The organism is Brevundimonas sp. AVps5 (assembly GCF_058681515.1).
Window position 1 is genome coordinate 2807842 of the sequence record NZ_CM178740.1, and the last position, 220716, is coordinate 3028557.

Below are 220716 nucleotides of genomic sequence, written 5' to 3' on the forward strand. Positions count from 1 at the left end.
GAGGCGGCGGGAGCCTTGGGAGCCTTGGAAGCCGCGGGCTTCTTGGGGGCGGCGGGTTTCTTGGCGACGGTGTCGGTCATCGGGTGCGGTCCGTTTATCGTGTGTTCTGTCAGGATCGGAGGATCAGAGCGCTTCCGCGCCGGCGATGATCTCGATCAGTTCGGTGGTGATCTGGGCCTGGCGCTTGCGGTTGTAGCTCAGCGTCAAGGCGTTGATGAGGTCGCCCGCGTTGCGGGTGGCGTTGTCCATGGCGCCCATCTGGGCCCCGAAGAAGCTGGCCTGGTTCTCGTACAGCGCAGCCAGCACCTGGGTGGTGATGTTGCGCGGCAGGACGACGTCGAGGATTTCCTCTTCCGACGGCTCGTAATCGTAGACGGCGCCATTCAGGTCGATCGGGGCGGCGTCGCCGTCGACGACGGCCGGGATCAGCTGTTTCGGGGTCGGCACCTGCGAGATGACGGACTGGAAGCGGCTGTAGAACAGGGTCACGACGTCGGCGTTACCGGCCTCGAACTCGGAGGCGATCAGCTCGGCGATCGGCTCGGCGGCGTTCATGCCGATGACCTTGTGCTCCGAGAGCTCGAACGTGCGCACGATGCGGCTGCCGAACTGGCGGGTCAGGCCGTCGCGGACCTTGCGGCCCACGGCGATGATCCGCACGTCCTTGCCGCCGGCGATCAGGCTGTTGATCCGGTCCCTGGCGGCGCGGATGACGTTGGAGTTGAAACCGCCCGCCAGACCCTTGTCGCCCGTGGCCACGACCAGCAGGTGCTTCTGGTCCTTGCCGGTGCCGGCCAGGAGTTTGGGCGCGCCGTCGCCGGAGACGCCGGCCGCCAGGTTGGCGATCACGGCGGCCATCTTCAGGGCATAGGGACGCGCCGCGATGGCCTGGTCCTGGGCGCGTTTCAGCTTGGCCGCGGCGACCATGTTCAGGGCCTTCGTGATCTTCTGCGTGGACTTCACGCTTCCGATCCGATTGCGCATTTCCTTCAGGCTGGCCATGTCAGTCGCCCGCCTTGCGGAACAGCCACCAGTTGCTGTCGTCCATTACCGTCGTCCGTTTCCAGAAGAAGCCGTAGTCCACCAGCCGCAGGTCGGGGAACAGGTCGAGGTACAGCCCCCCGAAATCCCGCTTGAACAGCAGGCCCTCTTCCCCTCGATACGGGATGGTCTGCGGCGTGGATGAAAAATACTCGATGCAGAGAATGTATTTGGCCGAGACGCGATGGATCTCGCGCATCGTCTGTTCCAGCAGGGTCGGATCGACGTGGATCAGGACGCCGGACGTCATCGCCATATCGACCGCGCCGTCCGCCAGCGGAATTTCGTGCCCGAAGCCCGCCAGCATCCGATCGGCGGCGATCGCGCCGTCGGCAACGGCGGCCTCACGCGCCGAGGCGCAGGGCTCCAGACCCCAGATGTCGCCGTCGACCAGTGAGGACAGCCCGGCCAGGTTCAGGCCCCGGTTGGTTCCGACCTCAAGCACGCTCTTCGGCATGTCGCCCTCAACCGCCGACAAGGCCCGGGCCAACGCGCGCGCACGACCCCGCACGGCGTCCTGCGTCAACGCATTACGCCGCGTGTAGTCGTCGCCAAAGGCGCCGGACCAGGCCTCAAGGGGTTTGGGCTGCGACACGTCGCGGTCTTACGCGAAGGTCTTGGCGAAGGCTTCGATGGCGGCCTTCAGTTCGGCTTCCAGCTCCTTGGACAGGGCCTTGGTCGACTTGATGGCGGCCAGCGTCGACGCGTGCGCCGAGTGCATGCGGGCCAGCAGTTCGCTCTCGAAACGGGCGATGTCGGCCACTGCGATCTTGTCGAGGAAGCCGCGGGTGCCGGCGTAGATCGACACGACCTGTTCCTCGACGGTCAGCGGCGAGTACTGCGGCTGCTTCAGCAGTTCCGTCAGGCGCGCGCCGCGGGCCAGCAGGTTCTGGGTCGAGACGTCCAGATCCGAGCCGAACTTGGCGAAGGCGGCCATTTCCCGGTACTGGGCCAGCTCGCCCTTGATCGAACCGGCGACCTGTTTCATCGCCTTGATCTGGGCCGAGGAGCCCACGCGCGACACCGAGATGCCGACGTTCACGGCCGGGCGGATGCCCTGGTAGAACAGGTCGGATTCCAGGAAGATCTGGCCGTCGGTGATCGAGATCACATTGGTCGGGATATAGGCCGAAACGTCGTTGGCCTGGGTCTCGATCAGCGGCAGGGCGGTCATCGAGCCCGAACCGTTGTCCTCGTTCAGCTTGGCCGAACGCTCCAGCAGGCGGCTGTGAAGATAGAAGACGTCGCCCGGATAGGCTTCGCGGCCCGGCGGACGGCGCAGCAGCAGGGACATCTGGCGATAGGCGACGGCCTGTTTGGACAGGTCATCATAGACGATCAGGGCATGCATGCCGTTGTCGCGGAAATATTCGCCCATGGCCGTGCCCGAGAACGGGGCCAGGAACTGCAGCGGGGCCGGCTCCGAGGCCGTGGCGGCGACGACGATCGTATACTCCAGGGCGCCGCGCTCCTCGAGCGTCTTGACGATCTGGGCCACCGTCGAGCGCTTCTGGCCGATGGCGACGTAGATACAGTAGAGCTTCTCGCTCTCCGAGGCGCCTTCGACGTTGATCGACTTCTGGTTCAGGATGGTGTCGATCGCCACGGCGGTCTTGCCGACCTGACGGTCGCCGATGATCAGCTCGCGCTGGCCGCGGCCGACGGGGATCAGGGTGTCGATGGCCTTCAGGCCGGTCTGCATCGGCTCGTGAACCGACTTGCGGGGGATGATGCCCGGAGCCTTCACGTCCACGCGGCGGCGCTCGGTGAACTGGATCGGGCCCTTGCCGTCGATCGGCTCGCCCAGCGGGTTGACGACGCGGCCCAGCAGGCCCTTGCCGACCGGCACGTCCACGATCTCGCCCAGGCGCCGAACCTCGTCGCCCTCGGCGATCTGGGCATCGGCGCCGAAGATCACGGCCCCGACGTTGTCGCGCTCGAGGTTCAGGGCCATGCCCTTCACGCCGGCCTTGGGGAATTCGATCATCTCGCCGGCCTGGACGTTGTCCAGACCGTGGATGCGGGCGATGCCGTCGCCGACCGACAGGACCTGACCGACGTCCGAGACGTCGGCTTCCACGCCGAAGTTGGCGATCTGGGACTTGAGGATGGCCGAAATTTCGGCGGCGCGGATGTCCATGTCTGTCTCTCTGTCTTGTCGTTCGGCGCTGTTGGCGTCGTCGGCTGTCTTGGCGCTATCGGCAGAGCCGATCAGCAGTGTTGGCGTTTCCCGCCAGCGGCGGATTGCAGTTCAGGTCAGGCCCGCTTGAGGGCGAACTTCATCTGGTCGAGCCTGGTCTTCAGCGAGGCGTCGAACAGTTTCGAGCCGACCTTGACCTTCAGCCCGCCCAGGATCGACGGATCGACACGAGCGGTCATCTCGGGGGTCTTGCCCAGCGCCTTGGAAAGGGCCGAGCGGATGTGGGTGGTCTGGGCGGCGGTCAGGGCCACGGCCGAAACGACTTCGGCGGCGACGGCGCCGGTATGGGCCGAATACAGGGTTTCGAAACCGGTGATCACGGCGCCCAGGTCGCGGGCGCGGCCGTTCTGCGCCAGCAGGCCGAGGAAATTCTTCGTCGTGGTCTCGAACTTCGCCCTGGTCGCGATGGCGACGAGCCCCTTCTGCTGGTCTTCGGCGGCGATGACCGGCGAGTGGGCGAGGCGGCGCAGGTCCGCGCTCTCGATCCAGGCGGCCTTCAGCGAGTTCAGGTCGGCGCGAACGGCCTCCAGGCGGCCGGTTTCCAGGGCCAGGTCGAACAGCGCCTGTGCGTAGCGCGCGCCGACTTCCGTCGTTCTGAAATCGTCAGCCAAGGCCTGTCCGTCCGCTATGCGTATCTGTTCAAACGATCGGCCGCGAAGCTCGCGCCGGTCAAAGGCTTGTAATGCTTAAGGAAAGCACGCCAAGGGCCGTCTCGTAAGAAACGCCCCCTGGAAGCCGGGCGCCTGATAGCATGGGCTTTTCGCCGTCGCAACCGAAGCCGGGGAACGATACGGTCGCACCCGCTTTCCTTCCTGCGACATTATGGCAGCTTCCACCTCAAAGAACGTCATCTTCGCAGCCCTGGCCGGAAATCTGGCCATCGCCGTGACCAAGCTGGGTGCCGCCCTGTTCACCGGCTCGGCCGCCATGATGTCGGAAGCGATCCACTCGGCCGTCGACACCGGCAACCAGATCATCCTGCTGATCGGGCTCAGACGGGCCGCCCGGCCGGCAAGCGTCAGCCACCCGTTCGGCCATGGGCTGCAGCTCTATTTCTATACCTTCGTGGTCGCGGTCCTGATCTTCGGTGTCGGCGCGGTCCTCTCCATCACACATGGCATAGAGCGGATCCGGTCGCCCGAGCCGATCCAGAACGCCTGGGTCAACTATGTCGTGCTGGGCCTGTCCGTCCTGTTCGAGGGCGCATCCTGGCTGGTGGCGCTGAACGCCTTCAACACGGAACGCGAGGGCCGGCCCTTCTTCGCCGCCATTCGCTCGTCCAAGGACCCGACCATCTTCACCGTCCTGTTCGAGGACACCGCCGCCCTGGCCGGTCTCGTCGTCGCCCTGGTCGGGGTGGTCTGCAGCCATCTGTTCGGTCTGCCGGTGCTGGATGGAGTCGCCTCGGTCGTCATCGGCCTCATCCTGGCGGTCACCGCCGCCTTCCTCGCCGTCGAGAGCCAGAGCCTGCTGACCGGAGAGGCGGCCGATCCCGCCACCCGCGAAGGCATCGAGGCCATCGCCCGCGGGGCGCCCGGGGTCATGGGGCTGAACGACGCCCGCACCATGCATTTCGGTCCCAACGAAATCCTCGTCTGTCTCAGCCTCGACTTCCGCGACGGCCTCACCGCCGCCGAGGTCGAGGACACGGTCGCCCGGCTGGAGCACCGTATTCGCGCCGCCTACCCCCAGGCCGGCCGCATCTACGTCGAGGCCCAGAGCCCGGCCAGCCACGCCGCCGTCCGGGCCGCGGTGATGGCCGGCGGCGGGGCGGGGGCCCTGGTCGATCAGGTCCCGGAAGTGGTTTCGACGCGGCCTGCAGCCTAGCTTGGGCTTGAACTGCGCCGCGCGGCGTGCGCTACAGGGAAAATTCTTCCCGCCAGAGAGACCTTGATGTTCGACAGCATTATCCCGCTGCTTAGCGACCCGGCCGCATGGGCCGCCCTCGTCACCCTGGTGGTGATGGAGGTCGTGCTCGGCATCGACAATCTGATCTTCATCTCGATCCTGTCGAACAAGCTGGCACCCGAGCATCGCCAGCGGGTCCGCCGCATCGGCATCGGCCTGGCCCTGGTGATGCGCCTCGCCCTCCTGTCGATCATCGCCTGGCTGGTCGGCCTGATCCAGCCGGTCTTCTCGGTCATGGGCAACGAGTTCTCGTGGAAGGACCTGATCCTGATCGCGGGCGGCCTGTTCCTGATCTGGAAGGCGACCAAGGAAATCCACCACACGGTCGATCCCACGCCGTCGCACGACGTCCTCGACAAGAAGGACGTGATGATCTCCAACGCCGGGTCTGCGATCGTTCAGATCATCATCCTGGACCTGGTCTTCTCGATCGACTCCATCCTGACGGCCGTCGGCATGACCGAGCACCTGCCGATCATGGTCGTGGCCGTCCTGGCCGCCGTCACCGTCATGCTGCTGGCCGCCGACCCCCTGGCCAATTTCATCGCCAAAAACCCGACCGTGGTCATGCTGGCCCTCGGCTTCCTGCTGATGATCGGCCTGGTCCTGATCGCCGACGGCTTCGGCTTCCACGTGCCCAAGGGCTATATCTACGCCGCCATGGCCTTCTCGGCCGGTGTGGAGGCGCTGAACATGATGGGGCGCTCGGCCACCTCCAAGCAGGAGAAGGCCAAACTCGCGCGTCAGGTCGCCGATCAGGCGGAAGTGCGCGCCAGGGAAGCCGAGGCGGAAGCCGCCGCCGACCCGGCGCACTGATGCGTGGGCGGGCGTTCCGTCCGGTCGCGGCGTTCGCGGGGCTGATCGGCCTCGCCTTCGCCCCGACCGTGGTTGCACAGACGCCGGCACCTGCGGCCCCCGTCGCCCAGGCCGTCGCGCCGGCGACCCAGCCCGCCCGACCGCCGCGTTACGGCTACGAGATCGTCGCCACCTATCCGCACGACCCCGCCGCCTTCACCCAGGGGCTGGAGTTCCACGACGGCATCCTGCTGGAAAGCACCGGCCGCCATCCATCGAGCGTGCGTCGCGTGCGCCTCGAGGACGGCGTGGTCCTGCAAAAGCGCGATCTGGACGTGCAGTTCTTCGGCGAGGGCCTGACCGCAGTCGGCGACCGCATCCTCACCCTGACCTGGCGGGGCGGGCACGGCTTTGTCTGGGACATCGACGATCTGGAGCCGGCCGGGACCTTTTCCTATTCCGGCGAAGGCTGGGGCCTGACCCACGACGACACCCGGGTCATCCTGTCGGACGGCAGCGCCTCTCTGCGCTTCCTCGATCCCGTCACCCTGCAACAGACTGGCTCGGTCCCCGTCACCTACATGGGCCGGCCGCTGGAGCGGCTGAACGAGCTGGAGTTCATCGAGGGCGAGGTCTGGGCCAACGTCTGGCAGACCAATTACATTGTCCGCATCGACCCGACGACCGGCATGGTCGCCGGCGTCATCGACCTGAGCGGCATCCTGCCCGACCCGGTCGCCAATCCGACCGACGACGTCCTCAACGGCATCGCCTGGGACGCGGCCAACCGCCGTCTGTTCGTCACCGGCAAGAACTGGCCGAAGATGTTCGAGATCCGCCTGACCGGCCCGCGCTGACGCCACAAGTCTCCTCCCTGTGCGCGCTTGCGCATGGGGAGGTGGCAGCGAGCCCTTCGCGAGCTGACGGAGGGGTTCTTGCCGCCGCTGAGAACCCCTCCGTCTCTTCGCTACGCTTCGAGCCACCTCCCCACGCCTGCGGCGCAGGGAGGAAACAGGTCTAAGGAATTTATTCTCTCGCGCCTCTTGCGTCCGCCAGCCGTCGACGCCACGTGCCCGTCAGGTCTTTGACATCTCAATCCGCGAAGCGCGTCGTCAGCCCGACTTTCGTCCGCTGAACAAGCTGCCCACGCGCAAGTCCTTGTTTTCCCTCACCCGAATAGCCGTTTCGTCCGTTTCGTCAGGGTATTTTTCGTCCGGACACGCGGACGAAACCGGCCCTACAGGAAGCTGTACGGATCCACATCCACCGTCAGCCGGACCGACCCCGGGACCTTCACCCGGCTGAGCCACGACCGCAGGAACCCCTGCAGGTCGACATCCCGATCGGCCCGGACCAGCAGCCGCTTCCGCCGCCGTCCCCGGATCAGCCCCAGAGGCGCATCGGCCGGGCCATAGACCTCCAGCCGCTCCGCGTTCGGGATCGCCGCCGCCAGATCGTTGGCGACCTTCTCGACGGCCATGACATCGATCCCTGACAGGATGATCGCCGCCAGCCGCCCGTGCGGCGGCAGGGAGGCCGCCTCCCGCTCCGCCATCTCGGCCTCGACGAAGGCGTCCCGGTCCCCGGCCGCCAGCGCCATCAGCACAGGATGCTCCGGAGTCCAGGTCTGCAGGATCGCCCGCCCCGGCTTGTCCGCCCGTCCCGCCCGGCCCGTCGCCTGGGTCAGGAGCTGGAAGGTCCGCTCCGCCGCCCTCAGGTCCCCGCCGCGCAGGCCCAGGTCCGCATCCACCACCCCGACCAGGGTCAGATGCGGGAAATTGTGCCCCTTGGCCGCGGCCTGGGTCGCCACCAGAATGTCGATCTCTCCGTCGGTCATCCGCTGGATCAGTGCCCGCATCGCCCTGGGATCAGGGATGGTGTCGGAGGAAAACACCGCTGTCCGCGCCTGGGGGAACAGCTGGCGCACCTCCTCCTCGACCCGTTCCACGCCGGGCCCGACCGAGACCAGACTGTCCTCGGCCCCGCACGATGGACACAGCTTTGGCCGCACCATCGAGAAGCCGGTCAGGTGACAGACCAGCCGCCCGGTGTAGCGATGCTCGACCAGCCAGCTGTCGGTGTCCGGCGAGGTCATCCGGTGCCCGCAGGCCCGGCACAGCACCACCGGCGCATAGCCCCGCCGGTTCAGAAACAGCAGGGTCTGCTCCCCCGCCAGCAGGGTCTCCCCGATCGCCTCCCGCAGCGGCTGAGACAGCCAGGTCTGGGGGTCAGGCGGGCTCTGCCTCAGGTCCAGCAGGCTGATCTGCGGCAGGACCGCTGCCCCGTGCCGGCTCGACAGCTTCAGCCAGCCATAGCGGCCGTGATGGGCGTTCCAGAGAGTCTCCAGCGACGGCGTCGCCGAGGCCAGGACCACCACCGCACCCTCGATCCGCGCCCGCGCCACAGCCAGGTCGCGGCCATGATAGACCAGCCCGTCCTCCTGTTTGAACGACCCGTCGTGCTCCTCGTCGACGACGATCAGCTTCAGCTTCGGGAAGGGCAGGAAAAGCGCCGACCGCGCCCCGACCACGATGTTGCAGCGGCCCGCGACCACCGCCTCCCACACCATCCGCCGACGCGGTGGGGCCACGCCCGAATGCCATTCCGCCGGCGCGGCCCCGAACCGCCTCGTGATCCGCTCGATCAGGGCCTGGGTCAGGGCGATCTCCGGCAGCAGGATCAGGATCTGGGCCGTGGAGTCACGGCTGAGCGTCCGCGCCACCGCCTCCAGATAGGCCTCGGTCTTGCCCGATCCCGTGACCCCGTCCAGCAGGAAGGGCTTGAACCCGCCGCCTTCAGTCGCAGTCGAGAGCGCATCCGCCGCCGCCGCCTGATCCGCGTTCAGGGTCGCCGGGGCATGGTCGGGATCCGGCGCATCGAAGGCCGCCACCGCCTCGATCTCCACCACCTGGAGCACGCCTTCGTCGACCAGACCCTTGATCACCGCCGACGAGACCCCGGCCGCCTGCGCCAGCGCCGCCCCGGGCATGGTCTTCTCGCCGAGCGCCTCCAGTACCGCCGTCCGCCCGGCCGTCGGTCGCGCCGGGACCCGGTCGCCGACGCGCCTGAGCCGCCGCTCCGGCCGGGGCCTCGGTGCCCGCAGACCCTTCAGGGCCGTTGCCGCCATCTCGCCCGGCGGGCTCAGGGTCCAGCGTGCGGCCCACTCCACGAAGTCCACCGTCCCCGGCGGCAGGCGCGGATCGTCCAGCAGGGCCCCGACTGCCTTCAGCCGCCGGTTTGACCCCGTGGTCTCACGCACCTCGGCCACAATGCCCCGCATCAGCCGCGGCCCCAGGGGCACGGCGACCTGATCGCCGCGCGCCAGTTCCATGCCCTCGGCCACCTCGTAATCGAAGGCTTCCTGCACCGGCAGGGGAATGAGAACCGAGGCGACTTTCACCCTTCCTCCCCCGTCGGGGGAGGGGGACCGCCGCGCGCTTGCGCGGGGGTGGAGGGGGCCAGACGCACATGCCGGCATCCGGGGCGAGCCCCCTCCGTCTCTACACTTCGCTTCGAGCCTTGAGGATCGGCTCGTAAACGAGCCGACCGCAAGCCCCCGTCGGGGGAGGATTTTGAGGCTCGCTCTCGCCTGCCTACGCCGTTAAAAGCCGTGCCCATGAAACTGTTCCTCGACACCGCCGACGTCGCCGTCATCAAGGAAATGCTGCCCACCGGGATGGTGGACGGCGTGACCACCAATCCCACGCTGATCGCAAAGTCCGGGCGCAACATCGCCGAGGTCATCGCCGAAATCTGCGCCCTGGTCGAGGGCCCGATCTCCGCCGAGGCCGTCGCCACTGATTTCGAGACCATGGTCAAGGAAGGCGACAAGCTCGCCGCCATCGCCCCGAACGTCGTCGTGAAGCTGCCCCTGACCTGGGACGGGCTGCGCGCGGCCCGCAACTTCGCCGACAAGGGCATCCAGACCAACGTCACCCTCTGCTTCTCCGCCGCCCAGGCCCTGCTGGCCGCCAAGGCCGGCGCCACCTACGTCTCGCCCTTCGTCGGCCGCCTCGACGACCACGGCGCGGTCGGGACGGATCTGCTGGAAGAGATCCGGACCCTCTACGACATCCACGGGTTCGAGACCCAGATTCTGGCCGCCTCCCTGCGCCACCCGGCCCATGTGACGGCCGCCGCCCTCGCCGGATCGGATGCCGCCACCCTTCCGGCCGACACTTTCAAGGCCCTGATCAAGCACCCGTTAACCGACAAGGGTCTTGATGCCTTCCTGGCGGACTGGGGCAAGACCGGTCAGTCGATCCTGTAAAGATAGGGCCCGGCGTTCCGGGAGGAGCGCCGAATTGACGTCCAGGGACCAGACCGCAGACCTGTTCGCCGCCAGTGAACTCCACTGGCCAGACGTCCGCGCCTGGCTGCAGGCCAACCCCCAGACCTTGGCCGACGACCGCTCCCTGCTTGAAGAGATCGGGCTCAAACCGCACGGCCGCAACGTCGTCGAGTTCGGCCGCGCCGCCCTGACACGGCTCGAGGAAGCCGCCGAGCGTGAAGCCGATGCCAGGAAACGCATCGAGTCCGTCGCCCGGGCCAATTTCGCCGCCCAGACCCAGACCCATGTCGCGGCCCTGGACCTGATGGAATCCCGCAACCACTCCGACCTCGCCCGCAGGCTGGATGCGGTTGCGCAGGGCCGCTTCGGCCTCGCCGGCGCCGCGATCGCCATCGAGAAACCGGGCGGTGTGCCCTTCGGCTGGCGCGGGCTGGAGGGCGGCGGCGTCGACGCCCTGCTCGGCGACCACGGCCTGACCTGGCTTGGGCCCATGTTCGAGGGCCTCGACCTGTTCGGCCCCTCGACGGAACTGGCGAAGTCCATCGCCCTGATCCGCATGGCTCCCCACCTCGGCGGCGAACGCGCAGAGGTGGGCCGCCCCGCCCTTTGCGCCTTCGCCTCATCCGAGGAAGAGGGCTTCTCCCCCGGCATGGGCTGCGAACTGGTCGCCTTCATCGCCCGGGTCGTCGAACGCACGGCCGAACGTTGGCCCATTCTCAACTGACCTCGTCCGAAGCCCTTTCCGCCTGGCTCGAGCATCTGGCGCACGAACGCCGGCTCTCGCCCCGCACGCTGGAAGCCTACAGCCACATCGGCCGGCTCTATCTCGCCTTCCTCGATCGCCATCGTGGCGAACCGCAGCGTCTGGCAGACCTCGGCTCTGTCACCCCCGCCGAATTGCGCGCCCACCTGGCCGAGCGGCGCTCCGGTGCCAACTCCAGCAACAGTGGGCCGCTCACCGCCCGGTCGCTCAGCCAGACCCTGTCGGCGATCCGCACCTTCCACGTCTTCCTGGACCGTCGCTGCGACACGCCCGCGCCCCAGCTGGCCCTGGTGCGCGGTCCTCGCGTCAAGCCCTCCCTGCCCCGCCCGGTCAGCGCCGACCAGGCGCGCGGCATGCTGGCCGAGCCCGCCCTCGATCCCGACGCCGAACCATGGGAGGCGTTGCGCGACGCCGCCGTGCTGTCGCTGCTCTACGGCTGCGGCCTCCGGATTTCGGAGGCGCTCAGCCTGACCCGCGCCGACGCCCCCATGCCAGAAAGCCTGCGCATCACGGGCAAGGGCGGCAAGACCCGGATCGTGCCGGTCCTGCCCGCCGTCCGCTCGGCCGTGGACGCCGCCCTCGCCGCCCAGCCCTTCCCGCTAGAGCCGTCGGACGCCCTGTTCCGCGCCCGGCGTGGCGGCCCGCTCAGCGCCCGTCACGTTCAGGCGACGGTGCAGAAACTACGCGGCCGCCTCGGCCTGCCGGCCAGCGCCACGCCCCATGCGCTCAGGCACAGTTTCGCGACCCATCTGCTGGGTGCGGGCGCCGATCTGCGCAGCATTCAGGAACTGCTGGGCCACGCCAGTCTGTCGACCACCCAGAAATACACCGCCGTCGACGCCGCCCATCTTCTGGGCGCCTATGCCGCGGCGCATCCGAGGGCCTAGGGGCGGGGGACGGCTGCCGACGGGGACGCCGGAGTCCGGCCGACCTCGCGCCCGACAGCGTTTGAGCCGGGCACGCTGTATCTGGCATACATCGGGTCCGGACAGCCGCCGACATAGCGGTCGAGCAGCAGATAGTGACCGACCCGGTCCTGGCCCTCGCGCCAAAGCAGCGTGCTGCCCACATCCGGAGCATTCGCGGGTATCGCCAACGCGGCGCAGCCGGGGCCCGGCTGACCCAGAACCCGCATCCCGCCCTGCCCTCCGGGTACGGGCGCAGGCGCGGGCGGCATCACGGAGATCGTCGACTGGGGCGCGGTGGCGAGAAGGAGCAGAATCGACAGCATCGGAATCTCCATTCGGACAGAAACTCTACACCGTTCGATTGCATTCCGGAACAACCTGTCGGGAGCGCGACGGCCGGGCTCCCGGACATGACGAATCCTTAACCCGCCCGTCCTAGCCACCCGGCCCGCTCCGGCCTAGCGTTGCGGCACCAGCAGCGGGGAGGGCCACACATGCGTGATGGACCCGTAACGGCCGGCTATTCAGAACTGAACCGCCGTATCCTGCTCGGCGGCCTCGCCTCGGCATGCGCGTCGGGGCCGGCGTTGGCCCGGCAGGAGCCTGACGAGGCCGAGCTGACGGCCCTGAGCGTCAACCTGATCACCCGGATGGCGGCCCTGGTCAGCGTCAACGGGACCGAACCCCGGCCTTTCGTCATCGATACCGGAGCAGAGCGGACGGTGGTGTCCACCGAACTGGCGGCGATGCTGGCCCTGCCGGCCGGTCCGCCGATCCTGATCCACGGCGTGACCTCGGTCGAGATCGCCCCGACGGTGAGGGTCGGTCGGATGGCCTTCGCCGGACGGCAGTTCGAGGAACTGGTCGCCCCGACATTTCCGCTGAGGGCACTGGGGGCCTATGGGCTGGTAGGCCTGGACGTCCTGTCGGAGTATCGGTTGATGGTCGATTTCCGGCGTCAGGGCGTATTTCTGGAGGCCATCCGGCCTAATTTCATATCGATGAACCCGACGGATGGTCTGACAGGCACGCGTATCCGGCGGGCGTCTGTCCGCGCGCGTCAGGGCCGGTTCGGCCAGCTGTTGCTGCCGACCGACGTGGAGAGCGTCCGGATCGACGCCTTCGTCGACAGCGGGTCGCAATACTCGATCGGCAACACGGCCCTGCTCGACGCCATCGGGCGCAGGACCCGGTCCGGTGACCCGCAGACCATCACACGGCGCATTCTGGGCGTGACCGGACACGCCCTGGAGGGCGTGTCGCACCGGGTTTCGGATCTGCGGGTGGCCAACCGGAGGTTCGGCCCGGCCGACCTGGTGTTCTCGGACCTGCACATCTTCACTGCGCTGGGGCTCGAGCAGTCGCCGGCCCTGCTGATCGGGGCCGATATCCTGTGCCAGTTCGACAGCGTGACCCTGGATTTCGCCCTGTCGCGCGTGGCCTTCGGCACCCTCAGGCGACGTCGGACGCGCTGAGCGGGGTCAGGCCTGCATCGTCCAGCCGTCGACTCCCATGGCCGCCTGTTTGACGGCTTCCGAGCGGGTCGGGTGGGCATGGCAGGTGCGGGCGATGTCCTCCGACGAACCGCCGAAGGCCATGGCGATACAGGCCTCGCCGATCAGTTCGCCCGCCGCAGGGCCGAAGATGTGGATGCCCAGGACCTTGTCGGTCGTGGCGTCGGCCAAGACCTTCACGAAGCCCTCGGTCTCATGGGTGATCTTGGCGCGGGAGTTGGCGCTGAACGGGAACTTGCCCTTCTTGAACGCGACGCCCGCGGCCTTGAGCTGTTCCTCGGTCTTGCCGACCCAAGCCACCTCGGGTCCGGTATAGATGACGCTCGGGACCAGGTCGTAGTCGACGTGACCCGCCTTGCCGGCGATGTATTCGATGACGGCGACAGCCTCTTCTTCCGCCTTGTGGGCCAGCATCGGGCCGTGAGTCACGTCGCCGATGACCCAGATGCCGTCCTTGCCGGTCTTCAGGTGGTCGTTGTTGAGGAAGCCGCGCTGGTCGGTCTCGATGCCTACGCTCTCAAGGCCGAGGCCCGCTGTGTAGGGACGGCGGCCGATGGCGACGAGCACCACGTCGCCGGTGAGGGTCTCGGTCGCGCCGCCGGCCGCGGGTTCGAGCGTCAGGACGACGCCGTCCTTGGCCGCCTTCGCCGAGGTGACCCTGGTCCCCATCTTGAAGACCATGCCCTGTTTCGTCAGGCCGCGCTGGAAGGCCGTGGCGACCTCGGCGTCCATGCCGGCACCGACCTTGTCGAGGAACTCCACCACCGTGACCTCGGAGCCCAGACGACGCCAGACCGAGCCGAGCTCGAGTCCGATCACGCCCGCGCCGATGACGATCAGCTTCTTCGGGATGGCGGGGAGCGACAGGGCACCGGTGGAATCGATGATCTTGCCCTCGACGAATTCCACGCCGGGAAGGGGGGTCGGCTCCGAGCCTGTGGCGATGACGATGTCCCTGGCTGTCAGGGTCGTGACGGTTCCGTCGGCGGCGGTCACCTCGACCTTGCCCACACCCGCGATCTTGCCCGTGCCCTTGATCCAGTCGGCCTTGTTCTTCTTGAACAGGAATTCGATGCCCTTGGTCAGGGCGGTCACGCTTTCGGCCTTCTGCTTCATCATCTGCGGCAGGTTGACCCTGGGCGTGCCCACGTCGATGCCGAGGGTGCCGAACTCCTTGTTGGCGATCTCGAACAGTTCCGAGGCGTGCAGCAGGGCCTTGGACGGCATGCAGCCGACGTTCAGACAGGTGCCGCCCAGAGTTTCGCCCTTCTCGACGCAGGCGACCTTCAGCCCCAGCTGGCCGGCCCGGATCGCGGCGTTGTAGCCGCCGGGTCCGCCGCCGATGATCACGACGTCATAGGAAGCGGTTGCGGCGGGGGCGGCGTCTGCCATGGAAACCTCTGTATCGGTCACGGACGGGGAGTCGGCCGCTGTCCTAGCGCCTGACCCGTCCCGGTCAACCACTGTGGCGCATATGGGAAGCGAGTCGGTGTCCGGCGAGGAGTGCTCGTCAGGCGGCGAGATGACCGGACGTGCGCCGTCGCGTCCTCCGTCGTGACACGGCCACGATGATCAGGCCCACGACCAGCAGGACGCCCAGCACCAGCCACGTCGGATCGACGGGCAAGCCCACCGGTGCCACCGCCTCGGCCGACCGCCGGGCGATCTCGCTCCCGCCGGCGTAGGTGTCGGCCTGGATCGAGGCGCTGGCCGGCCCGCCGCCGCTGGAGCGGTCGATGGCCAGCCGCAGGGCGGCGTCAGCGAGAAAGCCGAGGAAATAGGCGACCGCCGCCCGGGGATTGCCCGAACCCAGCATGAAGGCCGCGATCAGGTAGAGGACGACCGCCCCGATCCAGAACACCGCCTGCGGGATGCCGCCGCCGGCCTCGACCATGGCCGAGGCCCGCTCGGTCGCCACTGCGGGTTCGGCACCCTCGAAGAAGGGAGAAATGAAGGGCCAGGCCAGCCAGCCCGCATAGCCGATCACGGCTAGGACCAGAACGAACCGCAGGATCTTCATGGCCGGGCTCCGAACGACGTGAAACGACGTTCGTTAACCTACCATAGCGGCGGCCCAAACCAAGGCACCAAGAGGTGCCTCAGGCAGCGGTTTCGATACGCGCCTCGGCGGCCGGCAGGGTCAGGGTCGCTTCGGCACCTTCCCCCTCGGCACCGGTCAGGGTCAGGGCGCCGCCGGACTGACGCGCGAAGGCGTGGGCCTGGGGCAGGCCCAGACCCGCCGCTCCGTCGCGGGTGGTGAAGAAGGGCTCCAGCGCACGCGCCGCCGTCGCGGCGTCCAGCCCCGGACCGGTGTCGCGCACCGTCAGCCGCGCGCCGCCGTCGGCCAGGGCCTCCAGCCGGACAGCCACCGAACCGGCTCCGCCCTGGGCCTCGACGGCATTGCGGACCAGGGCCTGGACCGCGCCTTCGAACCCGACCGGATCGACGCGCACCGGCGCTTCGTGGGACGGGCCTTCGATCATCAGATCGACGCCGGGTCCGGCGAGGGCGCGCAACCGCGCCTCCATGGCGCGCAGCAGCACGCCGCAGTCCAGCACCTGGGCATGGACATCCTCGCCCTGCGAGAAGGCCGAAAGCCGACGCGTCAGGGCCTCGCCCCGCTGCCCGGCCGCCAGGGCCGCCTGACCGAGGCGACGCACGCGCGCGGGGTCGTCGGCGGTCTTCAGCATCATGTCGAGCGCGCTGGTCATGACTGCCAGAAGCGCATTGAAGTCCTGGGCCACCCCACCGGTCAGGCGACCGACACTCTCCAGCCGACGCGAGGCTTCGTTGCCCGTCTCGACCTGGGACAGGACTTCCGCCCGGGCGTCTTCGGCCAGACGCATCGCCTGGGCCCGCTCGGCATTCACCTCGGCGCGCGCGGCCTCCAGTTCGGCCTGCAGCTGCGCCTCGCGCACAGCGGCGGCTTCGAGTTGGGGGGCGAGGTCGATCACAGGCTCGGCGGCCGGGGTCGCCTCGGCTTCCGGTTCGGAAACGGGCTCCGGGAGCGCTTCAATGGCAACGACAGGTTCCGCTTCGGTTTCCATCATCGCCGCCACCGGATCACCGGCCAGCAGCAGGGCGTCGACAGCCTCGCCCGGCGCGCTCAACGGCAGGATGCGCCAGGCCACGCCGCGGTCGCCGCCCATGGCCGAGACGATGCCATCGGCCTCGCCGGGCGGGGCATTGATCGCGGCGCGCAGGGTCTGGCGACCCTCGACCCGCTCGGTCTCGCCCAGGAACCGGTCGGCGAAATCGGCGCCGACGACATCCGGTGTGCGCCCGAACAGCGCCAGGGCCTGCGGATTGGCTTCGCGGACGACCCCGTGGGCGGAGACCACCACCAGGGCGCTGGAGGCGGCCTCGAACACCCGGCGGGTCAGGTCGTCGTGGGTCGCGACAGGTGCGCTTTCGGGCTCGAAGGCTTCCGGCGTGGTCAGGCCTTCGGTCTCCACAATGGCGGCGGTCGAACCGATGATCTGGCCGCGGGAATCCTCGATCGGCATGGCGGTCACCGAGACCAGCATCTTCCTCCGCGTCGAGGGGTTGGCGAGGATGTGCTGGAAGCCCTTGACCGTCTGGCCACGCAGGGCCCGCGCACTCGGCAGCAGGTCCGGCGGGACCGGACGGCCGTCAGGATAGGTGATGCCCCAGGTCGCCGAGTGGAATCGCAGGCCGATCAGTTCGGCGTCGCGGCGACCCATCAGCTGGTGCGCCGCCCGGTTGGCGAAGACGAACTTGCCCCCACGATCGGTCTGGACCAGGGCGACGGGAATGGCGTTCAGCGTCTCGTAGAGGCGCGTCTCCGCAGCCTCGCGGGCCATGGACACGGCCCCCAGTTCATCCGAGGTCGAGACATGGCGGGTCCGGTGGGTCACCGCGAAGATCAACGACAGGACGGCGACGACCGAGGTCACGGCGGCGACGATGCCCAGTACCAGGACCCAGTCGATCTCGCCTTCCATGAACATGTTCGGTCTTCCTGTCTTGGCACGCGTCGGAGTGTTCGGACCGACGCTTGCAAGCCTCGCGCCGCCGCGAACCCAAGCCGGTTAGGGCCAGACCCGACGCGGGTCCAGTCGCTTTCGCCCGATCCCCGTGAACGGTGCCTGAAGAACGCAGAAGGGCCGGGCGTCGCCGCCCGGCCCTTCCCGTTCTGGTACGGTTTGTTTGCCCTAGAAGCTGAAGCGGATACCGGCATCGAAGCGACGACCGAAGCGCTCCCACTCAATGGTGTACTGGCTTTCGCGCACGTAGCGGCGGCCCGGATTGTTGAGCAGGTTGGAGCCGTCGAAATAGACCTCCAGATTATCGGTGACCGCGTATCGGACGGAGGCGTCCATTTCGTCGTCGGCGGCCCAGTAGGTGTTGCCGCCGTCGGCCGCCGGGCCGTAGCCGTCGAGCCAGTCAGTGCGCTTGCGGTAGTTCAGGCGCGCCGAAAGACCGTACTTCTCGTAGTAGCCGGCCAGATTATAGACCACGTCCGACGTGCCCGGCAGGGTGACGCGGCTGCCGTCAGGCGTCGTGGCCTGGGACTCGTTGGCGGTCACATTCACATTGATGCCGAAGCCGCCCATCCACTCCGGCAGGTCCAGCTGGTCGACATAGGGGTCGAGCTGGAGCTGCACAGCGCCCTCGAAGCCCCAGATGTAGCCGTCGCCGCCGTTGACCAGCGTCGACAGGCGATACTGCGACCGGTCAAAACCGGTGGTGTTCAGGACGGTGGAGTTGAACACCCGCGTATCGCTGAACAGGACATCCTCGACCCGCTTGTAGAACAGGCCCGCCGAGAAGAAGCCCTGGGGCTGGATGTACCATTCATAGTAGGCGTCGACGCCATAGGCCCGCTCGGGCAGGGCGTCCGGGTTGCCGCCGGAAACGGTCTGGTTGGCGTCGTTGAAGGTGAAGTTGGGACGCAGCTGGTCGTAGTCGGGACGGGCGGCACCGGTCGAGAACGAGACGCGCAGCTTGCGATCCTCGTCGATGTCATAGTTCACGTGGACGCTCGGATAGACGATCGTCTGCTCACCTTGCGTGGTGATCAGCGTGCTCACGCCCGCCAGCGGCACGAAGGCCTGGCCGGTGTTGGTGATGCGCTCGACCCGGGCGCCGGCGAGGACCGAACCCCAGTCATAGCCGAGGCGGACCGACCCGTAGCCGGCGTAGATCTCTTCCTCGACATTGTAGAAATTGCCGAGAACGGGGTTGTAGGCGTTGAGACCGGACGCACGGGCGACCTGGGCGCGCATGGCCTCCAGGTCGAAGTAGCGGAAGGTGTAGCCCATCCCGATTTCGCCCGCGAACGGCGTGCTCAGCGAGACCGGCGCGAAGGTCGTCGAGGTCCCGGCCGCGGCGAACTGGGCCGCCGAGTTCAGGACCATCTGGCGTTCGTTGGATTCCTTGGTGCGGGTGTCGTACTGGCCGCCGAAGGTGACGCGGGCGTCGGCCCCCATCAGCGACAGCTCGCGGGTCAGGTCGAAGCGGGCGGTGTAGGCCTCCGTCTCGTCGACCGCGTCCAGCGAGGTGAGCTGGGTGAGGGGGCGCTGGAACGCCTGGATGTCAGTGACGCGCGCGCCGCGGCTGTAGGTCGTCGCCGCGCCGGTGCCGGTGGTGATGGTGTTGTAGAGCTCGATGTTGTGGCGGTCGATGTTGGTGAAGTCGTAGAAGATCGTCGGACGCAGGTTGCGGGTCGACGGGCTTTCGTAGCGCGTCTCGCCGGTCACCGAGCGGTCATCACGCGAACGGGTGAAGTTCAAACGCCAGTCCAGATCCCAGTCACCGAGCGCGTGTTCGCCGCCCAGGGTGTTGGTGAAGATCGACTGCTCGAAGGCCCGCAGGGTGGCGCGCTGGTTGATGTCGATACCGTAGACCGTGCCGAGCAGCGAGGTGTTGCCGATGCAGCTGTCGGCATAGCCGGTGTTGGTCACGATGCCCGTGGGCACGACCGTGCAGGGCGCGGCGGCCGAGCGCGGCGGGACCGAGGGGTCCGCCTGGCGGTCGTCCATGTCGAAGATGTAGTTGTCGCGGGCTTCGTCGTCCGTGAAGGTCGTGAAGATCGACTCGAAGAAGACGCGATGCCCATCGGTCGGGCTCCAGTCCAGTCGGCCCGAATAGGAGTAGTTCTTGCGGGTCAGGCGATAGAGTTTGTTCTCGGTCTCGCGCGCCCACAGACGGTTCCCGCCACCGCTGGGCTGAACGTCCTGGGACACGATCTCCCAGTCGATCTCATAGTTGTCGGTGACCATGTTGCGTTCGAAATAGCTGCCCGACGCCAGGAGGCCGATCTCGCCGATGCTGGTGTCGAAGCGGTCCGAGACGACCAGCTGGCCCTCGTACATGTCGCGGTCGCCGAGCTCGGCGCGGCCCGCGCCCAGCTTGCCGGCGATGCTCAGGCCCGGATAGTCGAAGGCCGAGCGGGTGATGATGTTGATGTTTCCCGAGATGGTCTCGCCGGTCAGGTCGGGGGTCACCGCCTTGTTGACCACGATCTGCGACGCGATGGCCGACGGGAGGGAATCATAGCGGGTGTCGCGGCCCTCGGGGCTGACGATACCGATGCCGTTGATCGACAGCGTGGTCCAGTAGTTCGGCGCACCGCGCAGCGAGACATAGCGGGCCTGGCCCTGATCGCTTTCGACGGCGGCACCCGGGACACGAGCCACAGCCTGGGCGATGTTCTGGTCGGGCAGGCGGCCGACCGCGTCGGCAGCCACGACGCTGACCAGGCTGTCGGAGTTGCGCTGGACGGCAAGCGCGGCGGCTTCGGATTCGGCGATCGGCCGGCGGCCGGTGACGACGATTTCTTCGACCTGATCGGCGGTCTGGACCTGGGCGACGGCGGCATTGCCGATCAGCAGGGGCGCGACGGCGGCCCCGAGCAGAAGTGCGAGTTTCATTTTATGCATCCCAATGGTCCGATCGACCCCCCGGCCGTCGGCTCTGTAGCCCGCTGCTAGTCCAGAGTGACGACGCCACGGCAACGCTTGAGCGACACTACTGATTCGATCTGCAGACCCGGATGTGACAATCGATTTCTGTACGGTCGAAATTCTCTGGGCCGCGCCATAATGCCCCGCCATGTCGAGGTTGACCCGCCGCCGGCCGCGTGATTTGCGCCGCTCGCCGCAACATCAGCCAACGGGAATTCCTCATGCGACATTTCGCCCTCTGCACTGCCGCCGTCGCCGCCCTGCTGCTCGCCGGCTGCGCCACCCGTGAGGTCGACTACCAGGGCGAGGGCGAAGGCGTGATCGGCGCGGGCGTCCGGGTCCAGGCGACGCTGGAGACGCCGTCGGTCGGCACCGGCGGGGGCGAGGACGCGGCCGACGATCCGGCCGTCTGGGTCGGAAATCGTCCGGTCGTGGTCATGGGGACACAGACCCCCGGCTTCGTCGCCGGCACCGACAAGAAGGCCGGCCTCTATATCTACGGCTTCGACGGGGCTGTGCTGCAGTTCATGCCCGAGGGCCTGCTGAACAATGTCGACGTGGTCGACGGCCTGACCGTCGCCGGCCGTCCGCAGGTGGTGCTGGGTGCCAGCGACCGGACCCCGGACAGGGAAGGTGTCTCCCTCTATCTGTTCGACCCGGCCGGGACCGGCCAGAACGGCGTCCGGCCCTGGGGCGCCATCCGCACCGACGTGGTCGAGCCCTACGGCTTCTGCTTCGCCCGTCGCGGCACCGAGATCCACGCCATCCTCGTCGGCCACGAAGGCGAGGTCCGCCAGTTCGTCCTGACCGCCGACGCCGCCGGCCGGCCGCTGTCACGCGAGGTCCGTCGCTTCGAGATCGGGTCGATCTCCGAGGGCTGCGCCGCCGACGAGGCGACCAACGCCCTCTATCTGGCCGAGGAGAATGTCGGTGTCTGGCGCTACGGCCTCGACCCGGCCTCGGGCGACGCCCGCACCCTGATCCAGGGCATCGAGACCGACCGACTGGTCGCCGACGCGGAAGGGTTGACCATCCTCGCCGACGGCGCGGCCCGCTATCTGATCGGCTCCAGCCAGGGCGACAGCGCCTTCCTGGTCTGGCGCATCGACGGCGCGGCGCACGAGTTCAAGGGCCGGTTCGTGGTCGAGGACGGGGTCGTGGACGGCGTCACGGGCACGGATGGACTGGCCGCCCTGGGCGGGGCGGTGGGCGGCTTCCCCGAGGGCGTCGTGGTCGTCCAGGACGACGTCAACGACATCGGCACCCAGAACTTCAAGTTCGTCGACTGGCGCGTCATCAAGGCGGCGCTCGGTCTCGATTGATCCTGGAGGCCTCCGGTCGCTAGTCTGCGGAATGACCAACGACCCGCGCCCCGACGATTCGACTGAAGGCCCCGGCGAGGATGGGGGAGGCTTCGACGCCGACGACTGGTCGCGACTGAAGCCCTTCACCGGCCGGGTCGCCACCCTGGACGACGTCCAGGCGCGCCGGGCTGTGTTCGCCCTCGGCGACAGCGAAGACCCGCAGGTCATCGACATGGACCTGCCCCAGCCCGTCATCTGGTGGGACGACGACGGCGAACAGGGGGCGGTCGCGGTGCAGGCCGAGGTTCACGCCGGGGCCTTCGGCGAACCCATGGAGGTCCTGGGTCTGATCCTGCCCGATGGCGATGCCGTGGTGGCCCTGCTCGACGACGTCGACCTGGTCGACGACACCGATCCGCACTGGCGCCGGCTGGTGGACGAGGCGATCGACCCGAACGCGGCGCACGAGGACTGACGCTCAGGCCGCGAGCCACCGCGTCGCGGACGGTAGCGTTCCAGGGGACACAAACAAAAAGGCCCGGTCTCGCGACCGGGCCTCTTGGTTCGACTGGAGCGGGCGAAGAGATTCGAACTCTCGACCCCAACCTTGGCAAGGTTGTGCTCTACCACTGAGCTACGCCCGCACTCCGTAACGGGGCCCGGCTGGGCGATCCGTCTCGTCGAGAGCGGGGCCTATAGCGGACCCGGACGGTCCGTCGCAAGGCCCCTTTTTCGAAAATTACCTCGGAGCCATGCGGATGGCGCCGTCGAGCCGGATGCATTCGCCGTTGATATAGACGTTGCGGGCCAGCTCCAGCACGAGGCTGGCGTAGTCCGACGGCTTGCCCAGACGGCTGGGGAAGGGGATCTGGGCGGCCAGGGCGTCCTGGATCTTCTGGTCCATGCCGGCCATCATCGGGGTCCACATGATGCCGGGCAGGATGGTGTTGCAGCGGATGCCCTCCTGAGCCAGGTCGCGGGCGACCGGCAGGGTCATGGCGTAGACGCCTCCTTTGGAGGCCGCATAGGCCGCCTGGCCGACCTGACCGTCCTGGGCCGCCACGGAAGCCGTGTTGACGATCAGGCCGCGCTCGCCGTCTTCCACGGGCTCCAGGGTCATCATCCCTGCGGCCGATTGGCTCAGGACGCGGAAGCTGCCGAACAGGTTGACGCGGACGGTGCGCTCGAACTGGGCCATGTCGTGGGCCTTGATCTCGCCGGTGTCCCTCTTGCGCGAGACGGTCTTCATGCCCGTGGCGATGCCGGCGCAGTTGACGGTCAGTCGCTCCTGGCCGTGGGCGGCGCGGGCCTTTTCAAAGGCAGCGGCGACCGAGGCGTCGTCGGTGACGTCGACGGAGCAGAAGATGCCGCCGATCTCGGCCGCAATGGCCTCGCCCTTTTCAGCGTTGAGGTCGAACAGGGCGACCTTCGCGCCCGTCGCCGCAATGGCTCGCGCCGTCCCTTCGCCGAGGCCCGAAGCCCCGCCCGTCACCACCGCTGCGATCGACCCGTCGAGTTTCATCGTAATCGTTCCTATGTTCTGATCTGAACTTCTGATTGCCGCGGGGATTTAGCCGCCATGACCGCCAAAGCCAAACCCGCCGCCGGGCCGATCTCCCCGGAGGACGCCATCGATCCTTCGAAGGCGCTGGTCCCGTCTGTCCAGAAGGTCAATGAGGTACGGGTCAAGGCCGGCTTCTGGCCCAAGATCGGCCGGGTCGCCGCCCGCATCCCGTTCGCGAACCAGGCCGTGTCCGTCTACTACGCCGCCAGGGACCCCGAGACGCCGATGGCGGCCAAGGGGATCATGCTGGGGGCGCTGGCCTATTTCGTCATGCCCATAGACGCCATCCCGGACGTACTGGCCGGGATCGGCTTCACCGACGACGCGGCGGTGATTACGGCGGTGATCGCGACCCTCGGGGCGAATGTGCGCAAACGCCACCGCGAGGCGGCCGAGAAAGCCCTCGACAAGCTGCGCTGATCCTCCCCCACCGGGGGAGGGGGACCGCATCTTCGCGGTGGAGGGGGCCGGCTCCGGACACCCTGTGTGCGGGTAGCCCCCTCCGTCACGTCGCGAAGCCGCGCCGCGCCACCTCCCCCCTTTGGGGGGAGGATTTCTAGCTTTCGACGGTCACCACAACCTTGCCCATGACGGTGCGGTCCGACAGGGCCTGGATGGCCTCGTGGGCGCGTTCCAGCGGGAAGGTGCGGCTGACGCGCGGCTTGATCTTGCCCTCGGCCCAGAATTTCATCAGGTCGGCGACATTGGCCTTGTGACCCTCTGGATCGCGCGCGGCACCCGCCCCCCAGAAGACCCCAACCACCGACACCGACTTCAGCAGGGTCAGGTTCAGCGGGAAGGAGGGGATGCCCGCCGGGAAGCCGACCACCAGATAGCGGCCGTTCCAGTCCATCGACCGCAGGGCCGGCTCGGCATAGTCGCCGCCGACGCCGTCATAGACCACGTCCGGACCGTCGCGGCCCGAGGCCAGCTTGAACTCGCCTGAAAGCTCCTTCTGGGCCGCCTTGTCCATCGGACCCGACGGATAGATCAGGCCGTTGTCAGCCCCCAGTTCCAACGCGAACTGGACCTTGTCGTTGGTCGAGGCGGCGGCCGTGACCTGGGCACCCATGGCCTTGCCCAGTTCGACGGCGGCAGCGCCGACCCCGCCCGCAGCGCCCAGCACCAGCAGACGTTCGCCGGCCTTCAGCTGGGCCCGGTCCTTCAGGGCGTAGTAGGAGGTGCCGTAGGTCATGATCAGGGCGGCGCCCTCCTCGAACGACATGGCGTCGGGCATCTTGATCAGGGTCTCGGCGCGGACGGCCAGCCGCTCGACCATGCCGCCCCAGCCGGGCATGGCGATCACGCGGTCGCCCTTGAAGACGCCCTTGACCCCCTCGCCCACGGCCTCGACCACGCCGGAGACCTCGCCGCCCGGCGAGAAGGGGCGCTGCGGCTTGAACTGGTATTTGTCCTCGATGATCAGGGTGTCGGGGAAGTTCACCCCCACGGCCTTGACCTCGATGATGACCTCCCCCGCCTTCGGGGTCGGATCCAGAACCTCTTCGACGACGAGGCTGTCGGGGCCGCCGACGGTCTTGGACAGGACTGCGCGCATTATCTGGGTCTCGCTTCGCTCGGGCGGCCCATCGCGCGATCGCGCGAATTGAGGCCGCCCTGTCAGGGTGAACTTGGCAGCGCCCCCGTGGCGCGCGCCTGCCAACGACGCTAGTGAGACGCCGGCCCGAATGAAAGAGGCTGAACGGTTTCAGGAAACCCCATGACCAGACCCGCCCTCATCCTCCACGGCGGCGCCGGCGCGCGTCGCAGCCGCGACTACACCGCCGAGATCGGCCATATGCGCGAGGTGGTCGAGGCCATGCGGGTGCGACTCGAGGCCGGAGCCTCGGCCCTCGACGTGGCGGTTGAGACGACGGTTCGGCTGGAAGACTCCGGCCTCTATGTCGCCGGACGCGGGGCCTCGCCGAACCTGGCGGGCGAATACGAGCTGGACGCCAGCCTGATGGACGGTCCGAGCCGCCGCGCGGGCGCTGTCGCCGCCTTCCAGGGCTATCGCAACCCGATCCGGGCGGCCCGCGCCGTGATGGAACACAGTCCGCATGTGCTGCTGGCCGGGTCGGGCGCAGCCCGGTTCGCGGGCGAACACGGTCTGGAGCGGATCGACGACCCCGAGGCCTGGTTCACCCGCGCCGGCCAGGGCGAGGACAACCATCCGCCGGGCCAGGGTCCGGGTGTGGGACCGGCGCTGAGCCACGGCACGGTCGGCTGCTGCGTGCTGGATACGCAGGGTCGTCTGGCGGCCGCGACCTCGACCGGCGGCGTGTTCGGCAAGCTGCCGGGACGGGTCGGCGACACACCGATCCCCGCGGCCGGCGTCTGGGCCACGGACCGGGTCGCGGTCTCCTGCACGGGCCAGGGCGAATATTTCATCCGCACGGCCGCCGCCGCCCAGATGCACTGGCGGGTCGAGGCGGGCGCCTCGATCACCGAAGCCGGACAGGCGGTCATCGCCGGCATCGGCGCGATGGGCGGCGACGGCGGCCTGATCGCGCTCGACGCGGCGGGCCATCGCGCCGACCCCTTCAACAGCCAGGGCATGAAGCGCGCCTGGCTGACCCCGGACGGCGAGATCGGCGTCGAGGTGTTCGGGAGGTAGTCCAGCGTTTTCCCCTCCGCCTGGGGGAGGGAGGAGCCTCCTCCCTACATTACAGCCCCGTAACTTACGCCGGCCGCCCGGCCTGATACGGTCCCGGCCACAACCGGGAGCCCGTTCATGAAGTCTCGTCTGAAGTCGGCCGTCGCCGCCCTCGCCATCGTCACCGCCCTCGGGGCCGTCTCGCCCGTGATGGCGCAAGACGCGACCGGTGCGCCGCCCGCCGGCATCGAGGTGCCGCCGCTGGGCTTCGTCAAGCGGACCCTGCCGAACGGCATGGACGTCTACACCTCGCGCGACACGACGACGTCGAACGTCACGGTCCAGGTCTGGTATCGCGTCGGCGGCAAGGACGATCCGGAAGGTCGCTCGGGTTTCGCCCACCTGTTCGAACACCTGATGTTCAAGGCGACCAAGGACTTCCCGGACGAGACCTTCGACCGCCTGACCGAGGACGTGGGCGGCAACAACAACGCCTTCACCAGTGACGACGTCACCGCCTACCACGAGACCATCCCCGCCAATCATCTCGAGCGCCTGATCTTCGCCGAGGCGAGCCGCCTGTCCTCGCTGGTCGTCGACGAGAGCGTGTTCGAGAGCGAGCGCGACGTGGTCAAGGAGGAGTACCGCCAGGGCGTCCTGGCGCAGCCTTACGGCCGTCTGTTCAGCCTTTTCATGCCGGCGACCCTCTATCAACAAAGCCCTTACCGTCGCGGCGTGATCGGGTCGCTTGAGAACCTGGACGCCGCCACCATCGAGGACGTGCGCAGGTTCCACGCCACCTACTACCGGCCCGACAACGCCATCCTGATCGTGGCGGGGAATTTCGACCAGGCCGAACTGGACGGCTGGATCAGCGAATACATGGCGCCGATCACCAATCCGGACCGTCCCCTGCCCGGGAACAACGTCGTGGAGCCCGAGCCGACCGGCCCGCGCGAGGCGACCTTCCATGCGCCGAACGTGCCGCTTCCTGCCGTCGTCCTGGCCTGGCCGACGGTCGCCTATCGCGACGCCGATCGCATTCCCCTGACCGTCCTGGACGGCATCCTGTCGACTGGCGAGAGCTCGCGGATGTACCGCTCGCTGGTCTATGAGCAGCAGATCGCGGCCCAGGCCTCGTCCGGCCCCGACTTCGCCCAGCAGGCCGGCTATATGTCGGCCTACGCCATCATGGCCGACGGCGAGACGCCAGAGACCGGGATCGCCGCCATCCGGGCCGAGATCGCAAGGTTCCGTGACACGCCGGTGACCGGGGCCGAACTGACCGAGGCCAAGAACGAACTGGTGGCCGACGCCCTGCGCGGCCGCGAGACCATAGAAGACCGGGCCAGCGCACTCGGCTGGGCCCTGATCAACACCAATGACGCGTCGGTCGCCGACCGCGAGATCGCACAGATCCAGGCCGTCACCGCCGCCGACATCCAGCGGGTGGCCCGGCGCTATCTGACCGATCAGCGCGCCCTGACGATCCGCTATCTGAACGCCGACGACGCCAATCCGGTGACGGAACAGACGACGGCGTTCACCGCCCCGGTCACCGTCGCCGACCTCGCCCCCGTGGGCCAGGTCTTCACCCTGCTGCCCGAGGCGGAGCGCGCCGCCCTGCCCGCCACCACCGAGCCGGTCGCCCCGACCACGCCGCCGGTCGCCGACTTCCGTCTTGACAACGGCCTGCGCGTGCTGGTCGTTGAGAAGGACGGCCTGCCGCTGGTGTCCGCCCGCCTGAATTTCGACGCCGGTTCGGGCGACGAGGCTCCGGGCAAGGCCGGGGTCGCCGCCATGACCGCCGCCCTGCTGACGCAAGGCACAGCCACCCGCAGCGCGCCCGAGATCGCCACCGAGATCGAACAGCTGGGGGCCACCATCGGCGCCGGTTCGGGTCCCGATTTCTCCAACGTCTACGCCAACGCCCCGGCCAACGTCTTCCCGCAGACGGTCGCCCTGATGGCCGATCTGGTACGCAATCCCGCCTTCGCGCAGGAGGAGCTGGATCGCCAGCGCGACCAGACCCTGGACAACCTGCGCGTCGCCCTGGCCACGCCGGGACCGGTCGCCTCACAGGCCGCCGCCCGCGTGATCTACGGCGACGCCGCCTATGGTGCCCCGGGGTCAGGCACCCTGACCAGCATCCCCGCCATCACCCGCGAGGACGTGGCTGCCTTCCACCAGAGCCGCTATCGCCCGTCGGAGGCGACCCTGGTCTTCTCCGGTGCTATCTCCGAGGCCGATGCGCGCGCCCTGGCGCAAACGGCCTTCGGGAACTGGCGCGATGCAAACGGCCCCGCCGGAGCCCCCGTTGCCCCGATCGGCCAACCCCTGCCGCCCCGGATCGTCGTCATCGACCAGCCGGGTGCCGGTCAGGCGGCGGTCACCGTCGCCCTGCGCGGCGTGTCGCGGACCGATGCCGACTATTTCCCGCTGACCCTGGGCAACACCCTTCTGGGCGGCAGCTTCACCTCGCGCCTGAACCAGGAGATCCGCATCAAGCGCGGCCTCAGCTACGGCACACGCTCGTCGCTGGGCGTGCGCCGCGAGGACGGCCTGTTCACCGCCAGCGCCCAGACCCGCAACGATGCGGCGGTCGAGGTCTCCGACCTGATCCTGGCCGAGATCACCCGCCTTTCGACCACCCGGCCGACGGCATCGGAACTGACGACCCGCCAGGCCATCCTGACCGGTGCCTTCGGAGCCTCTCTGGAAACCGTGGACGGTCTGGGCGGTCTTGTCGCCAGCCTCGCGCTCTACGACCTGCCGATGAGCGAACTGGCGGCCTATGTCGGGAAGGTCGAGGCCATCGACGGGGCGGCGGTCCAGTCAGCCTTCGCCGAACACCTGCCGGTCGACCGGGCCAGCCTGGTCATCGTCGGCGACGCGGCGCAGTTCATCGACGCCCTGCGCGCCAGACACCCGAACGTCGAGGTCATCCCGATCACGGCACTGAACCTCGACAACGCGGCGCTGCGGTAGGGCGTCGAAGTCTCCTCCCTGTTCGCCTCCTGGCGAATGGGGAGGTGGCGGCGAGCCCTTGCGAGCTGACGGAGGGGCTCTGGAGGCGGCAAGAACCCCTCCGCCTCCTTCGCTCCGCTACGGATCCATCTCCCCATCGCTACGCGACAGGGAGGAGACGCGGCTGTCAGTCCTCGTTCGCTTCGTCAACGGCCTCGGCGTCTTCGGCCACCACGACCTCCGTAGCCTGGTCCAGAGCGTACTGGGCGATCAGGCCGTAGGTGACAATCTGTTCCGGATCGTTCGCCGCCCAGGCGCCGTTCGTGACCAAACCCTGGGCGAGAACCGGTGCGGTGCGCAGGGCGTCCTGCACCTCGGGGTCGTTCAGCGCGTCGGCGACCAGGGCCTCGACATCGATATTGGCCAGGGCTTCCCGTGCGATCTGGCCTGCGTGGCGGCTGACCTCGGCGGTGAAGGCCGCGACCTCGGGCTGGTATTCGGCCCAGATCGCCGCGATCCGGGCCTCCCGCTGGGTTTCGCTCAGGTTTTCGTCTTCGGAAATCGCCTCGGCGCGTTCACCGAACGCCTCCATCCGCGCCTCGAAAGCTTCGGCAGCGGCTTCGATGGCGGCTTCCGATGCCGTCTGGGGCTCATCAGCGAGCGCTGCGGACAGCGGCAGGACAGCCAGGGCGGCGGCGAGCGAGAGGGCGCGGATCATGGCGGAGCGTTCCTTGAGTTCGCACCCAAGTTCGGTCCGACGGCCCACAGGCTCAAGTGAAATCGCGGTAAGGCGCCGGCGGCGGCCTCAGGACCCGGCGGGCGGCGGCAAGGCCGCGGCCTGTTCCAGGGCCGCCCGGACATCCTGTGGGATACCCCGGATCCGGGGCAGGGCCGCAACGATGCCGGCCTTCATCTCGGACTTCTGCGGCTCCGGAACGAGATCAGCCTGACCGTTGGCAAAGGTTTCGAGGGCCACGGCGAAGGCGTCGGCGTCCGCCTGATAACGCGCCTCGATCGCGTCCAGTTCAGAGTCCCGTCGCGCCGGATCGCCCGCCGTATCGGTGATCGCAGCGCTGATTTCCACCTCCATCGCCTCCATTCGGGTGCCGAACGCCTGGGCCAGCGCTTCGAACTGCGTCTCAGGGGACGACGGCGGCGCTTCCTGGGTCGGCGAGTATGCAGGGGCAGGCGCGGCCAGAGCCGAACCTGAGGCGATGCTCGACAGGGCGGCAGCGAAGATCAAGGCGCGGATCATGAAACTCTCCTGTTGGTTCGGCCAATCCGGCCCTCGAAACTGCGGTTGGCTCAGGTTCGGCCGGCGGAATCCGGGACGAAGGGCCGCAGACCGCCCTACTTGGGGCCCGGCCGGGTCCGTGCGCCCTGGGGCAGGGCGTTCTGCTGGTACCTGGCGACGATGGCCGTAATGGCGGCCCGGGACCTAGCCTGGTCTCCGGCGGCCTCGAGGATGGCCTGGACGATTTCCTGGTTCATCCGCTGGCGCGTCTCCCGGTCCGTAACGGCCGGGGCGAGCGCGGGAATGTCGACCCACTCCAACGCTGACGGGATGACCGCCGGAAGGTCGTTCTGCGCCAGCGAAGGCGTGGCGACGGACAGAATGGCAGCGGCGACCGCCAGCAGAACGAACTTGCGCATGAGACCCTCCCTGAAAGGCCCGCGGACGATGTCGCCGAACCGTTCGTGGCGCAAGACCGTGTTCGCTGAATCGGCCGACGAGGCGCCTTTCGTCAGAAGCGTCTCCGGGTTCAGGAGCGTCGATCCCGTTTCGCCAGCACCCGCAGACGCAGGGCGTTCAGCTTGATGAAGCCGGCGGCATCGTTGTGGTCATAGGCCTGAACGCCTTCCTCGAAGGTCACCAGATCCTGATCGTACAGGCTGTTGGCGCTCTCTCGGCCGATCACGGCGACGTTGCCCTTATAGAGCTTGACCCGGACCATGCCCGAGACCTTCTGTTGCGACAGGTCGATGGCGGCCTGCAGCATCTCGCGCTCGGGCGAGAACCAGAAGCCGTTGTAGATCAGCTCGGCGTATTTCGGCATCAGCTGGTCCTTCAGGTGCATGGCGCCGCCGTCCAGGGTGATCGATTCGATGCCCCGGTGGGCGGCGATCAGGATCGTGCCGCCGGGCGTCTCGTAGACCCCGCGCGACTTCATGCCGACGTAGCGGTTCTCGACCAGGTCGAGGCGGCCGATGCCGTTGTCGTGTCCGAGCTCATTGAGCTTCGTCAGGATCGTGGCCGGCGACATGGCGACGCCGTCGATGGAGACGGCGTCGCCTTTTTCGAAGCCGACGGTGATGATGGTCGCCTTGTCGGGCGCGTCCTCGGGCGCGATCGTGCGCTGATGGACGAACTCGGGGGCCTCGACGGCCGGATCCTCGAGCACCTTGCCCTCCGACGAGGAGTGCAGAAGGTTGGCGTCAACCGAGAACGGGGCCTCGCCGCGCTTGTCTTTGGCGATCGGGATCTGGTTCTTCTCGGCGAAGTCCAGCAGGGCTTCGCGGCTCCGGTATTCCCACTCGCGCCAGGGGGCGATCACGCGGATGTCGGGCTCCAGCGCATAGTAGCCGAGCTCGAAGCGGACCTGGTCGTTTCCCTTGCCGGTGGCACCGTGACAGACGGCGTCGGCACCGACCATGCGGGCGATCTCGATCTGGCGTTTGGCGATCAGCGGGCGGGCGATCGAGGTGCCGAGCAGATAGTCGCCCTCATACTGGGCGTTGGCGCGGAACATCGGGAAGACGAAGTCGCGCACGAACTCCTCGCGCAGGTCGTCGATGAAGATGTTCTCGGGCTTGATCCCCATCTTCAGGGCCTTCTCGCGCGCCGGTGCCAGTTCCTCGCCCTGACCCAGGTCAGCGGTGAAGGTCACGACCTCGGCACCGTATTCCGTCTGCAGCCACTTGAGGATGATCGATGTGTCCAGGCCGCCGGAATAGGCCAGGACGACCTTCTTGACGGGCTTGTCGGACGCTTTGGCCATGGCGGGATCTTTCGCAGAACGGCGGGAGAGGATTTGGCCGCGCATAAACGGCCTGACGCCCCGCTATGCAAGGGCGAGACTGTGGCGGGCTCCGAACTGGCGCGAGGCGTCGGCGGTGATTATCTGTCCCGGCATGACCGATGCGCCCGAAACCCCGCCCGAAGCCCCGTCCGAACGGGTGCTCAGCGAGCCCGCCAAACGCGCCCTGGCCGAAGCTGCCGAACGGCGTGCGAAGGCAGAGGCGCTGGAACTGGCGATCGAGCATGGCGGACCGACAGGGCCCGAGCCGACCCGCTATGGAGATTGGGAAAAGAAGGGAATCGCGGTCGATTTCTGACGAAGGGAGGGAGGTCGAACGGGATCGAGACTGTTCCTGCGGTATCGGCCCCCATCTGTACGATCGCTGACTGGCTTGCCTTGCCCTCGGCCGACAAGCGGCCCAGGGGCGCCTCCACGCCAGAAAAGCGATATTTAACCACGTCTTGAACGGATTGCTCCCGCCCTTGGAGCATCCGGAACCCTTCCACGCGAGAAGGCCTAGGGTGACCCCGAACGTCGCGGAGTCCGTCCTGTGAAAACCCTTCTCTCGATCCTGACCGCCCTGCTCCTGCTGGGCGTCTCGCCCGCCCTGGCGAGCGAAAACGGCGGCGGCGGGAGCCAGCACGGCGGCGGCCACGGTGGTGGCAGCGGATGCGGCGGCGGATGCGGCGGCGGCGGTCATCCCGGAAGCGGCGGCGGCCACTACGGCGGCAACATCAATGTGAACGTCAACGCGAACGCGAATGCCAACGCCGGTGCCTATGCAGGCGCGGGTGCCTATATCAACGCCCGCGGCTATGACGTCGGCGCGATCCGGGGCGGCGGCGGCTACGGCGGCTCGGTCATCCACGGCAGCGGCGGCGTCGACATGGGCGGTTACGGCTATGGCACCGGATATCCGATCGTCGTTCGCGGGCCGGGCTACGGTCCCAGCCGGCCGTTCGGCTATGTCGCCCAGGGCTTCGGCCGTCGCTATGTGACCACTGACCGCTGCTGCGGTCTGCGTCCGGCGCCCTGCTACGACAACTGCCGCGGCGGCCATCCGCCCGCACCGCCTCCGCCGCCGCCCCCGTCCTGCGACTGCCAGGGCGACCACGGTTCCCATCAGACCCACTCCGGCGGCCGGGGTGGTTCATCCTACAGCAGCTACGAGAGCTACAGCGAAAGCCGCTCGGGCGGATACGCCGGCGGCTATCAGGGTGGCGACCGCTATTCCGACCGGCGCGACGACGGCCCGCGTTACGCGCCCATCCCCTATCACGCCTCGCCGCTGGAACCGGTCGCCTACGATCAGGGCGGCTACGGCCAGAACCCTGCGCCGCCGCAGGTCCAGTACAGCCAGCCGGCCTATACGGAGCCCGCCTACGTCGAGCCGCAGGTCTATCAACCGGCTCCCGTCTATATCCAGGCACCGCAAGGCTACCAAGGCGACCTGCCTCCGGGCGACACCGGCGAGGGTTATCCCTATCGCCAGGAGCCGGGCGAGCGCGGCTAGCGGACCCCGTCCATTTCCGCGGCGATCAGAGCCGCAGCCATCACCGGGTCTTCGGCCGCGATGACCGGCCGCGCCACCACCAGATGGGTCGCCCCGGCCTGCAGGGCGGCGGCGGGCGTCGCGACCCGCCGCTGGTCGCCCCGGTCGCCGCCGGCCGGACGCACGCCGGGCGTGACGATCAGGAAGTCTGGACGGCCCGCCTCGACGGCGATTTCCCGGACGCGTGACGCCTCCAGCGGGCTCGAGACCACCCCGTCGACGCCGCAATCCAGCGCCTGGCGCACCCGCGCCTCGACGAGGTCGGCGGCCTTCGCCGAATAGCCGATTTCCCTGAGATCCTCGTCCGACAGGCTGGTCATGACGGTGACGGCCAGGATCTTCGTCGCATGGCCGCCGCGTCCCTTGACTGCCGCCCGCATCACCTGCGGCTCGGCGTGGACGGTCAGAAGATCACAGCCGCCCTCGGCGACCGAGCGGGCCGCGCCCTCGACCTGGGCCCCGATGTCATGCAGCTTCCAGTCCTGGAACACCGTCTTGCCCATGGCGCGCAGCTCGTGGGCGAAGGCGACGCCGCCAGGGCGGGCCAGCAGCGTCAGTCCGACCTTGTAGCTCTCGACCCCGTTCCCGATCCGCTGCACCAGCGCGCGGGCCGCCTCGATCGACGGCAGATCAAGCCCGACGATCAGGCGCGGGTCGGACAGGAGAGGCGAGGTCATCGACGGGCTCCGCGTGACCGGCTAGACCCGACGCACGGGGTGCGTCGGCGAACCGGCGTTTGACGATGTAGGTTAAGGGACAGGCAATGGACGCGCTCGATCTGGGGGTCAACCTGTTCGTCACCCTGTTCGCCCTGCTCGACCCCATCGGCAATATCCCGATCTTCGCGGCGGCCACGGCGGGGGCGAGCCTCAGGCAGCGGATTTCGGTCTCGGCCCTGATCTGCCTGTTCGCCGCGGTCTTCCTCGCCTTCTTCTTCTTCACCGGCCTGGGTCTGCTGCAGTTCTTCGGCATCTCGCTGGCGGCCTTCCGCATCGCGGGCGGGGTGCTGCTTCTCTTGCTGGGTCTGGATATGGCCCGCGAGGACTTCCTCGCCACCTTCGCCGACAAGGATGCGGCCCTCGATCTGAAGGATGTTCGCGGCTATGCGCGGCGACGGTTCCAGCGGCTGGTCGTGCCCTTCGCCATCCCCCTGATGATCGGTCCCGGCGCCATCTCGGCCATCATCATCCAGGCCGGAGAGGCCGAGAAAATCGGCGCGGCGGGCACGGTCGCCTCGCTGATCGCCATTGCGGCGGCGGCCCTGGTGTCCTTCGTCAGCTTCGCCCTGACCGGTCCGATCAGCCGCATCCTCGGCGAGGTCGGTCTGTCCATCATCGTGCGGGTTCTGGGCCTGATCCTGTGCGCCCTGGCGATCCAGTTCATCCTCATGGGTCTGGGCGAGGCCCTGCCCGGCATGTTCGCGGGGTCGGTGACGACGCCCTATCCGAGCGGGGGGCACTGAGGGTCAGGCGAGGTCGTCAGGGCGCAGCACAGTGTCGGCCCGGATCGACAGCGGCAGGTCGCCTGCCGTCTCCAGACCTTCGGCGAGGGTGCGGGGTTCCGTTCACTCGCCGTCGTTCTCAAGCGCAACGGATCAGCCTGGCCCTGTAACCCCCGGCTTCGTCGCGTCGTAGTCTGCTCAGGGGATCGATCCCCGGCTTTCATCTCAGGGGTTCCGATGTCTATCCGTTCCGTCTTCACCTGCACCGCCGTCGCCGCAGTGGCGCTTCTGGCCGCCGCCTGCCAGCCTGCCGCCGAGACCAGGACCGAGGCTACGGCCGAAGGTGCGATGGCTCCGGCTGCGGACGCCGCCATGGCTCCCGCCGCCGACGGCGCAATGGCCCCGGCAGCCGACGGGATGGCCCCCGCCAGCGATGGCGCGATGGCTCCTGCTGCGGACGGTGCGATGGCGCCCGCCGCTGACAAGATGGCTCCGGCCGCCGACAAGATGGCCCCGGCCCACTGATCGACCTGCGGGCGGTTGATCGGGCGTTGGCAGAGCCTAGATCCGCTTCAGCCGCCTCGCATGGCCGGCGACCATCTTCAGCGCCACGCTGTCGGGCAGCAGCTTGCCCATCGCCGCGAAGACGTTGTTCATCACGCCCGGCGTGACCCGCGGCCGGTCCGCCTCGCAGGCCTTATGTCCAACCCGCGCCACATGGTCGGCCGTCTGCCACAGCCACCGCGGATAGGCGGACGACACCTGTTCGCGCGAGCCGTTGACGTCGTGGAACTCGGTCAATGTGTAGCCGGGGCACAGGGCGGTGACGTGGACGCCGGTCCCGCGCGTCTCGAGCCACAGACCCTGGGACGCTTTGATCAGGAAGCTCTTGATCGGGCCGTACAGGGTGTCTCCGCCCGTCGCGGGCATCTGACCGGCGAGCGAGGCGACATTGATGATCCGCCCGAACCCGCGCTCGACCATGCCCGGGAGCAAGAGGCGCGACAGGGCGACGGGTGCCGACAGCATGACCTGGACCATCGCCCTGTGTTCATCGGGATCGGTGGCGAGGAAGCCCGTGGTGCGCGAGAAGCCGGCGTTGTTGATCAGCCCGTCGACGATCAGGCGGCGCGCCGCGATGGCCTCGACCAGCCGGGCAGGGGCCTCAGGATCGGCCAGGTCGGCGGTGATCACAGTCGCGGCGACGCCATATGTGGTGACGATTTCGTCGGCCAGGGCGGTCAGGGCCGTTTCGCGGCGTGCCGTCAGGATCAGATCCCAGCCCTTCTCGGCATAGACCCGGGCCAGCGCCGCCCCGATACCGGCCGAGGCACCGGTGATCAGGATGGTGCGGCGGTTCATATCAACTCCGGATGGATCAGGCGGCGACAGCGCCGGCGGCGCGGATGGCCCCGGGGCAGGCCGGGTGCGGCTCGAGCCCGTCCAGGGCGGTCGACGTCTCGGCCAGCAGGTCGGCGATGGTGATCTTGCTCAGTGCTTCTGATGCCGCCTGATCGGCCAGGGTCAGGACCTTGGCCACCTGCCGGGGAATATGCTCGCCGATCGGGCATCCCTTGGCCCCCAGAGGCGGCGAGCCGAGATGGGCGCAACCGTTCACGGCCTTGAGCACCTCGTCGAGACGGATGTCCTGCGGCTGGCGCAGCAGCCAGGATCCACCGGAGGCGCCGGGACGGGTCGCGATCAGTCCGGCCCTGGACAGCAGGGCGGTCACCCGGCGGATGACCACGGGGTTGGTCGGCACCGAGGCCGCCAGAATGGCGCTGGGGCAGGCTCGGCCGGCGTCATACGCGCCCTTGTGGGCCAGATAGGCCAGGGCGTGGGCGGCGACGGGAAAGCGTTGACTGTCTGACATTTTCGTCCGGTTCCAGCCGTCAAGGTAGGCACCCGGGACGCGATTCACAAATCCCGATCGATTGCCCGCCGAACACGGTGCAACTGAAACCGTTTCCATGCGATTGAACCCGCCGCGGAATGAGCCTACAGGCCCTCCGCTTTGATGGGCCCGCCGACCGCGGCACCCGGAGGATACTCATGGCAGGGGACGCATCCCCCGGCGACGGCGCTCCCCCCGCCTCGCCCGATCTAACCAACGCCGCATCCAACGGCCATGCCGCGCCTCACGGGCCGGGCAAGGCCGGGTTATGGGTGCTGACCCTCGGCGCGATCGGCGTCGTGTTCGGCGATATCGGCACCAGCCCGCTCTACGCCCTGCGCGAGGCGATCGCCCACGCCCAGTCGGGCGTCGGCGGCGAATTGGCGGTCATAGGCGTCGTCTCCCTGGCCTTCTGGGCCCTCATGATCGTGGTGACGTTCAAATACGTCATCTTCCTGATGCGGGCGGACAACAAGGGCGAGGGCGGGACCCTGGCCCTGATGGCGCTGGCCACTCATGCGATCGGCCGCCGGTCGGCGTGGATCTTCATTCTCGGCGTCTGCGGCGCGGCGCTGTTCTACGGCGACGCCATCATCACGCCGGCGATGTCGGTGCTGTCAGCCGTCGAGGGCGTCAAGGACGCCCCGGGCGTAGGCACGCGGCTCGATGCCTTCATCGTTCCCGTCGCCGCAGCCATCCTGATCGTTTTGTTCCTGGTTCAGTCGCGCGGCACGGCCAGTCTGTCGAAATATTTCGGCCCGCTGACGGCCCTGTGGTTCCTGTCGCTGGGAGCGCTCGGCCTGTTCCACATCTTCGACGACATCTCGGTGTTGCGGGCCCTGTCGCCCCACTACGGCGTCATGCTGCTGCTCAACGACGGCTTCCTGGGCTTCATCATCCTGGGCAGTGTCTTCCTGGCGGTGACGGGGGCCGAAGCGCTCTACGCCGACATGGGACATTTCGGAAAGGCACCGATTCGCATGGGCTGGCTGGGCTTCGTCCTGCCGTGTCTGACGCTGAACTACCTCGGTCAGGGTGCCCTGATCCTCGACAACCCTGCAGCGGCCGGGAACCCCTTCTGGTCGATGGTGCCCGAGTTCGCTTACTGGCCCATGGTCGCGCTGGCCACGATCGCCACAGTCATCGCCTCCCAGGCCGTGATCACCGGTGCCTTCTCGGTGACCCAGCAAGCCGTCCAGCTGGGCCTGTTGCCCCGCATCGACATCCGTTTCACGTCCGAAACCCAGGCCGGCCAGATCTTCGTCCCCGCCGTGAACACCTTCCTGATGCTCGGCGTCCTCACCCTGCTGTTCGTGTTCCAGAGTTCGCACAATCTGACCGCCGCCTATGGCGTGGCCGTCACCGGGATCATGCTGATCAACACCCTGATGAGCTATTCGGTCATCACCAAGAAGTGGAAATGGCCGCTGTGGGCCACGCTGGGCGCTCTCATTCCATTCGGCTTCATCGACAGCGTGTTCCTGACCTCCAACCTGCTGAAGATCCCCGACGGGGCCTGGCTGCCGCTGGTGCTGGGCGCAGTCCTGGTCCTGATCATGTGGACCTGGACGCGAGGGTCCCAGATCCTGGCGGCCAAGGCCAAGAAGGACAGCCTGCCCCTGAGCGACCTGATCGAGATGCTGCGCGCCCGACCGCCGCACCGCTCGCCCGGCACGGCCATCTTCCTGACCTCCGACCCCGACGTCGCGCCCGTCGCCCTGATGCACAATCTCAAGCACAACAAGGTGTTGCACGAGAAGAACATCATCCTGACCGTCCGCACCACCGACCGGCCGCGCGTGCATGAGAGCGAGCGTGTGCTGATCGAGCCGATCAACGACGACTTCAAGAAGATCACCCTCAGCTACGGCTTCATGGAGAGCCCTGTGGTGCCCCGCGCCCTGAGCCAGTGCCGCAAGCAGGGGGTGAAGTTCGACATCATGTCGACCAGCTTCTTCCTCGGTCGCCGCTCAGTCGTGCCGTCGGCGTCACAAGGGATGCCCCTGTGGCAGGACAAGCTGTACATCTTCCTGATGCGCAACGCGGCCAACCCGACCGACTTCTTCCACATCCCGCCCGGACGTGTGGTCGAACTCGGGACGCAGGTCTCGGTTTGAGCGGGGGAACGCCCAAGGGCAAGAACTCCGGTGCCCGTGGCCGCCGCATGGCCGACAAGGCCCGCGGCCCGCGTCGGGAACCCATGGTCCGCACGGCCGAGCCGGACGGCGCAGCCGATATCGGGGTCGAGGCGCGCATTGCTGCAGGCGTCCTGCTGAACGCCGCGCTCGAGCGCCGGAACGGGCTGGACGAGGCCATGGCCCTGCCCGAACTGAAATCCCTGCCCGGCCCGGACCGCGCCTTTGCCCGCGCCGTGGCGATGGCCGCCTTGCGCCGTCTCGGCGAAATCGACGCCATCCTGAACCGCCGCCTGCAGAAGTCGCCGCCCGAGGCCGTCCGCACCATCCTGCGCGTGTCCCTGGCCCAGACCCTCGTGCTGGAGACGCCCGCCTTCGCCGCCGTCTCCACGGCCGTGAAACTCGCCGAGCGCGACGCCAAAACGCGTCCCTACAAGGCGTTGGTGAATGCGGTTCTGCGGGGCATCGAGCGCGAGGGACCCGGCATGACGACGGCGGAGTCGAACCTCCCCGACTGGATCGCCGCGCGCTGGAAACAGACCTATGGCGCGGCGGCCCTGGCCGCCATCGCCCTGGCCGCCCGCGACGAGCCGCCGACCGACCTCAGTCTCAAGCCCGGCGAGGATGCCCAGGCCCTGGCCGATGCCATCGAGGGCACGGTCCTGCCCGGCGGGACCGTCCGCTCGGGCGTGCGCGGGGACGTCGCGACCTGGTCCGGCTACGAGACCGGCGGATGGTGGGTGCAGGATGCGGCCGCGGCCGTCCCCGCGCGCCTGCTGGCTCCGAGGGCCGGCGAGACGGCGCTCGACATGTGTGCCGCGCCCGGCGGCAAGACCCTTCAACTCGCCGCGACCGGTGCGACCGTCGTCGCCCTGGACCGTTCGGAACCCCGCCTGCGTCGCCTTCGCCAGAACCTGGAGCGGACGGGCCTCAAGGCCGAGATCGTCGTCACGCCCGGCGAGGAGTGGCAGGACGCGCGCACCTTCGACGCCGTGCTGCTGGATGCGCCCTGCACAGCCACCGGGACGCTCCGGCGCAACCCCGAAGTCCTGCGCGCCACCAAGCCGGCCGAGGTCGCCAAACTGGCCGACGTCCAGCACCGGCTGCTCGACGCGGCCGCTGAACGCGTCGCGCCCGGAGGTCGTCTGGTCTACTGCGTCTGCTCGCTGGAGCGGGAAGAGGGCGAGACCCAGGTCATCGCCTTCCTGCGCCGCAATCCGGGCTTCAGGACCACGCCCGCCGATCCGGCCGCCATCGGCGCGCCGGCCGAGGCCCTGACGCCCGAGGGCTGGCTGCGAATCCTGCCGTCGATGTGGGCTGAAACCGGAAGCCTCGACGGCTTCTTCGTCGCACGGCTCGATCGGGTTTAAGCCCTGGAGCCTGATCCGTTGAGGAGGGGTCGCTCCGCGATTCCGCCGATGCGGTGACTCAGGCTCCAGATATGAGCGAGAGCATGATTCACGCCTTCGCCAGAACCGCGTAGCGGTTCTGTCTCAAGCGATCATGCTCTGGCCCCGGTTGTCCGGGGCGCGACCGGGCACCCGGCCGGAGCCGTTGTCAGCCGAAGATCGTCTTCGGCCGGCAGACTATTCGCCGTCGGCGGAGGTCTCGGCCTTCTTGCGCGGGGCGCGGCGCTTGGGTGCCGGGGTTTCGCCGTCGTCCGACGGGGCCGAGGCCGGGGCGGCCGAGCGGGTCAGGAAGCCGGGCAGGGCCTGGGCCATGTCGACCGGGGCCTCGGCGCGCGGCGTGCGGGTCCGGCGCGCGGGGCGTTCCTCCTGCGCGGGCGCGGCCTCGACCGGAGCGGCCTCTGAGGGCGGGACATAGGTCACAGGTGCGGTGGAGGCGATGAAGTCGCCGCCCTCTCTGACGTTTTCCGGGCGGCCGCTGTCTGAACGGCCCTCGAACCGGCCCTCGGCCTCTTCATAGGTGCGGGTGTCGGGCGTCCCGCCTTCGGCCTCGTAGCGGCGATTGCGTTCCTCGCGGCGACGCTCCCAGCGTTCGCGACGGGTCTCGCGACGGCCGCCCTCGCCCTGACCTTCGCCGTCGGCGCGGGGCTGCCCGCTGTCCTGATTGTCGCGAGGCTGGTTGTCGCGCGGAGGACGCGGGGTCCATTCGCGGTCACGGTTTTGCCCGTCGCGGTTCTGGTTCTCGTCACGCGGCGGGCGCGGGGTCCATTCGCGCGGCTCCCGTGGCTGCTGGGCCCCCTGGGCCGCCTCGGCGTCGCGGGCGTCGCTCTGCTGCTGGATGCGGTCAGCGGCCTGTTGCGCGGCGAGGAAGGCGGCGGCCTGGGCCCCGGTCTCGTCCTCGAAATCGATGTCATAGCCCTGGTTCGACAGTTCGCGCGCGGCGATCTCGGACACCGGGCGCTGCGGCTGCAGGGCGCGCAGGACGCGGAAATAGTGTTCGGCGTGCTGGAGATAGTTCTCGGCCAGCACCCGGTCGCCCGACGAGCCGGCGTCGCGCGCCAGCTGCTGATAGCGCTCGTAGACGGTCTGGGCGTTGCCGCGGACCTTGATGTTCTCGGGCCCTTGCGAGTCCCATGAACGATTGGGGTTCGCCGCATTCGCGTTGCCGCCGCCACCACCGGGTTTCCGGTTGCGGCCGCGCTGGCGCTTCATGCCCTTGAAATCTCGCATCGAGGCTTACCGTGCTGGTTTGGCGTGTCCCTGCGCGACGATGGCGAGGGTGTCAGGCCGGTTGTCTGTGGTTCCGGTTCGCTTGGGGGCCAATCCCCGGCGGCGATGTTATCGGAAGGACCTTTGTCGCCCGTCGTGGTCCGCTAGCGGTGAACACCGCCGACCTTCACGCGCGTCCCGGCCGAGCGTCGCTGGACCTGAAGCGGTTCAACGAGATGCGGAAGGGAGGGAGACAACCAAGGACTTAGCGCGCGCCGGGACGGTTTCCAAGGGGTTTGTTCGGATCAACTCTGGCGGATCGGCGTCGTCCTTGGATCCGGACCATTGGTGACCACACGGTGCCGGTCGCCGAGGTCCTTGACCACCTTTACGCCCTCCAGCCCGGCCGCCTCGAACAGGGCCTTGACCGCCTCGCCCTGGTCCCAGCCGATCTCGACGGCGAAGGTCCCGCCGCGCTTGAGGATGCGGGCGATCTCGGGGGCGAGGTCGCGGTAGGCCTGCAGGCCATCGGGACCGCCGTCCAGGGCCAGGATCGGATCATGCTCCCGCACCTCGGGATCCAGACCGGGAATGTCGTCGGACGGGATATAGGGCGGATTGGACACCACCAGATCGAAGCTGTGGTCGCCGAAGCCCGCCGCCCATTCGGTCCTCAGAAAGGTGGCACGGTTGTCGAGGCCGAGGTTGGCGGCGTTCTCCTTCGCCACCGCCAGGGCTTCGGACGAGATGTCGGTGCCGACGCCATGCGCGCCAGGCCGGTCGCCCAGCACGGCCAGAAGAATGGCGCCCGAACCCGTCCCGAGATCGATGACGCTGAAGGCCTGGGCCGGCTCGAACGCCAGCATGGCGATGTCGAGGATGGTCTCGGTGTCCGGGCGGGGGCTGAGCACGTCGGGGGTGACGTTCAGCATGATCTTCCAGAACCCCTTGCGGCCCAGGATCCGCGACACCGGCTCGCGCCTCAGGCGGCGTTCGACATAGCCGGCCAGGGTCGCCGACTGGTCCGGCGTCAGCGGCCGGTGCGGGTCGGTCAGGATCTCCAGCCGGCTGGCACCGGTCGCGGCCTCGAGCAGCAGGCGGGCGTCAATGGCCGGGCTGTCGATACGGGCGGCCTTCAGCTCGCCTTGGGCGGCCTTCCAGGCGGCGACGAGGGTGGGGGTATCGGTCATTCAGCAAAGCTCCGCGCGGTCGCCGACGGTCAGCGTCCCGCCGGTTCCGACCGAAAGATACAGGCCACACCAGCGGTGGCCGTAAAGGTCATGAAGGGCGGAAACCACATCGATGTCCCGCGTTCCCGTTTCCGGGTCCACATGGGTGGCGACGCAGCGAACGATCGGCTTGATCACTGTCAGCCTCGCTCCGCCCAGCGTCAGGTCGCGCCCGACCCAGTCGTTCTCGGCCCAGGCGGGCCAGCCCTCGACCCAGACATTGGCGCGGAACCGCAAGGGGTCGATCGTGACGCCCAGCCGCCCGGACAGGTCGCGCACGCTGGCCAGATTCAGCACCGAAACCGCCCCCGCGGGATCATCCATGAACCGGTGTCCGCCGCCGCCCAGCAGGCGCAACGGCGCGGTCGCCTCCTCGCCGAGGAAGTCGGTGAGCCAGTCCTCCAGCCGGCGGTCGTCCCCGGGGTCGCCGAGGTTCACCGACAGATCGGGCGCGCCCTCGCTCGACACATGCAGCGTATCGGTCGTCTCGTCCCACCGGGTGCGGACCCGCGCGATCTGCGGCAGTCGCGCCAGCACGGTGAACCGCATCTTGGAAATATGGGCCGGAGCCTGCGGATCGAAGCCCGACGGCCCGATCTCGACGGCGCGCAACCGGTCGCCGGGAAAGGCCAGTCCGGCCGTCAGCATCGCCCGCTCCAGCGGCTCGGGCGTGAAACCCTTGACCGGATGGCGGTACAGGGCGGCAATGGATGCGGAAAAAGTCTCGGCCACGGCCGGTCAGTGCCCCAGCGCGCGAATTCAGGCAAGGTGAAGCTCAGCCGGAACACGGCTCGCCGCTGGACCGTTGACCCACCGATGCCCTTCCCCGCTCCGATCCGGTCTTCCCCGCGCCGCAGCTTGATTTCCGGCCCCTGGGCCTTTGTCGGCGCGGCCCTCGGAGGGCTGGCGGCCGGGGCCGGCGCGGCGCACCTGATCTACACCCAGGGTCACAGATACGGCCTGGAACTGAGGCCGGAGCGGCCCGGGCCGACACCGCCCAAACCCCCGACGCCGGAGGAGTATGAGGCGCGCGAGCCCGGCCGGGGCCGGATGGCCGAACGCCCCTCCCAGATCCCTCACAAGGGCTGGGTCGATATCGCCTGGCGAGTCGGCGGGTCCTATTTCGGGGACCGGGTCGGCTTTGTCTCGGGCGGAGTGACCTTCTTCATCCTGCTGTCCCTGTTCCCGGCCCTGGCGGCCTTCGTGACCATCTACGGCCTGTTCGCCGACGCGAATGACGCCGCCGGGCGGATCGCCTTCCTCTATTCAGTGCTGCCGTCGAACGTGGCCCGGTTCATCAATGCGGAGCTGACGCGGCTGGCGGCCGGCTCGACCGGCCAGCTGACCTTCACCCTGGTCTGGACCCTGGCCCTGTCGCTGTGGACGGCCAACAACGGCATCAAGACCTTGTTTTATGGTCTGAATGTCGCCTACCACGAAGTCGAGCGACGCAACATCCTGCGCTACAACCTGCTGGGTTTCGCCTTTACCCTGACAGGGTTGGCGGCGATGCTCATGACCGCGGCCCTGGTGGTCGGCGTGCCGATCGTGCTGGGCGTCTTCGGCCTCGCCGACGACTGGGCCCGGCTCGCCCCCCTTCGCTGGCCCCTGCTGTTCATCGGCTATGCCGGGGCGCTGACCGTCATCTACCGGTTCGGCCCGTGCCGGCAGCGTGCGCGCTGGCGCTGGCTGACGCCCGGAGCCCTGTTCGCGGCGACCCTCAGCGTGATCGTGTCCTTCATCTTCAGCTGGTACCTGACGAACTTCGTTCGGCTCGACTCCTACGGCCCGCTGGCGACCGCCATGGGCTTCCTCCTGTGGACCTGGATTTCCGTTCAGGTGATCCTCATGGGCGCCGAGGTGAACGCGGAAATCGAGCACCAGACCGCCGTCGACACCACCACGGGCTCGCCGGCGGCCATCGGCGACCGTGGCGCGGTCATGGCCGACAACATCGGTGCGCGTCGCGGCAGCCATGCCGCCCTGACCTTCACCCTGAAGCACGCCGAGGCCCTGGCCGACCGGCTCTCGCGCCGTCGCAATCGTCCGCGGGCCTGAGCGGAGTCGCAAAACCGCACGGCGGAGCCTATCTCTCTGTCTATGAGCAACAACTTTCGTCTCACGACCCTCGAGCGCGCCTACGAACTCGCCCGCAGCGGGGAGTGCCGCACCGTGGGCGACATCAAGACCCGGCTGCAGCAGGAAGGCCACGAACGCGTCCAGGATCGCCTTTACGGCGGTTCCCTGACGTCCGCACTGCGCAAGCTCTGCGTCGCCCACTACATCGCGCCGGAAGGCGAGGAAGGCGCACCCGCCCCGGCCGGGTCCGGGCAGGGGGGCGAAGACGAGGACGAACCGGTCCCGGCCTGAATCGGGGCGACTCAAGACTCAGGTTGTGCACAGGGCGTTTTCGGTCCATATGAGGCTCGTCGATCTCTCTGCGTAACGCCCTCTCTCTTTGCGAACGCACCGAGTTTCTGGCCGATCCCATTCAGACCCGACAGGCTTCAGGCGCTCTTGCCTGATGCAAACTGCTAACGGAGGTCCTTAAAATGGCTACCGGCACTGTCAAATGGTACAACTCCACTAAAGGCTACGGCTTCATCGAGCCCTCGGACGGCGGCAAGGACGTGTTCGTTCACGTTTCGGCCGTTGAAGGCGCAGGCATGAACGGCCTGAACGAAGGCCAGAAGGTCTCGTACGAAGTCGAACGCGACCGTCGCACCGGCAAGGAATCTGCCGGCCAGCTGAAGGCCGCTGAATAGTCCTTCACGGATTTTTCAAGTGACTGACGGGGTCGGGGCGAAAGCCCTGGCCCCGTTTTCGTTGGGGCGACGACGCGTGCGCTTGCTCCAACCCGCCGTGCCGCGTAATCGCGCGGACGATGTTCGGCCTCGCCAATCCCGCCCGTTTCATGAGTTTCACCCGACCGCTGACGCCGGTGCTGTGGGCGATCGCGGCCGTGCTGCTGGCTGTCGGGACCTGGCTCAGCTTCACGGCACCCGGCGACTATCAGCAGGGCGACACGGTGCGGATCATGTTCGTGCATGTGCCGGCCTCGACCCTGGGCCTGTCGGCCTATGCGGCACTCGGCGTTTCAAGCTTCTTCGCCCTCGTCTTCCGCCATCCGCTGGCCGACGCTGCCGCCCGCGCCGCCGCCCTGCCCGGCGCGGCCTTCACGGCCCTGGCCCTGATCACCGGCTCCCTGTGGGGCCAGCCGATGTGGGGGACCTGGTGGGTCTGGGACGCGCGCCTGACCAGCGTGCTGGTCCTGTTCCTCTTCTATCTCGGCTATATGGCGCTCAGGGCCTCCATCGACGATGAGCAGAAGGCCGCGCGGGCCGCCGCCGTCCTGGGCCTCGTCGGCCTGATCAACCTGCCGATCGTGAAGTTCTCGGTCGACTGGTGGAACACCCTGCACCAGCCGGCCTCCCTGCTGCGCGCCGGCGGATCGAGCCTCGATCCCGTCTTCCTTGCCCCGCTGCTGACCATGATGGCGGCCTACGGCACCCTGTTTCTGGCCGTCTGGCTGACCTCGATCCGCACCGAGATCACCCGCCGCCGGGTCCAGACCCTGCGCGCGCGACTGGCGCTGGAGGCCTGAGATGCTCGATTTCGACATGAGCCCCTATGCGGCCTTCGTCTGGCCCGCCTGGGGCGTGAGCGCCCTTGTGCTCGGCACCGTCGTCATCCGCGCCGTCGCGGCGTCACGCCAGTGGAAGGCCGAGCTGAAGCGGCTCGAGGACAACGGCGAAGCCGGGCCCCAGGTCGCGCAAGACGCGGCAGGCCAGCAAAAATGAGCCGGTGGCTGACAATCATTCCTCTGGTGGTGCTCGTCGCGCTCGCGGCCCTGTTCATCGGCTGGTCGCTGAAGCGGGATCCCCAGTTCAAACCGGACGCCCTGGTCGGCCAGATCGCGCCCGAGACCGTCCTGCCCATCCTTCAGGACGGCGTCGCCGGACCCCGGAACGTCGACATCCGCACTGCCGGCGTCGGCAGGCCGATGATCGTCAATGTCTTCGCCAGCTGGTGCGCGCCGTGCCGTCTCGAGCACCCGCAACTGCTGGCCCTGAAGGCCCAGGGGATCGCGGTCGTCGGCGTCGCCTACAAGGACGAGCCCGAGGCGACCCAGGCCTTCCTCGACGAACTGGGCGATCCCTTCGCCATGGTCCTGGTCGACCGCGAGGGTCGCGCCGGTCTCGACCTCGGCGTCTCCGGCGTCCCCGAGAGCTTCGCCGTCGACGCCATGGGCCGGATCGTCGCCAAGTCCTCCGGCCCCCTGCTCACCGATGAGGACGTCGAGCGCCTGACCTCGGCCCTGGACGCGCCGCTGCGCCCCCTGCCGACCGCCACCACGCTGGAAGACGCCCGGGCCCGCCGCGACGCCGCGAACTGACGGGCTCAGGCAGCGAGACGCCGCGCGTGGAGCGATAGCCCACCAGGACTGGGCTCAAGCAGCGAGCCACCGCGTCGCGAGCGGTAGCTCTCAACAAAGACGTTAACCTTTTCTCGACAGGATTCGTTAACCCTGTCGGCATGAGCGCGATACGACCGGACATCCCCCAGTCCCTGCCCGCCACGACCCCGGCGGGCCCATCCGCACAGGCGAAAGCCGCGCAGGCGGCCTTCTTCCGCGCCGCGCTCAACGAGGTCCAGGCGACCCAGGCTCGCCCGCAGGCCGCGCAAACGACCCCGACCGCACAGCCAGGCGAGCCGGAATCCCCCCGCCTGCCCCGTCTCGGCCAGTTGCTCGACATCCGGGTCTGACTTCCGTCCGTACCCGACCCGTCGTCAGGTGACCCCGGCGCCCTGTGGTGCTAGACGCGCGCGCATCCTCCCCCCTCCCCCGGATTCACCTCATGCCCGCCGCACCCGACTTTCCGCCCGCCCCTGACGCGGTGAAGCCCGTCCGCGCCCTGATCTCGCTCTCGGACAAGACCGGGCTTGAGGACGCCGCGCGCGCGATGCACGAGGCCGGGGTCGAACTGGTCTCGACCGGCGGCACCCGTGCCGCCATCGCCGGGTTCGGCCTGCCGGTGAAGGACGTCGCCGACCTGACCGGCTTCCCCGAGATGATGGACGGCCGGGTCAAGACCCTGCACCCCGTCGTTCACGGCGGCCTGCTGGGCGTGCGCGACGCGGCCGAGCACAGGGCGGCCATGGACGAACACGGCATCGGCCCGATCGATATCGTCTGGATCGACCTCTATCCGTTTGAATCAACTGTTGATTCTGGAGCCGGTTTCGACGCGGTGATCGAGAACATCGACATCGGCGGCCCGGCCATGATCCGTTCGGGGTCGAAGAACCACGGCTATGTCGCCGTCGCCGTTGACGGGGTCTCCATCGGCCTGATCGTCGGGGCGCTGAAGGCCTCAGGTTCGACCTCGCTGGCCCTGCGCAAGCACCTCGCCGCCCGCGCCTTCGCCCGCACCGCCGCCTATGACGCCGCCGTCTCCGGCTGGTTCGCCGGCCAGCTCGAAGACGCCGCCCCGGCCCGCAAATCCATCGCCGGCGCCCTGGCCCAGACGCTGCGCTACGGCGAGAACCCGCACCAGACGGGCGCCTTCTACCGCACCGGAGAGGTCCGCCCCGGCGTCGCCCATGCGACCCAGATCCAGGGCAAGGAACTGGGCTACAACAACATCGCCGACGCCGACGCCGCCTATGAACTGGCCGCCGAGTTCGAGAGCCCGGCCTGCGTCATCGTCAAACACGCCAACCCCTGCGGCGTCGCCGTCGGCAGGGACCTTGGCGAGGCCTATGCCCGCGCGCTGGAGTGCGACGCCGTCTCGGCCTTCGGCGGCGTCATCGCCGTCAACCGCCCGCTGAACGGGGCCGACGCCCGCGCCATCACTGAAATCTTCACCGAGGTCGTCATCGCCCCCGGCGCCGACGACGAGGCCAGGGCTGTCTTCGCGGCCAAGAAGAATCTGCGCCTGCTCATCACCGACGGCCTGCCCGACCCGCATGGCCCGGGCGAAGTCTTCCGCTCGGTCGCCGGCGGCTTCCTCGTCCAGTCGCGCGACCGCAGCCTGATCAAGCCTTCGGACCTGAAGATCGTCACCCGCCGCCAGCCCACGCCGCAGGAGATCGAGGACATGCTGTTCGCCTTCACCGTAGCCAAGCACGTCAAGTCCAACGCCATCGTCTATGCGAAGGACGGCCAGACCGCCGGCATCGGCGCCGGCCAGATGAACCGCCGCGACAGCGCTCGCATCGCCGCCATCCGCGCCCGCGAGGCCGGAGAGGCCAAGGGCCTGGCCCACTCCCTGGCCGAGGGTTCGGCCTGCGCCTCGGAAGCCTTCTTCCCCTTCGCCGACGGTCTGCTGGAAGCCGTGGCGGCCGGCGCCACCTCGGTGATCCAGCCGGGCGGCTCGATGCGCGACGCGGAAGTCATCGCCGCCGCCGACGAGCAGAACATCGCCATGGCGTTTACGGGCGTGCGGGTTTTCCGGCACTAGACGGCCTTCCTTCTCCCGGTGGGAGAAGGTGGCTCGCGAAGCGAGACGGATGAGGATCGGATCTCACCGGCGACGCACGGCCCTCACCCTTTCGCCTGGCCGATCGCTACGCTCCCCGAGGCTCAAGCCCTCTCCCAACGGGATAGGGGACGGCATATGGTCTCGCCATGGACACCCTGTCTGACCGCTGGTCGAAACTTGAACCCTTCACCACCGTCGTCGGTCCCGACGACGACCGGCCGCGCCCCACGGTCCTGCTGTTCCACGGCTGCGGCGGTCTTCGCGGTCACCTGCCCATGTATGCCGCAGCCGCGAAAGAGGCCGGCTGGCGCGCGGTGATCGTCGACAGTTTCGCCCCGCGCGGCTGGTCGCGCCAGTTCGCCATGGCCACGGTCTGCACCGGACTTCTGCTGCGCGGCTGGGAGCGGGGCGGCGACGTCGTGGCCTCGATCCAGGGCGTCTCGGCCCGGCCCGACGTGGACGCGACCCGGATCGCCCTGGCCGGCTGGAGCCACGGCGGCTGGGGCATCATGGAGGCGATGAGCTGCGATCCGTACCCGGCGAAGGCACTGGGCGTGATTGACGCGGAGACCGCCGACCTGTCCGGCGTCAAGGCGACCTACCTTGCCTATCCCTATGTCGGGGTGGCGGCCCTGAACCGGATGCGGCCCTGGCGGCATTGCCCGAAGACGCTGGCCGTCATCTCGCAAAGGGACCACCTGACCACGGTTCGCAACGCCGAACGGGTCCACGACATGGTCCGCAACTGCGGCACCGAGGTCGAGACCTGGATCGCGCCGGGCACCCATAGTTTCGACGAGCCGATGACGGCCCCGCCGATGAAGTACGACGCCGAACTGACCGGCGAGGCGATCCGCCGCTTCCGCGCCCTGCTGGACGACGTCGCCGTCGCGCCGCGCCCGGTTCACGCCGCCGCCTGATGGACACGCTGGCGGTCCGCCGGGTTAGCCGAGCGAGGCTTTGACCCGGACCGTGGCCCTGACCGAGTTGGCCATGTCGCAATTCTCGTGCGCCTCATGGTGCAGGTGGTCCAGTTCGGCCTGATCCGGCTGGCGGCCGACGAAGGCCGTGACGGGCCGCAGGGTCACCTCGCTCATATATCTTCGCCCGGTGCCGTCATGGCCCAGGAGGCCCGAGGCCCGATCGACATACCGGTCCACGACCAGCCCGGCGCGAGCCGCGAAGTCGAGGAACCACAGCATGTGACAGCTGGACAGGGAGGCCACCAGAGCCTCCTCGGGATCGACCGCCGCCGGGTCGGAGAAGGGGATGCGCACGCTCGACGGCGCCGAGGATCCGCGCACCACCGCCCCGCCGTCGAAGGTCCAGTCGTGAGCGCGGGAATAGCGCTTGTCCGTGAAGGGCTGATCGCCCCGGCTCCATTCGATGGTCGCGACGTGCTCGCTCATGCCGGTCTCCCGTTATTTGAGGATCGTATAGGTCATCGGTGCCCGGACCTCGAAGCCCAGGGCGCGATAGAGGGTGATGGTCGCATCGTGTTCGGCGAAGGCATGCAGGAAGACCCCCTCGCCGGACGCCAGGATCTCGCCCGCCACCGCCCGTGACAGGCCCGCCGCAAGGCCTCGGCCTCGATGATCCGGATGGGTGCAGACGCCGCTGAGTTCGGTGAAGCCGTCGAGCCGCAAACGACGCCCCGCCATGGCCACCAGCCGCCCCTCATGCCGGACCCCGATGAAAGGCCCGAGGCGTCGCGTCTTCGACCGGAACGGGCCCGGCCTGGTCAGGGTCGCCAGCGCCAGCATCTCCGGCGCATCGGCCTCGGTCAGGATCTCATAGGTCAGGTCCGGCCCGCCCGGGGTCAGGGCCTGACAGACCATCTGGACCAGGGGAAGGCGGCCGACGACCTCGACACCCGGCAGGTCGAGTTCGGCCATCGGCCCGCCGGTCCGCTCGACGATGCCGGCACCCGGGTGGCGCAAGGCCAGGTCCGCGATGGCCTTCAGCGTCTCCGGTTCTGCATCGGCACCCGAGACGAAGATCCCGACCTCCGGATCGATCCGCACGGCCCGGGCGTCACTGTCGGACGTGACGAAACCCGACAACCGGGTCGTCAGGGCGTTCCACACGGCACGGTCCAGCGGATGGGTCATGGCGACGTCTTAGCGCGGCGGCGATTTCGCGTCAGCCCCGCCGACGACGCCGGGACCGAAACCCGCCGAGGTCAAGCCCGCCAGAAGCCCACGATTTGCTTGACCTCGGCGATCACCGGATCGGCGATCGCGGCGGCGCGCTCGGCCCCGTCCTTGAGGACACGGTCGATCTCGGCCGGGTCGTCCATCAGGCGGCGCATCTCAGCCGTGACCGGAGCCAGGGACGAGACGGCCAGATCCGCCAGCGCGGGCTTGAAGGCGCCGAAACCCTGGCCGGCGAACGCGGCCGTCACCTGTTCGCGCGTCTGGTCCGACAGGGCGGCGTAGATGGCGATCAGATTCCTGATCTCGGGCCGTTCATCCAGGCTCTCGCCGGGCTCGGGCATGACGCCCATGTCGGTCTTGGACTTGCGGATCTTGGCCGCGATCGTGTCGGCGTCGTCGGTCAGGTTGATGCGCGACTGGTCAGAGGGATCGGACTTCGACATCTTGGCCGCGCCGTCGCGCAGGGACATGACCCGTGTCGCCGGTCCCTGGATCAGGGGTTCGGGCAGGGGGAAATAGCCCGGCGCGTTGAAGTCGGTGTTGAACTTGCCGGCGATGTCGCGGGTCAGTTCCAGATGCTGTTTCTGGTCCTCGCCCACCGGCACCTCGGTCGCCTTGTAGAGCAGGATGTCGGCCGCCTGGAGCACGGGGTAGGTGTAGAGGCCGACCGAGGCCCGTTCCTTGTGCTTGCCCGACTTCTCCTTGAACTGGGTCATCCGGTCCAGCCAGCCGAGGCGGGCGACGCAGTTGAAGATCCAGGCCAGTTCGGCATGGGCACGCACGGCCGACTGGGGGAAGATGGTCGACTTCGCCGGATCGAGACCCGAGGCGATATAGGCGGCCGCGATCTCGCGCGTCTGGGCGGCCAGCAGGGCCGGGTCCTGCCACACCGTGATGGCATGCATGTCGGCCACGAACAGGAAGCAGGGCGCGCCGGACTCCTGCAGGGCCGTGAACCGCTTCAGCGCGCCCAGATAGTTGCCCAGGTGCAGGGCCCCGGACGCCTGGATGCCGCTGAGAATGCGGCGTGGGCCGGTGTAGGCGGGAGGAGAAACGACATCGGTCATGGCGCAAGCCGAATGCCCGACCGCCGCGCGCGGAGCAAGGCGTTACTTGGCCGGGCGCCTCAACAGCCCCCTCACCTCTGCCATTGTCACGGCCCGCGTCACGAAGGCGAGGGCCACATAGGTCAGGCCGCCCAGCGCCGTGACTACAAGCAGCGTGATCTCCTTGGCACCATGGCCCGATCCGAGCCCGGTCAGGGCCTCGCCGATCGGAGCCTCGATCCAGGGTCGGGCCCAGGAGGCCAGGGCCACGACCGCGCCCAGTCCGACGCTGGCCAGCAGGATGCGGAGCAGGCGCGAGGTCGCGGCCACGCTGGGCCTGTAATGCCCGCGTCGCCACAGCCGCGCGCCCAGCAACAGGGCATTGACCCAAGCCGAGGCGCTGACGGCCGCCGCGATGCCCGCCACCCCCATGCCGAGGTTGAACAGGCCGATGGCCAGGGCCGCGTTCACCGCCACCGACACGAGGGCGAAGGTCATCGGCGAGCGTGTGTCGCGCCGGGCGAAGAAGGCCGGCGACAGAATACGGATCAGGACGAAGGCGGGCACGCCCCATCCGAATTGCAACAGGATCCCGGCGGTGGCGCGGGCGTCTATGTCCAGGAAGGCGCCGCGTGTGAACAGGCCGTCGATCAGGAAATAGGGCATGGCCATCAGGGCCGCCGCCGCGGGCAGGGTCAGGGCCATGGACAGTGTCAGGGCCTCGTCCATCGAGGCCTGTTGCTGCTCCCGGTCCTCGGACGCGACAGCGCGCGACAGGCGCGGCAACAGGGCGATGCCGATGGCCACGCCGACCAGGCCGAGCGGCAGCTGATAGAGTCGGTCCGCTGTCGACAGCCAGGCGCGACCGCCGTCGACCCAGCTGGACAGATTCTGGCTGATGAAGACGTTGATCTGGGTGGCCGAATTGCCGATCGCGGCGGGGACAGCGGTGATGATGATGGCCTTCACGGGACCGGTAAGGCGGGGCATCGAAAGCCGAACATTGGCCCCTGCCTTGCGCACCGCCCACCAGCACAGGCCCGCCTGGGCCACGCCCGCCACGGCCACCGCCCAGCTGGCGGCGTAGGCGGCCTGGATCGGCCCGCCCTGCGCCGGGACGACGGCGGCGAGCATGATCAGGTTCAGCAGGATCGGATAGGCACCCGAGACAATGAACCGGCCCCGCGCGTTCAGCACCCCGGAGAGCAGGGCGGCCACTGCCATACAGGGCAGATACGGCATGGTGATCTGGGTCAGGACCACCGCCAGCTTGAACCGCACGGGATCGTCCAGGAAGCCGGTGTTCATCGCCGTCATGATCCAGGGCATGGTCAGCTGCGCGACGAGGGTCAGGGCCACGGTGATGGCGGCGACGACGGCCAGGGCGTCCGTGGCGACGCGGTCGGCCGCCTCCTGGCCTTCGGTCTCCAGAGTGCGGGCATAGGCCGGCACGAAGGCGGCGGCGAAGGCCCCTTCGGCGAAGATGCGGCGGAACAGGTTGGGGAAGTTCAGCGCCGTGTAATAGGCGTCCGCCGCCGGCCCGACCGAGGCACCCAGATAGGCGGTGATCACCGTGTCCCGCGCGAACCCCGCCAGCCGGCTGATCAGGGTCATGCCGCTGAAGATCGCCGACGACCGCATCATGCCGCCGCCCTTCCCCGATGTCGTGGCGGAGGCCGGCGGCTGGACCAGGGGTTCGACGGTGGCTGTGGCCCCCGCGATCGGGGCGGCGGGCTCGATCGGTTCGGGAAGATCAGACTTGGACACGGACGAACCTCGATTGCCGTGCCCAGGCGCGCGGCGAAATGTCGCTTAACCCGCTTCCGGGATAGGTGAAACGGCCTTGCGCGGCCGCAGGTCCGAGACGTCACGCGCGCTGGCCCGGGCGGCGGTGATCCGGCGTCCCTCGGGGGCGGCGGGGGCGCGGTCCAGAACCGCCTCGAGCGCCGCATGGACCTCGTCCAGCAGGCCGTCGGACTTCAGCTTCCGGCCACTGCGATCGGTGACATAGAAACTGTCGACCGCCCGCTCGCCGAAGCCCGCGACATGGGCCGAACGGATCGACAGATCGTGGTCCGACAGGGTGCGCGACAGCTCGGCCAGCAGACCCGGCCGGTCGGCGCCCGAAACCTCGATCACCGTGGCATCGGCCGAGGCCGCGTTGTCGATCATGACCACCGGGCGCACGTCGAACACGGCCCGGCGCGGCGAGGACCGGGGCATGGCGGGCGGAGATACGGGCGTCTCGCCCCTCGCCGCCGCCTCCAGGGCCGCGATCAGGGATTTCAGCCGCCGTGGTTCGGCCTGGCCAAAGGGCTGGTCGGCCCCGTCCTGGACCTGAAAGACGTCCAGCACCGTGCCGTCGGCGGCCGTCGCCACCCGCGCTCCGGTCACATCGGCCCCGGCCGCCGCCAGGACGGCCGCGAGGTCCGCGAACAGACCGGGCCGGTCGCGGGCCGCCAGCGCGATCTCGGTCGTCTCCTCAATCCGGCCCGCGACGCAGGTCCGGACCTCCACCGCCGCCCCGGCTTCCAGGGCCCGGGCGACGAGGCCGGCGTGTTCGGCCAGGGGATCGACGGTCTGGATGTCCTCGCCCCGGAACAGGGCCTCTACGGCGGCATAGAGACTGCGCATCAGCTGGCCCTTCCAGCTGTTCCACACCCCCGGCCCAACGGCCCGGATATCGGCCACGGTCAGGACCAGCAGCATCCGCAGCCGCTCGGGATCGCCGACGATCTCGGCGAAGGCCTGAACCGTCGCCGGATCGGAGATGTCCCGCTTCTGGGAGTAGTCGCTGAGTGCCAGGTGATGCCGCACCAGCCAGACCACGATCTCGGTCCGCCGGGGATCCACGCCCAGTCGCTCGCAGGCCCGCCGGGCGGAAATGGCGCCATCCTCCAGCTGTCCCCGCTCCCCGCCCTTGCCGACGTCGTGCAGCAGCATGGCCAGCATCAGGGCTTCCGGGTCGGCGATCAGATGGATCACCTCGGTGGCCAGCGGATGGTCGTCCCTGAGCTTGCCGCGCTGGATGTCGTTGAGGATGCCGATGGCCTGGAGCGTGTGCTCGTCGACCGTATAGGCGTGATACATGTTGAACTGGGTCTGGCCGACGATCCGGCCCCACTCCGGCAGGAACCGGCCCAGCAGCCCGGCCTCGTTCATGATGGTCAGGACGCGATAGGGCCTCTGTCCGTGGGCCAGCACATGCAGCAAGGCCGCCGTCGCCTGCGGATCGCGCCTGAGCTTCGGTGTCACCAGTGCCAGCGACCGCGTCACCGCCGAAAAGGCGTGCGGATGGACGTCGAGATCGTGCTGGTCGGCGCAGACGAACAGGGTCAGCAGCTTGACCGGATCCTCGGCGAACACCTCCGGCCCCGTGACCGAAAGCCGGCCGCTGTCCTCGATGAAGCCGGGCACGCCGAGGTTCCGCTTCCGCCCCGGAATCAGCCGCGACAGGCTCATCGTCTTCTTCTGCTGGCGGGCCTCCAGGGTCGCACTCATGGCCCGGGTCAGGGCCCCGACGTCGCGCGCGACGAGGAAATACCGACGCATGAACCGCTCGACCGCCGGTTCGTCGCCCCGGCCGCGCCAGCCCATGCGGCGCGCCACCTCGGGCTGGAGGTCGAAGGTCAGCTTTTCCTCGGCCCGACCCGCCGCCAGATGCAGATGCGCCCGGACCCGCCACAGAAAGTCGAACGCCTCCTCGAAGGTCCGTCGCTCGCGCGGCGTCAGCAACTCGTCCAGAACCCGCGCGCCCAGAGGGCTTTCCGGGGCCAGGGACCGGGCGATCCAGAACAGGGTGTTGAGGTCGCGAAGCCCGCCCTTGCCGTCCTTGATGTTCGGCTCGACGCGATAACGCACGGCGCCCGCCCTGGCATGGCGATTGTCGCGCTCCTCCATCTTGGCGGCGATGAACGGGCGCGGATCGGCGTTGGTGACCATGCCCCGGAAGCGCCAGAGGAAGTCCTCGGTCAGCTTTTCGTCGCCCGCGAGCGGACGGGCTTCCAGCAGGGCCGTGCGGATGGTCATGTCGGATCGGGCCAGCGACAGGGCCTCGTCCACCGACCGGGCCGAGGACCCGACCTTCAGGCCCAGGTCCCACAGGACATAGAGCATGAACTCCGCCACCGTCTCGGTCCGCGCCGTCGTCTTCCACGGCCGCAGGAAGACGAGGTCGAGATCGGAGAAGGGTGCCAGCACGCCCCGGCCGTAGCCCCCGACTGCGATCAGGGCGAGCTTCTCCGCCTCGGTCGGATTGTGCGACGGATAGAGGGTCTCGGTCGTGAACCGCCACAGGGCCGTCAGCAGTTCGTCAGCCGCCCCTGAATACAGCCGCGCCACCTCTACCCCGGGCAGGCCGTTGGACAGTTTCGTCGCGATCTTCTCGCGCACCGCGTCGTAGTGGGATTTCAGCACCGCGGCGACGGCGGGCCGGACGCCCGGGCCGGAAACGATGGCGTCGAGGCGGGCGTCGAGGGGGGATGACATCAAATCCTCCCCCCTTGGGGGAGGGGGACCACGAAGTGGTGGAGGGGGCCGACCGCATAGGCCATGGGCCGGGGTGGGCCCCCTCCGTCTCTACGCTGCGCTTCGAGCCACCTCCCCCAAGGGGGGAGGACTGAAGCAAACGTCACTTCGCCAGCCCCTTCAACCGATACAGCGCCTCCAGCGCCTCCCTCGGCGTCAGCGCATCGGGGTCGAGCGCGGCCACTGCCTCGTCCAGCACCGACTTCACCGGCGGCGTCGGAGGCTCCATCATGGCGAACAGGGGCAGGTCATCCAGCCGGCCGTGCGCCGCCTTCTCCGTCTCCAGGCGGTCCAGAACAGCGCGGGCGCGGGCGACCACGGCCGGCGGTACGCCCGCCAGTTTCGCGACCTGCACGCCGTAGGAGCGGTCCGCCGCCCCCGGCGCCGCCTCGTGCAGGAAGACCAGTTCGCCGTTCCATTCCCTGGCCCGCATCGAGAGATTGCAGACGTGGTCGAGCCGCTCCTCCAGCCGGGCCAGCTCGTGATAGTGGGTCGCAAACAGGGTCCGGGCCCTGTTCACGTCGTGCAGGGCCTCGGCGCAGGCCCAGGCGATGGCCAGGCCATCATAGGTCGCCGTGCCGCGCCCGATCTCGTCCAGAACGATGAAGCTCTGCGGCGTCGCCTGGGTCAGGATGGCGGCCGTCTCGACCATCTCCATCATGAAGGTGGAGCGTCCCCGCGCCAGGTCGTCCCCGGCCCCGACCCGGCTGAACAGCCGGTCGACGACGCCCAGCCGCATCGCCTTCGCCGGCACGAAACAAGACCCTTGCGCCAGTACCACCAGAAGCGCGTTCTGGCGCAGGAAGGTCGACTTGCCGGCCATGTTCGGCCCGGTGACGATGCTGAGGCGTGCACCACCGACGCCATCGCCGTCCAGCCTGCAGTCGTTGGGCGTGAACGGATCACCCGCCCGCTTCACCGCCGCCTCAACCACCGGGTGGCGTCCGGCCTCGACGGCGAAGACCCTGGAATCGTCCACCACCGGCCGGACCGCCCCGACCTCCTCCGCCCATTCGGCGAGGGCGGCGGTGGCGTCGAGTTCGGCCAGGGCGTCGGCCACCGCCTGCAAGGGCATGGCCAGCGACTGGACCGTCTGACGCCAGACCTCGAACGTCTCGCCCTCCATGGCGAGCGCCCGGTGACCGGCCTGGCTGATCTTTGCATCCAGTTCCGACAGTTCGACCGTGGTGAACCGCACCTGCGCCGCCAGGGTCTGGCGGTGGATGAAGGGGTTTTCCGGACCGGCCCGGAACAACGGCTCGGCGTGTTTCGCCGTGGTCTCGAGGAAATAGCCCAGCACCGCATTGTGCCGGACCTTGAACGGCACGCCGCTTTCGGCCACGGCGCGGGCCTCCAGATCGGCGACCACCCGGCGGCTGTCGTCGCGCAGGGTCCTGACCGTATCGAGTTCCGGCCGGAACCCCGGCGTCACGAAGCCGCCGTCGCGCGCCAGATGCGGCGGCTCCCCGGCCAGCCCCTCGGCGAGGTCGAGCATCAGCCGCGCCAGATCAGGCGACAGGGTCAGCCGGTCGAGACAGGCGGCGATGCGCGTCGGCGGTCCGGTCAGCGGGTCGGGTGAGACTGTGAACAGCCCCGCCAGGGCCTCGGCGATGGTCAGTCCCGCCCGGATCGCGGCCAGGTCGCGCGGCCCGCCGCGTCCGAGCGCCAGTCGCGACACGGCCCGGGCCACATCCGCCGACGCCTTCAGCCCGTCGCGCAGGTCGCGGCGCAGCGAGCGACGCTCCAGCAGCCATTCGACCGCATCGAGTCCATGATTGATTTCGACCGGATTTCTCAACGGCCGGGCGATCCGTTCGGCCAGGGCCCGGGCCCCGCCCGAGGTCACCGTCCGGTCGATGCAGGCCAGCAGAGACCCCTCGCGTTCGCCCCTCTGGGTCCGGTCGATCTCGAGGCTCAGCCGGGTCGCCGGATCGATGGCGAGGAAGCCCGACTGTCCCGACCGACGCGGCGGCGACAGGGCCGGGACCTTGCCGGCCTGGGTCGTCTCCAGATAGGCGGCGACGAGCCCCAGGGCCGAGACCTCCGCCTCCTCGAAGGCCCCGAACCCGTCCAGTGAGGCGACGCCGTAGAGGCGCGAGACCCGCACTGAGGCCGCCGCCGGTTCAGCCACGGCCGAGGCCAGGGCCTGGACCACCCCGCCCGACCCGTCCAGCGCGCCCTTCAGCTCGGGATCGGAATAGAGTTTGTCGGTGACCAGCACCTCCGACGGCCGGAACGCCGCCAGGGTCGCGCCCAGATCGGCGATGTCGCAGGCGACGCAGTCCACCGCCCCGGCCGACAGCTCGATCACTGCCACCGCCGCCCGGCCGCGCCGGATGGCCACGGCCGCCAGCCGGTTGGCGCCCCGCGCATCCAGCAGTGAATCCTCGGTCAGGGTGCCCGGCGTCACCACCCGCACGATGTCGCGCCGGACGATCGATTTGGAGCCGCGCTTCTTCGCCTCGGCCGGGTCCTCCATCTGTTCGCAGATGGCGACCCGGAAGCCCTGGCGGATCAGCCGTGCGATATAGCCCTCGGCCGCATGGTGGGGCATGCCGCACATGGCGATGTCCTCACCCAGATGCTTGCCCCGTTTGGTCAGGGTCAGGCCGATGGCGGCCGCCACCAGCTCCGCGTCCCTGAAGAACAGCTCGTAGAAATCGCCCATCCGGAAAAACAGCACCGCATCCGGCTGCGACGCCTTGGCTGCCAGATACTGGGCCATGAAGGGCGTGACGGCGCCTTGATCAGAAGCGGTCGCGTCGGTCTGCGGCGGATGGGAGAGGGGGGCGTTCATGACGTCCCGTCAGGGTGACGGATCGTCGGCGTCGGCTCAAGCTATTCCTCCCCCATCGGGGGAGGGGGACCGCAGCGCGCTTGCGCTGTGGTGGAGGGGGCGATCCGCGAACGCAGAGGACTGGTGCGAGCCCCCTCCGTCACGTCGCAAAGGCGCGCCGCGCCACCTCCCCCGATGGGGGAGGACTGGAGAATCAGGCCGCGACCCGTTGCCGGTATCCCGCGCTGAGCACCGCCGGCTCCTGGAAGGCCAGGGCGTCCCAGTCCAGGTCGGGACGTGGTGCATGGGCGGCGGCCAGGACCGCACGTAGTTCGGCGGCGGAGGCGACGCTGGCGACCACAGCGGCGACCGGCGGCAGGCCCAGGCAGAACGCGAGCGCCGCCTGCATCGGATCGATTCGCGCCTCGGCCAGACGACGCCGCGTGCGCGACAGGGCGACACCATGGCTGGCCAGATGCGGCGGCAGATTTTCCTGATTGGTGAACAACAGGCCCCGCGCGAACACCGACGACACATGAACGTCGACCCCCATCCCGGCGAGGTCGCTCAGGACGCCCTCGGTCACCGGGCGCTGGTCGAGAACATTGCAGGGCATCTGCACCACGTCCGGCTGGAAGCGGCGCGCCAGAAGCGTCGGTCCGTCCTCCATCTTCGCCAGGAAACCGATGCGTTTGTACAGGCCGCGGTCCTTCAGCGCCTGCATCCGGTCCCACAGGGCGCGACCCTCGACGCCTGCGAGGTCGGCGGCGCCGGAGGCCAGCAGGACGTCGCCGCGCGGCAGACCCATCCGCTCCAGCGAACGCCGGGCACGGGCCTCGACCCGGTCCAGACCTTCGGACAGGGCCACGGTGCGCACGGTCACGGAGAAGGGCGACGGGAAGGGCCAGGCCTGTCCCAGCAGCCGCTCACCGTCGCCGTTCGGGCGCGTGGCGATCAGGGCGACGCCTGCGTCAGCGGCCGTCTGCAACAGGGTGCGCATCGCCTCTTCGCGCGCGCCGACGGGAATGGGGAGCGCGCGCTCAGGCTCGGTCACGACCGCGAGGGCCAGCTTCGCGGCCGGAGAAGGGGAGACGCCTGATTTCACCCCGCCACTCTGCACCGGCAATGCTTAAGCGATGCTGAGGGAGACCCTACCGGTTCCTTACCGGCAGAACGGGGCTCGATCAGTCGGCGCCCGGCAGAGGGCCGACTGATCGTAGGGCAGGGAGACGGTCGGGGCAGGGGCGAACAGGAGAGAGGTCAAAAGCAGGGCCTTGGAGGGACTGGGGATTGGGGACGAGGGACCAGAAGGCGGATCAACGCCGCGACCGCGCCCTTCTCTGGTCCCTGGTCGCTCGTCCCCAGTCCCTCCCCTTGCTGCACCGCAAAGGAACCGCCACGGCAATATGGCGTTGAGCGGGCTAGGCCTGTATCTAAGGCCAAGCTGACAAAACGGAGCGCGGCATCATGGCGACCTCGAAGGCACGTGAAGACATCAAGAACGACCTCAACACCCTCAAGGAAGACCTGAAGGTCGGCGCCCGCGAGGAAACCGCGCGGCTGAAGGCCAGGGCGGCCGAGACCGAGGCCCGCCTTCGCGAAAAGGCCGCCGAGGCTGATGCCCGCATCCGCGAGCACGCCGATGAACTGCGCGATCAGGCCCGTGGCTACTACGACCAGGCCCGCGTGCGCGGCCGTGAGTATTACGACGACGCCTCCGAGCGGTTCGACGAAGCCCAGCGCTACCTCACCGAGCGGGTGCAGGAGCGTCCGGTCCAGTCGACCGCCATCGCCCTGGGCGTCGGCATCGTGCTCGGCCTGCTGCTCGCGGGCCGTCGCCGCTGATGATCGGCAAGGGGCTGGTCAAGAAACTGACGGCGGCCGTCGTGGTCGCCGCCTGCGCCTTCGTGGTGATCGTCGCCCTCGGCGCGACCCTCTATTTCTCGCTCGCGCTGGTCCTGCCGCCGCTCGGGGCCGCCGCCATCACGGCCGGGTTCTTCGCCCTGGTCGCGATCATTGTGGCCCTGGTCTTCCTCAATGCCTCAGGCGCGACGGACGACGAGGACGACTATGAGGACGAGGACCTGGGTCTGGGCCATCGCGCCTTCGCCCTGTTCCGCCAGCGTCCGATCCTCGGCACGGTCGCGGCCCTGGCCGGCGGCTGGATCTTCCTGCGCAACCCGGCCCTGGCCACGATGGTCGCAGCGGCCTTCTCGGAGAAGCCGCAAGGGCGGGGATATCGGCGTTAAGCGGAACGCCTCGGCGTCTGGAACGTTGATTGGACAGGCGGCGTCATTTTCCGGCGTCGTCGTCCATCAACCGCTTTTCTGGAGGCAAACCCCAGGCTTCGCTGGGCTCTGATTTTCCTCGTTCTGGCGCTCGTCGCCGGTGCCTTGGGTGCTGGCGGCGTCGCCGGCCTCTCCATGAACATCGCCTATGTCCTGTTCGTCGTCTTCCTCGTACTGATGGTGATCTCGTTCTTCACCGGCGGGCTCCGGGGACGCGGGACGCGCATATAGCCGGCTGAAGCCAGGTATAAGGAAAAGGCCGCGCCCCCCGGGCAGCGGCCTTTTTCTTGATCCACACCAAAGAACCGGACGACCCGAAACGGGTCACTTTCAGCTTGCCCTTAGGTCAAGTTCCCACTAGCAGACGGCCGCCCAAGGGAACGCCCATGACCGTCGAAACTGATTTGCAGACCATCTCGGTGAACCTGATCGCCTTGCAGGCGGTCGTGCGGGGACTGTGCCGTGCCTGTTCCGGCCGTTCACCGGCGGCGCTGGTGGAGGTCCTGGACGGTCTCTCGGCCGAGGCGGAGCGTCTGGAACAGACCGCCCGGATCACCGGCGACCGCGTGCAGACGGATGCCCACGCCCTGGTCGAAACCTGGATCGACGATGTTCGCGAAGAGGCCCTGAGCAACTCTCGCGCTCAGAATCGGCCCAGCGTCTGAGACGCGGCGTTCAACCCGGCGGTCCTGAACCGCGCGAATTCCAGATTCCCGCTCACGTCATCACGCCGCTGACCGTTCGACAGCCAGGCTCGTCTCTCAGGATGCGTCCGTCGGCGACGAGCGCCTTAAGGCGCCGGCTGACGGTTTCGCGAGGCGGCCGACGGGGAGAACCTTCCTGGGGTGAAATATAAATTGAGGCTCCGGCCTCACACCGCCGCCGCCTCCTTGACCCCCGGCACGGCGGGGTCGGGCGCGGTCTCCGCATGGCGCGTATCCTGACGGCGCGGGAGTTTCCACGACTTGCTGCACTCGAACCGGTCGCCGGTCCAGGCGATGGCGTTGACGGTGATCTGGTGTTTGTCCCAGACGATCTCGTTGAAGCCGGGCGGCGTGCCCCGTTCGCGGTGCGACAGGGTCCCGCAGCCGATTGCGTAGGAACAGCGGTCCGACAGGTCGATCGGCAGGGCAAAAGGCATATGCACATGGCCCGTGGTGATCAGGTCGACCCCGGCCTCGGCGAAGATTTCGGCTGCGGCGTCGCCTCGCTTGACGTCGCCGGTCATCGGCGCGCCGATCATCTCGATCAGCGGGTGGTGACAGGCGAGGATCCTCAACGCCCCGACCGGCGCGGCGCGCAGGGCCTCGGCCGCGCGTCGGGTCTGGTCCAGGTCGATGACCCCCTTGGACCAGTTGGCGCGCGCCTGCCAGCCGCGCGCCGTGGTCACGCCCCGCACCATGACCGAGGGCGAGACGAACTCCCCGTCATGGGCGGGATGGCCGGTCGCCGTCTCGAACGCCTTCCACGGCCAGAACAGCCGCGCCGCCACGTCCCAGTAGGGCACGTCGTGATTACCGACGATGACGAAGCGTGGCGTCGGCATGGCCTTGATCCAGGCACCGGCGGCCGCGAACTCGTCCGGATAGCCCTTCTGGGTGATGTCGCCGGTGATCAGGATCAGGTCGCTGGGCCCGGCGTGGGCGTAGTCGAGCGCGGCCGCGCAGGCGTGCTTGTGCTCGACCCCGAAATGGATGTCCGAAAACTGCAGGACCCGCCCCATGCTCAGACTGTGTCCTCGGGTGCCAGAACAACAGGAATCTGCGGTTCGGGGACCAGGGCGTTGAAGGCTTTGGCGATGAAGGTCACCGTTGTGTCGTGGGGCAACAGGGTCGGCTCGCCGTCCAGCACCGCCGGGATGCGCGAGCGCGACTTGATGCGGATGCGTCTGGCCGGCCGGACCACGATCGACGGATCCTGGCGCCAGTCGCCGAACAGGGCCGTGGCCACCAGGCGGAAGGCCTGGGCCGCGTCGACGGGATTCATCGCCACGGCTTCCAGGCCCACCGGCTCTTCCATCACCTGTGAGATCATCGGGCTGATCAGGACCAGGGCCTCGCTCTTGCGCGCCTTGCCGCCGTCCAGCTCGACCCGGATCTTGCCCGAGAAAGCGCGGCGCAGGGCGCGCCGGCCGTAGGTCCAGGCCAGGCTCAGCTTGCCGGTCCGCATCGCCTCCCGTGCCGGAGCCCACAGGGCGGGCGAGCCGAAGATGCCGGCGCAATAGAAGGCCTGACCCTCGACCGAACCGCCCGAAACACATTGGGACGTGCCGTGTTCCAGAGCGTTTCGCAGGGCGGCCTTCCAGTCGGTCGTGCCGAAGAGGGCCCTCGGCAGCATGTTCATGGTTCCGCCCGGCAGGGGGGCGACCAGCGGACCCTTCGGTCCGGCCCTGGAGGCCACCGCCCGCGCCGTCCCGTCACCGGCCAGGACGAACAGCACGTCTGGCGCGGACGCCAGGGCCGTGTTGATCTGGGCGTCCATCGTGGTACCGGCCAGTTCGACCACCTCCGCCTCGCACGGATACCCGCTCAGGATCGCCTCGACCTCGGCCGCCGCGCGCGGGCCGACCGAGCCGGCCAGCGGATTGACCAGCACCACCACCCGGTTGATCAGGACATGGGGGGTCAGGGCGCGCGCTTCGGCACGCGGCTCCATGGTCGAGTCATCGGGCGTCGGGGTCTCGACGTCAGGCAGCATCGGGTCGGTCACTCGCTCCGAACGCGCCGTCTCGCCGGGCGTTCCGGAGAAGCTTCACTATTGGGTCTTGAGCGTCTCGGCCGTGGTCGCTGCGCCGGCTTCCAGAGCGGCGCCGGTCTTGCCGGCCGCGTCTCCGGCCTTGTCGACGGCGACCTCTGCGGCCTCCGGGGCCTGGCCGATCAGCGTCTTGCCCTGGTTGACGCCGGCGGTGATCCAGCCGTCCATCATTGCCCCGCCCTCGGCCAGCGACTGTTCCTTGATGCCCAGCACCGCAGTCAGCACGCCGAACAAGGCCAGCAGAGTCACGATCAGGCCGACGAATCCGCCGCCTCCGCCGCCCCGACGCTTGTTGCGGGCCCATACCGGGCTGGCATGTTCGTCGTCCGCCATCCGGACCGGTTCAGGAAAACGCATTGTAACTCCCCTCGGACTGCCGTTTCGCAGGCCACGCCCCTCGCGCGCCTGCTTCGACAATCATATGACATCGTTAACCGCGAGCATAGGCGCGGAACCTCTGCCATAATCCAGCGTTCTCGCTTTCGGGGCGAACATCAGGAATGAAGGACCATCTCATGAACAAGGCGATTATCGCGATCGGGGCCGCGGGCCTCCTGGCCTCGGCCTGCGCCAGCGACCCTTACGGCAACGGCTCCAACGAAACTGTCCGCCAGGGCGCCATTGGTGCCGGCATCGGCGCTATCGCCGGTGCCATCATCGGCAATAACGTCGGCAGCGGCAACGCCGCGACCGGCGCCCTCATCGGCGGACTCGCCGGCGGCGCCGTCGGCGCGGTCCGCGGCTCGCAAGCGGACCGCAACGCCCAGCAGCGCTACCGCGACAACCGCGGAAATTATTACTACTGCTACGACAACCGCCAGGACGAGTGCTACTGGGAAAACGGCCAGCGTCGCTACTAGGATACTGAACCGCAAGGTTTTTCAGGGCGGTTCGTCACATGGCGGGCCGCCCTTGCCATGAAGTGATCACGGAGCGGGCCCCATGACGATGCGATCGACGATTCTGGCGGCCGGTCTTGCGGCGGTGGCGCTGGCGGGCTGTTCGACCCTGCGGACGCCGGGCCGGGACGCGCTGGTGACCGAGCCCCCGGCCTGCGCCGCCAAGCGGTTCGACATCTATTTCGCCGAGGATCAGGCGACCCTCACCGACGCGGCGCGAACAGCCATCGGCCTGACCGCGACCCAACTTCAGGGCTGCAGGATCAACACCGTCCGGGTGCTCGGGCTGGCATCGTCGACGGGCAACGCCGACGCCAACCAGGCGCTGTCCGAGCAGCGGGCCCTGGCGGTCGCCGGGGTCCTGAAGGCCGCCGGCTGGCCCACGCCGGCTTTCGAACTGACCGCGGCGGGCGACCAGGGGGCGACGACCGCGTCAGGCGTGGCCGAACCCCTGCGCCGCCGCACCGAGGTCCTGGTCGAGGCCTCGCCGCTCTAATTATCACGCCGCCCATGCTCGACGACGCCCAGGGCGTCGGCGAGCCGGACCCTGGCCGAGCCGCGCGGCAGGGGCCTGGGCTGGCTCTCGTGCGGCGCCCAGCCGGCCAGGTTGACGATCTCGAACGTCGCCGGGATGCGCCCGTCCGCCTCGCCGTGCCGCTCTGAATACAGGGCCGCCGCCCGCGCGATGATCGGGCGGGTCAGGGGGCGGATCGTCCCCGCCAGCACATTGGTCTCGCCCATGGCGCGCAGATCACGGATCAGGGCGAACAGGTCCGGATAGCGCACCGTCAGCCGGTCCACGTCCGCCACAGGCAGGGCGAACCCCGCCCGCTGCAACAGACCCGCGCCGTCGAAGCCGTCGGCAAAGGGCGAGACCCGCGCCTGGGCCCCGCCGCGTTCGGCCAACTCGGCCTCGGTCAGCACCCCGCGCAACTCCTTCAGCGTCCCCGCGCCCAGCAGGGTCCCGAGGAACAGGCCGTCCGGCTTCAGGGATCGGCGGATCTGGCTCAGCGCGCCCGGCAGGTCATTGGCCCAGTGAAGCGTCATCAGCGACACGATCAGATCGGCCGATCCCGCCTCGAGTTCCAAAGTCCTCGCCCCAGGCCCCGCCCGGTCCGAACGATCCCCGACCGCGCGCGGCGTCCCGACCCGACCGGCGGCGTCGCTGTCGGCCAGGGCCTCGGCGAAGGGCCCGGGATGCGCCGACAGGTCGACGGCGACCGGAAACTCCCGCAAGGTCGCCTCCAGGCTGAGAACGGCGTTCTCGGCGGCGCGGCGGTGCAGGAAGTCGGCGTCGACGAACCGGCGCTCGGACCGCGCCAGCCGGGCCGCCCGCCGCGCGGTGTCGAAGATCAGGGGAGGGCCGGTCTCGGTCATGGCTGTTCAGGATGGGGGTTGGGGAGGGCGTTGGGAAGACGGCCGGTCGCGGATCGGTCGCGGACTGACGTCGTTCGGGCGCGGTCTCGCCGATCTGATCCTGCCGCCCATGGCCCACGACAGCCGCGAAGCCACGGCCGCCGCCGGCCTGACGGCGGGTGCCTGGAGCCGGGTGATCTTTCTGGAGGACCCGGTCTGCGACGGCTGCGGGGCGGCGTTCGAATATGACGGCGGCGACTTCGCCTCGGATCGCTGTGCCGCCTGTATCGCCCAGCCCTATGGTTTCGCCCGGACCCGCGCCGCCTGCATCTACGACACCGCCTCGCGCGGCCTGATCCTGAAGTTCAAACATGGCGACCAACAGCAGTTCGCCTCCCTGTTCGCCCGCTGGCTGGGCCGCGCCGCCGCGCCCCTGATCGAGGACTGCGACGCCGTCGTGCCCGTGCCGCTGCACCCGTCGCGGCTTCTGGCCCGGCGTTTCAACCAGGCCGCCGAGATCGCCCGACCGATGGCCCGGTCGGCGAAGCGCGACTATCTGCCCGACGCCCTGATCCGCGCCCGTGCCACGGGGACCCAGGGTGGGCTCAGCCTGAGGGGCCGCAAATTCAATGTGAAGTCCGCCTTCGCCGTCAGTGAGTCCGGGGCGCGACAGGTGCGAGGGCGGCGCATCCTGCTGGTCGACGATGTCCTGACCACCGGGGCCACGGCCGAGGCCTGCGCCCGGGCCTTGCTGGGAGCCGGAGCCCGCGCCGTGGACCTTGCCGTCATCGCGAGGGTGCGAACCGCGCGGGAACTGCCTAGATAGGCGGACGGTTCGACCGGCACGGCCATTACACCGTGGACGGTCGATCAGACTGAACTTTCGGAGATCCGCCTTGGCTGACGTCGTCCTCTACACCAAACCCGCTTGTCCCTACTGCATCGCGGCCATCGGCCTGCTGACGCGCAAGGGCGTCGATTTCACCGAGATCGTGGCCTCCAGCGATCCGGAAAAGAAGGCCGAGATGGTCCAGAAGTCCGGCGGCAAGGCCACCTTCCCCCAGATCTTCATCGACGGAAACCACATCGGCGGTTCCGATGACATGAGCGCGCTGGACCGGCGCGGCCAGCTCGACGCGCTTCTGGCGGCCTGAATGTCAGCAAGCCTGCCCATCGCCCTGATCCAGACGCGCACGCCGGCGACCCAGGCGGCGGCCCTGGCCCATGTCGAACCCCTGATCCGTCAGGCGGCCGTCGAGGGGGCGAAGTTTATCCTGACGCCCGAAGGGTCGAACCTGCTGGAACAGCGCAAGGACCGGCGCGGCCTGGCCATCGTCAGCGAGCGACAGGACGCGGTGGTTCTGGGTCTCCGTCATCTGGCGGCGGAGCTGGGCGTCTGGATCCTGATCGGCTCGGCCATCGTCAAGTCGGAGCATGCCGGGGACGACCGGGCGGCCAACCGTTCGTTGGTGATCGACGCCAACGGCGGCATCGTCGCCCGTTATGACAAGCTGCATGTCTTCGACGTCGACCTGCCCAACGGCGAGACCTATCGCGAGAGCTCAAGCATCCGTCCGGGCGACGGCGCGGCCCTGGCCGATACGCCCTGGGGCCGTCTGGGGCTGGCGGTCTGCTACGACATCCGCTTCCCCCACCTGTTCCGCCAGCTGGCCAAGGCCGGGGCCTGCATGATCTCGGTCCCCGCCGCCTTCACCGTCCCGACCGGCGAGGCCCATTGGGAGACCCTGCTCCGCGCCCGCGCCATCGAGACCGGCGCCTTCGTCCTGGCCCCGGCCCAGGGTGGCACGCACGAGGACGGTCGCAAGACCTGGGGCCGATCGACCGTCGTCGGACCCTGGGGCGAGATCGTCGCCAAACTGGATCATGACGAGCCCGGCGTGCTCCACGCGAGGCTCGACTTTGCCGCCGTCGAAAAGGCCCGCACTTCGGTGCCCGCCCTGCGTCACGACCGTGACTTCGCGGCCCCCCGATGATCCGCTACGCCCTCGCCTGTGATCACGACCACCCTTTCGAGGCCTGGTTCAGCTCGTCCTCGGACTATGACGACCAGGCGGCGCGCGGTCTGGTCGAATGCCCTTTTTGCGGCTCCCGGGCCGTCGCGAAACAGATCATGGCCCCGGCGGTGGCGGGCACGAAAAAGCGCGGCACCGATCCGGACATGGCGGCGAAGGTCCAGACCATGATGCTGCAGGCTGCCCGCGAGGTGCGCAGCCATGTCGAGGCGAATTTCGACTATGTCGGCGACACCTTCGCCCGCGAGGCCCGCGCCATTCACGAGGGCACGACGGAGAAACGCGAGATCTACGGCGAGGCCACGCCCGCCGAGGTCAGGGCGCTGAAGGAAGACGGCGTGCCCTGCGCCGCCCTGCCGCCGGCCCCCGTGGATCCGGCCAAGGTCAACTGAGGAGTGGGCGTGGGGGAACGCTACGCCGAGTTTCCGCCGCCGCCGTCCCTGGCCCCCTGGGTCAAGGTGGTCTGGACCTATGCCAACCCCGACCCCTCCGACACCGTCCAGCGCATCGCCCCGGACGGCTGTCCCGAACTGATCCTGGACATCGGCGCGCCGTATGAGGAGGAGGGGCCGGACGGGGCCTGGGCGCTCCAGCCCCCGGCCCTGTTCGCCGGCCAGATGACCCGGCCCATCGCCATCCGGCCGGTCGGACCGGTCGAGCTGGTCGCCGTCCGCTTCCATCCCGACGGTGCCCGCGACTGGCTGGGCGCTCCGCTGAACACCGCGACGGACGCAAGGCTGGACATGGTCGCGCGGCTCAGGGGCGTCGCCCCGCCCGCCGGCGATCCCGAGGCCCAGGCAAAGGCCATGACCGACCGGCTGGAGGCGCTGCGGCTCGCACAGGGCTGGACCGTCGATCGGCTCGTGCGCGCCGAGGTCGAGGCGATGATGGACGATGCGCCCGCCGCCGTGCGCTCGCCGGCAGACCAGCGGGCCCTGCAGCGCCGCTTCCTCGACCGGGTCGGGGTCTCGCCGCGCATGCTGCGCTCGGTGATGCGGTTTCGGCGGGTGTTCGACCATGTCCAGCCGGGCGAGGAATCCTCCGGCTGGCTCGAGGCCGGGCTGGGCGCCGGCTATTTCGACCAGCCCCAGATGGCGCGGGACTTCCGCCGCTTCCTCGGCTGCACGGCGACGGAATGGGCGCGCGAACAGGTCGAACTGGCCCGGGCCATCGCGTCGCAAACCTACAAGCCCGGCCCGCCGCATCTGGCCTAGGTCCTGATCCGTCGCCGCCCGACGCGGCCTGGGGAGACACACGAATGACCATCCTGACCGCCCTGTTCGCCGCCGGCGTCCTGCAGACCGCCCCCGTCACCGCCGACCAGCTTTCCTGGATGGGCGGCTACTGGCTGGCCTGCGAGGGCGGGCGCGAGGTGTCGGAGACCTGGAGCGATCCGCGCGGCGGCCTGATGGCAGGCCACGCGGTCACCCTGCAGAACGGCCGGGCCAGTTTCGAACTGGCGCGCATCGCCCCGTCCGCGCCGGGCGCAGGCGTCGCCTATTTTGCGGGCGTCGGAGGCGCCCCGGCCGTGGTCTTCCCCGCCGTCGAGGCCAGCGGAACGCGGGTCGTGTTCGAGAACGCCGCCCACGACTTTCCACAGCGCGTCATCTACGAACGTGACGGAGACGTCCTGAAGGCCCGGATCGAGGGCCAGATGGGCGACCGGCAACAGGCGATGGCATGGGAATATCGCAAGGCGGACCTGAACGCGCGCTGCCCGGCCTGAGCGAACAGGCGGGCTGGCGGTCGATGACGGCCGCCGATCTCGACCGCGTCGCCGAGATCGCCGTCACCGGCTTTCCCGACCATTTCGAGGGTCGCCCCTGTTTCGCGAACCGGCTGGCGCTGAATGCGCCGGGATGTTTCGTGCTGCAGACGCCGGACGGGCTGGAGGGTTATCTGGTCGCCTATCCCTGGGCGAAGGATGCGGCGCCGACCCTGAACACCCTGATCGAGGCCATCCCGACGGACGCCGGGGTCCTGTATCTGCACGACCTCGCCCTGACCCCGGCGGTCCGGGGTCAGGGCTGGTCGAAACCGGCCGTAGCGGCGGTGGTCGATCTGGCCAGGGCGGGCGGCTGGGCGACCATCGCCCTCGTCGCCGTCAACGACGCCGTCGACTTCTGGCGCGGTCACGGTTTCGAGGTGCGGCAGACGCCGGAGATGGCGGCCAGACTGGCCAGCTACGGCTCCGACGCCCGCTATATGACTCGCGCGGTCTAGAGCAGGATTCACGCTTTCGACAGAAGCGCGAAGCGCTTCCGTCTCAAACGATCAGGCTCTAGCTGCGGGTCCAGCCCTTCTCGGCCATGCAGGCGCGGAAGGCGTCGCGGCTCTCGGTGCGTTCGTCGCACTCGTCGCGGGCGGCGTCGAACGGCTGGGCGTCGTTGCCGTGCCAGGCGGTCTCGTCGTTGAAGTCGGCGCCGTTCACCATGATGCATCCCGAGGTCATCAGGGCGGAGGCGAGGACGGCGGCGGTGGCGGTCAGGGTCAGCAGGCGTTTCATTGGATGCTCCATTGTTATGAGCCCCGAATGCCAGCCTGATCGGCCGGAATCCCGTTACAAAACCGACAGCCAGATGAAATCGCCGTAAGGTTACGCTTGATTTCGCGTGGCCAGCATCATGAAGTTGATGTCGGCGTCGGCGCTCTCGCTCCAGCGATCGTTGAGTAGCGACCAGTTGAGGCCGAAGGGGCCGGTCACCTCCAGAGGCTCGCCCGCCAGCATGGTCCGGATTTCGTCGGGCTTGAGGAACTGGCGCCAGACATGCGTCCCCGCCGGCACCCAGCGCAGGATGTATTCCGCTGCGATCTTGCCGAGCGCCAGAGACTTCAGGGTGCGGTTCAGTGTCGCCACCACCATGATCCCGCCCGGTGCGACCAGCCGCGAACAGGCTTGGATGAAGGCCTGCGGGTCGGCGACGTGTTCGATGATCTCCAGCACCAGAACGACATCGAACGGCCCCGCGCCCTCCGCCTCGACCTGTTCGACGGTCGCGGCCCGATAGCTGATGTCGAGGCCCTGTTCGGCCGCGTGGGCCCGGGCCGTGCCGATGTTCTCGGAAGAGGCGTCAACCGCCGTGACCTCGAACCCCATCCGCCGCATCGGTTCGGCGATCAGCCCGCCGCCGCAGCCGATGTCGATCAGGGTGAGGCCGGCGAAGGCAGCGCGGGTCTTCGGGTCGCGGCCGAACCTTTCGGCGACCCGATCCCGGATGAAGGCGAGGCGCGCCGGATTGAACCTGTGCAAGGGCGCGAACGGCCCCGTCGTGTCCCACCATTCTGCCGCCTGGGCCGAGAACCGGGCCACGTCGGCGGGGTCGATGCTCGCGCCCTTTGCCGACTCGGGGGCCGTATCCGGAAAACCTTGCCCCGTTTGGGGTTTGCGCATCGTCGACGGGTCGGTAGAAGCGGCCATGGGCGCAAGGGTGAACCCCTTTTGCGGCCCTCTGGCAAGACGGGGACAAACGCCACGATGACGCGGCCGACAACCAAACGACTGGTGATGAAGTTCGGCGGCACCTCCATGGGCGACCTGGAGCGGATTCGCCGGGCCGCACGCATCGTCGCGGCCGAGGTCAGGGCCGGGCATTCGGTGGCCGTCGTCGTCTCGGCCATGGCGGGCAAGACCAATGAACTGGTGGCCTGGACCGACGGCGCCGGCGGGGCCGCGCCCGGCCTGCCGCTGTCGGACGACGAGTATGACGTCGTCGTCGCCTCGGGCGAACAGGTGACCTCGGGCCTGCTGGCGCTGACGCTGCGCAATATGGGTCTGAACGCCCGCAGCTGGATGGGCTGGCAGATCCCCATCCTCACCGACGAGGAGCACGCCCGCGCCCGCATCGTCGATGTTCCCGGCGAGAAACTGGGCGCCGCGCTCGACGGCGGCGAGATCGCGATCATCCCGGGCTTCCAGGGCGTCACGCCCGGCGGCCGGATCACCACCCTGGGCCGGGGCGGGTCGGACACCTCGGCCGTCGCCGTGGCCGCTGCCCTCGGCTGCGCCTGCGACATCTATACGGACGTGGACGGGGTCTACACGACCGACCCTCGCATCGAATCGAGGGCACGACGGCTGGAGAGGGTCTCCTACGAGGAGATGCTGGAGATGGCGTCCCTCGGGGCGAAGGTGCTCCAGACCCGCTCGGTCGAGCTGGCCATGGGGATGCAGGTGCCGGTGCGCGTGCTCTCCAGCTTCATCGAACCCGACGAAAACGGCGTGCTGCCCGCCAAGTCCGGCACCCTGATCTGCGACGAGGAGGAAATCGTGGAAAAACGCATCGTGTCCGGCGTGACCATGAGCCGCGACGAGGCCCGCATCACCCTGCTGGGCCTGTCCGACCGGGTCGACGCCCCTGCCGACGTCTTCACGCTCCTGGCCGAGGCCAGCGTCAACGTGGACATGATCGTCCAGTCCCAGGCCCGCAACGAGGGGGCGGTCAACCTGACCTTCACCACGGGCCGGCGAGACGCCTCGCGCGCCGCCGAGCTGATGCGCGCGGCCCAGACCGACCTCGGCTTCGAGGAGATCCGCGTCGACGAGGATGTGGCCAAGGTCTCGGTCATCGGCGTCGGCATGCGCAGTCATGCGGGTGTCGCCCAGACCATGTTCAAGGCCCTGGCGGACAAGGGCGTGAAGTTCCAGGCCATCTCGACCTCGGAGATCAAGATCAGCGTCCTGATCGACGCCGCCTATGCCGAGCTGGCCGTTCGCGCCCTGCATTCGGCCTATGGGCTGGAAGCGGTATAGTATCGGCTGAGCCCGTCCCCATCCCGGGGTCGGACAGGGAGACCGGATGGCCATAGCGGGCGGATCGATGACCAGGGGACCGCGCGTCCTTCTGCGCCAGATCCGTGAGGCGATGGCCGACGGTGGCCCGGCCCAGGGTCGACTGGACGTGGTCGTCCGTACCATCGCCCAGTCGATGGTGGCCGAGGTCTGTTCCATCTATCTGCGCCGCGCCTCGGGCGAGATGGAGCTGTTCGCCACACAGGGCCTGAATCCCGAGGCCGTCCACAATACGCGGCTGAAGCCGGGCGAGGGTCTGGTCGGCGAGGTGGCCCGCCTCGCCCAGCCTGTCAGCCTGTCTGATGCGCCGTCCCACCCCAGCTTCGCCTATCGGCCGGAGACGGGCGAGGACCCGTACCACGCCTTCCTCGGCGCGCCCCTGCTGCGGGGCGGCCGGGCCATCGGCGTGCTCGTCGTCCAGAACCGGGCCGAGCGACGCTACGACCCCGACGAGGTCGAGGATATCCAGACCATCGCCATGGTTCTGGCCGAGACCGTGGCCTCGGGCGAGCTGCTGGCCCAGGACGAACTGCGCGACATCGAGGTCGCGCCCCACCGGCCCGAGCGGATCAAGGGCCAGAGGTTCGCCGAGGGCATCGCCTTCGGCCACGTCGTCCTGCACGAGGCCCCCCTGCCGCCTGAACGCCTGCTGGCCGACAACCAGCAGGTCGAGGAGATCCGCCTTCGCGAGGGGCTGATGGTTCTCAAGAAGTCCATCGACGCCCTGCTCGACGGAGGTCAGGGCAAACTGGCAGGCCAGTCGTTCGAGGTGCTGGAAACCTACCGGATGTTCGCCGACGACCGGGGCTGGAACCGGTCGCTGGAGGAGGCTGTGCGCGGCGGCCTGACCGCCGAGGCCGCCGTCGACCGGGTGCGAAACGAACACCGCGCCCGCTTCGCCCAGGCCCGCGATCCCTATATCAAGGAACGGCTGCACGACTTCGAGGACCTGGCCAACCGGCTGCTGCGGGTGCTCGGCGGCGAGAACCCGGGCCAGCGCGAACTGCCGGACGACGCCATCCTGGTGGCGCGCAACCTCGGCCCCGCCGACCTGCTGGAGTACCCGCGCCACAAGCTGAAGGGCCTGCTGATCGAGGAAGGCTCGGCCGCCAGCCACGCCGCCATCGTCGCCCGCGCCCTCCAGATCCCCTGCGTCGGCCGCCTGCAGGGCGTGCGCGACCGGCTCAGCGAGGGCGATCTCGTCATCGTCGACGGCGAGACCGGCGAGGCGCATCTGCGGCCGCGCCCAGACATGCTGGAATCGGTCCGGTCGCGCATGGCCCTGCGCGAACAGCGCCAGGCCGAGTTCGCCAGGCTGCGCGACGTGCCGGCCGTGACCGCCGACGGGACCCGGATCACCCTGCTGACCAACGCCGGTCTGGCCGTGGACCTCGAGAACCTCGACGAGACGGGTGCCGAGGGCATCGGCCTGTTCCGCACCGAGTTCCAGTTCATGGTGTCAGAGGAGCTGCCGCGTCTGAACTCACAGACGGCGCTCTACAAGCTGGTGCTGGACGCGGCGGGCGACCGCCCGGTCACCTTCCGCACCCTCGATATCGGCGGCGACAAGGTCCTGCCCTATATGGAGACCACCGAGCGGGAGGAGAATCCGGCCCTTGGACGGCGCGCCATCCGCCTGGGTCTCGACCGGCCCAGCCTGTTGCGTCTCCAGCTGCGCGCCCTTCTGGCCGCCGGCGCCGGACGCGAGTTGCGTGTCATGTTCCCCATGATCGCCACCGTCGACGAGTTCCGCGCCGCCCGGGAACTGGTCGACGTTGAGTGCGAATGGGCGAGGCGACGTGGCCGGCCCCTGCCGGCCCGGCTGCGTGTGGGGGCGATGATCGAGTGTCCCAGCCTGCTGTGGCACCTGGATGCCCTTTTGCCGATGACCGACTTTGTCTCGATCGGCTCGAACGACCTGTTCCAGTATATGTACGCCGCCGACCGGACCAATCCGCTGGTGTCCGACCGCTACGACCCCCTGTCGCCCCCCGCCCTGCGCGCGCTTCAGTCGATCCAGAAGGCCTGCACCGAGACCGGCACGCCTGTATCCGTCTGCGGCGAACTCGCCGGCCGGCCGCTGGAGGCCTTCGCCCTGATCTGCCTCGGCTTCACCCGCCTCTCGGCCCCGGCGGGCGGCGTCGGTCCGGTCAAGCGGATGATCCTGTCGACCGACCTTGCGGCGGCCAAACGCGGTATGAACAACCTGCTCGGATCCTCGGCCGGATCGATCCGCAGCGAAATCGAAAGTCTGGCCCGGAAGTTGAACGTCGGTCTGTGAGCAATCCCGGAACGGGATCGATTCACGATTAACAAGACGTTGAACCGGCGGCTGAAATGGGTTATCCACAGGATGATACGCGTAGGCCTCCGGGGGGAGGCGGGGACCGTCACAGCGATGTGGTAACCGGGCCCTGGTCGAGTACGGCGCTGCTGAAATCTTCAGTCGGGCCGAGTGTGGGGCAAGGCGTAATGGCGCTGGATACGGGGAACGTCCCCGACGAGTTTCGGGCTCATCCGGACTGGAAGGACCCTGTGCCCTCCATCACCGACGCTGCGACTCTGGGCGACGGTCTGCGCAATGCACGCGAGCTTTCCGGCCGGTCGCTGGCCGAACTGGCCGCCGACACCCGCGTGCACGAACGCTATCTGCGCGCGCTCGAGGAAAACAACGTCTCCGGCCTGCCGTCGCGCGTGTTCGCCATCGGCTATGTGCGCGCCTATGCCGGTGCCCTGGGCCTCGACGAACAGCTCGCCGTCGAACGCTACAAGCGCGAGACGCCGGACGGGTCGGTCCCGCTCCAGGCTCCGACCGGCGTGGCCTTCGAGGAGGTCCGCCGCTATTCGCCCCGCATCATCGGCGGCATCGTGCTGCTGGCCCTGGCCGTCATCGGCTGGAACGTGTTTCAGCGCGTCAGCCTGATCCGCGCGCCCCAGCCCTCCGACATCGCCGAGATTCCGGAAAGCTGGAGCCTCGGAGACGTTCCCGGCCAGAACGGCCTGCGCGTCGGCGCGCCCCAGCCGGCTCCGGCCGACCAGACCACACCCGTGCTCTACATCACCCCCGGCCTCGAAGCGCAGCTGACCGGCGTCGATCCGGCAGACACGGCTGCCGTCGCCGCTGCGGCCGCCGCCAGCGCGCCGCCGGTCCAGGCTGCCTTCAACCCGCGCGGCGCCATCTACGGTGCCTCGGCTACCGCCTCGCAGGTCGTGCTCCAGGCCCGCAAGGCCGGCACCCTGGTCGTCCGTCTCGCCGACGGCCGTGTCCTGTTCGCCCGCCAGCTGGCGGCCGGAGAGGCCTGGCGCGCCCCGGCCGATGTCGCCGCCACCATCGACGTGTCAGACCCGACCGCCTTCGACGTCTATCTGAACGGCGAACACGGCGGTGCCCTGACCGGCATCCTGACCCCGCTGAGCCAGCTGAACGGCCGCGCCGCCGGCCTCGCCCGCCAGACGGCGGCCCAGGTCCAGGCCGAAGCCCTCGCGGCCCAGGCCGTGGCGGCCCGCGCTGCGGCCACCACTCAGGCGGCGGTGCTGCAGACGGTCTCCGCCGGGCAGGAGGCCCTGGTCGCCACACGCTGATGCCCTTCTCCTCTTGCGGGAGACGGGAAGTGAACCAACCCGTCATGGCCTTGTGACCCGGGCGGGCCTATACTGATCCCGTCATGAGCGACCTCTCCCACATCCGACCCTGGCGCCATATCGAGCGCCGGAAGTCCCGCCAGATCATGGTGGGAACTGTTCCGGTCGGCGGCGACGCCCCGATCAGCGTCCAGTCGATGACCAATACCCCGACCTGGGACGCCAGTGCCACGATCGGGCAGATCCGCGAGCTTGAGGAAGCCGGCGCCGATATCGTCCGCGTCTCCTGTCCCGACGAGGAGTCCACCGCCGCCTTCCGCACCATCGCCCGCGAGGCGAAGGTCCCGCTCGTGGCCGACATCCATTTTCACTACAAACGCGGCATCGAGGCCGCCGAGGCCGGCGCCGCCTGCCTGCGCATCAATCCGGGCAATATCGGCAATGCGTCCCGCGTCCGCGACGTCATCCAGGCCGCCAAGGACCACGGCTGCTCCATGCGCATCGGCGTCAACGCCGGCTCGCTGGAGAAGGAACTGCTGGAGAAATACGGCGAGCCCTGCCCCGAGGCCATGGTCGAGAGCGCCCTGAACCACGCCCGCATCCTGCAGGACCACGACTTCCACGAGTTCAAGATCTCGGTGAAGGCCTCGGACCCCTTCCTGACCGTCGCCGCCTACCAGCAACTGGCCGAGGCGATCGACTGCCCCCTGCATCTGGGCGTCACCGAGGCCGGACCGCTGCGCTCGGGCACGATCAAGTCCGCTATCGGCATGGGCAATATGTTGTGGGCCGGGATCGGCGACACCATCCGGGTCTCCCTGGCCGCCGATCCGGTCGAGGAGATCAAGGTCGGGTTCGACATCCTCAAGTCGCTCGGCCTGCGCCACCGGGGCGTCAACATCATCGCCTGCCCGTCCTGCGCGCGTCAGGGGTTCAACGTCATCGAGACGGTGGGCATCCTTGAAGAGAAGCTGGCCCATATCGCCACCCCGATGTCGCTGTCGATCATCGGCTGCGTCGTCAACGGCCCGGGCGAGGCCCTCTACACCGACGTCGGCTTCACCGGCGGCGGCAAGGGCGCAGGCATGGTCTATCTGAACGGCAAGATGGCCCATAAACTCGACAACGGGAAAATGGTCGACGAGATCGTGGAACTGGTCGAGGCCAGGGCGGCTGAGCTCGATGCAGCCCGCGAGGCCGAAGCCGCCGCGCTCGAAGCGGCCGAATAAGGCCTAGAATACCGCCGCCAGCTGCAGGCCCTGGAAGCCCGCCAGCACCAGCAGCAAGCCGCCGACGCCATAGGTCAGCGCCCGCTGCGGCACGATCTTGGTGATATAGCCGGCAAAGGGAGCGGCCAGCAGCCCGCCGACCACCAATCCGGCCACGGCCGAGGCGTGATTGGTCAGGGCGTCCGCATCCTTCCAGTGCCCGGTCACGAGCGCCCAGACGAAGGTCGCAGAGATGGCCACGGTCAGAAAGAATTCGGCCGTATTGGCCGTGCCGATGGCGCGGCGCGGTTCGGAACCGGCGCCGACCAGGGTCGAGGACACGGTCGGACCCCAGCCCCCGCCCCCGATCGCGTCGAAAAAGCCGCCGACGGCGCCGAGAGGCGCGACGATCCACGAAGGACGGATCCGTCTGGTCGGCACATTGCGCGTCGCGCGCCACAGGATGTAGCAGCCCATCAGCGCCAGATAGGCGACGACGAACGGCTTGATCACGTCGCCCTCGATCCCGGCCAGCACATAGGCGCCGAAGACGCCGCCGATCACCCCCGCGATGGCGAGAGGGACGAACAGTCGCCATTCTACGTTCTTGTGCCAGATGTGCGAGCCGGCCGAGGCCGCCGTGGTGAACACCTCCGCCCCGTGCACGCTGGCCGAGGCCGTCGCGGGCGGCACGCCGAAGGCCAGCAGCACCGACGACGAGATCACCCCATAGGCCATGCCCAGGGCTCCATCGATCGCCTGGGCGACAACGCCGACCAGCAGAAACAGCAGAAACGTGTCCATTGAACCCCCTGATCCGACGCTGGGGGGCGCACCGGATCATCCGTCATCTTCAGCTAATGCACGGCTACTCCAGGCGTAACGGTCATGACGCCGATTTTATCTCCTGCGACTGGATAGAACGGCTGACACCGACGCCCGTTGCAGCGCGCCCAGGACGTCCGTGGCCCGGTACGGCTTGATGATCATGGCTTCGGCGATGTCGGCATGGCTCGCGGCGGCGGTGACATCTCCGGACAGAAAAATGATCTTGAGGCCCCAGCGCGCCTTCAGATTGCGCCCCAGCGTCCCGCCGTCGGCCGCGCCCGACAGGTTGATGTCCAGCAGAGCAACGTCAATCGCATGCAACCCGGCGGCCACCTCCGCCGCCTCGGCGCTGTGGAAGGGACCGACGACATCGTGACCGGCCTCGACCAGCAGAGCCGTCAGGTCCTGGGCCATCTCCGGGTCGTCCTCGACCACCAGAATGGTCTGGGCGGCCGTCTCGCCGGCGGGCACGGGCTCTTCGACCACCCTGGGGCTCTGGGCCGTCAGCACGGCGCGCACGTCGGGCCACAGGTCCTGCGGGGATCGGTCGGTGTCGAGATCGAAGATGCCTGCCAGCGCGTTCAGGTCCGTCGCGTCCTCGGGCGTGATCGCCGCCGGATCGTCCATCAGGGTGTCGTACCGCTCGAGGATCGCATCAAGATTGGCCCGGTCTCCGTCGGCGGTGTCGGCGTGGATGGTTCCGTCGAACATGGTCGTCCCCTCTGTCTGCAGGGTTCGACCTAGGCGTCCGGGCGGCCCAGTGTAACCGTTCTGACGCCAACGTCATCGTGGCTCACCATCCCCACAAGTCTGCGTGAACAGGTCCACGCATCGACACAGCAAGCCCCGCCGGAGTAAGACCGCGCCTCGCTTCTTCGATGGATACCCCGCCCTTGCGCCTGCCCCAGTCCAAGCTCGACCAGGTCCTGGACCGCTTCCATCAGGTGGAGGCCCGTATGGGCGCGGCCACCGACGGTCAGGAGATCGTGCGCCTGTCGAAAGAGCACGCCGAGATGAAGCCGGTCGCCGATGCCGTCATGGCCCTGGCGAAATCCCGCGCCGAGATCGAGGATCTCCAGGCCATGGCCGCTGATCCCGAGATGGCCGCCATGGCCGCCGACGAGCTGGAAACGCTGAACGCCCGCCTGCCCGACATGGAGCGCGACGTCGCCCTGCTGCTGGCCCCGCGCGACGCCGATGAGAACGCCTCGGCCGTGCTGGAAGTCCGCGCCGGCACCGGCGGGGACGAGGCCGCCATCTTCGCCGGCGACCTGTTCCGCATGTATTCGCGCTACGCCTCCACGCGCGGCTGGCGGGTCGAGCTGGACTCGGCCACCGAGGGGGACGCCGGCGGCTACAAGGAAATCATCGCCACCGTCACCGGTGACGGCGTGTTCGGCCGGCTGAAGTTCGAGAGCGGCGTCCACCGCGTCCAGCGCGTCCCGGCCACGGAGACCCAGGGCCGTATCCACACCTCGGCCGCCACGGTCGCCGTCCTGCCCGAGGTCGAGGACGTCGAGATCGACATCCAGGACAAGGACATCCGCATCGACACCTTCCGCGCCTCCGGGTCGGGCGGCCAGCACGTCAACAAGACCGATTCCGCCGTCAGGATCACCCATTTCCCGTCGGGGATCGTGGTGACGTCCTCGGAGAAGTCCCAGCATGTGAACCGCGACAAGGCGATGAAGAACCTGCGCGTCCGCCTCTACGACATGCAGCGCCAGATGAAGGACCAGGCCCGGTCCGACACGCGCAAGTCCCAGGTCGGTTCGGGCGACCGGTCAGAACGCATCCGCACCTACAACTATCCGCAAGGCCGGGTCAGCGACCACCGCATCAACCTGACCCTGCACAGCCTGCCCCAGATCATGGAAGGCGACCTCGACCCGCTGTTGAACGCGTTGATCGCCGAGGACCAGGCGGCGCGCCTGTCCGATCTGGAAGCCGGGTTCGCCTGACAGGCCTACTTCCCTTCGTCATTCCGGACATAGATCGGCGGAGACCCGCCCCCGGCCGCGCACGCGGCGACCAGGGCGCGACCGCGTCGCGACGGCAGGCGAACCCGCGAGTCCTAGACGGCTTCGTCTTCCGGCGGTTGCCAGTCGGGGTGGTCGACGTCCTCGCCCCGGGCTTTCGCTTCCTTCTTCGCCAGCTTGGCGGCGGCCTTGCGGGCGGCCTTCTCGGCGTCCGCCTTGTCGCGTTCCATACGTTCGAAGCCGTAGTTGGGTTTTCTGGCCATGAAGAGAGATGTCCTTTCGAGCGGAGGCTCATTCAACTCACACCGTGCACCCCGGCGAAGGCCGGGGTCCAGATGGAAACGTTCATTGGTAGGAGCAGAAGTGGTGACGCTTCATCCGAAACGCCAGAATCTGCGATCTGGACCCCGGCCTTCGCCGGGGTGCACGGAAGAAACTCAGTCCACCGCGATGATTTCGACGCCCTGTCCGGCCACCATCGCCTCGTCGCCGACGCCCTTGCCGATCAGGGCGCGGGTCAGGGGCGAGACCTGGCTGACCGAGCCGTTCGCCGGGTCCGCCTCGTCCTCGCCGACGATCCGCCAGGTCTGGGTGCGGCCGTCATCCCGCTCGATCGTCACCGAGCCGCCGAAGCGCACCCGGCCGTCGGCCTCGGTCTCGACCAGCTGCGCCGTGGCTCGCCGCGCCGACCAGTAGCGCAGGTCCCGCGTCGCCCGCGCCATCGCCGTCCGGTCGGCCTCGATCGAGCCGGACGCCTGGGCGCTCGCATAGGCCGCCCGCGCTGAGGCGAGGGCGCGCTCGATGGCGGCGAGGCCTGCGACGGTCACCAAATTCGGATGGGTGGAGATGGGGCGGTCCGGCAGATCGGCGGCCGTGGCCTCCAGATCCTCCTCGCGCGTGAAGGCGACGCTCATGATCCGAAAAGTCTATGCGGGACACGGACGTTCCTCCGCAAGGCTCGGCAGGCTAGAGGAGCGCGATGACCGATCCCGAACACCTCGCCGTCCACGTCATCGGGGCCGGACCCGCAGGCCTGATGGCGGCCGAAACCCTGGCCCGGGCCGGAGCCCGCGTCGTGGTCCACGACCGCATGCCGTCTGTGGGACGCAAGCTCCTGATGGCCGGGCGCGGCGGCCTGAACCTGACCCACTCGGAAGATCAGGACGCCTTCCTCGCGCGCTATGCCGGGGCGGCAGGGCCGATCTCCGACTGGCTGGACGCCTTTTCCCCTGACGACCTGACCGAATGGGCCACTACGCTCGGCCAGCCGACCTTCGTCGGCTCCAGCGGCCGGGTCTTCCCCCGCGCCATGAAGGCCTCGCCCCTGTTGCGCGCCTGGCTGGCCCGGCTGTCGGAGCTCGGCGTCGAAATCCGCACCCGCTCCCGCTGGACCGGCTGGCAGGACGAGGCCCTGACCTTCGAGACCCCCGACGGCGAACGGATCGAGCATCCCGCCGCCACCGTGCTCGCCATGGGCGGTGCCAGCTGGCCCCGGCTGGGCTCGGACGGTCTCTGGGTCCCGACACTGGAGCGCGAGGGCGTCGCCGTCTCCCCCCTGGTCCCGGCCAACGCCGGGTTCGACGTCGCCTGGTCGGATATCCTGATCGAGCGGTTCACGGGTCAGGTGCTGAAACCCGCCAGCCTGACCTTCGGCGACCAGACGGTGCGCGGCGAGATGGTCGTCACCCGCTACGGCGTCGAGGGCGGGGCGATCTACGCCCTCTCCGCGCACTTGCGCGCCGCCATCGCCGCCGAGGGTTCCGCCACCCTGGTCGTCGACCTGCGTCCCGACCTGACCGAGACGGCGCTTTCCGAACGCCTGTCCCGCCCGCGCGGCAAGGACTCCATGACCAACCACCTGCGCAAGGCCGGCGGCCTGTCGCCCGTCGCCGTCGCCCTGCTGCGCGAGATCGGCGACATTCCGCCGGGCTTCGACAAGCTGGCCAAACGGATCAAGGCGGTGCGGCTGAAGCTGACCGGCATCCAGGGGCTGGAGCGGGCCATCTCCACGGCGGGCGGCGTCGAATTCGCCGCTCTGAATCCATCGTTGATGCTGACCGCCAGACCGGGCGTCTTCGTCGCCGGGGAGATGATCGACTGGGAGGCCCCCACCGGCGGCTATCTGCTGCAGGCCAGTCTCGCCTCCGGCGTCGTCGCTGCGACTGGCGTCCTCCGTTGGCAGGCGGAGCGATCCCCCGGTATGACCCCGGCATGACCGATACCGTCCCCGAAATCTCCGGCCTCTGCCCCCCCCGCTTCGCTGCCGTGAAGGATGCCTTCGCGAAAAACTTCACCGACGCGCCGGAAGGCCTGAACGAACAGGCCGCCCGCTTCTCCGTCGTCATGGCCGGAGAGACGGTCATCGACCTCTGGGCCGGTCACGCCGACCCGCGCACGGGAACCCCTTTCACCGACCGGACCCTGACCCCCGTCTTCTCGACCGGCAAGGCCGTCATGTCCCTGCTGATGGCCGTCGCCGTTGAACGTGGGAAACTGGCCTACGAGGAAAAGGTCGCCGCCCTCTGGCCCGCCTATGGGGCCAATGGAAAGGCCGGGATCACGGTGGCCCAGATGCTGTCGCACCAGGACGGTCTGCCGGGCTTCGACACGCCGGCCGATCCCGCCATCTGGTTCGACCCACGCGCCGTCCTCGACCGACTGGCGGCGCAGGCTCCGATGTGGCCGCCCGGAACCGCCTCCGGCTACCACCCTGTCACGGTCGGCTACCTCGCCAACGAGGTTCACCGCCTCGCCGACGGCCGCAGCCTGGGTCAGGCCCTGAGCCAGGATTTCGCCGACCCCTTCGGCCTCGACCTGTGGATCGGCCTGCCGGAAGACCAGCACGACCGGGTCGCCGCCCTGCGCAAGCCCTCCCGGCCCATCGACCTCGGCCCCGTCGACGCGATCAAGTCCGCCGCCTTCCTCGACAAGGGTTCGGCCCCCGGCGGGCGCGGCTCGACCGACTGGCGGACGATCGAGATCCCGTCGGCCAACCTGCATGGCACCGCGCTCGATCTCGCCCGCATCATGGGGCTCGTCGCCAACGACGGTGTCCTCGACGCCGTGGCCGTCCTGTCGCCCGATGTGCTGGATCAGATGACACGCGAGCGGATCAGCGGCCGCGATCTCGTCTTGCCCTTCGACATCAGCTGGGCGGCCGGGCTCACGCGCAACCAGGGCCTGGACATCTTCGGGCCGAACCCGAACGCGGTCGGCCATTGCGGCTGGGGCGGCAGCTGCGCCTTCGCCGATCCAGAGGCGAGGCTTTCGGCTGCCTATGTCATGACCCGCCAGTCGCCCTATCTGCTGGGCGACCCCCGCGCGCAACGGTTGATCCAGGCGCTCTACTCGGTCTTCTGAACCCGACCCGGCGCGGTCAGCAGCCCCACGACCCCGCCAAGGATCGCGCAGGCCGCACAGGCGACCATCACCGTCTGGAAGGCCCGATGGAAGGCGGTGATCGCCTCCTCGGACAGGGAGCCCTCGCCCGCCATCACGGCCCCGAGCTGCTGGCGGGCATCCGGCGCATCGATGTCCTGCCCAAGGCCTGAAACGAACACCGCTGACAACAGCACCCCCAACAGGGCGACGGCGAGCAGGCCCGCGATCCGCGCCACGGCGTTGTTGACGCCCGAGGCCACGCCCGTGTGCCCCTCCTTGACCGCCCCCATCACCGCCGCCGTCAGCGGCCCGACGGCCAGGGTCATGCCCACGGCCATCACCGTCATCCCCGCCAGAGGTCCGGCGACATAGCCCGCGTCCGGCGGCATCAGGGCCAGCAGCCCCAGCCCGATCCCGGTCAGTATCGGCCCGACGCTCAGCGACAGTTTCGCCCCGAACCGGTCCGCCAACCTGCCCGCCGCGCCCGAGAACAGCCCCATCACCGCCGCGAACGGCAGCATGGCCGACCCCGCCCCGGTCGCCGACCAGCCATGCACCCGGATCAGCTCGAACGGCAGGAAGAACATCGCCCCGCCGAGAGCGAAATAGAGCAGCAGCGTCAACAGATTGAGTCCGCTGAACTCGGACGAGCGGAACAGGCCGAGCGGCATCATCGGATGCAGCTCCTTCGCCTCGGCCCACAGGAATCCCGCCAGCAGCACGACCCCGCCAATCAAGCCGCCGATCACGCCCGGGTGGGTCCAGCCCAGATCCGGCGCCGCCGTCAGACCCCAGATCAAGGCCCCCAGCCCGCTCACGGCCAGCAGAGCCCCCGGCCAGTCCAGCCCCCCGGCGTCCTCGTCCCGGCTCTCCGGCACAGCCCTCAGCGCCACGACCACCGTGATCGTGGCCAGCGGCACATTGATCCAGAAAATGGCCCGCCAGTCGGCGTGGTCCGCCAGCCAGCCCCCGACCAGAGGTCCGACCATGCCGAACAGGGCGCCTGCCCCGGCCCATGCCCCGAAGGCCGCCCCCCGCTCCTTCGCCGGGAAGGTCGCCCCGATCAGGGCCAGCGCACCCGGCGTCAGCAGGGCCGCGCCGATCCCTTGCGCCGCCCGCCCGACGATCAACAGTTGCGCGGTCGGTGCCAGTCCGCAGGCGATGGACGACAGGGCGAACAGGACGACGCCGATCAGGAACACCCGCCTGCGCCCGAACCGGTCGCCCGCCGCCCCTCCGATCAGGACCAGCGCCCCGAGCGTCAGAAGATAGGCGTTGGAGATCCACTGGGCCGCCGCCGGGCCTGCGTCGAGATCCCGCTGAATCGCAGGCAGGGCGACACCCAGGGCCGAGCCGTCGATGAAGGTCAGGCTGGACCCCAGCACCGTAGCGACCAGAATCCAGCGCTTGCGGCTCTTCGTCAGCTCGGCCATGGCCTGAAGGCTAGACCGGTTGCGCGGCCTCCGCCATCGCCCGCCGCGCCGCCCGCGCCCGGAACAGGGCCGCCGCCGCGAACACACCGGCGCCCAGCCAGATGAAGCCGAACGACGCGGCTCTCAGCGGCGTGAACAGCTCGCCGGTCGCCAGCCCAACGCCGAACTGCAGCGTCGGGGCGAGGAACTGGATAAACCCGATGGTCGACAGCGGCATCCGCCGCGCGGCGAAGGCGAACATCGCCAGCGGCAGGACCGTCGCCGGCCCGTTCAGCAGGGCCCAGCCGAACCCCTCGACCGTCGCGAACGCGTGGCCCAACCCCTGCGTCTGCAGCCAGATCACGAACACCAGTCCGAACGGCAGCAGCAACAGGCATTCGATGAACAGCCCCGCCTGGGCGTCGACCGAAATGCGCTTCTTGATCACCCCGTAGGCTCCGAAACTGAGCGCCAGGGCGATGGAGATCCACGGCGGCCGTCCGAGCGCCAGGGCCTGGAACAGCACCCCCACCGCGGCCAGGCCGATGGCGACCCAGCCCCAGCGGTCGATCTTCTCGCGGAACAGCCACAGCCCCACGATCATGTTGAGCAGCGGGTTGATATAGTAGCCGAGGCTCGCTTCCAGCGTCGCATGGTGGGTCGTGGCCCAGACATAGAGGCCCCAGTTGATCGCGATCAGCACGGTCGCCAGTGCCAGCCAGGCCAGGGTCTTCGGCTGACCCAGCACCGCCCGCACCTGTTTCGACTGACCGGCCAGCAGCACCAGACCGCCCGCGAACAGCACCGACCACAGGGCCCGGTGCGACAGGATTTCCGGCGCGGAGAACCCCAGCGCCGCCTGGCCCATGAACAGCAGGGGCATGAACCCCCACATGACATAACACCCCACCGCCGACAGGAAGGCGGCGCGGGTCGGGGTCGGCGGTGCCAAGGTCCTAGACCGTCAGGGTGCGATACCCGCTCTTCGGCTTGATCGTGCCCGTCTCGTCCAGAAGCTGGGCGATCTGGACGGCGTTCAGGGCCGCGCCCTTGCGCAGGTTGTCGGACACCACCCAGAAGACCAGGCCGTTCTCGACCGTGTGGTCCTTGCGGATTCGCGACACATAGACGGCGTGCTCGCCGGCGGCGTCGACGGGGGTGATGTAGCCGTCGTGCTCCTGCTTATCGATCACCTGCACGCCCGGTGCCTCGCGCAGGATGGCGCGCGCCTCGTCCGGGCTGATCGGCTTTTCGAACTCGACCGTCACCGCCTCGGAGTGGCCGACGAAGACCGGCACGCGGACGCAGGTGACCGTCAGCTTGATGTTCGGATCCAGCATCTTGTGGGTCTCGGCCCACATCTTGGCCTCCTCGTCGGTATAGCCGTCCTCGTTGAAGGCTCCGATAAAGGGGATGACGTTGAAGGCGATCTGCTTGGGGAATTTCTTCGGCTTGGCGTCACCCAGGCCATAGATGGCCTTGGTCTGGTTCCACAGCTCGTCCATGCCTTCCTTGCCGGCGCCGGACACGGATTGATAGGTCGAGACCACCACCCGCTTCGCCTTCGCCGCGTCGTGCAGCGGCTTCAGCGCCACCATCAGCTGGACCGTCGAGCAGTTCGGATTGGCGATGATGTTCTTCTTCGTCGCCAGCTTGATGGCGTCCGGGTTCACCTCGGGCACGATCAGGGGCACGTCGGGGTCCATACGGAACGCCGAGGAGTTGTCGATAACGATTGGACCAGCCTTGCCGATCTTCTCGGACCATTCGCGCGAAACCTCCTTGCCGGCCGACATCAGGACGATGTCGACAGTCGAGAAGTCGAAGGTGTCCAGGACTTCGCACTTGATGGTCTTGTCTCCCCAGGCGACATCCATTCCCTTGGATTTTCGCGAGGCGACCGCGTGCATCTTGTCCACAGGGAACTCCAGTTCCTCGAGGATGGTCAGCATTTCGCGCCCGACATTGCCGGTGGCGCCCACGATAGCGACGGAATAGCCCATTCTTGTTCAGTCCTTCGGACGCGCTGACGCTCGCGACGCGGTCGCTTGCTGCCTGGGCGCGGTATTGGGGAGACCCGTCCAGAGGACAGGCAGCATCGCAATTAGGCGTTCGCGCCTGCGAAGCAACCGCTTTTCAGCCCGGGGCGGGCCGGTTAAGGCCCAGTTCCATGTCGTCACACATCGCCCGCGCTTATGCCGACCGCCTGAAGTCGGGCCTGCTGACCGCCGATCCGGCCCAGCAATCGGCGATCGAGGCCCTGACGCGACTGGAAAGGGACCTCGGCAAACGCGGCCTGTTCGGGGGCATCCGGGAGGTGCGCGGCCTCTACCTCTGGGGTCCGCCGGGACGGGGCAAGTCCATCCTGATGGACCTGTTCTTCGCCCACGCCCCCGAGCCGCGAAAGACCCGCGCCCATTTCCACGCCTTCATGGCCCGGGTCCACGACCTGATCCGCCAGTGGCGCGAGGGCGACCGGAAGACCCGCCAGACGGTCTTCGGAACCCACAGCTCCGGCAAGAAGGGGGGCGACGACCCCATCGCCCCCGTCGCCGCCCTGATCGCGTCCGAGGCGCGCCTGCTGTGCTTCGACGAGCTTCAGGTCACCGACATCGCCGACGCCATGATCCTGGGCCGGCTGTTCGACGCCCTGTTCGAGAAGAAGGTGGTGGTCTGCATCACCTCCAACCGCGCCCCCGACGCCCTCTACAGGGACGGCATCAACCGCCCCCTGTTCGTCCCCTTCATCGAACGCATCAAGGAACGCTGCCAGGTCGTCGAGCTCTCGGGCGCTCGCGACTGGCGCCTGGACCGGATCAAGGCCTCCCGCGTCTGGTATGACATCGGAAGGCAGCAGGGGGGCGAAGCCGGTGCCCGGCGCGAGGGCTTTGAACAGTTGTGGACCGACCTGAAGGGCGACATGCCCGAATGTCCGGCCCATCTGGCCGTGCTGGGCCGCGACGTGGTCATCGACCGCACCGCCGGGGGTCTGGCCCGCGCCACCTTCGCCGAACTGTGCGAAGCGCCTCTGGGACCGCAGGACTATCTGGCCATCGCCGCGCGGTTCCACACCCTGTTCCTCGACGGCGTGCCGCTTCTGACCCCCGACAATCGACAGGCCGCCCGGCGCTTCGTCACCCTGATCGACGCCCTCTACGAGGCGAAGACCCGGCTGGTCGCCCTGGCGGCGGGCGCGCCGGAACAGCTCTATCCGGCCGGCGACGGCGCCTTCGAGTTCGAACGCACGGTGTCCCGCCTCAACGAGATGTCGAGCCAGTCCTGGCTGGAACAGGCCGCCCACGCCGACTGAGCCCTCGGTTCGCCGCAAAGTCGTCTAGGCTGAGCCTCCCAACGGAACCCGATCATGAAATCCATCACCCTCGCCGCCGCCCTCGTGGCCCTCGCCGGCCCGGCCTTCGCCCAGACGACGCCCGCCACCACCGCGACACAGGCGGCCTCCGCCCGCTGGAGTGGCCTGACCGTGGCCGAGATCACCGGCCGCCTGGACGCCGCCGGCCTGGTCGTGGCCCCGCCGCAGGCGAACAACGACCGGATCTATCTGCGCGTCGACGACGGCCCCCTGCGCTGGGTCATGACCCTGTTCTCCTGCACCGACGGGGCCTGCCCCGATGTCCAGTTCACCGCCGTCTTCTCCGGGCCCAACGCCACGCCGGACATCGTCTCGCGCTGGAACGGCAGCCGGCGCTTCGTGAAGGCCTTCCATGCCCTGCCCGAGGAAGAGGGCGGCGAGCCCCAGGCCGTGGCCCAGTATGACGTCCTCCTCAGCCAGGGTGCCGGCCCTCAGCAGCTCGACGACCCCATCCAGGTCTGGCGCAGCCTCTCGATGGACCTCGGCCGTACCGTCACGACGGAACAGCCGGCGGCGGCGGCCACTAACTGACCCTCTCCCGTTGCGGGAGAGGGCTTGAGCGTCCGCGAGCATCGCGAGCGGTCTTGCGCGAAAGGGTGAGGGGTCTTGCTGACGCTGGACGGTGAGACCCCTCACCCGCCCGCGCCAGAACGGTCGCTATCGCGACCGTGCGCGGCCTCCCTCTCCCGCAAGGGGAGAGGGAGACGACAGGTTTAAGCCAGCGAGGAATCAATGTCCTTGCACGCCTGCAGCAGGCCCTGGACCGAGGCCACCGACTTGGCGAACATCGCCTTTTCTTCGTCGTTGGTGGTGAATTCGACGATCTTCTCGACGCCGTTCGCGCCGATCAGGGCCGGCACGCCGACATAGAGGTCGGACAGGCCGTATTCGCCCGACAGCCAGACGGCGCAGGGCAGGACGCGCTTCTGGTCGAGCAGATAGGACCTGGCCATGGCGATGGCGCTCTCGGCCGGGGCGTAGAAGGCCGAGCCGGTCTTCAGCAGGGCCACGATCTCGCCGCCGCCCTTACGGGTGCGGGTGACGATGGCGTCGAGGTCGGCCTGGGACAGGAAGCCGGCGGCGACCGCGTCAGGCAGGGGCAGGCCGCCGATGGTCGAGTGGCGCACCATCGGCACCATGTCGTCGCCGTGGCCGCCCAGGGTCCAGGCGTGGATGTCCTGCACCGACACGCCGGTCTTCTCCGACAGGAACCAGGCGAAACGGGCCGAGTCGAGCACGCCGGCCATGCCGACGACCTTCTCGTGCGGCAGGCCCGAAAACTTCTGCAGGGCCCAGACCATGGCGTCGAGCGGGTTGGTGATGCAGATGACGAAGGCGTTGGGGGCGTGGGCCTTGATGCCCTCGCCGACGGCCTTCATGACCTTCAGGTTGATGGAGACCAGGTCGTCGCGGCTCATGCCGTCCTTGCGGGGCACGCCGGCGGTGACGATGCAGACGTCCGCGCCCGCGATGGCGGCGTAGTCGTTGGCGCCCTTCAGCGAGACCGAGGCGCCGAACACGGCGGTGGCCTCGGCGATGTCGAGCGCCTTGCCCTGGGGGGTGCCCTCGGCGATGTCGAACAGGATCACGTCGCCCAGGGCTTCGCGCGCGGCCACATGGGCCAGGGTGCCGCCGATCATACCGGCGCCGATGAGGGCGATCTTCGCGCGAGCCATGGGGGTCTCCGTGAGGGCTATATTGCGGTGCGATGTCAGAAATCGTTGGCGGGCGGTCTAGACCCGGCGGGGCAGGGCTGCAAGGCTTCGGGTCAGGCAACAAAACGGAGTTCCCCCCATGCGTCCCGTCCTCGCCGCCCTTCTGCTTTCCGCCGCCGCCGCATCGCCGGCGCTCGCCCAGACGCCCCCCGCCACCATCGGCCAGCAATACGTCCCCGCGCCGTGGTGGATGCGCGATCCGGTCATCGCCTCGATCGGCTATGTCCGGGTCGAGCTCGAGGCCAACCGCGCCGGCTTCAACGCCACCTTCCAGGTCGTCGACCGCAGCGTCGCCGAGGCCTCGCGCAAGGCCGCCGATCAGGTCCGCACCCTCAGCCAGACCCTCGCCGCCTATGGCGTCGAGACCGTCCGCGTCGAGACCAGTCTGACCACACAGCCCCTCTATGACCAGTACCGCGACGAGAACGGCATCCTGCGCGACAACACCCGCGCCGACCGCATCGAACGCTATCAGGCCCAGGCGACCGTCAGCCTGACCGTCCGCGACGTCCGCCAGCTTGAGCGGATCTACGCCACCGTGGTCGCCTCCCAGCCCAATTCCATCAGCCAGGTCTATTTCAACCTCGAACCCGACAATGTCGCCAAGTCCAACCTCGCGGCGGCGGCCATGCGCGACGCCCGCGCCCGCGCCGAGGCGGCCACCGCGGGCGCCGGCGCGACTCTCGGTTCGGTGCGGGTGATCGATCCCACGGGCCGCGCCTGTCAGACCGACGTACTGGCGGGTTGGCCGTCCTATGGCTCTGGTGTGTCGCAAGCGACGACGGTCGATGACTATGTCGTCACTGGCAGCCGCGTGATGGCGATGGCCCCGCCGCCTCCACCCCCGCCGCCGCCCGCCCCGATCGCCGGTGCCGCACCCAGCGAGGCCCAGATCGAGGCCGCGCGGCTGGCCTTGCAGCCGCCACTCCAGGTCCTGACCGACCAGGCCTGCGTGGTCTACGGCCTGAACTAGTGGCGGAGTTCGTCGTCGACCCGGCCTTCGAGGCCGGGTCCGTCTTCGCCGCCGACTGGCCCCTGTGCCATGTCCGGCTGCAGGACGACGCCCGTTTCCCGTGGCTGATCCTGATCCCCCGTGTGGCGGGCGCGACGGAGCTGGAGCATCTGACCGTCTCCGACCGAGCCGTTCTGATGGAGGAAACGATCCGCGCCGGAGAGATCGTCCGCGCCCTGGCCGGGGCTTCGGGAAAGCCTGTCGACAAGCTCAACGTCGCCGCCCTCGGCAACGTCACGGCCCAGCTGCATGTCCATGTGGTCGGTCGCCGACGCGACGACGGCCTCTGGCCTGATCCGGTCTGGGGGCGGGGTTCAGCCACGGCCTGCGATCCGGCGGCGAGAGCCCGCGCGCTCGATCTGATCGATCCCGGATAGGATCGGGCTCAGCGAACCAGCGTAACCGACTGCTCGCGCCCGCCGAGAGCCAGGGTCCCCGTCCAGCCCTCACCATTGGCCTGCAGAGACAACCTCCCGCCGTCCAGATCGAGCACCACAGCCCCCGCCGACCGCTCCGAAGTCGTCAGCGGACCGACCTCCGGCCGGGCGTCGGCCGTGCGATAGGCCCCCTCCAGCGGCCTGGCCTCGCCCTGATCCATCAGCGACAGGGTCATCAGCGTCCGGCCCTCGCCGTCCTCAAGCCGCCAGCGCCCGTCCAGCGGCCCCATCCGGGCATCCATGGTGCGCTCTGCGTTCTCGACGCCGGCGTCATAGGCGTTGTCCGCCCGCGACGGCGCGTGTTCGTAGCTGCGGCGGTAGGCCTCGACCGAGACCGGGGCGGCAATGACACGCAGACCGGTATCGCCCCCGCCGTCGCCTTCTTCCGTCACCCGGCCGAAATTCGAGGATGGCTCGAAAGGTCGCACCGCCGGGGCCTGATAGACGGGGGCCGTATAGGGCACGGGCGACGACTGCCCCGCCACGGCGACGGGTGAAACGGCAAGCGAAATCAGTGCGAAAACGACCATGGGCACCAGAGTGTCGTCTCGCAGCGGTCATGAACAGGGCTTACCTGCTGCACGCGAAATCGTGATCGCTTCCGCACGCGGCGGAACCCGCGCGACCATTCGCCTGTTTTGCACTGCACCCTCGCGTTGACACCGGCCCGCGACCGTCCGTAAAGCCTTGCGCAATCGCGCTTGACGCCTTGATCCGTCTCAGCTTTTTGAGAACTATTCGCATGTCGAACCCTATCGGCGACGCGGCTGACGACCAGACCGGTCGTTTCGTCTCCCAGCCCAACGGCCGCCCCCGCCCCCTGTCTCCGCATCTGCAGACCTGGCGCTGGCATATCACCATGACGGCCTCGATCCTGTTCCGCGTCACCATCGGCGCAGCCAGCGTCGGCGCGATCCTGGTGGTCGCCTGGCTCGGTGCCGCCGCCTTCGGACCGGAGGCCTGGACCGCCACGCTCGGCCTCGCAGCCTCGCCCCCGGGTCTGTTCGTCGGCTTCGGCCTGACGGTGGTGCTGGTCTCCTTCCTGCTCAATGGCACCCGACACCTGATCAACGACGCCGGCCGTGGCCTGGCCCTCAAGCCCGCCAACCTGCTGTCCTCGATCGCCGTCTACGGCCCCGTCCCCCTGGCCGCCCTGTTCTGGGTCGCCCTGTTCGCCACCGGGAGGGTTTCGCTGTGAGCGCTCAGGCCCGGTACAGGAACGGCGTCCGCGTCTCCGAGCGCCACGGCGCCGGGGAATGGACCCTGGAAAAGATCCTGCTGGCCCTGATGATGCCGCTCGGCGTCTGGCTTCTGTCGACCGCCTTCACCCTGGCCGGTGCCGGATATGACGTCGTCCTGGAATGGTTCGCCAGCCGCCTGAACGCGGGCCTGCTGATCGCCACGGCCCTGGTCTTCTCCGGTTTCGCCAGCCTGGCCTGGAAGGTGATCGTCGAGGACTACATCCACCGTCCCGGGAGCAAGGCCCTGCTGCTGGGCCTGCTGAACCTGATCTTCCTCGCGCTGGCTGCCGCCAGCGTCTTCTTCATCGTGCGGCTGGCGCTGGGTTCGGCGCCGCTGCCGGCCGGTTTCGGGATCTGATCGAGAAAAATGGCTGACTATCAAATCGTCGATCACGAATACGACGTCGTCGTCGTCGGCGCCGGCGGCTCGGGCCTCCGCGCGGCCCTCGGGGCGGCGCAGCAGGGCCTGAAGGTCGCCTGCGTCACCAAGGTCTTCCCGACCCGCTCCCACACCGTGGCGGCCCAGGGCGGCATCTCCGCCTCACTCGGCAACATGGGCGAGGATTCGTGGAAATGGCACATGTACGACACCGTCAAGGGGTCGGACTGGCTGGGCGACCAGGACGCCATCGAATACCTGGTCCGCGAGGCCCCCAAGGCCGTCTATGAGCTCGAACACTGGGGCGTGCCCTTCAGCCGCACCGACGAAGGCAAGATCTATCAGCGCGCCTTCGGCGGCATGACGAAAAACTACGGCGAGGGCCCGGTGCAGCGGACCTGCGCCGCCGCCGACCGCACCGGCCACGCCATCCTCCACACCCTGTACGGCCAGTCGGTGCGCCGCGAGGTCGAGTTCTTCATCGAGTATTTCGCCCTCGACCTGATCATGCAGGACGGCCAATGCACGGGCGTCACCGCCTGGAAGCTCGACGACGGCACCCTCCACCAGTTCCGCGCCAAGCTCGTCATCCTGGCCACCGGCGGCTACGGCCGCGCCTATTTCTCGGCCACCTCGGCCCACACCTGCACCGGCGACGGCAACGCCATGGTCCTGCGCGCCGGCCTGCCGCTGCAGGACATGGAGTTCGTCCAGTTCCACCCGACCGGCATCTACGGCTCCGGCTGTTTGATCACCGAGGGCGCGCGCGGCGAGGGCGGCTATCTGACCAACTCCGAGGGCGAGCGGTTCATGGAACGCTACGCCCCCTCGGCCAAGGACCTGGCCTCGCGCGACGTCGTCTCGCGCTCCATGACCCTGGAAATCCGTGAAGGCCGGGGCGTGGGTCCGAAGAAGGACCACATCTTCCTCCACCTCGACCACCTCGATCCGAAGATCCTGCACGAGCGCCTGCCGGGCATCTCGGAAAGCGCCAGGATCTTCGCCGGCGTCGATGTGACGAAGGAGCCGATCCCGGTCATCCCGACCGTCCACTACAATATGGGCGGCATCCCCACCAACTATCACGGCGAGGTCCTGACCAAGGTCGGCAACAACGCCGACACCGTGGTGCCGGGCCTGATGGCCGTCGGCGAGGCGGCCTGCGTCTCGGTCCACGGGGCCAACCGCTTGGGCTCCAACTCCCTGACCGACCTGGTCGTCTTCGGCCGCGCCGCCGGCCTCCGCGCCGGTGAGGTGGTCGACAAGGCCGCCCCGGTCCCGGCGGCTCCGGCCTCGGCCACGGCGTCTCACATCGCCCGCTTCGACCGGATGCGGTACGCCTCGGGTGCCAATCCGACCGCGAAACTGCGCAACGAGATGCAGCACGCCATGCAGTCCGACGCGGCCGTCTTCCGCACCGGCGAGACCCTGGACCAGGGCGTCGCCAAGCTGCGCGACATCCATACGCGTTCGGCCGACATCAAGGTCACCGATCGCGGCCTGATCTGGAACACCGACCTCGTCGAAGCTCTGGAATACGACAACCTGATCGACCAGGCCCTGGTCACGATCGAGAGCGCCGCCAACCGCAAGGAAAGCCGCGGCGCCCACGCCCGCGAGGACTTCCCCGACCGTCACGACGATGAGTGGATGAAACACACCCTGGCCTGGCGCAAACCCGGCGAGGGCGTGACGATCGACTACCGTCCCGTGCACACCTACACGATGTCCAGCGACATCGAATACATCAAGCCCAAGGCGAGGGTTTACTGAGATGGTCCAGCTTACCCTCCCGCGCGGCTCCGCCCCGACCAAGGGCAAGGTCCACAAGGCCGCCAGGGGCGCGAAGAACGTCAAGACCTACAAGGTCTACCGCTACGACCCCAACGTCGACGCCAACCCCTCGTGGGACGTCTTCGAGGTCTCGGCTGACGACCACGGTCCGATGCTGCTGGACGCCCTGATCCATATCAAGAACGAGATCGACCCGACCCTGACGTTCCGCCGGTCCTGCCGCGAGGGCATCTGCGGCTCCTGCTCGATGAACATCGACGGCCGCAACACCCTGGCCTGCACCAAGGGCTGGGACGAATGCTCGTCCTCGACCATCGCCATCGGCCCCCTGCCGCACCAGGCCGTGGTCAAGGACCTCGTCACCGACCTGACCCTGTTCTACGCCCAGTACGACAGCATCAAACCCTACCTCCAGTCCGACGATCCGGACCCGACCACCGAACGCCTGCAGAGCCCCGAGGACCGCGCCAAACTGGACGGCCTGTACGAGTGCATCCTGTGCGCCTGCTGCTCGACCTCCTGCCCCAGCTACTGGTGGAACCAGACCGAATACCTCGGCCCGGCAGCCCTGCTGCAGTCCTACCGCTGGATCTCCGACAGCCGCGACGACAAGACCCAGGAGCGGCTCGACGACCTCGAGGATCCGTTCAAACTCTATCGCTGCCACACGATCATGAACTGCGCCCAGGTCTGCCCCAAGGGCCTGAACCCGGCCAAGGCCATCGCCGAGACCAAGAAGCTGATGATCGCCCCGGGACGCAAGAAGCAGGCAGCCTGATCCTTGGCCAAAATTAGATATATCGAGCACGACGGCCGTGAACATGCCGTTGAGGTCAAGTCGGGCCTCTCCGTCATGGAGGGCGCGATCCGCAACACTGTGCCGGGCATCGACGCCGACTGCGGCGGGGCCTGCGCCTGTGCCACCTGCCACGTCTATGTCGACGAGGCCTGGCGCGAGGCCACCGGCAAGCCCTCGGCCATGGAGGAATCCATGCTCGACTTCGCCGAGGCGGTGGAGCCCAACTCGCGCCTGTCGTGCCAGATCCGGGTCTCGGACGCCCTCGACGGCCTGATTGTCCGCCTGCCGGCCAACCAGCACTGATCGATGGTTGATCCACGGCTGATCCAGGCCGTGGACGACCTGATCCGCCGCCACGAACGGCCGGGCCATGTCCCCCTGATCGCCATCGCGGGCGCCCAGGGCTCCGGCAAGAGCACCCTGGCGGCCGAGGCGGCACGCACCCGGTCCTGCGCCACCCTGTCGCTCGACGACGTCTATCTGACGAAGGCCGGGCGCGCCGACCTCGCCGCCCGCGCCCATCCCCTGTTCGCCGTGCGCGGTCCGCCCGGAACCCACGACCTGGCCCTGCTGGGCGAAACCCTGAACCGCCTGAGCGCCGCCACGGCAGGCGACCGCACGCCCATTCCATCCTTCGACAAGCTCGCCGACGACCAGCGTCCGGAGGCCGACGGACCCGTCTTCGAGGGCCGTCCCCGCGCTGTCCTGCTGGAAGGCTGGTGTCTCGGTGCGACCCCGCAGGACGAGGCCGCTCTGGCCGTCCCCATCAACGCGCTCGAGCGCGAGGACGACCCGGACGGTCTCTGGCGGCGAGAAATCAATGATGGACTGGACAGCGACTACGCCCGCCTGTTCGCGACCTTCGACGCCCTGCTGTTCCTCAGGGCACCCGCCTTCGACCCTGTGCTCGACTGGCGCGTCGAACAGGAGACCGGCCTGACCGGCGCCCCCGTCTCCGTCGCCCGCCGCGCCGAACTGGCCCGCTTCGTTCAGCATTTCGAACGGATTTCCCGCCATATGCTGGCGGGCGGCGTCGCGGCGGACGTCGTGGCTGAACTGGACGAAGGACGCGCGGTACGATGCATCCGGAGCCTCAGCGGCCCCTGAACCGCTCGTCGCGCGTTGAGTATCGTGGCCTTGACCCAACCGACCGACCGCCGCCTCCAGCCCCGCTCGCCGGCGAACGCGCGCGCCGTCATTGTCGCGCCCGGGCTCGAGATGGCCTGCGTCATCGTCGACACCTCGCCCGGCGGGCTGAGGATCCGCACCGACCGCCAGCTCGCCCTGCCCGCCCGCGTCACCGTCGTGGATATCGCCGCCGGCCTCGCCATCGAGGCTGAGGTCGCCTGGCGCAAGGGCGTGGAGGCCGGTCTCACGCTGAAAGGCCAGTCGCCCCTGCGCGGCCTCGTCCCCTCCCGCCTCCTCCCGGCCCGCGAGGCCTGGATCAGGGCGGGCGGCCGCTGACCGTTTAGCGAAACAAGCCGTCGCTCAAGTAGCGAGACGCCGCGCGTCGAGCGTTAGCGCCACAAACATGTCGCTCAAGTAGCGAGACGCCGCGCGTCGAGCGTTAGCGACCCTAATCAAGATCTTTCAGGGTCCCCGCCGTGATCGCGATCCGCCCGATCAGCCCCTTCACGATCAGGTCCAGCGGCTGGCCCTCGCGATAGTCGGCGGCCGCGACGAAATTGACCCGGTCCTCGGAGATCAGGGAGTAGATCTTCTTCTGATCCTTCTCGGAGTTCCGGGGATCATAGACGGCGATCGAGAAGCCGCCCTTGGTGTGCATCATCTTCATGGTCGGCACGTCAGTGTCGCCGTCGCCGAGAAAGATCATCCGTTCGAACGGGATGGCCCGGTCCTCGTCGGCGGTGAACCGGTTGATCCGCTCGTGGTCCCAGTGGTTCAGCACCCCCTTGTTGATGCGGAACAGATACTGGGTCTTGGTCGTGTAATTGACCCCCACCGCCGGCCAGATCGCCACCCCGTGGTCGTCATAGGCGAATTTGGACGCGAAGACGTGATGGAAGGCCTCGCGGATCGGACAGCCGTCGATCATCTCCTCCAGTCCGGCGGAGATGATGTAGTGCTCGATCTCCAGGCCGTATTTCTCGCCGATGGCGTCGATCCGCTCGAACCAGCCCTTGCCGGTCAGGTCCGACTTCAGCCCGTCGAACAGCTTCACGTCCTCGCCATGTTCGGCCAGCAGCTTTTTGGTGATCGGCTGGTCGCTGTGCCGCGCCCGCTGCAGCATCAGCTGCATATACATCAGGATATTGTCGCCGTCGGCGGACCTGGTCAGCCGGTCCGCCTCGCCCCAGAAGTCGCCGATCCCCATGCCGACCGAGGGAATGAAGGTCACCTCCTGCATATTCCCCCGCGCCAGGGTCCCGTCGAAATCGTAGATCAGGGCGGTCTTGAGGAGGGGGGTGTCGGCCATTGCGGATGTCCGGTGGATCAAGGCAGTAGGCAGTAGGCAGTAGGCAGTAGGCAGTAGGGGCGCAAGCCGGCAGGCCTGTGCGCTACTGGCCGCCTTCTACTGCCTAATGCCTACTGCCTAATCCCTAATCCCTACCCAAGCGCCAACTCCGGTGCCGCCGCCCCGCTGTCGGCTTCCAGCGGCAGATGCAGGATAAAGGCCGCGCCCTTGCCCGGCTCCGACTCCACCTCGGCCCAGCCGCCGTGCAGTTCCACCAGGGCCTTGACCAGGGCCAGACCCACGCCCGGCCCGCCGCGCTCACGCTTCACGAACCGGTCGAAGACGTGCGCCTGCAGGTGATAGGGGATGCCCCGGCCCGTATCCTCGACCCGGATGCGCAGCTCGCTTGAGTTGGCTTCGGCCCGCAGCGACACAGACCCGCCCTCCGACACCGACCGCCCGGCATTGTCCAGCAGGTGGTCGACCGCCTGGGCCAGACGCCGGGCGTCGGCCCGGATGGCCGGCAGCCTGGCGGCCGCAACGGCCTTCAGGGTCGCGCCCCGCCCCTCGATCCGGGGCCGGTGCTTCTCCACGGCGGCGGCGAACAGGTCGCGCACCCGCACGTCGCCGAGCGACAGCTCCATCTCGCCCGCGTCGATCTGGGCCATGTCGAGGACGTCGTCGATCGAGCCCGTCAGCTGGGCCGCCGCCACCCGGATTGCGCCCGCATGCTGGCGGCTGCGTTCCGGCAGGTCGGCCATCGTCTCCAGCAGTTCGGAATAGCCGACGATGGTCGTCAGCGGCGTCCTCAGCTCGTAGCTGACCGAGCCCACGAACTCCCGCTTCAGCGCCTGGCTTTCCTTCAGCGCCGCCTCGCGCTGGGCCAGGGCCTGTTCCAGTTCGCGCCTTGCGGTCACGTCGGAGAAGGCCACCAGGGTCGCACCGTCGGGCAGGGGCCGGGTCTGCCAGGCCGCCGTCCGTCCGTCCGTCGTCCGCCCCTCGCCCGAGATCGGCACCCGGCTCTCGGGATCGGGATCGGCCACCCGCGCCTTCAGCCCCAGCCACAGGGCCGCGTCGGGCAGGGCCGTCTTGCACAGCTCGGCCACGGCGTCGAAATCCCCGGCCTCCTCCAGCCGCTCGGCCGACAGGCTCCAGAAGGTCTCGAACGCCTCGTTGTGCAGCCTCAGCCGCCCGTCCGAGCCGAACACGGCGACGGCGTCGTTCAGCTTGTCCAGCGTCGCCGTCTGCACCTGCAGCTGGGCGTTGAACCGGCTTCGCAGGCTCAGTTCACCGGTGATGTCCGAAAACAGCAGCAGGATCCCGCCCAGCGGATGGGGCTGGCGCACCAGCCTCAGCGTCCGCCCGTCGGGCAGGGACCAGCTGTCGTCGGCCGCCGCTTCGGTCGCCTCGTAGAACTCCAGCTCCGTGGCCTTCCAGCCCGCATAGTCGATGACCTCGGGCAGCATGCGGCGCTGACGCAGCCGGTCCAGCAACTCCGCATGGGTCGGCCGCTCGTCCAGCCAGGCCGGGTCGAGGTTGAACAGGGTCTGGAAGGCCGTGTTGTGGAAGGCCAGCCGCCGCGATGGCCCGAAGATGGCCACCGCATCGGCCAGGTGGTTCAGGGTCTCGTCATGGGCCTCGACGTGACGCCGCAGGGTGTCGCGCGTCTCCTCGGCCTCGGTCATGTCGATGGCGAAGACCAGCACCGGCCCTCCCGGTCCGGCCGCCCCGCCCGAGAACAGGGGCTCGGCCAGGATCTTCCACGCCCGCCGACGGCCGTCCCCGGCCGTCCAGCGGAAGCCTTCCTGGTGCGTGCCGACCCGCGCGGCCTCGGCCGCCAGCTGGTCGGCGCCCCGGTCGAAACTGGCGTGGGCCTCGCGTGCGGCCTCGACCGTCGCGCATTTCACCTCGGCCAGCCAGGCCCTGTTGGCCCAGACCAGCCGCCCGTCGTGATCCACGACCCAGGTCGGCGACGGCGAGGCGTCGGCGATCAGCCCGGCCCCGAACCCGTGCTCGCCCGGGCTCTCGTCCTGCCCCGCATACTGGATGTCCGCCTGCGACATGGTCCGCGCCACGGGTGACAGCCTCAGCCAGGCTGTGCCGTTGACGGCGCTGCCCTCGATCTTCCAGTCTTCGCCGTCGTGCGCCTCGAACGGCGTCCCCTCGGCCAGCAGGGCGTCGATCGCCTCGGGCAGGCCCGCATGCAGCGCCTCGGCCAGGGCGGCACCCGGCGGCCCCTGAACGTCCTTCGCAAAGGCCAGCCGCACCGCCTCGATGGTCTCGTCGCGGCCCAGCAACAGCGGCGGCTCGCCCGGCGTCAGGCCGATACGCACGTCGTCGAAGGCGGTCAGGGCGCCGGCGTGCTGGGCCCGGCTCACGGCCCCCGCAGCGCGTTCCCGCTCAATCATGGATTCGCGCAGGCTCACGGCGCGGCGCAACCGCCAAGCCCAGACGCTGATCGACAGGGCCAGCCCTGCCGCTCCCGCCGCCGCCGCAAAGGCGATATCGACCTCCGCCATACCCGTTCACCCGCTGGATCGAATCGCGACCATAGCCGATGTCGCGGCAGGCGCGAACGGGATGGTTAAGAGAGGGGCAGTAGGCAGTAGGGCTTAGGCAGTAGAAGGGTCCGGCATCTCGTCTGCGACGCTCGCGCACTGGCGTCGTGGTCTTCGACCCCCTACTGCCTACTGCCTGATGCCTACTGCCTCGACCAGCACCTGGACCAACCAGACCGCCCCGTCGCTCGACGATTTCGCCCGACTGGCGCGCGAAGCCTTCGACGCCCTGCCGGAGCCGTTCAAATCGGCGGCGGGTGACGTGGTCATCCGTATCGACGACTTCGCCGACGACGAGACCCTGGCCTCGGTCGATCTGGAGGACCCGTTCGACCTGACCGGCCTCTATCACGGCCTGCATATCGGCGAGCGGGACGGCCTCGGCCCCGCCGCCGAGCCGTCCCGGGTGTTCCTCTACCGCCGCCCGATCCTCGACGAATGGTGCGAGCGCGGCGACGTCGGCCTGGCCGAGATCATCGCCCACGTCCTCATCCACGAGATCGGCCACCATATGGGGCTCGACGACGACGACATCGACCAGATCGAGGCGGAGGACTGAGGATCGTCTCTCTGCAGGGCTGCCCTGGCCCGATCAGCCGCCCGCAAGGTTCAGATCGACGGTCCGGATAAAGCCGCCCGGACCGTCAGGGACCCACCAGGGCGCCCAGAAGGCCGACCCCCACGACCAGAGCGCCGCCAATCATTCCTCCAACCTGCACGACCAGGATCAGTACGACGGCTCTGAGCCCCCCGACGAAACGCGACACGAACCACCGCCCCTGTCCCATCCGGACGAAGGCAATGACGCCGAGAAGGGCGATGGCAAACGACACGAAGGCCGCCACAGGCCCGACGCCGAAGCTCCACCAGGCCAGGGGCAGAATCGGTACCGTCCAGGCGCACAGCCAGCCGAACGCGGCCCGGAACCCCAGGCGCCATCCGAGATCCTCCCGGTCCCACAGACGCAGCAGCGGGGCCGCGGCCAGGACGTAGAAGACGGACAGCAGGGGCACCATCACCAGGGTCATCCAGCCGTCGGCGTCCGCCACGAAAACGTCCCGCGACTTGCCCGACTGTCTGAGCAGCGACTCCATCATGTCGGGCGGGAAATTGTCCAGCAGGAAGCCGGCGCCGCCGCGCAGGAACAGAACCAGCATCAGAATGGCGTTCAGCGCCAGATAGAGACGCAGCGGCCGGGCATAGGCGCCGCCGCCCTCAGGCCCGGCCTCCATCCATGACCGCAGCACGGTCGCGGGTCGCAGCAGGAGGTCCCTGGCCGTGACGACCTCACGCCCTGCGAACCCCAGGACGTCGTCGGCCAGCTCATCGCCGGGCTTGCGTGTGTTGGCCAAGGACTCCCCCGTGAACCCGGTGATATCCGCGACAACAGCCTGACCCCCCGCCGTTTCGCAAGGCCTGTTTGCGGCAAACGAGGGATCATCGTTCGTCATCCGGCGGGGGGGGAGGAGCTCCCGCCCCCTGGTGTTCGCCTAGCTCCCCGACGCCGCCCGGACCGCGACATAGGCGGCCACGATCAGGATGAGTCCGGCGAACAGCCTGCGACCGAGGACGGCATTGGCCCCCAGTCGGCGCGCGAGGGGCAGACCCGCCACCGTCCCGGCCACCCCCCCTGTCGCCATGGCGGCGACCAGGCCCCAGTCGAGCCAGCCCGAGAGGGCGTAGTTGCCTGCCGTCGTCGCGCCGAAGGCGGCCACGCTGAGCAGCGATGTCGCCTGGGCCGTCGCCAGACTCATGCCGGTCGAGGCCATCAGGCCCGGCACGATCAGAAATCCGCCGCCGATGCCGAAGAAGCCCGCCGCCGACCCCACGCCCGCGCCGGTCAGGCCGATGCGTGGAGACATGGCCCAGTTCAACCTCGGCTCGGGCCGGACGACGACGACCCCGGGGCGCAACATCGACAGGCCCACCGCCGCCATGGCGACCGCGAAGATCAGCAACAGCTGATGCCCGTCGATCATCTTGGCGAGCGACGATCCGAACCAGGCGCCGGCGGCGCCCGTGATCGCGAACAGGGTCGCGCAGGGCCAGCGGACCCGGCCCGCGCGCGCATGCCCGGCCAGGGCCGTCAGGGCATTGAGGGCGACGCCCGCCGCCGACACCCCGATGGCGACATGGGGGTCCCGAACCCCCACCACATAGAGCAGGAGCGGAACCGCCAGGACCGAACCGCCGCCGCCGAAGAGCGTCAGCAGGAGCGCGACGACGCCCCCGCTGATGGCCGCCAGCAGCAGGGGAAGCAGGTCCGTGGTCATGATCCTACCCGGCCTTCAGCGCGGTTCTGTTCCAGGGCATGGCGGCGAGAACCTGCGCCATGCCGCAGAAGCCGGTCGCCCCGGCGACGAACAGCCCGGCACCGACGAAGGCCGAAAGCCCCCAGAAGCCGGGGTGAACCAGCAGGCCGAGGGCGGCCCCGATCAGGATCAGGCCCCCGGCGGCCATCTGGACCTGGCGCATCAGCTCGATCGGCTTCGACGCATCGATCTTCGTCGCCAGCCCTTGCGCCTTCCAGGCGTCGAGGCCGCCTTCGAGGACGAAGGCCTCGCCCGGGACGCGGGCGGCAAGACGCTCGCAGTTGACACCTGTGCGATTGCCGGTGCGGCAGGTGTAGATCACGTCACGGCCGTCCGGCAGTTTGAGCGGGACCTGATCGAAGGCCGACAGCGGCGCATGAACCGCGCCCGCCACATGTTCGCGGGCGAACTCGTCCGGTTCCCGGATGTCGATCAGCACGGCGGTATGGGCCTTCAGACGACCGGCGACATCGGCGGGCTTGAGGGGGGTCAGGACGGTCATGGTCACGCCTTTTCGGAGGGAAGGGGAGGACAGTAGATTTCGGCCAGGACAGCGATGACCTTCAGGACCGCCGGATCGACGACACGATAGAAGATCGTCGTGCCGTCGCGCCGCGTCGCCACCAGACCTTCATCCCGCAGTTTCGCGAGATGCTGGGACAGGGCCGACTGCGAGAGACCGACCAGGGCCAGCATCTGTCCGACGGACAGTTCCCGCTCGCCGAGCTGGCACAGGATCATCAGCCGCTTCTCATTGGAGAGGGCGCGCATCAGCCCGGCAGCCTCGCCTGCGCTGGCTTCGAAACGGTCCAGGCCTATGGTCTCGAGATCGATCATGACCGGCAATATATGCGCACTTGCTAAATAAGCAACTACTAATATATAGCGATCTGGAAAGGAGCCCTTCATGGCCCAGCATCCCGACGTCCGGGGGTTCTTCGACCCCGCCACCCATACGGTCACCTATCTGGTCAGCGACCCGGCGACAGGCAGGGCCGCGATCATCGATCCGGTTCTGGACTATGAGCCCGCGACGGCGCGCACCTCGACCCGGTCGGTGGACCAGGTGATGCAGGCGCTCCGGGACGCTGGCCTGACCCTCGCCCTCGTCCTGGAGACCCACGCCCACGCCGATCACCTGACGGCAGCGGACCACCTGCGTGAGGCCGAAGGGGTCGAAATCGGCATCGGCGACCAGATCACCCAGGTACAGGCGACCTTCGCCCCCCTGTTCAACGCGGGCGACGTCAGGCCGGACGGTCAGGTCTTCGATCACCTGTACGGCGACGGCGACGTCTTCCCCCTGGGTTCGCTCTCCGTCGAGGTGATCCACACCCCGGGCCATACGCCGGCCTGTGTCAGCTACCGGATCGGGGATGCCGTCTTCACCGGCGACACCCTGTTCATGCCGGACTACGGAACGGCGCGCACCGACTTCCCCGGCGGCGACGCGCGGACCCTCTATCGCTCCATCCACAGGCTGTTCACCCTGCCGGACGAGACCCGGATCTTCGTCGGCCACGACTATCTGCCCGAGGGGCGCACCGACTATCGGTTCGAGACCACCGTCGCCGCCCAAAGGGACGGCAACCTCCACCTGGGCGGCGGCGTGTCGGAGGAGGCCTTCGTCGCGATGCGTGAGGCCAGGGACGCGACCCTGAACGCCCCGGCGCTGATCCTGCCTTCGCTGCAGGTCAATATCCGGGCGGGTGCCCTGCCGCCTCCTGACGCGGACGGCCGCCGCTATCTCCGGATGCCGCTCAACCTGCTGTAGACAGATCCCGGCGAGGCTGGCCCGGCAGGTCCGCTCCCGGGCAAGGACTGCAACGACCGCGTCCCGGCCCTCGGGCGATGACCGCTATCGACCGTGGGCGACACTCGGCGCGACCGGTTCTGGACACCATGCGCCGCGCGTGATGCTCTGGCGCCATGTGCAACCTCTACCGATCGAAGTCCGGGCCCGGGGATATCCTGGCCATGACGCGCGCCCTGCACAGCGACGTCGGCAACCTGGAACCGCGCGACATCTATCCCGACTATTCCGCCCCGATCGTCCGCCTGAACGCCGGGGGCGAGCGCATCCTGACCACCGCGCGCTGGGGCATGCCCTCGTCGAAGAAGGCGCTGTTCGACGCCACGGTGAAGCGGGTCGAGAAGCTGCGCGCCAGGGGCCAGACGATTGATGACGAGGGGTTCAAACACTTTCTGGCGCTGGAGCCTGACAAGGGCACGACCAATGTCCGCAACACGGCCTCGCCGCACTGGCGGCCGTGGCTGTCACCGGCCAGCCGCTGCCTCGTTCCCTTCAACGCCTTCAGCGAGCCGGATCAGGACCACCAGCGCACGCTGAAGCCGGTCTGGTTCGCGATGTCGCCCGACCAGCCGCTGACCTTCTTCGCCGGGGTCTGGACGCCCCACGCCTGCGTCCGGAAGATCAGGACCGGCCGGGAAGAGTTCGACGCCTTCGCCTTCCTGACGACCGACAGCGCCGAACCGGTGAAGACCTGGCACCGCAAGGCCATGCCGGCGATCCTGACGACGGAAGAGGAGCGCGACGTCTGGATGCGCGCGCCCTGGGACGAGGCCAAGGCGCTGCAGCGGCCATTGCCGGACGGGGCGCTGGAGGTCGTCGGAACCTGAAGTCAGCGAGGCGGCGCAGAGTGCCGGGCCATCGCTCCACGGCCGGCGCCGACTTCCCCGGGCCCGGCGGCGACGCGCGGACCCTCTATCGGTCTATCCAGAGGCTGCCCGCCCTGCCTGGCGACACCCGGATCTTCGTCGGCCACGACGATCTGCCCGAAGGGCGCACCGACGACCGGTTCGAGACCACCGTCGCCGCGCAACGGGACGGCAACATCCACGTGGGAGGGGGGGCGTCTGAGGGCGCTCTCGTCGCGATGCGTGTAGCGAGGGACGCGACCCTGAACGCTCCGGCGCGGATCCTGGCTTCCCTGCAGGTCAACATCCGCGCGGGCGCCCTGCCCCCTCCGGACACGGACGGCCGCCACTATCTCCGGATGCCGTTCAACCTGCTGTAGACCCGTCGCGACGAAAGGCCGCCGCCGTCCTCCGTTCACGGTCGATCATCGCTGGACGAGCAACAGTCCGGTCCTGAGCCCGGCCCAGAGCGCCGCGATGGCGGACGAGAGGGCCAGCAGGACGCCGAGGTCCGGGTAGAACATATAGACGGCAGTCAGGGTGACGCCGCTGAGCCCCGGGACGGTGACGACCAGGACATAGCTGAGGCCCAGCAGGGCCAGGGACGGGACGACCGCGACCGCCACTCCGGCGACGGTCAACCGGCGTCCCGCGCCGGCGCTCTTGCGGAGCAGGTTCCGGATCGACAATGCGCTGCCCAGGGCCAGCAGCAGGGTCAGACCGAGCGTGCCCCACAGGCGCAACCGATTGACGCCGGCCGGCGCGATGGCCTCGGCGGGCAGGCCCAGCGCGTAGTTGACCGTCCCACCCACCAGATTGCCTTCCAGACTGCCGGACATATTGGTCAGGACGAGCACGCCCTGCCGGGTTTTCGGGTCATAGGCGACCCGCGACCAGAAGCCCGGATTCAGCCCGCCGTGGAAGATCAACCTCCGGTCTTCGATCGTGTCGAACTCCCACCCGAATTCGTAACCGCCCCGGCGCTCCCGGGAGAGGGCTTCAGAAAGCGGGCCGGGGACGATGCGCGGGTCGTGCCCGAACACCGCAACCAGATAGGTGGCCAGATCTTCGGCGCTGGCCGTGACGCCGCCCGGCCCGGCCATCATCCGGCCGGCGACGAAGTCGCGCTCGACCGTCAGTCCGAACCACTGGGTATGGCCGACGGCGGGGCGGGCCGATCCGGGTTTCGGCACCTGGACGAACGAATTCCGCATCCCCAGCGGACCGAAGATGCGGGCCTGCAGGACGTCTTCATAAGGGCGTCGCTCGACGGTCTCGATCAGATGGGCAAGCAGGGCGTAGTTGGCGTTTGAATAGGCGAAACGGTCGCCGGGCGGGGTCTGGAGCCGTGCGTCCCTGAGCTTGAGCGTGGCCCGGGCCATCGCATCCGTCCCCCGGTCGGTGCCCGACTGGCTGCGGTTGCCGTCCAGGGTCGACAGGCCGCTGCGGTGGTTCAGCAGATGGCGGACGCTGATCAGGCTTGAGGCCGCCGGGTCAGCGGTCCTGAAGGTCGGGATGTATCGAATGATCGGATCATCCAGCGACAGTCGCCCCTCGTCGGCCAGCTGCAGGACCACCAGGGCTGCAAACGACTTGCTGACCGAGCCCAGCTGAAAGGGGGTTTGCGCCGTCACCGGCCTTCCCGCGTCATCGGCGCGCCCCAGCCCCCTGACGTGCGTGACCCGGCCGCCGGAAAACAACGCAACCGCCGCGCCCGGAATGTGCAGGTCCGCCATTCCGCGCTCGACATAGGCGTCCACCTGTTCGGGCGATGGAACGGGCGACGGCGCGGTCCCTGCCGGGACGACGACGGCTGAGGCCGCCAGCGCCAAGGCACCGGCCGTTAGTGCCGTCAGGATGAACACCGCCACCGAAACCGCTCTTGTCATGCTGCAACGTCCCTTGATTGATCGGAGCGGCTTGAACCGGATCGCGGCGACGTGTCTGGTCGCCTTCGCGAACGGGACGGGTCTGTTCGCGAACGGAGCGTGGCGTGACGGGGGCAGGTGCGATCAGGGGGCTGGCGTCGCTGAGACTGGGCCGGTCGGGTGGTGTGGAACTGGTCGCCCTGGTCCTGTTCGGGATCTTCCTGGCCACGATCGCGCCGTTCGGCACGGCCGCCGCCCCGGGCCCGATGCGCCACCTCTACTGGCAGCTGGCCGTGGTGGGCGGCGGCGTGATTGCGGCCCTGATCGAGATGGGGCTGGCGCCGCGCCTGTCCGGGCGGCCCCGGCTGTTCCTCGTCTTCCAGCTGGCGATCATGACGCCGGTGATCACGGCCTGGGTCTCGCTGCTGCCGGTGGTCCTGTTCGGTGAGGCGGTCTCGGCCGCGCGGTTCCTGCGGCTTCTTCCCGAAGTGCTGGCGGTCAATGTCGCCGCCCTGGCCCTGGCCTGGCTGACGCGCAAAGCCCTGAACCGGGCCGATACCCGACCGTCGGTCCCCGAGGGTCTTGCCCCCCTCGCCATGCGCCACAAGCTGCCGCCCCGGCTGGCGCGGGCGCGGCTGATCGCGGTCGAGGCCGAGGATCATTATCTGCGCATCCGCACCGAGGCCGGATCGGCCCTGGTGCTGATGCGCCTGGGGGACGCGCTGGACCTGCTGTCGACCATGGACGGCTTTCGCACTCACCGGTCCTGGTGGGTCGCGCGCACCGCCGTCCAGACCGTCCGCTGGAAGGGCGGTCGCGGCGCTCTGGCCTTGTCCGACGGATCGTTCGCTCCGGTCAGCCGGACCTACGCCGCCGCCTTGAAGGGGACCGACTGGGCTGCGGCTGTTGTCTGAGGCTCGACCCTCCGGTCCGTCTCTCGGCGGAGATGCATTCTCGGAAGATGTGCATCATCGCGTTTCGTGCTGACAAATGTCGCCCTTTCGGACGAGCGACAACGACCGCTCCGGGCGCAGGGCTGACCTCCGGCCCCCTGCTCATCCAGGCGTCCCCGGACTTTGGTCGCGGCCTCCTAGAACCAGCCAGCCTCTTTCAACACCGGCCCATAGGTCCGGCTCACCGGCGCCGTCAGCCCGCCGGCAAGGCGTATCTCGCCCACGCCGCGCCGCCACTGCACGCCCTCTACCGCGCCCGCCGCCACCCACCAGGACCGATGGACCCGCCAGCCGTGAGCGAGCACCAGTTCGTCCAGGGCATCGGCGAACCGCAGGGTGATCAGTTCTGCGCCCAAGTCGGTATGGACTTTCAGATAATGGTCGTGCGCCTCGATCGCGATCAGCCGTGCCTCGCGGCGTCTCGCCGACAGCCGGCGCCTGAAGGTCGCCTCGGCCGCGGGCAGCGGCGGAGCGATGACGGTTCGCGTCTCGACGACCACGGGCGCGCGCCGCCAGACCAGAGCCCGGACCGCCATCACCGCCAGCATGATCGGCCACACCTGCCACAGCAGCCACCCGTAGGCCGGCCAGGTGATCGGCTGGTCCACGAGCAGATGCTGGGTGACCAGCACCAGCAGGGTCACCGGCGGCGTCATCAGGACCGAGACTGCCGCCATCCGCCACCAGGGGCTCAGCAGATATCGACGAATCAGTTCGTCCGCTCCGACCCCGATCAGTCCGCCGCCGACGAGGCAGATCATCCAGTAGACATAACGCACCGCGACGGGGGCGCTGTCCGAGTCGAAGGGGCCGAGGAATCCCATCAACAGGCCGATCCCGGCCAGGATCGCGACGTCGATCGCCCAGCGCCGCAGCGCCGTCGTCACGCCTCGTTTTTTCGGCCTGCGGTCCATGTCGTCCCGTTCGCGAAGCCCTGGCGCCACTCGCGAAGTCCGGCCTAGCGAGCCGCAACGAGACCGGCAATGGCGTTGGGCGAAACCGCAACCCTGCTGGATCGGAAAACCTGTGTCCCACGCCTGGCTCGCCGCCGCCCTGACCATCGCCGCCTCCGTCCTCGCCCTGCCTGCGATGGCCCAGCTTCCGGGGGCCGACGTCGACGCCCGATCCGATCCGGCCGTGACCTGCCACGTGGGCGTCTATCGTCTGGCCGACGGCAGCTGGGTGGATGTCGCCCCGCTCGAGACCGAGGGCCTCCGTTGGCGCCGGCTCGACGGATCGACCGCACGGATGACGCTCGACGCCGAAGGGCGTTGGGTCAGCACCCTGGGATCGACCAGTCGGATCGAGGGTCCGCAACCGCAGCTGGGCGGCTGCGACGACGGCCGGATGGTCTTCGATGGCCAGTCCGGCTCCCGCATAACGCTGGATGTGCAGGATACGACCTTCGTCGGCCAGGGCGGAACCCGGTTGCAGGGACGGCTGATCCTGCCGCCCGGCGACGGTCCCGTGCCCATCATGGTCGAGGTGCACGGATCGGAACGGTCGAACGCCCTCGACTTCAACGCCTTCCAGCGGTTCGCCCCGGCCTCGGGGGTCGGCGTCTTCGTCTACGCCAAGCGGGGCTCAGGCGGATCGGAAGGCCACTACACCCAGGACTTCCGCATCCTCGCCGAGGACGCCGCTGCGGCCGTCGTCGAGGCCCGTCGGCTTGCCGGGGGCCGGGCGAGCCGGGTCGGCCTGGACGGTGCCAGCCAGGGCGGCTGGGTCGCGCCGCTCGCCGCCGCCCGGACACCCGTCGACTTCGTCATCGTCCGCTTCGGCATGGCTTATGGCGTCCTGTCCGAAGACAGCGACCAGGTGGTTCAGGATCTCGAGGCCAGGGGGTGGGGCCCGGAGGTTCTGGAGCAGGCGCGGGAGATCACCGACGTCACCGGCGCTTTCGTCGCCTCGCATGGTGCCGTCGGCTTCGAAGGTCTGGAGACCGTTCGCGCACGCTACCGCGCCGAGCCCTGGTTCGCGGACATCAGGGGCGAGTTCACCGGCCTGCTGCTCAACGCGTCCAACGCGCAGATCATGGCCATGGCCCCCCAACTCGAACACGGGCCGTCGTGGGACTATGACCCCCTGCCGGTGCTGAGCAGCCTGGACACGCCCATGCTCTGGATCCAGGCGGAAGACGACCGGGCTGCACCACCCGACGCCACACGTCGCCGACTGATCGACCTGTCCGCCCAGGGGAGGCCGATCACCCTGCTGGAGTATCCGGACACCGACCATGGAATCGTCCGGTTCGAGACGGCCCCCGACGGCAGTCGCACATCGCTCGGCAACGCAGCCGGCTACTATCAGGCTGTGCTGGACTGGGCGCGGACGGGTCGATTGGACGGCGCCTACGGCGACGGTCGGCTTCTCGCGCAGCCGAAATAGACAGACGCCGCCTCGCTGAGCCCATGTCCGCTGTCCACCCGGCCCGGCCTTTCAATCGGTCCGCTTTCGGGCGGTGTCGCGGATGCCGGCCTGGCCTTCGTCAGCGCCTCACAGTCTGTGGCTTCCCATGAAAAAAGGGGCGGCGATCGCTCGCCGCCCCTTCCATTTCGATCAACGAAAGTTCGGTCGGCCTACTGGGCGGCCGAACGCACCTCCACCGGCAGGCCGAGGGCCTCCAGCTGCGGGCGGACCACCGAGGCGTCGCCGACCACGACCCAGACGAACTGGTCGGGCTTGATGACCTGACGCGCGGCTTCGTCCATCTGGGCAGCCGTCAGGGCGCGGGTGCGGCTGGCCAGGGTGGCCTGATAGTCGTCGGGACGGCCGAACAGGGCGTTGGAGCGCAGGGCACCGAGGATCTGGAACGAGGTCTCGAACCCGCCGGCCAGTGACCGGGTGTTGCCGTTGATGGTCCGCTCCAGCTCGTTCGGCTGGACGCCGTCGGTTTCCAGGAAGCGGTCGTACTGGGCGATCAGGGCCGCGACCGAGTCACCGGTGCGGTTGGCCTGGACCGGGGCGTTGACGATATAGGGGACGCGGTGTTCCAGGGCATTGATGCCGCCGCGCACCCCATAGGACCAGCCCTTGGTCTCGCGCAGGTCCGAGTTGATCCGCGACAGGAAGTCCGAGCCCAGGGTCACGTTCGCCGCGTTCAGGGCCAGCAGGTCGTCGGTGCCCAGGACGGGCAGGACGGCGCCGCCGTAGATCAGCGACTGGGGCGACTGCGGACGGTCGATCAGAACGATCCGGTTGGTCGGCGCCGGCACGCTGTCGGAGAAGGACTTGGTTCCCTTCGCCGTCGAAGGTGCGCGCCAGTCGCCGAAGGCGGCTTCCAGCTGCGCGGTCACCTGCGCCAGCGGCAGGTCCGAGACGACGAAGATCGTCGCATTGTCCGGTCGCACCCAGGCGTCGTGCTCGGCGACCATGTCGGCCCGCGTCAGGGCGGTCAGGGTCGCCACATCGCCCGACCCGGTGAAGGACCGGCCATAGGGGCTGTCCGCGCCATACATCAACGGCGGCAGGGCGCGGGCGGCGATGGCGGCCGGCTGGGTCGCTTCGCTGGCCAGGCCCGACAGGCGCGATGCGCGGATGCGCTCGATCTCGGACGGGGCGAAGGTCGGGTTGCGCACCACGTCCGCCAGCAGGATCAGGGACGGTGCCAGGTTGGCGGTCACGGTCGACAGATCGGCCGAGGTCCGGTCCATCGAGGCCCCGACATTGACCGAAGCGCCCAGACGTTCCTCTTCCTCGGCCAGCTGGTTGGCGTCGCGGGTCGTGGTGCCCTCGTTCAGCAGGTCCAGCATCATGGCATGGGCGCCGAGGCGATCGGCGCGGTCGGCGGCGTAGCCGGCGTCGAAATCGATGCCGACGCGGGTCACCGGCACGGTGTCGACGTGGGCGTAGACCACCTTGATGCCGTTCGACAGGCTGGCGCGCTCGACGGCGGGGAAGTCCAGGTCCGGCACCTGGCCGATGTCCGGCATCGGCATGCGTGCGACGCGCTGGATCTCGGCGGCCGGGACCGGGGCGGCGCCCGCCGGGGCGGCGGCGGCCTCCTCATAGGCCTCGCGCTCACCCGGAGCGACGGTCAGGTCGTAGACCGGACGGGTCAGCCAGCGCTGCATGACGTCGCGCACCTGGGCCGGGGTGACCGAAGCGTATTCGGCCAGTTCCTTCTTGTAGTGGTCCGGATCGCCCGCATAGAGCTGGCCCTCGGCGAGGACGTTGGCCTTGCCATTGACCTGTTCCAGGCTCTGGATCCGGCCAGAGACATACTGGGTGGCGACGCGGGCCACCTCTTCCTCGGTCGGTCCGTTGGCGATGAAGTCGGCGACGATGGCGTCGAGGCGGCGACCCACCTCGGCGGCGTCCACGCCCGGCTTCACGTTCACCGTGATGTCGAAGAAGCCCAGGCGGTGGAAGTCCTGCATCGAGGACGACACCTGCACGGCCGTCTGCTCGTCGCGCACCAGGATATTGTCCAGGCGCGAGGAGGCCAGGCCGCCCAGCACCGAGGCCGCGACCGACAGGGGCACGGCGTCGTCGCTCAGCAGGCCGGGAACGGCCCAGCTGCGGGACAGGCGGGTAGTCGCCACGCGGTCATGCATGACCTGGACGACCGGAGCGGCCAGGGTCGGCACATCGGCCTCGGCCGGGGTGTTCACCGGACCGCGCGCGATGGTGCCGAAATAGCGCTCCATCAGCGGACGGGCGGTCGCCTCGTTGATGTCGCCGGACAGGACGACGACGGCGTTGTTCGGGCCGTAGTTGTCGCGGAACCAGTCGCGCACCGTCTCCAGGCTGGCGGCGTCCAGGTCGGCCATCGAGCCGATGGTCGAGTGGCGATAGGGGTGGCCTTCGGGGAAGAGGGCCTCAAGCCGGGCGTACTGGACCAGGCCATAGGGCTGGTTGTCGCCCTGGCGCTTCTCGTTCTGGACAACGCCGCGCTGCAGATCGAGCACGTCCTGTCCGACCTCGCCGAGCAGATAGCCCATACGGTCGCTTTCCAGGAACAGGGCCTGTTCCAGCGCCGGCGTCGGCACGGTCTGGAAATAGTTGGTGCGGTCGAACCAGGTCGTGCCGTTCAGGTTCGACGGCCCGAGGTTCCGCATCCGGCCCAGGTAGGACCCCGGCGCATTCTCCGACCCGCCGAACATCAGGTGCTCGAACAGGTGGGCGAAGCCGGTCGACCCGGCCGGCTCGTCCTTGGAGCCGACATTGTACCAGACCGACACCGCCACCACCGGCGCCTTGCGATCCTCGTGCACGATGACGGTCAGCCCGTTGTCGAGCACGAACCGCGTCCACGGAATGGCGACCTCGGAGACCAGCTGCGACACCGGGGCGGCGGCCAGTTCGGCGGCCTGGGGCGTGGTCGCCGCGACCGGCGCCACGGCCGTCTGGGCCAGAACCGGTGCAGCAGGGGCGATCACGGCCAGAAGGGCGGCGAGGGAGACGGAGCGAAGACGCATGAAAGAAACAGTCCTTTTCCTGAAGCGGCGAACATTAACGACCGCCTGCGCGTCTGCAATCGTCAGGACCCGAACATGGACAAAGAGTCACAATCCCGTCTCACAAAGCCCGGGCCCGTCTCACAAAGCCCGGGCCCTCGGCATCACTACCCCGCCCCCGTCGATCAGCAGGTCCGTCACAGCCCAGACCAGGGCGTCGGCCCGGTCGGGACTCGATCCCCCTGCCTCCCCCATCCCCAGCAGCTCCTCCTCCAGCAGGGTCAGTTCCCCGACATGGCCGACCCGTCCCTGTTCATACAGGGCCGCCACCGGCTCGGCCCGCGCCCGCTTGCCCACACGGGCCTGCACCCGCCGCACGACCTGCGTCACCCCCGCCCCCTTCAGCACCGCCTCGACCATGTCCCCGCCCTGGTTGCCCTCGGCCACGACCCGGACCGGACAGCCCAGGGCCGCCTCCCAGTCGCTGGCCGTCCGCGCCACCCGCGCCGCCCACCCCGCCGGCGACAGCCCCCGCACCGAGCGGTCGTCCAGCACCCAGGCGGTCCCCGCAGCGCGCGCCACCACCACAATGCCGCAGGCGTCCCCGCCCTCGCCCGACAGGGTCCCGACCGGCGGATCCACCGCCACCACGGCCCGCTCGTAGCCCTCTCTTGCTCCGCCCAGCGCCCACGACCGCCCCAACATTCGCGCGCGCCTCATCTCCACGTGCGTGAACAGCGCCCCCTCGGCCTCCAGCACCACCCCGTCCAGCTCCTGCGCCGCCCGTCGCGTCCCGCCATACAGAGCCTGCATCGCCTCCAGAAACCCCTCGGCCAGATTCCCCGCATTCGCCCCCGTCGGCGCATGCGTCCTGACGCAGTCCGCCTCCGCCAACACCCTTCGCAACACCGCCAACGGCTTCGGCGTCGTCGTGAGCATCAACCTCGGAACCCAATCCTCCCCCCCTTTGGGGGAGGTGGCGCGGCCCTCTTCCGGGCCGTGACGGAGGGGGCACCGCGCACTCAATCGAAGACCAAGACGAAGCATCGCCAGCACCTCCTCCGGCTTCTCCCAGGCACAGAACTCATCCCCCCAGGCGGCATGGAACTGCGGCCCCCTCAGCCGTTCCGGCTCGGCCGCCGACAGCATCACCCCGACCGCCCCGCCCGGAAACACCAGCCGCCGCAGCGAGCTCTCCATCACCGGAGGCGTCCGGAACGGCAGGTTCATCAGCCCCGAGGGACCCTCGACCATGACCGCGCGCACATCGTGCAGCGTCGCCCCCACCAGGGCGATCCGCCCCCCGGCCCCCAGCCGCGCCGCCACATCCGAAACCCACTCCGCCCCCGCCCGCGTCTTCCCCGCCCCCCGTCCCCCCAGAAACACCCAGGTCCGCCATTCGCCGCCGGGCGGCCGCTGACCCTCATGGGCGGCGCCCGCCCAAGCCAACCTCGCCTGATCGTCAGGATGAAGCGCCTCCGCGTCCTCCTTCGTCAGAAGCGGGACCTCCGCTAAATCCTCCCCCCTTATGGGGGAGGTGGCGCGGCGCCCCTTCGCGCCGTGACGGAGGGGGCCTTTCCCCCGCACCCTCTTCACCCCTCCACCCCCAGCCGCGCCAGGATCGCCGCCAGCGCGGCCTCCTGCTGCGGCGTCCGCCCGCCGGGCGCCGTCGCCTCCACATCCCCCAGCGCCCGATCCAGCCTCAGCATCAGCGCCGCCAGTCGCCCATAGGCATAGGCCCGCGCCGTCTCCCCGTCCCTCAGCATTCCGACCGTCGTCCGCACCGCCGCCCGCGTCGCGTCCGACAGGTCCGCATCCGCCTTCAGCGCCCGCACGGGCGCATCCGCCTTCACGCCCGAGATTTTCCGAGCCTTCGCCTCCGCCGCCTTCGGCGTCATCGCGCGACGGGTCGTCTTGCGGTGCTTTCGCAGCCAGCCGCCCTCCTGCGCCCGGCGATAGATCTGCCGCTCGCAGCCGCCGAACCTCGCCGCCAGACTCCTGGCGGTCGCCCCGGCCCGATACAGGGCCTCGATCTCGCGCCAGTCATCCTCGCTGTGGCGGCAATACGGACGTCGGTTCAGGGGCGCTTCGGTCATGTCCCGCAGTGTAGGGGGACGGCGACAGGCGGCGCGCCGAATGGCTCTAAATAGAGCCGAGGCTTGATTCGATTGAGGTTCCAGGCCGATGCGTTGATGGGTATGGCCTGATGTTAGGCTCAGCCATGGCCCGTACTCTGCGTCGTTGAAACACGCCGATACGGAACGTTAAGCCGCTTCGAATATTTCTTTCGTTGCGTTTATTTCGAATAATGCCTAGATCATCGCCCCACGGGAGCACTCACATGACCCTGCCAGCCTTCGCCGAGAAACTCGGCGACCGGCTGCCGTCCGCCAACGAGAGGGCGGCGGCCAATCAGTTGCGCCAGATTCTGGCCGCCCACGCCACCAGCGACACGGACCAGCGCCTCCGCGTCCTCGACGACACCGGAAAGGCGGCCGAGATCATCCTCACCCCGGCCCTGTCCGGCCTGCTGATGGACCTGCTGCGCTACATCGGCCAGGGCGACGCCGTGACCCTGGTTCCGGTCAGCCAGATGCTGACGACCCAGCAGGCGGCGGACATTCTGAATGTGTCCCGCCCCTTCCTGGTGTCCCTGCTGGAAAAGGGTGCCATCGACCACGTCACCGTCGGCCGCCACCGCCGCGTCAAGGCGGAGAACCTGTTCGCCTACAAGAAGGCGCGCGACGCAAAACGCAGCGACGCCCTGTCCGCACTGGCGGAGCTGGATGCGGAGCATCTGTAGCCCGTGTTCGCCAACCGCTTCACCGCCCTGGTCGATGCCTGCGCCCTCGCCGGTGCGCTGAAGCGGAACCTTCTCCTGACATTGGCGGAGGCGGAGTTCTTCCGCCTCCGCTGGTCGGACCAGATCCTTGATGAAACCGAGGCCGCGATCACGGCCATCCTGAGCGGCAAGGGCGTCGAGGATGCAGCAGAGCGCGCCGCCCGCGCCCGCTCGGCCATGGTCACCGCCTTCGAGGAGGCCTGTGTCGGCGACTTCTCCGGCATGATGGGCGCCGTCGTCGGCCTCCCGGACGAGAACGACCGCCACGTCGTGGCCGCCGCGCTCAAGACCAGCGCCTCCATCATCGTCACCGACAATCTGAAGGACTTTCCCGAGCAGGTCCTGACGCCGCTGAACCTGGAGGCGCGCAGCGCCGACGCCTTCATCGCCGACACCATCGCCCTGGACCCCGGCCGAGCGGTCTTCGCCATCCGGCGGATGCGCGAACGGTTCAAGAGACCGGAGAAGACGGCCGAAATCCTGCTGCTGGACATGGAGGCGGCGGGCCTGACCGAGACAGTGGACGTGCTCAAGCCGCACGTGCTTTCACTATGAAAGCTAAATCAAGCACCTTGGAATTTTGGAGTTTCAGTGCGCTGACTGCCACCTCGATGCTTCATTTCAATGTGCGATTTGGGAGATGGATTTGGCTGAACCACTAGCTGCGGCACCACCGCCCGAGCCCGCCAAGTTGTTTCTCGACACGCCCCTCTATGAGGTATTCGCTGTCCCCAACTCCGAAAAAGGAAAGGGCTCTATTCTGACCTTGGTCTGGGGTGATGTGGCGTTTGATGCGCATTGCATCCAATGCGGAAGCCAGTCACCTTTCAAGACTGCGAGCCGGAGCTACAGAGATAATGACGCCGATAAAGCTGTGAAGATCGGCTTCTTCGATCACACCGTCGAGTGTCAAAGAAACAGGGCGCACAAATACCGCTACTTTTTCAAGGCGGCCAATATGACGCTAACTAAAATCGGCCAGTGGCCGTCGCTTGAGGACGTCGCTGGCGCGGATATCGAGAAGTACCGTCCTTTGCTTAAGAAGCATTTCGGCGAATTGAAGCGCGCGTCCGGTTTGGCGAGTCATGGGATCGGAATCGGGTCTTTCGTCTACCTTCGTCGCATCTTCGAGAGACTCATTTGGCAACACCATGACGAGCTACCTGTGCCGGTCGAAGGGTTCAGCGGCCTACGAATGGACGAAAAAATCGGGGAACTGAAAGCGGTGTTGCCGCCCGCTCTAGTGAAGCACAAGGCGACGTACGCGATCCTGAGTAAGGGCCTTCACGAACTCGATGAGCAGACCTGCCTCAAATACTTCCCAGTGGTCCGGGCAGCCGTCATCCAGATCCTCGAACAAGATTTCCAAGCGCGAGAGGCGCGGCTGGCAGATGAGTCTCTCGCGCGCGAGATCGCCGCAATTCACGGCGAACTGAAGGGCGGGCAGGACGCCGCAAGGAGCGTTGAATGAGCCGCAGCATTCCAGTCATTGTATGGGGGCGCCCACATCAGGTGTCTGTGCATCAGCGGTCGCCATCAGTATGGATCGCGAGCGGCGACTACATGGGACAGAGCCACCAAACGACCGGTCGTTCAGCCACACAGGCCGCTAACCAGTGGAAGGTCTGGGCCACGACAGTGGGCGGCTAAGAGGGTCTCGCCGGCACCGCCGACCGAACGCTTCTTGGGCACCTCCGCCACGGCCGCCTCAGTGGTGAACAGGATGCCGACCGAGGCCGCGTCCTGACAAGCGGTGCGAACGACCTTTGCGGGGTCGATCACTCTAGCCTGGATCAAGCGACCGTCATCCCGGAGCCTAACGGGTTTTTCCTGATCCGTTGTAGCGCACTGCGCTACAGCGGTTTGTGAGTCAGCTCTCAATCGACCGAAGGGTGTAAGCTGCGATCCATTCCGGGTCGTTTGGGCGTTTGATCTCAATATCCCGCCAAGCGCTCCGGCTCGTGCCGGTCACTCCATTGACGAACTGGCCGGGAGTAGAGGCCTCACCATTCCAGATGAACCGATCACCTTCGATTGAGGCGTAGTGGTATTCGCCAAGGTATCGCATTCGGATTTTTGTGGTGTCGGGCAGGACGAGCGTCTTCCAACGAAAACCGCCATTCGCGCTTGGGAACGTCCGCTCGGACCACTCCTGCATATCCAGCCAGTTCTCAAGAACTGACTGGATGACCCCTACGGCGTCGGCGGCCCGCCCCTGCTTCGCCGCTAGCTGATGAAAGTCGATGAACATGCTTACCGGGATCGGCACGCCTATTTGGTTTTCAGACATCAGTTTCTCCTTGTCTAGATGAACAAAAAACGCAGAAAAACGTAAATACAAGCACAAACGAGCGAGAGCGAGGGTGCAAAAAAACCCCGGCCATTTCTGACCGGGGTTTCTGTAGGTTCAGCGGTAGCTGAGCGTCGGACTTAGAAGTCCATTTCGCCCATGCCGCCGCCGGCACCGCCGCCCGAGCCCTTTTTGGGAGCATCGGCCACGGCCCCTGAGGGGGTGATCAAGATGCCGGCGACCGACGCAGCATCTTGCAGCGCCGTGCGGACTCCCTTGGTCGGGTCGATGACCCCGCCTCACGCCAACCGCACCCCTTCCGCCTCCGCCGCCCGGCGCAGATCGCGGTCGAAGGTCGCCAGCGGCAGGTTCAGCCGCAGCGCCAGTTCCAGATAGAGGGCGTCATACAGGGTCAGGCCGTGACGCACGGCCAGGGGATAGGCGGCGCTCCAGACCGTGTCGAAGCCGCCGGGGTCGATGTCGAACGAGAGCCCGGCGATGGCCTGTCGGGCACTGCGCGCCTGTTCCGGTGTGATCCGGCGTCGACGCTCTGCGGTCAGGATCAGATTGCCGATCTCGGCCGGAAAATGGAACGGCGCGGCCAGCACACCCCGCGAGGCAGCGGCCAGCAGGCGGTCCGCGTCCGGGTCGGACTCGTCCGGGAGCGACCAGCAGCCCACGACCGAGGCGTCGACGACGAACAGGTTCAACGCTGACCTTCGCGGATCCAGGCACGGATCTCGTCGCGCGTGATGGGGCCTCCCGTGGCGCGAATGTCCTCGCGCAGGGCGCGGAACCGCTCGACCACGGCCGCGCCCTCCTCGGGCGTCCGCGTCGGCGCGACCGCGTCCTGAGGCGGAGCGATGCGGGCGACGATGCGGCCGTGGCGGGTGACTATGGTCTCCTCGCCGCGTTCGGCGCGGTCGATCAGTTCGGAAAAGCGGCTCCGGGCGTCGAGCACGCCCAGGGTGGCGGTCATGGCTGAAATCCTGTGCAGAATTCTGCACACAACATAGCATGGGTGACGGACACGAAAAAGGGCGGAGCCTTTCGGCCCCGCCCTCTTCATTTCAGCCTGTGACTGAGCCTTGGACCCCGGCCTGCGCCGGGGCGTCCGGGCGGCGCGAACGCCGCCCTTCCGCCTGGAAGTCCATGTCGCCCCCGCGAGGTCGGCTTGCCCGACCTCGCCCAGCAAGGATGGATGGGGGACCGTGGACTTCTCCTTAGAAGTCCATGTCGCCCATGCCGCCCATGCCGCCGCCCATGCCGCCGCCGGCACCGCCGCCCGAGCCCTTTTTGGGAGCATCGGCCACAGCGGCCTCGGTGGTGATCAGGATCGAGGCGACCGAGGCCGCGTCCTGCAGCGCCGTGCGGACGACCTTGGCCGGGTCGATCACGCCCATGGCGACCAGGTCGCCGTATTCTTCCGTCTGGGCGTTGAAGCCGAAGGTGAGCGAGGGGTTCTCGAGCACCTTGCCGACCACGATCGAGCCTTCGACGCCGGCGTTTTCCACGATCTGGCGGATCGGGGCCTGGATGGCGCGACGGATGATGGCGATGCCGGCGGTCTGGTCGGCGTTGTCGCCTTTCAGACCTTCCAGCGCCTTGGTCGCCTTCAGCAGGGCGATGCCGCCGCCGGGGACGATGCCTTCTTCAACCGCGGCCCGCGTGGCGTTCAGGGCGTCGTCGACGCGGTCCTTCTTTTCCTTGACCTCGACCTCGGTCGAGCCGCCGACGCGGATGACCGCGACGCCGCCGGCCAGTTTGGCCAGACGTTCCTGCAGCTTTTCCTTGTCGTAGTCCGAGGAGGTGTCCTCGATCTGCTTCTTGATCTGGCCGATGCGGGCCTCGATCTCATCCTTGCCGCCGACGCCGTCCACGATGGTGGTGTCGTCCTTGGTGATGGTGACCTTCTTGGCCTTGCCGAGCATGTCGATCGTGACGTTCTCGAGCTTGATGCCGAGGTCCTCGGAGATGACCTGGCCGCCGGTCAGGACGGCGATGTCCTCCAGCATGGCCTTGCGGCGGTCGCCGAAGCCCGGAGCCTTGACGGCGGCGACGCGCAGGCCGCCGCGCAGTTTGTTGACGACGAGCGTGGCCAGGGCCTCGCCCTCGATGTCCTCGGCGATGATCAGCAGGGGACGGCCCGACTGGACCACGGCTTCCAGGATCGGGAGCATGGCCTGGAGGGACGACAGCTTCTTCTCGAACAGCAGGATGAGGGGATCCTCGAGCTGGACCTCCATCTTGTCGGCGTTGGTGATGAAGTAAGGGCTCAGGTAGCCGCGGTCGAACTGCATGCCCTCGACGACATCGAGCTCAGTCTCCGCAGTCTTCGCTTCTTCGACAGTAATAACGCCTTCGTTACCAACCTTCTCCATTGCTTTGGCGATCATCTCGCCGACTTCGGCGTCGCCGTTGGCGGAGATGGTACCGACCTGGGCGATCTCGGAGTTGTTCTCAACCTTCTTGGCCGAGGCCTTGATGTCGGCGAGGACGGCCGTGACGGCCTTGTCGATGCCGCGCTTCAGATCCATCGGGTTCATGCCGGCGGCGACGGCCTTGAGGCCTTCCTGCACGATCGACTGGGCCAGGACGGTCGCGGTGGTGGTGCCGTCACCCGCCTTGTCGTTCGTCTTCGAAGCGACTTCGCGGATCATCTGGGCGCCCATGTTCTCGAAGGCGTCCTCAAGTTCGATCTCTTTGGCGACCGAGACGCCGTCCTTGGTCGAGCGCGGGGCGCCGAAGGACTTCTGGATCACGACGTTGCGGCCCTTGGGACCCAGGGTCACCTTGACAGCGTTGGCGAGGATGTTGACGCCGCGCAGCATCTTGTCGCGCGCGTCGGTGTTGAACTGTACGATCTTGGCAGCCATTGAGGGCAGCTCCTGTCTGGAATTGTAGGGAGAAAAAGCTTGAAAATACCGGTGCTTACAGCACGCCCAGTACGTCCGACTCCTTCATGATGATCAGGTCTTCGCCTTCCAGCTTGACCTCGGTGCCCGACCATTTGCCGAACAGGATGCGGTCGCCCGCCTTGAGTTCCAGGGCGTTGACAGTGCCGCGCTCATCACGGACGCCCGGGCCGACGGAGACGACTTCGCCTTCCTGGGGCTTTTCCTTGGCGGTGTCGGGGATGATGATCCCGCCCTTGGTCTTGGATTCTTCTTCCACGCGCTTGACCAGCACCCGGTCGCCGAGGGGACGAAACGCCATCTGTGTATTCTCCAGTGAAGATTTCAAAGTTTCCTCGTAGCCCCTCCGGGTCGGCTTTTTGGCAGCCAAGCCTCGCGAGTGCTAACGCGAGGTGCAAGTAGGTGCCAGGGTCGGGAGCGTCAAGGCGCGCAGCCGCGATGAACGCCAGATGAACGGGATTTCTGTTCGATCGTTCAGGTTCACAAGCGCAGCAATGGATTTCGTAAGTCGCGGCTCTCCTGATCGAGGGCGCAGGCTGCAATGACGGCTTGGAGGGTGGGACGATGAAGATGTTTCAAATGATTGCCGTTGGCACCGCCGCCCTGACGCTGAGCCTCGCCGCCATGCCGGCCGCAGCGCAGAACTATGGACGCGGCCACGACCGGAATGATCGAGATGACGACGGCGATGCCGTCGCGGGACTGTTGATCGGCGCCGTCGTCGGCGGCATCGCCGGCGCGGTGATCGGCGATGGCGACGACCGCTATGTGGCTACCGGCGCGCTGGCAGGCGCGGCCCTGGGCGTGGCCGCCTCCATCGACGACGACGGCTACCGGTCCTACAGCGGAAGCCACTACGGCTACAGCTATGGTTCGGGCTACGGCTACGGGAACAGCGACTATCGATCCGACTGCGACTACTGGCGCGATGGGCGCTGCTGGCGCAACCGCGGCCACTGGGAGCGTGAGCACGGCATCAACAGCCGCGAGCGAGGCTGGGACAACCGCAACGACCGACGGCACGACCGCCGCGATTGGCGTTCGGATCGACGAGATGATCGCCGGGATGACCGTCGTGACGATCGTCGCTGGCGCAACTACTGACACCGGAAGCGGGCCCTTTCGGGCCCGTTTCTACATCAGGCGAGTCAGCAGGGCAGCCGTCGAGGGATCAAGAGACGCCGGCGGTCCGCCCGCCGCGACGTCCTTGAGGATCGCCCTGGCCAGCACCTTGCCCAGTTCCACCCCCCATTGGTCGAAGGAATTGACGTCCCAGATCACCCCCTCGACGAAGGTCTTGTGCTCGTAGAGGGCCAGAAGGGCGCCGAGCGTCCCGGGCGTCAGCCGGTCCATCACGATGGCGGTCGAGGGCCGGTTGCCGGGGAAGGTCTTGTGCGTAGACAGCCGGTCGGCCTCGGCCGCGTCGGCGCCGGAGGCCAGCAGTTCGGCCCGCGCCTCTTCCGTCGTCTTGCCCAGCATCAGGGCCTGACCCTGGGCCAGCGCGTTCGACCACAGCGGGCTTTCCGGGACGTCGGCATGGGTCTTCGCCACAATCACGAACTCGGCCGGCACGACCTGAGGGCCCTGGTGGATCTGCTGAAAGAAGGCATGCTGCCCGTTGGTGCCCGGCTCACCGAAAACGACGGGACAGGTCCGGCGCGTCACGGGCGAGCCGTCGCGATGGACCCGCTTGCCGTTCGACTCCATCTCGAGCTGCTGCAGGAATGCCGGCAGGCGGCGCAACGCATGAGCGTAGGGGGCCACGGTGCGGGCGGGCCGGTTCAGACCGTTTACATTCCAGATCTGGGCCAGAGCCATCAGGACCGGGGCGTTCTTCTCGAGCGGCGCCGAAACGAAATGGTCGTCCATCGCTGAAGCGCCGGCCAGCATGGCCTCAAACACGTCCGGACCCAGGGCGATGACGCAGCTCAGGCTGACCGCCGACCACAGGGAATAGCGGCCGCCGACCCAGTCCCGGAAGGCGAAGGTGCGGGCGCAGCCGAAGGCCTGAGCCTTGTCCGGCGCGGCGGTGACGCCGATGAAATGCCTGTCCCGACCGGCCTCGGGCAGACCCGCAGCGAGCCAGGCCCTGGCCGCCTCGGCATTGGCCAGGGTTTCCTGGGTGGTGAAGGTCTTGGAGACGACGACGACCAGGGTCGTTTCGGGGTCCAGCCCGGTCACGGCCTCGGCCATGTCGCGTGGATCGACATTGGCAACGAACCGAAGATCGATCTGGGGGTCGAGTGGACGGAGCGCGTCCCAGACCACGCGGGGGCCCAGATCGGAGCCCCCGATGCCGATGTGAAGGATGGCCTTGAACGGTTTCCCGGTCGCGCCTGTCTCAGCGCCGGAGCGGACGGTGGCCGCATAGGCGGCCATGTCGGCGCGGACGGCGTCGACTTCGGCGGAGACGGCTTCGCCGTGGGCATGGAAGTCGGCACCCCTCGCCGCGCGCAGGGCGGGGTGGAGGACGGCGCGGCCCTCCGTGAAGTTGATCGCCTCGCCGCCGAACAGTCGTGCCCGGGCCGCCTCGACACCGGCCGAGCGGGTCAGGCCCAGACAGGTCTCGAAGCCCTCCTTCGTCCAGCTCTGCTTGGACAGATCGAGATACAGCCCCGCCGCCTCGACCGACATCCGGGCCAGCCGATCCGGGTCAGCGGCGAACTGGTCAACGATGCGGGCGTCGGCATCCCGCGCTGCGGCGGCGTCGAAAGCGGTCCAGTCGGTCATGCGGTTTGATCCCCTTAGGCAAGGTCTCGTTTACGGGTGAGGCGTAGACCGGTTCAATCGCCGATTCGCGAAAAGGTCGTTCACCATGTCCTGTGGCATCGCCATCGCCGCCGCCCTCCTGCTCACCGACCCGAGTGTGGCCCTGGCCGCCGCCGAGTCGGCCGCCGTCACGGGGGCTCCGGTCTCGGTCGCGTCCGAGCCCCTGTTCATCGACATCGTCAGCCGCGCCGGCGCTCTGAAGACAGTCGTCGAAGGCTGGAACGGCGTCCTGACAGACTTTGACGCCTTCAAGAGTCAGGCGCAGGAACTCGCCGCTCTCGACATGCAGGCGCATCTGATCCTCAAGGAGCGCGGCACGGACGGCGACCTGAAATGCATCCTGCGCGGCATTTCCGAGGACATCCCGGTCAAGGTCGCGGCCGTCGAGACCGCCGCCACGGACGCGGCCCGCGCCACCGCCCTGTCGGAACTGTCCTATCTGCTGAATGACAACGTCGAGGTCATCACCTCGCCGCCCCAACCCGACGCCCAGAGCGGCCTGCCGACACCCTGAGGCCGATCAGGCCTCGTCCGGGTATTTGATCGAACAACCGTAGGGCTGGGCATAGGCCGTGCGAACGGTCCGGCCGGCCTGCACATCATCGAGGGCCGCGCGGACGAAATTGTTCGCGCCTTCCAGGTCCTTGACCTCGTTGGTCGGACGGTCGTCGATCCCGCCCGTGAACAGGATCCGGCCCTCCCCGTCGATCACCCGCATGTCGGGCGTCGTCATCGCGCCGTAGGCCTTGCCAACGGTCCCTTCGGGATCCAGCAGCAGATGGGTCGAGGCGGCAGTGTTGCGGGCCCGCCAGGCGCGGGCAGCCTCGCCTTCGACATGGCCCTGTTTGCCCGGCGCGGACGAGATCACGGTCAGCCAGACCACGCCGTCGGCGACCGCCTCGCGCTGCAGAGCCTGCATGGCCCCCGACGAATAGTGCTTCTGGACGTAGGGGCAGCCCTCGTTGGTCCACTCGATCACGACCGTCTTGCCGCGGAAGTCGGCGAGCGAGCGCTGAACCCCTTCGCTATCGGTCAGGCTGAAGGCCGGAGCGACGCCGGCCATCGGTGCGACAGCAGCCGTTTCGGTCGCTGCGGGGGTCGCAGGCGCCTCGCCCTGCTGACAGGCTGCGAGAGCGAGAAGGGCGGCGGCGAGGATGGGCAAGCGGGTCACGGCGGCGTCTCCTTCGGATCAACTCAGCGGCTGGCGGTCTCCAGGGCGTCGATCACGACGCCTTCGGTCAGAAGCTGGGGCAGGATGCGGGGCTCGGGCGAGCCGGGCGTATAGAGGAGGTATAGCGGAACGCCGGACCGTCGGCGGCGCTCCAGCTCGCGCGTGATCGCGTCATCTCGTCGCGTCCAGTCGCCGACCAGATAGACCGCGTTCGACGCCGCCATGGCCTCGGCGACCTTGGGAGAACTCAGCGAGGTCCGCTCGTTGATCTTGCAGGTGACGCACCAGTCGGCGGTGAAATTGACCAGCACCGGCCGCCCCACGGCCTGGGCCGCCGCCACGGCCTCGACCGACCAGGGGGCCGAAGGCAGCAGGCCTGACGAGATCGCCATGTCTCCGCCTTCGGCCCGCCCCTGAATGGCGGCGACACCGGTCAGGCCGATCGTGGCGACGATGGCCAGGGTCGCCGTCACGGCGCTGATCACGGCGGTCCCGCCTTGCGCGCGACGCGTCTGATTGATTCCTGCCAGCCAGAGGCCGAGGGCCAGGAACAGGATCGCGAGGAACAGGACGCCCAGCGCGTCTTCCCCCGCCTGCCGGGCGAAGACCCAGACCAGCCACAGGCCGGTGCCGTACATCGGGAAGGCCAGCAGGCCCTTCAGACGATCCATCCAGGGACCTGGCCGAGGCAGCGTCGCCAGCAGACGCGGCGACCGGCTGACGATCAGATAGGGCAGGGCCAGACCCAGACCCAGCATCAGGAACACGACCAGCGCCATTGGCCAGGACATGAGCAAGGCGGCGCCGAGCGCGAAGGCCATGAAGGGCGCGGTACAGGGTGCCGCCACCACCACCGCCAGCCCCCCGGTGAAAAAGGCTCCGACCCCTCCCGGCAGGCGTGACAGGGGCCCGGAACCCGCGGCCTGCAAACCGGCACCGACGTGGAAGACGCCCGACAGATTGAGGCCTGCGGCGACCATCAGAAGAGCAAGGACGGCCACGACGCCGGGCGACTGAAGCTGGAAACCCCAGCCGACGGCCTGCCCCCCCGCCCGCAAGACGAGCAGGATGCCGGCCAGGACGAGGAAGGTGGTCAGCACGCCCGCCAGGAACGCCAGCCCGTCGCGTCGCGCCTCCTCGGGCGCATGGGCGCCGGCGGTCAGTGCGGCCGCCTTCATGGCCAGGATCGGGAAGACGCAGGGCATCAGGTTGAGGATCAGCCCGCCCAGCAAGGCAAAGGCCGCCGCCTGCAGGAAGCCGGTCCAGGACGTCGATCCGCCGCCCGCAGGCTGTTCGGACAGGTCCAGCGCCCCCCCGCCCCCCGCCCCGGGCAAGGCCGGGCCAGGCGTCGCTTCAATCTCCCATGCCCCGCCGTCGGTGACGAGGATGCCCCCGATCGGCCCGGTCAGCCCGTCCGCCGCCAGCGTGCCCCCGATGGCGATATTCAGGGTCAGGCCGTCGGAGCCCTGCTCGCCTGGCTGGGGCGCGGAATGGTCGATCAGGCCGGTCTCGAACGGAAAGAACCAAGCCCGACCGGGTTCGAGCCCCGCGAGCGGCCCGCCGGTGGCGGTCAGGCGCAACGTCCGACCCTCCAAGACGGCCCGGGCTGCGATACCGGCAGGACGCGGCGCGGTCTCGACGACGGTCTGGATCGCCGCACCGAAGCGGGCGTCCAGCGGGGCCGCGCCCTGACCGACCCTGAGATCGAGCCGCAGCGTCACCTCGTCCGGGACGCACATCTCGTCGCTACACACCAGGAACAGGGCGCGGACGACGAGAGTCAGGATGGAGCCGGGCCGGGCGTCGGCCGGAACCTCGACCGGAACCGGCAGCAGGACCTCACCCGAATAGCCGTAGTTCATCAGGTCCTGAAGCCGCTGGCGCTCGGGCGTCGGCCAGACGATGTCGCCGGCGAAGACCCCTGTGGGCAGGGTCCAGTCGAGCGTGGTCGCCCCGCCGGAATCACCGGGATTGCGCCAGTAGGTGTGCCAGCCGGGTTCTATCCTCTGGCGGACGGCGACGATGGCGGTGGAGCCGGGCGCGGCCCACTGACTCATCGGGACCAGTTCGGCCTCGATTCGCACCGTCCGCTGCGGCCCCGGCTGGGCAACGGCCTGCGCACGACTGACCACCGGCGTCTGGGCGAGCGCCGGCGCGGCTGACAGCAACAGCGAAACGAGAAGGGCGAGAAGGCGCAACATCGCCTGCAGCCTTAGCGGCCTGCGGCCGTTGCCGCCACGTTGCAATCGGTCACAGCCGGGCTGCCGCCTAGCTGGTGGCGGCGCTCACGGCGGTCGAGACCTTGTCGAAGGTGCCCGTAGCCTTGCCGGCAAACAGCGAAACTGCGCCGACGATGACCAGGAAGATCATCGCCACGATCAGTCCGTATTCGATTGCGGTGGCACCGCTGTCGCTTTTCAGGAACCGGCGGATCAGGCGCGTCATTCGGCCCTCCGTTGGGCGAAACCTAAAGAAGATCGCGCAACCAGGCGACCAGCGGGGCGTCGGCGGGCGGCATGGGATAGTCCGACAGCTTGTTCGGCTTCACCCAGGCCAGGGCGGCGTGCTCGCGCTTGACGACCACGCCGGACCAGCGCCGGCAGAGGTACAATGGCATCAAGAGATGAAACGATTCGTAAGCGTGGCTGGCGAAAACGAACGGGGCCAGGCAGGCCTCCTGAACGTCGATGCCCAGTTCCTCGTGCAGCTCGCGGATCAGGGCTCCCTCGGGCCGTTCGCCCGGCTCGACCTTGCCGCCAGGAAATTCCCACAGACCGGCCAGCGCCTTGCCCTCGGGCCTCTGGGCAATGAGCACCCGGCCGTCCACGTCAATCAGGGCGACGGCGACGACAAGGACGGTCGGCAGAACGGGCTCGGTCATCCCCCGCCTTAGCCGCTGAAATCACCTCCCTGCAATCATTGGTCATTCAGTGTGTCCGCCGCGTCCTTGCGGATCGGGGCCACAGTCGGGCAAGCAGTTTTACTAGTCCTCCGCCCGCCTCCGGCGGCTTCACCGTGAGATCGTTCCCGCCCGCCATGGCCCCGTCGTCCTTGTCAGACACACTGTCGAGCCCCGAAGTCCAGGCCTTCGCCAGCGGCTTCCCCGTGCTGGTCGTCCATCTCATGGTGACTTTCGGCCTGCTCGCCGCGGGAGCGGTGATCTACGCCCTGTTGACACCATGGAAAGAGATCACCCTCATTCGCGAAGGAAACGCCGCGGCCGGGGTGGCCTTCGGCGGCGTTCTGCTGGGACTGGCCATTCCGCTGGCCGTGTCCATGTCGGTTTCGACCTCGGTCGCGGACATCGCCCTTTGGGGTCTCGCGACCCTGGTTCTCCAGCTTCTGGCCTTCCGCATCGTCGACCTGGTCCTGACCGGCCTGCCGCAGCGGATCCAGGAGGGTGAGATCTCGGCCGCCGTCCTGCTTGTCTCCGCCAAGCTGGCCACGGCCCTGATCGTCGCCGCCGCCCTGACGGGCTGAGCCGGCGCGAATGCGTTTTCCGCGTCCGCCGGACTGGCTGATCTATTCCAGTGTCGTCCTGACCCTGGTGTTGGGCTCGCTGAGCCGGCGCGAGAACGCCGACGCGCCGCCCGCCCCGCCGCCGCCCGACGAGATCGAGGGCGCATTGCTGGGGCCCGTCACTCCCTTTGATCCCTCCGTGACGGTGACCGCGCCGGATGCGACTTTCCAGCCCGTCGCCGGCACGGCCTTCTCCATCGCCGGGCGCGGGCGCTGGCTGACCGCGCGCCATGTCGTCGACGGATGCCGCAGGCCGGCCCTGGTCGTCGGCGGCGGCCGTGCAGTCGCGGCCGACGTTCGCCTGTCGCCCCGGGCCGACATCGCCCTCCTGATCACCGCAGGCGGCCCCCCGGCCCTGCCGGTCACGACCAGTACGCCGCTGCATGTCGGCCAGCGCGCCTTCCATCCCGGTTTCCCGCAGGGCCGGCCGGGAGAGGTCACCTCGCGTCTTCTGGGCCGGGAGACCCTCAAGGTTGGTGGTCGCGGGGCGCATGAAGAGCCGGTCCTGGCCTGGGCAGAGGTCGGACGCACGTCGGGGCTGGAAGGCACTCTTGGGGGCTTGTCCGGCGCGCCCGCCCTGGACCGGCGTGGCCGGGTGGTGGCCCTGACCATCGCCGAGGCACCGCGTCGCGGACGACTTTACACCACCGCCCCCGACACCCTGGGTCCCGCCATCCGGGGCGAACAGCAACCGGACGAGCAGCTGGAGAGCGAGCCCATCACCGTCGACAACTATGGCCGGGTCGCCGACGATCTGCGCCGTGACCTGCGCGTCGCCCAGGTGGTCTGCCTGTCGACGTGAGCGCCCTTCCGGTCGATCCCCATCTCTATGTCGTCTTCCTCGGCGTGATGGCCGTCATGGCGGTGACGCCGGGACCGGCGAACCTTTTCGCCATCGCCACGGGGATGGAGCGGGGCAAGAAGGCGGTGCTGATCGCCGTGGCCGGCATGAATCTCGCCACCCTGGTCTGGTTCGGCGCGGCGGCGCTCGGCCTCGCCGCCCTGGTGACAGCGTTTCCGGAGGTTTTTCGCTGGATCGCGATCGCGGGTGCCCTTTATGTGGCATGGCTGGGCGTTTCCTCGATCCGGTCCGCGTTCGGACCCGCGACCAACGACGTCTCGACAGAGGGCCGGACCCAACTGCGCCGCCCCGCCTTCGTCGATGGTTTCCTGGTGCAGATCGCCAATCCAAAGGCGGTGTTGTTCTTCACCGCCGTGCTGCCGCCCTTCCTCGGCATCGACCGTCCCGCCGCCCCACAGCTGGCCCTGTTCGCAGTGGCAGTCATCGGAATGGACGTGCTGACCATGAGCGCCTACGGTCTCGGCGGTGCCGTTCTGGCGCGGCGGATGAACGAGCCTCGGTTCCGGCGCGGCTTCGGCGTCTTCGTCGGCTCCCTGCTTCTGATTGCCGCGGTCCTGATTGTCTTGCGATTATAGGGACTTGCGCGCTGCTGGAACGTCGCTGTTCATGCACCGTTCAGGTTGAATAACGGATTTCTCGCTCAAAGTTTCGGAGCTTCCAATGACCTCTTCGCTCAAGTCCCTTCTGGTCGTCGCCGCCTCGGCCCTGACCCTGGCTGCCTGCGCCACCTCCACCGCCTACGCCCCCGCCGGCTTCAACGGCCAGCGTGGCGGCTATGCCGAGCAACGGCTGGAGAACGACCGTTACCGCGTCAGCTTCTCGGGCAACTCCGTCACCTCGCGCGAACAGGTCGAGATGGGCCTGCTGCTGCGCTCGGCCGAACTGACCGCCGCAAACGGCTACGACTGGTTCTCCACGGTCAACCGCGCCACCGATCGCGATACCCGCTACCAGACGATCAACGACCCGTTCTTCAACCGCTACAGGCCGTTCTGGGGTCCGTCTTGGCGCTATTTCGGCCCGCGCGGCTGGAGCGGGTGGAACGATCCCTTCTGGGGCCGTGACGATTTCGACGTTCGTCAGATCGATCGCTACGAAGCCACCACCGAGATCTTGATGGGTCGCGGTGCCAAGCCCGCCGGCGATGCCAACGCCTTCGACGCCCGCGAAGTGATCGCCAACATCGGCGGCAGCGTCACCCGCCCGATGTAAGTCACGGGGCCGGCGCAGTTGCTCAGGCGACTGCGTCGGTCTCCGCCTCCACCGCCGCGAGGTCGTTGATCGGCGAGACATAATCCGCCATCGCGTCGAACTCGTTCAGAAAGATCGCGCGGAGATCGTCGGCCTCCATGATGACCTCGTGCTTGGCGTGGTCGACCTCGACATAGCGACCGCGACCCAGCCGTTTGGCGGCCCAACGGTTGGTCTGTTTCCAGACCCGGTCGTCGTCGCCCGACTGCACAATGGTGCAGGGAATCTGCACCGACTTCAGCGCCTTGGGCTTCAGCGATCGCTCGCCCGCGTCGATACCGAACGCCAGCCAGCCCCAGGTCGGGCCGCCGACAGCGAGGTGCGGACAGGCGTAGAGCTGCTGACGCCACAGTTCATACCGGGTCTCGTCAGACGTCAGGGCGTCCTTTTCGAAGGTGTGGTCGAACGGATCGTCGGCATCGTCCAGGACGAAGTCCCCGGCCTTGCCGTGGCGCACATTCCAGCGCACCGCCAGTTTGACCGACCACATCGACCGCTTGCCGGTCTTGATACGCAGCATGGGGCTGGACAGGATCGCGCCGGCGAACCGGGTCTCTCCCGCTTCCAGACACAGCAGGTTCAACACCCCGCCCATCGAATGGCCGACCATGATCCACGGCTTGGGCGCGCGGGTCTCGAACGCATCCAGAAGCCGGGCGTAGTCGTCCTGGAACTCCTCGACCGCCCGGGCATGGCCCTTCAGTCGATCGGGCAGCAGGCGTGCCGACAGGCCCTGGCCGCGCCAGTCATGGGCCAGGACGCACCAGCCGCGCGCGAGGAAATTGCCGATGACCTCGAAATATTTCTCGATCGGCTCGGTCCGTCCCGGGCTCAGCACCACGGTGCCGCGGGGCTTCGGCGCGACGAGCGCCGACGGGGTCCAGAACGCGGCCCGCAAGCGCAGTCCCCCGGCGCCCCGGAACCATTCGCCGACTCCTCCCGGGGGAGCGGCGGCTCCGGGCACGCCCATCAGCGGGGCATTGGCTGCAAAGGCGGCGGCGCGGTTCACTCGGGCTTCCTGAACTTCAAGGTCATGCGATCGCTCTCGCCAATCGCGCGGTATTTGGCAGTGTCGAAGGTCGGGTCGGGAGCCTCTCCCTGGGCCGCCGTCAAGAGACGGGGGGGCAGGGTCTCGGCGCCGAAGGGATGGTCCTTGGTGTCTTCCGGGTTGGCGTTGATCTCGGACGCCGCGACGAAGATGAACCCCGCCTCGGCCGCGAGCTGTTTGACGAACGCTTCCTGGACGTATCCGTTCGCGGCGGCGGGATCCTGATCCTGATCCGGAGCCAGGCGATGCTGTTCGATGCCCAGAACACCGCCCGGCTTCAACGCTGCATAGGCGTCGGCGAAGGCCTTCTCCGCGATCCCGGCGGCCATCCAGGCGTGGATGTTCCTCATAAACAAGGCCATGTCGGCCGTCCCGGCCGGCGCGACCGGGCCGGTCGCCGACCCGAAGGCGCTGAACTTCACTTCGCCGTAAAGCCTGCGGTCAGAGCCGAAGCGACGTTCGAAGTTCGCCACCAGCGCCGCCTGGGCGGGGTTCGCACCCTCGCCCGTGACGAAGCCCGCACCATAATACTCACCGCCACCCTTGTTCAGATAGGGGGCCAGGATTTCGGTGTACCAGCCGCTGCCGGGCCAGAACTCGACCACGTGCATCGGCGGCTGCAGGCCGAAGAAGCGTAGGGTCTCCAAAGGATGGCGGTAGATATCACGCGGCCTGTCGGCAGCACGCCACGGCCCCTGGATCGCCCACTCAAGCGAGCCTTCCGGGGGGCCAGAAGGCGCTTCGGGACCTGTGGACTTTTCGTCCTTGCGGCCGCAGGCGGCGAGGCCCGAAGCAAGGCCCGAGATCAGCAGGACGCCCGCCCCGACGAGCATGGCCCGACGCGACGGCTCGTTTCGCCCGATCCGCGCCCGATCCCGCATCAACACTCCCCAAACAACCGAAGTCCGGAGGGCCATGCCGCCCCGAACCGGGTTGGGATAGAGAGGTTCGCCAATGCCGTCAAAGCCTCGTGCTTCAGGCCGGCCTGCGGAAGCGCAGCGTCATCCGGTCACTCTCGCCGATGGCGTCGTATTCGGCGCGTTCGGCCTCGGTCAGGGGCGTGGCGCGGTCGGTAGCGACGCCCTCGCGCGCGGCACTGGTCCGCACCGGCGGCAGGGTCCAGACGCCGAACGGGTGATTATGATCGTCCTTGGGATTGGCGTTCAGCTCACTGCGTCCATCCAGCACGAAACCGGCCGCCCGGGCGGCTTGAATGACGTGGCTTTCCGAGACATAGCCGCTGGGGGCCGTCGCATCGGCGTTCAGTCCCTCAGCCGCGCGATGCTGTTCCACGGCCAGGATGCCGCCGGGCTTCAGGGCCTTGAAGAAGGCCGCAAGATAGGGACCCGTGCGCTGGGGGTTCGACCGGTGCCAGTTGTGGAAAGCGCGGGCCACCACGATCAGGTCCGCCGTGCCGTCGGCCACGACCATTCCTTCCAGCGGACGGTTGACGGGAACATAGGTCCCGCCGGTCGCAGCGGCGTAGGGCTGCAGGATCGCGCTCCACCAGCCACCCCGACCCGGCTCGATCTCGACCACCGTCGATCCGGGCGTCAGCCCCCAGAAGGTCAGGGTCTCGAACGGATGGCGATAGGCGTCGCGGGCGACGTCTGCGGCCGGACGCGCATCGGAGCCGATCGCGGCCTGCAGCGCCTCATCCTCCTGCAGGACCGGGGCCGGCATGGCTTCCCGGCGCGCGACGCGCTGGGCTGGGGTTTCGCCGGACGCCGGCATGGTCTGGGCCGCCGCAGCGGCCGCCGACAAAAGTCCGATCGCCGTTGCGAGAATGAGTTTCGACGCGCGCATGGTTGTCTCCTGAATGAGGTGGCGGCACCTTAAGGACCGGTCGCGCACGGGCAAGTGACGATCCTGCAATCGTCAGGGTCTTGACGCCGCATGCAGACTTCCCACCTCTTCATTCGAGAGCGCCGATCCCGGGCTCTTGCAGACCAGGCGGGGCCCAGAAGGGACCGTTCGGGCTGATCCCTACCGCCGTCCCGGGCACCTTCTCAACTTTGGGGGGCAGGGACGGTTCAATCTTGCTGATGATCAGGAGATCGACATGCGTACCATCGACTTCACCCCCCTCTATCGTTCCGCCGTGGGCTTCGACCGTCTTGCCGGCCTGCTGGAAAGCGCCGCGCGCACCAGCCAGGAGAACGGCTGGCCTCCCTACAACATCGAGACCACGGGCGAGAACGCCTACCGGATCGAGATCGCCGTCGCCGGTTTCAAGCCCGACGAATTGACCCTTGAGGTCAAGGAAAACCTGCTCACTGTCGCCGGCCGGAAGACCGCCAATGACGATGCGTCGGCGAACCGCACCTATCTGCATCGGGGGCTGGCCGAGCGCGACTTCGAACGCCGTTTCCAGCTGGCCGACTATGTCGTGGTGACCGAGGCTGCGCTCGACAACGGCCTCCTCACCGTCAGCCTGAAGCGCGAGCTGCCCGAGGCTCTCAAGCCCCGGCGCATCGAGATCGCGACCCCGGCGGCGGCGGCGCTGATCGAAGGCGAGGCGGCGTAAGCCTCAGGCATCGCGAGCGAATGGAAAGGGCGGTCCTTCGGGCCGCTCTTTTTGCGTCAGGCGGCGACCGCCGGTTGTCGCATGCCCGTCACACGATCGACGCGGGTGTCGGTCAGGTTCGCGCCGTCCAGATCGGCGCCTGTCAAATTGGCGCCGGTCAGGTCAGCGCCCGTCAGATTGGCCTTGGACAGATCGGTGCGAACCAGTTCGGCGTATCGCATCCGCGCGCCGCCGAAGGTCGACGACACGCTGCGGGTCGGTCCCAGGGGCAGAGGACTGATGTTGGCACCGGTCAGGTCGATCTTGGTCATCAGAGCCTCACCGAAGCGGGCACCGCGCAGGTCCGCCTTGCCCAGAAGAGCACCACGCAGATCAGCCTTCTCGAAATTCGCGCCCTGCAGCTGGGTGCCGCGCAGATCGAGCCCCGCCAGGCAGGCGCCCCTGGCGCTGATAGCCGACAGCTTCAGCCCCTTCAGCCGATCGCCGAGCGGGCGAAGGTCCTCGCCGTCCAGGACAGCCGGGCCGCCCAGAACGCCGCCGCTTTCAGCCCAGGCGTTGGCGTCCAGCGCCATTTGATAGAGTTCCTCGGCCCGGGCGATGGTCGCCGCGTCGGGCTCCCGGATGGAACCGGTCGTGTCGGTGCGGTCGAGCCTGGCCCTGTCCATGGCTACGCCGGTCAGGATGGCGCCGCACAGGCGCGCGCCCGCCAGATTGGCCCCGCCGACGTCGGCGCCTTCGAGAAGGGCGCCGGACAGATCCGCATCCTTCAGATTGGCGCCGTTCAGTCGGGCGCCCCGCATCGAACAATCGGTGAAGTCAGCCTTGCAGGCACTGACGCCGTCGAAGCGCGACCCGTCCAGGGTCGCCCCCGCGAAGCGGGCCCCATCCGCCAGACCGGTCCGGGTCTCGTGGCGAGCCGAGGCGAGACCCTTGGTCTCGTGCGGGACGGCAATCACGCCTTCCCGGAAATCGGCCTGGGTCAGGTCGGCCTCTGAAAGGTCGGCGCCCTGCAGGCAGGTTCCCCGGATATCAGCCCGCCTCAGGCAGGCGCGGGTCATGTCGGCGCCGCGCAGGTCGCAACCGAACAGCACCGCCCGCTCCAGTCGCGCCCCGGCCATGCTACAGTTCTCCAGGATCGAGCCGGAAAAATCGGCATCGTCGAGGACCCGGTGCGCCATGGAGAGTCCCGTCAGATCGACGAACTTCAGCGACAACCTGCGCCCGCCGGATTTGCCGGTCACGAACCGCTCGTGGGCGGCGGCGAACAGGTCGAAATCGCCCTGGCCAAGGCGGCGCCTCACCATCGTCATGCCGTATCCCCCTCCCGCTGAAGTCCGCGGACCCCGGCGAGAACCGCGTCTGTAAAATCGACATGGCGCGTCTGGGCGCCATGCATGGTTGCCCGGGTCAGGTCCGCGCCGACAAGGACGCAGCGACGCAGATCCGCCCTGGAAAAGTCTACCGAGCGCAGCACGGCCCTGGTCATGTCGACCGGGAACAAACGGTCCGGCCCGAGCATCAGCGGCCCGAGCTGGGCCTCGCGCAGGTCCGCGCCGTTGAGGCGCGCCCCGACCAGTCGCGCCCCGCGCAGGTCCGCCCGACGCAGATTGACCGAGCGCAGGTCCGCTCCCTCAAGGTGCGCGCCCTGAAGCTGCACCCCTTCCATGTTCAGACCGTAGAAGACCGCGCGCTTCGCCGAAAGGGCGGTGAGGTTGAGCCCGGTGATCGAGCCCAGGCCACGCAGATCGACATCGTCGAACACCGACGGCTGGCCCTCGGAGCCCCCGCTCTCGCACCAGGTGGCGTGTTCGTGCAGCATATCGGCCGCCGGCAGGTGGGCCACGGGTTCTCCGGCCGAACCCCCGTCTGTCAGAGCGCCGTCCAGATTGGCGCCGTCGGTCCGCCAGGCCGACGAGATAACCCCGACCAGGATGGCGTCGCGCAGGTCGGCCCCTGTGAGATCCGCCCCGGACATGTCCGCCCCCGCGAGGTCCGCACCCCGGAAATTGGCCTGTTTGAGGTTCGCCCGGACCAGTTTGCAGTCCTTCATGATGGCGTCGGAGAAGTCCGCCGACTGGGCCGCAATGCCGGACAGGCGCGACCGCTGCAGATTGGCCCCGACCAGGCTCACGCCCTGGGCCTGGGTGAGCTCACGTCCCCTGGCCTCAACCACGCGAAAACCTACCTTGCGGTCGGCCGAGGCGATCGTGCCTTCGCGAAGATCGGCCTCGAACAGGTCCGCGCCCGACAGATCCGCGCCGCGCAGGCAGGAGCCGCGCAGATCCGCGCGCCGCAGCGAGGCTTCGACGAGGATTGCGTCCTGCATGTCCGCACCGAAGAAGGAGGCGTTGTCCAGCTTGCAGCCGCTCAGGTCGCACCCGATCATCGACGAGGCGGCAAAATCGGCGTCCGCGAGATTGCGGCCCCTGAGATTGAGGCCTGAGAGGTCCATCCAGGCGAAGACCGCCCGCGCGCCGCCGGGGCGCGCCTGCCACAGGCGGTCGTGACGCGCGCAGATCACGTCGGCCTCCTGCTGGCTGATGCGGCGTCGAAGGACGCCTTCCGGGACTGCTGACATGGTCCCATCATGGGACAGGGTCGCTTAAGGAAGGTTTTCGAAAACGCTGGTGTTCCGTGAGATATCAGAGGCGTCGCGAAGCCTGCCCCAGGTCGCCCGAACGGGCGTCAGGCTCTAGGACGTCAGCAGGCCCTGCTCGGCGAGGGCGTCGGCCAGTTCACCGGAAGAGGTCCAAAGGCGGGTATAGCCGGCCTCGCCCAACCGCTTCAGCTCGGTGATGAGGTCGGCGCGGGCCGATGCGGCGAAACGGGCGTCGAACCCCTTGCCGTCGGCGCTGATCCGAACCATCGGCCGGCCGGTCTCCAGCCGGTGCAGGAAACCCTCGGACAGGACCGCGGCTTCCTCCTTCATCAGGCCGGTCTCGACCTGGAGTCCCGCCTGACGCAACCGTTCAGTGCCCCGACCCGAGGCGAACGGCGACGGATCCAGCGCCGCCACCACGACCCGGGCGATCTTCGCCTCGACCAGGAACTGGGCGCACGAGGCCCGGCCCGACGATCGCGCGCCGCAAGGTTCAAGCGTTACATAGGCGGTCGCACCCTCGACCTCGGCACCGGCCGCCGGCACGGCCTGCTCCTCGGCATGAGGCCGGCCGCCCGCAGCGGTCGCGGATTCAGCCAGCACCCTGCCGTCCTTGACGATGACGCAGCCCACCGCCGGGTTGGGCCAGGTCTCGCCCATCCGGTCGAGCGCCAGGTCGATGGCCCGGCGCATATGGACCGCGTCCCCGCTCATGCTGCGGCCGGGGCGATGGCCGGGAGTTCGGTGGCGCGCCCGGCATCCAGATAGCGGGCCGAAACCGGCTTCAGATCGGCGTCCAGGTCGATCTCCAGCGGGTTGCCTGTCGGAATCTCGACCCCGACGATCTGGTCGTCGGGCACGTCGAACAGGTGTTTGACGATGGCGCGCAGAGAGTTGCCGTGGGCGGCGATGAGCACGTCCTCCCCGGCCTTCAGCCGCGGCGCGATGGCCTCGTTCCAGTAGGGCAGGACCCGGTCGAGCGTGGTCTTCAGGCTCTCGGTGTCCGGGATGGCCTGTCCGGCATAGCGGGCGTCCTTCGAGAAGTCCCACTCGCTGCCGGCCTCCAGCGGCGGCGGCGGAATGTCGTAGCTGCGCCGCCAGATCTTCACCTGGTCCTCGCCGTGCTTCAGGGCGGTCTCGGCCTTGTCCAGCCCGGTCAGGCCTCCGTAGTGGCGCTCGTTGAGCTGCCAGTCCTCGACCACGGGAATGTTGGACAGGCCCGCCGACGACAGCGCCAGGGCTCCGGTGCGTTTCGCACGCGTGAGGACCGAGGTGAACATCACGGCAGGCCTGAACCCGGCCTCCGCGATCAGTTCACCGCCGCGCCGCGCCTGGGCCTCGCCCTCGGCCGTCAGGTCGACGTCGACCCAGCCGGTGAAGCGGTTTTCGAGGTTCCATTGGCTCTGGCCGTGGCGCAGCAGGATCAGGCGGGGCATGGGCTCTCCGATTTCGGTCTGCATCGGGTAGGGCGGGCCTCGGCGGGGGTCAAGCGGAGGCTGTCGCATGGGTTTCGCAGGGCAGCGATAACAGGGGTCGGGCGTTGTTGTGGGCCCGCCCCCCTGCGGCTATACCGCCTCGCCGAACCCTCCTGCCTTTCAAGGACATCGCATGCTGAAGCCCCGCCAGGACCTGGTTCCGAACACCTTCGAATTCGAGACCGTCCCCCTGGTCAAGCCGACAGGCTTCCGGGAGTACGACGCCCGCTGGATACTGGAAAAAGAGATAAACCTGCTCGGCATCCAGGCCCTGGGTCTGGCCCTGGCCACCTACGTCCACGAATCCGGCGTCCAGCCGCGCATCGTCGTCGGACACGACTACCGCTCCTATTCCTCGACCGTGAAACACGCCCTGATCATCGGCCTTCTGGAAGGCGGGATGGAGGTTCTGGACATCGGTCTGGCCCTGTCGCCGATGGCCTATTTCGGCCAGTTCGCGCTGGAGGCCCCCTGCGTCGCCATGGTCACCGCCTCGCACAACGAGAACGGCTGGACCGGCGTCAAGATGGGCACCAACCCGCCCGTCACCTTCGGGCCCGAGGAAATCGGGCGGCTGAAGGAGATCGTTCTGACCGGAACCGGCGTCGCCCGGGCCGGCGGACGTCTGGAGCGGGTCGAGAACTTCCGCGAACAATATCTCCAGGAGGTGGTCGGCTCGATCAGGCTGAACCGGCCGTTGAAGGTCGTCTGCGCCTGCGGCAACGGCACCGCCGGTGCCTTCGCCCCTGAAGCCCTGCGCCGCATGGGCTGCGATGTCATCGAGATGGACTGCGACCTCGACTACAATTTCCCCAAATACAATCCGAACCCCGAAGACCACGCCATGCTGATGCAGATGGCCGCGCGGGTGAAGGAAACCGGTGCCGACCTGGCCCTGGGCTTCGACGGCGATGGCGACCGCTGCGGCGTGGTGGACAACACGGGCGAAGAGATCTTCGCCGACAAGATCGGCCTGCTTCTGGCCCGCGACCTGTCGGCCCTGCACGCCAACGCCACCTTCGTCGTCGATGTGAAATCGACCGGCCTCTACAAGACCGACGAGGTCCTGAAGGCCAATGGCGCGACCACCGTCTACTGGAAGACCGGCCATTCCTACATCAAGCGCAAGACGGCCGAACTGGGCGCCCTGGCCGGGTTCGAGAAGTCGGGCCACTTCTTCCTCGCGAACCCGATCGGCCGCGGATACGACGACGGACTGGTCGCCGCCGCCGCCGTGCTGCAGATGCTGGACCGCAATCCCGGCAAGACCCTGTTCGATCTCAAGTCGTCCCTGCCGGACGCCTGGACCAGCCTGACCATGTCGCCCCACTGCGACGACGAGATCAAATACGACGTCCTCGCCAGGGTCGTGGCCGAATACGAGACACTGGCGGCCGAGGGCGGCTCGATTCTGGGTCGCAAGATCGTCGAGGTCATCACGGTCAACGGCGCGCGGGTCCATCTGGAAGACGGGTCCTGGGTCCTGGTCCGCGCCTCGTCGAACAAGCCGGAGATGGTCGTGGTGGTCGAGTCGATGCGGTCGGAAGACGACATGCGCGACCTGTTCCACAAGGAGGTGAAGCCCCGCCTCGCCGCCCACCCGGAAGTCGGCACCTACAACCAGGAAATCTGAGGCCTCCTTTCCCTGACGCCGCGTCCGGACTCAAAAACAGAGTCCGCCGGGTCCGGCGAGTCCGGATGTCCCGCACGTCGCGCAATGAAGACACGAGTGTAAGGGCGTTTCAGGCCGTGATGGATAAAAGGCCTCTCGTTAGAGCCGGGCTATGATTCCAAAGGCGGATTCGGACGATCCGTTGATGGGTATGGCCCGAGTTCCTTCTCCCCTTGCGGGAGAAGGTGGCCGAGCGAAGCGAGGTCGGATGAGGGGTCGCGCTGATGTTCAGCCAGCTCTGCCACCACTCGCTCCAGCCGCCGGCGCGACCCCTCACCCGACCACACAAGGACGACGGCTGCGCCGCCGTGTGTGGTCTCCCTCTCCCGCAAGGGGGAGAGGGACGCGGCCGTTTGACCCCCGGCCCGGCGCGGTCCAGAACCGCCGCAACGGGCGGGAGGCGGCATGGCGGGACGGATCGACAGGGTGGCCATCGTCGGCGGGGGCTTCTCCGGCACCATGCTGGCGGCGCGACTGGCCGAGGCCGGGATCGCCTCGACCCTGATCAACCGGACCCCGGATTTCGGCCTGGGCGTCGCCTATTCGACGTCGTTCGAAGGGCATCTGCTCAACGTCCGCGCCTCGCGGATGAGCGCCCTGGCCGATCAGCCGGATCATTTCGTCCGCTGGCTGGAGGCCAATGCGCCCGAATTCGCCGATCCCGACGGATTCGCGCCGCGCCTTGTGTTCGGCCGCTATGTCCAGGCGCGACTGGCCGAGGTCGAAGCGGCTTATCCGGGCCTGATCCATCGCATCACGGGCGAGGTAGCGAGCGTCGAGACCGACGGCCTCACCCTGTCAGACGGCCGACGGATCGCCTCCGACGCCGTCGTTCTGACCACCGGCAACCCGGCACCGAAGACGACATCTGGCGCATCGCCCCGCGTGTTGTCCGACCCCTGGGCCCCCGGCGCGCTGGAGGCGATCAGGGCGGACGATGACATCCTGATCGTCGGCACCGGCCTGACCATGGTGGACATGCTACAGGCGTTGGAAGGAGATGGCTGGCGCGGCCGGGCGCAGGCCCTGTCGCGGCGGGGGCTCCTCCCCCGGGCGCATGCCGACCTGCCCGATCCGCCAGAAGCGCCGAACCTCGCCATGCTGGAAGGCCCGCTGTCGGGGCGGATGAAGGCATCGCGGGTCGTGGCCCGCGACGCCGGCTGGCGTGAGATGATGGAGGGTCTGAGGCCGGTCACCGCCGACCTATGGGCGAAGGCCGATCTGGCGACGCGCCGGGGGATCGTGCGGCATCTGAGGCCCTGGTGGGATGTGCATCGCCACCGGATCGCGCCCCGGATCGGTGTCTTCATCGATCGGCTCATGACCGAAGGGCGGCTGAGCGTCGTCGCGGGCCGGGTGAAGGGGATCGTGGCCGACGATGCCGGAGTCCGGCTCGACTGGATGCGGCGGGGTCAGGCGCGGCCGCCGCTGACCGCCCGCTGGCTGATCGACTGCACCGGTCCGGGCCATGCGCCAGAGGCCGATCCGGTCACCGGGCCTTTGCTGACCGGCGGACGGGCGCGGCTGGATCCGCTGCGGCTCGGGCTTGAGCTCGACGCCTCCGGCCGGGTGCTGGCCGCCGACGGGAGCGCCGACCCGCGCCTGTTCGTCCTCGGCCCCCCGGCCCGCGCCGCCTTCTGGGAGACCATCGCCGTGCCGGATATCAGGAAGCGGATCGAGGACGTGGTCGCGGCGCTGAAGGCCTAGCGGAACGCGCCTTCGCGCAGGTTGAGCCCGTGTTCGACGAAGGCCTTCAGGCAGGCCAGCATCTGGGTCCAGCCCATGCAGTTGCCGTAGGAGGCCTTGAGCCCTGTCGGCGTGTCGCGCCAGCCCTCCTCGCCGATGCGGACAAGGGTGCGCGTATCGCCGTCGAGCGGCGAGAAACTCATCGTCACCGTGGTCATGTATTTCGCGCCGACCACCGGCTGGCCGTCCTCGGGCACGCCCTCGTTGGCCTCCCACTTCAGGACGACCTTCTGGTCCTGGACGACCTCGACCACCTCGACCGGGAAGGCGCCGGGGAAGTCGGCGAAGTCCCACTGCACCGTCTGGCCGCTGGCCAGCCGCCCGACCGCGCCGCCGGTGGTGAAATAGCTGGACAGTTTCGCCGGGTCAGCGACCGCCTCGAACACTTCGTGGACGGGTTTCGACACCCGCATCGACACCTCGAATTTCAGCGCCATCGTCTCTCTCCGTGGTTGCTGACCGGCTTTATGTGTTATATTCTTATAACATGTCAAACGATGACGATCTGGACGCCGTCTTCAAGGCCCTGGCCAATCCGGCGCGTCGGCGTCTGCTGGATGCGCTGAAAGACCGGCCTCTGACCACCGGCCAGCTATGCGAGGCGGAAGACGGGCTGGATCGCTGCACCGTCATGCAGCATCTGAAGGCGCTGGAGGCGGCGGACCTCATCATTGTCCGGCGCGAGGGGCGGGAACGCTGGAACCACCTGAACGCCGAACCGATCAGGGCCGTCCATGACCGCTGGCTGGCACCCTATACGCGCGACGCGGTGTCCAGACTGGCGGAGTTGAAGGCGCGGGTTGAGGGCTAACCTGCCGCCTTCACCGCCGCCGCGACATCGGCCACCACCCGCTTCACCAAAGCCCCGTCGTCGCCCTCAGCCATGACGCGGATCAGTTTCTCGGTGCCGGACGCGCGGACCAGCAGGCGACCCTGACCGGACAGTGCGGCCTCGGCCTCGGCGATGGCGGCCTTGACCTTCGCGTCGTCGAGCGGCTTGCCGCCGGTGAAGCGGACATTTTGCAGCAGCTGAGGCACGGGCTCGAACTGGCGGGCCAGTTCGCTCATCGGTCTGCCGCTCTCGACCAGCACGGCCAGCACCTGAAGCGCCGCCATCAGGCCATCGCCGGTGGTGGCGTGGTCATGCAGGATCAGGTGGCCGGACTGTTCGCCGCCGAGGTTGAAGCCGCCTTCGCGCATCCGCTCCATGACGTAGCGGTCGCCGACCCGGGTCCGCTCCAGCGTCAGGCCGTCGCCGGTCAGGGCGCGCTCGAGGCCGAGGTTGGACATGACGGTGGCGACGACGCCGCCGCCCTTGAGCACCCCGCGCCTGGCCCAGTCGCGGCCGATCAGGGCCATGATCTGGTCGCCGTCGACGACCTTGCCGTTTTCGTCGCAGACGATCAGTCGGTCGGCGTCGCCGTCGAGCGCGATGCCGATGTCGGCCCGCTTCTCCTTGACCACCGCCGCCAGCGTCGCCGGATGGGTCGAGCCGCAGTCGGCGTTGATATTGGTGCCGTTGGGCGACACCCCGACCGGACAGACCTCGGCACCCAGTTCATAGAGGGTGGTCGGGGCGACCTTGTAGCCGGCACCGTTGGCGCAATCGATGGCGATGCGCAGGCCGGCGAGCGACAGGTTACGCGGGAAGGCGGCCTTGGCGATCTCGATATAACGGGCCTGGGCGTCGTCGATCCGCTTCACCCGACCGAGCCGGTCCGAGACCGCCAGCCCCTCGTTCAGCCCGTCGTCCATCATGGACTCGATCTTCAGCTCCGTCTCGTCCGACAGCTTGTAGCCGTCAGGGCCGAACAGCTTGATGCCGTTGTCGGCATAATCATTGTGCGAGGCGGAAATCATCACGCCCAGATCTGCGCGCATCGACCGGGTCATCATCGCCACGCCCGGCGTCGGCAACGGCCCGAAGGTCAGGACGTCCATGCCGACCGAGGCGAAGCCGGCGACCAGGGCCGGCTCAATCATATAGCCCGACAGGCGGGTGTCCTTGCCGATCACCACCAGATGGCGGCGGTCGTCGCCCGACATGAACAGTTTGCCGGCCGCCAGACCGACGCGCAGGGCGACCTCGGCCGTCATCGGACTGGTGTTCGCCTTGCCGCGAATCCCGTCCGTACCGAAATATTTGCGCTCGCTCATGTGCGGCCCTCCGCCGAAACCTGCCGAAACGCCTTTTTAGGTGTCGGCGTCCTAAGGCCGTCCTAGAGCAGACCATCCCGGCCGTCATCCTCGGCCGTAGACGACCCTGTGGCTGGAGCGACCTGGAATGTGCGGCATCATCGGCATCGTCGGAATCCGGCCGGTCTCGGATCGCCTGATCGAAAGCCTGAAGCGGCTGGAGTACCGGGGCTATGACTCGGCCGGCATCGCCGCCCAGGTCAACGGGGTGCTGGAGCGCCGTCGCGCGCCCGGCAAGCTGAAAGAGCTGGAAAAGGTGCTGGCGGAGAACCCGCTGGAGGCCACCACCGGCATCGGCCACACCCGCTGGGCCACCCACGGGGCGCCGACCGAGGCCAACGCCCACCCCCACATCACCGGGCGCGTCGCCGTGGTCCACAACGGCATCATCGAGAATTTCGCCGAGCTGAAGGCCGAACTGATCGCCGCCGGTCGCGTCTTCTCGTCCCAGACCGACACCGAGGTGGTCGCCCACCTGCTCGATTCGGAGCTGGCGACCGGCCTGTCGCCGCTCGAGGCCTTCAAGGCGACGCTGGACCGGCTGTCGGGTGCCTTTGCGCTGTGCGTCCTGATCTCGGGCGAGGACGAGGTCATTCTTGCGGCCCGCAACGGCCCGCCCCTGGCCGTCGGTCACGGCGACGGTGAGATGTTCATCGGCTCGGACGGCCTGGCCCTGGGGCCGTTCACCAACAGGATCACCTATCTGGAAGACGGCGACTACGCCATCGCCACCCACGGCGGGGCCCGCATCTTCGACGGCTCGGGCAAGGCGGTCGAGCGGCCGATCAAGATCGTGCCCGCCTCCGCCGTCCTGATGGAGAAGGGCAACTACCGGCATTTCATGGAAAAGGAGATCCATGACCAGCCGGAGGGGTGCCAGCGCACCATCGCCGCCTATGTCGACACCCTGACTGATCGCACGACGGTGCAGGGCGTGGATTTCGCCGCCATCGACCGGATCCAGATCGTCGCCTGCGGCACGTCGTGGATCGCCGGGATGATCGGCCGGTACCTGATCGAACAGCTGGCCGACCTGCCGGTGGACGTCGAGATCGCCTCGGAGTTCCGCTATCGCCAGCCGGCGCTCCGCCCCAACGCCCTGGCCATCGCCATGAGCCAGTCGGGCGAGACCGCCGACACCCTGGCCGCCTTTCGCCACTGCGCCGAGGCGGGGATGCAGACGGCCGCCATCGTCAATGCCACGGAATCAACCATTGCCCGCGAGGCCGACGTCGTCTGGCCGATCCATTGCGGACCCGAGATCGGCGTCGCCTCGACCAAGGCCTTCACAGCCCAGGTCTCGGTCATGATCGCCATCGCCATCGCCGCCGCCCGGGCGCGCGGCCGGATCGACGCGGTCGAGGAGCAGCGGCTGGTCCGCGTCCTGCTGGAGGCACCACGCCTGATCTCCGAGGCCATCGGCCTGGAAGACGCGCTGAAGGACATCGCCGTCGAAATCGCCAAGGCCAGGGATGTCCTCTATCTCGGCCGCGGTCCGATGTCGGCCCTGGCCCTCGAGGGCGCGCTGAAGCTCAAGGAGATCAGTTATATCCACGCCGAAGGCTATGCCGCCGGCGAGCTGAAGCACGGCCCCATCGCCCTGGTCGACGAGGCGACGCCGATCATCATCCTGGCCCCCTATGATTCCTGGTTCGAGAAATCGGCCTCGAACATGAGCGAGGTCATGGCGCGCGGCGGCCAGGTGGTCTTCATCACCGACCCTGAGGGCGCCAAACACGCCCCGGCGGGCGCCAGGGTCGTGGTCACGGCCCCGGCCTGCGACCCCCTGATCTCGGCGCTCGTGATGTCCGCCCCGATCCAGCTGCTGGCCTATCACGTGGCCGTGGTAAAGGGTGCCGACGTCGATCAGCCGCGCAACCTCGCCAAGTCGGTGACGGTCGAATAGCGAAATCGCGCCCCTGGGGCTGCGAAACCTCGCGGCGCGCGCTAGCCTGCGCGCCGCTATCTGGGAGCCATCATGAGTTCGTCGTCGTCCCGCGTCCGCAAGGCCGTCCTGCCCGTCGCCGGTCTGGGCACCCGCGTCCTGCCCGCCGCCAAGACGACGCCCAAGAACATGCTGAACGTGTTCGACCGGCCGATCCTGGCGCATATCGTGGACGAGGCTCGCGCCTCGGGCATCGAGCACATCATCTTCGTCGTGGGGCGCGGCCAAGGCTCGATCGAGGACTATTTCGACCACGCCTACGAGATCGAGGCAATCCTGAAGGCCAAGGGCAAGGACGACATCCTGATGTCGGTTGTCGCCGACCTGCCCAAGCCCGGCGAAATGAGCTTCGTCCGCCAGATGGCCCCGCTGGGTCTGGGCCACGCGGTCTTCTGCGCCCGCGATCTGATCGGCGACGAGCCCTTCGCCGTCATGCTGGCCGACATGCTGATGATGGCCGACAGGCCGGCGCTGAAACAGGCCATCGACGCGCACCAGAAGATCGGCGGAAACGTCGTCGTGGTCGAGCCGGCACCCGAGGGCGAGACCCACAAATACGGCATCGTGGCCCTCGACGGCCGCGAGGGCCGGCTCAACCGGATGACCGGGATGGTTGAGAAGCCGCCGCTGGGGACCGAGCCGTCGAACCTGTTCATCTCCGGCCGCTATGTGCTGACGCCCGACATCTTTCCCCTTCTGGCCGACCAGCAGACGGGGGCGGGAGGCGAGATCCAGCTGACGGACGCCATGGCCCGGCTGATGAAGGTCAGGGATTTCCACGCGCTGGAATACGAAGGGACGACCTTCGACTGTGGCGATCCGGTAGGGCTCCTGCGGGCCAATGTCGCTTACGGATTGAAGCATGCAGGTCTCGGCGCTGCGGCGCGTGCGGCGATAACGCCCCTGCTCTGATCAACGCCTCCGCTTTGCTCCGACCCCCGGCTTCGGCTAGGCAAGGTCCCGGGGCGGAGGAAAAGACGCGATGAAGGTACTGGTTCTGGGCGGCGACGGCTTCTGCGGCTGGCCGACGGCGCTGCATCTGTCCGCGCGCGGCTGGGACGTGATCGTCGTCGACAACCTGAGCCGCCGGAACATCGACAACGAGCTCGAGGTCCAGTCCCTGACCCCCATCCGGACCATGGGCGAGCGCATCGCCGCGTGGAAGGAGATCTCGGGGCGGGAGATCGGTTTCGTCAACATGACGGTCGGCAAGGAGTTCGACCGGCTCGTGGCCCTGATCAGGGACGAGAAACCCGATTCGGTCGTCCATTTCGCCGAGCAGCGGGCCGCCCCCTATTCGATGAAATCGGCGCGGCACAAGCTTTACACCGTCGACAACAATATCAACGCCACCAACCACCTGCTGGCCGCCATCGTCGAGAGCGGGCTGGACGTCCACCTGGCGCATCTGGGGACCATGGGTGTCTATGGCTACACCACCGCCGGGCTGCGCATTCCGGAAGGCTATCTGAAGGTCACCGTCCAGACCGACTTCGGACCGACCGAGCAGGAGATCCTGTTCCCGCCGAACCCGGGCTCGATCTATCACATGACCAAGACCCAGGACGCGCTCCTCTTCCAGTTCTACGCCAAGAACGACGGGGTCCGGATCACCGATCTGCACCAGGGCATAGTCTGGGGTGCCCAGACCGAAGAGACGAAACAGGACGAGCGGCTGATCAACCGGTTCGACTATGACGGCGACTACGGCACCGTCCTGAACCGGTTCCTGATGCAGGGTGCGCTCGGCTATCCCCTGACCGTGCACGGCACGGGCGGCCAGACCCGGGCCTTCATCCACATCCAGGACACGGTGCGCTGCGTCGAGTTGGCGCTGAAAAACCCGCCGGAGAAGGGCGAACGGGTCAAGATCCTGAACCAGATGACCGAGAGCCGCCGGGTCCGCGACCTGGCCGCCATGGTCGCCGGGATGACGGGCGCCGAGGTCCACAATGTCGCCAATCCCCGTCTCGAGGCCGACGAGAACGAGCTGGTCGTCGCCAACGACCAGTTCCGCGATCTGGGGCTGAAGCCGATCACCCTGGCCGAGGGGCTGATGGCGGACGTGACGGACATCGCGCGGCGCTACGCCGACCGCGCCGACCGGACCAAGATTCCCTGCGTCTCCGCCTGGAACGGCAAGCGGGCCGAGGCCCTGCGCAACGCGCCGGAACCGACGGCCACTCCGACGCCCGCCCCCCCGCCCGCCAAGGCGCGGGTCGGCTGATCCCGGAAATGGCGCGAGGCTCGTTGCTTGTCTTCGGCGCCGGCTACCTCGGTCGGGCCGTGCTCGCCGGGGCGAGGCAGCGCGGGATGGCGGTCGCCGCCACCTCGCGTGACCCGGACCGCCGGACCGGGCTTGAGGCCGACGGGATCACCGGTGTCGATCCTGCAGACGCGACGGCCCTGGCGGCCGCAGTCGCTCAGGCCTCCGCCATCCTCGTGACCGCTCCGCCTGAAGGCCACGGTTGCCCCGGGGCAAAGGTCCTCCTGCCTGCCCTGGCGGAGGCCCAGGCCTATCCCGACTGGATCGGCTATGTTTCCTCGACCGCCGTCTATGGCGACCGGAACGGCGGCTGGGTGTTCGAGGACGACGCCCTCAACGCCGCCAGCCTGGAGGGCGCGCGTCGCGTTCGGGCCGAGGCGGACTGGTTCGACGCCGGACGCGGCATGGGTCTGACGGTGCAGGTGTTCCGCCTTCCGGCCATCTACGGCCCCGGCCGGTCGGTGGTGGATCGCCTGCGGGACGGCACGGCCCGGATCGTCAGGAAGCCCGGCCAGATCTTCAACCGGATCTTTGTCGAGGACGCCGTCGCCGGCCTGTTCGCCTCGATGGCGCAGCCGAGACCGGGCGCCGCCTACAACCTCACCGATGACGCGCCGTCGCCGGTCGATGTGGTGATGGCCGACGCGGCCCGACGCATGGGATTGCCCCAGCCGCCCGAGGTCGACTGGACCGACCCGTCGGTGTCCGAAGCGATGCGGCGCTTCTATCTCGACTCGAAACGGATCTCGAACGCCCGGGCCAAGGCCGAACTGGGCTGGCGACCCGCCTATCCGTCCTGGCGCGAGGGGCTGGAGGCGATCCTGGCGAAGGACTAGCTTCCCCGGAACGTCGACATGGCTAAGGTGCGGGTATGGATCGTCGTCTCAGGATCAGCGCACTGCTCATGGCCGCCTTCGCGGTCGTGGTCGATCAATCCACGAAATGGTGGGCGGTAGGGACGCTGAGACACGCTGGCGGGCATCTGGCCCTACCGGGACCGATCGACCTGACCCTCAGCTTCAATCAAAGCAACGCCTTCGGCCTGACGCCCGTCATCGGCGAGGCGACGCGCTGGTTTCTGATGTCCGCCAATTTCGCGGTGGCGGGCCTGCTGCTCTACGTCATCCTGACACGGTCGTTTCGGCCGCTGACGGTCTTCGGCCTGGCCCTGATTATGGCCGGAGCCGTCGGAAACGGCATCGACAGGCTCTCGGTCGGCGCCGTCGTGGACTTCATCGACGCGACCGAGATCGGCTTCAACTGGATCTTCAACGCGGCCGACGCGACGCTGGACCTCGGTATCGGCCTGTTGCTGTTGAGCGCCCTGCTCGAGGCGCGTCGCGCCACACCGCCGGCCGAACGTCCGAGCCTGCGTTAGCCGACCCGCGGCCCCTTCAGCCTGCGCTTGTTCGCGTGGGTGTCCGGTGCCGTTCCAAGCGCCTCAGGGATCTCGCCCTTGAAATAGAACCGCTGCCAGGCCTCCTTGGCCGCGTCGGGGTCGCCCGAGGCCAGGCGGGTGTTGAAATCGGTGCGCTGGCGGTTCCACGCCTCGAACTGGCCCTTCATCACCGGGTTGGATTCCAGCGTGCGGATCACCGGCTGGACCGCCTCCATCTTGCGGTGCTCGACCAGGTGGATGAAGCAGAAGGGCTCGCCGCGCTCGAACTTGACGCGGCCCGGGCGGGTGAACAGCCAGTTCATGGTGAAGGGGAAGGGCAGCCAGTCGGTCTCGATCAGCCCAACCAGGGGCTGGATCCCGTCCTTCATATGGTTGGGCGATCCCCCGCAGATCATCCCCCAGCCGGGCGGCGTGCGGAACAGATACTGGGGGTGCATGGTCAGGACGCCACGCGAGAAGTGCGAGGTGACGAAATGGTCCAGCTCTGGCTGGGGCCGTTCGGGCGTGATGGTGATGTCAGCCTGGGACGGTCCGCCGTTCCACTCGGCCGTGAAGGTGAAGGGACACAGGATCTCCCACCCCGTGGTGTTGGCCATGGTCAGGGGCAGGCAGCGATAGGGATGCCGGCTGACGAAGGCGTCCATCCAGTTCCGCGACTGGCGCCCGGGCACCAGATCCGGCGGCCGGGCCGACATGGGGTAGCATTCCAGTTCCAAGGCGACGCTCCGGGCGGTATCGAGGTGGATCACTCCTAGCCCGGCCGAGCATGACCACTCAACCAGCCTATGATCGCGACCGCCTGCTGGCCTGGATGGCCGGGCATGGGATCGAGCAGACGACCCATGACCATCCGGCCGTCTTCACGGTTGACGAGGGTCACGAGATCAAGGCCGCCATGCCCGGTGCCCACACCAAGAACCTGTTCCTCAAGGACAAGAAGGGGCGGCTGTGGCTGATCTCGGCGCGTCAGGACACGGTCATCGACCTGAAGGCCGCGCCCCGGACCATCGGCTCGGACCGGGTGTCGTTCGGCAACGAGACCCTGATGTGGGACACCCTCGGCGTACGGCCGGGCTCGGTCACGGCGCTGGGGCTGATCAATGACGTCGATCGGCGGGTGACCTTTGTCATCGACCAGCGGCTGTGGGAGGCCGACATCGTCAACTTCCACCCCCTGACCAATACAGCGACGACGGCCCTGACGCAGGCGGCGTTCCGGCGCTTCATGGACGAGATCGGGCGCGAGCCGCTGGTCGTGGATTTCTCCAGCGACGACTCTGGCGACTTGCCGCCAGCCGTCCCCGCGACCATCTGAGCCCTACCGCGTTACCCGCCACACGCTGCAAAGAGATCCAATGAGCCTCGCCGATCCCCAGACCTCCGCCGACGACCTGATCAAGGACGGCTCCGACGCCGGCTTCATGGACGACGTGATCGCCCAGTCGAGGATCCAGCCGGTCATCGTCGACTTCTGGGCCACATGGTGCGGCCCCTGCCGGACCCTGACCCCGGCGCTCGAGAAACAGGTCCGGGCGGCCGGCGGATCAGTCAAACTGGTCAAGATCGATGTCGACAAGAACCCCGCCTACGCCGGACAGCTGAAGGTCCAGTCGATCCCCACCGTCTACGCCTTCGTCGACGGCCAGCCGGTCGACGGCTTCCAGGGCGCGGTGCCGGAAAGCCAGATCAAGGCCTTCATCGAGAAACTGTCGGGCGGCGCAGGCGTCAACACCGACGTCGAACAGTTGCTGTCGCTCGGCGAGGAATCGCTGGGCCTCGATGATTTCGGCGGCGCGGCCCAGGCCTTCGCTCACGTCCTGACCATGGAGCCGGAGAACCAGAAGGCCATCGCCGGCATGGCGCGGGTCTATCTGGCCGGAGGCGACGCCGATCAGGCGCGCCAGACCATCGCCATGGCCCCGCAGGATTCGACCGAACCCTCGGTCGTCACGGTCCGCGCCCAGCTGGCCCTGTCGTCGAGCGCCCCGACCGGCGAGACCGCCGCCCTTGAGGCCAGGGTGAAGGCCGACCCGAACGATCATCAGGCCCGCTATGACCTGGCCCTGGCCCAGGCGGCCGAGGGCGATCTGAAGGGCGCGGCGAACGGTCTGCTCGACATCGTGGCGGCCGATCGCGAGTGGAACGACCAGGCCGCGAGGAAGCAGTTGCTGGTGGTGTTCGAGGCCGCCGGTCTGTCGTCCGACATTGCAAAGGACGGCCGCCGCCGCCTGTCCTCCATTCTGTTTTCCTGAAGGACGTTCGATGGCCCAGGGCTATGTAAAGGTCGTCGACCTGCCGCAGGTGATCCCGGTCTTTCCCCTGCCGGGGGCCATCCTTTTGCCGCGCGGTCAGCTGCCGCTGAACATCTTCGAGCCGCGCTATCTGAACATGATCGACGACGCCATGGCCGGCGAGCGGATGCTGGGCATGATCCAGCCGACCGGCGGCTCGGCCCAGCTGCCCAGCCTGTCGGCGGTCGGGTGCGCCGGACGGATCACCAGTTTCGCCGAGACCTCGGACGGCCGCTATCTGATCACCCTGACCGGGATCGCCCGCTTCCGTGTGACGACCGAACTGCCGAGCCAGGCCCCCTATCGCCAGGTCCGCGCCGCCTTCGCCCCGTTCGAGGCCGACCTGTCGGCGCCGCACGGGGGAGAGGCGTTCGACCGTCCGGCCTTCCTCGCCGGGCTGAAACACTATCTCGAGCGTCGTCAGCTGGAGATCGACTGGGAGACCGCCGAGGCCGCGCCCCAGGAGGCCCTGATCAACAGCCTGTCCATGGCCCTGCCGTTCGAACCGGCCGAAAAACAGGCCCTTCTGGAATCCCCCGCGCTCGACGACCGTGTCGAGGTCCTGACCACCCTGATGCGCATCGACGCCGCAGAGATGGGCGACGGCGACACACCGACATCGATGCAGTAAGGGTCAGCAACTCAACATCCGCACAGGGAATGGGCTCAAGCAGCAAGCGCCCGCGGCGCGAGCGGTAGCCCTCTACAAAAATGAGCGATGCTTTTCACACGCCGTCGTCGGTTGATCCGAGGCTTCTCGAGGTTCTCGTCTGCCCGATCACGCGCGGGCGGCTCGACTATGACCGCGAAGCCAACGAGCTGATCTCCAGGGGCGCCAAACTCGCCTTCCCGATCCGCGACGGCGTGCCGATCATGCTGCCGGAAGAAGCGCGGTCGCTGGACTAGCAATCCTCCCCCCTCGGGGTAGGGGAACCACGAAGGGGTGGAGGGGGCCAACCGCGAACGCCGGCGTCCGGGGTGAGCCCCTCCGTCTCTCCGCTTCGCTCCGAGCCACCTCCCCCGACGGGGGAGGACTTTAGACCAGCTCGCCCCGCAACAGCTTCGGCAGATCCCCTGTCGCGCCGCCGGCCTCGCGCATGAAGGCGCGGCGCAGCGGGGCGATGCGGTTGACGGCAGCCATGCCGAGGTCGCGGGCCAGCCGCACCGGCGCGATGTCGTTGGAGAACAGCCGCACGAAGCCGTCGAACCCCGCCGCAAGCGCCACATTATCGAACCGGCGCCAGCGGGCGTAGCGATCCAGCACCACTGCCGAACCGATGTCCTCGCCCAGCCGCATCGCCTCGATCAGGACCTCGGCGAGGGCGGCGGCGTCCTTCAGCCCCATGTTGAGGCCCTGGCCCGCCACGGGATGGACGCCGTGGGCTGCGTCGCCGATCAGGGCCGTCCGCGGGGCGGTCAGTTTCGTCGCCAGCTCCAGCGACAGCGGATAGACGAAGCGCGGCCCCTCCGGGGTGGCTCCATCGAGAAACTCGCCGAAGCGACGGGTCAGGTGCGACTGGAAGGCCTCGTCCGGACAGGCCTTCAGGGCTTCGGCCGCCTTGGTGGTCTCGGTCCAGACCAGGCTGGCGCGCTGTTCGGCCAGGGGCAGGATGGCGAACGGGCCGCCCGGCAGGAAATATTCGTGGGCGACATTGCCGTGGTCGCGGCCGAGCCGGACCGTGGCCACCACGCCCGACTGACCATAGCCCCAGCCGACCGTCTCGATCCCGGCGGCCTCGCGCACCTTCGAGCCGCGCCCCTCGGCGCCGACGACCACCGGGGCGCTGAGGATCGAGCCGTCGGCCAGGGTCACCCGCGCGGCCGGGTTCGTCTGTTCGACCGCGACCACCGAACCGGGCGTGCGGAGATCGATGCCGGAGGTCTCGACCGCCTCGGCCAGGGCGACCCGGATACGCCGGTTCTCGACCATATAGCCGAGCGGCTCGCCGCCGTTGGTGTCGCCGATCTCGTCGGCGTCGAAGCGCAGGAAGGCGGGCGAGGCGGGTTTCGACGCCGCGCCCGGCCGCCGGCCGTCGGTGACCAGAATCCGGTCCATCCGGCAGGCGTGCGGCCGCAGCCCTTCGCCGAGACCCAGGGCGTCCAGCATCCGGAATGTCGAGTATGCGATGGCCGTCGACCGGCCGTCGAACGTCGGGGCCAACTGGGCCGAAAACGGCTGGGGATCGATCAGGACGACCGTCAGCCCGCCTCGCGCCGCCGCGAGCGCGAACGTCGCCCCCGCCAGGCCGGCGCCGGCGATGATGACATCGTGGGTGTGGGGAGAGACCATGATCAAGCTCGGGCAGTAGGCAGTAGGCAGTAGGCAGTAGCAGATTGGAGGCCGGCTCGCGCGGTGGCCGCCTGCGACGAAATCCCTACTGCCTGCTGCCTATGACCGACTGCCTCCTCTTCGAGGTAAACAGCCCCTTAACCCTGGGCCTGCGACACTGGACTCCAGGACCGTCCGGAGCCCCTGCATGTCCGCAGCCCTTGCCATCAGCCAGCGCGCCATTCTGGGCGTCCTCATGATCTGGGACGCACCCTTTATGGTGCGTTTTCGCGGCGTGCTTCAGGCCCTGCTGGCCACCCTGCTGGTCGTCGCCCTGGTGTCGTGGAATCCGGCTGATCCGAGCCTGAACGCCGCCTCATCCGCCGCCCCGACCAACTGGCTGGGAGCCAACGGCGCCCTGTTCGCCGACCTCTTCATGCAGTCGCTGGGCCTCGCTGCCTGGCCGGCCGCCGCCCTGACCGTCGCCTTCGGCCTGGCCGCCGCCATCGGCGACGCGATCCGGCAACGCCTCAAGCCCACGCCGCTGAAGGCGCTCGCCGCCTCGGGCGGGGTGCTCAGCCTGTCCGCCGCCCTCTCGGCCCTGGCTGCGCCGACCGCCTGGCCTCTGGCAGCCGGTCTCGGCGGCCTGTGGGGCGACGGGGTCATCGGCCTGGTCGATACGGGCTTCCAGGCCCTCGGCGTGCCCGGCGGAAGCATCATCGGCGGCATCGCCTTCCTCGCCTTCGGCCTGTGGGCCTGCGGCTACGCCGTCGGTCTGCGCCTGTCCGACTTCGCCGAGGGCGTCGCCTGGGCCTCTGGCCTGCGTCGTCAGTCCGAGGCCGCCGCGCCCCAAACCGCCCGCCGCCGCCCGGCCCGCCCCGAACCGGATGCCGGGGCCGCGCCCGCCCGCACCCCCCGTCGCGCGACCCGTCTGGAGATGCCGCTCGACGACGAGGCGGACATCGAGGCCCCCCTGCCCTGGGAGGAACCGGGTCCCGTCGCCCCGGCCCCCCGCGCGGCCGAGAACGAGATCAAGGTCGCCGCGCCCAAGCCCGCCAAATCCTCGAAGAAGACGCTCGACGACGACCAGGCCGTGTTCGACTTCGTACGGCCAGAAGGCGACTTCTCCTTGCCGCCGCTCGGCATGCTGGCCAAGCCCCAGGCCCGCGTGGGTATGGTCGACGAGACGGCCCTGAAGCAGAACGCCAGGATGCTGGAAGGCGTCCTCGCCGAGTTCGGGGTCAAGGGGGTGATCGACCAGATCCGCCCCGGCCCCGTCGTCACCCTGTACGAACTGGTCCCCGCGCCCGGGGTGAAGCACGGCCGCGTCGTCGCCCTGTCCGACGACATCGCCCGCTCGATGAGCGCCCGCGCCTGTCGCATCTCGGTCGTGCCGAACCGCAACGCCATCGGCATCGAACTGCCGAACCTGAAGCGCGAGACCGTCTATCTGAGGGACCTGCTGGCCTCGTCCGAATACGGCAAGCCGGCCCACATCCTGCCGCTGGCCCTGGGCGAGACCATCGGCGGCGACCCCTATGTGGCCGATCTTGCGCGGATGCCGCACCTGCTGATCGCGGGCACCACCGGTTCGGGCAAGTCGGTCGGGGTCAACGCCATGATCCTGTCGATCCTGTACCGGCTGTCGCCTGCCGAATGCCGCTTCATCATGATCGACCCCAAGATGCTGGAGCTGTCGGTCTATGACGGCATTCCTCATCTGCTGGCGCCCGTCGTCACCGATCCGAAGAAGGCCGTCGTCGCCCTGAAATGGACGGTGCGCGAGATGGAGGACCGCTATCGCCGGATGTCCAAGCTCGGCGTCCGCAACGTCGCCAGCTACAACGAGCGCGCCCGCGAAGCTCAAGCGAAAGGCGAACATTTCGAACGTACGGTCCAGACCGGCTTCGACGACCAGGGCCGTCCGGTGTTCGAGTCCGAGAAGATCCGGCCCGAGCCCATGCCCTATCTGGTCGTGGTCATGGACGAGATGGCCGACCTGATGCTGGTCGCCGGCAAGGATGTCGAGGGGGCCGTCCAGCGCCTCGCCCAGATGGCCCGCGCCGCCGGTATCCACCTGATCATGGCCACGCAACGGCCGTCGGTCGACGTCATCACCGGCACCATCAAGGCCAACTTCCCGACCCGGATCTCCTTCCAGGTCACCTCCAAGATCGACAGCCGCACCATCCTGGGCGAGCAGGGCGGCGAGCAGCTGCTGGGCCAGGGCGATATGCTGTATATGGCCGGCGGCGGCCGGATCACACGCCTGCACGGCCCGTTCGTGACGGACCAGGAGGTCGAAGAAGTCTGCAAACACCTGCGCAGCCAGGCCGAGCCGGACTATCTCGACCTGATCACCGATGATCCGGACGGCGACGGTGACAATGCGTTCGACGAGGGGGGTGGGGCCTCCAGCGGCGACGACCTCTACGACCGCGCCGTGGCCGTGGTCACCCGCGACCGCAAGGCCTCGACCTCCTACGTCCAGCGCCGTCTGCAGATCGGCTACAACCGCGCTGCCTCGCTGATCGAACGGATGGAACAGGAAGGCGTCGTCTCGGCCGCCAACCACGCGGGCAAGCGCGACATCCTGGCGGGTCCGCCGCCGATGGCGTGATGGTTCGCGCGAGGGGAAGCCTGATCGGGCTGGCGGTCGTCACGATCGTCTCGCCCTTCATGCTGTTCATGTGCGATCGGGGTTTGCTCCATCTCACCGCGCCCTTGGGTCAGCCGTGGGTCGACGGGATTTTGGCCAGGCCTGCGTCGTTCGTCGTCTGCGGCCTGCTGTTTCTCGCCCTCGTCGCCCGGCCGGCCGAGCCCGCGCCGTGGCGCAGCAGCCTCGCCCTGGGCATGGGGCTCGGCGCCGTCCTGACCGCCATCGCCGCCGCGGCAGTGGCTGGAGGCGCCTCCAGCCCCGTCCTGCCCGGAACGGCCGTGCTCGGCTTCCTCGTGTTCGGACTGCTGGCCGAGGAATTTCTGTTCCGGGGCGTGGTGTTCGAGGCCTTCAAGCGCCTGTCGACATCCAGCGGCCGGCTTGCTGTCATCGGCTCCGCCCTGCTCTTTGCCGTCAGCCATTTCGGCTACCATAGCTATCGCCTGACGCCGGAGGCGATTTGGCAGGTCGCCTACTCCTTCCCACTGGGCCTGGTGCTCGGCTGGCTGCGCTTCCGTACCGGCCGTATCTTGCCTGGCGTGCTGGCCCATCTGATGTTCAACCTGTCCGGCCTTCTGGCCAGTCGGTTCATGACCTGATGGTCTCGGGAACCTTTCGACCTGAACAGGGCTTCATCCCGCCGCCTGAATAAGGTCTAGCTGCCGTCATCACGAGGCCGCTTGAACCCTTCAGAACGGCCCACTCGAAAATCGTCCCGTTCCCCGGTCAAGCCGGAGGATGGCGAAGGGAGAAAGACGACCATGACCCTGTCCCGCAGAGACCTCGGTTTCGGCCTCGCCGCCATCGCCGGCCTGACCAGCATGGGGGCCGCCCTGCCCGCAACTGCCCAGATCGCCCTGTCGGCCGAGGACCGCGCTACCCTGGCCACGGCCCAGACCTATCTGCAGAGCCTGAGCTCGGCCCAGGGTAGTTTCGTCGAGACGGGCGCGGGCGGACAGCGCCGCGAGGGCCGTTTCTGGCTGCAGCGTCCGGGCAGGATGCGGTTCGAATACACGAACCCGGCAGGCCTGCTGGTCGTATCGGACGGCGACAACGTCAAACGCTATGACCCGCGCCTGAACGTCTTCCGCCAGGTGCCTCTGGGCATGACGCCTCTGTCGACCTTCCTCGCGCGCAATGTGCGCCTCGATCAGGGCGTGCGGATCGACCGCATCACCCGCATGCAGTCCGGTGCCTTCGCCATCACCGCCCGTGACGAGCGTCGCCCGAACGAGGGCTCGGTCATCCTGGCCTTCTCCGGCAGCCCGCTGCGGCTGCAGGAGTGGACCATTACGGACGCGCAGGGCGGGCGCACCCGCACCCAGCTCACCACCCTGACGCCGGCGTCCGGACTGGCCTCGAGCCTGTTTCGCCTGACCGATCCGACCCGTCGCCCGGGTCGCAACTGACCAGGTCACGAATCGTCAACTGTGTTCGGGCGACCACAGGCAATCGCGCTCAACCCGGATTTGACTATTTCTGTATGGCGTGACACTTTGAGCACAGGACGGCGGCGGCCGCTCCTGCCCCCTCGGACATCATCCCCTCCCGACGGCGGCGAGAGAGAAACAACCTTCACCCCCGGCGCCGCGCGTCGGGGGTTTTTTGCATCTTTCTGGCGCGATTGCCCGCCGCGCGGCGGCTCGCTGCTTGAGCGCGGGCGCGCTTCCGCTAGACGGGGCTCATGCTTCGTGTCGCCACCTGGAACATCAACTCCGTCCGCCTGCGCATCGACCAGGTCGCGCGCTTCGTCACCGAGGCGAACGTCGACGTCCTGTGCCTGCAGGAAATCAAATGCCTGGAGGACCAGTTCCCGCGGAACGCCTTCGTCGAGATGGGCATGCCGCACCTGAAGATCGCGGGCCAGAAGGGCTGGCACGGCGTCGCCATCGCCTCACGCCTGCCGATCGAACATTCCGACACCCTCCAGGCCTGCAAACTGGGTCACGCCCGCTGCGTCTCGGCCCGGGTCGCGGGTGTCGACATCCAGAATTTCTACATCCCGGCCGGCGGTGACGTGCCGGACCGCGAGCTGAACCCGAAATTCGATCACAAGATGGATTTCTATGAGCAGCTGACCACGGCGATCGCGGGTCAGGATCGTTCGGCACGCCTGTTGATGTGCGGCGACTTCAACATCGCGCCAAGCGAGTTCGATGTCTGGAACCACCGCTATATGTCGAAGATCGTCAGCCACACCCCACTCGAGATCGAGACCCTGAACCGGCTGCAGGCGGCCGGGGGTTTCGCCGACGTGGTCCGCGACGCCTGGCCGGAACCGCAGAAGCTGGCCTCGTGGTGGAGCTATCGCGCCCAGGACTTCCGCGTGTCGCAGCGCGGCCTGCGCCTCGACCACATCTGGACGTCTCCGGGCCTGACGCCCGCCGTCGTACCCGGGTCGGCCATCATCCACGAGCCGGTGCGGGCCTGGGAACAGCCCTCGGATCACTGCCCGATCACGGTCGATCTGGACGTGTGAGGCGGCCGACTTGCGCGCGCAGAGACGCGAGCGCATCTTTCCACCATGCCAGCCCTGTCGCCGATCGAATCCGAATTCGCCTCGACCGAAGAGGCTGAAGCCTACGACGCCTGGTTCCGCGCCAAGGTGCAGGAAGCGCTTGCCGATACTCGCCCGGACGTGGCGCATGACGAGGTCGTGGCTCGCGTGAAGGCGAGGATCGCCGGTCTCAAGAAAGCGGGATGACACTACCCGTCCGGTGGTCGGCGAAGGCTTTGGAGGATGTCGAGGCGATGGCGACGTTCATCGCGCAAGACAATCCAGCGGCAGCCGACCGGATGACCGATTTAATCTTCGATGCGGCCGACAAACTGGGAACCGGCCCATACGTCTACCGATCAGGTCGCGAACCGGGGACACGCGAGGCGGTCGTTCACCCCAACTATATCCTCATCTACGCCGTACAGCCCGAGGCGATCCGAATCCTGCGCCTGCTTCACGCCCGCCAGCAATACCCGTAGTTACGGCTGCAGCCGATACCCGCCCCCATCGGTCAGCAGTAGCCGCGCCTGCCCGGGCTCGGGCTCGATCTTCTGGCGCAGCCGATAGATGTGGGTTTCCAGGGTGTGGGTCGTGACCCCGGCGTTGTAGCCCCAGACCTCGGTCAGCAGCTCCTCACGCGACACCGGCTTGGCCCCGGCGCGGTAGAGGTATTTCAGGATGTTGGTTTCCTTCTCCGTCAGCCGGATCTTCTTGCCCTTGGGGTCGATCAGGACCTTGCCGGCGGGACGGAAGGAATAGGGCCCGATCTGGAAGACAGCGTCCTCGGACTGTTCGTGGCTGCGCAGATGGGCGCGGATACGGGCCAGAAGGACGGCGAAGCGGAAGGGCTTGGTCACATAGTCGTTAGCCCCGCTATCGAGGCCGAGCACGGTATCGGCGTCCGAGTCCTGGGCCGTCAGCATGATGACGGGGGTCGAGACACCGTCCTTGCGCAGCAACCGGCAGGCCTCGCGGCCGTCCATGTCGGGCAGGTCGACATCGAGCAGGATCAGGTCGGCGCGGATTTCTCGCCCCAGGCGAACGCCCTCTGTGGCCGTCGCGGCCTGGACGGTCCTGAATTCCTCGTGCAGCGCCAGCTGCTCGGCCAGGGCCTCACGCAGGTCGTCGTCGTCGTCGATGATGAGCAGGGTCTTGGCTGGGGGCATCTGTCTAGAATGGCGAGGCTGGAGCCAAACGCCAAGGCGGTGGCTGAATTTGACGCGAAATCAGACGCTGGACGGCGCGAAAGCAGGGTTTCGTTCCCCGAACAGGGCCGATCCGAGGCGCACGTGAGTCGCACCGAGCCGGATGGCGGCCTCGTAGTCGGCGCTCATCCCCATGGACAGGACCTTCAGCCCGTTGCGTTCGGCGATCCGGGCCAGAAGCCCGAAATGCAGGATCGGCTCCTCGTCGGCGGGAGGAATGGCCATCAGGCCCTCGACGATCAGGCCCGCGGCGCGTGCGGCGGCGATCAGGGCGTCAGCGTCGCGAGGAGCGACCCCGGCCTTCTGGTCTTCCTCGCCCGTGTTCACCTGGACCAACAGGCGGGGCGCGTGGCCGATCTTCTGCGACGCCGAGGCCAGGGCGCCGACCAATTTGGGGCGGTCGAGGGTCTCGATGACGTCGAACAGGGCGACGGCGTCCTCGGCCTTGTTGGACTGGAGCGGGCCGATCAGGCGGAGTTCGAGATCGGGCAGGGCGGGACGGCGGTCGGTCCAGCGGCCCTGCGCCTCCTGCACCCGGTTCTCGCCGAACACCCGCAGTCCCGCAGCGAGGGCGGCGTCGATGGCCTCGTCCGGCTGGGTCTTGGAGACGGCGGTCAGGGTGATCGCGGCCGGGTCGCGGCCCGCCACCCGCGCCGCCGCCGCAATGCGCGCCCGGATCGGCTCCAGTCGGGCGGCGAAGGTCTCTGCGGTGGACGCGGCAGTCGAAGCGGGGGATGAGGCGGCCATGGAGTTTCCGGAGACGACGGAAGAGGGAGCCCGGCTATGGGCCGTGGCTCAGGCCTTAGCCCGCGCGGCTGATGCTGTCAGGGGGGGCGTGCGGTCGCGGGTCCCGCCGATGCTGCTGTTTACCGACCCGGAGCGGACCCCGAGGCCCTGGGAGATCGCAGCGCGGATGCCGGCGGGGTCGGGGGTGGTCTACCGGTCGTTCGGGGCCCCGGACGCGCTGGAAACCGCCGAACGGCTTCGCGCCGTGACCCGGGAGCACGGTATGGCGCTGCTGATCGGGCTCGACGCGGACCTGGCGGACCGGGTCGGTGCCGACGGCCTGCATCTGCCCGACCGGGCCTTGTCGGCCGCCTATGCCCTGTCGGGACGGCGGCCGGACTGGATCCTGACCGGAGCCGTCCATTCGGTGGAGGCCGCGCGGGCCGCCCGTGATCTCGATGCCGTCGTCCTCTCGCCGGTCTTTCCAGCGGGCGGGGTTTCGGCGGACAGGCCGGCCCTGGGCGTCGACGCCCTTGCCGCAGTTTCGACGGGTCAACCGCGCGTCATCGCCCTGGGCGGCGTCTCTGCCGCAAATGCAGGCGAACTGCAGGGATCAGGCGCGTCTGGCCTGGCGGCGATTGGCGGAATAGCGAAGGCGTTCGCGCTCTAGAGCATGATCGTTTCTGGTGGACCCGCTTCGCGGGTCCGGCATGAAGCGTGAATCATGCTCTCGCTTCAATCTGGAGCCTGATTCACGGCATCAGCGGAATCGCGAAGCGATTCCTCCTCAGCCGATCAGGCTCTAGAAGCGGAACAGGGTTTCCAGACGCACGCGCGGCTGGGCGCGGCGGTCGGTCTCGGGGGCGCGGGCCGGATCCTGTTCGGGCGTGGCCAGGCCGGCCGCAGCGCCGACGCGCAGGCGTGGCGACAGGCGGTAGTAGGCTCCGGCTTCGACATCGCCCCATTCGGCTTCACGGCCGACAGGCTGGTTCAGGTTGAAATCGAGGCCCCAGCGGCCGTTCTCGTTCCAGCGCAGGCCGCGACGCGGCGCGGCCGGGAGAGTCGAGCGTTGGGCGTTGGAGGCCTCGGCAAGGGTCACGGCCGGCACGCGCGAACGCGATTGCGCAGAAGCTTCGCCCGCGACTCCCATGAGAGCCACAAGACCGAGAGAGGCAGCGAAGATCGCCGACAGACGCATTTCCAACCCTTCGACCCGACGTTTCTCGCCGGACCCTTGTTCCTGAACCCGGCGTTTCCGCCGTGGACCACGCGATTAGACACCGGTAGTCCGCCCGGTCAACGCAACGAGGCCGAACGAGGCCGGTTCCATGGACTCTTGCCTCCGCCTGTGGCGCAAGCATCACGGGAAGGCGGCGGGAAGGTGTTCGCCGGGCTGGGGAATCGCTCCCCGGGGTGCAATTCGCGTCGGGGTGCCGCATACGGACGGCTACGCCGGTCCAGATTGCCTTGTCATCGCCCCTTTTGGGCGTGTTATAGAGCCGCGCCTGGTGATCGGTCGAGGACCGCGCGCCTTTGCGCCCGCCGCCCGCAACGGGAACGGCAGGTCAGCACCCAAGGGAGACGACGTTCGATGGGTTTTGTTCGCGGCAAGACGGTCCTGGCGACCACGATGTTGGTCACGGGCGGTCTGCTCCTTTCCGCCTGCGGCGGCCTGCCCTTCTCGGGCGGTTCGACCCCTCGCGCCACGGCGGCCCAGACCGGGATCGGCGTGAACGCCTATCTGTGGCGCGCCACCCTCGACACCCTCAGCTTCATGCCGCTTCTGACCGCCGATCCGTGGGGCGGCGTCGTGAACTATGACTGGTACGTCAATCCGCAGACGCCGAACGAGCGTTTCAAGGCGACCGTCTTCATTCTCGACACCCGTCTGCGCGCCGACGCCCTGAACGTCACGGTCACCAAGGAAGTCCGCGGCGCCGACGGCGAGTGGACCGTCTCTCCCGTGTCCGGCCAGACCGAGGCCGATCTGGAAAACGCGATCCTGACCAAGGCGCGCCAGCTCAACCTGTCCAACGCCGGCTGACGTCGACGCAGTCTTTGGGCGCTGTCGCCCTTCGGGCTGCTTGGGCACGGGGGCCAGGGCCCACTTTTTCTTTTGGGCGCCGCCGCCCTTCGGGCTAGTTGAGCGCGGGGGAATTCGCCCCTCGCTCCCAGGATTCCCGTGTCTTCCACCCCGACCCGCTACGACCCCAGGACCGCCGAACCGCGCCAGCAGGCGCGCTGGGCCGACGCTGACGCCTTCGTCGCCCGGGACACCGGCCGTCCGAAATACTATGTCCTTGAAATGTTTCCCTATCCGTCGGGGAACATCCACATGGGTCACGCCCGCAACTATGTGATGGGCGACGTCGTCGCTCGCCATAAGAGGGCTCAGGGCTTCGACGTCCTCCACCCGATGGGCTGGGACGCCTTCGGCATGCCGGCCGAAAACGCGGCCATGGAGCGCGGCATCCACCCCAAGGGCTGGACCTACGACAACATCGCCTCGATGCGCGCCCAGTTGAAGCTACTGGGCCTGTCGCTGGACTGGTCGCGAGAGTTCGCTACCTGTGACCCGGAATACTACGGCAAGCAGCAGGCCTGGTTCCTGGAGCTGTATCGGCGCGGTCTGGTCTATCGCAAGGACGGGACGGTCAATTGGGACCCGGTCGACAACACCGTCCTGGCCAATGAGCAGGTCATCGACGGCCGCGGCTGGCGCTCGGGTGCCCTGGTCGAGAAGCGCAAGCTGAACCAGTGGTTCCTGCGCATCACCGACTATGCCGACGACCTGATCGACGGCCTTAAGACCCTGGATCGCTGGCCCGAAAAAGTCCGGCTGATGCAGGAGAACTGGATCGGCAAGTCCAAGGGGGCGACCCTGTGGTGGGATATTGCCGAGGCTCCGGCCTTCCTTCCGGCCTCGCCGGAGGGCGAGCCGAACCACGCGCGCGATCCGATTGAGGTCTATACGACCCGGCCCGACACCCTGTTCGGTGCCAGCTTCATCGCTCTGGCCCCGGACCACCCCCTGACCAAGGCGATCGCGGAACACCGACCGGACGTCGCGGCCTTCGTGAAGGCCTGCGCCCAGACCGGAACGTCAGAGGCCGATATCGAAAAGGCCGAAAAGCTGGGCGTAGACCTCGGCGTCCTCGTCCGGCACCCCTTCGATCCCGACAGGACCCTGCCCGTCTGGGCCGCTAATTTCGTCCTCTCGACCTATGGCTCGGGTGCCATCTTCGGCTGTCCTGCCCACGACCAGCGCGACCTGGACTTCGCCCGGAAATATGACCTGCCCGTCACCCCGGTGGTGAAGCCCGATGACGCGGACAGCGTCGAGATCGGAACCGAGGCCTATGTCGGGCCGGGCCGGATCTTCAACTCCGGCTTCCTCGACGGAATGGACGTCGAGCACGCCAAGGCGGCCGCCATCGCGAAGATCGAGGCCGCCGGACAGGGCAAGGGCGCGACCATCTATCGCCTGCGCGACTGGGGTGTGAGCCGCCAGCGCTACTGGGGCTGCCCCATCCCCATCGTCCATTGCCCCTCGTGTGGCGTGGTCGAGGTTCCGACCGGCCAGCTGCCGGTCATCCTGCCTGACGACGTGACTTTCGACGTGCCCGGCAATCCACTGGACCGGCACCCGACGTGGAAACACGTCAAATGTCCGTCCTGCGGCGCCGATGCGACGCGCGAGACCGACACGCTCGACACCTTCGTCGATTCCAGCTGGTATTTCGCCCGCTTCACCGACCCGACGGCGGCCGAGCCGATCAACAAGGACGCCGCCGACCGCTGGCTGGCCGTGGACCAGTATATCGGCGGGGTCGAGCACGCGGTCCTGCACCTGCTCTACGCCCGGTTCATCACCCGCGCCCTGTCCGACGCCGGCATGTTGTCGGTCAAGGAACCCTTCGCGGGCCTGTTCACCCAGGGGATGGTGGTCCACGAGACCTATCGCCGTGCCGATGGTGCCTGGGTCGAGCCGACCGATGTCGACCTGACCAACGAGGCGGGCAATCGCTCGGCGAAACAACGCTCGACCGGCGAGACCCTGGTCATCGGTGACATCGAGAAGATGTCGAAATCGAAGAAGAACGTCGTCGCGCCCCAGGAAATCCTGGATTCGCACGGCGTTGACGCCGGCCGCCTGTTCGTCCTGTCCGACAGTCCGCCCGAGCGCGACGTCCAGTGGACCCCTGGCGGCGTCGAGGGTGCCAGCCGCTTCGTCCAGCGCGTCTGGACCCTGTTCGATGGCTACGACGCCGACGCTGCGGGCGATCCGGCCGCCGACGCCCTGCTGCTGAAAGAGACGCACAAGGCCATCAAGGCCGTGTCCGAGGGCGTCGAAGGCTTCCGCTTCAACTCCGCCATCGCCAAACTCTACGCCCTGGTCGCCACCATCCGTGACCATGACGGAGCCTCTGGCAAGGCGCGGCACCAGGCCCTGTCGGCCCTGGCCCGACTTGTCGCCCCGTTTACCCCGCACGTCGCCGAAGAGGGCTGGACGCGTCTGGGCGAGGCGGGAATGGTGCTCGATGCGCCGTGGCCCGTGTTCGACCCGGCCCTGGCGGCCGACGATGAAGTCGTCCTGCCCATCCAGATCAACGGCAAGCGCCGGGGCGAGATCACGATGCCGCGCGGGGCCGACGCGAAAGCGGTCGAGGCCCAGGCGCTCGCCAATCCGGCTGTTCAGGCCTATCTGGAAGCCAACTCGCAATCGATCCGCAAGGTGATCGTCGTGCCCGACCGCATCGTCAACCTGGTGGCCGGCTGAGATGTCGGTCCGCAGCCTGTCAGCGCTGGCGGCCGCCTCCCTGCTCCTGGCCGGGTGCGGATTCACGCCGCTGTACGGGGATGCGGGCGGCTCGCCGTCACTGAGCCGGATTTCCGTAGCGGCCCAGGACGACCGCCTCGGCTACCGGCTGCGCGAACAGCTCGAGGACGCCCTGGGCTGGAACGGCAACGCCGCGCCCCTCTATCGGCTCGAGACCGTGACGCAGCAGAACCGTCGCCCGCTGGGCCGCCGGATCGACGACACGGCGACCCGCTATGAGCTGACCGTGCGCGGCGCCTGGACCCTGACACCGGTCTCGGGTGGCGCGCCGCTGACCGGAACGGAAACCGTCACCACCACCTATGCCGCCGCCGACCAGCCCTATGCCGCCATCGCGGCCCAGCAGGATGGCGAGGATCGCGCGGCCGCCGAACTGGCCCGGTTGATCCGCATCGACCTGTTGCGGGCTCTGTCCAGCCAATGAGTCTGGCCCGATGATCCTGGCCAAGCGGCCCGAGGTGGACCGCTTCCTGGCCAGGCCGGACGCCGGGATCCGCGCCGCCGTCATCCACGGCAAGGACCGCTCCGGCGTGGCCGAACGCGCCGGGATCCTGTGCAAGGCGGTCACACCGGACCTGAACGATCCGTTCAACGTCACGCTCCTGACCGATACGGACATCGACGGCGACGAGGCCAGGCTGGAAGAGGCCCTGACGGCGCTTTCCATGATCGGGGGGCGGCGTCTGGTCCGGGTCCGACTGGGCGGTGACAAGGCCTCTGTCGACAAACTGCTTGCCGGCGCCTTGAAGGCCCACGCCGAGGGCCTGTTCAATCCCGACTGTATGCTGGTGGTCGAGGCGGGTGCTCTCGGCCGCGATTCCGCCCTGCGCAAGGCGGCCGAGGCCGGCAAGGGCTCGGTCGGCATCGCCGTCTATGAGGACGAGGCCGGCGACATCGCCCGGATGACGCGCGAGGCCCTGGCCGTCGACAAGGTGGGACTGACCACCGACGCTTTGGCCGCCTTTGTCGCCCGCCTGCCCCGCGAACGCGGCCTGATGCGTCAGGAGATCGAGCGGCTGGCCCTTTATGTCGGCCCGGGCTCCGGACGGACCATCGATGTCGAGGAGCTGGAGGCCCATCTGGGCGTCGAGGCCGACGCCTCCCTGTCAGACGCCGCGCTCCAGGCCTTCGGCGGACGCGCCGCCCCGGCCCAGGGCGGGCTGAGACGCGCCCTGGCAGAGGGAGAGAGCGCCGTCATGGCCGTCCGTTCCGCCTCGATCCATCTCGGCAAGCTGCGCCGCATCAATGTGCTTCAGGGCTCGGGCGCGGGGGCCAAGGAGGCCACCAAGGCCGCCGGCGTCTTCTGGAAACAGGAGGCCGAGATGCTGCGTCAGGCCCGGGCCTGGAGGCTGGACGAGCTCGACGTCGTTCAGGACAGCGTCAATACCGCAGATGTGGCGACCAAGACGACGGGCATGCCCGAGCACCTGATTGCCGAACGTCTTCTGCTGGAAATCGCCGCGAGAGCTCGCCGTCTGGGGCTTTAAGGAGCGTGGTCTCCTCCCTGTCGCGGAGCGATGGGGAGGAGACCAGGATCAGCCCCGCTTCGACGCCTTGCGGAACGCCGGCTTCGCCAGGGCGGCGCTCTTGGCGGCGGCGGCGCGTTCCTCGCCCTTGCCGCCGTTCATGGCGGCATGGCCGGGCGAAGCGGCCTTCTTGGCGGCGAGGACCCGTTTCAGGGCTTCAGAGGCGGTTTCAGGCGTGTCGGTCATGCCCTCACCCTAGCACACGACGGCCTCAGGCGCGCATCAACCGGCGACAGAGGTCGTCCAGCTGTTCCAGGCTGGCGTAGGACAGGGTCAGTTCGCCCTTCCCGCCACGGTCCGCCAGGGAAACCTTGATGCCCAGCGCATCCGCCAGATCCTGCTCCAGGGCCGCGATGTCGGGCGAGGCAACGCCCTGCGAGCCTGAAGCCTTGGCCGATTTCGGCTTCGGCTCGTCCTGCGACTTGCGGGCCAGGGCCTCGGCCTGACGAACGTTCAGACCCTGGTCCACAACCTGATCGGCCAGGGCGTCCGGGTCCTTCGCCGTCAGCAGGGCGCGGGCGTGACCGGCCGACAGACGACCCGCTATGACGTGCTCGCGCGCGCCCGGCGTCAGCTGGGTCAGGCGCAGGGTGTTGGCGATATGGCTGCGCGACTTGCCGACGATGCCGGCGACCGCGTCCTGGGTGCGGCCGAACCGCTCCATCAGCACGCCATAGGCGGCCGCCTCCTCGAGCGGGTTGAGGTCGGCCCGCTGGACGTTCTCGATGATGGCGACTTCGAGCACCTCCAGGTCGTCCATCTCGCGGACGATGATGGGGACCTCTGTCAGGCGAGCCGCCTGGGCGGCACGCCAGCGACGTTCGCCGGCGACGATCTGCCAGACCCCGTCCTCGCCGGGCTGCTGACGCACCAGGATGGGCTGCAGAACACCCTTGGCGCGGATCGAGTGGGTGAGTTCGTCGTGCTCGGCCTTGGTGAACGACTTGCGCGGCTGGTCCGGATTCGGCTTCAGGCTCTCGATCGGCACGAAGGTGACGCCACTGGGCAGCGGCGCGCCCGGCACGACCGAGACAGGCTCGGCGACCGCTTCGCCCATCAGGGCGGACAGGCCGCGGCCCAGACCTCTTTGACGTTCAGACAAATTCTTGATTCCGTATCGTTGTCAGGCGGCCAGGCGGCGGCGTTCGCGACCAACCACCTCCTTGGCGAGCTTCAGATAGGCCTGGCTGCCACTGCATTTCAGATCGTAGATCAGAACCGGTTTGCCGAAGGACGGTGCCTCCGAAACCCGCACGTTGCGCGGGATGACGGCCTCATAGACCTTGTCACCGAAGTGAGCGCGGACGTCGGCCGCGACCTGTCCCGACAGGGCGTTGCGGCGATCGTACATCGTCAGGACCAGACCCTGGATCTCAAGGGTCGGATTCAACGATTGACGGACCATCTCGATCGTCTTGATCAACTGCGTCAACCCTTCCAGGGCGAAGAACTCGCACTGCAACGGGACGAGCACTCCGTCGGCGGCGGCCATGGCGTTGAGGGTCAGGAGGTTCAGCGACGGCGGGCAGTCGATCAGCACATAGTCGTACCCGGTATGGCCTTCCGTGGCCTGGGACGCGAGCGCGTCGCGCAGGCGATAGGAGCGGCGATCGGCCTGGCTCAGTTCGATCTCGACGCCCGACATGTCGGCGTCGGCGGGGATGATATGCAGCCCCGGTACGGCCGTCGGCACTGCCGCGTCATGGACGGACCGTCCATCGACGATCACATCGTAGATGGTGATCCGACGGGTTTCACGTGGAACGCCAAGACCCGTGCTGGCATTGCCCTGGGGGTCCATGTCGACGATCAGAACCTTCTCGCCGATGGCGGCCAGGGCCGTCCCGAGATTGATCGCCGTCGTCGTCTTGCCCACGCCGCCCTTCTGGTTGGAAACGGCGAGGACCCGTGGCGGCTTCACCGGGGAGGACTTGGTCATACTAACCACGTTGCTGATTTCCACGGTGACGGAGGCTCCTGACGGCGACGATGCGGCCTCGCGGATCGCTGCGCGACACCGAGAGCTCGGCTTCGACATGCCAAGAGTTGGAGGCGTCCCGCAACTCGGACTCGGCCTTCTCTCCCTTGAGAAACAGACCTTGTGCACCGCGGGACAGGTAAGGCTGTGCATAACCCAGCAGCTTTTCCATCGGGGCGACGGCGCGGGCAGTCACAACGTCCACCTTGAGCGCCTGCTCCTCCGCCCGGCCCCAGACAACCGTGGCCGGCAGGGCCAGTTCATCGACGATGGTTTGCAGGAAACGGCAGCGCTTCTGGAGGGAATCGATCAGCCAGACATGGGCGTCCGGCCGGCCCTTCACGAGGATGGCCAGGACCACGCCGGGAAACCCTGCGCCCGCACCCAGGTCCGCCCAGGTCCGTGCGAAGCCGGCGAGATCGAGGAGCTGGGCGGAATCCCAGGCATGACGGTTCCAGAAGTCCGGCAGACTGTCGGGCCCGACCAGGTTCATGACTTCATTGGCCTCGGTCAGCATGGCCCGAAACCGTTCCAGGTCGGCCATCCGCTCCGGCCAGGCGCCGGTCACTTTCTGAAATTCGTCGGCGGTCATCAGGCTGCGATCGCCGCCTTTTTCACGTAGGACAGAAGTGCGGTCAGGGCGCCGGGCGTGACGCCCTCGATCCGGCCCGCCTGGCCCAGGGTGCGCGGCTGGACCAGAGAGAGTTTATCGCGAACTTCGTGGGACAGGCCGCCGATCGCCGCGTAGTCGAGATTGGCCGGCAGCGTCAGGGCCTCCTCGCGGCGCAGCGCCTCGGCCTCTGCAGTCTGGCGGTCCAGGTATCCTGCATAGCCCGCGTCGATCTCGACCTGCTCGCGCACGGCCGGGGTCCAGTCGCCGATGACCGGGTAGGCCGCTGCGAAGGCAGACAGGTCGACGCCCGGATAGGCCAGCAAATCCCGCATCGAACGACGCTGCCCATCGGGATTGACAGAGATGCCGAGGGCCTGAGCCTCCTTCGGTGTGAACCTTGTCTCGCGCGCCAGGATCGTCGCCTCAGCCAGGGCCGCTGACTTGACCTCAAAGACGCGGCGGCGGCCCGAAGAGACGATTCCGGCCTCGACGCCGACCGGGGTCAACCGTTGATCTGCGTTGTCGGCACGCAGAGTCAACCGATACTCGGCGCGACTGGTGAACATCCGGTAGGGCTCGGTCACACCGCGTGTAACCAGATCGTCGATCATGACGCCGATATAGGCCTGGTCCCGCCGCAGAACGATTTCCCGGGATCCGGCGGCGGCACGGGCGGCGTTGAGGCCGGCAATCAACCCTTGAGCGCCCGCCTCCTCATACCCGGTCGTACCGTTGATCTGGCCGGCCAGATAGAGACCCGGACGCCGTTTGACCTCCAGCGCCTGGGTCAGTTCGCGCGGATCGACATAATCGTACTCGATCGCATAGCCGAAGCGGAACACCTCGACCTTTTCCAGCCCGGGCATGGTCCGCAGGAAGGCGTTCTGCGTCTCGGGCGAGACCGAGGTCGAGATCCCGTTGGGATAGACGGTCGGATCGTCCAGACCCTCGGGCTCCAGGAAGACCTGATGCGAGGTCTTGTCGGCGAAACGAACGACCTTGTCCTCGATCGAGGGACAATAGCGAGGGCCGACACCTGTCAGCTTGCCGCCATAGACGGCGCTCTCCCCGAGATTCGCGGCAATGATGGCGTGGGTGGCCTCGGTCGTGTGGGTGATGCCGCAGGCGATCTGGGGCACATCGATCCGGTCCGTCAGGAAGCTGAAGGGTACGGGCTCGGCATCGGCTGCCTGCATCTCCAGCCGGTCCCAGGCGATGGTGCGGCCGTCCAGGCGGGCCGGCGTCCCGGTCTTGAGGCGACCCATCCGCAGGCCCGAGCCATAGAGATCGGCGGCGAGGCCCGTCGAGGGCGCCTCCCCATGACGGCCGGCGGGGACTCGTTCGTCGCCGCGATGGATGACCCCGTTCAGGAAGGTGCCGGTCGTCAGGACCACCGCGCCGGCGTGGAGGGGGACGCCGTCGCCGGTCGTAACGCCGACGACACGATCCCCATCGAGCATCAGGGTCTCAGCCGTCCCGGCCATCAGGGACAGGTTCGGATAGTCGGCGAGTTCGGCCTGCATGGCCTCGCGGTACAGGCGGCGGTCGATCTGGCTGCGCGGCCCGCGCACGGCGGCACCCTTGGAGCGGTTCAACAGACGGAACTGGATGCCGGCCTTGTCTGCGAGTCGCCCCATAAGTCCGTCCAGCGCATCGATCTCGCGCACCAGGTGGCCCTTGCCGAGGCCGCCGATGGCCGGATTGCAGCTCATCTCGCCAATGGTCTCGAGCTTCTGGGTCAGCAGCAGGGTTCGGGCACCGGCGCGCGCCGAGGCAGCCGCGGCCTCACAGCCGGCATGGCCGCCGCCGATCACGATGACGTCGAAGGAAGAGGGGGAGCTCATGGCGCGGACATAGGCGACCCGGGTCCAAAACACCACTCACACATCTATCTGGCACCATCGCTCGGCCCGCTGCGTCGCGCCGGTCGAGCGCAGTGTTTCACGTGAAACACATCGGCCGCGCCGCGAGGGGAACTATTTGCCGATGCAGAAGGTCGAGAAGACCTCGCCGAGGATGTCCTCGACGCCGATCGCACCGGTGACCCGGCCCAGGGCGTCCGCAGCGCGGCGCAGGTCGTCTCCCGCCAGCTCGGGCGCGGTCGTCAGATGGGTCCGGGCGACCTGCACCGCCGAGACCGCTTCCGACAGACGGCGTCGATGCCGCTCGCGGGTCACGGCCGGGAAGTCGGCTCCGGAGAGGTCGCGAGCCAATCGGGCGGCAAGGGCATCATGCAAATCACGCAGACCCTCACCGGTCCGGGCGCTGACTGCGATCCCCTCCCCCGGCAGCGCAGTTGACAGATCCGCCTTGGTCCGGACGATGAAGTCGTCGGGGCGGGCGAAGGCGGCTGCGTCGCCTTCCGGATCACCGGGAGCCCGCACCCACAGGCGTAGGTCGGCGGCCTCGGCTCGGGCACGGGCACGACGGACGCCCTCGGCCTCCACCACATCGTCACTCTCGCGCAGACCGGCCGTGTCCGAGAGGGTCACGGCATAGCCGCCAATGACCAGATCCGCATCGAGCACGTCCCGTGTCGTGCCGGCGATGGCCGTCACGATGGCGGCCTCGCGCTCGACGAGGGCGTTGAACAGAGCCGATTTGCCCGCGTTGGTCTCGCCGATCAGGACGATGCGATAGCCCTCCCGGACTCGACGCCCCCTGTCCGCGTCGGCCAGCGCCGCGTTGAGATCTGCGGTCAAGCGGTCAAGCACGGGGCCGGCGGACGAGGCCAGCTGGTCGGGCACATCTTCATCCGGGAAGTCGATCTCGGCCTCGACGAGGGCGAGCGCCGTCAGGAGGTCGCGGCGGAAACCGGCATAGGTCTGGCTGAGCGCGCCATCGAGCTGGCCCAGGGCCTGGGCCGCCTGGGCCGAGGTCTCGGCATCGATCAGATCGGCGACGGCCTCGGCCTGGGCCAGGTCCATGCGGCCGTTCCCGAAGGCCCGGCGGGTGAACTCCCCGGGTTCGGCGGGACGGAGCCCGAGATCGATCAGGGCCGAAGAGACGGCGTCAATGACGGCACGACCGCCGTGCAGGTGAAGCTCGGCACAGTCCTCGCCTGTGTAGGAGTTCGGGCCGGGGAAGCGGAGGACGAGGGCCTGATCCAGAACGGTGTCGCCGCGGACCAGGGTTCTGAGCGATGCGAGCCGCGGCGTCAGGCCTGGCGCGCCGAGGGCGGCCAGCGCCTGATCCGTCGCCGGGCCGGAAACGCGCAGAATGGCGATGGCGCCTCGGCCTGGCGGAGTGGCGAGCGCGAAGACGCTGTCGGTCACGGGAACCGAAATCCTCCCCCATAGGGGGAGGTGTCACGGCGCGGCTTCGCGCCGTAACGGAAGGGGTTTGCCGCAAGCCCGGTGTCCGGGGCTCGCCCCCTCCACCGCTTCGCGGTCCCCCTCCCCCGACGGGGGAGGATTGACGGGCTCATTTCGGCGTAGTGACCGCCGCCTGCATGAGTTGCCGGAACTGATCCTGGGCCTGCAGGCCGAAGCTGGTCCAGGTCTTCATCAGCTCGTCCGGCTGCATGGCCGATACATTGGCGTCCATCCGCTTCTGCATCTCGGCGACCAGATGATCGTTCAGCGGCGTGACATCCGGCAGGCCGAGGAACGCGCGCGCCTCGGCCGGGGTGCAGTCGACTTCCAGATTCACCTTCATCGCGGTCTCCTTGTTTCACGTGAAACATCACTCTTGGTGTTCCTGACGCCTGACGCACGGCGTCCCGCGACTTGAGGAACGGCCCTCAAGCAGCCTCGGACCGCGTCCGAGGCGTCAGGGACCACATCATGTGTTCATCGACTGGAAGAAGTCGGCGTTGTTCTTGGACTGGCGCAGCTTGTCGAGCAGGAACTCGATCGCGTCCTGCGGGCCCATCGGGTTCAGGATCCGGCGCAGGACATAGGTCTTGGTCAGCTGGTCCTTCGGCGTGATCAGTTCTTCCTTGCGGGTACCGGACTTGAGCACGTCGATAGCGGGGAAGATGCGCTTGTCGGCGACCTTGCGGTCCAGCACGATTTCCGAGTTACCGGTGCCCTTGAACTCTTCGAAGATCACCTCGTCCATCCGCGAGCCGGTATCGATCAGGGCCGTAGCGATGATCGTCAGCGACCCGCCCTCCTCCACGTTCCGCGCAGCGCCGAAGAAGCGCTTGGGCCGTTGCAGGGCGTTGGCGTCCACGCCGCCGGTCAGGACCTTGCCCGACGACGGCACAGTGGCGTTATAGGCCCGGCCCAGACGGGTGACCGAGTCCAGCAGGATGACGACGTCCTTCTTGTGCTCGACCAGGCGCTTGGCCTTTTCGATCACCATCTCGGCGACGGCGACGTGGCGGGTGGCCGGCTCGTCGAAGGTTGAGGCCACGACCTCGCCCTTCACAGTGCGCTGCATGTCGGTGACTTCTTCGGGGCGTTCGTCGATCAGCAGGACGATCAACGAGACCTCGGGGTGGTTGGCCTCGATCGACTTGGCGATGTTCTGCAGCATCACCGTCTTGCCGACGCGCGGCGGGGCGACGATCAGGCAGCGCTGGCCCTTGCCGAGCGGTGCGACGATGTCGATGACCCGGCCTGAACGGTCGCGCAGCGTCGGGTCCTGGATCTCCATGGTCAGCCGCTCGTTGGGATAGAGCGGGGTCAGGTTGTCGAAATTGACCTTGGTGCGGACCGTCTCCGGGTCCTCGTAGTTGATCGTATCGACCTTCAGCAGGGCGAAATAGCGCTCGCCCTCGCGGGGGCCGCGCACAGCACCATGAACCGTGTCGCCCGAGCGCAGGCCGAAGCGGCGGATCTGGGACGGCGACACATATATATCGTCCGGACCCGGAAGATAATTGGCGTCCGGCGAGCGAAGGAATCCGAAGCCGTCGGGCAGCATTTCCAGCGTGCCGGACGCGATGATCTCGACCTCCTCGTCGGCCAGGGTCTTGAGGATCGCGAACAGCAGGTCCTGCTTGCGCAGGTTCGAAGCGTTCTCGATCTCCAGCTGTTCGGCGAAGGCAACCAGTTCGACAGGGGTCTTGTCGTTCAATTCCTGAAGCGTGATCCGGCCGGACGGGACGACGGGCTCGCCCTCTTCCTCGGCACCTTCGGCGTCATCCCCGATGTCAGCGGCCACGTCGGCGTCGTTGGCACCGTCCGCCTGGGAGGTGTCTTCCGCCGTCTCCGGCGTGAGGCCTTCCAGCGCCTCGGTTTCGGGGGCGGTGTCGTCGGTGTCGCGGACGTCGGTCATGTCGGAACTCTGGATTCACGCCGTCAAGACCCGGCGTCGAGGGACGTCAGGCCGGGACGAATGGAAAAGTCTGGCCTTGCGACCGGAGGGGGAGCGTCGGGTCCGAAGGCGGCTTCAAGCCAGGCGATCGGTCGTCGCGAAGAGAAGGGCAGCGCCGCGAACGACGCCTCACTGTCAGCGGAACCACATTCCGGGCCTGTGGGTCAAGCGTCGCGGCTCAGAAGCTCCATTCCATCGTCACCGACAGAACCATGACGATGGCCAGCACGAACGGAATCTCGTTGGTCATGCGCCAGAAGCGACTGGTCCTCGTCGAGCGCCCGACAGCAATGCGGTTGCGCTCGGCCGACAGGAACCCGTGCCAGCCGAACAACAGGACCACACCGATCAGCTTCACGACCATCCACGGCTCGGCGAGGAAGGCGGCGCCGCGCATCTGAATGTCGAGGTGGATCAGCCAGGCCCCGAAGATCAGCGCCAGGGCCGCCGCCGGATTGAGGATGATCTTCAGCAGCCGTGCCTGCCAGGCACGCAGCAGCGTCTGCATCTCTGACTTCAACGGCTCGGGCTTGCCGTTCTGCTCGGCGTCATAGGCGTAGAGGCGGGGAAGAAACAGCAGACCCGCCATCCAGGCGATGACCGCCAGGATGTGCAGGCCTCGCGCAAGATCATAGAGGTTCACCCTGCGGCCCCTTCGGCCTGGAACGGACAGGCCTTCCAACGCCCCTGACAACCCGGTCCGAACGGCGCCGTGCCGGTGCGGCCAAGGCTGTCGGTCACGGCCTGGGCCAGGGCGTCGATGAAGGCTTCGGCCACGCCGACGGCAGGCGCGCGCAGATAGGGGTGCAGGCCGGCCTCGTGGGCCAGTTCGCCGTATTCGATGTCCAGCTCGACCAGGGTCTCGATATGTTCGGAAACGAAGGCGATCGGGGTTACGACAACGCCGACTCCATCGGCAGCGGCCTGTTTGATCGCGTCCGGCGTCGTGGGCCCCAGCCATTTCAGGGGCCCGACCCGGCTCTGGTAGCACAGGCCCCAGTCGGTCAGCCCGGCAGCCTTTGCGACGGCGGCGACTGTGCCCTCGATCTGCTCCTGATAGGGATCGCCCTGGGCGACCAATTTCTCGGGGATGCCGTGCGCCGAGAAAAGAACGCGCATGGGCCGACCCGGATGATCGCGGCCGGCCTCGGCGAGCCTGGCCCGGATGCCATCGGCCTGGGCCTCGATCCAGCCTGCGGCCCGGGGGTAGCAGCAGATCGCTCGCGACCGGCCTGACCCCGCATAGGTCGCGTTCCAGGCCTTCAGCGACGACTGGGTCGTCGTGGTCGAGAACTGCGGATAGAGGGGCAGCAGCACCACTTCATCGGGGCCAAAGGCGGCGACATCGACGGCCGTTTCCTCGGTCAAGGGGTGCCAGTAGCGCATGGCGATGAAACTCTTGACCTCGTCGCCGGGCAGAACGGCCCCCAACCGGGCGTCGAGGGCCGCCATCTGTTTCCGTGTTTCGGCCTTCAGGGGCGAACCACCACCGGCGTCCATCATCGCATAATTGGCCTGGGCGCTCTTCTCGCGGCGCGAGGAGATCAGCTTTGCCAGAGGCGTCCGTGCGAACCCGGGAAGGCCGATGATCGCCGGGTCGTTGAACAGGTTGAACAGGAAGGGCCGCACAGAGGCGGCGTCGTCCGGACCGCCGAGATTGAACAGGACGACAGCGATCCGTCTACCGGCCATTCGTCGGTCCTTACTGGGCGCCCAGGCGCTTGAGCACCTGTTCGACGTGGGCGATCGGCACGTCCGGCAGGATGCCGTGGCCAAGGTTGAAGATCCATGGACCCGCGCCCCAGGCCTCGACAAGCTCATCCACCCTGCGGTCCAGAGCCGCACCGCCGGCGCGGAGCAACAGAGGATCGAGCGCGCCCTGGATCGGCTTGATCGCCTGCACCTCTCTGCCACGCTCCAGCGAACAGGCGGTATCGAGCGCCACGCCCTGGACGTCGACCTCGCGCGCATAACGTTCAGCATGAAGCGCCGAGCCGCGCGGGAAGCCGATCAGGGGCACAGTGACGCCGAGCTCACGCACCCGGGCGACAAGCTTCTGGTGCGGCCTCATCACGAGCCGTTCAAACAGGTCGTCGGGCAGGCCCTCGGCCCAGCTCTCGAAGATCTTCAGGGCGTCGGCACCGGCGTCGGCCTGCATCTTCAGATAGCGGGCGGTGGCCTCGACCAGCACATCCAGAACGGCATCGACCTTGTCCGGATCGGAATAGGCGTAGGATCGCGCCTGCGCCCGCTCACCCTTGCCCATCGTATTGTGGTGGCCGTCGAGCATATAGGTGGCCACAGTCCAGGGCGCGCCGGCGAACCCGATAAGGGCCCGCTCCGGCTCCAGCTCGGCCCGCACCCGGCTGAGGGTCTCCCCGACCTGATGCAGATGCTCACCGGCACCATCAGCCAGTTCAGCCATCCGGCCCGGCGACGGCATCAGCCCCAGTTTCGGTCCTTCACCGGTCTCGAACCAGACATCCTGACCCAGGGCCTGCGGGATCAGCAGGATGTCAGCGAAGACGATGGCGGCGTCGAAGCCGAACCGGCGCATCGGCTGCATCGTCGCTTCGGCGGCCATCTCCGGGTTCAGGCAGAAGGCAATGAAGTCCGGGGCCTGGGCGCGCAGGGCGCGATATTCGGGCAGGTAACGACCGGCCTGACGCATGAACCAGACGGGCGGGCGCTCCAGGGTCTCGCCCTGCAGGACACGGATCAACGAAGGCGTGATGCTCATGACTCCGGCTCTACGGCGATGAGCGTATCCCCTCAAGCCCATGTCCTTCCTCTTATCCTGATAAGAATCCTGGAAAGGTTTGAGGAAGCAGACAGAGGGCGGGACGACGGGGATGAAACGGCTCCGGTCCCCACGCCGAACCCTCTTGTCCCGGGCCCGTCCCGGCGTTCGCGACAGCCGGATGACAGCCTGTGGAAACCGGGCAAAAGCCTTAACAAACTCTTAACGGACGGGCACCCCGGCGGGCCTTTGCCCCGTAGCCAGAGTGTGGGTCGTTTACCTTTTGTTAAGCATTTCCCCAGCCGAGAAGAGGCTGTCTGTCTCCCTTGGGATGATCCGCAGACGGACGAGACATGCCGTCCACCACTGTCCCCGCTCGCCGGATGACGAGGGCCGCGCTATAGGAATCGGTGCCCCGGCCTGGCCGTCGGCGCCCCGCCCGATCCACAGGAATTCTCGCCATTCCCACTCCCCAGACCCTGGTCTTCCCTCATCGGGGTCCGGCGTGAGCCCGGCGAGGCCCGCCGGGGCGTCGCGACTGGCGACTTATTTTCATGTCCATCTGGTCTCGGACTCGACCGGCGAGACCCTCAACGCCATGGCCAAGGCGGTGACAGCCCGCTTCGACGGGGTCATTCCGATCGAGCACATCTATGCCCTGGTGCGGTCCGACAAACAGATGGAGCGTGTCCTGGGCGAGGTGGCGGCGGCGCCGGGCGTGGTTCTGCATACGATCGTTGATCGCGACTTGCGGGCCCAGCTGGAAGAGGGTTGCCGCGCGCTCGACATGCCGCACATCGGGGCGCTGGATCCTCTGGTCGGAGCCCTGTCCCGCTATCTGGGGGCGGCCCTGTCGACCCGGGTCGGGGCCCAGCACGCGCTCGACCACGACTATTTCAACCGCATCGGGGCCCTGGACTACGCCATGGCTCATGACGACGGTCAGGGCACGGCCGAACAGCTGGAGGGCGCCGATGTGGTTCTGGTCGGGGTCAGCCGCACGTCCAAGACTCCCACCTGCATCTATCTGGCGCACCGGGGGGTGCGAGCCGCCAATGTGCCTCTGGTGCCGGGCCAGGAGGACGGCGAGCGTCTGGTGGGACTGAAAAACCCGCTGATCGTCGGCCTGACCGTGTCACCCGACCGACTGGTGCAGATTCGCCGGAACCGGCTGGACGGTCTCAACGCCACCCATGCCTCGTCCTATGTCGAGCCGGACGCTGTGCGCGAGGAGACGATCAAGGCGCGGCGGGCCTTCGAACGGCGCGGCTGGCCGACCATCGATGTGACGCGCCGCTCGGTCGAGGAGACGGCGGCCGCCATCCTGAACCTGCTGACCGAACGCCGCACCCGCCGACTGGGAGCCTCCTGGTGAGTGAAGAAAGGCTGATCCTCGCCTCCCGCAGCGCCGCCCGTCGCGCCATGCTGACGAGCGCCGGCGTGGCTTTCGTCGCTGAGGACGCCGGGGTGGACGAGGACGCGATCAAGACCTCACTGGCCGGCATCGATCCAGCTGAACTGGCGCTGGAGCTGGCCCAGGCAAAGGCGCTGGCGATCTCGCGCCACGATCCAGAGGCCTGGGTCCTGGGTTCGGACCAGACACTGGATTTCAACGGGGAGATGATCTCCAAGGCACCGAGCCTCGCCGTGGCGCGCGAGCGGCTGCATGGCCTGCGCGGGCACACCCATCATCTGAACTCCGCTGCCGCCCTGGCCAACAACGGCGCGGTGGTCTGGTCGGGCGTCGACACCGCACGGATGACCATGCGGCGGTTCTCCGACGCCTTCCTCGACACCTATCTGGAGGCCGAGGGCGAGGGCCTGCTTGGGTCGGTCGGCTGCTACCGGCTGGAGGGGATGGGATCGCAGCTGTTCGACCGGGTCGAGGGCGACTATTTTACCGTCCTGGGAATGCCGCTGTGGCCCGTGCTGGACGAACTGCGCCGGGCCGGAGTGATCCGCTCATGAACCGGGCCCGGATCACAGGAGCAGTGAAGGTCGGCGGCATTGTCGGCAATCCCGTCGCCCATTCCCTGAGCCCGGTCATCCACAACGCCTGGATCGAGGCCGCCGGGCTGGACGCCGCCTATGTCGCCTTCTCGCCGAAGGATCCTGCTGCCTTCGACACCCTGGTCGCGGCCGGGCGGGCGGGTCTGCTGAGCGGCGTCAATGTCACCGCCCCGTTCAAGGAACAGGCCTTCGCCCTGGCCGATACGGCGTCGGAGACGGTGCGCGACAGCAGATCGGCCAATATCCTCGTCTTCCGCGACGGCGGCGTCTTTGCCGACAGCGCCGACGGCCTCGGCCTGCTGCGTGCCCTGAAGCAGCAGGCGCCGAAACTGTCCCTGAGCGGCTCGCCGGTCGTCATGCTGGGGGCCGGCGGGGCCGCCCGGGCCGCCGCCGCGACCCTGGCGGGAGCCGGAGCCCATGTGCGGATCGTCAACCGCACCCGCGACCGGGCCGAAGCCCTGGCGGCCGATCTCGGAGGCTCGGTCTCGGTCGCAGACGGGCCGGCGGCCCTTGAAGGCGCGGTCCTGGTGGTCAATGCCCTCAGCGTCCGGCCGGAGATCGATCTCGCGACCCTGGATCCGTCGACGACGGTGATGGACATGACCTACAAGCCCGTGATCACGCCGTTCCTTCACGCGGCGCGCGCCGCCGGTCTCGTCACAGTCGACGGCCTGGCCATGCTGATCGGCCAGGCCGGACCGTCGTTCGAAGCCATTTTCGGGATGCCGCCGCCGGACCTCGACCCGCGGCCACTGCTGCTGGCCCATATGGGAGAGACGGCATGATCCTTCTGGGGCTGACCGGCTCGATCGGCATGGGCAAGTCGACCACCACCGCCATGTTCGCCGGTCATGGCGCCCTGATCTGGAACGCCGACGAGGCGGTCCACGCCCTTTATGCGACGGGCGGGGCAGCGGTCGAGCCGATCAAAAAGGCCTTTCCGGGCGTGGTCGTGGACGGCGAAGTGGACCGCACGCTTCTGGCCGAGGCCCTCGGCCGCGACGACACGGCCTTTCGCCGGCTCGAGGCCATCGTCCATCCGCTGGTGGCGGCCGGGCGTCTGGCCGATCTGGACGCGTCGCGGGCGGCGGGAGTGAAGCTGGCTGTGCTCGACATCCCCCTGCTGTTCGAGACCGGCGGCGACCGGGCGGTGGACGCGGTCGTGGTGGTCACCGCCGACGCCGAAACCCAGCGTCGGCGTGTCCTGGCGCGTCCCGGCATGACCGAAGCCCGGTTTGAAGCCATTCTGGCGCGCCAGACGCCGGACGCGGACAAACGTCGTCGCGCGGATTTCGTGATCGACACCGGTCGGGGACTGGACGCGGCCCGCGCCCGCGTCGCCGAAATCGTGGGGATCGTTCTGTCTCCCGACTGGAAACGACCGGATCGGAGTCTTTCAGGCCCCGACGAAACACCCCATTAGAAGGGCATGTCCCGCGAAATCGTTCTCGACACCGAAACCACCGGCTTTGACCCCCGCACGGGCGACCGGCTGATCGAGGTCGGCTGTATCGAGATCCTGGACCTGTTGCCGACGGGCCGCACCTTCCACCGTTTCGTCAATCCGGAACGGCTCATCCCCCCGGATGCGACCCGGGTCCACGGCATCACCGATGACAAGGTCAGGGACGCGCCGAAATTCGCCGAGATCGTCATCGACCTGATGGACTTCATCGGCGACGCCCCGGTGATCGCCCACAACGCCCAGTTCGATCGCAACTTCATCGACCATGAATGCGGGCGCTGCGGTCAGGCCCTGCTGCCCGGGACCCGCTGGATCGACACCCTGCAACTGGCCCAGAAGCGCTGGCCGGGCATGCCCAACTCGCTGGACGCCCTGTGCAAACGCTACAAGGTCAGCCTGGCCGATCGCTCGTTTCACGGCGCCCTGATCGACGCCCGTCTGCTGGCAGAGGTCTATCTGGAGCTCAAGGGCGGCAAGGAGCGGGTTCTGGACCTGTCCAGCCGTCGTGAAAGCCAGGCCGCGGCCGCCCATGCCGCCGCAGGAGGCTATCAGCCCCGTCCACGTCCGCTGAGCCCGCGTATCCACCCGGAAGAGGCGGAGGCGCATCGTGCCTTCCTGCTTGCGACCCTCAAGGACCAGTCGCTGTGGGCCGGCTACGGGCTCGAGGTCGTCGAGCCCGCTGCGCAGTCCTAGGCCACGCCGCCTTGTTGGGCCTGCTGTTGCTGGCGCGCCGTGTAGATGCCGGCGAAATCGAGCGGATCCATCATGAAGGGCGGATAGAAGCCGCCGTCGGCCGACGCGCGCGCGATGATCTCGCGGGCGTAGGGGAAGAGGTAGCGCGGGCATTCGATCAGCAGCATCGGCTCGATGTCCGCCTCGGGGATACCCGTGAGCTGGAACAGACCGCCGTACAGAAGCTCCACCTGGAACACCCGCATGGTTTCCGTCGAGGCCTTGATCGACAGCTTGATATCGACCTCGAACAGGCCATCGGGACGGCCCTGGGCGTTCAGTTCGACGCCCATATCGATCTGGGGCTTGCCGTCCATGCGCAGGCTGTCAGGTGCCCTGGGGTTTTCGAACGACAGGTCGCGGACATACTGGGCCAGGATGCGGAAGCCCGGAACCGGGGGCTGGTCGGTCGGAGCCGAACCGTTGGCGTCGGCGGGCGAAACGTCGGTCATGGAAGCGAGGCCGTTCAAAATGGCGGAAAAGCAAGGCGCCGCGACTAGCATTCGCCTGAACGTCCCGCAACTTGGCTCTTGAGTGCACTCTCGCTCTCTGCGCGGCGGCGGGGTGCCTGATCGCGCTTCAGAGAGGTCGCGGCGGCATGTCACAATTCGCCCGGGGTGCGCCGTGCCTTGCGCGTGCCCATATCAGACCGTAATCGTCCTGTTCGACGCGCCCGGCCCTTCCGGTCGGGATCAGGACGCCATCCAGGGATACCCCGTGCCGGTACAGTTCCAGCTCGTCATCTTCGCCGTGATCGCCGCGGTCGTCCTGTTTCAGCTCTACAATGTGCTGGGCAAAAAGGTTGGTCGCCAGCCCCAGGAAGACGCCAAGGTGCCCCTCCTGGCCGCCGCAAAGGGGGCAGAGCCCCCGGCCCGCGTTCCCGCCCTCGACGCTGCGACCCTGGCCGCCGCCGCCTCGTTGCGCGCCCGCGATCCGGCCTTCGACCCCGCCAAATTCATCGAAGGGGCCCGCCAGGCCTATGAGACCATCGTGCGTGGCTACGCCTCCGGCGACCGCGCGGCGCTGAAACCCTTGCTGACGCCCGCCGTACTGGACTCGTTCGAGACCGGCATCGCTGCCCGCGAAACCCGGGGCGAGACCGAACAGGTCGAGTTTCTGCACCCGCCGCGCGCCGATCTGGAACTGGCCTCCGCAGAGGGCGACCGCGCTGTGGCCAAGGTTCGCTTCCTCGCCGAAATCCGCTCGAAAATCCTCCTGCCTGAAGTCGAGGCGACCCCGGGCGCCCCGGTCGAACCCCGTATTGAGGAACGCCGCACCGCCGAGCACTGGACCTTCGAACGGTCTCTGGGCGCCGCCGACCCCAACTGGGTCCTCGCCCGCGTCGAACCCGCCAACGCCTGACGGGCGGCCGCCCGTGGGATTCGACCTGAGGCCGGTTCTCGCAGGCGCGTTCCTGCTTCTTGCAGGCTGTGCCACCTCGACGGTCGAGACGCCCGCCCGGCCTGCAGGCCCGCACGGTCCTTCTGTCCCGCCGGTCCAGGTCTCGAACCTGCCGGGTCCTCAGTCCCTGCCGGGCTGGGCCGACGAAGATCACCTCGCTGCCTTTTGGGCCTATGCCGAAACCTGTCGCGTGGCCCGTGAGGCGGCCGCCGCGCGCCAGTGCGAGCAAGCCCAGCACATCCGGCGGACATCGCGACCGGTGACGCCCTCGATGGCGCGTGCCTACTTCGAAAACGGCTTCGCGGTGGTTGAGGCCCAGCCCGCCGAAGGCCGGTCACCCCTGCTGACCGCCTATTTCGCCCCGGAGTATGAGGCGCGTCGCAGCCCCGACCGGGAGTTCGACACGCCCGTGCTCGGCCGGCCCGCCGGCTGGTCGCGCGGTCAGGTCCTGGAGGAACGTTCGGTGATCGAGGCCGGCCCGTCCCCCTCGCCCCCCCTGGCCTGGATGCGGGCCGAGGATCTGTTCTTCCTCCAGATCCAGGGCTCCGGCTACCTGACTTTCGAGGATGGATCGAAGGTGCGGGCCGCCTATGCCGCCGACAACGGCCTGCCCTTCGTCGGTATAGCCCGACCGATGGCTGAACGCGGGCTTTTGCCGACGAACGGAACCTCGGGCGAGGCGATCCGGGCCTGGCTGGCGGCGCATCGAGGGCCTGAGGCGCGTGCAGTTACGGCCCTGAACCCCCGCTACATCTTCTTCTCGCTTGACCCCGACGACGGCGGCGACCCGGCCGGAGCGGCGGGCGTTTCCCTGCCGGCTCGCCGCGCCATCGCGGTCGACCCGGCCAGCTGGACCTACGGCGATCTTGTGTGGATCTCGGCAAGCGCCGGTAACCTGGTAGGGGCGCGGCATGGCTATACCGGCCTGGTCATGGCGCTGGACACGGGCTCGGCGATCCGGGGCCCGGTCCGCGCCGACCTCTATATGGGCCGGGGCGAGGCGGCGGGCGCGGAGGCCGGGGCGGTCCGGCATCCCCTGCGCATGTGGCGGCTGATCCCGCGTCCCTGATCTCAGTCCGAATTCGCCATGCGTTAGGGTTTCCGGCGGAAAGCGCCTAGATGGGCGGCGGGTTCGCCGCCAGGCCATCCTCCCCATGACATCCCCGACTGTTCGCACGCCGCAGCCCCTCACGGAGCGCGTCCTCGAACGCCTCGTCTATCGCAGCGACGCGGTAGGCGCTTCAGAAGCCCCGGCGGACCTGTCCGAAATCGTGGCGACCTCGGTGCGAAACAACGGTCGACGTCGGATCACTGGCGCCCTGGCCTATCAATCCGGAACCTTCGTCCAGGTGCTGGAGGGCGATCCCGAAGCCCTGACCGCCCTGATGGAGGACATCGAGGCCGACGTGCGCCATCGCAATGTGCGCGTCCTGGCCCGCTGGCCGGTCCAGACCCAGCTCTTTCTCGGCTGGGCCATGGTGCTGGTCGACACGCGCAAGCTGTCACCCCACCAGTCCAAACTGCTGTCCCAGACCGGGTCCGGTGCCCAGGTCACTGCCGTGATCAGCGATCTCGCCAACGCCCGTCTCGGGTCTATGGTCTAGGCTAGCGGCGAAGCCCGCCCAGAATGCCGCGCAGCAGTTCGCGCGTGAGGGTCGAGCCCGCCGTGCGCAGAACCGACTTGGTCAGGGCCTCCATCGGCGTCTGACGGGTGGATTTGCGCGGTGCCTTGGGGGCGGCAGGGGCTTTCGGAGCGGCCTGGGCGCGGCCCTGCGGCGCGGGTTTCGCGGCCGGAGCGGTTGCTTCCTCTATTTGCGCGTGGCGGGCGGCGAGAATCTCCTCGGCGGATTCGCGGTCCACGACGGTGTCATAGACCCCCTTCACCGGGCTGGACGCCATGACGGCGGCGCGTTCGAGATCCGTCGCGGGGCCGAGGCGACTGTCCGGCGGACGGATCAGGGTCCGGGCGACCACGCGGGGCGCCCCCTTCTCATCGAGCGTCGAGACCAGGGCCTCGCCGGTGCCGAGCGCCTGGATGGCCTCGGCCGTGTCGAAGGCGGGATTGACCCGGAAACTGTCCGACGCCGCCTTCAGCCCGCGCTGATCGGACGGAGTGTAGGCGCGCAGCGCATGCTGGATGCGGTTGCCCAGCTGGGCCAGGACGCTGTCGGGGATATCCGCCGGGTTCTGGGTGATGAAATAGACCCCGACCCCCTTGGACCGGATCAGGCGCACGACCTGTTCGACCTTCTCCAGCAGGGGTTTGGGCGCATCCCTGAACAGCAGGTGGGCCTCGTCGAAGAAGAAGACGAGGCGCGGCTTCTCCGGGTCGCCGATCTCGGGCAGCTGTTCGAACAGTTCTGACATCAGCCACAGCAGGAAGGCGCCGTACAGGCGCGGGCTGTTCATCAGCCGGGTCGAGTCCAGCACATTCACCTGACCCCGCCCATCGAGCGAGGTCCGCATCATGTCGGTCAGTTTCAGCGCCGGTTCGCCGAAGAAGGCGTCGCCGCCGTCCTGTTCCAGCTGCAGCAGCGCGCGCTGGATCGAGGCGATCGAGGCGGGGGCCACATTGCCGACCTCGCGGCCGATGCGGGCGGCGTTCTCGGCGACATAGGTCAGCATGGATCTCAGGTCGTCGAGATCGAGCAGCAGCAGGCCTTCCTTGTCGGCGACGTGGAAGGCGACAGTCAGCACCCCCTCCTGCACGTCGTTCAGATCCAGCATCCGGGCCATCAGCAGGGGCCCGATCTCGGACACGGTCGCCCGGACCGGATGACCCTTCTGGCCGTACAGGTCCCAGAACACCGTCGGCGCAGCCTTCGGAACCAGGGTCAGGTTCATCCCGGCGGCGCGGGCCAGCAGTTTCTCGTTCGGGGTTCCGACCTGGCTGATTCCCGAGAGATCTCCCTTCACGTCGGCGCAGAAGACCGGGACGCCCATCTCGGAGAAGCCCTGGGCCATGATCTGAAGCGTAACGGTCTTGCCGGTGCCGGTCGCGCCCGCGATCACCCCATGCCGGTTGGCCCGGTTCCACAGCAGGATCTCGCGCTGGGGCGTCTCCCCATCGGCGGTCCCGTTCGAGGACTGGCCCAGGAACAGGCCGGGGCTGGCGGCGACGTCGGTCATGCAAATCTCCTTGTCCGCTGCTTAGCCGTGGCCGGCTCGCGCGCCAATCGGTGATTGACCAGGGGAGCGACGCCCCCGACAAGTCGGTGTATGAAACCACCGATCGCCATTCCGACATCGACCGTGGCCCGAAATGCCCTGGTGACCCTGGCCGTCGTCGCGTCCGGCGCCGCCCTCTACTGGCTGCGGGACATCCTGACGCCTCTGGCCATGGCGATCTTCCTGCTGATCATGATCGACGGGGTGAAGCGTTTCATCGAGGACAGAACCCGCCTGCCCCGCCACTGGGCAGGGACGGCGGCCCTGACGGTGGTGGTTCTGGCCTTCCTGGCTTCCATCGCCTTCATCGTGAACGGGGCGGCCGGCTTCTTCTCGGACGCCTCGGGCGTCTCGAGCGGCATCGGGCCGAGGATCGATGCCATCATTGCCGACGGCGCGGGCCTGTTCGGCATGACCACGCCCCCGACAGCCCAGGAGTTGTTCGCCGGTCTGGATATCCGGGGCAATCTGACCACGCTCGCCTTCCAGGTTCAGGGCGTGGTGTCGGGCGCCTTCTTCGTCATGGTCTATCTGGCCTTCCTGCTGGCGGCCCAGATGGGTTTCCGACGCAAGCTGGTCAGCCTGTTCCCCAATCGCGAGAGCCGCCAGGAGGCCAGTGAGGTGTTCCAGCGCGTGCGCGGCGGGGTCGAGGGCTATCTGTGGGTCCAGGCTGTCACTGGCGGCATCATCTGCGTCGCCGCCTGGATACTGATGCGACTGGTGGGCCTGCAGAACGCCGAGTTCTGGACCTTCGTCATCTTCGTGGTCGGCTTCATCCCGGTGCTGGGGGGGGCCATCGCAGGGCTCGCGCCGCCGCTGTTCGCTCTCGTCCAGTTTCCGACCTACTGGCCGGCCCTGATCCTGCTGGTCGGATTGCAACTGATCCTGTTCGTCGTCGGCAACGCCATCCAGCCACGCATGCAGGGCGACAATCAGAACATCGATCCGGTCGCGGTGCTTCTGGCCCTGGCCCTGTGGGGCAAGCTGTGGGGGGTGGTCGGCATGTTTCTGTCGACGCCGCTGGCGGTCATGGCCATGGCGATCCTGGCCGAGTTCAAGGGATCGATGTGGATCGCCATCCTGCTGTCCGGCAACGGCCGCCCCTATGCCGAGGAGGACGCAGAGCCCGCGCACAAGCCCCCGGCCCGACGTCCGGCCCGCGTCAAACCGCCACGTGCTGGAACCGCAGAACCCTGAAACTCGACCCCTTGCGGCCCGGTTCCGTCGATCCCATCTGCCTGCCAGACGTCGCGGCCCCTCCCCTCCCTCCAGGGCCGCGGCGGCATCGACCGGCGCTCGTTCCCCCCTCCAGCGCCGGTTCAAGAGAGGCCGTCGGACGCCCGTCCGGCGGCCTTTTCTTGGTTTCGCATGGGCGAAAGGGCGTTTTCCGCCGCGGATGAGTGAACGCTGATAAGGCTCGGTCCGGAAGGTCGTTCAACGGGGTTTGTCGTTTCCGGCCTTTCCGAGCGGAGCGGTCCGGCCTATCCAACGGATCAGGGACGGGGTGGGTCGCGGTCGAGCGATGATCTCCGGTCCAGACCCTGGCGGCCCTGCCGCGCCTTTCGAGACCCTGCCCATGTCCGGCGACCTCCGCACCTCCTCCCAGCCCTCCAGCCCGGAGGCGCTGCAACGGGCCTTCGCGGAGGCCGTGGGCGGCGGAGGGGCGCCGAGCGAGCTGGAACGGTCCTTCGTCGCCCAGGCCTCCGAGGACTATGCCGAGGACGAGACACCGGAACTGGCCCTGGAGGATGTCGGCGCGGTGCTGGCCGACGCCTGGCGCTGGGCAGAGCGGCGCAATCCCGGCGAGACCCGGATGGCGGTTGAACCCCTGACGGTCGGCGGCGGCCGCGCCACCCCCTATGACGTCCTTCGCATCGTCCAGGATGACAGGCCCTTCCTCGTCGACAGCGTCATGGGCGAGCTGGCCGACTCCGGCGTCTCGGTCCGGGCCCTGTTCCACCCCGTCCTGAATCTGGCCCGCCGGGCCGACGGTTCGCGGACGGCGGATGGCGGCGCGCGCGAATCCCTTATCGTCCTGGTCATCGATCCCCTGCCGCCCGAGCGGCGCGAGGCGCTGCAGGCCGGCGTCGGACAGACCCTGGCCGACGTGCACACGGCGGTGGCCGACTACCCGGCCATGAACGCGCTGATGGCGCGTTCGATCGCCCATCTGGAAGCCTGCCCCGGCGGCATCGACCCGGCGATCGTGGCCGAGAATCTGGAGTTCCTGCGCTCGCTCAACGACGACGCCTTCGTCTTCCTGGGTGCCCGCGACTACGACTATCCGCGTACCGCCGACGGCGGCTACGCGGCCGAGGCGCCGCTTGACCAGTCGGGAGCCGGCGTCGGCGTCTTGCGCGATCCCGAGCGCACGGTGCTGCGCCGCACGTCGGAGCCTGCCGTCCTGACCGCCAGTATGAAACGACAGATCGATCTGTCTGACCCGGTCACTGTGGCCAAGGCCAACCTGCGCAGCCGCGTCCACCGCCGCGCCTACATGGACTACGTTGGGGTCAAACGGTACGGCGACGACGGTCGTCCGTCGGGAGAGACCCGCTTCGTCGGCCTGTTCACCGCCGAGGCCTATGACCGGCCACCGTCGCAGGTGCCGCTGATCCGGCGCAAGGTGGGCAACGTCCTGGCCCGCGCCGGCAAGGCGCCCGGCAGCCACAACGAGAAGCGGCTGAAGAACATCCTGGAGAACTATCCCCGGGACGAACTCTTCCAGATCACCGAGGACGAGCTGCTGACCACGTCCCTGGGCATCCTGCACCTGTTTGACCGGCCCCGGATCAAGACCTTCACCCGCAAGGATCCGTTCGACCGGTTCGTCTCGGTCCTGGCCTTCGTGCCGCGCGAGCGGTACGACGCCGGCGTGCGTGAGCGGATCGGCCGCATCCTGGCCCGCGCCTGGGGCGGACGCCTCTCGGCCTGGTATCCGCAGCTGTCCGACGCGCCCCTCGTGCGCATCCACTACATCATCGGCGTCACGCCGGGCGATCACCCGGTTCCCGACCAGCGCGCCCTCGATGCCGAGATCATCGAGACGGGCCGCACCTGGGTTGATCGTTTCGAAGGGGCCTTGCGCGCCGCCGACGTCGACGACAGTCAGATCGGAGCCCTGAGCGCCCGTTGGGCCGAGGCCTTCGGTGCGGGCTATCGCGACCGCTATGACGCGGCCGAGGCCGTCACCGACCTCCAGGAAATCGACCGTTTGAACGAGACGAATGACGAGAACGCCGGCGAGCCCGTCGCCGTGCGCGCCTTCCGCACGTCCGACGACACTCCCCTGCAGTTCCGTTTCAAACTCTATCGCAGGGGCGCGGCCGCGCCACTGTCGGACGTCCTGCCGATCCTGGCCGATATGGGGCTGAAGACGCTCGAAGAGTTCGGCCACGCCATCAAGCCGGCCGGCCACACCGGTACGGCCCAGGAAATTCACGTCCACGAATTCCTGCTGGAGGACCCGCGCGGCGCTTCATTGGCGTTCGGCGACATCAAGGGCCCGTTCGAAGCGGGCTTCTCGGCTGTCTGGTCCGGCCAGACCGAGAGCGACGGCTTCAACCGTCTGGTGCTTGAACTCGGCGTCGGCTGGCGCGAGGCGGCCCTGATCCGCACCCTGGCCCGCTATCGCCAGCAGGCCGGTCTCGATCCCTCACAGGCGGTGCAGGAAGAGGCGCTCCGTGACTATCCCGCCATCGCCCGCGCCCTGCTGTCGTTCTTCGCCTGCAAATTCGATCCGGCTCACGGGGGTTCGGCCGAAGAGCGCGCGGTTCATTGCCGCGAGCTGGACGACAGGATCAACGCCCTTCTGATGGACGTGAAGTCGCTCGACCACGACCGCGCCCTGCGTCGGATGGCGGCCCTGATCGGGGCGGTCAAACGCACCAACTACTACCAGACAGCGGCCGACGGCGGCTTCAAGCCGCACATCTCGATCAAGATCGCCTCGCGCGAGCTCGACGACCTGCCCCTGCCCAAGCCCTATCGCGAGATCTTCGTCTGGGCCCCGCATATCGAGGGCGTCCACCTGCGCTTCGGTCCCGTGGCCCGCGGCGGTCTGCGCTGGTCTGACCGCCGCGACGACTTCCGCACCGAGGTCCTGGGTCTGGTGAAGGCCCAGCAGGTCAAGAACGCCGTCATCGTGCCGGTCGGGTCCAAGGGCGGCTTCTTCCCGAAACATCTGTCGGGCATCGTGCGCGCCGGCGGCGACCGCGACGCCCAGCAGGCCGAGGCCATCCGCGCCTACAGGACCTTCCTGTCGGGTCTTCTGGACATCACGGACAATATCGCCGCCGACGGCCATGTGATCCGCCCGGCCAATGTCGTGCCGTTCGAGGGCGACGACCCCTATCTGGTCGTGGCCGCCGACAAGGGGACGGCGACCTTCTCCGACATCGCCAACGGGGTTTCGGCCGACTACGGCTTCTGGCTCGACGACGCCTTCGCCTCGGGCGGTTCGGTCGGATACGACCACAAGGCCATGGGCATCACGGCCCGGGGCGCCTGGGAGGCGGTCAAGCGGCACTTCCGCGAGATCGGCAAGGACATCCAGACCGAGCCCTTCACCGTGGTCGGTGTCGGCGATATGTCCGGCGACGTCTTCGGCAACGGCCTGTTGCTGTCGAAGGCCTCGAAACTGGTCGCCGCCTTCGACCACCGCGACATCTTCATCGACCCGACCCCGGACCCGGCTTCGTCGTGGGAAGAACGGAACCGGCTGTTCGCCCTGCCGCGCTCGTCCTGGCAGGACTATGACAAGGCGAGGATATCGACCGGCGGTGGCGTCTTCTCCCGTTCGGCCAAGTCGATCGAACTGACGCCCGAGATCCGCGCCGCGCTCGACATCACCGACGAAGCCCTGGACCCGGTCAGCCTGATCCGCGCCATCCTGAAGGCACCGGCGGAGCTGCTCTATCTCGGCGGCATCGGGACCTATGTGAAATCGGCGCTCGAGACCGACGCCCAGGTCGGCGACAAGGGCACCGACGCGCTCCGGATCAACGCCGACGAACTGCGGGTCAAGGTGGTGGGGGAGGGGGCCAACCTCGGCCTCACCCAGGCGGGCCGGATCGCTTTCGCCGCCGGCGGCGGACGCATCAACACGGACGCCATCGACAACTCCGCCGGTGTCGATACCTCCGACCACGAGGTCAATATCAAGATCCTGATCGGCGCGGCCCTGGCCCAGGGCGCCCTGCCTCTCGCCGACCGCGTGCCGCTGCTGGCCTCGATGACCGAGGAGGTCGGGCTCAAGGTCCTGGCCCACAACTACGACCAGACCCTGGCCCTGACCCTGCAACAGGCCGAGGGGACCGGCGCCCTCGACACCCAGCAGCGCTTCATGCAGTCCCTGACCGCGCGGGGCAAACTGGACCGCAAGGTCGAAGGTCTGCCCGGCGACGTCCGGATCGGCGAGATGAAGACGGCGGGCCAGGCCCTGACCCGGCCGGAACTGGCCGTACTGATGGCCTATTCCAAGCTGGAGCTCGCCGACGAGATCGTGGCCTCCAGGGCGCCCGAAGATCCCTTCTTCGAGGAGACCCTGGTCCGCTACTTCCCCGGACCGCTGGCCCGGTTCGGGAAGCAGATGCAAAGCCACCGGCTGCGCCGCGAGATCGTCGCGACGGTCATGTGCAACGAGATCGTCAACATGACGGGCCCCACCTTCCCCGATCGCCTGCGGGCGGCGGCGGGTTGCGACACGACGGCCCTTGTCATCGCCTTCGAGGCGGCGCGTCGGGTCTTCCGCCTCGACGAGGCCTGGGACGCGGTCAGTGCCCTGGACCTGAAGGTCCCGGCCGAAACCCAGACGGCGCTCTATCTCGAAATCTCCACCGTCCTGCGGCGCCAGACCGTCTGGCTGGCGCGTCGCGCCGGGAAGGCGGGGGCGACGGTTCAGGGGCTGATCGAGGCCTACCGTCCGGCCGCCGATGCCCTGCGGGCCGCGGGCGGCGACGTCCTGTCCCGCTTCGAACAGGCCCGTCTGGCCGAACGGTTGAAGACCTTCGCCGACATGGGCGTGGGCGAAGACCTGGCCTGGACGGTGTCGATGCTTCGCCCGCTGGTCGCTACGGCCGACATCGGCGATCTGGCGACGGAAGCCGGCTGGTCCGAACCCCGGATGGCCCGCCTCTACCATCAGGTCGGGGCGGCCTTCGACTTTGACCGCCTGCGTGTCGCCGCCGGTGCCGTACCGTCGGGCGATCATTTCGACCGTCTGGCCGTTCGCCGTCTGATCGAGGACCTGATGACCGAACAGGTCGCCCTGACCCGCGCGGTGGCCAGGGCCTCCGACCCGGCCGTGGGCGATACCGAGGCGACGGCAGAAGCGGCCGTCGACGCCTGGATCGGGCCGCGTCAGGCCGTGGTCGAAGGCGTTCGCGCTGCCGTGGACGAGATCGAGGCCTCGGGCACGGGCTGGACCTTCGCCAAACTGACCATCGCCAACGGCCAGATCCGCCAGGTGGCGGGCTCGGTTTGATGCCCAGAAAGTTCCTCGTCGTCGTCGATGACAGCCCCGAGTTCGAGGCGGCCCTGCGCTACGCCTCGCGCCGGGCGCGGTCGACGGGCGGGCGCGTCGCCCTGCTGCGGATCATCCCCGGCGGGTCGGACGAGCACTGGGCCGGCGTGCGCGAGGAAATCCAGCGTCAGCAGCGGGCCGAGGCCGAACTGCTGCTGAACCGCCTGGGCGAGGAGGCCAGGGAGCGCTCCGGCGCCCAGCCCATCTTCCTGATCGAGGAGGGCGAACCCCAGGCCGCCATCCGCAAGGTCTGCGGCGAGGACCCCGAGATCAAGATCCTGGTCCTGGCCGCAGGCATGGGCAGCCGGGGCCCGGGACCGCTGGTCTCGGCCGTGCTGAAACAGGGCGCGGCCTTCGGCGGGCGGAAACTGCCGGTGACGATCGTACCGGGCGAACTGACCGACGCCGAGATCGAGGATTTGGCCTAGATTTTCCTTCTCCCTCCCCTTGATGGGGAGGGTGGCTGAGCGAAGCGAAGGCGGGTGGGGCCTGTCAGTCCGTGCGACCGTACGATTCGGACCCCACCCTGACCGCTACGCGGTCGTCCCTCCCCATCAAGGGGAGGGAGAAGACGCCGATACCCATCAACGGATCCCCGGAATCCGCCAGGGATTTCAACGCCCGGCTCTGACGAGAGCTCATTTACCCATCACCCCCTGAAACGCCCTCATACTGATCTCTCGCGTGGAGACCATCATCATGGGCGAACGCATCGGACGCTTCGAACGGTGTTTTGAAGGCCGGACCGATGGGACTCTATGGACGATCTGGACTCCAATTCCGGAGTCCCACCCGCCCGCCGCCGCCCTTGCGAACCGCTCAATCGAGGCGCATTTCCCCATCATGTTCATCCAGACCGCACCGACCCCGAACCCGAACGCCCTGAAGTTCCTGCCCGGACGCGATGTGGCGCCGGCCGGATCGCGCGAGTTCCTGACCATCGACCAGGCCACGGCCTCGCCCCTGGCCGAGGCCCTGTTCACGCTGGAGGACGTCTCCGGCGTCTTCTTCGGCGCGGACTATGTCTCGGTGAGCAAGGCCGAGCATGGTCGCGACTGGTCGGAGATGAAGCCCGAGATCCTGTCGGTCATCATGGACCATTTCGTCTCGGGCGCGCCCCTTCTGCGCGACGGCGAGGCGGGCCCTGACGACGGCGTCGAGGACTCCGAGATCGTAGCCGAGATCAAGGCCCTGCTCGACAGCCGCATCCGTCCGGCCGTGGCCCAGGACGGCGGCGACATCCTGTTCGACGCCTTCGACCAGGAGACGGGGGTGCTGTCGCTGCGGATGCGCGGCGCCTGCGCCGGCTGTCCCTCGTCGGCCATGACCCTGAAGGCCGGGGTCGAGCAGATGATGAAACACTATGTCCCCGAAGTGACGAGCGTCGAACAGGTCATCTAGGGGGCGCTATCGCTCGGCTCGCGGAGCCTCGCTGCTTGAGCGAGGGTGAAACGTTTCCGTCTCGCATGAGGTCGTCGTCTGGGGCACAATCAGCCATGGCCCGCTTCGCATCCGACCCCGACGCCGCCGCTCTCGGCGAGGGACTGGCGACCCTGCGTCGCCACATCGGCCTGAGCCAGGCCGAGGCCGGCGCCCGCATCGGCATGACCAGCCAGGGCTGGGGCCTCTACGAAAGCGGCAAACGACCCGGCCTGTTTCGCCCCGACGTCCAGCGCCGCCTGACCGGAGCGCTCGATGCGACGCCTGAGGACCTGGCGCTGGTTCTGGCGCGGGAGACGTCTCCGACGCCTGCCCCCCCGAGCGGCGTGGAAAATCCCCGTCGTGCCTTCACATCGCCACCGGCCGCCCAGACAGGCCGGATCGAGCGAATGCAGCTGTCCAACGACGACCTCGCGCCCTGGGCTGCGTCCGGCGTGGTGCTGGAATTCGATCCGGGCCGCTGGCCGCGCCGTGATCAGGGCTGTGTCATCGATCTGGCGGACGGCACGCGGCTCGTCCGGCTCTATCAGCGCGCAGACGGCGACCGCCTGTATGTGAAGGGTGGACCAGGCGGGCTGGAGATCGAGACCAGCCTCGATCGGAGCACGGTCGCAGGCGTAGCCGCCGTCCGCGCCAGGCTCGACGAATGAAACGAAAAGATTGCATATTGGGCGACGACGTGAAACGATCCGGACATCAGAAGAGTCGGAGCCGCCCTCATGCCTCGTTCGCCGGACGCCGTGGACGCCCTCGTCGGACGCCGCATCGGGGAGCGTCGCTCCGCCATGGGCCTGTCGCAGACGGCCTTGTCGCAGCGCCTCGGCGTCAGCCCTCAGCAGGTGCAGAAATACGAGGCGGGAGCGAACCGCATCTCGGCCTCGCGGCTGAGCGACATCGCGGCTGCGCTCGGCGTGGCGCCGGGGGCGCTGTTTCCGGACCGGCCGTCCGCTGCGGCGCCGGTGACCGACGACCTGTCCAACCTCCGTTTCATGACCGCGACCGCGGAGGGTCGGGCCGTGGCCGCCGCCTTTCCGCTGATCCGCGACCGAAGTTTACGTCAGGCCCTGGCCCGGATCGCAGAAGCCCTTGCGCCGTCATCCTGACGGGACGGGTCCGATGAGGGTTCTGGTCATCGATACGGCCCTGGACACCTGCACGGCGGCCGTGTTCGAGGACGGCCGGGCGCTGGGCGTCCGGTCGGAAATCATGGCACGCGGCCATTCCGAGCGGCTGGGCGGCTTTGTGCGCGACGCAGTCGCCGAGGCGGGCGGGGGGTTCGAGGCCCTCGACCGGATCGGCGTGACCGTCGGGCCGGGGTCCTTCACCGGCTTGAGGGTCGGGCTGGCCTTCGCCCAGGGGCTGGGTGCGGCGCTGGGCCTGCCGGTGGTCGGGGTCTCGACACTGGAAGCTCTGGCGCGGTCCGCAGACGGCGGGGAGGGGGCTACGGCGGCCGTGATCGATGCGCGACGGGGCCAGGTCTATCTGCAGCTGTTCGAGACCGGTCGCGCGGCGTCGCAGCCCGAAGCCCTGTCGCTGGAGGACGCCGTGGCCCGGTTGACCGGCCGGGTCTGGCGCATCACCGGGTCGGGCGCGGTTCTGGTTGGTGCCGAGGCCTCCACCCAGACCGCACCCGATCCGGCGGCGCTCGCGGCTCTGACGGCGGGGCACGATCCCGCCGACAATCCGCCTCGTCCGCTCTATCTGCGGGCACCCGATGCGACCCCGCCCACGCGCCTGCCCGGTCAGGCCCGACCCGCCCCGGCTGCGTGAGCACAATGGCCGCCCCCGGCGAATTGTCGCAGGCGCTCGCCGACCTGCATTCAGAGGCCTTCGACGCCCCGTGGTCCGCTTCGGCCTTCGCAGATCTTCTGGGTCAGGACGGGGTGATCCTGGAAGGCGCGACCGACGGTTTCATCCTGATCCGCGCCGTGGCCGACGAAGCAGAGATTCTGACGCTCGCGGTGCGACCGGCGGCCCGGCGACAGGGATTGGGCGCGCATCTGGTCCGCGCCGCGACCGAACGCGCCGCCGCATCCGGCGCGATCCGGATGTTCCTCGAAGTGGCGGAAGACAACGGCCCGGGTCGAGCCCTGTACGGCGCGCTCGGCTTCGAGGCGGCGGGTCGGCGGCCGCGCTATTATCCGCGTGCGGAGGGCCCGGCGGCCGATGCCCTGCTTCTCGTTCTCAACTTGGCCTGAACGGCTTCCCACGAGGGGATCGCGCCTCTATCCTGACAGCCCATGGACCGGATCGAGAAACTCTGCGCCGAGCGCGGCATGCGCATGACCGAACAGCGCCGGGTGATCGCCCGTGTCCTCGGCAACGCCGAGGACCATCCCGACGTGGAGGAGCTGTATCGCCGCGCCTCCGCCATCGATCCCCACATCTCGATCGCCACCGTCTATCGCACCGTGCGTCTGTTCGAAGAGGCGGGCGTGGTCGAGAAGCATGACTTCGGCGACGGCCGCAGTCGCTACGAAGAGGCCGGCGACGATCACCACGATCACCTGATCGACACCCGGACCGGCGAGGTCATCGAGTTTTTCGACGCCGAGATCGAACGGTTGAAGACCGAGATCGCAGAACGGCTGGGCTTCGAACTGGTCGGCCACAAGCTGGAGCTGTACGGCAAGGCCATCGAAGGTGCCGAACCGTCGAAGCGCGAGGGCCTGATCTATACGCGCAACGCGGCACGGGTCGATCCGGGGGAACTGTCCTGACACCAGCGGTTCCGCGATCTTGCGACCCTCCGGTCGTACGATCATAAGCCCGTCATGACCGAGACCCTGATCGCGTCCGAGGTTGGGACGGCCGCCGGGAGCCCGTCTCCGAAACGGTTATTCATCAAGACCTACGGCTGCCAGATGAATGTCTATGACAGCGAGCGTATGGCCGATGTCCTGCGTCCGCTCGGATACGCCACGACCGACGAGGTGGAGGCCGCCGATTTCGTCATCCTGAACACCTGCCATATCCGCGAGAAGGCGGCCGAAAAAATCTATTCCGAGCTCGGCAAGATGCGTCAACTGCGCGAGCAGAAGATGGCACGCGGCGAGGCACGAATGACCATCGCTGTGGCGGGCTGCGTCGCCCAGGCCGAGGGCGAGGAAATCATGCTGCGGGCCCCGGCCGTCGATATCGTCGTCGGACCCCAGGCCTATCACCAGCTGCCGGAGTTGCTGACCCGCACGGCGCGGTCGCGCGGCGAGCGGATCGGTGCCGACTTCGCGCCGAATGAAAAGTTCGACGCCCTGAACGCCGGCGGGCCGTCGCTGCGCGAGGTCAAGGGTTACGCCGCCTTCCTGACGGTTCAGGAGGGGTGCGACAAATTCTGCAGCTTCTGCGTGGTGCCCTATACGCGCGGAGCGGAATGGTCGCGGCCCGTCGCCGACGTCCTGGCCGAGGCACGCGGGCTGGCGGATCAGGGGGTGCGCGAGGTCACCCTGCTGGGCCAGAACGTCAACGCCTATGACGGCGCGGGGACAGACGGAAAGGCCTGGACCCTGGCGAAACTGGTGCGGTGCCTGGCGGAAATCCCTGGGCTGGCCCGCATCCGCTACACGACCAGCCACCCCAACGACATGTCCGACGACCTGATCGCGGCGCATGGCGAGGTCGAGGCCCTGATGCCCTATCTGCACCTGCCGGTGCAGGCGGGGTCGGACCGGATCCTGCGACTGATGAACCGGAAGCACGGGCGTCAGAAATACATCGAACTGATCGGTCGCATCCGCGAGGTGCGGCCGGACCTTGCCCTGGCCGGCGATATGATCGTCGGCTTTCCCGGCGAGACGGACCGGGATTTCGAGGACACGCTCGATCTGGTGCGCCAGGTGAACTATGCGGCCTGTTTTTCCTTCATGTATTCGACGCGCCCAGGCACACCTGCCTCGACTCTCCCCGGCCAGATTCCGGGCGAGGTGATGAGGAGTCGGCTGGCGGCGTTGCAGGTTCTGCTGACCGAACAGCAGATTGCCTTCAACGAGAGTCAGGCCGGTCGAACACTGAATGTCCTGTTCGACCGCAAGGGCCGCCATCCCGGGCAGGCGGTCGGCCGCTCCCCCTATCTGCAATCCGTTCACGTCGACGGCGCGGATCATCTGCTCGGCCGGATCATTCCAGTCCGGATAGAGCAGGGCGCTCAGAACAGTTTGAAGGGTAAGCTTGTTGGCTCGTGAGAGTGAATTTCTGGCGTTGGACGATCAGTCCCTTCGGGCCGTCATCGGACCGAACAGCCGCCACGTCGCCCTGATCGAGGACGCGTTCAAGGTGCTGATCGAGGCGCCCGGCGGCGGGGTCTCGATCAATGGCGGCGCGCGTGACCGCGCCAATGCCAGACAGGTGATCGAAGGCCTGGCCCTGCGCGCAGAGAAGGGCGCCGAGGTCAATGAGGCCGATGTGCGTGCGGGTATCGGCTCGGCTCGCACCGGGGTGACCGGCGGCGGACGGCGCGTCGACCCCATGGCTCTGCCGATCGGCAAGCGCGGCGCCATTGTGCCCAAGACCGATGCCCAGGCCCGCTATCTGGATACCCTGGCCAATCACGAACTGAGCTTCGGCGTCGGTCCGGCGGGAACGGGAAAGACCTTCCTGGCCGCGGCCTATGGCGCATCCCTGCTGCGGCGGGGGCAGGTTGACCGGTTGGTCATCACCCGCCCGGCTGTCGAGGCGGGCGAGAAGCTGGGCTTCCTGCCCGGCGACCTGAACGAGAAGGTCGACCCCTACCTGGCCCCGATCTGGGAGGCGCTGAACGACATCCTGGGGGCCGAGGACGTGCAGCGGCGGCGTGACAAGGGCGAGATCGAGGCTGCCCCCATCGCCTTCATGCGCGGCCGGACCTTGAGCCACGCCTTCGTCATCGTCGACGAAGCGCAGAACACTTCGCGCCTGCAGATGAAAATGGTCCTGACCCGGCTGGGGGAGGGGGCGCGGATGGTGGTCACGGGGGATCCCTCGCAGATCGACCTCCTGAACCCGCGTGACAGCGGCCTGGCCCACGCCCTGCGCATCCTGCGGGACGTGAAGGGGGTTGGGGTGCTGGAGTTCGAAGCCCAGGACGTCGTGCGTCACGCCATGGTCGAGCGGATCGTTCGCGCCTATGACGCCGATGCGGCGGCAGGGCGGCCGGCACCGGATCTGGAAGGTCCTGCGCGATGATCGAGGTCGAGGTCGAGGCCGGGGACTGGACCGACGCCATCGACGATGTCGAGGCGGTGGTCGAACGGGCGGCGGTTGCGGTCCTGGGCGACAAGGCCGGAGGGGTTGTCATCCTGCTGACCGACGACCAGACGGTACGCGACCTGAACGACCGGTTCCGCAGCAAGGACAGGCCGACCAACGTGCTCTCGTTTCCGGCGGCGGCGATGCCGGGTGCAAATCCGCGGCCTCTGGGTGACATCGTCCTGGCCTATGGCGTCTGCGCGACGGAGGCCGAGGAACAGTCCAAGACGCTGCGCAATCACCTGACCCATCTGGTCGTGCACGGGGTGCTGCACCTGTTGGGCCGGGACCACGAGGATGACGCCGAGGCGGAGGCGATGGAAGGCGAGGAGCGCTCGATCCTTGCCAGCCTGGGCGTATCGGACCCATACACGCTCCCGCATGACGGCTGAACTTCTCCGGAAATCGAGCGAGGCCCTGACCCGGGCCCTGGACGGGCGTCTGGCCCGGATCGGTCTGGCCCTGGTCGCCGGGATCGCTGGGGCCCTGGCCCATCCGCCGTTCGGCATCCTGCCCGGACTGCTGGGCTATCCGCTGTTGATGCTGCTGGCCGAACGGTCTGGATCGGTGCGCGGCGCTTTCTGGATGGGTTGGCTGGCCGGGTTCGGCTATTTCGGCGTCGGCTGCTGGTGGGTCGCCGAGGCCTTCCTCGTCGATCCGGCCCAGGCCTGGATGGCCCCCTTTGCAGCAAGCTTGCTGCCCGCCGGGATCGGCCTCTTCTGGGGCGCGGCGACGGCACTGTATCGTCGATTCGCGCCGGAAGGTTTGTTCCGGGTTCTGGTCTTCCCCGCCTGCTTCGCCCTGCTCGAATGGCTGCGCGGCCACGTGCTGACGGGCTTCCCGTGGAATCCCGCGGGGGCCAGCTGGGGCGCGGGCTCGGCAGGATCGCAGTTCGCGGCCGTGGTCGGGGTCTATGGTCTTGGCTTCGTCACGCTGGCGGCAGTCTGCGCCTTCGCGCCCTTGGCCGGAGCGGGGACGCGGAAGGCGCGCGTCGGGGTGGCCCTGACCGGTATGACTGTCCTTGCGGCTCTGGTCCTCGGCGGGACGATCCGGCTGGCCGGCGCCCAGGTGCGGGACACGGACACCCTGATCCGTATCGTCCAGGCCGACGTGCAGCAGGAATCGAAATGGTCGCCGGAAACCTATCGCTCCATCGTCGATCGCTATGTGAACCTGACGGCGCGTCCCGGCGCGGCCCGGCCTGACGTGGTGGTCTGGCCCGAGGGTGCCCTGCCGGCGAGTTTCAACACTGTCTTCGCGCCCGGTTCTCCGGACGGCCCGGCCATCGCCCGTGCGGTCCAGCCGGGCCAGACCCTGCTCATGGGCCTGCCAAGGGGCGAGGTGGGTTCAGACGGTCGGGCGCAATACTACAACAGCCTGTTCGCCATGGTCGACGAAGGCGAGGCGGGGCTGAGGGTCGCCGCCGTCTATGACAAACACCGGCTGGTGCCGTTCGGCGAATTCCTGCCGCTGGGCGGTCTGATGGGGGCGATCGGCGTGCGTAGCCTGGTGCATATGCCCGCCGATTTCAGCCCGGGCCCGCGTCCTTCGCCGATCGACCTGCCCAACGCGCCCAGGGTCCAGCCGCTGATCTGCTACGAGAGCCTCTACCCCGGGTTCACGCCGGGTGCCGGCGGACGGCCGGAGTGGATCGTCAATGTCTCCAATGACGCCTGGTTCGGCGCGACCTCCGGACCCATCCAGCATCTGAATCTGGCCAGCTATCGCGCCATCGAGACAGGCCTGCCGGTCGTGCGGGCGACGCCGACCGGAGTCTCGGCCATGATCGATCCCTGGGGCCGGGTCATCGACGGCCGGCGCCTGGATCCGGGTGAGAGCGGAGTCATCGACGCCCTGTTGCCCGAGCCTGTCGGCATCACGCCCTATGGTCGGGTCGGTGATCTGTTTTTCTGGCTGATGGTGCTGGGCGGACTGGCTCCGGCCGGGGCTTCTATCGCGAAGAGTCGCCGACGGTGAAGTCGGTCTGCGACGGGCCGATTTGAGACCAGCGTTCGAAACCACGGCTGTGTCGAAGCCAGGGCAAAGCTCTTCCTGTAATTTCCATTTCCCAGATTTCAGATGACAGCCTTACGCGACGAGCGCATGTGGTCGCCGGTTGCAATCCAGGACTCAAAAACGAGAATGGCTAGAGGCGTCGGCGAAGATGGTCCCCACCCGGTGGACCGGCATGTGGGCAGACGGGTGTGCGAGAAGCGCATCAGTCTGGGTTATAATCAGAGCGACCTGGGTCGGGCGTTGGGGCTGACCTTCCAGCAGATCCAGAAATACGAGAAGGGTGCCAACCGAATCTCGGCGTCCAAGCTCTGGGACATCGCCCGCTTCTTCAAGGTTGATGTCGGGTACTTCTTCGAGGGGCTGAATGCTCAGCCAGGGATGGCGGAGGGTGAGACCGGCGCGGCCTCTTTCGCTCACGACTTCCCCCTGACCCGCTACACGATCGAGATCTCACGGCTGGCTCCGCAGATGTCCAGCCGCCAGCAGAAACTGGCGCTCGATGTGATCCGCGAGATGACCGGCAAGACGGAAGAAGCCTGAGGCGTCTTCCGTCTGTGTGTTGGCGCTCCTGCTCGACACGCGACGCCTCGCGGGTTGGGCGAGACGGCCGTTGCCTTTGGTGACCGCCCCCTCTCAGTTCTGCGATCGCCGCTGGCCGAAGGTTGGGGCGGCGGCCTTCTGTTCCGCCCAGTAGGTCGCGCCGTCGTCGGGTTTGAACATGGTGCGCGCCGTGCCGTCGCGCGCCACGACGGCGAAGGTGTTGGTCGAGGCCTGATACAGCAGGGTGTCGCCGTTCGGCCGTGTCGCCGTTTCCGTCCCGGATGGCGGCCGCGTCGTGAAGCTCGTGACCTTGTCGAGGAAGTCCTCGGCCGACCGGGCGTCGAAATCGGAGCCGTTGTCCTCGTAGAGGCGCTGGATCTTCTCGTCGACAGTCTCGCGCCGGTTGGCGGTCACAGCCGTCTTCCCGGTCGGAGCCTCCGGGGTTGGGGCCGCGGCCGTCGACGTCAGGCCGATCGTGTTTGCTTCGGCCGTTCGATCTCGAGTCTCGACCGCCGAGTCCCCGTTGCCGCACGCCGTCAAGGTCAGCATCGCCGTGAAGGCCACGCCGGTGGTCATCCAAACCCTCATCACATCCTCCAGGTGATATCCGCCCGAAAGACTTAGCCACAGGTTGTTTGTTCCCGCAATGTTCTTTTTCACTGCCTCGACGTCGGGCTCGCCGGCGGCTAGACCGGCGTCATGTCGAGCGCGGCCCTGACCAACCGGAAAATCCTGCTGATCGTCGGGGGCGGCATCGCTGCCTACAAGGCGCTGGAACTGGTGCGGCTGCTGAAGAAGGCGGGTTGCGAGGTGCAGTCGATCCTGACCGGGAGCGGGGCCGAGTTCGTCACTCCCCTGTCTCTGGCGGCCCTGACCGGCCATCCGGTGAGGATGGGCCTGTTCCATCCGGACGAAGAGACGACCATGGGCCATATCGAGCTGTCGCGCTGGGCCGATCTGGTGGTCGTGGCGCCGGCGACGGCGGGCCTGATCGCCAAGGCGGCGAACGGCATGGCCGATGATCTGGCCTCGACGACGCTTCTGGCGACGGACAAACGGGTGCTGCTGGCTCCGGCGATGAATGTGCGGATGTGGCTGCATCCGGCGGTGCAGGCCAATCTCGCGCGGTTGCAGAGTTTCGACGGCTTCCACGGCGTTGCTGTGGTCGGCCCTGACGACGGGGAGATGGCCTGCGGCGAGTTCGGCCCGGGCCGGATGGCCGAGCCGGGCGCGATCCTTCAGGCCATCACCGACCTGCTGGCCGGTCCCGACGGTCGGGCTCTCAAGGGACGCAAGGCGGTGGTTACGGCGGGCCCGACCTTCGAGCCGATCGATCCGGTACGGGGGCTGACCAACCGGTCCAGCGGGAAACAGGGCTATGCCATCGCCGCCGCCCTGGCCGCGCGGGGGGCCGAGGTGACCCTGGTGTCCGGTCCGACGGGTCTGGCCGTGCCCGCGGGGGTGACGCGGGTCGGCGTCGAGACGGCAATGGAAATGAAGGCCGCCACCGAAGCCGCGCTGCCGGCCGATATCGCGGTGCTGAGTGCCGCCGTGGCCGACTGGCGGGTGGACACGGTCGCGGGCGGAAAGATCAAGAAGGTGCCCGGCGGGCCGCCGACGCTCGCCCTGATCGAGAATCCTGACATCCTGGCCGGGATATCCAGGCCTGGCCCGAACCGGCCGGCGCTCGTGATCGGCTTCGCCGCCGAGACCACGGATCTGGAGGCCAATGCGCGGTCGAAACTGTCCCGCAAGGGCTGCGACTGGATCGTCGGCAACGACGTCTCGGCCGATGTCTTCGGCACAGACGGCAATACTGTGCTGTTGGTGACCAGGGACGGTGCCGACGCCTGGCCGCGTCTGTCGAAGACCGAGGTGGCGTCACGCCTCGCCGACCGCATCGCCGATCACTTCTCCCCGAAAGCCTGAGAGTCTGACTTGAGCACGCTTCGCATCCTGCGCCTGCCCCATGCCGAGGGCCTGGCCCTGCCTGCCTATGAGACCGCCGGTTCGGCCGGCATGGACCTGCGCGCCGCCGTCCCGGAGGATGCGCCGATGACCCTGGAGCCCGGCGCGCGGGCCCTGGTGCCGACAGGTCTGAAGATCGCCCTCGAACAGGGTTGGGAGGCGCAGATCCGGCCACGCTCGGGTCTGGCTCTCAAGCACGGGATCAGCGCGCCCAACACGCCGGGCACGATCGACAGCGATTATCGCGGCGAGGTCGGGGTGATCCTGATCAATCTGGGTCAGGAGCCGTTCGTCATCCATCGCGGAGATCGTATCGCCCAGATGGTCATCGCCGCTGTGGCCCAGGCGACCGTGGTCGAGGTCGAGATCCTGGACGAGACGGCGCGGGGCGCGGGCGGGTTCGGGTCGACGGGGCGATAGTCTGCTTCAACCCCAGGGCTATCCCGTCGTCGACCGGTCCGTCATGTTGGCACCGCCCGGTCCATGCCTCGGCCGCAAACCGTTTCTCAGCCCTGATCCGGTGTCACATTCCGATTGCCGGACCGGGGTTCGGTGCTACTAGGCTCGAAATCGCCTCGGCTTCCGATCTCTTCGGGAAAAACAACCGGGCCTCATACGGTGGAGACTGTGTCTTGGCTTGGGTCGTTGAGAACATCGAGGCGATACTGACGGTCTGCGGGCTGCTTACAATGTCCATGATCCAATTCGCCATCGTCCCGTCGAGAGCTCTGCGCTCGACCTTCGGCGAAACGGTTGAAGGTTCGGTGGCCGATGTCGTAGTGCGCGGATGGGGACTGCTAATCGCCCTGACCGGCGGGATGCTGGTATGGGCCGCCTTCCATCCCGAAACTCGCACCCTGGCCATAGGCGCGGCCTTGATCAGCAAGACCTTCTACATGGGTCAACTCGCCTCACGTCCGGGTCGGTTCCTGAGGGGGTTTTCCGGGGTGACGGTGATCCTGGATCTGGTGATGGCAGTGTTGCTTGGCATCTGGATGTGGGCCGAGCACGCAACCTGATTGATTCCCGATCCGCCTGAGCCGGTGGCATCCCTGCAATTCGAAGACGGGGGCTGACAAGCCAGGTCGCTCCGGCTATAGGGGCTCCCACATCGTTAGACCGGCGTCCAACGGCGTCGTGAAAGCGGCGGCCCTGGATGGCCGACCGCTTTTCTTTTTGCCCGCCGTCCACCCTCCGGTGGCGGCCAGTTCAGAAGTTGCCACCCGCTTGCGCGCCAAGACCGTCGAAGACCGCGAGATCCTGGAGCTGATCGATCCCGTCGCGGAATCGGTCGGACTGGACATCGTGCGGGTGCGTCTGATGGGCGGGACCCTGCGTCGCCGTCTGCAGGTCATGGCCGAGCGTCCGTCGGACAACGATATCGACGTCGGCGAATGCGCCCGTCTGAGCCGCGCCATGTCCGAGGTTCTGGACGCCGCCGATCCGATCGCCGGGGAATATCTGCTGGAAGTCTCCTCGCCCGGTATCGACCGGCCTCTGACCCGTCTGAAGGACTTCGACCTGTTCGAGGGCCTCGAGGCGCGTCTTGAGACCGACCGGATGATCGAGGGGCGCAAGCGCTTCAAGGGCATCGTCGCGGGCACGGACGGCGACAACATCGCCATCGACCTCGACGGCGAGGAAGAGACGGCCCTGATCCCGTTCGACTGGCTGGTGGACGCCAAGCTGGTCATGAACGACGCCCTGCTGAAGCGCGGGGCCGCGATCCGCGCCGCGCGGGGCGAACCCGAAGACGACGGCCTGCCGGAAGGCACGCCTGAAGACCAAAACAACGCCAAGACTTCTGAGGACGACGCCTGATGGCCGTGACCGGTATTTCCGCCAATCGCCTGGAACTTCTGCAGATCGCCAATGCGGTTGCCCAGGAAAAGAACATCGACCGCGAGATCGTGATCGAGGCGCTGGAAGAGGCGATCCAGAAGGGGGCCAAGTCGCGCTACGGCGCGCACCACGACATCCGCGCCAAGATCGACCCCAAGACCGGCGAACTGGCCCTGACCCGTCACGTCACCATCGTGGAGGACGACTGGATGCCGGAAGACGAGCTGGAGGAGTTCAACGACTCGGCGATGGTCCGCCTGACCGATGCCGGGAAGCGCGATCCGGAAGCCGTGGTCGGCAAGGAATATGTCGAGGACCTGCCGCCGTTCGAGTTCGGCCGCGTCCAGACCCAGATGGCCCGTCAGGTCATCACCGGCAAGGTCCGCGAGGCCGAGCGTGCCAACCAGTATGAAGAGTTCAAGGACCGCGTCGGGGAGATCGTCAACGGCACCGTCAAGCGCGTCGAATATGGCAACACCATCGTCGACCTGGGCCGGGGCGAAGGCATCATGCGCCGCGACCAGTCGATCCCGCGCGAGGTGTTCAATATCGGCGACCGGATCCGCACCTACATCTACGACGTCCGCCCCGAGGCCAAGGGCCCGCAGATCATGCTCAGCCGCGCCCACCCGGGCTTCATGGCCAAGCTGTTCGCCCAGGAAGTACCGGAAGTTTACGACGGTGTGATCGAGATCCGGGCCGCCGCCCGCGATGCGGGGTCGCGCGCCAAGATGGCCGTGCTGTCGAACGACTCCTCCATAGACCCCGTCGGCGCCTGCGTCGGCATGCGCGGCTCGCGCGTACAGGCCGTGGTCGCCGAGCTGCAGGGCGAGAAGATCGACATCATCCAGTGGAACCCGGATGAGCCGACCTTCATCGTCAACGCCCTGGCACCCGCCGAAGTCTCCAAGGTCGTGCTCGACGAAGAAGCCGACCGCGTCGAAGTGGTCGTGCCGGACGAGCAGCTGTCTCTGGCCATCGGCCGCCGCGGCCAGAACGTGCGCCTCGCCTCCCAGCTGACCGGCTGGCAGATCGACATCATCACCGAGTCGCAGGACTCCGAGCGTCGCCAGCGCGAGTTTTCGGAACGCACACTCCTGTTCCAGGAGGCCCTGGACGTCGACGAGGTCATCGCCCAGCTGCTGGTCACCGAAGGTTTCGCCACGGTCGAGGATCTGGCCTTTGTGGAATCCTATGAAGTCGCCGAGATCGAGGGCTTCGACGAGGACACCGCCGAGGAGTTGCAGGCCCGCGCACGCGACTATCTCGAGAAGCAGTCCGCCATCCTGGACGCCAGACGCGTCGAGCTGGGCGTTCTGGACGAAGTCATGGCCGTTCCGGGCGTGACCCTGCCGATCGCCGTCGCCCTGGGCGAAGGCGGCGTGAAGACGGTCGAGGACCTCGCAGACCTGGCCACCGACGAGATCCGCGGCGGCTACGAGATGAAGAACGGCGAGCGGACCAAGGTCGCCGGCGTGCTGGAAAGCTTCAACCTGGCCCAGGAAGACGCCGAACTGCTGATCCTGCAGGCGCGTGTCGCTGCCGGCTGGATCGACGCTTCGGAACTGCCACAACCGCCGGAGCCGGAATACGAAGTGGAGTACGCCGAGGGTGAGTACGATCCCGAGGCCGTGTTCGACCCCGCTCCCGAGGGCGACGCCGAAGTCCAGGTCACTGCCGCTGATGACGCCGAGGTCGAAGACGACCTCGAGCCGACCCGCGACGCGTGATGAGGTGCCCTGTCCATGAGCCTGCGCGACGCGACGATCGATAGAGAGCGCCGGGACCTGGTGACCCACCAGGCCATGGATGAATCTCGACTGATCCGTTTCGTCGCCGGCCCGGACGGCGTCGTTGCCCCCGATCTGGGGCGGAAACTTCCCGGCCGCGGCATGTGGGTGGAGGCCTCTCGCGCCTCCGTCGACGCCGCCGTGAAGAAAAACCTGTTCTCCCGCTCGGCCAAGGCTCCTCTGAAGCCGACGTCCGATCTCGCCGATACGGTCGAAACCCTCCTGATCCGGCGTTGTCTGGACCAGCTGGGTCTTGCCCGGCGCGAAGGCGTGCTTATCTCCGGCTTCGAGAAATCCGCTGCGGCGATCCGCTCGGGCAAGGCCGCTTGGCTGATCGAGGCCGCTGACGGATCGGCGGACGGACGCGGAAAGCTCGCTGCTCTGGCCCGACATCAGACGACCAAGGTCTGCGGCGCCTTCAGCGCCGATGATTTGAGTTTGGCCCTTGGGTTGGAAAATGCGATACACGGTGTCCTGCTGCGTGGCGGCAGAGCCGATCGCTGGACTATCGAGGTCGAACGACTGGCGGGATTTCGATCGCTTCGGCCTGCGGCCTGGGACCTGGATCATCCGGGTTCCACACGCGGGGACGGGTCGGACGAGGACCCGAAGGACGAGCCTGAACGGGCGGATTGACGGGCGGGGTCAGGCCTCTTTCGAGGGGCGGACGCCGCACGACTTTTTGCGTTTCCAGGTTACGAGACGATTTTTGACTAAGACGCGGCGGCCTTCTCCGCCCACGAGTAAAGCGACCGGATGAGCGACGAGAACGACAAGACCATCGACGGCCAAGCTCCGCAGGCCCCCACCGGAACTCCGTCGACGACGGGACCGCGGGCGCCGCTGAGCCTGAAGCCGCGCGCCGTGGGATCGGTTTCGACCGGCACCGTGCGCCAGAGCTTCAGCCACGGCCGCACCAAGACTGTGGTGGTCGAGACCAAGCGCCGCCCGGGCGCTCCGGTCGCCCCCGGCCTTGGGGGACATCAGCGTCCGGCAGGCTTCGATGTCGCGCGTCCGCGTTCCGACGCTCCGGCCCCGCAGGCCCCCTCGCCGCGTCCGCAGATGCAGCAGCCCGCGGGAGGTCGCCTGTCCAACGAGGAACAGGAAGCCCGACGTCGCGCCATCGAGACGGCGACCCAGGCCCAGGCCGAACGCGCCGCCGCCCAGGCCGCCGAACAGGCGCGACGCGACGCCGCGGCTCGCGATCAGGCCGCCGCGACCGCTGCTGCCGCCAGTGCCGCCCAGGCCGAGGCCGCCGCGGCACGCGCCGCTGCCGAAGCCGCCCGTGCCGAAGCCGCCAAGCTGACAGCCGCCGCTCCCGCTCCTGCCGGCAAGCCTGCCGCCCGCGCTCCACTGGCTCCGAAGCCGGTCGTCGCCCCGACTCCAGCCCCCGAGCCTGTCGCACCGGTCGCCGTGGTGCCCGAACCGGCTCCGGTCGCCCCGACACCCCCCGCCCCCGCTCGTCCGGCCCCGCCGGCGCGCCCGGTGGTCAATTTCGGCCAGCGTGTGCCCAAGGCGCCTAACCCGGCCCGCGCCCCGATCGACCGGCCAGCGTTCGGCGCCCGTTCGGCGCGTGAGGAAGCCATGGGCGGCGGCGAGAAATCCTATTCCGATCGCCCCGCCAACGCCCGTCCGACCGGTGCCCCCGCGCGTCCGGCCGAGCCCGTCCGCTATTCGGCGCTCAACCCGCGCCCGGCCGCAGGCGCGGCCCGTCCCGGCGGCGCGCGCACCGGCCCCGGCGGTCGTCCCGCCCCGAACGCCCCTCCGGCCGAGGCCAATGTTCTGCGCCCCGCCCGCGCCCCCGGTGGCGGCTTCGCCAAGCCGCTGAAGCCCGAGGACGATCGCGACAAGCGTTTCTCCGACGCCGGCAAGGCCGTCAGCCGCACGCGCGGCGAGCCAAAACGCCGCGAAGGCCGCCTGACCATCCAGTCCGTGGCAGGCGACGGCGATACGGCCGAGCGGATGCGCTCGCTGGCCTCGGTTCGCCGCGCCCGCGAACGTGAGAAGGAAAAGCGCAAGGGTGGGTCCACCGATGCGCCGAACCGTCCGCGCGAAGTCGTCATCCCCGACGTCATCACCGTGCAGGAGCTGTCCAACCGGATGGCCGTGCGCGGCGTCGACATCATCAAGTTCCTGATGAAGCAGGGCCTGATGATGAAGATCAACGACGTCATCGACACCGATACCGCCGAGCTGGTGGCCGACGAGTTCGGCATGACCGTGCGTCGCGTGTCGGAGTCCGACGTCGAAGCCGGCTTCCTGTCCGACGACATCGACGACGAGGCGACGACGCCCCGCGCCCCGGTTGTGGCCATCATGGGCCACGTCGATCACGGCAAGACCAGCCTGCTTGACGCCCTGCGCACCACCGACGTCGCCTCAGGCGAGGCCGGGGGCATCACCCAGCACATCGGCGCCTATCAGGTGAAGACACCGTCGGGCGAGGCTGTGACCTTCCTGGATACGCCGGGCCACGCCGCCTTCAGCGCCATGCGGACGCGCGGTGCCAACGTCACCGACATCGTCATCCTGGTGGTGGCGGCCGACGACGGCGTCATGCCGCAGACGATCGAGAGCATCCAGCACGCCAAGGCGGCGGGTGCCCCGATCATCGTGGCCGTCAACAAGATCGACAAGCCGGACGCCGATCCGCAGAAGGTCATCAACGAGCTGCTGCAGTACGAGATCATCGGCGAAGCCCTGGGCGGCGACACCCAGATCGTCGAGATCTCGGCCAAGGCGCGCACCAACCTGGACGGCCTGCTCGAGGCCATCCTGCTGCAGGCCGAGGTCATGGACCTGAAGGCCGATCCGGAACGCTCTGCGGAAGGCGTGGTCATCGAGGCCAAGCTGGACAAGGGTCGTGGCCCGGTGGCCACCATCCTCGTCAAGCGCGGCACGCTGAGGAAGGGCGACCTGGTCGTGGCCGGCTCCAGCTTCGGTCGCGTCCGCGCCCTGCTGAACGAACGCGGCGAGCAGCTGACCGAGGCGGGTCCGTCCGTGCCGGTCGAGATCCTCGGCCTGGACGAGGCGCCGAGCCCCGGTGAACCCCTGGCCGTCGTTGAGAACGAAGCCCGCGCCCGCGAGTTGACCGAGTACCGCGCCCGCATCAAGCGCGAGAAGGCCACCGGCGGCATCAACCAGGTCAGCCTGGTCGACATGATGGCCAAGCTGGGATCGAAGAAGATCTCGGAACTGCCGGTCCTCATCAAGTCCGACGTCCAGGGTTCCGGCGAGGCCATTCAGGGCTCGCTGGAGAAGATGGGCAACGACGAGGTTCGCGCGCGCGTCATCTATTCCGGCGCCGGCGGCATCACCGAGTCGGACGTGCAACTGGCCAAGTCGGCCGGCGCGCCGATCCTGGGCTTCAACGTCCGGGCCTCGAAACAGGCCAAGGACCTCGCCGAGCGCGAGGGTGTGGAGATCCGCTACTATTCGATCATCTACGACCTTCTGGACGACATGAAGGGCGTGCTGTCGGGCATGCTGGCCCCGCTGCAAAGGGAAACCTTCCTCGGCAACGCGGCCGTGCTGCAGGTCTTCGACATCTCCAAGACCGGCAAGATTGCCGGCTGCCGGGTGTCCGAAGGCGTGGTCCGCAAGGGTGCCAAGGTGCGGATCATCCGCGACGACATCGTCGTGCTGGAACTGGGCACGCTCGCCACGCTCAAGCGCTTCAAGGACGAGGTCAACGAGGTGCCGTCGGGCCAGGAGTGCGGCATGCATTTCCAGGGCTTCCACGACATCAAGGTCGGCGACTACATCGAGTGCTTCACCGTCGAAGAAATCCAGCGCACGCTTTAGTAGGGCGCTACCGCTTGACGCGCGGCGTCTCGCTGCTTGAGCGCGGCTGTCTCCTCCCTGTCGCGCAGCGACGGGGAGGAGACAGCCGCCTCCCTTCCGCCGCAAGTCGCGGTATGAAGTGACGCCATGCTTCACCGTATGCTCGCCGTCCTGATCTTGCTTGCCCCGGCGACGTCGGCGGCGGCCGACACCCGCTATCTCGCCTTCGACCCGTCCGACCGGGTCACGACAGCCCTGACGCGCGGCGTGACGCTGGAGGTCGAACGCGGCTGGTTCGGCGCCGTCAGCGTCAGGCGCATCATCTCCACCACGGCCAGGGGTTCGGCGACCATCTCGCGGGGCGGCCCGGATGAGGCGCGACGAGTCCTGCCCGAAGGCTCCGGCGAAAACACCGTCTATTCCATCGCCCGGGAAGGCGACGGCCGGGGGCTGGCCCGGGCCCTGTGTCCCGGCGCCGAAGCCACCTTCCTGGTCGTCGGCAGGGTCCGGGCGGGTCGGCCCATGGTCATGCACGGGGCCGGGCGCTGGCCCGACGGCACTTTCCGGCACTGCGTGACCCTGTCCTACAATTACCGGGGCGAGTGGAGCCTGCCGCCCCGGGCCACGGCAGCCGGGACCGACTGATGCGGATCGGGGGGCCGATGCTGCTGGCGGGTCTGCTGGGTCTCGTCGCGGCCCTCTGGACCTGGACCCGCCCGGGCGACCGGATGCCGCTGCAGCCCGCACCGGCCGGCGTCACCGTTCACATTCTCAACAATGGATTCCACACCGACATCGCCGTGCCTCGCGCGGCGCTGGAGGCCGGCGGCGGGCCGCTGGGCGAGGCGTCACGGTCGGTCGGGGCGGGCGACTGGATCCTGATCGGCTGGGGCGATGCGAAATTCTTCGTCGACACCTCTCCGATGGAGTCCAGGATCCCCGACGGCCTGCGCGCCTTCTTCCGGCCAGGCAACGCCTCTGTCGTGATGTTGGACCCGGAGACGGGCGACCCGTCCCGGCGGTTCGCGCCCGACAGCCGCCGCACCCTGATCCTGTCGCCAGCGGCCTTTGCCGGCCTGCGCGGCCGGGTGCAGGATTCCCTGTCGCTGGTGGAGGGCAGACCCCGCCTGTCCACGGCGCGGGACGGCGACGGAGCCCGCTTCTTCGCCAGCCGGGAGCATTTCTGGATCGGCTACCTGTGCAACAGCTGGACGGCGCGGGTGTTGAATGCGGCGGGCCTGCCGATCCGTCCGTTGCGCTCCGTAACCGCCGCCGAGATCATCGCCGCCGTGGATCGCGCCCAATTGGACACCGCCGCCAGACAGGACTAGACCCCGCGCCTTCGCTTTTTCCAGCCGGGTCCGATCCCCGGCGGCGAACAGGACGAACGCCATGAGCAACCGAAAATCCTCCAAGCCCGCCGCCAAGGCCGGAACCGTCAGCCAGCGACAGTTGCGCGCCTCCGAGATGATCCGCCATGCCCTGGTCGAGGTCATGCGCGAGAACGAGATCCGCGACCCGGCCCTCGTCGGGGTGTCGGTGACGGTCACGGAGGTGCGTCTTTCGCCCGACCTGAAACACGCCACCTGTTTCGTCGAGCCTCTGGGCGCGGGCGTCGAGACCTCGGACACGGCCGGTCATATCGACGAGATCATCAAGGCGCTGAACGCCCATGCCAAATTCCTTCGTGGCGCCCTGGGCCGTCACATCGACATGCGCTTCACGCCCGACCTGCGCTTCCGTCACGACGAGAGTTTCGAGGCCGCTGAGCGCCTGAACCGGCTGCTCGACGATCCCCGCGTCCGCGCCGACTCCTTCGTGCCGCCCGTCGAAGATGAGGACGAGGACTGATGGTCCAGCCTCAAGCTGCGCAACGCGCGACAGGCCAGGCGTAATGGGTCGACGCAAGAAGGGCCTCGTCGTCAACGGCTGGGTGTGTCTGGACAAGCCGTTCGAGCTCGGTTCGACCGATGCCGTGTCCAAGGTTCGCCGCCTGTTCGACGCTCAGAAGGCCGGCCATGCGGGGACGCTGGATCCGCTGGCCTCGGGCATTCTCCCGATCGCCCTGGGCGAGGCGACCAAGACCGTGCCCTTCATGATGGAGGCGGAGAAGGTCTATCGCTTCACCATCAACTGGGGCGTCTCGACCGACAGCGTCGACCGCGAGGGCGAGATCATCGCCCGCTCGGACGTGCGTCCGTTGCCGGATGCTGTCCGTGCGGTGCTGCCGACCTTCGTCGGCGAGATTGACCAGACCCCGCCCCGCTTCAGCGCGATCAAGGTCGATGGCCAGCGCGCCTACGATCTCGCGCGCGAGGGCGCGGACTTCGAGCTGGAAAGCCGTCGGGTCACGATCTATTCGGCCGAGGTCACCGATGCGCCCAACCCCGATCATATCGAACTGACGATCCGCACCGGCAAGGGTGTCTATGTCCGCTCGCTGGCCCGCGATCTGGCCGTCATGCTGGGTGCCGAAGGGCATGTCTCGGCCCTGCGACGCGAGCGGGTGGGGCCGTTTTCGACGGAGAACGCCGTCACTCTGGATTTCCTGACCGATCTGGTGCATAGGGACGCCGCCTTGGAAGGCCTGCTGCCCGTTGCGACCGCCCTGGACGACATCCCGGAGCTGGCCGTAACGGATCAGGACGCCTTCTCGCTTCGTCAGGGACGACCGATCGTTCTGCTCCCCCGACAGGTTGAGACGCTCAAGAGCCGCCTTCGGGACGGCTCCCGCACCGTTTCCGCCTTTCAGGGTCAGACCCTCGTCGCTCTCGGTCAGATGCGGGCCGGCCGGCTAGAACCCGACCGCGTTTTTAATCTCTGATTTTGGAGAAACACGATGTCGATTACGCCCGAGCGTAAGAACGAAGTCATCACCGAGAACGCCCGCACCGCAGGCGACACCGGTTCGGCCGAGGTCCAGGTCGCGATCCTTTCGGAACGCATCGCCAACCTCACCGAGCACTTCAAGACGCACAAGAAGGACAACCACTCGCGCCGCGGCCTGCTCAAGATGGTCTCGCAGCGTCGTCGCCTTCTTGACCACCTCGTGAAGGTCGATCGGGAGCGCTACACCGCTCTGATCGCCAAGCTGAACCTGCGCCGCTAGGCGCAGAGACGCGGAACAGTTTCGAGGCGCGGGCCACGTCCGCGCCTCTTTCCGCATCCAGAGACCACCCGCGCGCCGCGGTTTGTATCGGCGCAGACGCGAGGGCTCGATAACGGTCCTCATCTTCCCGGGCGTTTCGCGATGGCGCGGCCGCCCATGGATCGAAGGACTGAACGCCCGACGCATCCAGCCCCACTGATGGGATCCCGCGCGGAATACGCCGCCCGGGCTACGAAAGACGAAACATGTTCGATATCAAACGCAAGACGATCGACTGGGCCGGCCGCCCGCTGACGCTGGAAACGGGCCGTATCGCCCGCCAGGCCGACGGCGCCGTTCTGGCCACCTATGGCGAGACCATCGTCCTGGCCACCGTCGTCTACGGTCGCGCGCCCAAGCCGGGCCTGGATTTCTTCCCGCTGACCGTCAACTACCAGGAAAAAACCTTCGCCGCCGGCAAGATCCCGGGCGGCTATTTCAAGCGTGAAGGCCGTCCGACCGAGAAGGAAACCCTCGTCAGCCGCCTGATCGACCGTCCGATCCGCCCGCTGTTCGTCAAGGGCTTCAAGAACGAGACCCAGGTCGTCATCACCGTGCTGCAGCACGACCTCGAGAACGATCCCGACATCGTCGGCATGGTCGCCACCTCCGCTGCCCTGACCCTGTCGGGCGTGCCCTTCATGGGCCCGATCGGCGCCGCACGCGTCGGCTATATCGACGGCGAGTTCGTGCTGAACCCGACGCTCGACCAACTGCCTGACTCGCAGCTCGACCTCGTCGTCGCCGGCACCAAGGACGCCCTGATGATGGTCGAGTCCGAAGCCAGGGAACTGTCCGAGCAGATCATGCTGGACGCCCTGATGTTCGCTCACCGCGGCATGCAGCCGGTGATTGACGCGATCATCGAGATGGCCGAACACGCCGCCAAGGATCCGTTCGACTTCACCGCCGAGGACCACTCGGACGTCGTCACCCGGATCCAGGCGCTGGTCGGCGAGGACATCAAGGCCGCCTACACCCACCCTGGCAAACATGCTCGCCATGAAGCCGTCGGCGCCGCCAAGAAGAAGGCCTCGGCCGCTCTGGTGAAGACCGACGAGAACCCCGAAGGCGTCGATTCCGCCAAGTTCGGCGTCGCCTTCAAGGAATGCGAAGCCCACGTCCTGCGTCGCGACATCATCGACAACGCCCACCGCGTTGACGGTCGTGCGCTCGACAAGGTCCGCGACATCGTTTCGGAAGTCGGCGTCTTCCCGCGCACCCACGGTTCGGCCCTGTTCACCCGCGGTGAGACCCAGGCCATCGTGGTAGCCACCCTGGGCACCGGTGAGGACGAGCAATACGTCGACTCACTGGCCGGCACCTACAAGGAGAAGTTCCTCCTGCACTACAACTTCCCTCCCTACTCGGTCGGCGAGACCGGTCGTATGGGCGGTGCGGGCCGTCGGGAAATCGGTCACGGCAAGCTGGCCTGGCGGGCGATCCGTCCGATGCTGCCGACCTCGGAAGAGTTCCCCTACACGATCCGCATCGTGTCGGAGATCACCGAGTCCAACGGCTCGTCCTCCATGGCTTCGGTCTGCGGCGCCTCGCTGGCGCTGATGGATGCGGGCGTGCCCCTGAAGAAGCCCGTCTCGGGCATCGCCATGGGCCTGATCCTGGAGCCGTCGGGCGAGTTCGCCATCCTGTCCGACATCCTGGGTGACGAAGATCACCTGGGCGATATGGACTTCAAGGTCGCCGGCACCCGTGACGGCATCACCTCGCTGCAGATGGACATCAAGGTCGCCGGCATCACCGAAGAGATCATGAAGAAGGCGATCGCCCAGGCCTCGGCCGGCCGTCTTCACATCCTCGACGAGATGGACAAGGCCATCGACGGTGCCCGCACCGAGCTCGGCGAGTACGCTCCGAAGATCGAATCCATCAAGGTCCCGGTCGACAAGATCCGCGACATCATCGGCACCGGCGGCAAGATCATCCGCGAGATCGTCGAAAAGACCGGCGCCAAGATCAACATCGACGACGACGGCACGGTGAAGATCGCGGCCTCGGATCAAGAGAAGATCGACGCCGCCAAGAACTGGATCTCGTCGATCGTGTCCGAGCCCGAGCCCGGCATGATCTACTCCGGCAAGGTCGTGAAGGTCGTCGACTTCGGCGCCTTCGTGAACTTCTTCGGCGCCAAGGACGGCCTGGTCCACGTGTCCCAGATCTCGCTGGAACGCGTCGCCAACCCGACTGACGTCCTGTCCGAAGGCCAGGAGGTCAAGGTCAAGTTCCTCGGCTTCGACGATCGCGGCAAAACCAAGCTGTCGATGAAGGTCGTCGATCAGGCCACGGGTGAGGATCTGACGGACAAGATCAACGCCGAACGTGCCGAACGCGGCGAAGCCCCCCTGACCGAAGACACCGGCGGCGGCGGCAAGAAGCGTGAAGGCGGCGGAGGCGATCGCGGTCGCAGCCGTCCGCGTCGCGACTAGGTTTCAGCTCTATCGCTGAAATGAACGAGGCCCTGCTGGAAACAGCGGGGCCTTTTTCTATGGGATCAGGCCCCGCACTCCGCCGGCCTGGCCTCGCCCGGGCCGTACTGGCCGCAGGAGCGGTCGATCTCGTCCTGGATCAGGGCGCAGGCGTTGGCGGGGTTGCAGGGCGGGTGGCTGGCCGGGCTGACCATGGTGCAACGCTCGGCCAACCGGACGGCGGCGGCCTCGCCGATGCTGTCCGTGCAGGTCCGGTCGGCGGTGCCCAGAAGTTCGCCCTCGGGGACTCCGGCCTCTTCCTGAGGCGGCGCATCGTCAGGCATGACCGGCGTCTGTTCGACGGCGGCCTCGGCGGTCGCGGCCTTCTCGGCGGTGGGCGTGGCTTCGGGCGACCCGCAGGCGGCGAGTGACAGGCTGAACGCAAGGGCGAGGGCGGCGGGCACGCGAACCATGGCGACGTCTCCGGGCGATCTGGAAGGCGCGACGATGACGCTGTTCTTCGTCACTGGAAAGTCCGTTCTGTCCCCGAAAACACCCTGACGAAACGGACGAAACGGACGAAACGTTTCAGCCATCGCAATGAAATCAAGAGTTTGTCGTTTCGAGCCTGTCTGGCTACCGGGCGGCGGCTGGAGACGTCGGACGAAACGGCGCTGGATTGTCAAAGACCTCGACCCTCAATCTGAGGACGCGGCAGCCCGTCCGCAAGACGTGGAAAAGAATAAATTCACATCCAGAAGCGGGGCGCTCAGCGCTGGCGGGCCAAGGCCTGGTCCACGGCGGCCTTCTGCAGCTTGAACAGATCGTTGCAGCCGGCCTCGGCGAGTTCGAACAGCCGGTCGAATTCGGGGCGGGAGAAGCCGCGCTTTTCGCCGGTCGCCTGGATCTCGACGATGGTTCCGGTGCCGGTCAGGACGAAGTTGCCGTCGGCCTCGGCATTCGAATCCTCCTCGTAGTCGAGGTCAGCCACGGGCGTATTGTCGAAGATGCCGCACGAGATGGCTGCGACCTGGTCGAGAATCGGATCGGCCTTCAGCACGCCCTCGGCG

General features: G+C 68.2%; 228 protein-coding genes, 1 tRNA gene and 2 pseudogenes (2 of these 231 cut by a window edge). 132 read left to right on the plus strand and 99 right to left on the minus strand.

The window, feature by feature from the left end:
* The 5 genes from atpD to ACW18A_RS14245 form a co-directional block, all read right to left on the minus strand.
* Nucleotides 1-80, minus strand: partial view of a F0F1 ATP synthase subunit beta gene (atpD, locus tag ACW18A_RS14225; protein ID WP_492022361.1) — the 5' portion only. 1468 nt of this gene lie to the left of the window's left edge; only the first 80 of its 1548 coding nucleotides appear in the window; its start codon is at nucleotides 78-80; its stop codon lies beyond the left edge, outside the window.
* Between the two features lie 43 nt (nucleotides 81-123).
* Entirely contained in the window at nucleotides 124-1002 is an 879-nt protein-coding gene (locus tag ACW18A_RS14230) for a F0F1 ATP synthase subunit gamma (RefSeq protein WP_492022362.1), read from the minus strand.
* 1 nt (nucleotide 1003) lies between these two features.
* Nucleotides 1004-1636, minus strand: a complete 633-nt coding sequence (locus ACW18A_RS14235) for a pseudaminic acid biosynthesis-associated methylase (RefSeq protein WP_492022363.1) — start codon at nucleotides 1634-1636, stop codon at nucleotides 1004-1006.
* Nucleotides 1637-1645: 9 nt separating this feature from the next.
* Entirely contained in the window at nucleotides 1646-3181 is a 1536-nt protein-coding gene (gene atpA, locus ACW18A_RS14240) for a F0F1 ATP synthase subunit alpha (protein WP_492022364.1), read from the minus strand.
* A 116-nt stretch (nucleotides 3182-3297) separates the two neighbouring features.
* Nucleotides 3298-3852, minus strand: a complete 555-nt coding sequence (locus ACW18A_RS14245; protein ID WP_492022365.1) for a F0F1 ATP synthase subunit delta — start codon at nucleotides 3850-3852, stop codon at nucleotides 3298-3300.
* A 211-nt stretch (nucleotides 3853-4063) separates the two neighbouring features.
* On the opposite strand from ACW18A_RS14245, the gene ACW18A_RS14250 reads away from it, so the two are divergent.
* From ACW18A_RS14250 to ACW18A_RS14260, 3 genes are all read left to right on the plus strand, one after another.
* The gene (locus ACW18A_RS14250; protein WP_492022366.1) at nucleotides 4064-5068 is read left to right on the plus strand and encodes a cation diffusion facilitator family transporter; all 1005 of its coding nucleotides are present in this window, start codon (nucleotides 4064-4066) and stop codon (nucleotides 5066-5068) included.
* Between the two features lie 66 nt (nucleotides 5069-5134).
* A complete protein-coding gene (locus tag ACW18A_RS14255; RefSeq protein ID WP_492022367.1) occupies nucleotides 5135-5965 on the plus strand; it encodes a TerC family protein in 831 nt (276 codons plus the stop codon).
* Nucleotides 5965-6801: a glutaminyl-peptide cyclotransferase gene (locus ACW18A_RS14260; protein WP_492022368.1), complete on the plus strand. Its 837-nt coding sequence runs from the start codon at nucleotides 5965-5967 to the stop codon at nucleotides 6799-6801. The genes ACW18A_RS14255 and ACW18A_RS14260 overlap by 1 nt, the downstream gene beginning before the upstream one ends.
* 380 nt (nucleotides 6802-7181) lie before the next feature.
* Here ACW18A_RS14260 and ACW18A_RS14265 read toward each other — a convergent pair whose 3' ends face one another.
* Nucleotides 7182-9344 carry a primosomal protein N' gene (locus ACW18A_RS14265; RefSeq protein WP_492022369.1) on the minus strand — a complete coding sequence of 721 codons (2163 nt, stop codon included), beginning with the start codon at nucleotides 9342-9344 and terminating at the stop codon, nucleotides 7182-7184.
* A 216-nt stretch (nucleotides 9345-9560) separates the two neighbouring features.
* Between ACW18A_RS14265 and fsa the strand changes: the two genes are divergently transcribed.
* The 3 genes from fsa to ACW18A_RS14280 are packed head-to-tail and all read left to right on the plus strand — an operon-like array spanning nucleotide 9561 to nucleotide 11885.
* Entirely contained in the window at nucleotides 9561-10214 is a 654-nt protein-coding gene (gene fsa, locus ACW18A_RS14270) for a fructose-6-phosphate aldolase (protein WP_492022370.1), read from the plus strand.
* Nucleotides 10215-10248: 34 nt separating this feature from the next.
* Nucleotides 10249-10959 (plus strand): DUF484 family protein, encoded by a 711-nt coding sequence (locus ACW18A_RS14275; RefSeq protein ID WP_492022371.1) that lies wholly within the window; start codon nucleotides 10249-10251, stop codon nucleotides 10957-10959.
* Complete coding sequence (locus ACW18A_RS14280; protein WP_492022372.1) at nucleotides 10941-11885, plus strand: tyrosine recombinase XerC; 945 nt, start codon at nucleotides 10941-10943, stop codon at nucleotides 11883-11885. The genes ACW18A_RS14275 and ACW18A_RS14280 overlap by 19 nt, the downstream gene beginning before the upstream one ends.
* Here the strand turns inward: ACW18A_RS14280 and ACW18A_RS14285 are convergent.
* Complete coding sequence (locus ACW18A_RS14285) at nucleotides 11882-12229, minus strand: hypothetical protein (RefSeq protein WP_492022373.1); 348 nt, start codon at nucleotides 12227-12229, stop codon at nucleotides 11882-11884. The genes ACW18A_RS14280 and ACW18A_RS14285 overlap by 4 nt on opposite strands.
* 171 nt (nucleotides 12230-12400) lie before the next feature.
* On the opposite strand from ACW18A_RS14285, the gene ACW18A_RS14290 reads away from it, so the two are divergent.
* Nucleotides 12401-13381, plus strand: coding sequence for a retropepsin-like aspartic protease (locus tag ACW18A_RS14290; RefSeq protein ID WP_492022374.1), 981 nt, complete (start codon nucleotides 12401-12403; stop codon nucleotides 13379-13381).
* Between the two features lie 6 nt (nucleotides 13382-13387).
* On the opposite strand, the gene lpdA is transcribed toward ACW18A_RS14290, so the two are convergent.
* From lpdA to ACW18A_RS14310, 4 genes are all read right to left on the minus strand, one after another.
* On the minus strand, nucleotides 13388-14812 hold the full coding sequence (gene lpdA, locus ACW18A_RS14295; protein WP_492022375.1) for a dihydrolipoyl dehydrogenase: 1425 nt from the start codon (nucleotides 14810-14812) through the stop codon (nucleotides 13388-13390).
* A 118-nt stretch (nucleotides 14813-14930) separates the two neighbouring features.
* Nucleotides 14931-15440, minus strand: a complete 510-nt coding sequence (locus tag ACW18A_RS14300) for a hypothetical protein (protein WP_492022376.1) — start codon at nucleotides 15438-15440, stop codon at nucleotides 14931-14933.
* A 79-nt stretch (nucleotides 15441-15519) separates the two neighbouring features.
* Nucleotides 15520-17391 (minus strand): PAS domain-containing sensor histidine kinase, encoded by a 1872-nt coding sequence (locus ACW18A_RS14305; protein WP_492022377.1) that lies wholly within the window; start codon nucleotides 17389-17391, stop codon nucleotides 15520-15522.
* Between the two features lie 204 nt (nucleotides 17392-17595).
* Nucleotides 17596-20316, minus strand: a complete 2721-nt coding sequence (locus ACW18A_RS14310; RefSeq protein WP_492022378.1) for a TonB-dependent receptor — start codon at nucleotides 20314-20316, stop codon at nucleotides 17596-17598.
* Nucleotides 20317-20570: 254 nt separating this feature from the next.
* On the opposite strand from ACW18A_RS14310, the gene ACW18A_RS14315 reads away from it, so the two are divergent.
* Complete coding sequence (locus ACW18A_RS14315; protein ID WP_492022379.1) at nucleotides 20571-21671, plus strand: phytase; 1101 nt, start codon at nucleotides 20571-20573, stop codon at nucleotides 21669-21671.
* Nucleotides 21672-21702: 31 nt separating this feature from the next.
* On the plus strand, nucleotides 21703-22128 hold the full coding sequence (locus ACW18A_RS14320) for a hypothetical protein (protein ID WP_492022380.1): 426 nt from the start codon (nucleotides 21703-21705) through the stop codon (nucleotides 22126-22128).
* A 94-nt stretch (nucleotides 22129-22222) separates the two neighbouring features.
* On the opposite strand, the gene ACW18A_RS14325 is transcribed toward ACW18A_RS14320, so the two are convergent.
* Nucleotides 22223-22297 (minus strand) — tRNA-Gly (locus tag ACW18A_RS14325).
* A gap of 95 nt (nucleotides 22298-22392) precedes the next feature.
* Nucleotides 22393-23175 carry an SDR family oxidoreductase gene (locus ACW18A_RS14330; protein ID WP_492022381.1) on the minus strand — a complete coding sequence of 261 codons (783 nt, stop codon included), beginning with the start codon at nucleotides 23173-23175 and terminating at the stop codon, nucleotides 22393-22395.
* 57 nt (nucleotides 23176-23232) lie between these two features.
* On the opposite strand from ACW18A_RS14330, the gene ACW18A_RS14335 reads away from it, so the two are divergent.
* Nucleotides 23233-23637, plus strand: coding sequence for a YkvA family protein (locus ACW18A_RS14335; protein ID WP_492022382.1), 405 nt, complete (start codon nucleotides 23233-23235; stop codon nucleotides 23635-23637).
* Between the two features lie 136 nt (nucleotides 23638-23773).
* On the opposite strand, the gene ACW18A_RS14340 is transcribed toward ACW18A_RS14335, so the two are convergent.
* On the minus strand, nucleotides 23774-24775 hold the full coding sequence (locus tag ACW18A_RS14340) for an NADPH:quinone oxidoreductase family protein (protein WP_492022383.1): 1002 nt from the start codon (nucleotides 24773-24775) through the stop codon (nucleotides 23774-23776).
* 162 nt (nucleotides 24776-24937) lie between these two features.
* Between ACW18A_RS14340 and ACW18A_RS14345 the strand changes: the two genes are divergently transcribed.
* Both ACW18A_RS14345 and ACW18A_RS14350 read left to right on the plus strand, forming a co-directional pair.
* Entirely contained in the window at nucleotides 24938-25834 is an 897-nt protein-coding gene (locus ACW18A_RS14345) for an isoaspartyl peptidase/L-asparaginase family protein (protein WP_492022384.1), read from the plus strand.
* A gap of 117 nt (nucleotides 25835-25951) precedes the next feature.
* Nucleotides 25952-28801, plus strand: a complete 2850-nt coding sequence (locus tag ACW18A_RS14350) for a M16 family metallopeptidase (RefSeq protein WP_492022385.1) — start codon at nucleotides 25952-25954, stop codon at nucleotides 28799-28801.
* Between the two features lie 166 nt (nucleotides 28802-28967).
* Here the strand turns inward: ACW18A_RS14350 and ACW18A_RS14355 are convergent, their stop codons facing one another.
* From ACW18A_RS14355 to ACW18A_RS14370, 4 genes are all read right to left on the minus strand, one after another.
* Nucleotides 28968-29498 carry a hypothetical protein gene (locus ACW18A_RS14355; RefSeq protein ID WP_492022386.1) on the minus strand — a complete coding sequence of 177 codons (531 nt, stop codon included), beginning with the start codon at nucleotides 29496-29498 and terminating at the stop codon, nucleotides 28968-28970.
* Nucleotides 29499-29585: 87 nt separating this feature from the next.
* On the minus strand, nucleotides 29586-30035 hold the full coding sequence (locus tag ACW18A_RS14360; RefSeq protein ID WP_492022387.1) for a hypothetical protein: 450 nt from the start codon (nucleotides 30033-30035) through the stop codon (nucleotides 29586-29588).
* Nucleotides 30036-30130: 95 nt separating this feature from the next.
* Nucleotides 30131-30433 (minus strand): hypothetical protein, encoded by a 303-nt coding sequence (locus tag ACW18A_RS14365; RefSeq protein ID WP_492022388.1) that lies wholly within the window; start codon nucleotides 30431-30433, stop codon nucleotides 30131-30133.
* Nucleotides 30434-30543: 110 nt separating this feature from the next.
* On the minus strand, nucleotides 30544-31779 hold the full coding sequence (locus ACW18A_RS14370; protein WP_492022389.1) for an argininosuccinate synthase: 1236 nt from the start codon (nucleotides 31777-31779) through the stop codon (nucleotides 30544-30546).
* A gap of 133 nt (nucleotides 31780-31912) precedes the next feature.
* Between ACW18A_RS14370 and ACW18A_RS14375 the strand changes: the two genes are divergently transcribed.
* Nucleotides 31913-32116, plus strand: coding sequence for a DUF1674 domain-containing protein (locus tag ACW18A_RS14375; protein ID WP_492024403.1), 204 nt, complete (start codon nucleotides 31913-31915; stop codon nucleotides 32114-32116).
* A gap of 234 nt (nucleotides 32117-32350) precedes the next feature.
* Complete coding sequence (locus tag ACW18A_RS14380) at nucleotides 32351-33313, plus strand: hypothetical protein (RefSeq protein WP_492022390.1); 963 nt, start codon at nucleotides 32351-32353, stop codon at nucleotides 33311-33313.
* Here ACW18A_RS14380 and pyrF read toward each other — a convergent pair.
* The gene (gene pyrF / locus ACW18A_RS14385; protein WP_492022391.1) at nucleotides 33310-34029 is read right to left on the minus strand and encodes an orotidine-5'-phosphate decarboxylase; all 720 of its coding nucleotides are present in this window, start codon (nucleotides 34027-34029) and stop codon (nucleotides 33310-33312) included. The genes ACW18A_RS14380 and pyrF overlap by 4 nt on opposite strands.
* Before the next feature lie 86 nt (nucleotides 34030-34115).
* Here pyrF and ACW18A_RS14390 point away from each other — a divergent pair, with 86 nt between their 5' ends.
* Both ACW18A_RS14390 and ACW18A_RS14395 read left to right on the plus strand, forming a co-directional pair.
* Nucleotides 34116-34814 (plus strand): MarC family protein, encoded by a 699-nt coding sequence (locus ACW18A_RS14390; RefSeq protein ID WP_492022392.1) that lies wholly within the window; start codon nucleotides 34116-34118, stop codon nucleotides 34812-34814.
* Between the two features lie 216 nt (nucleotides 34815-35030).
* Nucleotides 35031-35318 (plus strand): hypothetical protein, encoded by a 288-nt coding sequence (locus tag ACW18A_RS14395; RefSeq protein WP_492022393.1) that lies wholly within the window; start codon nucleotides 35031-35033, stop codon nucleotides 35316-35318.
* A 36-nt stretch (nucleotides 35319-35354) separates the two neighbouring features.
* On the opposite strand, the gene ACW18A_RS14400 is transcribed toward ACW18A_RS14395, so the two are convergent.
* Complete coding sequence (locus tag ACW18A_RS14400; RefSeq protein ID WP_492022394.1) at nucleotides 35355-36155, minus strand: SDR family NAD(P)-dependent oxidoreductase; 801 nt, start codon at nucleotides 36153-36155, stop codon at nucleotides 35355-35357.
* A 16-nt stretch (nucleotides 36156-36171) separates the two neighbouring features.
* On the minus strand, nucleotides 36172-36666 hold the full coding sequence (locus ACW18A_RS14405) for an Rrf2 family transcriptional regulator (RefSeq protein WP_492022395.1): 495 nt from the start codon (nucleotides 36664-36666) through the stop codon (nucleotides 36172-36174).
* A 179-nt stretch (nucleotides 36667-36845) separates the two neighbouring features.
* Between ACW18A_RS14405 and ACW18A_RS14410 the strand changes: the two genes are divergently transcribed.
* Both ACW18A_RS14410 and ACW18A_RS14415 read left to right on the plus strand, forming a co-directional pair.
* Nucleotides 36846-38804, plus strand: a complete 1959-nt coding sequence (locus tag ACW18A_RS14410; RefSeq protein ID WP_492022396.1) for a potassium transporter Kup — start codon at nucleotides 36846-36848, stop codon at nucleotides 38802-38804.
* A gap of 47 nt (nucleotides 38805-38851) precedes the next feature.
* Nucleotides 38852-40192, plus strand: coding sequence for an RsmB/NOP family class I SAM-dependent RNA methyltransferase (locus ACW18A_RS14415; protein WP_492022397.1), 1341 nt, complete (start codon nucleotides 38852-38854; stop codon nucleotides 40190-40192).
* A gap of 216 nt (nucleotides 40193-40408) precedes the next feature.
* Here the strand turns inward: ACW18A_RS14415 and ACW18A_RS14420 are convergent, their stop codons facing one another.
* The 3 genes from ACW18A_RS14420 to ACW18A_RS14430 form a co-directional block, all read right to left on the minus strand.
* The gene (locus ACW18A_RS14420) at nucleotides 40409-41458 is read right to left on the minus strand and encodes a DUF4167 domain-containing protein (protein WP_492022398.1); all 1050 of its coding nucleotides are present in this window, start codon (nucleotides 41456-41458) and stop codon (nucleotides 40409-40411) included.
* Between the two features lie 284 nt (nucleotides 41459-41742).
* Nucleotides 41743-42627, minus strand: coding sequence for a peptide chain release factor N(5)-glutamine methyltransferase (gene prmC, locus ACW18A_RS14425; RefSeq protein ID WP_492022399.1), 885 nt, complete (start codon nucleotides 42625-42627; stop codon nucleotides 41743-41745).
* A complete protein-coding gene (locus ACW18A_RS14430) occupies nucleotides 42628-43398 on the minus strand; it encodes an MOSC domain-containing protein (protein ID WP_492022400.1) in 771 nt (256 codons plus the stop codon).
* A gap of 84 nt (nucleotides 43399-43482) precedes the next feature.
* On the opposite strand from ACW18A_RS14430, the gene ACW18A_RS14435 reads away from it, so the two are divergent.
* The 9 genes from ACW18A_RS14435 to ACW18A_RS14475 all read left to right on the plus strand — a co-directional run bounded on the left by ACW18A_RS14435 (nucleotide 43483) and on the right by ACW18A_RS14475 (nucleotide 50071).
* Nucleotides 43483-44724, plus strand: coding sequence for a YihY/virulence factor BrkB family protein (locus tag ACW18A_RS14435; RefSeq protein ID WP_492022401.1), 1242 nt, complete (start codon nucleotides 43483-43485; stop codon nucleotides 44722-44724).
* Nucleotides 44725-44766: 42 nt separating this feature from the next.
* On the plus strand, nucleotides 44767-45036 hold the full coding sequence (locus ACW18A_RS14440) for a hypothetical protein (RefSeq protein WP_492022402.1): 270 nt from the start codon (nucleotides 44767-44769) through the stop codon (nucleotides 45034-45036).
* 182 nt (nucleotides 45037-45218) lie between these two features.
* Nucleotides 45219-45431, plus strand: a complete 213-nt coding sequence (locus ACW18A_RS14445) for a cold-shock protein (RefSeq protein ID WP_298158945.1) — start codon at nucleotides 45219-45221, stop codon at nucleotides 45429-45431.
* A 119-nt stretch (nucleotides 45432-45550) separates the two neighbouring features.
* Nucleotides 45551-46270: a heme ABC transporter permease gene (locus tag ACW18A_RS14450; RefSeq protein ID WP_492022403.1), complete on the plus strand. Its 720-nt coding sequence runs from the start codon at nucleotides 45551-45553 to the stop codon at nucleotides 46268-46270.
* 1 nt (nucleotide 46271) lies between these two features.
* A complete protein-coding gene (ccmD, locus tag ACW18A_RS14455; RefSeq protein WP_492022404.1) occupies nucleotides 46272-46466 on the plus strand; it encodes a heme exporter protein CcmD in 195 nt (64 codons plus the stop codon).
* Nucleotides 46463-47062, plus strand: coding sequence for a DsbE family thiol:disulfide interchange protein (locus tag ACW18A_RS14460; RefSeq protein ID WP_492022405.1), 600 nt, complete (start codon nucleotides 46463-46465; stop codon nucleotides 47060-47062). The genes ccmD and ACW18A_RS14460 overlap by 4 nt, the downstream gene beginning before the upstream one ends.
* A gap of 140 nt (nucleotides 47063-47202) precedes the next feature.
* Complete coding sequence (locus tag ACW18A_RS14465; protein WP_492022406.1) at nucleotides 47203-47433, plus strand: hypothetical protein; 231 nt, start codon at nucleotides 47203-47205, stop codon at nucleotides 47431-47433.
* 92 nt (nucleotides 47434-47525) lie between these two features.
* Nucleotides 47526-49130: a bifunctional phosphoribosylaminoimidazolecarboxamide formyltransferase/IMP cyclohydrolase gene (gene purH / locus ACW18A_RS14470; RefSeq protein WP_492022407.1), complete on the plus strand. Its 1605-nt coding sequence runs from the start codon at nucleotides 47526-47528 to the stop codon at nucleotides 49128-49130.
* Nucleotides 49131-49297: 167 nt separating this feature from the next.
* Complete coding sequence (locus ACW18A_RS14475) at nucleotides 49298-50071, plus strand: dienelactone hydrolase family protein (protein WP_492022408.1); 774 nt, start codon at nucleotides 49298-49300, stop codon at nucleotides 50069-50071.
* A 24-nt stretch (nucleotides 50072-50095) separates the two neighbouring features.
* Here the strand turns inward: ACW18A_RS14475 and ACW18A_RS14480 are convergent, their stop codons facing one another.
* The 7 genes from ACW18A_RS14480 to ACW18A_RS14510 all read right to left on the minus strand — a co-directional run bounded on the left by ACW18A_RS14480 (nucleotide 50096) and on the right by ACW18A_RS14510 (nucleotide 60761).
* Nucleotides 50096-50560: an OsmC family protein gene (locus tag ACW18A_RS14480; protein WP_492022409.1), complete on the minus strand. Its 465-nt coding sequence runs from the start codon at nucleotides 50558-50560 to the stop codon at nucleotides 50096-50098.
* Between the two features lie 12 nt (nucleotides 50561-50572).
* Nucleotides 50573-51262, minus strand: a complete 690-nt coding sequence (locus ACW18A_RS14485) for a GNAT family N-acetyltransferase (RefSeq protein ID WP_492022410.1) — start codon at nucleotides 51260-51262, stop codon at nucleotides 50573-50575.
* 71 nt (nucleotides 51263-51333) lie between these two features.
* Complete coding sequence (gene trpS / locus ACW18A_RS14490) at nucleotides 51334-52374, minus strand: tryptophan--tRNA ligase (RefSeq protein ID WP_492022411.1); 1041 nt, start codon at nucleotides 52372-52374, stop codon at nucleotides 51334-51336.
* A gap of 42 nt (nucleotides 52375-52416) precedes the next feature.
* Nucleotides 52417-53997, minus strand: a complete 1581-nt coding sequence (murJ, locus tag ACW18A_RS14495; protein ID WP_492024404.1) for a murein biosynthesis integral membrane protein MurJ — start codon at nucleotides 53995-53997, stop codon at nucleotides 52417-52419.
* Nucleotides 53998-54165: 168 nt separating this feature from the next.
* Complete coding sequence (glnD, locus tag ACW18A_RS14500) at nucleotides 54166-56841, minus strand: [protein-PII] uridylyltransferase (RefSeq protein WP_492022412.1); 2676 nt, start codon at nucleotides 56839-56841, stop codon at nucleotides 54166-54168.
* A 142-nt stretch (nucleotides 56842-56983) separates the two neighbouring features.
* Nucleotides 56984-59677 carry a DNA mismatch repair protein MutS gene (gene mutS, locus ACW18A_RS14505; protein WP_492022413.1) on the minus strand — a complete coding sequence of 898 codons (2694 nt, stop codon included), beginning with the start codon at nucleotides 59675-59677 and terminating at the stop codon, nucleotides 56984-56986.
* 193 nt (nucleotides 59678-59870) lie between these two features.
* Nucleotides 59871-60761 (minus strand): aldo/keto reductase, encoded by an 891-nt coding sequence (locus ACW18A_RS14510; RefSeq protein ID WP_492022414.1) that lies wholly within the window; start codon nucleotides 60759-60761, stop codon nucleotides 59871-59873.
* Between the two features lie 362 nt (nucleotides 60762-61123).
* On the opposite strand from ACW18A_RS14510, the gene ACW18A_RS14515 reads away from it, so the two are divergent.
* The 4 genes from ACW18A_RS14515 to ACW18A_RS14530 all read left to right on the plus strand — a co-directional run bounded on the left by ACW18A_RS14515 (nucleotide 61124) and on the right by ACW18A_RS14530 (nucleotide 62609).
* Entirely contained in the window at nucleotides 61124-61501 is a 378-nt protein-coding gene (locus ACW18A_RS14515) for an ElaB/YgaM/YqjD family protein (protein WP_492022415.1), read from the plus strand.
* Complete coding sequence (locus ACW18A_RS14520; RefSeq protein WP_492022416.1) at nucleotides 61501-61905, plus strand: hypothetical protein; 405 nt, start codon at nucleotides 61501-61503, stop codon at nucleotides 61903-61905. The genes ACW18A_RS14515 and ACW18A_RS14520 overlap by 1 nt, the downstream gene beginning before the upstream one ends.
* A 144-nt stretch (nucleotides 61906-62049) precedes the next feature.
* Complete coding sequence (locus ACW18A_RS14525; RefSeq protein WP_492022417.1) at nucleotides 62050-62175, plus strand: DUF1328 family protein; 126 nt, start codon at nucleotides 62050-62052, stop codon at nucleotides 62173-62175.
* Nucleotides 62176-62330: 155 nt separating this feature from the next.
* Nucleotides 62331-62609: a hypothetical protein gene (locus ACW18A_RS14530; RefSeq protein ID WP_492022418.1), complete on the plus strand. Its 279-nt coding sequence runs from the start codon at nucleotides 62331-62333 to the stop codon at nucleotides 62607-62609.
* Between the two features lie 206 nt (nucleotides 62610-62815).
* Here the strand turns inward: ACW18A_RS14530 and ACW18A_RS14535 are convergent, their stop codons facing one another.
* Genes ACW18A_RS14535 through ACW18A_RS14545 form a run of 3 tightly spaced genes read right to left on the minus strand, consistent with a single transcriptional unit; the run spans nucleotide 62816 to nucleotide 65055 of the window.
* Complete coding sequence (locus ACW18A_RS14535; protein WP_492022419.1) at nucleotides 62816-63667, minus strand: metallophosphoesterase family protein; 852 nt, start codon at nucleotides 63665-63667, stop codon at nucleotides 62816-62818.
* Nucleotides 63668-63669: 2 nt separating this feature from the next.
* Nucleotides 63670-64653, minus strand: coding sequence for a diacylglycerol/lipid kinase family protein (locus ACW18A_RS14540; protein WP_492022420.1), 984 nt, complete (start codon nucleotides 64651-64653; stop codon nucleotides 63670-63672).
* A 45-nt stretch (nucleotides 64654-64698) separates the two neighbouring features.
* Nucleotides 64699-65055, minus strand: a complete 357-nt coding sequence (locus ACW18A_RS14545) for a hypothetical protein (protein WP_492022421.1) — start codon at nucleotides 65053-65055, stop codon at nucleotides 64699-64701.
* Nucleotides 65056-65213: 158 nt separating this feature from the next.
* On the opposite strand from ACW18A_RS14545, the gene ACW18A_RS14550 reads away from it, so the two are divergent.
* Complete coding sequence (locus ACW18A_RS14550; protein WP_492022422.1) at nucleotides 65214-65558, plus strand: YMGG-like glycine zipper-containing protein; 345 nt, start codon at nucleotides 65214-65216, stop codon at nucleotides 65556-65558.
* Nucleotides 65559-65640: 82 nt separating this feature from the next.
* Nucleotides 65641-66093: an OmpA family protein gene (locus ACW18A_RS14555; RefSeq protein ID WP_492022423.1), complete on the plus strand. Its 453-nt coding sequence runs from the start codon at nucleotides 65641-65643 to the stop codon at nucleotides 66091-66093.
* Here the strand turns inward: ACW18A_RS14555 and ACW18A_RS14560 are convergent.
* Nucleotides 66090-66974 carry a methyltransferase domain-containing protein gene (locus tag ACW18A_RS14560; protein ID WP_492022424.1) on the minus strand — a complete coding sequence of 295 codons (885 nt, stop codon included), beginning with the start codon at nucleotides 66972-66974 and terminating at the stop codon, nucleotides 66090-66092. The genes ACW18A_RS14555 and ACW18A_RS14560 overlap by 4 nt on opposite strands.
* Between ACW18A_RS14560 and ACW18A_RS14565 the strand changes: the two genes are divergently transcribed.
* The 7 genes from ACW18A_RS14565 to ACW18A_RS14595 all read left to right on the plus strand — a co-directional run bounded on the left by ACW18A_RS14565 (nucleotide 66973) and on the right by ACW18A_RS14595 (nucleotide 71209).
* Nucleotides 66973-67779: a ComF family protein gene (locus tag ACW18A_RS14565; protein WP_492022425.1), complete on the plus strand. Its 807-nt coding sequence runs from the start codon at nucleotides 66973-66975 to the stop codon at nucleotides 67777-67779. The genes ACW18A_RS14560 and ACW18A_RS14565 overlap by 2 nt on opposite strands.
* A 70-nt stretch (nucleotides 67780-67849) precedes the next feature.
* Entirely contained in the window at nucleotides 67850-68107 is a 258-nt protein-coding gene (grxC, locus tag ACW18A_RS14570) for a glutaredoxin 3 (RefSeq protein WP_492022426.1), read from the plus strand.
* Nucleotides 68108-68947 carry a carbon-nitrogen hydrolase family protein gene (locus tag ACW18A_RS14575; protein ID WP_492022427.1) on the plus strand — a complete coding sequence of 280 codons (840 nt, stop codon included), beginning with the start codon at nucleotides 68108-68110 and terminating at the stop codon, nucleotides 68945-68947.
* Nucleotides 68944-69378, plus strand: coding sequence for a DUF1178 family protein (locus ACW18A_RS14580; RefSeq protein WP_492022428.1), 435 nt, complete (start codon nucleotides 68944-68946; stop codon nucleotides 69376-69378). Before ACW18A_RS14575 ends, ACW18A_RS14580 begins: the two co-directional genes overlap by 4 nt.
* 9 nt (nucleotides 69379-69387) lie before the next feature.
* A complete protein-coding gene (locus ACW18A_RS14585) occupies nucleotides 69388-70200 on the plus strand; it encodes a DUF6597 domain-containing transcriptional factor (protein ID WP_492022429.1) in 813 nt (270 codons plus the stop codon).
* Between the two features lie 44 nt (nucleotides 70201-70244).
* Nucleotides 70245-70712: a DUF6265 family protein gene (locus ACW18A_RS14590; protein WP_492022430.1), complete on the plus strand. Its 468-nt coding sequence runs from the start codon at nucleotides 70245-70247 to the stop codon at nucleotides 70710-70712.
* Nucleotides 70667-71209 (plus strand): GNAT family N-acetyltransferase, encoded by a 543-nt coding sequence (locus ACW18A_RS14595; protein ID WP_492022431.1) that lies wholly within the window; start codon nucleotides 70667-70669, stop codon nucleotides 71207-71209. Before ACW18A_RS14590 ends, ACW18A_RS14595 begins: the two co-directional genes overlap by 46 nt.
* 58 nt (nucleotides 71210-71267) lie before the next feature.
* On the opposite strand, the gene ACW18A_RS14600 is transcribed toward ACW18A_RS14595, so the two are convergent.
* Together ACW18A_RS14600 and ubiG are read right to left on the minus strand one after the other, a co-directional pair.
* Complete coding sequence (locus ACW18A_RS14600; RefSeq protein WP_492022432.1) at nucleotides 71268-71492, minus strand: hypothetical protein; 225 nt, start codon at nucleotides 71490-71492, stop codon at nucleotides 71268-71270.
* A 90-nt stretch (nucleotides 71493-71582) separates the two neighbouring features.
* Nucleotides 71583-72404 carry a bifunctional 2-polyprenyl-6-hydroxyphenol methylase/3-demethylubiquinol 3-O-methyltransferase UbiG gene (gene ubiG / locus ACW18A_RS14605; RefSeq protein WP_492022433.1) on the minus strand — a complete coding sequence of 274 codons (822 nt, stop codon included), beginning with the start codon at nucleotides 72402-72404 and terminating at the stop codon, nucleotides 71583-71585.
* A 57-nt stretch (nucleotides 72405-72461) separates the two neighbouring features.
* Between ubiG and ACW18A_RS14610 the strand changes: the two genes are divergently transcribed.
* From ACW18A_RS14610 to ispG, 4 genes are all read left to right on the plus strand, one after another.
* The gene (locus tag ACW18A_RS14610) at nucleotides 72462-73736 is read left to right on the plus strand and encodes an aspartate kinase (protein WP_492022434.1); all 1275 of its coding nucleotides are present in this window, start codon (nucleotides 72462-72464) and stop codon (nucleotides 73734-73736) included.
* Nucleotides 73737-73782: 46 nt separating this feature from the next.
* Nucleotides 73783-76056, plus strand: coding sequence for a phosphoenolpyruvate--protein phosphotransferase (gene ptsP, locus ACW18A_RS14615; protein ID WP_492022435.1), 2274 nt, complete (start codon nucleotides 73783-73785; stop codon nucleotides 76054-76056).
* A gap of 191 nt (nucleotides 76057-76247) precedes the next feature.
* Complete coding sequence (locus tag ACW18A_RS14620; protein ID WP_492022436.1) at nucleotides 76248-77357, plus strand: helix-turn-helix domain-containing protein; 1110 nt, start codon at nucleotides 76248-76250, stop codon at nucleotides 77355-77357.
* Nucleotides 77358-77440: 83 nt separating this feature from the next.
* Nucleotides 77441-78586, plus strand: coding sequence for a flavodoxin-dependent (E)-4-hydroxy-3-methylbut-2-enyl-diphosphate synthase (gene ispG / locus ACW18A_RS14625; RefSeq protein ID WP_492022437.1), 1146 nt, complete (start codon nucleotides 77441-77443; stop codon nucleotides 78584-78586).
* Between the two features lie 3 nt (nucleotides 78587-78589).
* On the opposite strand, the gene ACW18A_RS14630 is transcribed toward ispG, so the two are convergent.
* Nucleotides 78590-79369, minus strand: coding sequence for a sulfite exporter TauE/SafE family protein (locus ACW18A_RS14630; RefSeq protein WP_492022438.1), 780 nt, complete (start codon nucleotides 79367-79369; stop codon nucleotides 78590-78592).
* A 96-nt stretch (nucleotides 79370-79465) separates the two neighbouring features.
* Nucleotides 79466-80104, minus strand: coding sequence for a response regulator (locus ACW18A_RS14635; RefSeq protein WP_492022439.1), 639 nt, complete (start codon nucleotides 80102-80104; stop codon nucleotides 79466-79468).
* Nucleotides 80105-80286: 182 nt separating this feature from the next.
* On the opposite strand from ACW18A_RS14635, the gene prfA reads away from it, so the two are divergent.
* A complete protein-coding gene (gene prfA / locus ACW18A_RS14640; RefSeq protein WP_492024405.1) occupies nucleotides 80287-81354 on the plus strand; it encodes a peptide chain release factor 1 in 1068 nt (355 codons plus the stop codon).
* Between the two features lie 113 nt (nucleotides 81355-81467).
* Here the strand turns inward: prfA and ACW18A_RS14645 are convergent, their stop codons facing one another.
* Both ACW18A_RS14645 and greA read right to left on the minus strand, forming a co-directional pair.
* Entirely contained in the window at nucleotides 81468-81635 is a 168-nt protein-coding gene (locus ACW18A_RS14645) for a hypothetical protein (protein ID WP_303694703.1), read from the minus strand.
* Between the two features lie 174 nt (nucleotides 81636-81809).
* The gene (gene greA / locus ACW18A_RS14650) at nucleotides 81810-82286 is read right to left on the minus strand and encodes a transcription elongation factor GreA (protein WP_492022440.1); all 477 of its coding nucleotides are present in this window, start codon (nucleotides 82284-82286) and stop codon (nucleotides 81810-81812) included.
* 65 nt (nucleotides 82287-82351) lie between these two features.
* Here greA and ACW18A_RS14655 point away from each other — a divergent pair, with 65 nt between their 5' ends.
* Both ACW18A_RS14655 and ACW18A_RS14660 read left to right on the plus strand, forming a co-directional pair.
* The gene (locus ACW18A_RS14655) at nucleotides 82352-83587 is read left to right on the plus strand and encodes a BaiN/RdsA family NAD(P)/FAD-dependent oxidoreductase (protein WP_492022441.1); all 1236 of its coding nucleotides are present in this window, start codon (nucleotides 82352-82354) and stop codon (nucleotides 83585-83587) included.
* The gene (locus tag ACW18A_RS14660; RefSeq protein ID WP_492022442.1) at nucleotides 83584-84732 is read left to right on the plus strand and encodes a serine hydrolase domain-containing protein; all 1149 of its coding nucleotides are present in this window, start codon (nucleotides 83584-83586) and stop codon (nucleotides 84730-84732) included. Before ACW18A_RS14655 ends, ACW18A_RS14660 begins: the two co-directional genes overlap by 4 nt.
* Here ACW18A_RS14660 and ACW18A_RS14665 read toward each other — a convergent pair.
* From ACW18A_RS14665 to ACW18A_RS14675, 3 genes are read right to left on the minus strand one after another with little or no spacing between them, the layout of a single operon-like run.
* Nucleotides 84717-86186 (minus strand): MFS transporter, encoded by a 1470-nt coding sequence (locus ACW18A_RS14665; RefSeq protein WP_492022443.1) that lies wholly within the window; start codon nucleotides 86184-86186, stop codon nucleotides 84717-84719. The genes ACW18A_RS14660 and ACW18A_RS14665 overlap by 16 nt on opposite strands.
* 10 nt (nucleotides 86187-86196) lie before the next feature.
* A complete protein-coding gene (rarD, locus tag ACW18A_RS14670) occupies nucleotides 86197-87117 on the minus strand; it encodes an EamA family transporter RarD (RefSeq protein ID WP_492022444.1) in 921 nt (306 codons plus the stop codon).
* 4 nt (nucleotides 87118-87121) lie between these two features.
* Complete coding sequence (locus ACW18A_RS14675) at nucleotides 87122-88168, minus strand: aspartate-semialdehyde dehydrogenase (protein ID WP_492022445.1); 1047 nt, start codon at nucleotides 88166-88168, stop codon at nucleotides 87122-87124.
* Between the two features lie 167 nt (nucleotides 88169-88335).
* Here ACW18A_RS14675 and zapE point away from each other — a divergent pair, with 167 nt between their 5' ends.
* A complete protein-coding gene (gene zapE / locus ACW18A_RS14680) occupies nucleotides 88336-89475 on the plus strand; it encodes a cell division protein ZapE (protein WP_492022446.1) in 1140 nt (379 codons plus the stop codon).
* A gap of 54 nt (nucleotides 89476-89529) precedes the next feature.
* The gene (locus ACW18A_RS14685) at nucleotides 89530-90066 is read left to right on the plus strand and encodes a YbjN domain-containing protein (protein ID WP_492022447.1); all 537 of its coding nucleotides are present in this window, start codon (nucleotides 89530-89532) and stop codon (nucleotides 90064-90066) included.
* A 182-nt stretch (nucleotides 90067-90248) separates the two neighbouring features.
* Here the strand turns inward: ACW18A_RS14685 and mdh are convergent, their stop codons facing one another.
* Nucleotides 90249-91211, minus strand: coding sequence for a malate dehydrogenase (mdh, locus tag ACW18A_RS14690; RefSeq protein WP_492022448.1), 963 nt, complete (start codon nucleotides 91209-91211; stop codon nucleotides 90249-90251).
* Nucleotides 91212-91329: 118 nt separating this feature from the next.
* Between mdh and ACW18A_RS14695 the strand changes: the two genes are divergently transcribed.
* Nucleotides 91330-92223, plus strand: coding sequence for an SIMPL domain-containing protein (locus ACW18A_RS14695; protein ID WP_492022449.1), 894 nt, complete (start codon nucleotides 91330-91332; stop codon nucleotides 92221-92223).
* Nucleotides 92223-92639, plus strand: a complete 417-nt coding sequence (locus ACW18A_RS14700) for an HIT domain-containing protein (protein ID WP_492022450.1) — start codon at nucleotides 92223-92225, stop codon at nucleotides 92637-92639. Before ACW18A_RS14695 ends, ACW18A_RS14700 begins: the two co-directional genes overlap by 1 nt.
* 8 nt (nucleotides 92640-92647) lie before the next feature.
* Here ACW18A_RS14700 and ACW18A_RS14705 read toward each other — a convergent pair whose 3' ends face one another.
* A complete protein-coding gene (locus tag ACW18A_RS14705) occupies nucleotides 92648-93235 on the minus strand; it encodes a hypothetical protein (RefSeq protein WP_492022451.1) in 588 nt (195 codons plus the stop codon).
* Nucleotides 93236-93441: 206 nt separating this feature from the next.
* Here ACW18A_RS14705 and sdhC point away from each other — a divergent pair, with 206 nt between their 5' ends.
* Genes sdhC through ACW18A_RS14740 form a run of 7 tightly spaced genes read left to right on the plus strand, consistent with a single transcriptional unit; the run spans nucleotide 93442 to nucleotide 98376 of the window.
* Entirely contained in the window at nucleotides 93442-93897 is a 456-nt protein-coding gene (sdhC, locus tag ACW18A_RS14710; RefSeq protein WP_492022452.1) for a succinate dehydrogenase, cytochrome b556 subunit, read from the plus strand.
* Nucleotides 93894-94298, plus strand: coding sequence for a succinate dehydrogenase, hydrophobic membrane anchor protein (locus ACW18A_RS14715; protein ID WP_492022453.1), 405 nt, complete (start codon nucleotides 93894-93896; stop codon nucleotides 94296-94298). The genes sdhC and ACW18A_RS14715 overlap by 4 nt, the downstream gene beginning before the upstream one ends.
* A 9-nt stretch (nucleotides 94299-94307) precedes the next feature.
* A complete protein-coding gene (sdhA, locus tag ACW18A_RS14720; RefSeq protein WP_492022454.1) occupies nucleotides 94308-96092 on the plus strand; it encodes a succinate dehydrogenase flavoprotein subunit in 1785 nt (594 codons plus the stop codon).
* 1 nt (nucleotide 96093) lies between these two features.
* On the plus strand, nucleotides 96094-96891 hold the full coding sequence (locus tag ACW18A_RS14725; protein WP_492022455.1) for a succinate dehydrogenase iron-sulfur subunit: 798 nt from the start codon (nucleotides 96094-96096) through the stop codon (nucleotides 96889-96891).
* Between the two features lie 3 nt (nucleotides 96892-96894).
* On the plus strand, nucleotides 96895-97215 hold the full coding sequence (locus tag ACW18A_RS14730; RefSeq protein WP_492022456.1) for a 2Fe-2S iron-sulfur cluster-binding protein: 321 nt from the start codon (nucleotides 96895-96897) through the stop codon (nucleotides 97213-97215).
* 3 nt (nucleotides 97216-97218) lie between these two features.
* A complete protein-coding gene (locus ACW18A_RS14735) occupies nucleotides 97219-98019 on the plus strand; it encodes a kinase (protein ID WP_492022457.1) in 801 nt (266 codons plus the stop codon).
* 24 nt (nucleotides 98020-98043) lie between these two features.
* A complete protein-coding gene (locus ACW18A_RS14740) occupies nucleotides 98044-98376 on the plus strand; it encodes a PilZ domain-containing protein (protein WP_492022458.1) in 333 nt (110 codons plus the stop codon).
* A 112-nt stretch (nucleotides 98377-98488) separates the two neighbouring features.
* Here ACW18A_RS14740 and ACW18A_RS14745 read toward each other — a convergent pair whose 3' ends face one another.
* A complete protein-coding gene (locus ACW18A_RS14745) occupies nucleotides 98489-99349 on the minus strand; it encodes an HAD family hydrolase (protein ID WP_492022459.1) in 861 nt (286 codons plus the stop codon).
* A gap of 131 nt (nucleotides 99350-99480) precedes the next feature.
* A complete protein-coding gene (locus ACW18A_RS14750) occupies nucleotides 99481-101847 on the minus strand; it encodes a sensor histidine kinase (RefSeq protein WP_492022460.1) in 2367 nt (788 codons plus the stop codon).
* A 178-nt stretch (nucleotides 101848-102025) separates the two neighbouring features.
* Between ACW18A_RS14750 and ACW18A_RS14755 the strand changes: the two genes are divergently transcribed.
* On the plus strand, nucleotides 102026-102445 hold the full coding sequence (locus ACW18A_RS14755) for a metallopeptidase family protein (protein ID WP_492022461.1): 420 nt from the start codon (nucleotides 102026-102028) through the stop codon (nucleotides 102443-102445).
* Between the two features lie 85 nt (nucleotides 102446-102530).
* On the opposite strand, the gene ACW18A_RS14760 is transcribed toward ACW18A_RS14755, so the two are convergent.
* The 4 genes from ACW18A_RS14760 to ACW18A_RS14775 form a co-directional block, all read right to left on the minus strand.
* Entirely contained in the window at nucleotides 102531-103238 is a 708-nt protein-coding gene (locus tag ACW18A_RS14760; RefSeq protein WP_492022462.1) for a hypothetical protein, read from the minus strand.
* Between the two features lie 138 nt (nucleotides 103239-103376).
* Complete coding sequence (locus tag ACW18A_RS14765) at nucleotides 103377-104159, minus strand: sulfite exporter TauE/SafE family protein (RefSeq protein ID WP_492022463.1); 783 nt, start codon at nucleotides 104157-104159, stop codon at nucleotides 103377-103379.
* 4 nt (nucleotides 104160-104163) lie between these two features.
* Nucleotides 104164-104700, minus strand: coding sequence for a rhodanese family protein (locus tag ACW18A_RS14770; protein WP_492022464.1), 537 nt, complete (start codon nucleotides 104698-104700; stop codon nucleotides 104164-104166).
* A gap of 2 nt (nucleotides 104701-104702) precedes the next feature.
* A complete protein-coding gene (locus tag ACW18A_RS14775; protein ID WP_492022465.1) occupies nucleotides 104703-105035 on the minus strand; it encodes an ArsR/SmtB family transcription factor in 333 nt (110 codons plus the stop codon).
* Between the two features lie 70 nt (nucleotides 105036-105105).
* On the opposite strand from ACW18A_RS14775, the gene ACW18A_RS14780 reads away from it, so the two are divergent.
* From ACW18A_RS14780 to ACW18A_RS14790, 3 genes are all read left to right on the plus strand, one after another.
* Nucleotides 105106-105972 (plus strand): MBL fold metallo-hydrolase, encoded by an 867-nt coding sequence (locus tag ACW18A_RS14780; protein WP_492022466.1) that lies wholly within the window; start codon nucleotides 105106-105108, stop codon nucleotides 105970-105972.
* A gap of 203 nt (nucleotides 105973-106175) precedes the next feature.
* Nucleotides 106176-106838 carry an SOS response-associated peptidase family protein gene (locus ACW18A_RS14785; protein WP_492022467.1) on the plus strand — a complete coding sequence of 221 codons (663 nt, stop codon included), beginning with the start codon at nucleotides 106176-106178 and terminating at the stop codon, nucleotides 106836-106838.
* A gap of 20 nt (nucleotides 106839-106858) precedes the next feature.
* Nucleotides 106859-107236, plus strand: a complete 378-nt coding sequence (locus ACW18A_RS14790; protein ID WP_492022468.1) for a hypothetical protein — start codon at nucleotides 106859-106861, stop codon at nucleotides 107234-107236.
* A gap of 45 nt (nucleotides 107237-107281) precedes the next feature.
* Here ACW18A_RS14790 and ACW18A_RS14795 read toward each other — a convergent pair whose 3' ends face one another.
* On the minus strand, nucleotides 107282-108745 hold the full coding sequence (locus ACW18A_RS14795) for a serine hydrolase domain-containing protein (RefSeq protein ID WP_492022469.1): 1464 nt from the start codon (nucleotides 108743-108745) through the stop codon (nucleotides 107282-107284).
* Between the two features lie 104 nt (nucleotides 108746-108849).
* Between ACW18A_RS14795 and ACW18A_RS14800 the strand changes: the two genes are divergently transcribed.
* Nucleotides 108850-109638 (plus strand): LytTR family DNA-binding domain-containing protein, encoded by a 789-nt coding sequence (locus ACW18A_RS14800; protein WP_492022470.1) that lies wholly within the window; start codon nucleotides 108850-108852, stop codon nucleotides 109636-109638.
* Nucleotides 109639-109814: 176 nt separating this feature from the next.
* On the opposite strand, the gene ACW18A_RS14805 is transcribed toward ACW18A_RS14800, so the two are convergent.
* Nucleotides 109815-110564, minus strand: coding sequence for a LytTR family DNA-binding domain-containing protein (locus tag ACW18A_RS14805; RefSeq protein WP_492022471.1), 750 nt, complete (start codon nucleotides 110562-110564; stop codon nucleotides 109815-109817).
* A gap of 139 nt (nucleotides 110565-110703) precedes the next feature.
* On the opposite strand from ACW18A_RS14805, the gene ACW18A_RS14810 reads away from it, so the two are divergent.
* Complete coding sequence (locus tag ACW18A_RS14810) at nucleotides 110704-112065, plus strand: alpha/beta hydrolase family protein (RefSeq protein WP_492022472.1); 1362 nt, start codon at nucleotides 110704-110706, stop codon at nucleotides 112063-112065.
* 191 nt (nucleotides 112066-112256) lie between these two features.
* On the opposite strand, the gene ACW18A_RS14815 is transcribed toward ACW18A_RS14810, so the two are convergent.
* The 3 genes from ACW18A_RS14815 to ACW18A_RS14825 form a co-directional block, all read right to left on the minus strand.
* Entirely contained in the window at nucleotides 112257-115097 is a 2841-nt protein-coding gene (locus tag ACW18A_RS14815; protein ID WP_492022473.1) for a M16 family metallopeptidase, read from the minus strand.
* Between the two features lie 120 nt (nucleotides 115098-115217).
* Nucleotides 115218-116525, minus strand: a complete 1308-nt coding sequence (locus ACW18A_RS14820) for a terminase large subunit domain-containing protein (RefSeq protein WP_492022474.1) — start codon at nucleotides 116523-116525, stop codon at nucleotides 115218-115220.
* Between the two features lie 143 nt (nucleotides 116526-116668).
* Nucleotides 116669-117172, minus strand: coding sequence for a hypothetical protein (locus tag ACW18A_RS14825; RefSeq protein WP_492022475.1), 504 nt, complete (start codon nucleotides 117170-117172; stop codon nucleotides 116669-116671).
* 245 nt (nucleotides 117173-117417) lie between these two features.
* On the opposite strand from ACW18A_RS14825, the gene ACW18A_RS14830 reads away from it, so the two are divergent.
* The 3 genes from ACW18A_RS14830 (at nucleotide 117418) to ACW18A_RS14840 (ending at nucleotide 119389) form a co-directional block, all read left to right on the plus strand.
* Entirely contained in the window at nucleotides 117418-117879 is a 462-nt protein-coding gene (locus tag ACW18A_RS14830; protein ID WP_492022476.1) for a helix-turn-helix domain-containing protein, read from the plus strand.
* 3 nt (nucleotides 117880-117882) lie between these two features.
* Nucleotides 117883-118473, plus strand: a complete 591-nt coding sequence (locus ACW18A_RS14835) for a PIN domain-containing protein (RefSeq protein ID WP_492022477.1) — start codon at nucleotides 117883-117885, stop codon at nucleotides 118471-118473.
* 85 nt (nucleotides 118474-118558) lie between these two features.
* The gene (locus ACW18A_RS14840) at nucleotides 118559-119389 is read left to right on the plus strand and encodes a hypothetical protein (RefSeq protein ID WP_492022478.1); all 831 of its coding nucleotides are present in this window, start codon (nucleotides 118559-118561) and stop codon (nucleotides 119387-119389) included.
* A 122-nt stretch (nucleotides 119390-119511) separates the two neighbouring features.
* On the opposite strand, the pseudogene ACW18A_RS14845 reads toward ACW18A_RS14840, so the two are convergent.
* The 7 genes and pseudogenes from ACW18A_RS14845 to groES all read right to left on the minus strand — a co-directional run.
* Nucleotides 119512-119715 (minus strand): annotated as a pseudogene (locus tag ACW18A_RS14845) (hypothetical protein); the annotation flags it as partial.
* A gap of 73 nt (nucleotides 119716-119788) precedes the next feature.
* A complete protein-coding gene (locus ACW18A_RS14850) occupies nucleotides 119789-120208 on the minus strand; it encodes a hypothetical protein (RefSeq protein WP_492022479.1) in 420 nt (139 codons plus the stop codon).
* A gap of 140 nt (nucleotides 120209-120348) precedes the next feature.
* Nucleotides 120349-120504: pseudogene (locus tag ACW18A_RS14855) on the minus strand (hypothetical protein); the annotation flags it as partial.
* A 3-nt stretch (nucleotides 120505-120507) separates the two neighbouring features.
* Nucleotides 120508-120918, minus strand: coding sequence for a type II toxin-antitoxin system VapC family toxin (locus tag ACW18A_RS14860; protein WP_492022480.1), 411 nt, complete (start codon nucleotides 120916-120918; stop codon nucleotides 120508-120510).
* Nucleotides 120915-121187: a type II toxin-antitoxin system Phd/YefM family antitoxin gene (locus ACW18A_RS14865; RefSeq protein WP_492022481.1), complete on the minus strand. Its 273-nt coding sequence runs from the start codon at nucleotides 121185-121187 to the stop codon at nucleotides 120915-120917. Before ACW18A_RS14865 ends, ACW18A_RS14860 begins: the two co-directional genes overlap by 4 nt.
* A 244-nt stretch (nucleotides 121188-121431) precedes the next feature.
* Nucleotides 121432-123084, minus strand: coding sequence for a chaperonin GroEL (gene groL, locus ACW18A_RS14870; protein ID WP_492022482.1), 1653 nt, complete (start codon nucleotides 123082-123084; stop codon nucleotides 121432-121434).
* Nucleotides 123085-123139: 55 nt separating this feature from the next.
* Complete coding sequence (groES, locus tag ACW18A_RS14875; protein ID WP_309627137.1) at nucleotides 123140-123424, minus strand: co-chaperone GroES; 285 nt, start codon at nucleotides 123422-123424, stop codon at nucleotides 123140-123142.
* Nucleotides 123425-123687: 263 nt separating this feature from the next.
* On the opposite strand from groES, the gene ACW18A_RS14880 reads away from it, so the two are divergent.
* On the plus strand, nucleotides 123688-124227 hold the full coding sequence (locus ACW18A_RS14880; RefSeq protein WP_492022483.1) for a hypothetical protein: 540 nt from the start codon (nucleotides 123688-123690) through the stop codon (nucleotides 124225-124227).
* A 30-nt stretch (nucleotides 124228-124257) separates the two neighbouring features.
* Here ACW18A_RS14880 and pgi read toward each other — a convergent pair whose 3' ends face one another.
* Nucleotides 124258-125853: a glucose-6-phosphate isomerase gene (gene pgi, locus ACW18A_RS14885; protein WP_492022484.1), complete on the minus strand. Its 1596-nt coding sequence runs from the start codon at nucleotides 125851-125853 to the stop codon at nucleotides 124258-124260.
* 85 nt (nucleotides 125854-125938) lie between these two features.
* Here pgi and ACW18A_RS14890 point away from each other — a divergent pair, with 85 nt between their 5' ends.
* A complete protein-coding gene (locus ACW18A_RS14890) occupies nucleotides 125939-126406 on the plus strand; it encodes a hypothetical protein (RefSeq protein WP_492022485.1) in 468 nt (155 codons plus the stop codon).
* A 6-nt stretch (nucleotides 126407-126412) separates the two neighbouring features.
* Here the strand turns inward: ACW18A_RS14890 and ACW18A_RS14895 are convergent, their stop codons facing one another.
* From ACW18A_RS14895 to ACW18A_RS14910, 4 genes are all read right to left on the minus strand, one after another.
* Entirely contained in the window at nucleotides 126413-127063 is a 651-nt protein-coding gene (locus ACW18A_RS14895; RefSeq protein ID WP_492022486.1) for a redoxin domain-containing protein, read from the minus strand.
* Nucleotides 127064-127086: 23 nt separating this feature from the next.
* Complete coding sequence (locus ACW18A_RS14900) at nucleotides 127087-129264, minus strand: protein-disulfide reductase DsbD family protein (protein WP_492022487.1); 2178 nt, start codon at nucleotides 129262-129264, stop codon at nucleotides 127087-127089.
* A gap of 67 nt (nucleotides 129265-129331) precedes the next feature.
* Nucleotides 129332-129508 carry a Flp family type IVb pilin gene (locus tag ACW18A_RS14905; protein WP_492022488.1) on the minus strand — a complete coding sequence of 59 codons (177 nt, stop codon included), beginning with the start codon at nucleotides 129506-129508 and terminating at the stop codon, nucleotides 129332-129334.
* 22 nt (nucleotides 129509-129530) lie between these two features.
* Nucleotides 129531-129944, minus strand: coding sequence for a (deoxy)nucleoside triphosphate pyrophosphohydrolase (locus ACW18A_RS14910; RefSeq protein WP_492022489.1), 414 nt, complete (start codon nucleotides 129942-129944; stop codon nucleotides 129531-129533).
* Nucleotides 129945-130099: 155 nt separating this feature from the next.
* Here ACW18A_RS14910 and ACW18A_RS14915 point away from each other — a divergent pair, with 155 nt between their 5' ends.
* From ACW18A_RS14915 to ACW18A_RS14930, 4 genes are all read left to right on the plus strand, one after another.
* The gene (locus ACW18A_RS14915) at nucleotides 130100-130543 is read left to right on the plus strand and encodes a DUF350 domain-containing protein (RefSeq protein WP_492024406.1); all 444 of its coding nucleotides are present in this window, start codon (nucleotides 130100-130102) and stop codon (nucleotides 130541-130543) included.
* Nucleotides 130544-130553: 10 nt separating this feature from the next.
* Entirely contained in the window at nucleotides 130554-131384 is an 831-nt protein-coding gene (locus tag ACW18A_RS14920) for a S1 family peptidase (RefSeq protein ID WP_492022490.1), read from the plus strand.
* Nucleotides 131381-132019, plus strand: a complete 639-nt coding sequence (locus ACW18A_RS14925; protein WP_492022491.1) for a LysE family translocator — start codon at nucleotides 131381-131383, stop codon at nucleotides 132017-132019. Before ACW18A_RS14920 ends, ACW18A_RS14925 begins: the two co-directional genes overlap by 4 nt.
* Nucleotides 132020-132104: 85 nt before the next feature.
* On the plus strand, nucleotides 132105-132656 hold the full coding sequence (locus tag ACW18A_RS14930) for a CC0125/CC1285 family lipoprotein (protein WP_492022492.1): 552 nt from the start codon (nucleotides 132105-132107) through the stop codon (nucleotides 132654-132656).
* Between the two features lie 22 nt (nucleotides 132657-132678).
* Here ACW18A_RS14930 and ACW18A_RS14935 read toward each other — a convergent pair whose 3' ends face one another.
* The 3 genes from ACW18A_RS14935 to ACW18A_RS14945 all read right to left on the minus strand — a co-directional run bounded on the left by ACW18A_RS14935 (nucleotide 132679) and on the right by ACW18A_RS14945 (nucleotide 135477).
* Entirely contained in the window at nucleotides 132679-133704 is a 1026-nt protein-coding gene (locus ACW18A_RS14935) for an alpha/beta hydrolase (protein ID WP_492022493.1), read from the minus strand.
* On the minus strand, nucleotides 133701-134624 hold the full coding sequence (locus tag ACW18A_RS14940) for a class I SAM-dependent methyltransferase (protein ID WP_492022494.1): 924 nt from the start codon (nucleotides 134622-134624) through the stop codon (nucleotides 133701-133703). Before ACW18A_RS14940 ends, ACW18A_RS14935 begins: the two co-directional genes overlap by 4 nt.
* Before the next feature lie 94 nt (nucleotides 134625-134718).
* Nucleotides 134719-135477 (minus strand): class I SAM-dependent methyltransferase, encoded by a 759-nt coding sequence (locus ACW18A_RS14945; RefSeq protein WP_492024407.1) that lies wholly within the window; start codon nucleotides 135475-135477, stop codon nucleotides 134719-134721.
* Between the two features lie 328 nt (nucleotides 135478-135805).
* Here ACW18A_RS14945 and ACW18A_RS14950 point away from each other — a divergent pair, with 328 nt between their 5' ends.
* On the plus strand, nucleotides 135806-136270 hold the full coding sequence (locus tag ACW18A_RS14950; protein ID WP_492022495.1) for an Hsp20 family protein: 465 nt from the start codon (nucleotides 135806-135808) through the stop codon (nucleotides 136268-136270).
* 56 nt (nucleotides 136271-136326) lie between these two features.
* Here the strand turns inward: ACW18A_RS14950 and ACW18A_RS14955 are convergent, their stop codons facing one another.
* The 4 genes from ACW18A_RS14955 to gpmA all read right to left on the minus strand — a co-directional run bounded on the left by ACW18A_RS14955 (nucleotide 136327) and on the right by gpmA (nucleotide 140305).
* Entirely contained in the window at nucleotides 136327-137580 is a 1254-nt protein-coding gene (locus tag ACW18A_RS14955; RefSeq protein WP_492022496.1) for a pentapeptide repeat-containing protein, read from the minus strand.
* Nucleotides 137577-138848 (minus strand): pentapeptide repeat-containing protein, encoded by a 1272-nt coding sequence (locus tag ACW18A_RS14960; RefSeq protein ID WP_492022497.1) that lies wholly within the window; start codon nucleotides 138846-138848, stop codon nucleotides 137577-137579. Before ACW18A_RS14960 ends, ACW18A_RS14955 begins: the two co-directional genes overlap by 4 nt.
* A gap of 114 nt (nucleotides 138849-138962) precedes the next feature.
* Nucleotides 138963-139583 (minus strand): bifunctional diaminohydroxyphosphoribosylaminopyrimidine deaminase/5-amino-6-(5-phosphoribosylamino)uracil reductase RibD, encoded by a 621-nt coding sequence (locus ACW18A_RS14965; RefSeq protein WP_492022498.1) that lies wholly within the window; start codon nucleotides 139581-139583, stop codon nucleotides 138963-138965.
* The gene (gpmA, locus tag ACW18A_RS14970) at nucleotides 139580-140305 is read right to left on the minus strand and encodes a 2,3-diphosphoglycerate-dependent phosphoglycerate mutase (RefSeq protein ID WP_492022499.1); all 726 of its coding nucleotides are present in this window, start codon (nucleotides 140303-140305) and stop codon (nucleotides 139580-139582) included. The genes ACW18A_RS14965 and gpmA overlap by 4 nt, the downstream gene beginning before the upstream one ends.
* Nucleotides 140306-140477: 172 nt before the next feature.
* Here gpmA and ACW18A_RS14975 point away from each other — a divergent pair, with 172 nt between their 5' ends.
* Both ACW18A_RS14975 and ACW18A_RS14980 read left to right on the plus strand, forming a co-directional pair.
* Entirely contained in the window at nucleotides 140478-141977 is a 1500-nt protein-coding gene (locus ACW18A_RS14975; protein ID WP_492022500.1) for a phosphomannomutase/phosphoglucomutase, read from the plus strand.
* A 444-nt stretch (nucleotides 141978-142421) separates the two neighbouring features.
* Nucleotides 142422-143723, plus strand: a complete 1302-nt coding sequence (locus ACW18A_RS14980) for an FAD/NAD(P)-binding protein (protein WP_492022501.1) — start codon at nucleotides 142422-142424, stop codon at nucleotides 143721-143723.
* On the opposite strand, the gene ACW18A_RS14985 is transcribed toward ACW18A_RS14980, so the two are convergent.
* Nucleotides 143720-144199 (minus strand): SRPBCC domain-containing protein, encoded by a 480-nt coding sequence (locus ACW18A_RS14985; RefSeq protein WP_492022502.1) that lies wholly within the window; start codon nucleotides 144197-144199, stop codon nucleotides 143720-143722. The genes ACW18A_RS14980 and ACW18A_RS14985 overlap by 4 nt on opposite strands.
* A gap of 50 nt (nucleotides 144200-144249) precedes the next feature.
* Here ACW18A_RS14985 and ACW18A_RS14990 point away from each other — a divergent pair, with 50 nt between their 5' ends.
* Nucleotides 144250-144573: an ArsR/SmtB family transcription factor gene (locus tag ACW18A_RS14990; RefSeq protein WP_492022503.1), complete on the plus strand. Its 324-nt coding sequence runs from the start codon at nucleotides 144250-144252 to the stop codon at nucleotides 144571-144573.
* Here the strand turns inward: ACW18A_RS14990 and glmM are convergent.
* Nucleotides 144570-145919: a phosphoglucosamine mutase gene (glmM, locus tag ACW18A_RS14995; RefSeq protein ID WP_492022504.1), complete on the minus strand. Its 1350-nt coding sequence runs from the start codon at nucleotides 145917-145919 to the stop codon at nucleotides 144570-144572. The two genes, ACW18A_RS14990 and glmM, sit on opposite strands and share 4 nt — an antisense overlap.
* Before the next feature lie 127 nt (nucleotides 145920-146046).
* Between glmM and glmS the strand changes: the two genes are divergently transcribed.
* The 5 genes from glmS to lspA all read left to right on the plus strand — a co-directional run bounded on the left by glmS (nucleotide 146047) and on the right by lspA (nucleotide 151547).
* The gene (glmS, locus tag ACW18A_RS15000) at nucleotides 146047-147864 is read left to right on the plus strand and encodes a glutamine--fructose-6-phosphate transaminase (isomerizing) (RefSeq protein WP_492022505.1); all 1818 of its coding nucleotides are present in this window, start codon (nucleotides 146047-146049) and stop codon (nucleotides 147862-147864) included.
* Between the two features lie 72 nt (nucleotides 147865-147936).
* On the plus strand, nucleotides 147937-148815 hold the full coding sequence (locus ACW18A_RS15005; protein ID WP_492022506.1) for a UTP--glucose-1-phosphate uridylyltransferase: 879 nt from the start codon (nucleotides 147937-147939) through the stop codon (nucleotides 148813-148815).
* 70 nt (nucleotides 148816-148885) lie between these two features.
* On the plus strand, nucleotides 148886-150130 hold the full coding sequence (locus tag ACW18A_RS15010) for an NAD-dependent epimerase/dehydratase family protein (protein ID WP_492022507.1): 1245 nt from the start codon (nucleotides 148886-148888) through the stop codon (nucleotides 150128-150130).
* Between the two features lie 8 nt (nucleotides 150131-150138).
* Nucleotides 150139-151005 (plus strand): Rossmann-fold NAD(P)-binding domain-containing protein, encoded by an 867-nt coding sequence (locus ACW18A_RS15015; RefSeq protein ID WP_492022508.1) that lies wholly within the window; start codon nucleotides 150139-150141, stop codon nucleotides 151003-151005.
* A 35-nt stretch (nucleotides 151006-151040) separates the two neighbouring features.
* Nucleotides 151041-151547 carry a signal peptidase II gene (gene lspA, locus ACW18A_RS15020; protein WP_492022509.1) on the plus strand — a complete coding sequence of 169 codons (507 nt, stop codon included), beginning with the start codon at nucleotides 151041-151043 and terminating at the stop codon, nucleotides 151545-151547.
* Here lspA and ACW18A_RS15025 read toward each other — a convergent pair.
* Nucleotides 151544-152284, minus strand: a complete 741-nt coding sequence (locus ACW18A_RS15025; protein WP_492022510.1) for a DUF6065 family protein — start codon at nucleotides 152282-152284, stop codon at nucleotides 151544-151546. The genes lspA and ACW18A_RS15025 overlap by 4 nt on opposite strands.
* 50 nt (nucleotides 152285-152334) lie before the next feature.
* Here ACW18A_RS15025 and ACW18A_RS15030 point away from each other — a divergent pair, with 50 nt between their 5' ends.
* The 4 genes from ACW18A_RS15030 to ACW18A_RS15045 all read left to right on the plus strand — a co-directional run bounded on the left by ACW18A_RS15030 (nucleotide 152335) and on the right by ACW18A_RS15045 (nucleotide 154765).
* Nucleotides 152335-152883 carry a prolyl-tRNA synthetase associated domain-containing protein gene (locus tag ACW18A_RS15030; RefSeq protein ID WP_492022511.1) on the plus strand — a complete coding sequence of 183 codons (549 nt, stop codon included), beginning with the start codon at nucleotides 152335-152337 and terminating at the stop codon, nucleotides 152881-152883.
* A gap of 40 nt (nucleotides 152884-152923) precedes the next feature.
* Nucleotides 152924-153820 (plus strand): thioredoxin, encoded by an 897-nt coding sequence (gene trxA / locus ACW18A_RS15035; RefSeq protein WP_492022512.1) that lies wholly within the window; start codon nucleotides 152924-152926, stop codon nucleotides 153818-153820.
* Between the two features lie 10 nt (nucleotides 153821-153830).
* Nucleotides 153831-154490: an LON peptidase substrate-binding domain-containing protein gene (locus tag ACW18A_RS15040; protein WP_492022513.1), complete on the plus strand. Its 660-nt coding sequence runs from the start codon at nucleotides 153831-153833 to the stop codon at nucleotides 154488-154490.
* 80 nt (nucleotides 154491-154570) lie between these two features.
* Nucleotides 154571-154765 (plus strand): Trm112 family protein, encoded by a 195-nt coding sequence (locus ACW18A_RS15045; RefSeq protein ID WP_492022514.1) that lies wholly within the window; start codon nucleotides 154571-154573, stop codon nucleotides 154763-154765.
* A gap of 130 nt (nucleotides 154766-154895) precedes the next feature.
* On the opposite strand, the gene ACW18A_RS15050 is transcribed toward ACW18A_RS15045, so the two are convergent.
* A complete protein-coding gene (locus ACW18A_RS15050) occupies nucleotides 154896-156149 on the minus strand; it encodes a UbiH/UbiF/VisC/COQ6 family ubiquinone biosynthesis hydroxylase (protein WP_492022515.1) in 1254 nt (417 codons plus the stop codon).
* Nucleotides 156150-156336: 187 nt separating this feature from the next.
* Here ACW18A_RS15050 and ACW18A_RS15055 point away from each other — a divergent pair, with 187 nt between their 5' ends.
* The 6 genes from ACW18A_RS15055 to ACW18A_RS15080 all read left to right on the plus strand — a co-directional run bounded on the left by ACW18A_RS15055 (nucleotide 156337) and on the right by ACW18A_RS15080 (nucleotide 161763).
* Nucleotides 156337-158748, plus strand: coding sequence for an FtsK/SpoIIIE family DNA translocase (locus ACW18A_RS15055; protein ID WP_492022516.1), 2412 nt, complete (start codon nucleotides 156337-156339; stop codon nucleotides 158746-158748).
* Complete coding sequence (locus ACW18A_RS15060; RefSeq protein WP_492022517.1) at nucleotides 158748-159383, plus strand: CPBP family intramembrane glutamic endopeptidase; 636 nt, start codon at nucleotides 158748-158750, stop codon at nucleotides 159381-159383. The genes ACW18A_RS15055 and ACW18A_RS15060 overlap by 1 nt, the downstream gene beginning before the upstream one ends.
* Nucleotides 159384-159545: 162 nt before the next feature.
* Entirely contained in the window at nucleotides 159546-160193 is a 648-nt protein-coding gene (locus tag ACW18A_RS15065; RefSeq protein ID WP_492022518.1) for a LolA family protein, read from the plus strand.
* Nucleotides 160194-160468: 275 nt separating this feature from the next.
* Complete coding sequence (xth, locus tag ACW18A_RS15070; protein WP_492022519.1) at nucleotides 160469-161263, plus strand: exodeoxyribonuclease III; 795 nt, start codon at nucleotides 160469-160471, stop codon at nucleotides 161261-161263.
* Between the two features lie 45 nt (nucleotides 161264-161308).
* On the plus strand, nucleotides 161309-161488 hold the full coding sequence (relB, locus tag ACW18A_RS15075) for a type II toxin-antitoxin system RelB family antitoxin (protein ID WP_492022520.1): 180 nt from the start codon (nucleotides 161309-161311) through the stop codon (nucleotides 161486-161488).
* Nucleotides 161485-161763: a type II toxin-antitoxin system RelE/ParE family toxin gene (locus tag ACW18A_RS15080; protein WP_492022521.1), complete on the plus strand. Its 279-nt coding sequence runs from the start codon at nucleotides 161485-161487 to the stop codon at nucleotides 161761-161763. Before relB ends, ACW18A_RS15080 begins: the two co-directional genes overlap by 4 nt.
* Here the strand turns inward: ACW18A_RS15080 and ACW18A_RS15085 are convergent, their stop codons facing one another.
* Entirely contained in the window at nucleotides 161764-162450 is a 687-nt protein-coding gene (locus tag ACW18A_RS15085) for a response regulator transcription factor (RefSeq protein ID WP_492022522.1), read from the minus strand. It lies immediately after the preceding gene.
* Between the two features lie 60 nt (nucleotides 162451-162510).
* On the minus strand, nucleotides 162511-163236 hold the full coding sequence (locus tag ACW18A_RS15090) for a YggS family pyridoxal phosphate-dependent enzyme (RefSeq protein ID WP_492022523.1): 726 nt from the start codon (nucleotides 163234-163236) through the stop codon (nucleotides 162511-162513).
* Nucleotides 163237-163345: 109 nt separating this feature from the next.
* On the opposite strand from ACW18A_RS15090, the gene ACW18A_RS15095 reads away from it, so the two are divergent.
* Nucleotides 163346-163885 carry a thiamine phosphate synthase gene (locus ACW18A_RS15095; protein WP_492022524.1) on the plus strand — a complete coding sequence of 180 codons (540 nt, stop codon included), beginning with the start codon at nucleotides 163346-163348 and terminating at the stop codon, nucleotides 163883-163885.
* 132 nt (nucleotides 163886-164017) lie between these two features.
* Here the strand turns inward: ACW18A_RS15095 and ACW18A_RS15100 are convergent, their stop codons facing one another.
* Nucleotides 164018-164413: an NtrZ family periplasmic regulatory protein gene (locus tag ACW18A_RS15100; RefSeq protein ID WP_492022525.1), complete on the minus strand. Its 396-nt coding sequence runs from the start codon at nucleotides 164411-164413 to the stop codon at nucleotides 164018-164020.
* A 393-nt stretch (nucleotides 164414-164806) separates the two neighbouring features.
* Here ACW18A_RS15100 and ACW18A_RS15105 point away from each other — a divergent pair, with 393 nt between their 5' ends.
* The 4 genes from ACW18A_RS15105 (at nucleotide 164807) to holA (ending at nucleotide 169542) form a co-directional block, all read left to right on the plus strand.
* Nucleotides 164807-165259 (plus strand): DUF3576 domain-containing protein, encoded by a 453-nt coding sequence (locus ACW18A_RS15105; RefSeq protein WP_492022526.1) that lies wholly within the window; start codon nucleotides 164807-164809, stop codon nucleotides 165257-165259.
* Between the two features lie 138 nt (nucleotides 165260-165397).
* Nucleotides 165398-167995, plus strand: a complete 2598-nt coding sequence (gene leuS, locus ACW18A_RS15110) for a leucine--tRNA ligase (protein WP_492022527.1) — start codon at nucleotides 165398-165400, stop codon at nucleotides 167993-167995.
* A gap of 1 nt (nucleotide 167996) precedes the next feature.
* Nucleotides 167997-168479, plus strand: coding sequence for an LPS assembly lipoprotein LptE (lptE, locus tag ACW18A_RS15115; RefSeq protein WP_492022528.1), 483 nt, complete (start codon nucleotides 167997-167999; stop codon nucleotides 168477-168479).
* A 10-nt stretch (nucleotides 168480-168489) separates the two neighbouring features.
* Nucleotides 168490-169542 (plus strand): DNA polymerase III subunit delta, encoded by a 1053-nt coding sequence (gene holA / locus ACW18A_RS15120; RefSeq protein WP_492022529.1) that lies wholly within the window; start codon nucleotides 168490-168492, stop codon nucleotides 169540-169542.
* Between the two features lie 48 nt (nucleotides 169543-169590).
* Here the strand turns inward: holA and ACW18A_RS15125 are convergent, their stop codons facing one another.
* From ACW18A_RS15125 to hemE, 11 genes are all read right to left on the minus strand, one after another.
* Nucleotides 169591-169767: a hypothetical protein gene (locus tag ACW18A_RS15125; RefSeq protein WP_492022530.1), complete on the minus strand. Its 177-nt coding sequence runs from the start codon at nucleotides 169765-169767 to the stop codon at nucleotides 169591-169593.
* 25 nt (nucleotides 169768-169792) lie between these two features.
* Complete coding sequence (locus tag ACW18A_RS15130; RefSeq protein WP_492022531.1) at nucleotides 169793-170683, minus strand: ParB/RepB/Spo0J family partition protein; 891 nt, start codon at nucleotides 170681-170683, stop codon at nucleotides 169793-169795.
* 21 nt (nucleotides 170684-170704) lie between these two features.
* Nucleotides 170705-171520, minus strand: coding sequence for a ParA family protein (locus ACW18A_RS15135; protein WP_492022532.1), 816 nt, complete (start codon nucleotides 171518-171520; stop codon nucleotides 170705-170707).
* Nucleotide 171521: 1 nt separating this feature from the next.
* Nucleotides 171522-172151 (minus strand): 16S rRNA (guanine(527)-N(7))-methyltransferase RsmG, encoded by a 630-nt coding sequence (rsmG, locus tag ACW18A_RS15140; protein ID WP_492022533.1) that lies wholly within the window; start codon nucleotides 172149-172151, stop codon nucleotides 171522-171524.
* Entirely contained in the window at nucleotides 172151-174016 is a 1866-nt protein-coding gene (mnmG, locus tag ACW18A_RS15145; RefSeq protein ID WP_492022534.1) for a tRNA uridine-5-carboxymethylaminomethyl(34) synthesis enzyme MnmG, read from the minus strand. Before mnmG ends, rsmG begins: the two co-directional genes overlap by 1 nt.
* A gap of 132 nt (nucleotides 174017-174148) precedes the next feature.
* Complete coding sequence (gene mnmE / locus ACW18A_RS15150) at nucleotides 174149-175447, minus strand: tRNA uridine-5-carboxymethylaminomethyl(34) synthesis GTPase MnmE (protein ID WP_492022535.1); 1299 nt, start codon at nucleotides 175445-175447, stop codon at nucleotides 174149-174151.
* Between the two features lie 148 nt (nucleotides 175448-175595).
* Nucleotides 175596-175829, minus strand: a complete 234-nt coding sequence (locus ACW18A_RS15155; protein ID WP_492022536.1) for a DUF6489 family protein — start codon at nucleotides 175827-175829, stop codon at nucleotides 175596-175598.
* Between the two features lie 126 nt (nucleotides 175830-175955).
* Nucleotides 175956-177398: a transcription termination factor Rho gene (rho, locus tag ACW18A_RS15160; RefSeq protein ID WP_492022537.1), complete on the minus strand. Its 1443-nt coding sequence runs from the start codon at nucleotides 177396-177398 to the stop codon at nucleotides 175956-175958.
* Between the two features lie 217 nt (nucleotides 177399-177615).
* Entirely contained in the window at nucleotides 177616-178080 is a 465-nt protein-coding gene (locus ACW18A_RS15165) for a CopD family protein (RefSeq protein WP_492022538.1), read from the minus strand.
* Entirely contained in the window at nucleotides 178077-179129 is a 1053-nt protein-coding gene (gene hemH, locus ACW18A_RS15170) for a ferrochelatase (protein ID WP_492022539.1), read from the minus strand. The genes ACW18A_RS15165 and hemH overlap by 4 nt, the downstream gene beginning before the upstream one ends.
* Nucleotides 179130-179139: 10 nt before the next feature.
* Nucleotides 179140-180177: a uroporphyrinogen decarboxylase gene (gene hemE, locus ACW18A_RS15175; RefSeq protein WP_492022540.1), complete on the minus strand. Its 1038-nt coding sequence runs from the start codon at nucleotides 180175-180177 to the stop codon at nucleotides 179140-179142.
* 505 nt (nucleotides 180178-180682) lie between these two features.
* Here hemE and ACW18A_RS15180 point away from each other — a divergent pair.
* Genes ACW18A_RS15180 through dnaQ form a run of 5 tightly spaced genes read left to right on the plus strand, consistent with a single transcriptional unit; the run spans nucleotide 180683 to nucleotide 184345 of the window.
* Nucleotides 180683-181552, plus strand: coding sequence for a pyruvate, water dikinase regulatory protein (locus ACW18A_RS15180; RefSeq protein ID WP_492022541.1), 870 nt, complete (start codon nucleotides 180683-180685; stop codon nucleotides 181550-181552).
* 47 nt (nucleotides 181553-181599) lie between these two features.
* The gene (locus ACW18A_RS15185) at nucleotides 181600-182145 is read left to right on the plus strand and encodes a Maf family protein (protein ID WP_492024408.1); all 546 of its coding nucleotides are present in this window, start codon (nucleotides 181600-181602) and stop codon (nucleotides 182143-182145) included.
* Nucleotides 182142-182972, plus strand: a complete 831-nt coding sequence (locus ACW18A_RS15190) for a shikimate dehydrogenase family protein (protein ID WP_492022542.1) — start codon at nucleotides 182142-182144, stop codon at nucleotides 182970-182972. Before ACW18A_RS15185 ends, ACW18A_RS15190 begins: the two co-directional genes overlap by 4 nt.
* On the plus strand, nucleotides 182969-183610 hold the full coding sequence (gene coaE / locus ACW18A_RS15195; protein ID WP_492022543.1) for a dephospho-CoA kinase: 642 nt from the start codon (nucleotides 182969-182971) through the stop codon (nucleotides 183608-183610). Before ACW18A_RS15190 ends, coaE begins: the two co-directional genes overlap by 4 nt.
* A gap of 6 nt (nucleotides 183611-183616) precedes the next feature.
* Nucleotides 183617-184345 (plus strand): DNA polymerase III subunit epsilon, encoded by a 729-nt coding sequence (dnaQ, locus tag ACW18A_RS15200; protein WP_492022544.1) that lies wholly within the window; start codon nucleotides 183617-183619, stop codon nucleotides 184343-184345.
* Here dnaQ and secB read toward each other — a convergent pair.
* The gene (gene secB / locus ACW18A_RS15205) at nucleotides 184342-184836 is read right to left on the minus strand and encodes a protein-export chaperone SecB (RefSeq protein ID WP_492022545.1); all 495 of its coding nucleotides are present in this window, start codon (nucleotides 184834-184836) and stop codon (nucleotides 184342-184344) included. The genes dnaQ and secB overlap by 4 nt on opposite strands.
* 265 nt (nucleotides 184837-185101) lie before the next feature.
* On the opposite strand from secB, the gene timA reads away from it, so the two are divergent.
* The 3 genes from timA (at nucleotide 185102) to ACW18A_RS15220 (ending at nucleotide 187389) form a co-directional block, all read left to right on the plus strand.
* Nucleotides 185102-185746 carry a TIM44-related membrane protein TimA gene (gene timA / locus ACW18A_RS15210; RefSeq protein ID WP_492022546.1) on the plus strand — a complete coding sequence of 215 codons (645 nt, stop codon included), beginning with the start codon at nucleotides 185102-185104 and terminating at the stop codon, nucleotides 185744-185746.
* Between the two features lie 13 nt (nucleotides 185747-185759).
* Nucleotides 185760-186854 (plus strand): MltA domain-containing protein, encoded by a 1095-nt coding sequence (locus tag ACW18A_RS15215; protein ID WP_492022547.1) that lies wholly within the window; start codon nucleotides 185760-185762, stop codon nucleotides 186852-186854.
* 85 nt (nucleotides 186855-186939) lie between these two features.
* Complete coding sequence (locus ACW18A_RS15220; RefSeq protein WP_492022548.1) at nucleotides 186940-187389, plus strand: BLUF domain-containing protein; 450 nt, start codon at nucleotides 186940-186942, stop codon at nucleotides 187387-187389.
* Between the two features lies 1 nt (nucleotide 187390).
* Here ACW18A_RS15220 and ACW18A_RS15225 read toward each other — a convergent pair whose 3' ends face one another.
* Nucleotides 187391-188914, minus strand: a complete 1524-nt coding sequence (locus ACW18A_RS15225) for a helicase HerA-like domain-containing protein (protein WP_492022549.1) — start codon at nucleotides 188912-188914, stop codon at nucleotides 187391-187393.
* A gap of 90 nt (nucleotides 188915-189004) precedes the next feature.
* On the opposite strand from ACW18A_RS15225, the gene ACW18A_RS15230 reads away from it, so the two are divergent.
* The 14 genes from ACW18A_RS15230 to ACW18A_RS15295 all read left to right on the plus strand — a co-directional run bounded on the left by ACW18A_RS15230 (nucleotide 189005) and on the right by ACW18A_RS15295 (nucleotide 204692).
* The gene (locus ACW18A_RS15230) at nucleotides 189005-190150 is read left to right on the plus strand and encodes an AI-2E family transporter (protein ID WP_492022550.1); all 1146 of its coding nucleotides are present in this window, start codon (nucleotides 189005-189007) and stop codon (nucleotides 190148-190150) included.
* A 379-nt stretch (nucleotides 190151-190529) separates the two neighbouring features.
* The gene (locus ACW18A_RS15235) at nucleotides 190530-195437 is read left to right on the plus strand and encodes an NAD-glutamate dehydrogenase (RefSeq protein ID WP_492022551.1); all 4908 of its coding nucleotides are present in this window, start codon (nucleotides 190530-190532) and stop codon (nucleotides 195435-195437) included.
* Nucleotides 195437-195904, plus strand: coding sequence for a universal stress protein (locus ACW18A_RS15240; RefSeq protein ID WP_492022552.1), 468 nt, complete (start codon nucleotides 195437-195439; stop codon nucleotides 195902-195904). The genes ACW18A_RS15235 and ACW18A_RS15240 overlap by 1 nt, the downstream gene beginning before the upstream one ends.
* A gap of 415 nt (nucleotides 195905-196319) precedes the next feature.
* On the plus strand, nucleotides 196320-196877 hold the full coding sequence (locus ACW18A_RS15245; RefSeq protein ID WP_492024409.1) for a NifU family protein: 558 nt from the start codon (nucleotides 196320-196322) through the stop codon (nucleotides 196875-196877).
* 95 nt (nucleotides 196878-196972) lie between these two features.
* The gene (locus ACW18A_RS15250) at nucleotides 196973-197566 is read left to right on the plus strand and encodes a helix-turn-helix domain-containing protein (RefSeq protein WP_492022553.1); all 594 of its coding nucleotides are present in this window, start codon (nucleotides 196973-196975) and stop codon (nucleotides 197564-197566) included.
* Nucleotides 197567-197635: 69 nt separating this feature from the next.
* A complete protein-coding gene (locus ACW18A_RS15255; RefSeq protein ID WP_492022554.1) occupies nucleotides 197636-198019 on the plus strand; it encodes a helix-turn-helix domain-containing protein in 384 nt (127 codons plus the stop codon).
* Between the two features lie 13 nt (nucleotides 198020-198032).
* Nucleotides 198033-198686 carry a tRNA (adenosine(37)-N6)-threonylcarbamoyltransferase complex dimerization subunit type 1 TsaB gene (gene tsaB, locus ACW18A_RS15260; protein ID WP_492022555.1) on the plus strand — a complete coding sequence of 218 codons (654 nt, stop codon included), beginning with the start codon at nucleotides 198033-198035 and terminating at the stop codon, nucleotides 198684-198686.
* A gap of 5 nt (nucleotides 198687-198691) precedes the next feature.
* Nucleotides 198692-199114, plus strand: a complete 423-nt coding sequence (locus ACW18A_RS15265; RefSeq protein ID WP_492022556.1) for a GNAT family N-acetyltransferase — start codon at nucleotides 198692-198694, stop codon at nucleotides 199112-199114.
* Nucleotides 199115-199156: 42 nt separating this feature from the next.
* On the plus strand, nucleotides 199157-199636 hold the full coding sequence (locus tag ACW18A_RS15270; RefSeq protein ID WP_492022557.1) for a Fur family transcriptional regulator: 480 nt from the start codon (nucleotides 199157-199159) through the stop codon (nucleotides 199634-199636).
* Between the two features lie 54 nt (nucleotides 199637-199690).
* On the plus strand, nucleotides 199691-201094 hold the full coding sequence (gene miaB, locus ACW18A_RS15275; protein WP_492022558.1) for a tRNA (N6-isopentenyl adenosine(37)-C2)-methylthiotransferase MiaB: 1404 nt from the start codon (nucleotides 199691-199693) through the stop codon (nucleotides 201092-201094).
* Entirely contained in the window at nucleotides 201084-202073 is a 990-nt protein-coding gene (locus tag ACW18A_RS15280; RefSeq protein ID WP_492022559.1) for a PhoH family protein, read from the plus strand. Before miaB ends, ACW18A_RS15280 begins: the two co-directional genes overlap by 11 nt.
* The gene (gene ybeY / locus ACW18A_RS15285) at nucleotides 202070-202528 is read left to right on the plus strand and encodes an rRNA maturation RNase YbeY (protein WP_492022560.1); all 459 of its coding nucleotides are present in this window, start codon (nucleotides 202070-202072) and stop codon (nucleotides 202526-202528) included. The genes ACW18A_RS15280 and ybeY overlap by 4 nt, the downstream gene beginning before the upstream one ends.
* On the plus strand, nucleotides 202518-204113 hold the full coding sequence (lnt, locus tag ACW18A_RS15290) for an apolipoprotein N-acyltransferase (protein WP_492022561.1): 1596 nt from the start codon (nucleotides 202518-202520) through the stop codon (nucleotides 204111-204113). Before ybeY ends, lnt begins: the two co-directional genes overlap by 11 nt.
* Before the next feature lie 165 nt (nucleotides 204114-204278).
* Nucleotides 204279-204692, plus strand: a complete 414-nt coding sequence (locus tag ACW18A_RS15295; RefSeq protein ID WP_492022562.1) for a helix-turn-helix domain-containing protein — start codon at nucleotides 204279-204281, stop codon at nucleotides 204690-204692.
* 93 nt (nucleotides 204693-204785) lie between these two features.
* On the opposite strand, the gene ACW18A_RS15300 is transcribed toward ACW18A_RS15295, so the two are convergent.
* A complete protein-coding gene (locus ACW18A_RS15300; RefSeq protein ID WP_492022563.1) occupies nucleotides 204786-205268 on the minus strand; it encodes an S-type pyocin family protein in 483 nt (160 codons plus the stop codon).
* Between the two features lie 123 nt (nucleotides 205269-205391).
* Here ACW18A_RS15300 and coaBC point away from each other — a divergent pair, with 123 nt between their 5' ends.
* From coaBC to pnp, 13 genes are all read left to right on the plus strand, one after another.
* Nucleotides 205392-206621, plus strand: a complete 1230-nt coding sequence (gene coaBC, locus ACW18A_RS15305; RefSeq protein ID WP_492022564.1) for a bifunctional phosphopantothenoylcysteine decarboxylase/phosphopantothenate--cysteine ligase CoaBC — start codon at nucleotides 205392-205394, stop codon at nucleotides 206619-206621.
* Nucleotides 206622-206630: 9 nt separating this feature from the next.
* The gene (gene dut / locus ACW18A_RS15310) at nucleotides 206631-207080 is read left to right on the plus strand and encodes a dUTP diphosphatase (RefSeq protein ID WP_492022565.1); all 450 of its coding nucleotides are present in this window, start codon (nucleotides 206631-206633) and stop codon (nucleotides 207078-207080) included.
* Between the two features lie 212 nt (nucleotides 207081-207292).
* Nucleotides 207293-207679, plus strand: a complete 387-nt coding sequence (locus tag ACW18A_RS15315; RefSeq protein ID WP_492022566.1) for a hypothetical protein — start codon at nucleotides 207293-207295, stop codon at nucleotides 207677-207679.
* Between the two features lie 208 nt (nucleotides 207680-207887).
* Nucleotides 207888-208481, plus strand: a complete 594-nt coding sequence (rimP, locus tag ACW18A_RS15320) for a ribosome maturation factor RimP (protein ID WP_492022567.1) — start codon at nucleotides 207888-207890, stop codon at nucleotides 208479-208481.
* On the plus strand, nucleotides 208481-210232 hold the full coding sequence (gene nusA / locus ACW18A_RS15325; RefSeq protein WP_492022568.1) for a transcription termination factor NusA: 1752 nt from the start codon (nucleotides 208481-208483) through the stop codon (nucleotides 210230-210232). Before rimP ends, nusA begins: the two co-directional genes overlap by 1 nt.
* 15 nt (nucleotides 210233-210247) lie before the next feature.
* Entirely contained in the window at nucleotides 210248-210928 is a 681-nt protein-coding gene (locus tag ACW18A_RS15330) for an RNA-binding protein (RefSeq protein WP_492022569.1), read from the plus strand.
* 120 nt (nucleotides 210929-211048) lie between these two features.
* Entirely contained in the window at nucleotides 211049-214096 is a 3048-nt protein-coding gene (gene infB / locus ACW18A_RS15335; RefSeq protein ID WP_492022570.1) for a translation initiation factor IF-2, read from the plus strand.
* Nucleotides 214097-214222: 126 nt separating this feature from the next.
* On the plus strand, nucleotides 214223-214720 hold the full coding sequence (locus ACW18A_RS15340; protein WP_492022571.1) for a hypothetical protein: 498 nt from the start codon (nucleotides 214223-214225) through the stop codon (nucleotides 214718-214720).
* Nucleotides 214720-215406: a DUF2459 domain-containing protein gene (locus ACW18A_RS15345; RefSeq protein ID WP_492022572.1), complete on the plus strand. Its 687-nt coding sequence runs from the start codon at nucleotides 214720-214722 to the stop codon at nucleotides 215404-215406. Before ACW18A_RS15340 ends, ACW18A_RS15345 begins: the two co-directional genes overlap by 1 nt.
* A 61-nt stretch (nucleotides 215407-215467) precedes the next feature.
* A complete protein-coding gene (gene rbfA, locus ACW18A_RS15350; RefSeq protein ID WP_492022573.1) occupies nucleotides 215468-215926 on the plus strand; it encodes a 30S ribosome-binding factor RbfA in 459 nt (152 codons plus the stop codon).
* Between the two features lie 43 nt (nucleotides 215927-215969).
* On the plus strand, nucleotides 215970-216899 hold the full coding sequence (truB, locus tag ACW18A_RS15355; RefSeq protein WP_492022574.1) for a tRNA pseudouridine(55) synthase TruB: 930 nt from the start codon (nucleotides 215970-215972) through the stop codon (nucleotides 216897-216899).
* A 15-nt stretch (nucleotides 216900-216914) separates the two neighbouring features.
* A complete protein-coding gene (gene rpsO, locus ACW18A_RS15360) occupies nucleotides 216915-217184 on the plus strand; it encodes a 30S ribosomal protein S15 (RefSeq protein ID WP_492022575.1) in 270 nt (89 codons plus the stop codon).
* Between the two features lie 245 nt (nucleotides 217185-217429).
* Nucleotides 217430-219667 carry a polyribonucleotide nucleotidyltransferase gene (gene pnp, locus ACW18A_RS15365; RefSeq protein ID WP_492022576.1) on the plus strand — a complete coding sequence of 746 codons (2238 nt, stop codon included), beginning with the start codon at nucleotides 217430-217432 and terminating at the stop codon, nucleotides 219665-219667.
* A gap of 65 nt (nucleotides 219668-219732) precedes the next feature.
* Here pnp and ACW18A_RS15370 read toward each other — a convergent pair whose 3' ends face one another.
* Together ACW18A_RS15370 and rph are read right to left on the minus strand one after the other, a co-directional pair.
* The gene (locus tag ACW18A_RS15370) at nucleotides 219733-220173 is read right to left on the minus strand and encodes a hypothetical protein (protein ID WP_492022577.1); all 441 of its coding nucleotides are present in this window, start codon (nucleotides 220171-220173) and stop codon (nucleotides 219733-219735) included.
* A gap of 242 nt (nucleotides 220174-220415) precedes the next feature.
* Nucleotides 220416-220716 carry the 3' portion of a ribonuclease PH gene (rph, locus tag ACW18A_RS15375; RefSeq protein WP_492022578.1) on the minus strand. Its footprint extends 434 nt past the window's final position, so the window shows 301 of its 735 coding nt (coding positions 435-735); its start codon lies off the right edge, out of view; the stop codon is at nucleotides 220416-220418.

What these genes read in the sequence shown, in the direction of transcription:
- ACW18A_RS14230 (WP_492022362.1), bottom strand. Translation starts at nt 1,002, where the DNA reads ATGGCCAGCCTGAAGGAAATGCGCAATCGGATCGGAAGCGTGAAGTCC.
- atpA (WP_492022364.1), bottom strand. Translation starts at nt 3,181, where the DNA reads ATGGACATCCGCGCCGCCGAAATTTCGGCCATCCTCAAGTCCCAGATC.
- ACW18A_RS14250 (WP_492022366.1), top strand. Translation starts at nt 4,064, where the DNA reads ATGGCAGCTTCCACCTCAAAGAACGTCATCTTCGCAGCCCTGGCCGGA.
- ACW18A_RS14255 (WP_492022367.1), top strand. Translation starts at nt 5,135, where the DNA reads ATGTTCGACAGCATTATCCCGCTGCTTAGCGACCCGGCCGCATGGGCC.
- ACW18A_RS14260 (WP_492022368.1), top strand. Translation starts at nt 5,965, where the DNA reads ATGCGTGGGCGGGCGTTCCGTCCGGTCGCGGCGTTCGCGGGGCTGATC.
- fsa (WP_492022370.1), top strand. Translation starts at nt 9,561, where the DNA reads ATGAAACTGTTCCTCGACACCGCCGACGTCGCCGTCATCAAGGAAATG.
- ACW18A_RS14285 (WP_492022373.1), bottom strand. Translation starts at nt 12,229, where the DNA reads ATGCTGTCGATTCTGCTCCTTCTCGCCACCGCGCCCCAGTCGACGATC.
- ACW18A_RS14290 (WP_492022374.1), top strand. Translation starts at nt 12,401, where the DNA reads ATGCGTGATGGACCCGTAACGGCCGGCTATTCAGAACTGAACCGCCGT.
- lpdA (WP_492022375.1), bottom strand. Translation starts at nt 14,812, where the DNA reads ATGGCAGACGCCGCCCCCGCCGCAACCGCTTCCTATGACGTCGTGATC.
- ACW18A_RS14300 (WP_492022376.1), bottom strand. Translation starts at nt 15,440, where the DNA reads ATGAAGATCCTGCGGTTCGTTCTGGTCCTAGCCGTGATCGGCTATGCG.
- ACW18A_RS14305 (WP_492022377.1), bottom strand. Translation starts at nt 17,391, where the DNA reads ATGTTCATGGAAGGCGAGATCGACTGGGTCCTGGTACTGGGCATCGTC.
- ACW18A_RS14310 (WP_492022378.1), bottom strand. Translation starts at nt 20,316, where the DNA reads ATGAAACTCGCACTTCTGCTCGGGGCCGCCGTCGCGCCCCTGCTGATC.
- ACW18A_RS14315 (WP_492022379.1), top strand. Translation starts at nt 20,571, where the DNA reads ATGCGACATTTCGCCCTCTGCACTGCCGCCGTCGCCGCCCTGCTGCTC.
- ACW18A_RS14320 (WP_492022380.1), top strand. Translation starts at nt 21,703, where the DNA reads ATGACCAACGACCCGCGCCCCGACGATTCGACTGAAGGCCCCGGCGAG.
- ACW18A_RS14330 (WP_492022381.1), bottom strand. Translation starts at nt 23,175, where the DNA reads ATGAAACTCGACGGGTCGATCGCAGCGGTGGTGACGGGCGGGGCTTCG.
- ACW18A_RS14335 (WP_492022382.1), top strand. Translation starts at nt 23,233, where the DNA reads ATGACCGCCAAAGCCAAACCCGCCGCCGGGCCGATCTCCCCGGAGGAC.
- ACW18A_RS14340 (WP_492022383.1), bottom strand. Translation starts at nt 24,775, where the DNA reads ATGCGCGCAGTCCTGTCCAAGACCGTCGGCGGCCCCGACAGCCTCGTC.
- ACW18A_RS14345 (WP_492022384.1), top strand. Translation starts at nt 24,938, where the DNA reads ATGACCAGACCCGCCCTCATCCTCCACGGCGGCGCCGGCGCGCGTCGC.
- ACW18A_RS14350 (WP_492022385.1), top strand. Translation starts at nt 25,952, where the DNA reads ATGAAGTCTCGTCTGAAGTCGGCCGTCGCCGCCCTCGCCATCGTCACC.
- ACW18A_RS14355 (WP_492022386.1), bottom strand. Translation starts at nt 29,498, where the DNA reads ATGATCCGCGCCCTCTCGCTCGCCGCCGCCCTGGCTGTCCTGCCGCTG.
- ACW18A_RS14360 (WP_492022387.1), bottom strand. Translation starts at nt 30,035, where the DNA reads ATGATCCGCGCCTTGATCTTCGCTGCCGCCCTGTCGAGCATCGCCTCA.
- ACW18A_RS14365 (WP_492022388.1), bottom strand. Translation starts at nt 30,433, where the DNA reads ATGCGCAAGTTCGTTCTGCTGGCGGTCGCCGCTGCCATTCTGTCCGTC.
- ACW18A_RS14370 (WP_492022389.1), bottom strand. Translation starts at nt 31,779, where the DNA reads ATGGCCAAAGCGTCCGACAAGCCCGTCAAGAAGGTCGTCCTGGCCTAT.
- ACW18A_RS14375 (WP_492024403.1), top strand. Translation starts at nt 31,913, where the DNA reads ATGACCGATGCGCCCGAAACCCCGCCCGAAGCCCCGTCCGAACGGGTG.
- pyrF (WP_492022391.1), bottom strand. Translation starts at nt 34,029, where the DNA reads ATGACCTCGCCTCTCCTGTCCGACCCGCGCCTGATCGTCGGGCTTGAT.
- ACW18A_RS14390 (WP_492022392.1), top strand. Translation starts at nt 34,116, where the DNA reads ATGGACGCGCTCGATCTGGGGGTCAACCTGTTCGTCACCCTGTTCGCC.
- ACW18A_RS14395 (WP_492022393.1), top strand. Translation starts at nt 35,031, where the DNA reads ATGTCTATCCGTTCCGTCTTCACCTGCACCGCCGTCGCCGCAGTGGCG.
- ACW18A_RS14400 (WP_492022394.1), bottom strand. Translation starts at nt 36,155, where the DNA reads ATGAACCGCCGCACCATCCTGATCACCGGTGCCTCGGCCGGTATCGGG.
- ACW18A_RS14405 (WP_492022395.1), bottom strand. Translation starts at nt 36,666, where the DNA reads ATGTCAGACAGTCAACGCTTTCCCGTCGCCGCCCACGCCCTGGCCTAT.
- ACW18A_RS14410 (WP_492022396.1), top strand. Translation starts at nt 36,846, where the DNA reads ATGGCAGGGGACGCATCCCCCGGCGACGGCGCTCCCCCCGCCTCGCCC.
- ACW18A_RS14415 (WP_492022397.1), top strand. Translation starts at nt 38,852, where the DNA reads ATGGCCGACAAGGCCCGCGGCCCGCGTCGGGAACCCATGGTCCGCACG.
- ACW18A_RS14420 (WP_492022398.1), bottom strand. Translation starts at nt 41,458, where the DNA reads ATGCGAGATTTCAAGGGCATGAAGCGCCAGCGCGGCCGCAACCGGAAA.
- prmC (WP_492022399.1), bottom strand. Translation starts at nt 42,627, where the DNA reads ATGACCGATACCCCCACCCTCGTCGCCGCCTGGAAGGCCGCCCAAGGC.
- ACW18A_RS14435 (WP_492022401.1), top strand. Translation starts at nt 43,483, where the DNA reads ATGCCCTTCCCCGCTCCGATCCGGTCTTCCCCGCGCCGCAGCTTGATT.
- ACW18A_RS14440 (WP_492022402.1), top strand. Translation starts at nt 44,767, where the DNA reads ATGAGCAACAACTTTCGTCTCACGACCCTCGAGCGCGCCTACGAACTC.
- ACW18A_RS14445 (WP_298158945.1), top strand. Translation starts at nt 45,219, where the DNA reads ATGGCTACCGGCACTGTCAAATGGTACAACTCCACTAAAGGCTACGGC.
- ACW18A_RS14450 (WP_492022403.1), top strand. Translation starts at nt 45,551, where the DNA reads ATGTTCGGCCTCGCCAATCCCGCCCGTTTCATGAGTTTCACCCGACCG.
- ccmD (WP_492022404.1), top strand. Translation starts at nt 46,272, where the DNA reads ATGCTCGATTTCGACATGAGCCCCTATGCGGCCTTCGTCTGGCCCGCC.
- ACW18A_RS14460 (WP_492022405.1), top strand. Translation starts at nt 46,463, where the DNA reads ATGAGCCGGTGGCTGACAATCATTCCTCTGGTGGTGCTCGTCGCGCTC.
- ACW18A_RS14465 (WP_492022406.1), top strand. Translation starts at nt 47,203, where the DNA reads ATGAGCGCGATACGACCGGACATCCCCCAGTCCCTGCCCGCCACGACC.
- purH (WP_492022407.1), top strand. Translation starts at nt 47,526, where the DNA reads ATGCCCGCCGCACCCGACTTTCCGCCCGCCCCTGACGCGGTGAAGCCC.
- ACW18A_RS14475 (WP_492022408.1), top strand. Translation starts at nt 49,298, where the DNA reads ATGGACACCCTGTCTGACCGCTGGTCGAAACTTGAACCCTTCACCACC.
- ACW18A_RS14480 (WP_492022409.1), bottom strand. Translation starts at nt 50,560, where the DNA reads ATGAGCGAGCACGTCGCGACCATCGAATGGAGCCGGGGCGATCAGCCC.
- ACW18A_RS14485 (WP_492022410.1), bottom strand. Translation starts at nt 51,262, where the DNA reads ATGACCCATCCGCTGGACCGTGCCGTGTGGAACGCCCTGACGACCCGG.
- trpS (WP_492022411.1), bottom strand. Translation starts at nt 52,374, where the DNA reads ATGACCGATGTCGTTTCTCCTCCCGCCTACACCGGCCCACGCCGCATT.
- murJ (WP_492024404.1), bottom strand. Translation starts at nt 53,997, where the DNA reads ATGATGCGGTCGTCGGCGATCTTCAGCGGCATGACCCTGATCAGCCGG.
- glnD (WP_492022412.1), bottom strand. Translation starts at nt 56,841, where the DNA reads ATGTCATCCCCCCTCGACGCCCGCCTCGACGCCATCGTTTCCGGCCCG.
- mutS (WP_492022413.1), bottom strand. Translation starts at nt 59,677, where the DNA reads ATGAACGCCCCCCTCTCCCATCCGCCGCAGACCGACGCGACCGCTTCT.
- ACW18A_RS14515 (WP_492022415.1), top strand. Translation starts at nt 61,124, where the DNA reads ATGGCGACCTCGAAGGCACGTGAAGACATCAAGAACGACCTCAACACC.
- ACW18A_RS14520 (WP_492022416.1), top strand. Translation starts at nt 61,501, where the DNA reads ATGATCGGCAAGGGGCTGGTCAAGAAACTGACGGCGGCCGTCGTGGTC.
- ACW18A_RS14530 (WP_492022418.1), top strand. Translation starts at nt 62,331, where the DNA reads ATGACCGTCGAAACTGATTTGCAGACCATCTCGGTGAACCTGATCGCC.
- ACW18A_RS14535 (WP_492022419.1), bottom strand. Translation starts at nt 63,667, where the DNA reads ATGGGGCGGGTCCTGCAGTTTTCGGACATCCATTTCGGGGTCGAGCAC.
- ACW18A_RS14545 (WP_492022421.1), bottom strand. Translation starts at nt 65,055, where the DNA reads ATGCGTTTTCCTGAACCGGTCCGGATGGCGGACGACGAACATGCCAGC.
- ACW18A_RS14550 (WP_492022422.1), top strand. Translation starts at nt 65,214, where the DNA reads ATGAACAAGGCGATTATCGCGATCGGGGCCGCGGGCCTCCTGGCCTCG.
- ACW18A_RS14555 (WP_492022423.1), top strand. Translation starts at nt 65,641, where the DNA reads ATGACGATGCGATCGACGATTCTGGCGGCCGGTCTTGCGGCGGTGGCG.
- ACW18A_RS14565 (WP_492022425.1), top strand. Translation starts at nt 66,973, where the DNA reads ATGGCTGTTCAGGATGGGGGTTGGGGAGGGCGTTGGGAAGACGGCCGG.
- ACW18A_RS14560 (WP_492022424.1), bottom strand. Translation starts at nt 66,974, where the DNA reads ATGACCGAGACCGGCCCTCCCCTGATCTTCGACACCGCGCGGCGGGCG.
- ACW18A_RS14575 (WP_492022427.1), top strand. Translation starts at nt 68,108, where the DNA reads ATGTCAGCAAGCCTGCCCATCGCCCTGATCCAGACGCGCACGCCGGCG.
- ACW18A_RS14580 (WP_492022428.1), top strand. Translation starts at nt 68,944, where the DNA reads ATGATCCGCTACGCCCTCGCCTGTGATCACGACCACCCTTTCGAGGCC.
- ACW18A_RS14590 (WP_492022430.1), top strand. Translation starts at nt 70,245, where the DNA reads ATGACCATCCTGACCGCCCTGTTCGCCGCCGGCGTCCTGCAGACCGCC.
- ACW18A_RS14595 (WP_492022431.1), top strand. Translation starts at nt 70,667, where the DNA reads ATGGGAATATCGCAAGGCGGACCTGAACGCGCGCTGCCCGGCCTGAGC.
- ACW18A_RS14600 (WP_492022432.1), bottom strand. Translation starts at nt 71,492, where the DNA reads ATGAAACGCCTGCTGACCCTGACCGCCACCGCCGCCGTCCTCGCCTCC.
- ubiG (WP_492022433.1), bottom strand. Translation starts at nt 72,404, where the DNA reads ATGGCCGCTTCTACCGACCCGTCGACGATGCGCAAACCCCAAACGGGG.
- ACW18A_RS14610 (WP_492022434.1), top strand. Translation starts at nt 72,462, where the DNA reads ATGACGCGGCCGACAACCAAACGACTGGTGATGAAGTTCGGCGGCACC.
- ptsP (WP_492022435.1), top strand. Translation starts at nt 73,783, where the DNA reads ATGGCCATAGCGGGCGGATCGATGACCAGGGGACCGCGCGTCCTTCTG.
- ACW18A_RS14620 (WP_492022436.1), top strand. Translation starts at nt 76,248, where the DNA reads ATGGCGCTGGATACGGGGAACGTCCCCGACGAGTTTCGGGCTCATCCG.
- ispG (WP_492022437.1), top strand. Translation starts at nt 77,441, where the DNA reads ATGAGCGACCTCTCCCACATCCGACCCTGGCGCCATATCGAGCGCCGG.
- ACW18A_RS14630 (WP_492022438.1), bottom strand. Translation starts at nt 79,369, where the DNA reads ATGGACACGTTTCTGCTGTTTCTGCTGGTCGGCGTTGTCGCCCAGGCG.
- ACW18A_RS14635 (WP_492022439.1), bottom strand. Translation starts at nt 80,104, where the DNA reads ATGTTCGACGGAACCATCCACGCCGACACCGCCGACGGAGACCGGGCC.
- ACW18A_RS14645 (WP_303694703.1), bottom strand. Translation starts at nt 81,635, where the DNA reads ATGGCCAGAAAACCCAACTACGGCTTCGAACGTATGGAACGCGACAAG.
- greA (WP_492022440.1), bottom strand. Translation starts at nt 82,286, where the DNA reads ATGAGCGTCGCCTTCACGCGCGAGGAGGATCTGGAGGCCACGGCCGCC.
- ACW18A_RS14655 (WP_492022441.1), top strand. Translation starts at nt 82,352, where the DNA reads ATGACCGATCCCGAACACCTCGCCGTCCACGTCATCGGGGCCGGACCC.
- ACW18A_RS14660 (WP_492022442.1), top strand. Translation starts at nt 83,584, where the DNA reads ATGACCGATACCGTCCCCGAAATCTCCGGCCTCTGCCCCCCCCGCTTC.
- ACW18A_RS14665 (WP_492022443.1), bottom strand. Translation starts at nt 86,186, where the DNA reads ATGGCCGAGCTGACGAAGAGCCGCAAGCGCTGGATTCTGGTCGCTACG.
- ACW18A_RS14675 (WP_492022445.1), bottom strand. Translation starts at nt 88,168, where the DNA reads ATGGGCTATTCCGTCGCTATCGTGGGCGCCACCGGCAATGTCGGGCGC.
- zapE (WP_492022446.1), top strand. Translation starts at nt 88,336, where the DNA reads ATGTCGTCACACATCGCCCGCGCTTATGCCGACCGCCTGAAGTCGGGC.
- ACW18A_RS14685 (WP_492022447.1), top strand. Translation starts at nt 89,530, where the DNA reads ATGAAATCCATCACCCTCGCCGCCGCCCTCGTGGCCCTCGCCGGCCCG.
- mdh (WP_492022448.1), bottom strand. Translation starts at nt 91,211, where the DNA reads ATGGCTCGCGCGAAGATCGCCCTCATCGGCGCCGGTATGATCGGCGGC.
- ACW18A_RS14695 (WP_492022449.1), top strand. Translation starts at nt 91,330, where the DNA reads ATGCGTCCCGTCCTCGCCGCCCTTCTGCTTTCCGCCGCCGCCGCATCG.
- sdhC (WP_492022452.1), top strand. Translation starts at nt 93,442, where the DNA reads ATGTCGAACCCTATCGGCGACGCGGCTGACGACCAGACCGGTCGTTTC.
- sdhA (WP_492022454.1), top strand. Translation starts at nt 94,308, where the DNA reads ATGGCTGACTATCAAATCGTCGATCACGAATACGACGTCGTCGTCGTC.
- ACW18A_RS14725 (WP_492022455.1), top strand. Translation starts at nt 96,094, where the DNA reads ATGGTCCAGCTTACCCTCCCGCGCGGCTCCGCCCCGACCAAGGGCAAG.
- ACW18A_RS14735 (WP_492022457.1), top strand. Translation starts at nt 97,219, where the DNA reads ATGGTTGATCCACGGCTGATCCAGGCCGTGGACGACCTGATCCGCCGC.
- ACW18A_RS14745 (WP_492022459.1), bottom strand. Translation starts at nt 99,349, where the DNA reads ATGGCCGACACCCCCCTCCTCAAGACCGCCCTGATCTACGATTTCGAC.
- ACW18A_RS14750 (WP_492022460.1), bottom strand. Translation starts at nt 101,847, where the DNA reads ATGGCGGAGGTCGATATCGCCTTTGCGGCGGCGGCGGGAGCGGCAGGG.
- ACW18A_RS14755 (WP_492022461.1), top strand. Translation starts at nt 102,026, where the DNA reads ATGCCTACTGCCTCGACCAGCACCTGGACCAACCAGACCGCCCCGTCG.
- ACW18A_RS14765 (WP_492022463.1), bottom strand. Translation starts at nt 104,159, where the DNA reads ATGACCACGGACCTGCTTCCCCTGCTGCTGGCGGCCATCAGCGGGGGC.
- ACW18A_RS14770 (WP_492022464.1), bottom strand. Translation starts at nt 104,700, where the DNA reads ATGACCGTCCTGACCCCCCTCAAGCCCGCCGATGTCGCCGGTCGTCTG.
- ACW18A_RS14775 (WP_492022465.1), bottom strand. Translation starts at nt 105,035, where the DNA reads ATGATCGATCTCGAGACCATAGGCCTGGACCGTTTCGAAGCCAGCGCA.
- ACW18A_RS14780 (WP_492022466.1), top strand. Translation starts at nt 105,106, where the DNA reads ATGGCCCAGCATCCCGACGTCCGGGGGTTCTTCGACCCCGCCACCCAT.
- ACW18A_RS14785 (WP_492022467.1), top strand. Translation starts at nt 106,176, where the DNA reads ATGACGCGCGCCCTGCACAGCGACGTCGGCAACCTGGAACCGCGCGAC.
- ACW18A_RS14795 (WP_492022469.1), bottom strand. Translation starts at nt 108,745, where the DNA reads ATGACAAGAGCGGTTTCGGTGGCGGTGTTCATCCTGACGGCACTAACG.
- ACW18A_RS14815 (WP_492022473.1), bottom strand. Translation starts at nt 115,097, where the DNA reads ATGCGTCTTCGCTCCGTCTCCCTCGCCGCCCTTCTGGCCGTGATCGCC.
- ACW18A_RS14825 (WP_492022475.1), bottom strand. Translation starts at nt 117,172, where the DNA reads ATGACCGAAGCGCCCCTGAACCGACGTCCGTATTGCCGCCACAGCGAG.
- ACW18A_RS14830 (WP_492022476.1), top strand. Translation starts at nt 117,418, where the DNA reads ATGACCCTGCCAGCCTTCGCCGAGAAACTCGGCGACCGGCTGCCGTCC.
- ACW18A_RS14840 (WP_492022478.1), top strand. Translation starts at nt 118,559, where the DNA reads ATGGATTTGGCTGAACCACTAGCTGCGGCACCACCGCCCGAGCCCGCC.
- ACW18A_RS14850 (WP_492022479.1), bottom strand. Translation starts at nt 120,208, where the DNA reads ATGTCTGAAAACCAAATAGGCGTGCCGATCCCGGTAAGCATGTTCATC.
- ACW18A_RS14865 (WP_492022481.1), bottom strand. Translation starts at nt 121,187, where the DNA reads ATGACCGCCACCCTGGGCGTGCTCGACGCCCGGAGCCGCTTTTCCGAA.
- groL (WP_492022482.1), bottom strand. Translation starts at nt 123,084, where the DNA reads ATGGCTGCCAAGATCGTACAGTTCAACACCGACGCGCGCGACAAGATG.
- groES (WP_309627137.1), bottom strand. Translation starts at nt 123,424, where the DNA reads ATGGCGTTTCGTCCCCTCGGCGACCGGGTGCTGGTCAAGCGCGTGGAA.
- ACW18A_RS14880 (WP_492022483.1), top strand. Translation starts at nt 123,688, where the DNA reads ATGAAGATGTTTCAAATGATTGCCGTTGGCACCGCCGCCCTGACGCTG.
- pgi (WP_492022484.1), bottom strand. Translation starts at nt 125,853, where the DNA reads ATGACCGACTGGACCGCTTTCGACGCCGCCGCAGCGCGGGATGCCGAC.
- ACW18A_RS14890 (WP_492022485.1), top strand. Translation starts at nt 125,939, where the DNA reads ATGTCCTGTGGCATCGCCATCGCCGCCGCCCTCCTGCTCACCGACCCG.
- ACW18A_RS14900 (WP_492022487.1), bottom strand. Translation starts at nt 129,264, where the DNA reads ATGTTGCGCCTTCTCGCCCTTCTCGTTTCGCTGTTGCTGTCAGCCGCG.
- ACW18A_RS14905 (WP_492022488.1), bottom strand. Translation starts at nt 129,508, where the DNA reads ATGACGCGCCTGATCCGCCGGTTCCTGAAAAGCGACAGCGGTGCCACC.
- ACW18A_RS14910 (WP_492022489.1), bottom strand. Translation starts at nt 129,944, where the DNA reads ATGACCGAGCCCGTTCTGCCGACCGTCCTTGTCGTCGCCGTCGCCCTG.
- ACW18A_RS14915 (WP_492024406.1), top strand. Translation starts at nt 130,100, where the DNA reads ATGGCCCCGTCGTCCTTGTCAGACACACTGTCGAGCCCCGAAGTCCAG.
- ACW18A_RS14920 (WP_492022490.1), top strand. Translation starts at nt 130,554, where the DNA reads ATGCGTTTTCCGCGTCCGCCGGACTGGCTGATCTATTCCAGTGTCGTC.
- ACW18A_RS14930 (WP_492022492.1), top strand. Translation starts at nt 132,105, where the DNA reads ATGACCTCTTCGCTCAAGTCCCTTCTGGTCGTCGCCGCCTCGGCCCTG.
- ACW18A_RS14940 (WP_492022494.1), bottom strand. Translation starts at nt 134,624, where the DNA reads ATGCGGGATCGGGCGCGGATCGGGCGAAACGAGCCGTCGCGTCGGGCC.
- ACW18A_RS14945 (WP_492024407.1), bottom strand. Translation starts at nt 135,477, where the DNA reads ATGCCGGCGTCCGGCGAAACCCCAGCCCAGCGCGTCGCGCGCCGGGAA.
- ACW18A_RS14950 (WP_492022495.1), top strand. Translation starts at nt 135,806, where the DNA reads ATGCGTACCATCGACTTCACCCCCCTCTATCGTTCCGCCGTGGGCTTC.
- ACW18A_RS14955 (WP_492022496.1), bottom strand. Translation starts at nt 137,580, where the DNA reads ATGACGATGGTGAGGCGCCGCCTTGGCCAGGGCGATTTCGACCTGTTC.
- ACW18A_RS14960 (WP_492022497.1), bottom strand. Translation starts at nt 138,848, where the DNA reads ATGTCAGCAGTCCCGGAAGGCGTCCTTCGACGCCGCATCAGCCAGCAG.
- ACW18A_RS14965 (WP_492022498.1), bottom strand. Translation starts at nt 139,583, where the DNA reads ATGAGCGGGGACGCGGTCCATATGCGCCGGGCCATCGACCTGGCGCTC.
- gpmA (WP_492022499.1), bottom strand. Translation starts at nt 140,305, where the DNA reads ATGCCCCGCCTGATCCTGCTGCGCCACGGCCAGAGCCAATGGAACCTC.
- ACW18A_RS14975 (WP_492022500.1), top strand. Translation starts at nt 140,478, where the DNA reads ATGCTGAAGCCCCGCCAGGACCTGGTTCCGAACACCTTCGAATTCGAG.
- ACW18A_RS14980 (WP_492022501.1), top strand. Translation starts at nt 142,422, where the DNA reads ATGGCGGGACGGATCGACAGGGTGGCCATCGTCGGCGGGGGCTTCTCC.
- ACW18A_RS14985 (WP_492022502.1), bottom strand. Translation starts at nt 144,199, where the DNA reads ATGGCGCTGAAATTCGAGGTGTCGATGCGGGTGTCGAAACCCGTCCAC.
- ACW18A_RS14990 (WP_492022503.1), top strand. Translation starts at nt 144,250, where the DNA reads ATGTCAAACGATGACGATCTGGACGCCGTCTTCAAGGCCCTGGCCAAT.
- glmM (WP_492022504.1), bottom strand. Translation starts at nt 145,919, where the DNA reads ATGAGCGAGCGCAAATATTTCGGTACGGACGGGATTCGCGGCAAGGCG.
- glmS (WP_492022505.1), top strand. Translation starts at nt 146,047, where the DNA reads ATGTGCGGCATCATCGGCATCGTCGGAATCCGGCCGGTCTCGGATCGC.
- ACW18A_RS15005 (WP_492022506.1), top strand. Translation starts at nt 147,937, where the DNA reads ATGAGTTCGTCGTCGTCCCGCGTCCGCAAGGCCGTCCTGCCCGTCGCC.
- ACW18A_RS15010 (WP_492022507.1), top strand. Translation starts at nt 148,886, where the DNA reads ATGAAGGTACTGGTTCTGGGCGGCGACGGCTTCTGCGGCTGGCCGACG.
- ACW18A_RS15015 (WP_492022508.1), top strand. Translation starts at nt 150,139, where the DNA reads ATGGCGCGAGGCTCGTTGCTTGTCTTCGGCGCCGGCTACCTCGGTCGG.
- lspA (WP_492022509.1), top strand. Translation starts at nt 151,041, where the DNA reads ATGGATCGTCGTCTCAGGATCAGCGCACTGCTCATGGCCGCCTTCGCG.
- ACW18A_RS15030 (WP_492022511.1), top strand. Translation starts at nt 152,335, where the DNA reads ATGACCACTCAACCAGCCTATGATCGCGACCGCCTGCTGGCCTGGATG.
- trxA (WP_492022512.1), top strand. Translation starts at nt 152,924, where the DNA reads ATGAGCCTCGCCGATCCCCAGACCTCCGCCGACGACCTGATCAAGGAC.
- ACW18A_RS15040 (WP_492022513.1), top strand. Translation starts at nt 153,831, where the DNA reads ATGGCCCAGGGCTATGTAAAGGTCGTCGACCTGCCGCAGGTGATCCCG.
- ACW18A_RS15045 (WP_492022514.1), top strand. Translation starts at nt 154,571, where the DNA reads ATGAGCGATGCTTTTCACACGCCGTCGTCGGTTGATCCGAGGCTTCTC.
- ACW18A_RS15050 (WP_492022515.1), bottom strand. Translation starts at nt 156,149, where the DNA reads ATGGTCTCTCCCCACACCCACGATGTCATCATCGCCGGCGCCGGCCTG.
- ACW18A_RS15055 (WP_492022516.1), top strand. Translation starts at nt 156,337, where the DNA reads ATGTCCGCAGCCCTTGCCATCAGCCAGCGCGCCATTCTGGGCGTCCTC.
- ACW18A_RS15060 (WP_492022517.1), top strand. Translation starts at nt 158,748, where the DNA reads ATGGTTCGCGCGAGGGGAAGCCTGATCGGGCTGGCGGTCGTCACGATC.
- ACW18A_RS15065 (WP_492022518.1), top strand. Translation starts at nt 159,546, where the DNA reads ATGACCCTGTCCCGCAGAGACCTCGGTTTCGGCCTCGCCGCCATCGCC.
- xth (WP_492022519.1), top strand. Translation starts at nt 160,469, where the DNA reads ATGCTTCGTGTCGCCACCTGGAACATCAACTCCGTCCGCCTGCGCATC.
- relB (WP_492022520.1), top strand. Translation starts at nt 161,309, where the DNA reads ATGCCAGCCCTGTCGCCGATCGAATCCGAATTCGCCTCGACCGAAGAG.
- ACW18A_RS15080 (WP_492022521.1), top strand. Translation starts at nt 161,485, where the DNA reads ATGACACTACCCGTCCGGTGGTCGGCGAAGGCTTTGGAGGATGTCGAG.
- ACW18A_RS15085 (WP_492022522.1), bottom strand. Translation starts at nt 162,450, where the DNA reads ATGCCCCCAGCCAAGACCCTGCTCATCATCGACGACGACGACGACCTG.
- ACW18A_RS15090 (WP_492022523.1), bottom strand. Translation starts at nt 163,236, where the DNA reads ATGGCCGCCTCATCCCCCGCTTCGACTGCCGCGTCCACCGCAGAGACC.
- ACW18A_RS15095 (WP_492022524.1), top strand. Translation starts at nt 163,346, where the DNA reads ATGCTGCTGTTTACCGACCCGGAGCGGACCCCGAGGCCCTGGGAGATC.
- ACW18A_RS15100 (WP_492022525.1), bottom strand. Translation starts at nt 164,413, where the DNA reads ATGCGTCTGTCGGCGATCTTCGCTGCCTCTCTCGGTCTTGTGGCTCTC.
- ACW18A_RS15105 (WP_492022526.1), top strand. Translation starts at nt 164,807, where the DNA reads ATGGGTTTTGTTCGCGGCAAGACGGTCCTGGCGACCACGATGTTGGTC.
- lptE (WP_492022528.1), top strand. Translation starts at nt 167,997, where the DNA reads ATGTCGGTCCGCAGCCTGTCAGCGCTGGCGGCCGCCTCCCTGCTCCTG.
- holA (WP_492022529.1), top strand. Translation starts at nt 168,490, where the DNA reads ATGATCCTGGCCAAGCGGCCCGAGGTGGACCGCTTCCTGGCCAGGCCG.
- ACW18A_RS15125 (WP_492022530.1), bottom strand. Translation starts at nt 169,767, where the DNA reads ATGACCGACACGCCTGAAACCGCCTCTGAAGCCCTGAAACGGGTCCTC.
- ACW18A_RS15135 (WP_492022532.1), bottom strand. Translation starts at nt 171,520, where the DNA reads ATGACCAAGTCCTCCCCGGTGAAGCCGCCACGGGTCCTCGCCGTTTCC.
- rsmG (WP_492022533.1), bottom strand. Translation starts at nt 172,151, where the DNA reads ATGACCGCCGACGAATTTCAGAAAGTGACCGGCGCCTGGCCGGAGCGG.
- mnmG (WP_492022534.1), bottom strand. Translation starts at nt 174,016, where the DNA reads ATGAGCTCCCCCTCTTCCTTCGACGTCATCGTGATCGGCGGCGGCCAT.
- ACW18A_RS15155 (WP_492022536.1), bottom strand. Translation starts at nt 175,829, where the DNA reads ATGAAGGTGAATCTGGAAGTCGACTGCACCCCGGCCGAGGCGCGCGCG.
- rho (WP_492022537.1), bottom strand. Translation starts at nt 177,398, where the DNA reads ATGACCGACGTCCGCGACACCGACGACACCGCCCCCGAAACCGAGGCG.
- hemH (WP_492022539.1), bottom strand. Translation starts at nt 179,129, where the DNA reads ATGGCCGGTAGACGGATCGCTGTCGTCCTGTTCAATCTCGGCGGTCCG.
- hemE (WP_492022540.1), bottom strand. Translation starts at nt 180,177, where the DNA reads ATGAGCATCACGCCTTCGTTGATCCGTGTCCTGCAGGGCGAGACCCTG.
- ACW18A_RS15185 (WP_492024408.1), top strand. Translation starts at nt 181,600, where the DNA reads ATGCTGACGAGCGCCGGCGTGGCTTTCGTCGCTGAGGACGCCGGGGTG.
- ACW18A_RS15190 (WP_492022542.1), top strand. Translation starts at nt 182,142, where the DNA reads ATGAACCGGGCCCGGATCACAGGAGCAGTGAAGGTCGGCGGCATTGTC.
- coaE (WP_492022543.1), top strand. Translation starts at nt 182,969, where the DNA reads ATGATCCTTCTGGGGCTGACCGGCTCGATCGGCATGGGCAAGTCGACC.
- dnaQ (WP_492022544.1), top strand. Translation starts at nt 183,617, where the DNA reads ATGTCCCGCGAAATCGTTCTCGACACCGAAACCACCGGCTTTGACCCC.
- secB (WP_492022545.1), bottom strand. Translation starts at nt 184,836, where the DNA reads ATGACCGACGTTTCGCCCGCCGACGCCAACGGTTCGGCTCCGACCGAC.
- ACW18A_RS15220 (WP_492022548.1), top strand. Translation starts at nt 186,940, where the DNA reads ATGACATCCCCGACTGTTCGCACGCCGCAGCCCCTCACGGAGCGCGTC.
- ACW18A_RS15225 (WP_492022549.1), bottom strand. Translation starts at nt 188,914, where the DNA reads ATGACCGACGTCGCCGCCAGCCCCGGCCTGTTCCTGGGCCAGTCCTCG.
- ACW18A_RS15230 (WP_492022550.1), top strand. Translation starts at nt 189,005, where the DNA reads ATGAAACCACCGATCGCCATTCCGACATCGACCGTGGCCCGAAATGCC.
- ACW18A_RS15235 (WP_492022551.1), top strand. Translation starts at nt 190,530, where the DNA reads ATGTCCGGCGACCTCCGCACCTCCTCCCAGCCCTCCAGCCCGGAGGCG.
- ACW18A_RS15240 (WP_492022552.1), top strand. Translation starts at nt 195,437, where the DNA reads ATGCCCAGAAAGTTCCTCGTCGTCGTCGATGACAGCCCCGAGTTCGAG.
- ACW18A_RS15245 (WP_492024409.1), top strand. Translation starts at nt 196,320, where the DNA reads ATGTTCATCCAGACCGCACCGACCCCGAACCCGAACGCCCTGAAGTTC.
- ACW18A_RS15250 (WP_492022553.1), top strand. Translation starts at nt 196,973, where the DNA reads ATGGCCCGCTTCGCATCCGACCCCGACGCCGCCGCTCTCGGCGAGGGA.
- ACW18A_RS15255 (WP_492022554.1), top strand. Translation starts at nt 197,636, where the DNA reads ATGCCTCGTTCGCCGGACGCCGTGGACGCCCTCGTCGGACGCCGCATC.
- tsaB (WP_492022555.1), top strand. Translation starts at nt 198,033, where the DNA reads ATGAGGGTTCTGGTCATCGATACGGCCCTGGACACCTGCACGGCGGCC.
- ACW18A_RS15265 (WP_492022556.1), top strand. Translation starts at nt 198,692, where the DNA reads ATGGCCGCCCCCGGCGAATTGTCGCAGGCGCTCGCCGACCTGCATTCA.
- ACW18A_RS15270 (WP_492022557.1), top strand. Translation starts at nt 199,157, where the DNA reads ATGGACCGGATCGAGAAACTCTGCGCCGAGCGCGGCATGCGCATGACC.
- miaB (WP_492022558.1), top strand. Translation starts at nt 199,691, where the DNA reads ATGACCGAGACCCTGATCGCGTCCGAGGTTGGGACGGCCGCCGGGAGC.
- ybeY (WP_492022560.1), top strand. Translation starts at nt 202,070, where the DNA reads ATGATCGAGGTCGAGGTCGAGGCCGGGGACTGGACCGACGCCATCGAC.
- lnt (WP_492022561.1), top strand. Translation starts at nt 202,518, where the DNA reads ATGACGGCTGAACTTCTCCGGAAATCGAGCGAGGCCCTGACCCGGGCC.
- ACW18A_RS15295 (WP_492022562.1), top strand. Translation starts at nt 204,279, where the DNA reads ATGGCTAGAGGCGTCGGCGAAGATGGTCCCCACCCGGTGGACCGGCAT.
- ACW18A_RS15300 (WP_492022563.1), bottom strand. Translation starts at nt 205,268, where the DNA reads ATGACCACCGGCGTGGCCTTCACGGCGATGCTGACCTTGACGGCGTGC.
- coaBC (WP_492022564.1), top strand. Translation starts at nt 205,392, where the DNA reads ATGTCGAGCGCGGCCCTGACCAACCGGAAAATCCTGCTGATCGTCGGG.
- nusA (WP_492022568.1), top strand. Translation starts at nt 208,481, where the DNA reads ATGGCCGTGACCGGTATTTCCGCCAATCGCCTGGAACTTCTGCAGATC.
- ACW18A_RS15330 (WP_492022569.1), top strand. Translation starts at nt 210,248, where the DNA reads ATGAGCCTGCGCGACGCGACGATCGATAGAGAGCGCCGGGACCTGGTG.
- infB (WP_492022570.1), top strand. Translation starts at nt 211,049, where the DNA reads ATGAGCGACGAGAACGACAAGACCATCGACGGCCAAGCTCCGCAGGCC.
- ACW18A_RS15340 (WP_492022571.1), top strand. Translation starts at nt 214,223, where the DNA reads ATGCTTCACCGTATGCTCGCCGTCCTGATCTTGCTTGCCCCGGCGACG.
- ACW18A_RS15345 (WP_492022572.1), top strand. Translation starts at nt 214,720, where the DNA reads ATGCGGATCGGGGGGCCGATGCTGCTGGCGGGTCTGCTGGGTCTCGTC.
- rbfA (WP_492022573.1), top strand. Translation starts at nt 215,468, where the DNA reads ATGAGCAACCGAAAATCCTCCAAGCCCGCCGCCAAGGCCGGAACCGTC.
- truB (WP_492022574.1), top strand. Translation starts at nt 215,970, where the DNA reads ATGGGTCGACGCAAGAAGGGCCTCGTCGTCAACGGCTGGGTGTGTCTG.
- rpsO (WP_492022575.1), top strand. Translation starts at nt 216,915, where the DNA reads ATGTCGATTACGCCCGAGCGTAAGAACGAAGTCATCACCGAGAACGCC.
- pnp (WP_492022576.1), top strand. Translation starts at nt 217,430, where the DNA reads ATGTTCGATATCAAACGCAAGACGATCGACTGGGCCGGCCGCCCGCTG.